Below are 227,149 nucleotides of genomic sequence, written 5' to 3'. Positions count from 1 at the left end.
GTCGGACTGGCTGCAGAAGAGCAGCAGGACCCCTTCCGAATCGCGGATCGCTTTCATGATCGCGGTATCGAACGCTTCGCCGGGGCCGATGTCGCGCGGTGCGATCCAGCAATCGACGCCATGACGGGCCAGCGCCTTCTCGACGTGCAGCGCCACATCATATTTGCTCGAATGATGGCTGACGAACAGCCTCGGACGCTTCGCTTCTTCCATCGCTATCCTCTCAGTCCCCCTGCGCCTCGATGTACGGCATCGACCGTGATGGGAAGTCGAATTCTCTGTCGTGGCGCGGGGGCGTCGGTCGGCAACGGAATGTCGGGCCGTTCACCCCTCGCGGTGTTCGCCCTTGACCCAGCGCACCGTGCCCGACGAGGCGCGCATCACGACGGTTTCGGTGGTCATCACCCCGTCGCGGCGGTGCTTGACCCCGCGCAGCAGCGATCCGTCGGTCACGCCGGTCGCGGCGAAGATGACATCGCCCTTGGCGAGGTCTTCGAGGTCATAGACGCGATCGAGGTCCTCGACGCCCCATTTGGCGGCACGGCGGCGCTCGTCGTCGTTGCGGAACAGCAGGCGGCCCTTGAACTGGCCGCCGACGCAGCGCAGCGCCGCCGCGGCGAGCACGCCCTCGGGGGCGCCGCCGCTGCCCATATAGATGTCGATATTGGTTTCGGGATTGGTCGTCGCGATCACGCCGGCGACGTCGCCGTCGGGGATCAGCGCGACGCCGCAGCCCAGCGCGCGCAGTTCGGCGATCATCGCCTCGTGGCGCGGGCGGTCGAGCACGCACACCATGATGCCCTCGGCGCCGCAGCCCTTTTCGCGCGCCACCGCCTCGACATTCTCGCGGATGCTGTTGTCGAAATTGACGATGTTCGGCGAATAGCCGGCGCCGACCGCCAGCTTGTCCATATAGACGTCGGGGGCGTTGAGCAGGCAGCCTTCCTCGGCGATCGCCAGCACCGCGAGCGCGTTGGGCCCGGCCTTGGCGGTGATCGTCGTGCCTTCCAGCGGGTCGACCGCGATGTCGATCTTCGGGCCCTTGCCCGGCGCATTGCCGACCTTTTCGCCGATGAAGAGCATCGGTGCCTCGTCGCGTTCGCCTTCGCCGATGACGATCGTGCCGTCCATATAGAGGGTGTTGAATGCGGTGCGCATCGCCTCGACGGCGGCGGCATCGGCGGCCTTTTCGTCGCCGCGGCCGATCAGCTTCGCGGCGGCGATCGCCGCGGCTTCGGTGACGCGCACCATTTCGAGCACGAGCACCCGGTCGAGATTGCTGCCGGTCTTCGTCATCTTCGCCACTCTCCGTCTTTACTTGTTCCGCCGCATGGGCATGGTGCGCGCCATATGGTCGCCCGCGCCGCTTGTCGAGAATACATCCGTCGATTCGGCGTCGCTCTCGCCGCCGCCTGTGTCATGGCTGTGACGCCCGTCGCCGCGCAGGTGCAGGGTCCGCCCGCGCCCCGGCCCGCGCGCGATGCCGAAAGCGCCGCCGCCAACGCCAAGGACCTGGTCGATCCGATCAAGCGCTGCAAACCCGCGGAGGATGGATCGATCAACGTCTGCGGCAGCGACACCGACCGCCACCGGCTGTCGCCCGAACTGCGCGCGATCGCCGGGGTGGGAAAATCGACGAAGGACAGCCGACCGCCGGCGCCGGGCATCAACCCGACGCCATTGGACAAATTGCCCCACAACTGGATGTCGATGGGCGGCCGCTACAAACCCGGCCCCGAATATAATCATCTCTATGAAATGGCGAAGCGTGCGACCGACCCCGACACCGGGGTGCCGCCGCCGCCCGAGGACCCCGAACCCTAGGCGAAGATTTCGCGGGCCGCGACGCCGATTTCGGCGGTGCGGTACAACCCGGCGGGGATCAGCACCTGGCCGAGGAAATAGAGAGCGAATAGCAGGATCCAGCCGAAGCTCATCAGCGTTTCAAGCAAACCGCCGGGTTCGTTGGCGAAGATGATCGCGCCGTGGAGCATCGCGAGGCCGACCATCGGGATGGCGAAGATCAGGCCGTACAGCAAATAGAAGCCGTAAAGCCGCCATTGCGCCGGCCGCGTAAGCCGCCACGATTCGACGAAGGCCGACAGCGGCTCAAGCTTGCCGCGCCCGCCCATGATCGCGCCCGCGAGGCACAGCCGCACGCCGATCCATGCTCCGACCAGCGAGAGAAGGACGCGAAAGATTTCGAGCCCAATGCCGACGGCGGTGCCGCCCGAAGCCAGCGTTTCGGGATCAACGACGGCCAAGCGCAGCCCTGTGACTAGGCCGATGGTGATCGCGAGCATGATATTGGTGACCAGATAGGCAGTCCCCGCGACCATCCCGTACATCAGTTCGGAAATATAGCCCTCGCGCATCTCCGCGAGGATGGCGTTCCAAGCGGCCAGCATCGCGCCCGCAGTAATCACCGCGACGATGCCGAGCAGATAGAGCGGCCCGGTGATCGATCCGCCGACGCGGTTGGTCGAGGGGTCGGAAACGATCGCCATGATGTTGCGCAGGCTGAAGATCGGATCGCTCGACAGCAGGAGGAAGGGGAAGACCACCCCCAGCGCCGCATAGACGAGCAGCGCCTGCCAATGCGCGTCCGCCAGCGCCCGGGCTTCGGCCAGCCCGCGTCCGATCTCTATCGTCATGATATCGCCCCTGTTCCCCATGGGCATGGGTAGCAGGGGCGAAGGCTATTTCAAGCGGGCTAGAGCGCCAGGATCGGCATGTGCATCGGCGCGCCGACGACATGGTCCGACGCCGCGAGCGTGGCGAGCGCCGCCGCGATCGCGCGCGCGGGGCCTTCGTGGGTGACGATCGCGATGACGACGCCGTCGTCCTTCTCGGTGCCGCGCTGGATGAAGCTTTCGATCGACACCCCGGCGTCGCGCATCGCGGTGGCGATTTCGGCGAGCACGCCGATGCGGTCCTCGACGACCAGCCGGACATAATGTTTGCCGACCCGCGCCCCGGCGTCGGCGGCGGGCGCCTCGTCGAGCGCATCGACCGGCATCGCGAAGGCGGGGCCATATTCGTCGCGTGCGATGTCGATGATGTCGGCGACGATCGCCGACGCCGTCGGTCCCGCGCCCGCGCCCGCGCCCTCGAAGAACAGTCGCCCGACAAAATTGCCCTCGGCGACCACCGCGTTGAGCGCGCCGGGGACATAGGCGAGCGGATGGTCGGCGGGCACCAGGCACGGCTGGACATGCTGATATAATCCGCTGCCATCGCGTTCGGCCATGCCGATCAGGCGGACGCGGTGTCCCAAGGCTTCGGCCTCGCGGATGTCCGCCGCGATCAGGTCGCGGATGCCGCCCGTCGCGACCGCGCCGATGTCGAGCTTCGTCCCGAAACACAGCGCCGCGAGGATCGACAATTTGTGCGCGGCGTCGATGCCGTCGACGTCGAAGGTCGGGTCGGCCTCGGCATAGCCTTCGGCCTGCGCCGCGGCGAGCGCGTCGGCAAAGCTCGCGCCGTTGCGCTCCATCTGCGTGAGGATATAATTGCAGGTGCCGTTGAGGATGCCATAGACGCGCGCGATCGCGTTCGCCGACGCGCCCTCGCGGATCGCCTTGATCACCGGGATGCCGCCCGCGACCGCGGCTTCATATTTCAGCGGCGTGTCGGTCGCCTCGGCGAGCCGCGCGAGGTCGAGTCCGTGATGCGCGATCATCGCCTTGTTCGCGGTGACCAGCGCCTTGCCCGCGCCCAGCGTATGCCGCGCCAGCGTCAGCGCCATGCCGTCGGCGCCGCCGATCATCTCGACCACCACATCGACGTCCTCGGCCGCGACCAGGGCGTCGAGATCATCCTCCCAGCGATAGGCCGACAGGTCGACGCCGCGGTCCTTGTGCCGGTCGCGCGCCGACAGCGCGACGATCTCGATCGCGCGCCCGGCGCGGCGTGCGATCAGGTCGCGGTTGACCTGCAGCAGGCGAACGACGCCGCCGCCGACGACGCCAAGCCCGGCGAGTGCGACGCGCAGCGGCGGGCGCGGGGCAGCGGGGGCGGGGGAAGGCGACATGCAGGCACTCCTTATATATAGAGCCTGCGCCCCTATCGGCTTTTACCGAGGAAACAAGAGTGGAGGAGGCTTAGCCCGCCGGCGGCTTTCTCGTCCGCGTGCAGTCGCCGAGCGCGCCGAGCACGATGCCATAGTCCGACGCCGCCTTGCGCCGGTCTTCGGGGGGCGTGCCCGCCAGCTTGGCGAGCGGCAACGGGCGCGGCAGCCCGCAGGCGAGCCGGTACCAGGCGAGCGTATCGCGCGCCGGCACCGCCGCCGATCCGTCGACGATCTCGCCGAACGCCGCCGCCCAGCGCCGCGATCCGTCGGCGCTGGTCAGGATGGTCAGCGACATCGGCTCGCCGGTCGCGGTGTCGAAGAACAATTGGGTCTCGCCTTCGCCCGGCAGCGTGCCCGGCACATGGAAGCCGTTGGCGAAGCCGCTGATCGCGGGCGCCGCGCCCGGCTTGACCAGCTCGGTCAGGATCGCGCGCAGCCGCGCCTCGGTCGCGGGATCCCATGGCAGCTGGGCGTCGGGCGCGACCAGCCGGATGCTGTTCGTGCTCGTCGATCCCGCCGCGCCCGCCGCGACCGGGCGCGCGAAGAGCAGGACGGGCTGCTTCTTTTTCAGCTTCACCGGCTTGCCATTGGCACCCAGCGGCAGGTCCACCAGGTAAGATATGCGCGCCGCCAGCGGCCCCTTGCCGCGAATCAGCCCGATGACGTCGGCCTCGACATAGAATCGGCTCGAACCCGCGGCGACGCCGGGCGCCCGCTCGGGTTTGAGCGCGGTGGCCGACGCGATGCGCGCATGGATCGCCATCGGCGCCGCGGTGGCGAGATCGGCGACGTCGGCATAGCTGTACGGGCTCGGCGGCGGCGCGGCGGCGGGCGCCTGCATCGCGGAAACCGCCGGGATTCCGCCGCTTAAGCCGGCCAGGGCGATCGCGATGGCGGGAAGGAGCTTGCGCATGGTGGGTCCACTTTCTGTTTGTCATTGACACCGGTTGCGGTGGCGGCGTGCCATCTTGGCGCGCGCCACATTAACCGCTGATAAAGGGTTTGCGAACTTGCCGCCACCGCGATAGGACGTCCGACGAAGCGTCCGGCACAGAACATAATAGCCGGAAGCCGCCCGCCGGGTCTGCGGAACGCATCGGAATTATCCGGGCATTTGGCAACTCCCCCCGACGGTTTGGATTGGTGTCAGGATGATCTAGCAAGGAGCGTCGTTCCTGAATGGCTTATGGTGATAGTGTCGACCCTAAAAACAGGGTAGTGGCGATCGTCTTGGTGGGACTGCTGACGGCGGGACTGGGCTACGGCCTGGTCAACGGCCTGAATATCAGCATCGTCAAGAAGCTCGCCGAAAAATTGGATGTGGTGGACGTCGAAGAACCGCCGCCGCCCGAGGAGCCGCCGCCGCCGCCGCCGCCGGACAATGTCCTGCCGCCGCCGCCGCCGGTCGTGACTCCGCCGTCGCCGTTCCCGCCGCCCGTGGCTGCGCCGCAGATTCAGTCGGTGCGCGAGCCGCCTCCGGCGCCGCCTCCGCCGGTCTATATCCCGCCCGCGCCGCCGGCTCCGCCGCCGACGGCGGACCTGAGCGCCGCCGGTACGCCGCGCGGCAACCCCGGGCGCTGGGCGACCAACGACGATTATCCGGCCCGTGCCATGCGCGAAGAGCGCGAGGGTACGACCGGTTTCCGCGTCACGTACAGCGCCGACGGCCGGATCACCTCCTGTGATGTGACCTCGTCGAGCGGTCATGCGGATCTCGATGCCGAGACCTGCAAGCTCATCACGCGTCGCGGCCGGTTCAACCCGGGCAAGGACCGTGCGGGCAACCCGACGGGCGGTAGCTACAGCAACCGCATCCGCTGGCAGATTCCGCGTTGATCGGGACCGGGCCCAGCGATCTGGGCCCAACGATCTGGATTTTTAGTTTTTGACGAAATTTTGAGAGGGAATACCACGATGATCAATCTGATTGCGACCGCCGCCGCCGCGGGTCACCGGAGCTACGGCATGATGCCGTCTACGTTCTGCGAAGCAAAGCTCGCCGACCCCACCAACAAATATGGCGTCTTCCCGGCGCTGTGCGAAGGCGGCTGGATCACGCAGCTGACCGGCCTGGTGCTGGTCATCATGTTCATGGGCACGCTCTACATCCTGTTCACCAAGCTGTTCGAACAGAATAAGGTGATGAACCAGGGCAAGGCCGTCGACGTCAATTTCTGGCGCGCGCCGACCCTCGCCGAGGGTGCTGCGAAGCTCGAAAAGAACAGCGCCTATCGCCAGGTCGTCGAAGACGGCCTGCGCGCCAACGAAGAGCACACCAAGCTGACCGATCCTGTCGAAGCGCATGACTGGATGCACGGCACGCTTGAGCGTTCGCAGAACCACATCAACTCGCAGCTCAACTCGGGTCTCGCCTTCCTCGCGACCGTCGGTTCGACCGCACCGTTCGTCGGTCTGTTCGGTACCGTTATCGGCATTCTGAACGCGCTCGTGAAGATCGGTGCGTCGGGTCAGGCGTCGATCGACGCGGTTGCCGGTCCGGTCGGTGAAGCGCTTATCATGACCGCCGTCGGCCTGATCGTCGCGGTTCCCGCGGTGCTCGCGTTCAACTGGCTGCAGAGCCGCAACAAGGCGATCAGCCGCCGTCTGTCGACCTTCTCGAACGACGTTCTCGGCTCGATCATGTCGGGCGGCCAGGTGAAGCCGGCCGTCGTTGCTCCGGCAAAGGCTGCCCCGGCCGCCGCGCCGAAGAAGGCCTGATTATCTGGCGACCCGGTGTCCGTCGCCGCCCTTCGGGGCTGGCGCCGGACACCGGGTCGTCCCGTGTAACTATTTGTGACAGGATGCTGATCCTATGTCGATGAGTGTAGGCGATAAGGGCGGCGAAGACGCCCCCATGTCCGACATCAACACGACGCCGCTCGTGGACATCATGCTTGTGTTGCTCATCATCTTCCTCATCACGGTTCCCGTGGTGCTGGAGACGGTGAACCTCAAGCTGCCCGACGTGGTATTCGAGGCGACGACGACCAAGCCTGAAAACGTGCTGTTGTCGGTGCGTTCGGGCGATACCGACGGCGACGGCCAACCCAACCCCGAAAGCACCGCGTGCGAAGTCTATTGGGGCCAGACCCCGGTCGATTCGAAAGAGCTGCTGAAAAAGGGCCAGGACAAGCTCGAGAAGCTGATCAAGGATATCGGCGGCGTCGAAAACATTACCGAGGAAAATTTCCCCGAAGTGCATATCCGCGGCGACATCAACACGCCGTACCAGTGCATCGGCGGGGTGATCTACACCATGCAATATGCTGGTTTCCAGAAGATCGGCTTCATTTCCGAACCGGCTCCTGGCTCGGGGACGCTGGCGCGCATGTAAGCGCGTTCCGCCACAAGCTATGAAGGAATAAACGCATGTCCATGGCAGTTGGAGATCGGGACGAAAACGAACCGATGATGGAGATGAACACGACGCCGCTGATCGACGTCATGCTCGTGCTCCTCATCATGTTCATCATCACGATCCCGCCCCAGACCCACGCGGTGAAGATCGACCTTCCGGTTCCGACCGACGCAAAGAACAACGTCGATCCGGTAAAGAACAAGGTCATGATCGATCCGCGCGGGACGATCACCTGGAACGGCGCGCCGGTCGATCTGGCGACGCTCGAAAGCTATCTGCTCGAAACCAAGCAGCTGGCGGTCGAACCCGAACTCCAGGTGCAGCCTGATCCCTACGCACGCTATATCGTCGTCGATCGCGTGATGGCGGTGATCAAGCGCAGCGGCGTCGGCAAGCTCGGCTTCGTCGGCAACGAACAATATGCGCGTGTCTTCTGATCGCTGATCGAAGCGACGTGAACAGGCAGGGGGCCGCGAAGCAATTCGCGGCCCTTTCCCTTTGGGCGCTTTGGCTTTAAGGACGCGCCGCATCCCCTCTCCCCGTGCGCCCCACCCGCGCCGACACCAGCAGCAAAAGGGCTTCGCAGATGAAAATCGCCATGATCGGAACGGGCTATGTCGGCCTGGTTTCGGGTGCCTGCTTCTCCGATTTCGGCCATGACGTGGTGTGCGTCGACAAGGACGCGTCCAAGATCGACGCGCTGCACGCGGGCCGCATGCCGATCTACGAACCCGGTCTCGATGCGCTCGTCGCGGCGAATGTCGCCGCCGGCCGCCTGTCGTTCACCACCGAACTCGCCCCCGCGGTCGCCGGCGCCGACGCGGTGTTCATCGCCGTCGGCACCCCGTCGCGGCGCGGCGACGGCCATGCCGATCTGTCCTATGTCTTCGGCGCCGCCGAGGAACTCGCCGCCACCCTCGACCATGACTGCGTCATCGTCACCAAGTCGACCGTTCCGGTCGGCACCGGCGACGAGGTCGAACGCATCCTGCGCGAAGGCTCGGCGGGGCGCAGCCACAGCGTCGCCTCGAACCCCGAATTCCTGCGTGAAGGCGCCGCGATCGGCGATTTCAAACGCCCCGACCGCATCGTCATCGGCGCCGAGGATGCGCGGGGCGAGGCGGTGCTCCGCGAAGTCTATCGCCCGCTCTTCCTCAACGAAGCGCCGATCCTCGTCACCCGCCGCCGCACCGCGGAAATGATCAAATATGCCGCGAACGCCTTTCTCGCGACCAAGATCACCTTCATCAACGAGATCGCCGACCTGTGCGAGGCCGTCGGTGCCGAGGTCCAGGACGTCGCGCGCGGCATCGGCCTCGACAACCGGATCGGCGGCAAATTCCTCCACGCCGGTCCCGGCTACGGCGGCAGCTGTTTCCCCAAGGACACGCTGGCGCTGCTCAAGACCGCGCAGGACCATGACGTGCCGCTGCGTCTCGTCGAGGCGACGGTGCTCGCCAACGACCTGCGCAAACGCGCGATGGGGCGCAAGATCGTTACCGCGCTCGGCGGCAATGCGCGCGGCAAGACCGTCGCCCTGCTCGGGCTGACGTTCAAGCCGAACACCGACGACATGCGCGATTCGCCCAGCCTCGCGATCGTCCAGACGCTGGTCGATGCCGGCGCGCGGGTCACCGCCTACGATCCCGAAGGCATGGACATCGCGGCGCCAATGATGCCCGATGTCGAGATGAAGGCGAGCGCCTATGCCGCCGCCGACGGCGCCGATGCGGTGGCGATCGTCACCGAATGGGACGCCTTCCGCGCGCTCGACCTCGCCCGCCTCGGCGCGGGCATGGCCGACAAATTGCTCGTCGACCTGCGCAACATCTATCGCCGCGAAGAAGTGGCGCGCCACGGCTTCCGTCACATCGCTATTGGAACCCGCGGCGAATAAAGGCATCATCGCCGACGGGAACGAAAGCCGCCGTGGCGGCTTTGCGATTCCGATGGTTTTTCCGGGGAGCAGAAGCATGACGATCCGTTCGACCTTTGGCCGCAACATGACCATCGGCGCCGTCGCCCTGTCGGCGCTCGCGCTGTCGGGCTGCGACCTGATCGGCCAGAAGAAGGATCCGGCGTCGAATTTGCCCGTTCCCGACGCGAGCGCGCCGCTGTTCGACGCACGCGGCGCCGACCGCGGCCGCGTCGACATCTTCCGCGATAGCGACGGCCTGCGCCTCGAACTCGTCGCGCGCGGTTTCGCCGCCGGGACCTATGGCATGCACGTCCATTCTGTCGGGCTGTGCGATGCGCCGAAATTCACCACCGCCGGTCCGCACTGGAATCCGACGAGCGCCCAGCACGGCCGCGACAATCCGCTCGGCGCGCATCATGGCGACATGCCCAACCTCGTCATCGAACCCGACACGATCGGCCGCGCGACGCTGCGGATCGTCGGTACGCGCCTGACGGGCGACGGTGGCCTTCTCGATGCCGACGGTGCGGCCTTCGTGATCCATGCCAAGCCCGACGATTACAAGACCGATCCCAGCGGCAACAGCGGCGACCGCATCGTCTGCGGCGTGATCGCCGCCAAGGCGCCTTAGTCCGTTTTTCGCGCGGTATGGCCCCATTGATCCTCCCTGTGGCCGCAGGCCATGGGGAGGGGGGCCGCCGCGAAGCGGTGGTGGAGGGGCCGAAAGGTTGCACGACGCCTGACGGCGTCGGCCCCTCCGTCAGCGGCTGTGCCGCTGCCACCTCCCCATCGCTTCGCGACAGGGAGGGGTGTTATGTCCGCTTCTCACATCCCAAAATCGGCCCCGTCGGGTGATTCTAAACCCGCGCGCGCTCGGCGATCGTCGCCTCGGCCCGCGGCACCGCGCGATAAGCATAGATCAACAGCCCGAGTGCGATCGGCGCGACGGCGATCAGCGACAATATGCCCATGCGCAGGTCGCCGGCGATAACCGAAATCTGCCCGACCATATACGGGCCGAACGACAGGCCGACCAGCGTCGTGCCGAGGAAGAAGGCGGCGGTCGCGGTACCGCGCATCCGCGGCAGCACCAGGTCCTGGGTCGTTGCCGCCGCCGCGCCGAGCGCGGTCGCGCCGAACGCCCCGGCGAGGAAATTCATCACATAGAACAGCGTCGGGTCGGGGGTCGTATAGCCGATCCAGATCGGGGCCACCGGCGCGACGACGCCGAACATGATCATCACGATGCGGCCTGCGGGGTTGCGCGCGCGCAGATAGTCGGCGATCCGTCCGCCGATGATCACCCCGACGAAACCGCTGATCGCCCCGTTCGCGCCCAGCCAGAACGCCAGTTCCTTCTTGGGAATACCCAGCACCGTCTCGGCATAGGGCGCCGACCAGAAGGCGAGCGCATAGGCGGCGAGGCTGACGAGGCCATAGCCGAGCGTGGTGCAGATGAAGGCAGGCGTCCCCCAGATCAGGCGGAAGGTCGCGGGATCGTGCGCGCGCAGCGTGCTGGCCCAGGAAAAAACGGCATAATAGCCGAGCGCGACCGCCATCCATTGCGCTTCGTTCGCCGTGAGTTCGATCATCCACCAGGCAAAGGCGGACACGGCGATCGCGACCCCGATGTTGATCGCCAGCGCCGCCGGACCGCGCTTCCACGCCCCCCACAGCGTCAGCGGCGGAACGATCATCGACAAATCCTTGCCGAACTCGCGGAAAGGGCTGGGCGAACTCGGGCTCGCCACCCCGTCCATCGCGCCGCGCACCGGCTCGCGGAGCGTCGCGACCCACAGCGCGACGATCAGGCCGGGGATGCCGACCGCGAGGAACGCGGCCTGCCAGCCGACCAGCCCCAGCGGTCCGCCCGCGGGATAGGCCCGGCCCCATGTCTCGACGATCAGCGCGCCGATAAACAGCGACACGCCGCCGCCGATGTACAGCCCCGACGAATAGATCGCGAGCGCGGTCGCCTTCTGCCGCTTCGGGAAATAGTCGGAGATCAGCGAGTAAGCGGTGGGGCTGGCGGTCGCTTCGCCGATGCCGACGCCCATGCGGGCGAGCGTCAGCGTCAGCTTGTTGTAGGCGAAGCCCGACAGCGCGGTCATCGCCGACCACAGGGTCAGGCCGATCGACAGCAATTTCACCCGGCTCCAATTGTCGGCGAGCCGGCCGAGCGGGATGCCGAACAGCGCGTAAAAGACCGCGAAGGCGGCGCCGCCGAGGAAGCCGAGGTCGCCATCGTCGAGGCCCAGGTCGGCCTTGACGTCGACCGCGAGGATGCTCAGGATCTGCCGGTCGATGAAGTTCAGGATATAGACGACGACCAGCACCGCCAGCACATACCAGCTATAGCCGGTGGCGCGCGGCTCGGCGGGAACCGGCGCGCCGGTCGTGTCGTTCTCGGCCATCTGGCAACCCTCTCCCTGACCCATTATCTGTTATGGCCCATGGCTAGCAGAGCCGAACGACGGCGCAAGTTGAAAGTCGGTTCAACTTTACAGGAAGGATCGGCGATATGCGCGATGATCGAGAAGTTACGGCCCCCGCGATCCTCTTCCTATGCCTCGGCAACATTTGCCGCTCGCCGCTCGCCGAAGGCGCGGCGCGCGCCGCCTTCGCCGATGCGGGCATCGCCGCGACGCTCGATTCGGCGGGCACCGGCGACTGGCATGTCGGCCGCCCGCCCGACCCGCGCGCCTTGGCCGAAGCGCGGCGCCGCGGCGTCGACATCTCGGATCTGCGCGCCCGCCAGCTCGCGCTCGGCGACTTCACCCGCTTCGACCTGATCCTCGCCGCCGATGCCGAAAACTTGCGCGACGCCCGCGCCCTCGCGCCCGCCGATGCGACCGCACGGCTGATGCTGATGCTCGACCTGGTGCCGGGCCGAACCGGCGACAGCGTCACCGATCCCTATTATGGTGCGGACGATGGTTTTGCCGAAACCTGGGGCGATGTCAGTGCGGTCGCGGCGGCGCTCGTCGCCGATGCCACCGGATCGAGCGGATAGCGCGCGACGGGGTGATAGCGCGATCCGCCATGCCCCATCTCGCTTTCGTACAAGGCGACGTGGTCAAAGGTGAAGGGCGCGCTCGCGAGGTCGCTGTGCAGCGCGAGGAAGGGGGCTACCGGCCCCGAACCGCGATTGAGCCGCGCCAGCGTGATATGCGGTACGAAGGCGCGTGTCTCGGGCGCGACGCCGACGCGTGTCAGCAGCTGGTCGACCTTGCGGTGCAGCGCCGCGATCGCATCATGCGGTTCGACCCCGGCCCAGATCATGTGCGGGCGGCCGTGATGCTCGAACAGGTCGACCCCGGCGATCCGGGCCAGGATGGCAGGGGCGTGCAGCGCGCCGAGTGCGGCGGCGATATCTTCGGCGCGGTGATGATCGACTTCGCCGATGAAGCGCAAAGTCAGGTGCAACTGCTCGTCGTTCTGCCAGCGTGCGCCCGCAATGCCGTGCATCGCAGCGATCAGCGCGGTGCGGACGGCGTGCGGCGGGCGCAGCGCGACGAACAGGCGGTGGGTCGACATGGCGGACCCAGCATAAGCGCTTGCGGTGGCACGCGGAAAGCCTCTTGTCCGGTTTCGCTTGAAAGCGCGGGAAAAAATAACGATATTGCGGCCATGGCCGGTATGGGCTGGCCAATGATGGAGTGAAAACAATGGCTAATTGGAACGACCCCAATATGGCGGCGTCCGGTTTTGGCGCCGCAGCGACTGCAACGGACCAGGCCGTCGATGCCGGCCTGCGGTCGTACATGCTGTCGGTTTACAACTATATGGCATCGGGCGTGCTGCTCACCGGCATCGTCGCCCTGCTCGCTTTCCAGTCGGGCTTCACCGCTTCGATGGTGACCAGCCCGCTGTGGTTCGTCGTCGCGCTGGCGCCGCTCGCCTTCGTGCTGGTGCTTAGCTTCGGCATCAACAAGCTGTCGACCGCCGCGATGCAAGGCCTTTTCTGGGTCTTTGCCGTGGTCATGGGCCTGTCGATGTCGACGATCTTCCTGCGCTTCGGCATGGGTTCGATTGCCCAGACCTTCTTCGCGACGGCCGCTGCCTTCGCGGGTCTCAGCCTCTATGGCTATACCACCAAGAAAGATCTGTCGGGCTTCGGCACCTTCCTGATCATGGGCGTCATCGGCATCATCGTTGCCATGCTGCTCAACGCCTTCATCTTCCAGTCGCCTGCGCTGATGCTGGCGATCAGCATCGTCGGCGTGCTCGTGTTCGCGGGTCTCACCGCCTATGACACGCAGAAGATCAAGAGCATGTATTTCTACGTCCGCGGGACGGACATGATGGGCAAGACCGTGATCATGGGGGCGCTGAACCTCTATCTCGACTTCGTCAACATGTTCACCTTCCTGCTCAACCTGCTGGGCAGCCGCGACTAAGCGGACGGATGAACAACTGATGCAAGGAGCCCGGCGGAGCGATTCGCCGGGCTCTTTCATTTGGGGAGGAGCGGGCGGAATGAAGGCGATATGGGCCGTCATCGGCTTGACCACGATGGCGGCAGCGACGCCGGCGATGGCAAGTGAAACCGACAAGTGCGCCATCCGACGCCCCGCGGACAGCGACCTCAAGACCTATGCCGCCCACTATTTCCCAAAGGCCGATGCGGCGACGATCGACGCGCTGCTTGCCTGCCTTGGCGATCCTGACCCGGCGGTGCGTGACGGCTTTGCCTTCACCCTCTGGTCCGAAGGATTGCGCGGCAAACAGGTCGAGCCGGCGCTGATGCGCCACGCCAATGCGCGCCTGCAGGCGATGATGGCCGGACCCGACGACGCGTCAGGCTTTCGCCCTCCCTTCGCTGCGCTGGCGCTGGCAGAGGTCGCCCGCGCCGACCGGATGGAGCCTTTTCTGACAGACGCCGAACTCCACGCGCTCGCGGAGGCGGGCGCCATCTATCTGCGCGGCGTCACCGACTATCGCGGCTTCACGGCGGGCGAGGGCTGGCGCCACGGCGTCGCGCACGGCGCCGACCTGATGCTTCAGCTGGCGCTCAACCCGCGCCTGTCGCGCGCCGATGCCGACCGGCTGCTCGCAGCGATCGCGGCGCAGGTCGCGCCCGCCGCGTCGCCCTATTATGTCCATGGCGAACCGGGGCGTCTCGCCGGCCCGATCCTTTATCTCGCGCGGCGTTCCGATATCGATGATGCCGCCTGGGCGGTATGGTTCCAATCATTGCACCCCGACGCCAGCCCGCGCTGGCGGGACGCCTATGCCGGCGCCGCCGGTCTCGCGGCGATCCACAACAGCACCGCCTTTGCTTCGGCAATCTATGTCAGCGCCTCCGAATCGAAAGACCCGCAGATTCGCCGCCTCGCCCCGCTGGCGGTCGAGCTGATCAGGGCGCTGCCCTAAGCCGGATTCGCCGCCTGCATTTCGGCGATCAGGCCATTGTCGATCGCCTTGGCGCGCTTATACCCGTCGCGCTCGCGCAGGCCGGCGGCATAGGCTTCGAACGCCGGGCGGCTCGGGATCGTGCCGAACTGCAGCCCCCAGTCGATCTGGCTGCCGACATAGACGTCGGCGGCGGTGAATTTGTCACCCGCGACATAGGTCTTGCCCGCGACCGCGCTTTCAAGCGCGTCGAGTGCATGCTCAAGCGTTCCGAAGCCCGCCGAGCGCTGCTGATCGGCGTCGGGTTCGATCCCGAAATGCTTCGCGGTGATCGCCTGCTCGACCGGCCCGGCGGCAAAGAACATCCAGCGATAATAATCGGCGCGGGCATCGGCGGCGGGCGCGAGACCGGCGTCCGGAAAGGCGTCGGCCAGATAGGCGCAGATCGCGGCGCATTCGGTAACGACCTTTCCGTCGTGGACGATCGCCGGAACCTTGCCCATCGGGTTGATCGCCAGATAAGCCTCGTCCTTCATCGACGTTCCATAACCGAGGATATGGGTCTCATAGGACGCGCCGACTTCTTCGAGCATCCAGCGGACGATCTGCCCGCGCGACATCGGGTTGGTATAGAAAATCAGCTCATCGGCCATCGTGCATCTCCCTTGGTTTGGCGAGTCGGGATAGAACATAACAGGAACATTGCTGCTGTGCCACCGGACTTGTTTTGTCATGCCAGCGGGCTAAGGCAAAGCGATGAGCGACGAACGCATCTGGACCGCCGCCGTACTGGTGATCGGCGACGAAATCCTCTCGGGCCGCACGCAGGACAAGAATGTCGCGCAGATCGCGACCTGGCTCGACGTGCAGGGGATTCGCCTGCGCGAAGTGCGCATCGTTCCCGATGTCGAGGAAGAGATCGTCGAGGCGCTGAACGCGATCCGCGCGCGCTACGACTATGTCTTCACCACCGGCGGCATCGGCCCGACTCACGACGACATCACCGTCGATGCGGTCGCCAAGGCACTCGGCGTCGGCGTGATCGTCCATCCCGATGCGCGCGCGATCCTCGAACGTTATTATACCGCGCGCGGCGGCGAACTGACCGAGGCGCGGCTGCGCATGGCGCGCACCCCTGACGGCGCCGAACTCATCCCGAACCGCATGTCGGGCGCGCCGGGCATCCGCATCGGCAATCTGTTCGTGATGGCCGGCGTGCCGCACATCACCGCCGGCATGCTCGACGCGCTGACCGGCGAGCTTGAAGGCGGCGCGCCGCTCGTCGCGCATACGATCGGGTCATGGGCGCCCGAAAGCGAGGTCGCCGACCTGCTGCGCCAGGGCGAAAAGGACCACGCGGGCGTCGCGATCGGCAGCTACCCCTTTTTTCGCGACGGCAAGGTCGGCGCCAATTTCGTCGTCCGCTCGACCTCGGCCGAGGCGGTCGCGGCGTGCGTCGCTGCGGTGACAGCGGGGCTTGAGGCCGCCGGCTATGCGGTGACCGACGGCGGCATCTGATCGGGCACAGCTTCGTCGCTCGTCCGCGTCACGCGCGGCAGGCGGCGCAGCATCAGCACCGCGAGCAGCCCGAATATTGTCGCGACGAGGAACGCCGCGCCGGGAAAATGCACGGGCGCCTTGTCGCCGGTGAACCAAGCCATCGTCCCGATTAACAGCGTCGGCGCGACGATCTGGCCGAGTCCCATCGCCATCGCCGAAATTCCCTGCACCTCGCCCTGCATCGCGGCGCTCGCGCGCCGCGACATCAGCGCGTTGAGCGAAGGCTGCACCGGCGCCTGGAACATGATCGGCACGATGAGCAGGAACGCCCCCCATGTCGTGTCGACAAAGGCATAGCCGATATAGACGGTCACCGCGACGAGGATGCCGATCGTCGCCGCGTCGCGTTCCCCGAAGCGGCGGACGATGGGGCCTACCACGAAGGTCTGGCCGAGCGCGATGGCGACCCCGACCGCGGCGAGGCTCGCGCCGATCATCTTCGGCGACCAGCCGAGCTGCGCGATGCAATAGAAGCTCCACGTCATCGGATAGACGAGGCTGGAAATCTGCCACAGGGTCAGCACCGTCGCGATGCCGCTCATCCCCGGCAGCCCGCGCATCGTCTTCCACGCGCCGAACGGATTGGCGCGGCGCCAGTCGAAGGTGCGCCGACGCTCGGCCGGCAGCGTTTCGGGGAAGATGAAAAAGCCATAGAGCATGTTCGCCGCGGCGAGCAGCGCGGCGGCGACAAAGGGCGCGCGCGGTCCGACTTCGCCCAGAAACCCGCCGATCACCGGCCCGACCACGAAGCCGACGCCAAAGGCCGCGCCGACGAAACCGAAGTTTCGCGCGCGGTTTTCGGGTTGGGTGACATCGGCAATCGCCGCTTGCGCAGCGGCAACGCTGCCTCCGAAAATGCCCGACAGGGCGCGAGCGACGAACAGCCAGGGGAGCGTATGGACGATGGTCAGCAGCACATAGTCGGCGGCGAGGCCGGCCAGCGACAGCAGCAGCACGCGCCGCCGCCCAAAGTGATCCGACAGGTTGCCGAGGACGGGGGAGGCGAGGAAGGTCGCGACCGCCATCACCAGTCCGATCGCCGTCGCGATTCCCATCGCGCTGGCAAGGTCGACCCTGCCGATCTCCATCACCAGTTGCGGCAACACCGGCATGATGATGCCGAACCCGATCGCGTCGATGAAGATCGTCGCGACGATGAAGGGGATGGTACGCGAAGCGGTCACAAAGGATCCTATGGTTGGCGGCGGGGGCAGCGCGGCTTGCCCTTTGGTGCGACTGCGCCTAGCGGCACCGATCTTTCCCCCATGCGTTGGCGATAGATGAAACTCGAAATTTCCGCTTCCCTAAATTACCGGCTGCCCGAACCGGTCGACCTGATGTTGCAGATCGAGGCTGCCGACGGCCATGGCCAGCGCGTACTCGACGCATCGCTCGACCTCGGCAACCCCGACCATCTGGCGCGCGTGCCGACGCCGAATGGCATTTGCGAGCCGATCTGGCTGCGCGAGCACGGACAATTGCGTGTCGACTATCGCGCGCGGGTCGCGATCGACCGTCCCGCCCCTGATCTCGCCCTCCTCGCCGCGGTCCCACTGCACCGCTTGCCGGCCGGGGCGGTCCCCTATCTCAACGAATCGCGCTATTGCCCCTCGAACAAGTTTCACGCCTTCGTCGAGCGGCGCTTCGGCGAACTGGAAGGCGGGGCGAAGATTGCGCGGATGCGCGATTGGATCGAAAGCCGCTTCACCTATGTCGCGGGGACAAGCACATCCGAAACCGGCGCGCTCGACAGCTTCGTCGAACGGCGCGGGGTCTGCCGTGACTATGCCCATGTGATGATCGCGCTTGCCCGCGCCGCGCATATTCCCGCGCGCATGGCGAGCGCCTATGCGCTGGGCGTTGAGCCGCAGGATTTCCACGCCGTCGCCGAAGTCTATCTCGCGGGTGACTGGTACCCGGTCGATGCCACCGGCATGGCGCGCGGCGATGCGATGGCCCGAATCTGTGTCGGCCGCGACGCGGCGGACATCGCCTTTCTGACCGCATATCGCGAGATCGAGCTGGTAAGCCAGTCGGTGAGGGTCACCGAAGCCCGATGACGGCCCGCGGCGCAAGCCGCGGGAAAGACTGGAGCGGGCGAAGGGATTCGAACCCTCGACCCCAACCTTGGCAAGGTTGTGCTCTACCCCTGAGCTACGCCCGCTCTGGCGGCTGAAACCGGTCGGTTCCAGCGGGTGAGGCGGGCGCTTAGCATCGGCTTTTGGAGTCGGCAACCCCCCTTCATGCTTTTCCTGCACGATTGGCCCCGAAGGGTTGGCATATCGGGCACAAATCCCACATAAGAACGACAGGCATTCAACAGGAGCAATAACCCCGTGGCCACTTTGGGTCTGAACCCGCAAGAAAAGGACGCCGTCGAAGCGTTCCGCCGCGACGTCGTCGAGCCGTCGATGTCGAACCTCGTCATCCTCGATTTCTGGGCCGAATGGTGCGGGCCGTGCAAGCAGCTGACCCCGATTCTCGAAAAGGTCGCTGCCGATTATGCCGACAAGGGCGTTTTGCTCGCCAAGATCGACGTCGATGCGAATCGCTTCATCGCCGGCCAATTCCAGGTCCAGTCGATCCCGACCGTCTATGCGATCTTCCAGGGCCAGCCGGTCGCCAACCTGACCAACGCCCGCACCGAAAGCCAGATCAAGGCGATGCTCGACCAGTTGCTCGCGCAATTGCCGGTCGAAAGCGCCGCAAGCGCCCGCGCCGTCGAGATCGCCCCGCTGATTGAAATGGGCGAGGGCGTGCTCGCCGAGGGTGACGGCGAACGCGCCGCCTCGATCTTCGGCCAGATCCTCGAGATGGCACCCGACAATGCGGCGGCGCATGGCGGACTGATTCGCGCGCTGGTCCTCGCCGGCGACCTGACCAGCGCGCAGGGCCTGCTCGACATGATCCCCGCCGAGATCGCCGACGATCCCGCGATCGCGCAGGCGAAGAGCGCCTATGCGCTCGCCGCCGATGCCCCTGACGCGGGCGAACTGGCGGCGCTCGAAGCCGCGGTCGCGGCCGATCCGGGCGACCATCAGGCGCGATTCGACCTTGCCGCCGCGCAGATCGGCGCCGGCCGGCGCGCCGCCGCCGCCGACAATCTGCTCCACATCGTCGCGGCGGATCGCGAATGGCAGGAAGATGCCGCGCGCGCGAAATTGCTGTCGCTGTTCGAAGCCGTCGGGCTCGAAGATCCGTGGGTCGCGGCGCAGCGCCGCCGGCTGTCGCTGATCCTGTTCGGCTGATGGGCGATACCGCGCCCCTGACCATCCAGCGGATCGCGATCTTTCCGCTGCCCGGCGCGGTGCTGTTTCCCGGGCTGCACCTGCCGCTGCACATCTTCGAGCCGCGCTATCGCGCGATGGTGCAGGAGGTGCTGGTGCGCGACCGGCGGATCGGGATGATCCAGCCGCGCGTATTGCCCGGCGAGGAGGACCGCGAGCCCCCGGCGCTCTACGACGTCGGCTGCGTCGGCAAGATCATCGATGTCGAGGCGCTCGACGACGGGCGCTTCAATCTCGTGCTCGAGGGCGTGGCGCGGTTCCGCGTCCGCCGCGAACTCGACGTCACCACTCCGTTTCGGCAGGTCGAGGCCGAAATCGAGAGTGAGGTCGAGGAGGATGCGGTGCTCGCGAGCATCGAGCGTGCCAGCCTCGAACGCGAGGCGAAGCGGTTCGCCGAACGGCAGGGCTATGTCGTCGACTGGAACGCGGTCGGCCAGCTCGACGATGCGACGCTCGTCAACGGTATCGCGCAGGTCGCGCCGTTCGACGCCGCCGCGAAGCAGGCGCTGCTCGAAACGACCTCGATCGACGAACGCGCGGAACTGGTCGTCCAGCTGATGCAGTTCTTCGGCCGCTTCGACGGCGAAGACGGGCGTTCGACGCTGCAGTAAAATCAGGCGCGACCCGCCGGCAAGAGATGCTGCGCCATATCGGCGAAGGCGGCGCGGACGATATGACGATGGCTTTCGGACAGGCGGCCCGCGGGTTGGACTGCGGTCAGATGCCGGCGCACGAGGGTGTGATGCGCCGCGAGCTTTGCCTTTCCTCTTTGCCATTCGGCGTCGCGGCGCCGCGCCCAGTCGTCGGCGAGGCAATCGGCAAGGCGGCCTGCGAGATAGTCGGCGGCTCGTCCTTCCGCGGCGGCTTCGGCACCGGGATCGACGAGCAGGTCGCAGATGCCCGGATCGTCCAGCGACAGCGTTGCGGCGGCAACCCGGTGCGGCGCGCGGCGCTGGTCGCCGTGGAGGCGGTGTCGCAGCGCCTGTAGTTCGGCGCGGATCTGCCAGTTCATATGGGTGGCAAAGGCCGCGCGGCGCGGGTCGTAGCTTTGCGCGGCGCGGTGGATCGCGATCGCGCACGCCTGTTCGGCATCGTCGGTGACCGATGACAGCCCGTAGCGGCGGATGAAATAGCGGACGCGTGGGGAGGCCGCGGCGGCGAGGCGCGCGAAGGCGCGGTCGGCGTGGACACGGCGGCGCGGCGAGGGCTCGGCATCGAGGGCAGCGCGCGCGGCGATCCAATCGGTCGCCGCCGCTTCGAGGGCGTGGCTGCTCACCGACATGGTCCGGCTCCTGCTGCGCGGCGGGTCGTTACCGCATGGAACAGGCTATGGGGTCATGGTTAGCGGGGGCGTGCCCGGGACGTAGGTGGAAATACGTAGGGATGGGCAAGATACCCGTTTGCATCGCGCGACGTCGAGATGCCCATCGGTCGCACGCGCCATCGAGGCGTCTCGACGTCGCGCGACCCGAACGGAAAAATGGGGTGGGCTTAAACCTCTGCCCCCGCGAGCAGGCGGGGCAGGTCACCGGCTTCGCCGCGCGCCTCGTCCATGAAGAAGCGTTTGAGCATCGGCAATCGCTGCACCGCACCGAGGCCGGCGCGGCGGACCGCCGCGGCGGTGCGGCCGGGAATGCCGAAGAGACGCGTGAGGCCATCGGTCGCGAGGCTGACCATCAGGCTGTCGAGTCCGCGCCAGCGCTGGTAGCGCGCGAGCAAAGCCGCGTCGCCGAGGTCGAGGCCGAGCCGCGCCCCCTCGACGAGCACTTCGGTGAGCGCCGCAACGTCGCGCAGGCCGAGGTTGAGTCCCTGCCCGGCGATCGGATGGATGCCATGCGCGGCATCGCCGACGAGCACGACCCGGTCGGCGACGATCGTCGCGCTATGGTGGAAGCCGAGCGGATAGGTCATGCGCGGCGCGACCAGTTCCATTTTGCCGAGCAGGTCGCCCGCGCGCTTTTCGAGTTCCGCGACAAAGCCCCTCTCGCCCAATTTGGCGAAGCCCGGCCCGTCCTTTTCGGCGACGGTCCACACGAAGGCCGAACGGTGGCGGCCCTGCGCGTCGTCGACAAGCGGCAGCAGCGCGAAAGGTCCCGAGGGAAAGAAGATTTCGTGCGCGACGCGATCGTGCGGTTTGCTGTGCACGACCGCGCCGATCATCGCATGATGGTGGTACGACCAGTTGGCGATGCTGAACCCTGCGGCGTCGCGGGTCGGCGAGCGGCGGCCCTCGGCGACGATCAGCAGCGGCGCCTGCAGTCTCGCGCCGTCGGCAAGGGTCAGGGTGACGCCGTGCGGGCCGATATCGCGGTCGACAACCTGCGCGGGCATGATGAGGCGTGCGAGCGGGGCTTCGGCGAGCGCGTCGCGGAGCGCAAGACGAAGCTGGCGGTTTTCGACCATCGTGCCGAGCGCGGGATCGTCGGCGCCGGTTTCGAAATCCAGTTCGCCCGAACGCCCCTTTTCGTTGGGCACGCCGTCGCTGACCTTGATCGCGCGGATCGGGCAGCCATGACCGGCGAGCCGATCGGCGAGGCTGAGCACTTCGAACATCTGCCAGGTCGCGCTGGCGATCGCCGAGGCGCGGCCGTCGAAACCGGGTGCGATTGTCGCCAGTGGATCGGCGGGATCGACGACCTGGCTGGAAAGGCCGTGGTGCGCGAGCGCAAGGGCCAGGGCCTGGCCGACAAGGCCGCCGCCGGAGATGATTACGTCGCTGCGCTGTACGTCACTCATGACCCCGCCCTAGACGGCAATGCGGCGCTTGAAAAGCGGTGTGGCGCGGGCCGACGGGCCGGAATTATTTGTTTCGCGCAAAGACACAAAGACTCGAAGATGTCGCGCCATCCGCGAAGCGGCGCGCCATCCGACACCGCGACCACCGCACCGTCCATGGGATGAGGGGCCTGTCGGCCCGAACCTTCTTCTTCGTGCCTTTGCGTCTTTACGCGAAACCCCTTCATAACCCACAGCTCGGTTGGGGGCCGCGCTTGACGACGAGTCCGGCGCATGTGCATATCGCCGTGGTTAATTCCAGTGGGGACCGATTTCAGCATGGCCAGCCGCAAGCCCGTCGCCGCAAAGGCCGATTGGCGCACCGTTTTCCGGGCGAGTATTGCGCGATCGTTGGTGATCGGCGCTGCGTTGGCGCTTGGCGCTTTCACGTTGTTCCTGTCGCTGGCGCTGATCACCCATGACGGCACCGATGCCGCGATCCACACCGCGGCGGGGGGCAATCCGTCGAACTGGATGGGCGGGGCGGGGGCGTGGTTCGCCGACTTGCTGCTGTTCGTCGGCGGGGTCGCGATCACCCTGCTGCTACCCCTGCTCGGCGTGATCGCCTGGCGGCTGTGGACTGGCGAGGCGCAGCCCTATTGGAAACGCCAGCTCGCCTTCGTCTTCATCGCGATCTTGCTCGTCGGCCTCGGCGCACAACTGTGGACCCCCGACAGCAATGCCCCGCTTCCCGCGGGCTGGGGCGGGATCATCGCGTTGATCGTCGGCGGCGCGGTCGACCCGTGGTTCGACCGCATCGGCGAACCCGGCGCGGCGCTGGTCCGCTTTGCCGCGATCCTGCTGTTGATCGGCGTCGGCCTGTGGCTCGCGTGGCGCGCGCTGCGGCTCGAACCCGGCTGGTGGACGCGGCTTCGGCTGCCCGCCGTCGAGGGTGGCCGCGTCGTCGCGCCGGCCCCCGCGCTTGCCGCCGATGCGAAGGCGCCGTCGCTGATGGGCCGTGTCATCCGCCCGCGCGCCCGCGCCGAGCCGAGCGAGCGGGCACCGCCCGAGATTGCCGACCCGGCGCAGCGCACCCAGCCGTCGAAACCGCGCGCCAAGCCGCAGACCGAGTTGTTCACCAATTACCAGATGCCGTCGCTCGACCTGCTCGCCGAGCCGCCGCCGGCGCCGACCGGGCAGATCGACAAGGCGGGGCTCGAACGCAACGCGCGGCTGCTCGAATCGGTGCTCGAGGATTTCCAGGTCAAGGGCGTGATCACTGCGGTGCGCCCCGGCCCCGTCGTCACCATGTACGAACTCGAGCCCGCGCCGGGGACGAAAGCGAGCCGGGTGTCGAACCTTGCCGACGACATCGCGCGCAACATGTCGGCGCTGTCGGCGCGCATCGCGCCGATCCCAGGGCGCACCGTGATCGGCATCGAGCTGCCCAACGCCGTCCGCGAATCGGTGGTGCTGTCCGAAATGATCGGCAGCGCGCTGTTCCAGGAACAGACTGGAGCGCTCCCGATCATCCTCGGCAAGAATATCAGCGGTGACCCGGTGATCGCCGACCTCGCGCCGATGCCGCACCTGCTGATCGCGGGCACCACCGGGTCGGGCAAGTCGGTCGGTTTGAACGCGATGATCCTGTCGCTGCTCTACCGGCTCGGCCCCGATCAGGTGAAGCTGATCATGATCGACCCCAAGATGCTCGAACTCAGCGTCTATGACGGCATCCCGCACCTGCTCGCTCCGGTGGTGACCGAGCCCAAGAAGGCGATCCGCGCCCTCAAATGGGCGGTCGAGCAGATGGAGGACCGTTACCGGATGATGTCGTCGCTGTCGGTGCGCAACCTCGCGAGCTACAACGACAAGGTCCGCACCGCGCTGTCGAAGGGCAAGTCGCTCGGACGGCGGGTCCAGGTCGGTTACGACCCCGAAACCGGTCAGCCGCTCTATGAGGAAGAGACACTCGATTACGCGCCGCTGCCGCAAATCGTGGTGGTGGTCGACGAGCTGGCCGATTTGATGATGACCGCGGGCAAGGAGGTCGAATTCCTGATCCAGCGGCTCGCGCAGAAAGCGCGCGCCGCAGGCATCCACCTGATCCTCGCGACCCAGCGCCCGTCGGTCGATGTCATCACCGGTGTCATCAAGGCGAATTTGCCGACACGTATCAGCTTCAACGTCACGTCGAAAATCGACAGCCGCACGATTTTGGGCGAGGCGGGCGCCGAGCAGCTGCTCGGCAAAGGCGACATGCTCTATGTCCCCGGTGGCAAGCAGATCACCCGCATCCACGGCCCGTTCGTGTCGGACGACGAGGTGCGGGCGGTCGCCGACCATTGGCGCGGCCAGGGCCAGCCCGACTATGTCGAGAGCGTCACCGAGGATCCCGAGGACGGCGGCTTCGCGATGGAGGGCGCTCCTGCGGGCGGCGACAGCGCCGAGGATCGTATGTATGCCAAGGCGTGCCAGATCGTCGTCGAGAGCCAGAAGGCCTCGACGAGCTGGCTGCAACGCCAGCTGCGCATCGGGTATAACAGTGCGGCGCGGATGATCGAACGGATGGAGGAGGAGGGCCTCGTCAGTCCCCCCAACCATGTCGGCCGGCGCGACGTGCTGACCGATCAATATGGACAGCAACGCTAGGCGGCAGGGGAACCAAAGCCGATGCTCGCGACTTGAACAGCCTCCAACGCCGGGTTCACGGCGGGTTCAACGCCGGATCGGCATATCCCGGCCGTCCTTATGGCAGAATGAGAACATCATGACCCTGAATTTTCCCCGCCTGACCCTGACACGCGCCGCCGCGCTGGCGCTCGTTCCCGCCGCCGCCACGGCGCTGGCGTTCGGCGCGCCGGCGATCGCGCAGTCGGCAAATACGCTGACCTCGGTCCAGTCGCACCTGCGCGCGACGAGTTCGATGACCGCCGATTTCGTCCAGACCGACCGCAACGGCCAGCGGCTGAATGGACAATTGACCTTGAAACGCCCCGGCAAGATCCGGTTCCAGTATCAGAAGGGCGTGCCCCTGTTGATCGTCGGCGACGGCAGTTCGCTGACGATGATCGATTATGAGGTGAAGCAGGTCCAGCGCTGGCCGGTGAAGAATTCGCCGCTCGGCGCGCTGCTCGATCCCGACCGCGACCTCACCAAATATGCCAAGGTCCTGCCGACAAGCAGCGACGATGTCGTGAGTGTCGAGGTCAAGGATCCCAAGCGCCCCGAATATGGCACGATCACCATGGTGTTCGTGCGCGACGGCGCCGCGCCCGCCGGATTGCGCCTGCGCGGCTGGGTCGCGCTCGATTCGCAAAACAACCGCACGCGCATCGACCTGACGAACCAGAAGTTCAACGTTGCGGTCGCCGATTCGGCGTTCAAATGGACCGACCCCCGCCCGCGCTCGCGCGGTCGCGGAAGCTGACGCGAACTTATCCACAGCCGAATATGAACGGCGCCGAATCCCACGAAGCGGATTCGGCGCCGTTTTTTCGGACCAACCGCCGCCCACCATCGACGAACTGCAAAACCGCCCATATCCGCCAGATTTTCGTTCAGCTTGGCGACAGGGAAGGGGCGGTATTCCCACTCTCGAAGGCGCCAACACGGCCCCCGGTTCTGGGTTTCCCCCTGTTGCCCCAACCGAGTGCCAGGCACCTTCATTCAAGAGCGTGACGAACGCTGACCTTGAACCCCCGTTCCACCGCCCCTGGAACGGGGGTTTAATTTTGGGCTTGGCGCCGGTCGCCGCCCCTGCCCGCAATCGCATTGCACCGCGCGCGCCGCGCCGATAGAGCCACGCCATGACAACCAGCATCGCTTCGTGGAACATCAACAGCGTCCGCGCCCGCATCGGCATCGTCGAGAAATTCCTGCGCGAGGAAGCGCCCGACGTCCTGTGCCTGCAGGAAACCAAGGTCGAATGCGTGTCCTTCCCGCCCGACATGTTTCGCAGCCTCGGCTACACCCATATCGTCACCCACGGTCAGCGCATGCACCATGGCGTCGCGATCGTCAGCAAAGTCCCGCTGGCCGACGTCCGCAAATATGACTGGCAGGCCAATGGCGAGGCGCGCCACGTCGGGGTCACGCTGCCCGGCGGCGTGCGGCTCGACAATGTCTATATCCCAGCCGGGGGCGACGTCGCCGACCGCGAGATCAATCCGAAATTCGGGCAGAAGCTGGATTTCTACGCGCGGATGACCAAATGGTCGGGGGCGCTCGACCAGCCCACGGTCCTGACCGGCGATTTCAACGTCGCGCCACTCGAAAGCGACGTATGGAATCATAAGGCGTTGCTGGACGTCGTGAGCCACACGCCGATCGAGGTCGAAACGCTGGCGAAGCTGCAGGCGGCGTCGCAGTGGGTCGACCTTGGCCGTCATTTCATCGCGGCGCCGACACCGCTCTTCACCTGGTGGAGCTACCGCGCCAAGGATTGGGAATTGTCCAATCGCGGCCGCCGGCTCGACCATATGTGGGTGACTCCCGACTTGCTGGCAAAGGCGGTGTCGCACCGCATCGTCCGGCCGGCGCGCAGCTGGGAACGGCCGTCGGACCATATCCCGTTGATTACCGAGTTCGATTTTTGAGTGACGCCGCGCGCATGGATGGCGGCGCCCGCCGGGCGGCGCGCGCGGTCGATGCGCTGCGCCGCGGCTGGCCGGTGCGCGTGACCGGCGACGACGGCGTTCTGGATTTGCTGGCGATCGAGAGCGCGAGCGATGCCGCGCTGGCGGATTTTGACGATGGTGTCGCCGACGTGCTGCTGGCGGGCGAGCGCGCGGTGACGCTGAAGCTCACCAACCAGCGTGCCGCCGCCGCGCCGGGACCGGTGCGGCTGACCGGTGCCGCGACGAGCGTCGCGGCGGGACTGGCGATCGCCGACCCGGCACTCGACCTTGCCAATCCGCTCAAAGGCCCGTTCCGTACCCAGGCGACCGGCGGCGAGGCCGCCGCGATGGCCGCGATGCTGATGGCACGCCACGCCGGCCTGCTGCCCGCCTTTTTCGTACGCGACGCGACGGGGGAGGCCGAAACCGCCTGCGACGCGGTCGATGTCGATGCCTTGCTCGACCCGGCGCGGCTGCACATCGCCGCCCGCGCGCGCCTCCCGGTCGAGGCCAGCGAAGGCGCCGAGATCGTCGCCTTTCGGACTCCCGAAGAGGCGTCGGACCATGTCGCGCTCGTTATCGGCAAGCGCGACGCGAGCCCGCCGGTGGTGCGGCTGCACAGCGAATGCCTGACCGGCGACGTGCTCGGCAGCCTGAAATGCGACTGCGGACCGCAGCTTCACGCGGCGCTGCACGCGATGGCCGATGCGCCTTGGGGGGTGCTGCTTTACCTGCGGCAGGAAGGGCGCGGGATCGGGCTGGTCAACAAGCTGCGCGCCTATGCGCTGCAGGATCAGGGCTATGACACGGTGGACGCGAACCTGCGGCTGGGCTTCCCGGTCGAGGCGCGCGATTTTGCGATCGCGGGGCGGATGCTCGAATTGCTCAACATTCCGCGCATCCGGTTGATGACGAACAATCCGGAGAAGGTCGCGCGGCTGGAACGCGAGGGCGTCGAGGTCGTCGAGCGCATTCCGCTCGCGCTGCCGACGAACAAATATAATGAGCAATATCTGGCGACGAAGCGCGACCGGACCGGGCACCAACTTTAACGAACCGTCATTGTGAGGAGCCGAAGGCGACGCGGCAATCCAGAGCGGCGTAAACCGCCCTGGATTGCTTCGCTACGCTCGCAATGACGGAGTTATTGAGTCGCGGGCCTCAGTGTACGAACCGCGCCACCACGTCGCGATAGCTGCGGCTGACCTTCACTTGCGCGCCTGAGCCAAGCACGAGGAAGCATTCGCCGTTGGTGTGCGGCTTGACCTGCTTGACTTGGCTCAAGTTGACGATGGTCGAGCGGTGGACGCGCTGGAAATTGCGCGGGTCGAGCCGTTTTTCGAGATCCTTCATCGTTTCGCGCAGGATCAGGCTGTTGTCGGCGGTGTAGATGCACATATAGTCGCCCGCAGCATCGATGCGTTCGATGCTGTCGACATCGACGCGGAAGATCTGGCCGCGATCCTTGATGTTGATCATCTTTTCATAGCGGTCGGCGGCATGCGCATCGGGGGCGATTTCGGCGTCATAATCGTCGGCCGCCTCGGGGGCGACCTCGGCGAGCACGGTCTTAAGGCGTTCGACCTCGGCGGCGCCGCGCTTTTCGGTCAGACGCTGGCGCACGCGGTCAAGCGCGTCGGCGAGGCGTTCGGGTTCGACCGGCTTGACCAGATAATCGACCGCCTGCGCCTCGAAGGCGCGGATCGCATGGTCCGAATAAGCGGTGACGAACACCACCAGCGGCGGTTCGACTTCCATCAGCCCCTGGATCACCGAAAAGCCGTCGAAGCCCGGCATCTGGATGTCGAGGAAGACGAGGTCGGGCTTGTGGGTCTTGATCTTGCGGATGGCCTCGCGGCCATTTTGGGCGGTGTCGACGATTTCGACGTCGCTGTGCGGTTCGAGCCGCAATTGCAGGCCCTGGGTGGCCAGTTTTTCGTCATCCACCAGGATGGTTCTGATCGTCATGTTCTCTCGGTTCCAATCGTCATTTGCCCGTCGGGCTGAAACGGAAACTCGACAACCACCGTGAATCCGCCGTCAGCGCCCGATTGGGCATCGAACCGGTGCTGATCGCCGAAAGCCTGCGCCAGCCGGTCTCTGATATTGGCTAAACCCACACCGGTTGATTCCGTTGCAATGACGCCAGTGGTGGGGTCCGCGCCATCGGCTGACAATCCCGACCCGGTGTCCGACACGGTAATCCGAACATTTTGACCGGCAAGCTGAGCCGAAATCGTGATGTCGGCGCCATCCTCCTGCGGGGTGACCGCATATTTTATCGCATTTTCGATCAGCGGCTGGAGCAGCAGCGAGGGCAGACGCGCGCGCGAAACGGCGGGATCGATCGCGAAATGCGGGCGCAGCCGTTCCTCGAAGCGCATTTTTTCGATGTCGAGATACAGCTTCAGCGTCTCGATCTCCTGCGCCAGCGTCACCTGCGCGGTCGGTTCGTTGGCGAGGGTGTAGCGCAGGAACGCCGACAGTCGCGACAGCATCGCATTGGCGGGTTCGGATTGCTTGAGAAGCACCAGCGTCGAGATGCTGTTGAGCGTGTTGAACAGGAAATGCGGGTTGAGCTGGTAGCGCAGCATAGCGAGCTGCGCCGAGGCCGCCTGCGCCTCGAGGCGCAGCACGCGGTCATTCTGTTCCTCGAGCTGGAGGAAATAGTTGATCGCGAAATAGAGCGCCGACCAGGCGGCGAGCGAGGTCGCGTCGATATAGACCGCGCCGAGCAGCAGGCTGGTGAAGCCGGCGTCGCTGTTCGGGTTCTGGATCTGTGCGACCCAGGCGTCGATGAACGCCCAGAGCGCGGTGGCGATACCCGCCAAGCCGAAGCTGACCCCCCACATCAATAGCGGGCGGCGGCTGATCAGGGTGCGATAGCAGACCGACAGGATCAGCGAGAGCGAGAAGCCGGTGATCGCCGACACCGTCTGTGGAATCAGGAAGGCGAGCGCCTGCCCATTGGCGAGGCCCGACACGCCGCGCAGCCCGAGCCAGGCGAACCAGCCGAGGATCTGGAGATTCCAGAAGGCGCGCACCTTATTGCCGAAAAAGGGTCCCGGCGAGGATAGTCCGAACAGCGGCATCGGATGTTGGGTTGCGGTCAGCGGTAGGCGGGGCGGCTGGACGGTCCCGCGTCCGTCACTCGGCGGCAACCGGCGCCATCCGCTCATCTGCGCGCGTCCGGGCCTGGCCCAGCGGCTGCAGTTCCGACCGATGTTTCCACACCAGTTCCTTATAGCCGAGCGACCGTCCGTCGTGCGCGGTCATGGTGACGGGGCCGATCGGCTGCTCGTCGCGAACATCGACCAGCACCGGGGTCGAGGGCACGCCGGCCCCCCATTTTTCGCCCCATTGGCGCAGCGCGATCATTGCGGGCAGCAGCTCGAGGCCCTTTTCGGTGAGTTCGTAGCGTACCTTGCGGCGATCCTCGGCCATCACTTCGCGCGCCATGATGCCATGGTCGACGAGTCGCGACAGCCGGTTCGACAGGATGTTGCGCGCGATACTGAGTTCCTGCTGGAACTCCTCGAAATGATGGACGCCGTTGAAGGCCGCGCGCAGGATCATGAACGACCAGCGCTCGCCCATCGCCTCAAGCGCGAGCGGCAATGCACAATTGTCACCGTAGAGGATGTTCAGCGGTTCGCGTAATTTTCCCATAGGCCCAGCCCTAACGTAAAATCGGCCCCCGCACAAAAAAATATGTAGACTTGGTTGCATTTTGCAACCCACGCACTAAATTTCCTTTTGCAACCTAAATAGGTGCTCAAAAAGGAAGGGCCTCCCCATGTTCAAATTCTCTTTCGCGGCGCCTGTCGTGCCGATGTTCGCCGTCGCGTTGGCCGGCGGTGCTGCCGCCCTGCCCGTGACCGCCCAGGCCGCGGGCGGCGCCTATTACCGCGCCGAACTGGCGAGCCCGGCCCCGAAGGGCAAGTTCGTCGCGCGCGGTATCGTCTGGTCGTGCGAAGGTACCAATTGCGTCGGCGCGCGCGGCACCAGCCGTCCGCAGATGATGTGCGCCGGGCTTGCCAAGGAAGCCGGCGAAGTGAAGGGCTTCATTGCCGACGGCAAGGCGCTCGAAGCCGAGGATCTGGCGCGCTGCAACGGCGCCGTCTGACCGGCCGGACGGACGGCGCTCCCCTCCCGCTCCGCCGTTCGACCCTGGCCGCATAGAGAGCCGCCGCGACCTCCCATAGCCCCGGCGAGGCACGGCGGCTTTTTCTATGCCCGGATGATCAGGCCGTAAGGCGATTGCGCGCGACGACGAGCGTCCAGCGCGCGAGCGCGGGCAGCCGCGCGAGGACCGTCGGGGGATGCGCGCGCAAGGCGCGGCTCACGAGGTCGAAGCGCCACCGGCGCTGGCTCTTGAGCGCGAGGCCGAGCAGGATTTCGCTACGGCTGCGCGCCGGCAACTTATCAGGCATCGCGCGTTCGACGATGACAGCGGTCAACGCATAGATCTGATCGGCACGCTGACTGGTCAGGCTGCCGCCATGCTTGCGGTAGATATAGAGATCTTCGTGCAGTTCGACGAAGGCGAAACGCCGCGCCGCGCGCAGCCAGAAATCATAATCCTCGACCCCGAACAATCCGACGTCATAGCCGCCGAGCGCGTCGGTCACGCCGCGGCGATACAGGAAGGCGGCGCCGATGTTGTTGCCGTGGAGCAAGCGTTCGACCGGTCCGACCCGCGAACGGCCGAGATCGTTTCCGGCATCGTCGATCAGCGAGAAATCGGCATAGGCGACCCCCGCATCGGGATGCGCGTCGAGTGTCGCGACAAGGCGGTCGAGCATCTGCGGGCGGAGGAGGTTGTCGTCCGACGTCCAGCTGTGCAATTCGCCCCGCGCCTGCGCAAAGCCGTGGTTGAGCGCCGCAGGCAGGCCGACATTGGTGTCGAGGCGAAAATGACGGACGCGCGGGTCGCGCACCGCCGCGGCGGCCATGATCGCGGGGCTTTCGTCACGCGAAGCATCGTCGACGAGGATCAGTTCGAAGTCGAGGAAGCCTTGCGCGAGGACCGAATCGATCGCCTCGTCGAGCCAGCGCGCACCATTGTGCACGGGCATCACCACCGACACGCGCGGGCTTGCCGTGGTCGAATCGAAAGCTTCGGTCCCTGTCATTGCCTCCCGCCATAGCCCGCACGCACGATGCTTCCAAAGCCGTTTACCAAAATTGCGAGTTCCCGGCGGCGGTGCGCAGCAAAGTTTCGCATTGCATTTGGGCGCGCATGAACGACATTGGAACAGGATGCTGCGTCAATATGAACTTGTCGAGCGCGTGCGCGCTTATGATCCCGACGTCGACGAGGCGTTGCTCAACCGCGCCTATGTCTTCACCGTCCAGAAACACGGCAGCCAGAAACGCGCGTCGGGCGACCCCTATTTCAGCCATCCGGTCGAGGTCGCGGGCATTTTGACCGAGTTGCACCTCGACAGCGAAACGATCGTCACCGCGCTGCTCCACGACACGCTCGAGGACACGCTGACCACCCCTGAAGAAATCGAGCGGTTGTTCGGGGCCGATGTCGGGCGGCTGGTCGACGGGGTGACCAAGCTTTCGAAGATCGAGGCGCAGACCGAGAATGAGCGCGCAGCGGAAAACCTCCGCAAATTCCTGCTCGCCATGTCCGACGACATCCGGGTGCTGCTGGTCAAGCTCGCCGACCGGCTGCACAACATGCGCACGCTGCATTTCATCCAGAATCCCGACAAGCGGCGGCGCATCGCCAAGGAGACGATGGACATCTATGCCCCGCTCGCCGAGCGGATCGGCATGTATGAATATATGCGCGAGATGCAGCTGCTCGCGTTCCGCGAACTCGAGCCCGAGGCCTATGCGACGATCACCGGGCGGCTGGCGAAGCTGGCCGCCGGCGGCAAGGACAAGGTCGCGAAGATCACGTCGGATTTCAAGGAGCTGCTGGCGAAGAACGGCATCGAGGCCGATGTGTCGGGGCGCGAGAAGCATCCCTATTCGATCTGGCGCAAGATGCAGGAGCGGCATGTCAGTTTCGAACAGGTGACCGACATCATCGCCTTCCGCATCATCACCCCGACCGATGCCGATTGTTACGCCGCGCTCGGGCTGCTCCATCGCAAGTGGAAAATGGTGCCGGGTCGCTTCAAGGACTATATCTCGACGCCGAAGCGCAACGGCTACAAGTCGCTGCACACGACGATCATGCATCAGCAGAATATGCGAATCGAGATCCAGCTTCGCAGCGTCGGCATGCACCAGCAGTCGGAATTCGGCTTCGCCGCGCATTGGGCGTACAAGCAGGGCGGGACCGCGCCCGACGGGCAGGCGGGGTGGATCCGCGACCTGCTCGAAATCCTCGAACAGACGCACGATCCCGAAGAGTTCCTCGAAAACACGCGCATCGCGATGTACCAGGACCGCATCTTCGCCTTCACCCCCAAGGGCAGTCTGCACCAGTTGCCCAAGGGCGCGACCCCGGTCGATTTCGCCTATGCCGTCCACACCGGGCTCGGCGACCGGACGGTCGGTGCGAAGGTCAACGGCCGGCTGGTGCCGCTGCGCACCCAGCTCGCCAATGGCGATACGGTCGAGATATTGTCGTCGGATAAACAGACGCCGCAGCCCGCCTGGCTCGGCTTCGCGGTCACCGGCAAGGCGCGCGCCGCGATCCGCCGCCATGTTCGTTCGAAGGAAAAGGTCGAACTCGCGTCGCTGGGCCGCAAGCTGTACGACGAGATCGTCGCGCGGCTGCCTGGCAGGGTCGGCGACAAGGCGCGCGCCGCGGCGCTGACCCGGCTCAAGCTCGAAGACGACACCGCGCTCTATGTCGCGATCGGCAAGCGGCGCCTGTCCGACAATGCGGTGCTCGAGGCACTCGTCCCCGGCATCACCGCCGAGATGAAATCGAAACCCGGTAAGCTGACGCAGGGCGCGGCGGTGTCGATCGAGGGACTCACCCCCGGCGTCGCCTATCAGCTCGCCGACTGCTGCCACCCGGTACCTGGCGACCGCATTGTCGGGCTGGCGCGTCCGGGTGAAGGCATCGAGGTGCATGTCATCGACTGCCCGAGCCTCGCCGACGGGGTCGATGCCGACTGGATCGACTTGCGCTGGCAGGAGGACAGCGAGGGCGGCAATGCGCGGCTGTGCATCGTCATCCTCAACGAGCCCGGCACGCTCGCTGAAATGTCGGGCATCCTTGCCGCCAATATGGCGAACATCACCAATTTGCGGCTGTCGAACCGCGAGGGCGGGTTCCACACTTATGACGTCGTCGTCGAGGTACGCGACGTCCATCATCTGATGCGGATATTGTCGGCGCTGCGCGCGTCCGACACGGTGGTGCAGGCCGAACGGCTCTAGCCGCCGGGTTTTACCGATCCGTCCGCAAAGTCAGCGAGGCCGCATTCACCGATCGGCGTCGCCGGATTGCCGCCGACAATGATATTGCGATCGACATCCTTGACCACCACCGCGCGCGCCGCCGCCACGGCGCCGTCGGCGAGGGTCACGCCCGGGCCGACAAAGGCGTCGGCGGCGACCCACGCATTGCGGCCGATCGCGATCGGCGCCGCGGTGAGCGCGAAGCTGGGGGCGTGGATGTCGTGGCTGGCGGTGCAGAGATAAGCGCGCTGACTGACCACCGACCAGGGGCCGAGCGTGACGCGTGCCACCGAATAAATCTCGCTGCGCGGGCCGAGCGTGCTGCCCTCCCCCATTTCGAAATTCCACGGCGCCCAGATTCGCGCGCTGGGATAGGGCCGCGTTTGCGATCCGATTTTTGCACCGAACGCGCGGAGCAGGAGGCGGCGCCAACCGTGGAGTGGGATCGGGCTGGTGCGATAGAGGATGAGCCAGACGGCGTTCCACAGCGCACGGCGCACTTTGTCGCCAAAACTGGGATGGGGGATCACGACCGGGCGCATCGGCTAACGTCTCATAACAGGAAGGCGGCGGGACGGTCCGCCGGTGCGAGGCTGTCGCACAGGCGGACGCGATTGACTAGCCGCCGAACTTGTCGGGGCCACGCCACGCCGCCGCCTGCTTGGCGTCCTTCGGATCGGAATCGCGGACCTTGTAGACATTGCCCCGGCTGTTCAGGAACAATTTCTCCATCTCGGGCCGGGTGAAGGGGCGCGAGCCGAGGCGGCCGAATACCGCCATCTGGCCGCCGGTCTCGTCAACTGCGCGGTCGCGGTCGAGCCCCTTCGACAGCGCGAGCGCCGGCGCCGGAGTTCTGGCCCAGGCGATCAGTTCGGGGGTGGGTTTGGGCGAGAAGCCGTAGAGGCCGGCGTTGTCGGGGCTGGTCAGCTGGATCACCTTGATGCCCGCGCGCCCGTCAGCGACATAGGCGAAGAGCGAAGCGTTGGTCGACGCGACGATCACATCCTCGGCATCGGTGAGCGCGCCGCCGAAGGTCTGCCCCGGCCAGACGAGCGGCGCCGCGGGCTTGGTGACGTCGACGATGACGAGGCCGTCCGCCTTGGCCGCGACATACATATAGGTGCGCGCGACATAGATTTTACGCGCATTGGTCAGGCGCACCGTGCCCGAGGGCACCGGCACCGGCTGGGCCAGATTGGTGACGTCGAACAGCTTCACCCCCTCGGCATCGGTGATCCAGAGGTAGCGGAACTGAACCGCGCTGGCGCGCGCATCGGTCAGCGGCAACTGCGCCGTCACCTTGGGTGCGAGTGGGTTGGCCAGGTCGAGCACGACGAGGCCCGCGTCGGTGGTAACATAGGCGATACTCCCCGCGAGCGTGACGTGCCGCGCTCCGGCGAGGACATTGCCCTCGTTCCAAGTCAGCGCCCGGGTCAGCTTGTTGTTGCGGAACTCGCCGTCGGCCATCGTGTCGATGTCGACCAGGATCAGCCCTTCGACGCTGTCGGTGATCACCGCATAGCGATAGATGGGGTGCATCGCCTGTTCGTGGTTCTGCGGGAAATCCTTCACGATATGGTCGTTGCGCGACACGCTGACCGGCTGGGTCGTCGCGATCGCCATGCAGGTGGCGTTCTTCGTCTTCACATGGGTGTCGTGACCCAGCGACGAGAAGGGTGCGCGAATGATGCGTTCGGAGAAGCCCTTGTTGCCGATCGACGCGACGTCATAGACGCGGAAACCGCCCTTGCCCTCTGCGACGAACATATATTCGCCACGCTGTTGCAGGCAGTTCACGCGGCCGCTGGTGTCCTGGACGATATTGGCGAATTCCTCGAGCGCATATTTTTCGCCCGACACCTTCTTGTCGAAGGTCTTGCCGCGCACCCAGTTCTTGAGCTCGCGCCCGTTCTGCTCGACGTGCAGCTTCCAATAATCGGGATAGGCATATTTCTGGAGGTAGCTGCCGATCACCGCCTGCGGCTCGTCCCATTCGGTGACGCGCGTCGCCTGGAAGCCGTCTTCCAGGCCCGACCAGACGTTGAGGCCGACGAAGTTGACGAAGTTGGTCCCCAGCAGGTTGAGCTGCGCCATGATCGCGTTGTTGTCGTCATTTTCGGACAGGTGGCAGTCCGAGCATTGCTTGGTTTCCTGGCGGCGCACCGTGTGCGGGAAATGCGGTGCGAAGGCCTGGCTCGAATAGCCCGCCGACGAGATCGGCGGCTGTTGCACATAGATGCGCTCGCGGTTGATGTTGGTCGACGACAGCACGAGCGCCGAGGTCGATCGGACCGGCGTGATGATCCCCCGGACCTCGCCGTTCGGGCCGGGTTCGCCGGGCTTGGTGAGCTGGTGCCGGCCGAGCTGGAACATCTCGTCGCGCGCGACCTGCGGGTTGTAGGTAGCGAAGTTGCGCGTCTCCTCGCCCTCGAAATGATGCATGCTCGTCTTCCAGTTCGCCTCGATCGGCAAATGGCAGCCGCCGCAACTCGTCGTCCACGACAGGTGGCAGGTGAAGCAGGTCATCTTGTCTTCGCCGTGCGCGCGGTCTTCCTTCGCGACTTCGGGACCCCAGGCGAAAGTGCCGTCGTCGTCGCCGCTGCGCGCCATCAGCTTGGCACGCGCCGCCTTGGCGTTGAAATGCGGCCCGGGGGTCACCGCCTGCTTGACCAGGCTGACCTGCCATTCGAGTTTCGGATCGACGATCGAGCGCTGGATCAGCCCGGTGACGTCGCCATTGTCATTATACTGGAATTCGAAGCGGCGGCGCCCGTCGGGGTTGCGCAGCAGCGCGAGGTTGGTGCCCTGCGGCCGGGCCGCGACGTTCGAGGTCAAAAGGTTGGGCAGCGCGTCGGCGGTGCCGTGGCAATCCTTGCACCCGATCTCGACCGCGTTGGCGACTTCACCCTGGATATAGCCGTTGCCATGGCTGTCCTGCGCGAAGTGGCAGTCGGCGCATTGCATGCCCTTTTCGGCGTGGATGTCCATCATATGGACCGCCTTGCCGGGGTTGATGCCGGGCGGCACAAACTTGCCCTCGACACCCGGGCGGCCGGGATCGGCGCTCGACAGGCAGAGGTCGCGTTCTTTGACGTCGGTGTAATGGCTGCAGCTCTTGCGCCATTTCTCCGGGTCCTTGGGGTCGATGATGTTCGGGTCGGTGCCGTAGGTCGCCATGTTCCCGTCGGCTGTCAGCAGATTGCCGTTGCGGTCGCGCTTGAAGATGCCGCGGAAGTTCCAGCCATGGCCGTGATAGTCGGCGAACTGGGTGTCCTTGTTGGTGTCGTTGACGTCATAGACGTCGCGCAGGAATTCGACGTCGGCCCACAGTCCGCGCGTCGCTGCGGCCTCGGGGTTGCGTTCGAGGGTCTTATGCACCTCGGCCGCGGTCGGATAATGCTGCTGCTTGTATTTCTTCTGATAGTCCGCGTCGCTCATCCCCGGCGGGCGCGGTGCGGTGTTGTTCGGACCCGGCCACATTTGCGGCGCGTCGGATTCATAATCCCACATCGTGTAGCCGAGATAGGAGTTCAGAAAGATGTTCGGCTGGTGCATGTGGCAGGACATGCACTGCGACGTCGGGATCGAGCGGGTGAAGGTGTGCTTAATCGGGTGCCCCGCTTCGAGACGCTCCTTTTTCGCGAACACCTGCGGCCCCGCCGCGGCATCGGCGGGGTTGATCAGCCCGCCGTGCTGGTCGGGATCGGGCGCGTGCTTGGCGGGATCGCCATGCTCGGTGCCCCCGCCGCCGTGACTGTCGCCATGGCCGTCGTCGGCCTTGTATTTGCGGTCGCGGATCGTCGGGTCGATCGTCGCAGTCTCCCCGTCGCGGCCGAACTGCGAATAGGTCAGGCTGTGGCGTGGTTCGCGGTCGTTGGCATAGATGACGTGACAGCCCGAACAGCCTGAGTGGCGATAATCGCCCGGCTGGTCGTTGGTACCCATGAACCACATCAAAGGATCGTTGAGGCGGGTCTTGTGGATGTTGAGCACGGGGATCGACACGCGCAGCCCGGTGCCGGGGCCGCGGTTCGATTGTTTGAGGTCGGGGCGCCCCGGCTCCTCGAGCCGCTGGATGCTGCCGGTCGGGTTGGGCAGGCCGATTTCGGGGAATTGCGTGTTGATGTTGCGCCCGCCGCGTTCGAACACGCGGAAGACGTCGCCCGGCGGGAGCACGCTCCAGCGCGGCAGCGGATACATTTTGGCGAGCGCGCCGCGCGCGCGCTCCTTGTCGGTCAGGATCTTGTCGAACGCGACCTTGGGGTCGCAGGCGTTCTTATATTCCTCGGGCGTCATCGAGGTGGTCGGCGACAATATGCAGGCGGCCTCGCCCTTGCGGGTATAGGCCTCGCCGAAGACGTAGTTCTTATAGGGTACGATGCCGTTGTTATAGGCCGCACCGCCCCACAGCATCGCCCCCGTCGACATCATCGAGCGTTCGGTCGCCTCGATCACCTCAAGGTGGCACGCCCCGCAAGCCTCGCGTGCGACGCGATAGTCGCTGGGATTGATGAAGCGGATGAACTCGGGCGCTTCCTTGTTGAGCAAGGTGTAGCTGCGTTTCGGATTCGCGGAGCTGTGACCCCAGCTGTTCGGCAGCGTCGGCTGCGGATGCGCGACCTTCATTGCCTCGAGATTGTACGGATTGTCGTAACCGAGCTTCGCGTTGCCGAAAGCCGCGGGCGATTCGGCGTCGCCGCCATGGCAATCGACGCAGCCGAGTTGCACCGCGGGGGTCGCGTGCATCGATGGGGCGTCGGTCTGGGTGTGGCAGCTGTAGCAGCCCTTCGATTTTGCGAGCACCGCAGCCTCGCGCTCGGCGAAGGTCGCCCCGGGCTGCTCCTTGGGCGCCGGAGGGCTGAAGCGATATTCGACCTTCACCGGCTTTTCGCCCTCGGCCGCGCGCACCATCGAGACGGCTAGGCTCGCGCCCATCAGGACGAAGGCAAGGAGGGCGAGGAGCTTGCGGGCCATGATCTAGAAACTCACAATCACATTGGCGAGGATCGAGAGATAGGCGTCGTCACCCTCTTTGTTGTCGAACAGGTCTTTGAACCCCTTGCCTGGCAACAGCACCGCGGCGCTGAGGCGTCCGACGATATTCTGCGTCGCCTTGGGTCGCCAGATCCCGGCGACCGAGAGGTCGAAGCCGATATCCTTGGGGATCGTTCCCTCGCTGCGCAGCACTTGCAGGCTGGAGGTGTCGGCGAACCACAGATGGTTGAAATTGGTGCTGACGCGCACTTCGGGCGACAGGTCGAAATCGCCGCCGACACCGACGAAGACGGTGCCGGGGTTGTTGAAGTTCGACTGCCCCTCTTCCTTCGACGAGCGCAGCGAATTCAGGATGCCGTTGCGGCCCGAGATCGCGATGACGCGACCGCCGCCGGCGAAGGGGATCGTCTGGCGGATCCAGTAACTGGTGTCGGCGCCGCCGAAGATCGGATTTTCGAAGATCGCGTCGAAGCCGCCTTCGGTGTTGTTATACGGGTCGCGGTCGCCGGTGGCGTAGAGGCCCGACAGGCGGAAGCGCATCCAGTCGTGATCGTAGCTGAGTTCGACCGCGCCGAAGCCCGCGCGGATCTTGGCGGGCTTGCTGGTGAAGAAGCTGTTCCGGTCCTCACCCAGCGCGGCGTAGAAGCTCGCGGTCAGGTTTATCCGCCCGATGCGGCCGTCGGCGCTGTACCCCAGATAGACGACATCATATTCACGCCCGCGCAGGTCGCCGAGCAGCGCCGGGCGCACCGGGAAACCATTATGGTCGATCTGAACGTCGTTCTTTTCGCGGTTCATATTATAGGTCACGCTGACCTGGCTGGTCAGCCCGACGAACGGGAAATCCTGGCGATAGAGATTGCCGGTGAAGACGAAATCGTCGCGCGGGGTCTGGGTGATGTCGTTGAGGCCGCTGTTGGTGTCCTTCTCCAGCCGCCAGAAGGCCGCGAGATTATATTGGAAGCGGTTGTTGTCGCGGTTGCCGAAAAAGCGGACGCCGAGCTGCGAATCCTGGAACAGGAAGCCGCGAAAATCGCTCTGGAACGGCTGGATACCGACACGGATCGAGTGGAAGTCAAAGCGGTCGCTGTCGTTGCCGAGATGCTTGTCGACGAACAATTCCTGCACGCCGATGAAATGGTCGAAACGGTGACTTTTCTTCGATGGGCGCACGTCGAGCACGCGCCGTTCGGGCACGTCGACATAGTTCGCCTGATAGGCCAGCGTGACGCGATATTCGATGTCGGGCGGCTTGAACGCGGTCGACCCCTTGATCAACGCCGCGCCGACAATGAAGGTCTGCGCCGCGACGAAGCTGCGGTTCTTGCCGAACACGTCGAGGCTGCCGGGGCGCGACGTGGTCTGGACGCCGACCGGGATCGGAAAGGTGCGCGGTTCGAACACCGTGTCCGAAATGGCGTTGACGACGAAAAACCAGTCGTCGCCCTTCAGTCCAAGGAATTTTGGCGTCTTGCAGCGCACTTCGCCGGCCCGCGCGCGCAGTTCCTGCTCCTCTTCGGTCGGGATGCAGATCGGCCGGTCGCCCTTGTAGGTGTTCTGGTGATAGGGATCGAACCAGCGTTCCTTGACGACGCCAAGGCTCTCGATCAGTCGCCAGCGATCGGGGACCGGCAGCTGGTTTTCCATGCCCGGAAAGGCCTCGGGCGGTGGCGGGCGCAGCGCCCCGATATTGTCTTGGGTAAGCTGGTCGGGCAAGTCGGGGCGGTATCCCGGACGGCGACGACCGTCGATGATCTGGGTCATCAGATCGTCGCTCATCATCTGCTGCCAGTCGACCGGCGGTGGCGGCGGGGTGAGGTCGTCGAGCGACGGTTCTGCGGTCGGGCTTTCGGTCGTTACGACCGGGGGATCGGCGGGCACCGGTTCGGCCACGTCGCCCGGGGCGCTTTGCGCCGCCAGACTGGCGATGATCGGCCAAAGGCTGCTTCCCACGAGGCTCATATCCTATAGCCCATCGCAGACATTTTGCTGCGCCGTGTCGAGGAAGGGCGCGAACGGACAGCCGATATAGCGCAGCCGCACCGAGGCGCCGCCGGCGAGATTGACGATGATGCGGTCCGAGCGGATCGCGGGCGGCGCATTGCCGATGCCGCCGACACGCGCGCCGCCATTATGCGCGCCAAGGAAGCTGATCATGTCATCCTGATCGATGCCGTCGCCCGACACGCCGATGCCGCCGACGAGCTGGTTGCCGCGATAGATGGGAACCGAGCCGGGGAAGATCTGGATGCCGTTCTGCAGCCGGTTGGTGCCCGACGGCGTGTCGGGCAGCGTCGTGCAGCGCTGCGGCGTGTCGGTCGCGCTGGCGCCCGTGACGAATCCCAGATGCTGCCCGATATTGCCGATGATCAGCGCCGATTGCAGCCCGGTCGAGAAGGGATTGAACTGCGCGATCGGGCGCGACAGCGGGCCGTTCGGGCGCCCGACCTCGCCATCGGGGAAATAGGGGCGCGACAGATTGCCGTTCGCGCGATCGGAGAAGGCATGGGTGCCGGTCAGCGCCGCCGGATCGTTCAGAAAGCTGCGCGTTGCGGTGACGAACTGGCGCACGTCGGCGCTGGCATTGGCGCTCAAGTCGGCGCCGGCGATCGCGTTCGAGAAAAAGGTCGCGGTGCGCGCCTTCTGCAACGAAACGTCGGTGCCGAAAATCGGCGCGTCGGGCGAGCGAACGATGCCGAGCACCGCGCCATGCGTATCGACGACGCTGACCGACACCTGCGCGCGGCTGTCGAGCGGGCGGCGGATCTGGCCGCGCGCGCGGCTAATGATCGTGAAAGCCTCTTCCATTACCGCGCGCACTTCGGCCTGGGTCAGTGGCGCGCTGTTGCTGGCGGCGTCGGTGGCGGCGCGGACCGGATAGCGGTTGGTGCCGCTGCCGTCGGTGAGCACATAGGCGTCACGGTTGCTGAACTCGGCGGCGGTCGAGGGGCGCATGCCCGATGCCTCGGTGCCATAGACGGTACCCGCGATGATCGCGGCATTGGCATAGCCGATCACCGCGACCAGATTGCCCGCAACGCCGTTGAAGCTCGCGAAACTCGCGCCGGTCGATGATTTCAGGCCGCCATAGGTGGCGTCGGAAAAGCGCAGGGTGGTGCCGTCGACGGTGATCTTGTCGGCGGTGATGCTCGTCGGCGCCTCGAAGCCGCGCGTTCCGGCGAGTGCGATGAACTCCTCGGCATCATTGTCGATGTCGAGCGTGTTGGCGTCGCTGCCGTAAACGCCGTCGCCCATCACCCCGATGCCGCCGACCAGCTTGCCATTCTTGTAGAGCGGCAGGCCGCCGGGGTCGGCCGACAGGCCGAGCGGCGAGCGTTTGGGTCCGATCAGCGCCGCGCCGCCGGGCGCGCCGAAGCGCGCGCTGAGGTCGCTGCACGGCAGCTGGCTGAACTGCACGCCGAACAAAGGCCCGCTTTCGAGACCGACGGTGGTCGGCGCGGGCGGGAAATGTTGCTGGACGATCTGGCTCGCGGTGCGTGACGAAAAGGCGTTGCCCGCGCTCGACAGATAGGCGCCGGTCACCGCCTTCGCGATCGCGCCGGCTTCGGCCGGGACGGTGACATTCTGCGCATCCATGTTGACGCCATTGGGCGCCGCACCGGTCGTCGCGTTGGCGCGCGCGCCGTTCATGCGGAAAATGCCGAGGACGTTGCCGACGCGGTCGGTCACCGCGATCACCGACGGCAGGCCCTGCGCCTGCGCCTCGGCGATGGCGCCAGCCATCACCGCCTGAACGTCGGCGACGCTCAGCGATTCGCTGCCCGGCTGGGTGAAGACGCTGCCGGTCGGGGTCGGGGTTGGCGCGGGGGTCGGTGTCGGGGTGGGCGTGGGGTGCCACCACCACCGCCCCCCGCACGAGGACAGGAGCAGGGTGGCCATCGCGGCCAAGGCGGTCGAGCGGAAAAGGCGACTATGGTTCGGCATGACGATCAGCGCAGCGCCCGGATGGCGCGCACCGCGCTACCGAGCGAGGCCTGGAATTCGGCGGGTTTATAGGCATTGGGGTCCTTCACCGCGGCATAGGCGCGATCGATGTCTCCGCGGATTCCCGCTGCGGCACCGACGGTGATCCGCCCCGACGAGACCATCGAATTGAGCAGCGTATCGACCCCCATTACCGCCTGTTGCGATCCCGAATAATCGGTGAGGCGATCATTGATCGCCTTGGCCGAAATCGCGTCGACGAGCGCGAAGGCGTCGGCGCCCGAGAAATTGCGCGAGGCGAAGGCCGATTTGAGCGCCGCGACGGTCTGGCCGAGTTGCGCCGCCGCCGCCTTGGCGCTGTCGCGGTCGATCGTCATCGCGCGGTGGAAGGCGGCGGTGCGCGCCGCGAGCTGGTCGGCGAGGGCGGGGGCGGCGATACGCGCGGCGGCGGCGAGCATGATCAGATTCTCGTCATTATAGGGCGGCATGCCCTCGGGGATGTTGCGGCCGGCATTGCCCATGCTGGTCTTCACCGGCTTGGCCTGGTCATAGATGCGGCGGTGGCAGCTGTGGCAGTCGAGGAAGTAGAATTCGGGGAACATGCCTTCGGTCCCGCGCTTCGACTGGAAGAGCTGAAGGCTGCGTTCGAGAGCCGTCGCCTGTCCGATCGCCCACATCTGGACATGGTCGGTGCGCGCGTTCGCGGCGCCGAACTTGCGCCAGCCATAATCGGCGTCTTCCTGGTGATGCGCCTGGAGCGAGGAGAAGAGGTCGAGTTCGAAGCTGATTCGCGGGTGACCGGCCGCCATGATCCGGTGGGTAACGAACTGCCCCTCGCCCGCCGAACCGAAATGGCAGTCGACGCACACGCCCGCGCGCACCACCGGATCCTCGAGCTTTTTCAGGCCCGCCGACAGGTTGGCGAGATGTTTGTCGCGGCTCTCGCGGTCGGGGTCGGCGTTGGTACCGATCCCGGCATAGTGGCTGGCGATCCAGCCGCCGGCGGGGCCGTGGCACGATTCGCAGCCGACGCCGTCCTCGAGCGGCACGGTACCGCGCTGCGCGCCGCCGGCCGCGTCGATCGCGCCCTTGCTGCTGTGACAGCCGAGGCACATCGGCGCGGTCGCGGCATCCTTCAGTCCCAGATTGCGTGCGATGAACTGGCTGCGGCTGTTGCTCAGCACTGCCCAAGCGCGGCTGTGCGCGCCGCCGGGGGTCGAGGGTTCCTGCCATTTCATCAGCTCGTCCTGACGGACGACGGCGCCGTCACCCTCCATCCGTCCGTGACAGGTCGACCCGGCGCACGAGGCGACCCCGGTATAGCGCCCGCCGGCCTCGCCCTGCGAGCGGGCGGGCGGGGCGGCGATGACGGCCGCGACGGCGAGCGCCGTCAGCAACAGCACAAGCGCGGCGAAGGCCGCGAGTCCGGGCCGGACGACGGCGAACGCCGCCGAAGGCCGATCGCGGCGCTCCTGTCCAGCGTGCGTCGTCATCGCAGAACCCCTTGTTATCCGAACCGGACGTTTGCGTCCTGGCTCGAAACTCAAACCACTCCGAACGCCAGCATCGCATCGGCGACTTTCTTGAAGCCGGCGATATTGGCACCCTTCACATAATCGATATAGCCGTCGCCCTGGTCGCCATGGGTCAGGCAGCTTTTGTGGATGCCGTCCATGATGTCCTTGAGCATCTGCTGCAGTTCACCCTCGCTCCAGCTGCGACGACCGCTGTTCTGGCTCATTTCGAGACCCGACACCGCGACGCCGCCGGCGTTGGCGGCCTTGCCCGGCGCGAACATGATTTTGGCATGTTTGAACGCATGCACGCCTTCGAGGTTGGTCGGCATGTTGGCGCCTTCGCTGACCGCGATGCAGCCATTCTTCACCAGCTCCTTGGCATCGTCGCCGAGCAGCTCGTTCTGCGTCGCGCAGGGCAGCGCGACATCGCACTTGACACCCCACGGCGTCTTGCCCGCGGTGAAGCTCGCGCCCTTGAACTCGGTGCAATAATCCTCGATCCGGCCGCGACGGTGCGTCTTGTGCGCTTTCACCCAGTCGATCTTTTCCTGCGTGATGCCGTCGGGATCGTGGATGAAGCCGCCCGAATCGGACAGCGTCAGTACCTTGCCGCCCAGCTGGACGATCTTTTCGGCGGCGTGGGTCGCGACATTGCCCGATCCCGAGATCACCGCCGTCTTGCCGACAAGGTCTTGCCCCTTGGCCGCGAGCATGTTGGCGAGGAAATAGACCGCGCCATAACCCGTCGCTTCGGTGCGGATCAGCGAGCCGCCCCATTCGAGGCCCTTGCCGGTGAGCACCCCGGTGAATTCGTTGGTGATGCGCTTATACTGGCCGAACATGAAGCCGATCTCGCGCCCGCCAACGCCGATGTCGCCCGCAGGCACGTCGATGTCGGCGCCGATGTGACGGTACAGCTCGGTCATGAAGCTCTGGCAGAAGCGCATGATCTCACGCACGCTCTTGCCCTTGGGGTTGAAGTTCGACCCGCCCTTGCCACCGCCCATCGGCAGCCCGGTCAGTGCGTTCTTGAACGTCTGTTCGAAGGCGAGGAATTTGAGCACCGATTCGGTGACCGAGGGGTGGAAACGGATGCCGCCCTTGTACGGACCGATGGCGTTGTTGTTCTGGACCCGCCAGCCACGCTGGACGCGGATATTGCCGTTATCGTCTTCCCAGCAGACGCGGAAGGACACGACCCGGTCGGGTTCGGCAATGCGCCGCAATATCTGCTGCGCGTGATATTCTTCCTTGTCCTTGATGAAGTCGAAGATGTCCTCGGCGACTTCCTGAACCGCCTGGACGAACTCCAGCTGGCCCGGGTTGCGCTTCGACACACCCTCCATGAACGTCTTGAAATCGACGTGATCTGTAACTGCCATGCACCCCTCCCCTGTTGGCTGGGAAAATCGGTGCGACCCCTTTACGATTTTGTCGTTGACCGACCTCGCCCTTCAAAGGCTACACCATCGTCCGGCAAAGGCAAGTCGCGAGCGCGCATCGCGCCGATTTTTTCGCACGCGCACAAGAGGGGCAAAAATGAGCGAGAGCAAGAAGATGGCGGGTGGTATGACGCGGGCTAACGGCGCAATCCTGATCGCGGCCGTCCTGCTGCTGGCGGGGGCGATCGGCTACGCGATCTGGCGCGATTCGGCGCCCGGAAGCGACGGTGCGGCGGCACAGCCGACCGCGGCGCCGTCGGACCAGCTCGCCGCACTCGAGGCGCGAACGCGCAGCGAACCGAACAGCGCCGACGCGTGGATGCAACTCGGCGCGGCGCGATTCGACCTCGGCAATTTCGGCGGCGCGGCAACAGCATATGAAAAGGCGGTGGGGCTTTCGCCCGAATCGGCGGGGCTGTGGTCGGCGCTCGGCGAGGCGCGAGTGATGGCAAGCCAGAGCGACCCGATGCCGCCGGCGGCTTTGCAGGCGTTCGACAAGGCGATCGCGCTCGACCCCAGGGACCCGCGCGCGCGCTATTTCCGCGCGGTGAAAAAGGACGTCGGCGGCGATCACAAGGGCGCGATCGCCGACTGGTTCGCGCTGCTCGAGGACACGCCGCAGGGCGCGCCGTGGGAGGCCGACCTCCGCCGGACGATCGAACAGGTCGGCGCGATCCACAAGATCGAGGTCGCGGGTCGGCTCGCGAAAACGCAAGCGCGGCCGTTGACCCCCAATGAAATTCCGGTTGCGGCGCGCGCCATTCCGGGGCCAAGTCGGTCCGACATGGAGGCGGCGTCACAGCTGCCCAAGGGCCAGCAGGACGCGATGATCCAGGGCATGGTCGATGGGCTGGAGACGAAGTTGAAGGCCAATCCCGCCGACGTCGACCGCTGGATCATGCTGATGCGCAGCCGTATGACGCTGGGCGAGACGGCGAAGGCGGCGCAGGCCTTGAAGGACGGGATCGCAGCCAATCCGGGCGCGGCGGGACGATTGAAGGCGCAGGCGCAGATGCTCGGCGTGCCGGGGGCTTGAGGGGGATTGGACCGATGATGAAATGGGCTTTGGTGGCGGGCGCGATGATGGTGCCGGGTGCCGCAGAGGCGGCCGACGTGACCTTCACGGTCCATGACGTCACGCTGACCGCCACGATTCCGGCGGGCTATTGCGTGCCGGTGAACAAGGACAAGTTGATCGCCGATACACTGGCGACGGGCGACAAGGATAATATCACGCTCGCGACGCTGATCCGCTGCGACAAGGCCGGGCGTGCCGAGGGACCAGGCAATGACTATATGCTGATCAAGACGCCCCAAAACGCGCTGGCGACGCGCATCCCGCGCGCCGAACTGCTCACCGCGCTCGGCGCCGAATTCGGCAAGGCCGAATGGCAATCGGGCGCGACGGGCAAGGCGGCGACCGCCGACGCCGCCAAGGGTCTTTCGGACGCGTTCAGCACGCCGGTCGATATCCAGGGCGATATCGCACCGCGCGGCACCGACGGCGATTGCGCCTATCTGGGCGGCACGTTGAACGTCAACGGCGGCGGGGTCAGCTATCCGATCATCCTTGGCGGCTGCATCACCAGCGCCGCGAATAAGGTCGTCGCGGTCTATACCTATGACGATCCCGGCAAGGGCGGCGGCGTCGCGGGCAAGATGCGCGCCGCGCGCAACGTCGCGATGTCGATCAAGGCGGCGCCCTAGCCTGCCATCAGCGCCGCATTGCCGCCCGCGGCGGTGATGTCGGTCGAGATCGATTTTTCCTCGGCGAAGCGGAACAGATAGTGGGGGCCGCCGGCCTTGGGCCCGGTGCCCGACAGGCCGCGGCCGCCGAACGGTTGCGAGCCGACGATCGCGCCTATCTGGTTGCGGTTCACATAGACATTGCCCACCGCCGCGCGCGCCGCGACGTGCGCCGCGACGCCGTCGATGCGGGTATGGATGCCCAAGGTCAAACCATAGCCCGAGGCGTTGATCGCATCGATCAGCGCGTCGAGCTCGCCGCCCTTCCATGTCGCGACATGCAGCACGGGGCCGAAGATTTCGCGCTTCAGGTCGGTGACATGGTCGAGGCGGATCAACGCGGGGCGGACGAAATGGCCGCCGGGGGGCAGGTCACCGCCCGCCTCGGCGATCACGCGGCCCTCAGTTCGCGCCTCGGCCACATAAGTCGCGATATTGGCCTGCGCTTCCTCGTCGATGATCGGGCCGGTGTCGGTCGCGAGCAGCGCGGGATCGCCGACGTCGAGTTCGGCCATCGCGCCTGCGACCATCTCGATCATCGTATCGGCGACATCCTCCTGCACGCAGAGCAGGCGCAGCGCCGAACAGCGCTGGCCCGCCGACTGGAAGGCCGACGCGACGGCGTCGCGCGTGACCTGTTCGGGGAGCGCGGTCGAATCGACGATCATCGCGTTGGCGCCGCCGGTCTCGGCGATCAGCGTCGCGATCGGGCCGTCGCGCATCGCAAGGCTGCGGTTGATCAGGCGCGCGACCTCGGTCGAGCCGGTGAAGGCGACCCCAATGACGTCGTCATGTCCCGTCACCGCCGCGCCGACGGTCTCGCCGCGGCCGGGGAGAAAATGGAGAATTTCGGCGGGAATGCCCGCTTCGTGGAGCAGTTCGACCGCGGCGTGCGCGATCAGCGGGGTCTGTTCGGCGGGCTTCGCGAGCACGGCATTGCCCGCGGCGAGCGCCGCCGACACCTGGCCGAGGAAGATCGCGAGCGGGAAATTCCACGGGCTGATGCACGCGAAAATGCCCTTGCCCTCGAGCATCAGCTCGTTGCGTTCGCCGGTCGGGCCGGGGAGCGGCAGCGGGTGGGTGAAATGCGCGCGCGTCTGGCCCGCATAATAGCGCAGGAAATCGACCGCCTCGCGGACCTCGGCGACCGCGTCGACGAGCGTCTTGCCGGCTTCGTCGATCGCGAGGCCGAGGAACAGCGCGTCGCGCTCCTCGAGCAGGTCGGCGGCGCGTTCGAGCCGCTCGGCGCGGAAGGCGCCGCCGGCGAGACTCCAATGCTCCTGCACCTGACGCGATGCGGCGACGGCGGTATCGACCGCCGCGGCGTCGGCCTCGATCACCGAGCCGATGACGACGCCGGTCGCGGGGTTGTGGACGGGCTCGGACTTGCCGTCGAGGCTGCGGCCCGCGACGATCGGGGCGGCAACCGGGTTCGCGCGGCGCGCCTGGGCGATCGCCGCCATCAGCGCTTCGGCCACGCCGGGCTCGCCGAGGTCGTAGCCGCGCGAATTGCGGCGCTCGGGGTCGAGCAGGGTGCGGCCGGTCGCGATCGTCGAGGGCTTGCTCGCGATGCTGCGCGGATCGACCGCAAGCTGTTCGGCGGTCACGTCGGGGTCCGAGAATTGGTGGACGAAGCTGGAGTTCGCGCCATTTTCGAGCAGGCGGCGGACGAGATAGGCGAGCAGGTCGCGGTGGGTGCCGACGGGGGCATAGACGCGCACCGGGCGCGGCGGCGGGAAGAGGCCGACGATGGCGTCATGCGCGCCCTCGCCCATGCCGTGGAGCCGCTGCAGTTCGTAATCGGCGCCTGTGAACAGCTCGGCAACGAAGGCGAGCGTCATTGCATTATGGCTGGCAAAGGCGGGGAAGATCGCGTCCTGCGCCTCGCGCAATATCTGCGCGCAATGCATGTAATTGAGGTCGGTGTGATTTTTCGCGGTGAAGACGGGGAAGTCGGCGAGGCCCATCGTCTGTGCGCGCTTGATCTCGGTATCCCAATAGGCGCCTTTCACCAGCCGCATCGACAGTTTAACCCCGCGCGTACGCGCCTTTGCCGCGACCCAGCGGATCACCTCGGGCGCGCGCTTCTGATAGGCCTGGATCACGATGCCGAGTCCGGTCCAGTCATCGGCCAATCCCGCGTCGATCAGCGCGCCAAACACATCCATATGCGGTTCGAGCCGGTCGCTTTCCTCGGCATCGATCATCAGCGGAATATTCACCGCGCGCGCGGCGCGGACGAGGGTGATGACGCGCGGGATGAGTTCCTCGCGAACGCGCGCGCCTTGCAGATATTCATAGCGCGGGTGGAGCGCCGACAGCTTGATCGAAATACCATGATTGGTGTGCGGATCGCCCGGTTTGGCGCTCTTGCCAATTCGCGTGATCGCATTCGCATAGCTGTCAAAATAGCGCTGCGCGTCTTCCGCCGTGCGTGCCGCTTCGCCGAGCATATCGAAGCTCGCGAGTTCGCCCTTCTCCTTGTCGGCACGCTTGACCGCGGCGTCGATTGTCTCGCCCATCACGAACTGCTGGCCGAGCATCTTCATCGCGGCGAGCGACGCCTGGCGGATCACCGGCTCGCCCGAACGGCGGATCATCGATTTGAGCAGCGCGAGCGGGTTCGCCTTGCTGCCCATCGCCCCCAGCATCAGCGTCGCCGAGCCGAGCGACAGGCCGCGCGCCGACAGCGCGACGATCAGTGGGCTGTCTTCGTTGTCCCCCTCGTTCCAGTGCCGGCCGGCGATCTTGTCGCGGATCAACGCATTGGCGGTCGCGCTGTCGGGCACGCGCAGCAACGCCTCGGCGAGACACATCAGCACCACGCCTTCCTCGGTCGACAGGCGATAGCGGTTCATCAGCTGGGCGACGAGCGTCTCGCGCTCGCCCTCGGCCTTCGCCTTGCGGATCAGCGCCAGCCCGCGCGCGGTGGTCGCCTCGACGGTGGCGGGCGATCGGGCGAGGTCGGCGCGCAGGTCGGCGACGATATCGGTTTCGGGGCGGCGGGCGAGGGCGCGGATGGCGGCGCGGTCGGTGGGCTGGGTCATGGCGACTTCATAGCAGATTGGATGAAGTCGATTCGACTTGATTTTCCTCACAGCATATATATTTTGACCAAATATTGGCATCAGTTTAGTCTGATTACATGAAAAACACCGCATCCTTGGTCGATCTGGACGAGTTCGACCGCAAGATTCTGGCCATTCTCGGCCGCGACGGGCGGATCACCTACACTGACCTCGCGGCGCAGGTCGGGCTGTCGAAGACGCCGTGCCAGTTACGCGTCAAACGGCTGGTCGACAGCGGACTGATCACCGGCTTTCGCGCGATCGTCGATCCCGCCAAGGTCGGCCTCGACCATGTCGCCTTCACCGAGGTCAAATTGTCCGACACGCGCGAGGATGCGCTGCGCCGGTTCAATCAGGCGGTGCGGCGGATCCCCGAGGTCGAGGAATGCCACATGATCGCGAGCAGCTTCGACTATCTGCTTAAGGTTCGCACCCCCGACATCCGCCGCTATCGCATCGTGCTGGGCGAGAAGATTTCGAGCCTGCCGCATGTCGCGAGCACCTCGACCTTCGTCGCGATGGAGACGATCCTCGAATCGGCGCGCTAGGTGAAAGCCTCGCGCACATAGTCGACCGACCGGCCGGCATCGCCCAGCCGCGCGGCACCGAGCAGGCGGTTCCAATAGGTCTCCGACCCGTCGGCGAGGCGCCATTCGTGGAGGCGGCGGGTGAAGAGCTGGAGGTCGTACTCCTCGCTGATCCCGATCGCGCCATGCACCGCATGCGCAGTGGCAGCGACGCACGCGGCGGCGCGGCTCGCGACCGACTTGGCCGTGGCGGCGGCCACGAGCGACGGCGGGAAGGCGCCTGCGCAGCCGAGCTGCGACGCGACGCGCGCGGCGACCATTTCCTCGGCCATCACCGCCATCTGCTGCTGCAACGCCTGCTGGCGGCCGATCGGCTTGCCGAACTGGACGCGCTCATTGGCATAGGTGGCGGTCATCGCGGTGAGCCGCTCGGCGGCGCCCGCGATCAGCGCCGCGCGCAGGATCGCAGCGAGGCCACGAAGGCTGCCTTCGGGCGCGGGCACGACCGGCGCGGGCAGCGCGGCGAGATCGAACCGCGCGGCGAGGCTCGCGGGTACGCCGGTTGCTTCGCCCTTCGCTTCGATCAGATGGAGACCATCACCCGATTCGACCAGAAGATGCGCCGCGACCAGTCCGCATGGCACGACGACGGCCGCACCTTCGGCGACCGCCAGCGCGACCGGAGCTTCGGGCGCATCGGCGAGCAGCGCCCGCGCGATCATCGTTTCGCCGACCGGCAATGGTACCGCATGGCGGCCGAGCGCCATCCACAGCGGCTGCACCTCGGAAAGTGGCAGGCCTGCGCCGCCGCGCTCCTCGGGCACCAGCGCATCGAGGAAGCCCGACTCGGCGAAGGCTCTCCACATCGTGTCGATGCTGCTGCCCTGTTCGATCGCGCGCACCGCGGCGGGGGGCGCGATATCCTCGAGCATCCGCTCGAAGGGTTCGAGAAATTCGCTCATCAGCGTAGCCCCATTCCGCGCGCGATGATCCCGCGCAACACCTCGCGCGTGCCGCCGCGCAGCGAGAAGCTGGGCGCCACGTGCGTGACAAACATCAAAGTACGATAGAGTTCGGCATCGACCGCTTCCTCGGGATGCGCGGCGAGATCGTCGCCGATCGCCACCGGCAGTTCCTGTTCGAACGCGGTGCCGAGGTCCTTGACCAAAGACGCCTCGGTCACCGGGCTTTCGCCCAGCGCCAGCCGCGCGGTGCAGGCGATCGACATCGCGCGCAAGGTTGCGAGGCGCGCGGTGAAGTCGCCGACGAGCGTCAGCGTCGCCGCATCGTCGCGCTTCATGCCGCGCAGATGCGCGATCCATGCGTCGAGCAGCACGACGCTCGAATAGATGCGCTCGGGCCCGCTGCGTTCGAACGCAAGTTCGGCGGTGACCTGCTTCCATCCCTCACCCTCATGGCCGATCAAAGCATCGGCGGGCAGGTCGACATTGTCGAAGAAAACCTCGGCGAAATGGGCGTCGCCGGCAAGGTCGGTGATCGGACGCACGGTCACGCCGGGCGCCTTGAGGTCTATGATCAGCTGCGACAGCCCGGCATGGCGGTCCTCGCTGGTGCCCGAGGTGCGGAGCAGCGCGATCATATAATCGCCGTGCATCGCGTTGGTGGTCCAGATCTTCTGCCCGTTGACGCGCCAGCCGGTTTCGGTGCGCTCGGCCCGCGTGCGCACGCTCGCGAGGTCCGAACCCGACCCCGGCTCGCTCATCCCGATGCAGAAGACCAGTTCGCCGCGGCAGATGCGCGGGATGTAATAGTCGCGTTGCGCCTCGCTGCCGTAATTGAGGATCAGCGGCGCGCTCTGGCGGTCGGCGATCCAATGCGCCGCGACCGGGGCGCCCGCCGAGAGCAGTTCCTCGACGACGACGAAGCGGGCGAAGGGGCCGCGCTCCTGCCCGCCATAGGCCTTGGGCAAAGTAAGACCGAGGAAACCCGCCGCGCCGAGGCGGCGGCTGAACGCGGGATCGAAGCCCGACCATGAGCGCGCACGGACATCGGCGGAGGCCTGCGCCGCCGCCGCATCGGCGAGCGCGCGGATCGCCGGGCGCAGCGCCTCGTCCGCGGTGGGCAGGCTGGCGAGGGTGAGCGTATCGAACACCGGCATCCTTCCATCTTCTTGTCGGTGGAATGCCGCCTATTGCCCGCGCGGCGATGCCACAACCCGTTTTTCCGTCAGCACCGTCCTCGCATCCGATATTGACCGGCGGCGCGGATGGCGGCAAAGGCCGGACGTCGGCACGCGTCGATGGCGCGCGGGTGTAGCTCAATGGTAGAGCTTTTGCTTCCCAAGCAAGTGACGAGGGTTCGATTCCCTTCACCCGCTCCATTCCTTGAAATACAAAAGGTTGCGCGGGCGGCCCTGAGGTCGGTCGGAACAGGCCTGCCGGGAGCAATAGGGTGATCGGTCGCGCCGCCGGGCCTAAAAGCCCGCGACGGCAAAACTCGCCTCGGCGCGAAGCCCCATGACGAGCGCATCGGCAATCGTGCGATCGGCGGACGGTCGGCGGATGTAGTGGAGGCTGGGCTGGAGCGTGAGCCAGGGCGCGATCGGCGCGCGATAGGTCGCCTCGATCGCCATCTCCGACGCGGTCGCACCGGTTGCCGCGCGATGGCTGTCCGAGGTGAAGACGGCCGCGAAAGCGACGCCGAACTCGTCCTTGTCGCGTCCCGGCACCCAGCCGCTGAATTTCAATCCACCACTGGCAAAAGCATCGAACATGTTGAAGCGGTCGGCCGCCTTGCCGAGCCGGAAAAAGGCATCGAGCTTTCGGTCGGCCTTTTCGATCAGCGGAAATTCACCGCGGAAATAGGTTCCGCGATTGCCGTGGCCGGTTCCCGTCCCGTCGTTCAGGTCGAAGCGCGCCGTATAGTGCCAGTGGCCGAGGAGCAGCTTCCCGCCCCCGAGCGGCGCCTGGACCTCGCCGACGAGCAGCGCGCCGTCGCCATGTCCCAGCCGGATCGCGGTGCGGCCCGGATGATCGGGATTGCCGGGCACGCCGTCGAGGACCGCGGCGCGGATCGCCCAGCCGTCGGCGGGGTCCCACTGCAGTCGCGCCGCCAGCGAAGTCGAGGGAAAGATCGAGGGACCATTGCGGCCGCTCTGCGCGAAGTCGGTACCGATGCCGTGCGGACTGCTGACGAAGAGTCCCGCCGTGTCGAGCGCGTCGAACTCCGAATTGAGGTCGTAGAGACCGGCCTTGAGCGACAGCGTTTCGCCTAATTTCTGGTCGATCCAGGCTTCATAGAGCCGCAGCGCGCGCGTGCCGGCCTCGATATTGCTTACCGCCTGCGTATCGCCGACCAGGTCGCTGATCGACCGGCCATTGTTATAAAGGCCATAGATGTGAACCTGCGCGCCGGTCCAGCCGGCGAGCTTTTCCATATCGGCCTCGAACACGATGTCGAGATTGTCGAGATAGCGGGTGCCGCGCCGCAGCCCGCCCGAAGCATTGCCCATGACCTCCCCGGTATAGGTGACCTGCAGCAAGATCGGGCCATGGCCCTCGTCGATCTCGGCCGGGGCATGGGTGTGGCTGTGCGGCAGGTGGTCATGGTGGGTCGGGTGCGGTGCGGTCTCGACCGCAGACCCCGCCGAGGCGGCCAGCGCGATCGCGGACGCCAGCATCAGAAGCTGACCATGAAGGCGAGGCGGATGCGGTCGAGCCAGTCGGTCGGCGGCAGGCTGCCCGCATAGGCCGGATCGAGCGGGCGATAATGATACCAGAGCAGGTCGAGCTGCAGGTGCGGTGCCGGCACATGGCTGATTCCCAAACCGTGCAGCTTATAGTTGGTCGACAGGTCGATATTGTCGTGGCTGAACGCTGCGAGCACCGAATCGACCTCAACTTCCGAATAATTATAGGCGATGCGCCAGTCGCCGGGCTGCGCGGTGCGGCCGGCGGCAAGTTCGAGGTTGAAGGCGGTGTCGCCCGACACGGCCGCGCCCAGATTGTGGACATAGTCGGCGGTGAAGCTCAGCGGCCAGCGCGGCGACAGCCCGGCCCAGCCTAGCGTGCCGATGCCTTCGAGCAGGTGAAAGTCGGACAGATAGCGCCCGCCCGAGACCAGATTGCCGCGGAAATCGCCGGCATCGGCCCCCGTGACCGAACCGAGGCGATAATGATAATAGCTGCCGGTCAGCCCCGCCTTGAAATCGCTGGCGAGGGGCGCCGAAAGCGCCAGCTGGCCGCCGAGCATGTCGCTATCGCGGGCGACCGAGGCCTCGTCGATGACGAACCACAGCCCGCGCGCATCGACGCGTGCCTTGCCGATATTCGCGCCATAGGCGGCAGCGACGCCCTGCGGCGAAACGTCGCCGTCCCACAGCATGTCGGTCCGCTGGAACTGCTGCGGGAACTTGCCGGCATAGGTGGTGAAGCCGCCGTTCGCATAGCGAATCCACGCCTGATCGAGCGACATCTGGAAATCATCGACGAAATTGCCGAGCGTCACGTCGGTCGAATTGGGGTCGTCGGGATCGCCGGTTGCGATCTGCGTCCCCACCGAAAAATGGTCCGACACGGCATAGGATGCGCGCACCCGCGCACGCACCGCGGTTCGCGACCGGTCGCGGCCGTCGACGAAATTCCATTCCTGACGGACGCGCATGTCGCCCGCGACGTCGAGGCCGGGAATGCGGAACAGGCCGTCGGGCGCCGCGTTTGCGGTGGCAGGTGCCGCAAGGACCGGAGCAGGTGCGGGGGGCGAGGCGACCGGAGCCGGTGCGCTTGTCCGCTGCAGCAGATCCGCTTGCCGGGTGACCAGCGCCTCAAGGTCCGCGATCCGCCGGTCCTGTTCGGCGATACGGCGTTCGAGCGCATCGAGACGGCTGTCCTGCGCCTGCGCGGGCATGGCAAGGCTGAGCGCCGTTGCGGCAAGAAAAATGGGGCGCAGTTGCATATTGGGTTCTCCCGGAATTGACGGAGCCGCGTCGCGGCGGCGTGCGTTCGCGATGTTGGCGTCTGTCACTGACGCGAGGCTGACGCCCGATCCCGCGGCTTTCGGCGTTTCAGCCACAGCAACAGCCCGGCGACGATCATCGTCACCAGCCATAGGCCGACGGCGATCGACAGGACGCGGCCGATGATCCCGCCGGCTTCGCCCGTATGGATCGGGAACAGCGCGCTCATGAAGGCGCGCGCCGGTTCGGCCTCGGCGATCGGGAAGACCCCGCGCACCGCACCGGTGTTAGCGTCGACCAGCACCCGCGTGTCGCCATAGGCGCGGCGGATTTCGCCCGGGGCGTTGACGCGCACATAAAAGGTCGCGTCGTCGCCCTTGGGCCAAGCGACCTGCGTCAAGCTGCTGCCGGGCACCGCGTCGAGCGCCGCGTTCGCCGCTTGCGCAAATCCGATCGAGGGTCCCGCGGCGGGCACCGCCGGCAACGCGACGCTCTTCGCGCCGATCAGATCGCCGACGCCATCCTCGAATTTCATCAGCGTGCCCGTCGCCGCGATGACGAGCGCGGGAAGCGCGACCCACAGCCCGAGCGCGCGGTGCCAGCTGTACAGGCGCGCGGCGGGCGGCCCCTTTCGCGCGGGCGCCAGCGCGCGCCGCCAGGTCCCGCGCTTCGGCCAGGCGGCAATCAGGCCGAGGAGGAGGTTCGAGCAAAGGAGTGTGCCGCTGATCGCGACGATCCAGCTTCCCCAGCTGCCGAGCAGATCGTGATGAAAATCGACCAGAAAGCCCATCAGCCGACTTTCCTCCGCGCGCGGGCGGTCGATGACCGTCCCGTCGCCGAGGATACGGACCGATGTGCTTTCGCCATCCTTGCGCTGCAGATAGATGTTGAACCGGTCGGTGCCGCTGCCGGTCGTCCACACCGTCGTGGCGCTGGAGCCGGCGTCCTCGGCGACCAGCGTGTCGATGCGGCGTTCGATGGCGGTCAGGTCGGTGGTCCGGTGCGCGCTCGAAAGCTGCGCATCGGTGATTTCCCAATGGAAGGCGATCGCGATGCCGGTCAGCGCCTGAAGCAGCCAGAAGATCGCGGCGCCGATGCTCAGCCAGCGATGGATGGTCAGGATCGACCGGCGGAAGGGCTTGCGCCCGCTGGAAACAGCCTCGCTCATCCTGCCCTTCTGGCCTCGGCATTGGGTCCCCTAAACATCCACTTTCGGATAATGGATGGGGCCAAGGGGCGATTTCGGATGGAACATCGCACCCAAAAAAGGCCCGGCTGTTGCCAGCCGGGCCGTGAGAGCGTCTGGATTTGGATCGCCGATCAGAATTCGACGGTCACCGAGGTCTTGAACGTCCGCGGCTGGCCCTGGACCAGATAGCCGCCGAGCGACGAGGACCAATAGGCATTGTTTGCCACGTTATCGACGTTGAAGCGGAACGTGATCGGGGTCTCGCCCGCCGCGACGACATAGCGTGCGCCAAGGTCGAAGCGGGTCCACTCGCCCAGTTCCATCGTGTTGGTCAGGTTGAACGCCTGCTTGCCCGTCTGGATGACGCGGCCGGTCAGTGTGACACCGGGCAGGAAGCCAAGGTCCCATTCGACGTTCGCGTTCGCGGTGTATTTGGGCACGCCGATCGCGTCGCGGCCGTCGGTCGCGCCGCCGGTCGTCTTCTTCTGCGTCGCGTCGGTGATCGACACGCCGGCGATGATGCGCAGGCCCTTGGTCGGCTCGCCGTCGAAGCTCAGCTCGAAGCCCTGGTTGCGCTGCAAGCCGTCGACCGTGAAGACCGGCAGCAGCGGACCCGCGCCGTCGGGGTCGGGACTTACGAACGACTGCGGCCGGTCGGTCGTAAACAGCGCCGCCGACGCGTTCCAGTTGCCGAACGACACCTTGCCACCGATTTCATATTGCACGCTCTTGAAGGGCGGGAAAATCTCGCCGACGTTCGAGGTGCCGGCAGGCGCCGCCGGACCCTGCGCCAGACCCTCGATGCGGTTGCCATAGATCGAGAAATTCTCGCTCGGTTTGACGACGATCCCGACGACCGGGGTGGTCGCGCTTTCTTTATAGCCGCCGGTCTTTGCGCCATTGGCATAGGAATAGCTGCTGGTCTCGATCTTCTGGCGGCGCAGGCCGACGGTCACGAGCAGCTTGTCGTCGAAGGCGCCGATCGTGTCCGACGCGAAGAAGCTGGTCAGGCGTGTGCGGCTGATCGGGAAGGGATCGGCGATATTGCCGCCTAAGAAGAAATTGAACGCCGGCTGCGCCACATCGACGGGGTCATAAAGGTTGGTGCCGTTGGTGGGCCCGCGCGAAAAGATCCCGAACTGATAGGCGTTGCGATTGACGTAGCGGCTGTGCGAACCGCCGACGTTGATCTGGTGCGTGATCGGCCCGGTCGCGAAATGGCCACGCAGCCCGACCTGTCCGGCCTCGTTATTGTCGTTGCGTGGAATGTTCGAACCGGTGGCGTAACCGTCGCCGGGGTTGACCAGATTGTCGATCGTCAGGCTCTGGTAGCGGCCCCGCTCGGCGGCGTCACGTGCGCCGACGGCAGCGTAGAAGGTGAAGTTGTCGGCGATATCATATTCGAGCTTTGCGATGCCGAAGATGTCGCGGAGCGTCGTATAATTCCACTCTTGGCCATAGTTGCCGCTCGCGCTCGGCACGTCGGGAATGGTCGTGACGCCGAAGGCGAGCTGAACCATCGGGCGCATATGTTGGACCTTGGCGCGCTGATAGGCGAGGTCGAGCGACACGCGCAGCGGCCCCGAACGATAATCGAATGCCGCGCCGAGCACAGTCGAGCTGCGATATTCGTCGTCGATGGCGATATCGCCCCAGCGGCCCGCGCCGTTGATCCGGACGCCGAATTCGCCTTCACCGCCAAAGCGGCGACCAAAGTCGAAAGCGCCGCCAAAATGCGCATCGGACAGGTAATTGGCGGTGACGCGGTTGGTGTCCTTGTCCTTCGCGCGCTTGGGCGAGAGGTTGACGGTGCCGCCGAGCGCGGTGCCGCCCGGCGCGGCGCCGAAAAGGAAGGAACTGGCGCCGTTCAGGATCTGGACTTGGTCATACAGTTCGGGCGAAACGAGCTGGCGCGGCGTGACGCCGTACAGGCCGTCGATCGCGATATCCTCGCCGAACAGCGGAAAACCGCGGATCACGAACTGTTCGGACGCGTTGGCGAAACCGAGCGAGGTCCGGACCGAAGGATCATTTTCTAGCACCGCGCCGAGCGACAGAGACTGCTGGTTGAGGATCAGCGTTTCGTTGTAGGACTTGACCGCAAAGGGGGCGTCCATGGCGTCGATGTTGCCCAGCGCGCCGAGCGATCCCTCGCGGGAAACCTGAGTCTGGTTGTTGCGCTGCGCGGTGACGACGATGCTCTCGCTGTCTTCGGCACTGTCCTGCGCCAGGGCCGGCGCGGTGGAAAGAAGTGCCACGCCCAGAACGGCAAGCGCGCTTCCCCGATAGATGTTGCGATAGGCAACCATGTTCATTCCCCCTGTTGGTGTCCAAAACCCCTTCCGAGCCGGCAGGCCACGGGGGCCAAGCCTCTTATCGGTATGGCGACCTTAGATCGTCGATTGGGCCATTAAACATCCAGTTCGTTGCGCCGACTGGGGACCAACTTTGCATTTATGTTACAAACGGCTGAAGTTTTCAGCCGTAACGCTGCCGTCCTCCGACGATCGTCCGGAGCACTTTCGCCTCTACAAGCAAATGCGAGTCGATAGCAAATAGATTGCTGTCCCACACCACGAAGTCGGCGAGCAAACCCGGCACGATCGCGCCCATCTTCTTCTCGTTGAAGCCGGCATAGGCGCCTTCCTGCGTATAGCTGTGCATCGCCTGCGCCAGCGTGACGCGCTGTTCGGGAAACCAGCCGTTCGGGTTCAGCCCGTCGAGCGTTTCGCGGTCGACCGCGGCTTCGAGTCCGGTCAGCGGGTCGATCGGCGCGACCGGCCAGTCGGACCCCATGCAGACATGCGCGCCCGAGCGGACGAGCGAGCCGAAGGCGAAGCTGGTCTTGAGCCGCTCCTCGCCGATCCGGCGCACCGCCCAGCGGCCGTCGTCGATCGCATGATAGGGCTGGACCGAGGCGATGACGCCCTGTTTCTTGAATCGCGCGATCGCGTGCGGCTTCATATGCTGGACATGCTCGACGCGGAAACGCCGGTCGCGCGGACCATTGGCCTTGGCGACCGCGGCGAGGGTGTCGAGCACGATGTCGTTCGCCTCGTCGCCGATCGCGTGGGTGGTCACCTGCAGCCCGGCCTTGTCGGCGCCGGTGATCCAGGCCTTGAGGTCGGCCGGGTCGGTGACGACGATGCCGCGCGTCGCCGGATCGTCGGCATAGGGTTCGTAAAAGCGCGCGGTGCGTGACCCGAGCGAGCCGTCGAACACGACCTTGCACGCCCCCCACTGCACCCAGTCGTCGCCGCGCCCCTCGCGCTTGATCAGTTCGACCTGCGCTTCCCAATCCTTGAGCGGCAGATAGTGGCGGAAACGCAGCCCGGTTTCGCCCTTCGCGCGCAGGCGGCGGGTGGAATCGAAGCTGCTCGTTTCGAGTTCGGTCGGGTGGACCTGCGTCACGCCCTTGCTCAGCGCGATCGCGATGCCGCGCTCGACCGTCGCGTCGATCTGCGCCGGCGTTGGCGTGCCGATCGCGCGGTTCACCAATTCTTTCGCCGCATCCTTGATGATGCCGGTCGGTTCGCCTTTCGCATCGCGTTCGATCACCCCGCCGGGCACGTCGGGGGTGTTGCGGTCGATGCCTGCCAGCTTGAGCGCCAGCGAGTTGAGGAACAACATGTGGAGGTCGTAACGGATGACCGCGACCGGCGTGTCGGGGGTGACCGCGTCGATCCAGTCCTTGTGCGGCATCTCGCCGCCCCAGCGGTCCTGGTCCCAATTGCCGCCCTGCAGCCATTCGCCCCTGGGCAGCGCTTTCGCCGCCGCGGCGATGCGGTCGACGAATGCTTTGGGGTTTTCGGCGTCGCGCAGCGACGGCTGCGACAGCATCGTCGATGCGATTACGAAATGGACGTGCGGGTCGATGAAGCCCGGGGTGACGAAGGCGCCCTTCAGGTCGATGACCTGCGTGGCCTTGCCGGTGCGCGAGCGAACCGCGTCGGCGCCGATCGCGGCGATGCGGTCGCCCTTGACGCCGATCGCGTCGCTGAAGGTCGCCGGGCCGGCGCCGGTCCAGATGCGGCCGTTGATATAGGCGGTGTCGAGCGTGTCGCCGCCCTTGGCAAAGGCGGCGCGGGAGACGGCCGCCGCAGCGGTTCCGCCGGCGACGGCGAGGAGCGTGCGGCGGCCGATCATCACTTGGTCGCCACCGATTTCCGCGGCGGGTTCTCGGCACGCCATGTGTCGAGGCGTCCGAGCCACGTCGCCGCGGAGAGCGGGCCATAGGTCTTGGAATCGGTATGTTCGGCGACCAGTTCGCGGATGTTGACGAAATAGGCGGGGCCGCTCGGCAGACCGAGCTCCTTGCGCTTCTTGTCCATCGCCGCTTCCTGCGCGGGGGTCGGCTCGATACCGGTCACCGGCTTGAACAGGATGACGTCGAAATCGGCGCCATTTTCATGGAAGAACAGCTGGGTCGGCGGAAAACCGCCGGCGGCGGCGACCTCGTCGGCCTGCGCGATGCGGCGGATGAACTCTTCCTGCTTGCCGGGGGCGAGCTTGAAGATTTCGAACCAGGCCTCGGGCCAGGCCGCTTTTTCGGCGGCCGGAGCGGGCGCGGGGGCCTGCTGGGCCGCTGCGGGCGTGAACGGCAGCAAGGCTGCGGCGAAAACCAACGCGACATTATGTTTCATGAATTTCCCTCCTGGATCGTTGCAGATTTCCCCATCGCCGTGGATCGTAAAACCTCCAACAATGGTGCCATCGATGGGACCAAGGCGTCAGCCTGCGGCCGCCTTGCGCAGCGCGGCGAGCGCGGTGCGCGCTTCATAGCTGTTCAGGCTGGCAAAACCGATCCGCAGCCCGCGCGGCGCATCGGGATGCGTCATGAACGAGCGCGACGAGGCGAAGCGCAGGCCCATCGCCGACGCCCGCGCCTCCATTTGGTCAAGGTCGATATCGCCGAACCGCAGCCAGAAGGCGAGCCCGCCGTCGGGCATCTTGTACCGGACGATATCGCCGAGCGTCTTGTCGAGTTCGGCCGCGAAATTCTCGCGCCGTTCGGAATAGACCTGCCACACCTTGCGCGCATGGCGGCGCAACTCGCCATTCTCGATCAGCTCCGCCGCGGCATCCTCGGTTAGCGCATTGCCCATGCCGTCGGTCAGCGAGACGCGGTGCGCGATCGCATCGACGATGGCGGGGGGCGCCGCGACATAGCCGATGCGCAGCGCCGGCAGCAGCAGCTTCGACATCGATCCGACATAGATGACCTGACCTGGACCATAGCTCGCGAGCGGCAGCAGCGGCTGCGAATGGAAATGAAACTCGTGATCATAGTCATCCTCGATGATCGCGAAGCCGAACTGGCGCGCGAGTTCGAGCAGGCGGAGCCGCCGTTCGGGGCGCAGCGAGACCGTCGTCGGAAACTGGTGGTGCGGGGTAACGAAAACCGCGCGGACCGCGTTGCGGCGGCACGCATGCTCCACCGCGTCGATGTCGATCCCGTCCTCGTCGAGCCCGACCGGCACGATATTGGCGCCGAAAGCGCGAAACGCCGCGACCGCCGGCTCATAGGTCAGCGCTTCGACGACCACCGAATCGCCGGGGCGAAGGAGCACCTGCGAGGCGAGGAATATCCCGTTCTGGCTGCCGCGCGTGATGCAGATATTTTCGGCGGTCACCGAAAGCCCGCGCTGGCCGCGCAGCATCGACGCGATGCCCTCGCGCAGTGCGGGGGACCCGCGCGGGTCGCCATATTGGAAGCCGTTGATCTCGGCCGCCCGGTTCGTCGCGCCGCGATAGGCGCGCGCCAACAATTCGGTGGGAAAAAGCCGCCCGTCGGGGGCGCCTTCGTCGATCTTCAGCCCCGATCCGCCGGGCAGCGCGATCGGCCGCGCCGGCGGCTCGGAATAGCGATAGTCGACCCGCACGCTGCTCATCGTCAGTTCGACATCGCCCTGCTGACGCTTGACCGGGTCGGGCAGCGCTGCCGCGACCATCGTGCCGCGCGTGCCGGCGGAATCGAGCCAGCCCTGCGCGATGAGATCCTCATAGGCGAAAACGACGGTCTTGCGGTTGACCCCCAATATCTTCGCCATTTCGCGGCTGCTGGGCAGATAGGTCCCCGATGTCAGCTTGCCGCGCTCGATGTCGCGAATCAGCGCCTGGATGATCTGCATATAGATGGGGGTCTCGCGCGACGGATCGATCCGTTCGCTGAGGCTCACCTGCCAGGGTCGGAGCATTGGACCAGTCCTTTCCGAAGAAATCCTTCGAGTCGGGAGCCAAGGGTAACGAGGGCAGGGCGGCGCGGCAAGTGCCCGCTGGTCCCCCCAGCTTTCTTTTTTTGGTGCTTGTCGGAGAGCCAAGGCTGCTCGACAAGAACGGTACGACGGGGTGCGTGCCGGGCCGGCGATGAGTCGCGGGGCGGAGCACGAAAGGCTTTTCTCAGGGGGCGGCGTGACGCTTTTCGAACGATTTGACGGGGCCGATGTACGCAAGCTGGTGGAGGATTATCCGCTCGCCTGGGTTTGCGGCGGCGGCGCGGCCGACATCGAGGCGAGCCTGTTGCCGCTGATCGGCCGCTTCGACGCGCAAGGGGATCTGGTCGAACTGATCGGCCACCTCATGCGGACCAACCCGCTTCATGCCGCACTCCTGTCCGATCCGCGCGCGACGATCCTCTTTCAGGGTCCGGACAGCTATGTCAGTCCCGAACATGCGGGGCTTCGCGACTGGGCGCCGACCTGGAACTATGCGCAGGTCAAGGTCCGCGCCGCGGTGCACTTCGACGACGCCTTGACCGGGCCTTCGCTCGATCTGCTGATCGATGCGATGGAAAAGGGACGGCTGCAGCCCTGGACGAAGGAAGAGCTTGGCGAGCGCTATCATGGTATGCTCGGCCGCATCATCGGATTTCGTGCGACCGTCGCCGGACTGACGGGCAAGTTCAAGCTCGGGCAGGATGAGGGCAAGGACACGCTGGCCTCGATCCTCGGGACGCTTCCCGACGCGGCGATGACGGACTGGATGCGGCGGTTCAACAGGGGGCGATCATGAGCATGAAGCGGATCGGACTGCTCGCCGCGATCGGCGCGATCCTGTGCACGGCCGGCCCCGCGGGGGCGCAGCGCCAGGCTTCATGGCCCTGGCAGCAGGACCCTTTCCCGAGCCGCTATCACGCGCCGCCGGCGGACGACTTGCTGCTCCGCGGTGCGACCATCCTCGACGGTGTCGGTGGGCGGATCGACGGCGGCGACATCCTCCTTCGCGGCGGCAAGATCGTCGCGATGGGGAAAAATCTCGCGAACCCCGGCGTCCGCGAAGTCGATGCGCGCGGGCGCTGGATCACCCCCGGGGTGGTCGACGTCCACACGCACAACGGGACCTTCGTGCTGCCGCTCACCGCGATCGACCGCGAAGCCTCCGACGTGTCGGAGGTCAGCACCCCCAATGCGGCCGACACCTGGATCGAAACCGCGGTCAACGCGCAGGACATGGCGTTCGACCGGGCGCTGGCGAACGGCGTGACCACGACCCAGATATTGCCCGGCTCGACCCCGATCTTCGCCGGCCGCTCGGTGGTGGTGAAACCGGTTCGCGGCGCGACTGTGTGGGACATGAAGGTGACCGGCGGGGTGCAGGGCTTCAAAATGGCGTGCGGCGAAAATCCCAAGAGCTGGGGCGCCGACGACGACAATGAAGGCCCGACGAGCCGGCAGGGCGTGATCAGCTATATGCGGCAGGAATTCCTCGACGCGCAACGCTACAAGCGCGCGGTCGAACAGGCGCGCGCCGGGGTCGGTACCATGCCGTCGCGCGACCTGAAGCTGGAAGCGGTCGCCGGCATCCTCGCGGGTGATGTCCGCGTCAATCTCCACTGCTACCGCGCGGGCGATATCGCGGCGGTGCTGTCGGTCGCGAAGGAGTTCGGTTTCCGCATCGGGGCGATCCATCACGCGACCGAGGCGTACAAGATCCCCGGCCTGCTGCGCGAGGCGGGGACCTGCGCCGCGGTGTGGGCCGACTGGTGGGGCTTCAAGGTCGAGGCGCAGGACGCGATCCGCGCCGAGGCGCCGTTGCTCGAACGCGCCGGGGTCTGCGTGATGATGCATTCGGATTCGGCGAACGACGGCCAGCGGCTCAATATCGCGGCGGCGAAGGCGGCGGCGGCGGGACGGCGCATCGGCATCGACACGCCGCCCGAGACGATGATCAAATGGACGACGAGCAACCCGGCGAAGCTGCTGGGACTCGAAAAACGCATCGGCACGCTCGCCCCGGGGTTCGAGGCCGACATCGTCCTCTGGTCGGGCGATCCGTTCAGCATCTACAGCCGCGCCGACCTTGTCCTCATCGGCGGCGCGATCGCCTGGGACCGGTCGAAGCCGCGCGCGGAACCGGTATCCGACTTCGAACTCGGGCGCGGGGGGATCGGCCAGTGAGGACGCTCGTCAGCCTGCTCGCCCTGGCGCTCGCCACGCCCGCCGCCGCACAGACGATCGCGGTGATCCACGCCGACGCCTGGACGCTGGAGGCCGATACGCCGATCCGTGACGCGACGATCGTCATCGACAACGGGCGCATCACCTCGGTCGCGGCGGGCGGCGGCGTGCCGGAGGGCGCAACGATCATCGACGCGCGGGGTAAGCCGGTGACGCCGGGCCTCGTCAACGGCGCGACCCAGATCGGCCTCGTCGAGATAGCGGGATCGCCCGACACCAGCGACACCGGCTCGGCCGACGAACGCAATCCGGGCAATGACGTCAGCCGGGCGCTCAACGGCAACTCGACGCTCGTCAGCCTCGCGCGCGCCGACGGGATCACGCGCGCGCTCATCTTTCCGTCGCCCTCGCGCCAGGCTCCTTTCAGCGGCGAGCCGGCGCTGGCGCGGTTGCGCGACGGGGTCGACATCCTCGATAAGCCCAATGTCGGCGTCTACGCCGTCATCGGCGGCGGCGCGTGGGACCGGCTCGGCTCGCGCGGCGTGCAATGGGCGGCGCTGCGCAAGGCGCTCGACGAGGGCAAGCGCGGCCTCGTGCCACCGCCTCCGGTCGACAAAAAGAAGGACCGCAAGGGCGACGCCCCGGCGGGCGGCCCGCCCGGTGGGCGGCCGGGCGAAGAATTGATCCGCGGCGTGCTGCAAGGCAATGTGCCGCTGGCGATCCAGACCAACCGCGAATCCGATATCCGGCAGGCGGCGGTGCTGGCATCGGATTTCGGGATCAGGGTGATCGTCGTCGGCGGGGCTGAAGCGTGGCGCGCAGCCGACCTTCTTGCCGCGGCGAAGGTCGACGTGATCCTCGATCCGGTCGCGAACCTGCCGTTCAGTTTCGACCAGCTCGGCGCGCGGCAGGACAATGCCGCGATCCTGACCAAAGCCGGCGTGCGCGTCGCGGTCGGACAGGCGGGCGGCGCAATCCATGCGACCTATAATGCGGGCATGGGGCTGCGCGAAGGCGCTGGGCTCGCGGTCGCCAACGGCCTGCCCTATATCGATGCGCTGCGCGCGGTTACGGTCAATCCGCTGGCGATCTGGGGCCGCGGCGGCGGGACGCTGGCGCCCGGCGCCGATGCCGATCTCGTGGTCTGGGACGGCGATCCGCTCGAGCCCTCTTCCATCGCGCTCCACGTTATCGTCGAAGGCCGCGAGACGGAGAGCCGCTCGCGGCAGGACAGGCTCGCCGAACGCTACAGGGACGCGCGCTGATGCCCGTGCTCCTCGTCGGTTGCGGACGCATGGGCGGCGCGATGGCGCGCGGCTGGGCGGGCGGCGAACATATATTCGTCCATGATCCGCTCGCCGAAGCGCTGCCCGATGGCGCGACGCGTGTCGACCGGCTCGACGCGCTCGCATCCGACGATCTGGTGGTGGTGCTCGCGGTCAAGCCGCAGGTCTTCGCATCGCTGGCGCCGTCGCTCGGGCCGCTTGCGGACGGCGGCGCGCTCTGCGTGTCGATCATGGCCGGGATCACGCTGGCAGGACTGAGCGGGGCGCTAAGCGGTTCGCGGCGGATCGTTCGCGCGATGCCCAACACGCCCGCCGCGATCGGTCGCGGTATCACCGCCGCCGCCGCTGGCGAAGCGATCGACGCCACCGACCGCGCACGCGTCGAAGCCTTGCTCGCCCCGACCGGGGCGCTGCTCTGGCTCGACGACGAGGCGCAGATGGACGCAGTGACCGCGGTGTCGGGGAGCGGCCCGGCTTATTTTTTCCGCTTTACCGAGGCGCTGGCGTTGGCGGGCGAAAAGGCGGGTCTGCCGCCACCGCTCGCGATGCAACTCGCGCGCACGACCTTCACCGGCGCCGCCGCGCTGGCGGAACAGGACTCCGCTGAACTGGCAGAGCTTCGGCGCCAGGTGACGAGTCCCGGCGGCACCACGGCGGCGGGGCTTGGCGAGATGGACCGCGACGATGCGATCGACCGGCTCGCTGCGGCGGTGGTCAGGGCCGCCGCAGCGCGTTCGCGCGCGCTTGCCGATTGACCCGAACGGACCGGCGCCGATGTCGGCAGGGAGACGATGATGTCCGATAGGTCCGGCCTGGCCGGCGTACCGGCCGATCCCGACGCCGCGCCCGCCCCGCGCCCGGCGCCGCCGGACGCGCTCGATCGTCGGACGCGCGCGCGCGCGGCGGTGGCCGGGTCGGCGGGCAATCTGATCGAATGGTATGATTTCTATGCCTATGCCTACACCGCGCTCTATTTCGCCTCGTCCTTCTTTCCCGAAGGCGACCGCACCGCGCAGTTGATCAATGTCGCCGCCATCTATGCCGCGGGGTTCCTGATCCGTCCGCTCGGGGGCTGGTATTTCGGGCGCTATGCCGACCGCCACGGGCGCCGCGCCGCGATGATCGCCTCGGTACTGCTGATGGGCGCGGGCTCGCTGCTCGTCGCGATCCTGCCGACCTATGCGACGATCGGCGCCGCGGCGCCCGCGCTGCTGCTGGTGGCGCGATTGATGCAGGGCTTTTCGACCGGCGGCCAATATGGCGCGGCGGCGACCTATCTCAGCGAGATCGCCGAGCCGGGCAAGCGCGGCTTTTACGCCTCGTTCCAGTTCGTGACGCTGATCGGCGGACAATTGTTCGCGCTGCTTACGGTCTTCCTGCTCCAGACGGCGATGAGCGACGTGGCGATCCGCGAATGGGGCTGGCGCATTCCCTTCTTCCTCGGCGCGGTGCTGGCCGGCGTGTTCATCCTGTTCCGCGATGCGATGCACGAGACGGCGGAACCAGCGGGCAAGGGCGACGAGGCGGGATCGCTCCGGACGCTGATGCAGCATCCGCGCGCGATGCTGACGGTGATGGCGCTCAGCGCGGCGGGGGCGGTGACGCTCTACACCTTCACCACCTATATGCAGAAATATCTGGTCAACACTGCGGGCATGGACGTGACGATCGCGAGCCGGACGATGCTGATCGTCACCTTCGCCTTCCTGCTGCTCCAGCCGCTGCTCGGTCTGTTGTCGGACCGGATCGGGCGGCGAACCAACCTCCTGATCTTCAGCGGCGGGATGGCCCTGTTCGCGGTGCCGCTGCTCGGTGCGATCGGCAAGGCGCAGACGATGGGCAGCGCGCTGCTGCTGATATTCGCGGCGCTCGCGATCATGAGTTTCTACACCTCGGTCTCGGGGCTGTTCAAAGCCGAGCTGTTCCCCGCCAATGTTCGCGCCCTCGGCGTCGGGCTCGGCCATGCGATCGCGTCGGCGATTTTCGGCGGTACCGCCGAATATGCGGCGCTGACGCTCAAGCAGATGGGGCACGAACAGGTCTTCGCCTGGTATGTCTCGGCGGTCTGCGCGGTCGCGTTCGTCGTCGCGCTGCGCATGCGCGAACCGCGCGCGCACGGCCATCTTCATTGATCCATTCCTCGAAACCGGAGTTCTCCCGATGAAACCGATCTCGCTTCTCTGGGCCGCCGCGCTGCTGTGCGGCGCCCCGGCCCTCGCGCAGGACGCGGCGCCCGATCTGCCTTATGCGATGACGAACAGCGTGACGCTGCCGAGCGGCGATACGGGCTGGGATTATGTGAAGTTCGAACCCGGCACCTCGCGGTTGTTCATGGCGCGGCTGAAGGATGGGCTGACCGTCTATGACGTCGATCGCGGGCAAGCCGTCGCGACGATCGAAAATTCGGTCGGCGCCAACGGCCCGATCCTGCTTCCGAAATATAATCGCGGCTATGTTGCGATGGCCGACGGCTCGCTGCTGAGCTTCGATCTCAAGACGCTGAAACTCATCGCGCGGACGCCGCTCGCCGGCGACGGCGGGCTCAACAGCGGCTCGCTCGATCCCGCGACGGGGCAGCTTCATATCATCACCGGCACCCGGCCCAGCGAGGCGACCTGGTTCAGCCTCGACGCCGCGACGGGCAAGCTGCTGCGGACGACGCGCTTTCCCTTTCGCAAGATGGACGATCCCGCCGCTGACGGCAAAGGCCATCTCTATGCGCCCGCCCGGCTCGACGGCCTCGTCCTCCGGCTCGATTCGGCGACGCTCAAGGAACAGGCGCGCTGGGACGTCGGCTGCAATGTGTCGAAGATGAAATATCTCGCCGCGACCGACCGCCTGCTCGGTGCGTGCGGCGGCGACAAACCCGCGGTGTTCCTGATGGATCCGGCAAGCGGCGCCATCCTGTCGCGCGTGCCGATCGGCAAGGGGCTCGACGCGCTCGCCTATGACGAAGAGCGCGAGCGGATCGTCAGCAGCAATTACGAAGGGTCGATGACGGTCATCCAGCGCGACGGGCCCGACAGCCTGCGTGTCGTCGCCACGATCCGCACCGCGTTCGGCGCCCGCATGATGGACATCGATCATCGCACCGGCCGTCTCTATCTGGTCAATGCGGACTCGACCGATTTTCCCGGCAAGGATGGCGGCGAAGAAGTGACGCGCTACCATCCCGACAGCTTCCGGGTCGAGACATGGCAACCATATTGAAGGGGGCAGCGATATGAAACGCGCGATATGGGGACTGGTATCGGCATGGGCGCTGGCGATGCCGGTGGCGACCTTCGCCGCCGACGAAACCGCGCTGCCGATGAAGCCCGCAAGAACGCTCGACTATCAGGTGTCGAGCGGCACCTTCATGTCGCTGGCGATCTCGCCCGACGGCAAGACGATCCTCTTCGACATGCTCGGCGAAATCTATGCGTTGCCCGCTGCCGGCGGCAAGGCGGTGCCGATCGCGACGGGCATGGCGTTCGAGGTGCAGCCGACCTTTTCGCCCGACGGGCAATGGATCGCCTATGTCAGCGATCGCTCGGGCGGCGACAATGTCTGGATCGCGCACACCGATGGCAGCGGCGCGCGGCGGATCAGCGACGAAGACGAGGGCGCGGTGCGCACCTCGCCCGAATGGAGTGCCGACGGAAAGTCGATCTATGTCAGCCGCTACCGTATCCGCATCGATCGCTATGAATTGTGGCGCCATCCGGTCGATGGCGGGCCGGGCGAACTGGTTGCGCCGGCCAAGCCGTCCGCCGATGCACCGCGCGATGCCTGGCAAAGCACGCTTGGCGCCGCGGCGTCGCGCGACGGCAAATATCTCTATTTCGCTCGCCGCGTCGGTGACAATGATTTTGCCGAACCGGTGGCATGGACGATCGTCCGCCGCGATCTGGCCACCGGCGCCGAACAGACCGTCGTCGGCAATTCGGGCGGGCGCGAGGCGGGGAAGGAGACTTTCTTCCGACCTGCGATTTCGCCCGACGGCAGCAAACTCGCCTATGCGACGCGGCGGCTAGCGGAGACGCGGCTGCGGTTGCGCGACCTCGCGACCGGCGACGACCGCGATCTGGGCCCCGCGCCCGCCGACCTGATGAACGGCGCGGCCTCGCTCGACCTGATCCCGCGCTATGCCTTCACGCCTGATGGGCAGGCGATCCTGATCGCCTGGCAGGGGCGGATCGAGCGGCGGCCGATCGACGGGGCGGCGGCGACGCCGGTGCCCTTCACCGCGCGGCTGAAGCTGGCGGTCGGCCCGAGCACCCGGATCGGTTTTCGCGAAGACACCGGCCCGGTCCGCGCCAAATTGTTGCAGGGGACGTCGCCGTCGCCTGACGGCCAGCGCGTCGCCTATGCCGCGCTCGGCAGCGTCTATGTCCAGCCGGTCGATGGCGGCAAGGCGCTGCGCCTGCCGATCAGCGGCGACCCCGCCTCGCTGCCGGGCTGGAGCCCGGACGGGTCGCGCATCGCCTATGTCACCTGGAGCGAGCGCGCGGGCGGCGCGGTGTGGAGCATCGCCGCCGACGGCTCCGGCACGCCGGTGAAGGTCAGCGATGTTTCGGCCTTCTACACCCATCCCGCCTTCACGCCTGATGGCGCGAATATCCTCGCGGTCCGCTCGCCGGCGGCGGCGCGGCAACAGACCAGCTTCGAATTCGGCACGGTGCGCCCCGCCGACCTCGTGGCATTGCCTGCGGCGGGTGGGCCGGCGCGAGTCGTTACCAGCGGCGCGCTCGGCCAGCGGCCGCATTTCGTGCGCGGCGAACCGGGTACGACCTATCTGCTCGGCAGCGACGGGCTGGTCGCCATCGATCTGGCGCGCGGGACGCAGCGTGTCGTCGCGTCGGTGAAGGCGCAGGACTATTATTTTACCGAGCGGCTCGCCGACGCCGACGATTTGCGGATCAGTCCCGACGGCCAATGGATCGCGGCGCAGACGAGCGAACAGCTGTATGTGCTGCCCGTGCCCGCCGATCCCAAGGTGGCGGTCGACCTGACCGCCGCCGACACGACGGGGCGGAAGGTCACGCGCATGGGCGCCGACTTCTTCGACTGGCGCGCCGACGGCAGCCTGATCTGGACGGTTGGCAACTATTTGCAGGTCCTGCCTGACGCCACGGCGACCCCGCCCGCGAAACATGTCGAACTCGTCGCCGAAATGCCGCGTGCCCGGCCGGCGGGCAGCCTCTTGCTGCGCGGTGCGCGGGCGCTGACGATGGCGGGCGGCGACAAGATCGTCGACGATGCCGACATTTTGATCGGCGGCGACCGGATCGTGGCCGTCGGGCCGCGTGGCAGCCTTGCGGTGCCGAGCGGCACGCCCGAGCGTGAACTCGGCGGCAAGACCGTCGTCCCGGGCTTCATCGACGATCATGACCATATCGGCGGGGTGCGCCGCAACGTCATCGGTTACGACGAATGGGACCTGCCGGCACGGCTTGCGTTCGGCGTCACCACGTCCTTCGATCCCTCGACCTTGGGCATCGACCAGATCGCCTATCAGGATCTGATCGATGCGGGGCTGGTGATCGGGCCGCGGCTCCGCTCGACCGGCCCGGCGCTCTTTTCCAAGGAGCGTTTCACCTCGCTCGACCAGGTGCGCGACGTGCTGCGCCGCTATCGCGACGCCTGGGGGCTGCGCAACATCAAGCAATATCGCGGAGAGAGCCGAACCGTGCGGCAATGGATCGCGATGGCGGCGCGCGAACAGGGCATCGTCCCGACGACCGAGGGCAGCCATAATCCCAAGCTGATGCTGACCCAGATCATCGACGGCTATGCCGGCAACGAACATGCGTTGCCGATCACGCCGTTCGGCGAGGATGTCGTCGGCCTCTATCAGCGCATGCGCACCAGCTATGTTGCGACGCTGCTCATCAACACCAGCGGTCCGTCGGGGCGGCATTATTATGTGTCGATGCACGATCCCGCGCTCGATCCCAAGGTGCGGCATTTCTGGTCGCCGTCGGCGATCGCGCACAAGCTCGGTTTCCGGCCCTGGGGTTCGCTCGCGGCGTCGCGCATGCCCGCGCTGGCCGCCGATGCGGCCAAGCTCGCCGAAAGCGGCGCGCTCGTCGGCATGGGATCGCACGGCGACGAGCCGGGGATCGGCTTTCACTACGAAATGGAGGGCCATGCGCTCGGCGGGATGAAGCCGATGGCGGTGCTGCATGCGGCGACTGCCGGGGCGGCAGAGACGATCGGACGGCTCGCCGACATGGGCACCATCGAACCGGGCAAATATGCCGACCTCGTGGTGTTCGACGAAGACCCGCTGACCGACATCCGCAAGACGATGTCGATCAAACTGGTGATGCGCGGCGGGCAATTGTTCGACGCCGCGACGCTTGACGAACTGTGGCCGACCGCGCGCAAGATGCCCGCGTCGCCCTACATCGACGCTGAGAGGGACGCGCAGTGGCTGCCGGTAAAATGACGATTGACCCCGAAATCGTTGAATTTCTGGCGATCATGAAGCAGCGCTGGGCGGCCCATCCGCCGTTCGACACGCTCGACTTTCCCGAACAGCGCGCGGTGTCGGAGGCGGTGCGCGCGCACTGGACGGCGGGCGGCCCTGTCATGGCGGAGACGTTCGAACGCCGCTTCGACGCCGGCGCGGGGGAGTTGCGCATCCGCGTCTACCGGCCCGAAGGCGTGGCGGCGCCCGCGCCGGCGCTCGTCTATCTCCACGGCGGCGGCTTCACCCTGTTCTCGATCGACACGCACGACCGGCTGATGCGCGAATATGCCGCGGCGGGCGGCTTCGTGGTGGTCGGCGTCGATTATCCGCTGTCGCCCGAACATAAATATCCTGTCGCGCTCGACCGCATCGAGGCGCTGATGCTGTGGCTCGGGGCGCATGGCGCGACGCTGGGGATCGATCCGGCGCGGATCGCGATGGGCGGTGATTCGGCGGGCGCCAATCTCTGCTTCGCGACCGCGCTGCGGCTGCGCGCGCAGGGCGAGGGCGGGCTGATCCGCGCGATCCTCTCCAACTATGGCTATTTCACGCCCGCGGTCTCCGACCGTGCCGAAGCCCTTTTCGGCGGGCCGGGGTCGATCATGGATCGCGCCGAGGCCCAGGGCTATTATGCCAATTATCTCGTCGACATCGCGGCGGGCGCGCAGGATCCCTTTGCCTGTCCGATCCACGCCGAACTCGCCGGCCTGCCGCCCGTGTTGCTGGTGATCCCCGAATGCGACCTGCTGACTGAGCAGTCGATCGCGATGGAAGCGCGGCTCGAAGCCGCGGGGGTCGATACCGAGGCGCGCATCTATGCCGGGGCGACGCACAGCTTTCTGGAGGCGATGTCGATCGCCGAGGTCGCGCGCCGCGCGATCCGCGACGGTGCCGCCTTCATCCGCCGCCGGTTCGGCTGATCAGGCCGCGTCGACGACGCCGCTGTCGATGAGCGTGTCGATCTCGCCTTCGTCGAGCCCCGCCTCGCGCAGGATCGCACGGCTGTCGGCGCCCAGCGCGCGCGGCGCGACATCGGGAACCGATGCGACGCCGTCGAACAGCACCGGCTGCGGCAGCGTGCGCCGGATGCCGTCGGGATAGTCCGCCGGCACGTCGAAAAAGCCGATCTCGGCCAGATGCGGGTCGTCGAGCAGGCCGGGCAGGTCGGGGACGCGCGAGCAGGGAATGTCGCGCCCCGAAAGCGCGTCGAGCCATGCGGCGGTCGTCCGCGCCGGCAGGCTCCCGGCGACGATCGCATAGAGGGTGTCGATATGCGCGGGGCGTTGGCGCGGGTCGGCGAACCACGGCTGCGCGATGACGTCGTCGCGGCCGACCTCGGTCAGGAAGGACCGCCACTGCCGGTCGGTATAGGGCAGCACCGCGATCCAGCCGTCCGCCGTGCGAAACGGGCGGCGATTGGGCGACAGGATGCGCGGGTAGCCGGGTTCGCCGTCGACCGCGAAGGTCGCGCCCGCGAGATGTTCGTTGAGCAGGAAGGCGGCGAGCGCCTCGAACATCGGAACCTCGACCTTGATCGCGCCGCTCCGCCCGTTCGCGCGCGCGACCAGCGCCGCCATGATGCCATAGACGGCATGCAGCGCCGCGACCTTGTCGGCCAGCACCGTCGGCACGAAGCGCGGATCGGCGCCGGTCGCAGCTTCGAGTCCCGCCAGCCCGCTCGCTGCCTGGATGATGTCGTCGAATGCCGGCCGGTCGCGATAGGGTCCGCGCTGCCCGAAACCGATCGCGGCGCAATGGATGATGTCGGGGTTGATCGCCGCGACCGCATCGAAACCGAGTCCCAGCCGCTCGGCGGCATCGACGCGCATATTGTGGAAAAGGACGTCGGCGGTGCGGATCAGCCGGTCGAGAGCGGCTTTGCCTTCGGGTTTCTTGAGGTCGATCGCGAGCATCCGTTTGTTGCGGTTGTTGTTGAGGAACAGAGCGCCGCCGCCTGGACCGGCGGGATGGGCGTGGCGCGCGATGTCGCCCTCGAGCGCTTCGACCTTGATCACCTCAGCGCCAAGGTCGGCGAGGATCTGGCCGGCATAGGGGCCGAGCACGACCGCGCCGACCTCGATGATCCGGACCCCTTGCAACAGCGGCAGCATGTCTCTCTCCCTTGGCGATTTTGTTCCCATATAGAGACGAAAATTATCACAAATAGAGATAAAATCTTGCCTTCTGGCAATATGTGCTACCCGGTTCCGGGGGCGTTCGGGTCGCGATGACCGCCGAATTATCCGCAGTTAGCCGCGGGTAAGCGGGTATCGGGAAGCAAAATCCACCCATCAAAGTCGGCTTTTACCCGAATCCGGACAACCACAGAATTTCAGGCGATCTACACTGGCGTGACAAATTCAAGACGACCGGGGAATTTTTGGCTTAGACCGACAGAAAGAAAAGGGGGCGTAAGATGCGCGTTTGTCTAGATCGTATGGCTGTGATGCGGGGATCGTTCGGGGTGTCATTGCTGGCGCTGGCCTGCGCGCAGCCGGCCTATGCCCAGTCCGAACCGACCGATGAATCCGATATCGTGGTGACCGCGACCGCGTCCACGGCGACCAAGACCGACACCCCCATATTGCGCATTCCGCAGGCGATCGAGGTCGTGACGGTCGAAGAGATGCAGGACCGCGGTGCGCAGAATATTCGCGAAGCGCTGAAGTACACGGCGGGCGTCTACAACGGCGGCGACGATTCGCGCGGCGATTTCAACATCGTCCGCGGCTTTGAATCGGTGCTCTATGTCGACGGGCTGAAGCGCAACTATGGCTTCGTCTATATGCCGCGCCCCGAAATCGCGACGCTCGAACGCGTCGAGGTCCTCGTCGGCCCGGCCTCGGTGCTTTATGGCGCGGGCAGCTCGGGCGGCCTCACCAACATGCAGAGCAAGCGTCCGCAGTTCGACTTCGGCGGCAGCGCCAGCGTCAGCTATGGCACCTTCGATCGCAAGGAAGCGACCGTCGACGTCACCGGGCCGCTGAGCGATACGCTCGCCGCGCGCTTCGTCGGCGTGGTGCGCGATTCGGACTCGCGCATGGACTTCACGCGCAACGACCGCATCGTCGCGCAGGGCGCGCTGACCTGGCGGCCGGGCGACCGCACCGACATCACCGCGATCGGCATCTATCAGGAAGATCACAACCCGCCGAACTATAATGTCATGCCGATCGTCGGATCGCTTTTCGCGCTTCCGGGACAGCGCATCCGGAACTCGAGTTTCTTCGGCGAGCCGGGAATCAACCGCGGTGACAAGGAATATACCGCGGTCTCGCTGCTCGCGACCCACGAATTTTCGGATGCGTTCAGCTTCCGCAGCTCGAGCCGCTATACCTGGGCCAACACCAAGCAGGCCGAATATTATCTGGCCACCTATCTCAGCCCGGGTGGCCCATTGGACCCCTTCCTTCCCGGCACCACGATGGTTCCGCGCAACCTGTTCGCGATCAACATCAAATATCGGACGTTCAACACCGACAATGGCGTGGCGTTCAAGTTCGACACCGGTCCGGTCTCTCACCAGCTGCTCGCCGGCGTCGACTATTCATACTTCAAGCAGGTATCGGGACAGGCGTTCATCGAGAACGCCGGCGCGATCGACGTCTATAATCCGGTTTATGGCAACGCCCCCACGCCGGTCTTCAACTTCTTCAACACCCAGATTCTGAAGCAGACCGGCTTCTATCTGCAGGACCAGGTGGATTTCGGTGAAGTGGCGTCGCTCGTCCTCGGCATCCGGCGCGACCGTTACTCGAAGGTGGATGTTGGTCAGCCGGTGGAAATCACCAAAAAGACGACCAAGCGTGCCGGCTTGACCATCAATGCCACGTCGACGCTGGCGCCCTATATCAGCTATTCGGAATCCTTCCTGCCGATCTCGGGCCTCAACCAGTTCGGTAGCACCTACCAGCCGCTGTCGGGTAAGCAGAAGGAAATCGGGATCAAGTGGCAGCCGCTCCGCACAACGATGCTGCGCGTGTCGCTATACGATCTGAAGGAAAACAATGCGCTCCGCACCGATCCGGCCAATCCGCTGAATCAGATCCAGACCGGCTCGGTCAAGTCGAAGGGCGTTGAGTTTCAGGCCAACCACAATGTCGCCGACGACTTTTCGCTCACCGCGGCCTTCTCCTATGGCAAGGTCCGGCTTTCGGGTGAGGGGCGTCAACGCGACGATACCCCGAAATATCTCGCCAGCATCTTCGGCACCAAGACGGTCGAACTCACCGGCGACATCGACATGCGCCTTGGTGGCGGTGTGCGCTATCAGGGCAAGCAGACGTCGGACCCCTTCGGTGGCGCCTTCGTCGTCGAAACGCCCAGCTACACGCTGGTCGATGCGCTGGTCGCCTTCGACTACAAGGCTTGGACGCTGCAGTTCAACGCGATCAACCTGTTCGACGACGTCTATTATCCGAGCTGCTCGGCCTTCGGGTCGTGCGCCAATGGCGAACCGCGCACGGTGCAGGGGACGCTGAGCTTCCGGTTCTGAACCGAGCATAGCCAAGGTCTTCATGGGGCGGCGGCCGGGGCATCCCCGGCCGCCGTTTTTCTTGGGGCGGACGTGACGCCGAGGAGAGGCAAGACGATGAGCGGACAAAGGTCGGACGAATTGCTGGGCATGGGCAGCCGCATCACGCGGCGCGATTTCTTCAACGGCGCGATGGTGGCGAGCGGCGCGGCGCTGGTTGCGGGTTGCGGTGGCGGACAGGGCGCCGCCGCCGACGGCCCATGGGCGCCCTCGGGTTCGTCCTGGACCGGCTATGGCGGGGTCGGCGACTATGCCTGGTCGAACGGCAATACGCAGGCAGTGGTCGATGCCGCGCACGGCATCCGCGATCGCCTTTACCCCGATCCCGCGACGAAGCCGATCGACGAGGATTTCGATCTGGTGATCGTCGGCGGCGGCTTCTCCGGCATGACCGCAGCCTATGAATTTTCAAAGCGCGCCGGCGAGGGCGCGACCTGCCTGCTCCTCGACAATCATCCGGTGGTCGGCGGCGAGGCGAAGCAGAATGAATTCGACGTCGATGGCCACCGCCTGGTCGCGCCGCAGGGATCGAACGGCGCGATCGTTCCGCACGACAATTATGTGCGCGGCAGCTTTGGCGAAGGCACTTATGACATCTTCACCGACTATTATCGCGAGTTCGGCCTGCCGACGAAATATGACCTCGAACCGCTCGGCGGCGGCGCCGAGAAATATGAACTGACCGACTATCATTTCGGTCCGATGGCCCCGGCGTGGGAAAAGGCTTACGCCACCGGCTATCATTTCCCGGGCACCGGCTGGGTCGCCAATCCGACGACCGATGGCTTTGCAAAGACGCCCTGGCCGGGATCGGCGCAGAAGCAGCTCGACGATTTCGTCGCCGACCGCCGCGATGTCCTGTCAGGGGTGGCGAATCCGGAAGCCTGGCTCGATACGCTCACCTATTACCAGCTGCTCGACAAGCTCGGCTATGGCACCGAGGTCCGCAATTATATCGATCCCGGCATCGCGGTCAGCAATTACGGCGTCTGCGGCAGCGGCATTTCGGCCTTCGCGGCGCACCGGTTGCGGCTCCCCGGCACGACGATCAAGGACAAGGTGATTTCCTCGTCCGACATCGGCCTCGTCTCCTTTCCGGGCGGCAACACCGCCTTCATGCGGATCATGCTGCAACGGATGATTCCCGGTGCGATCCGGACGCAGGAACAAGGGCCGCTGGCCCCGGTCGGCGGCACGATCGACCCCGCGAAGCTCGACCGCGCGGGCAACAAGATCCGCATCCGCTCGGGCTCGACCGCGATCGACGTGCGCCATCCGGGCGATCCGGCCAAGGCCGATCATGCGATCGTCAGCTATGTGCGCGATGGCAAGGTTCGCCGCGTTCGTGCCAGGGCGGTCGTCATGGCGTCGGGCGGCTGGGTGAACCGCAATATCGTTTCCGACATGCCGGACGATCACCGCAAGGCCTATGGCGAATTCCAATATGGGCCGGTGATGGTCGCCAATGTCGCGCTCCGCAACTGGCGCTTTTTCGACAAGCTCGGCTTCACCAACACGCGCTGGTTCGATGCGCTCGGTTGGCAGACATCGATCCGGCGCAATGTCGATATGAGCGGGGCGCAAACCTTCACCCCCGACAGCCCGACGGTGCTGACCTTCTACATCCCCTTCCTGCATCCCGATCTGCCCGGTCCGCAACAGGGGCCGGCGGCGCGCGCGCGGCTGTTCGCGACCAGCTATGCCGATTTCGAACGCCAGCTGCGCGAGCAATTGACCGCCGGCTTCGCCGCCGCGGGTTTCGATGCGAAGCGCGATATCGCGGGGATCATTCTCAACCGCTGGGGCCACGCCTATGTCGCGCCGCAGCCGGGTTTCTACTTCGGCCGCGACGGCGCGCCGCCGCCTTCGGACGTGATTCGCAAGCCGCACGGCCGGATCGTCTTCGCGCACTCCGAACTGCTCGGCGAAATGGCGATGGCGCACGCGATGCACGAGGCGCATCGCGCGGCGGGGCAGATCATGGACATGCTCTAGGACTCAGGTTTCGGCCCACATCCGCCACAGGTCGCTGGTGTTGCGCGTCAGCGTATCGAACGCCGCGCTCTTGCCGCTCTCGGCGAACATCGTCGCGCGCAGATTTTCCAGCTCGAACAATATGCGGCGCTTGTCGGCCTCGCGCACCAGGCTCTGGATCCAGCCGACCGCGACGTCGCGCTGGCCTGAGACGACCTTGGCGACCTGGTGTACCGAATTGGCGGGATAGAGGATCGCGGCCCCGGCGGGCAGCTTGAACGATCGCGTACCGGCGGGCTCGTCGATCTCCAGCTCGCCACCCTCGTAACTGTTGGGATCGGAGAGGAAGAGCGTATAGGCGAGATCGATGCGCGTCTGCGGCGCTTCGCCCATCAGGGCGTTGTCGACGTGCGGGCCGTAACCCATGCCCTCGGTATAGCGGCTGAACAGCACCGGCCGCATCGTGCGCGGCATCGCCGCCATCGCGAAAAAACGATTGGCCGCCAGCGCTTCGGTGACCGCCGCCTGCATTGCGGCATAGTCCTTCGAATCGCCCGCGACCTGCTTGTTTTCCTTCACCCCCGCCGCAGCCCAGCCGGCGGTTTCGCGTCCGTCGATGAAGCGCTGCCTGTCCATCATGGCGACCAGCTTGTTCAGCTGGTCGCCAGTCAGGATATCGGGGATGCAAATCAGCAAGATGCCGTTCCTACATGTCGGGCGCGGCGCCTTTCTTCAGCGCATGCGCCTTGCCCGAAACGGTGCCGTCGGGCTTCACCATCGCGACGCTATCCATCACGAAGAACATTGTATAGCAGCCCGTGATCTGGGTCTTGCCGGCCCATGCGATGTCGACGCACAGCTTGTCGTCGGTGGCCTTCCACGTTCCGGTGACCGGCTCGTTGACCTGCGCGCTGCACACGCCTTCGTAGAGGAGCAGGCCGTCGCCCGGAACTTCCTTCTTGGGGCATTTCTTCACATCGACCGCATCGTAGCGGATGTTGTAACCGCCCACCTTGCCGTCGGCGCCATATTGGTGCGCATAATGATAGGCGATGGCGAGGGTGTTGCCGGTGAGCGCCTTGCCGATCTGCTCGGTCGTCAGCGCCGGGAACGACAGGGTCGGCCAGACGCGGTGTGAGCCGATGCCGTTCTCGCCGCCTTCGCCTGCGAGCATCAGCGACAGCGCCTTGTCGAAACCGGTCGGATAGACGAGCTCGCTCGGCTGCGGTGCCTGCGGCGCGTTCGGATCGGCCGCCGTGGCCGGCACCGCCATCGTTGTCGCAGCCGCGACGCCCGCCGCCACCGTCCACAGCTTCATCGTGAATGTCTGCATGTCAAAAGACCTCCCTGTTGGAAACGACCCAGATGGCGCCCGATGCGCCGAATCCGCCCTTTGCGAATTCAGCACATTCGGAAGGGGTGGTCAGCAGGGTCTTTGGGTAAGCGGGGGGTTCGAAGGGTAATGGGTCAGCCGCGCGCGCGTCGGCGCCACCAGAGCAGCACGCCGAGGACGATGGTGACGGCCAGCCACAGCCCGGTCGCCAGCGACAGGATACGGCCGGTGAGACCAAGGCCCTCTCCGGTGTGCAGCGGATAGAAGGAGGCGACGACGATCTGGCTCGCGCTCGCTTCGGTGATCGGCCAGGCGCCGCGGATGCTGCCGTCATTGGCATCGACGATGACCAGGCTGCCGCCATAGCCGCCGCGATACAGCTCGCCCGGCGCCCGCACCCAGGCATGATAGCTGGCGTCCTCGGCCGAGGGCATGGTGGTGCCGACGAAGCGGCTGCCCGGGATCGCCGCGACCGCCGCGCGCGACGCGGCGGCGAAACCGACCGCCTGGCCGGTGGCGCGATTGGGGGGCAGGCTGACCTCCTCGGCACCGACGAGGTCGCGCACCTGTTCCTCGAACATCACCAGCGTGCCGGACGCTATGATGATCAGCGCGGGAATACCGGCCCACAGGCCCAGCGCCTTGTGCCAGCTATAATAGCTGGCGGTCGAACCCCGCCGCCCGCGCGGGCGCAGCGCCTGGCGCCATTGGCCGCGTTTCGGCCAGGCGATGATCAGGCCGAAGATCAGGTTGGTCAGCAGCAGCACCCCGCTGACCGCGAGAATCCAGTGACCGGCGGTCCCGGCGACAAGCGTCAGATGGACCTCGCGCATCAGCCCGAGGAAGCTGTACTCATCGGCGGGGGCGTTGCGCAGCATCGTTCCGGCGCCGTCGATATAGGCCTTGCGGCTGACGCCCGCCGAATCGGCGTGCAGGATGATATAGCGATCGGACAGCCCGGCGGTCGTCCAGATCCAGTCGACCCTCGCCTTGCCGCCCGCCTCCGCCAGCGTCTCGATCCGCCGCTCGATCGCCGCCGGATCGGTGGGCACGTGCCGCATCGACAGCATCGCGTCCTCGGCCTCAAAGTGAAAGGTCAGCAGGATTCCCGTCACCGCCTGGACAAGCCAGATCGCAGCGGCGGCAAGCCCCAGCCAGCGGTGCAATTTCACTAGGGTCCGGCGTGTCGTTCCGCTGGCCGCCAAAATATCGGTCATCCCTGGTCTTTCTTTTGAGGCTCTAAAGAAGCGCCGGGCGCAGCGGACGCAAGCCGGAAAGCTGCCCGGCCTCGTCGAGGCTTGCGAAAGCGATAGCCGATCCCGCAGGCGCCCGAATCGGGCGGGGGCGTCGCCGCCGACATCCGGGGCAGCCCCGCTGCAACCGCCGTGCCGCTGGTGCCGAGGCTCGCAAGCCAACCCTGCGCAATCAGATATGCATAGGCCGACACCACCGTTTTCCGGTTGAGGCCCAGGGTCTCCGCCAAATAGCGGCTGCTCGGCAGCCAGGCGCCCGGCATCAGCCGTCCGGCCTCGATGTCGTGGATGATCGCGCTCGCGATCTGGCAATGGAGCGCCTCGCGACGCCTGCGGTCGATGCGGTCGCGCAGGCCGACGTGCCAGTTTTGCAGCATTGCTTCCTCCGCCCGCTGTGCCGAGCGGCCACTATCCGGTGCGCGGCGGGACCGCGAAAGCGACGCGACGGGTAAGGCCGGTCAATATTGGGGAAGGGGCGCCGCGGGGCGGCAAAGGCTTACCCGTCTTCGCCCGCGACTACCCCGGATTTGGATTCGATCCGCAGACGGCTTGCTGGTCATATCGTCGAAGCGCCGCGCCGCTTCGCACGCGCAAATTGATGTCCATCGAAAGCCGGACCTGCAACAAGGTCCATCCAGCGTCCTCGGGAGTGAACATGTCGAAACCTGCCGTCTCCGCCGCTCTCGCCCTCGCGCTGGCCCTGTCCGCCGGCACCGCCGCCGCCCGCGACAAGGCGCCGGCCGACCTGATCCTGACCAATGCACGGGTCTACACGGTCGAGGACAAGCAGCCCTGGGCGGAGGCCGTGGCGATCCGGGACGGCAAGATCGTTGCGGTCGGCAGCATCGCCGCGGTCGGCAAGCTGCGCGGCGCGGCGACGCGCACCGTCGACCTTGGCGGCAAGCTGGTCCTGCCCGCCTTCGGCGACGCGCATGTCCATCCGCTGTTCGGCGCGCTCAGCCGCTCGCGCTGTCCGCTCCAGGACGGCAAGACGATCGCCGATTATCAGGCGCTGATCGCCAAATGCGTCGCGGCGGTGCCGGGCGACGGGGCGATCTATGGCATCGGCTGGAGCGACGCGCTGTTTCCACCGAGCGGCATTCCGAACAAGGCCCTGCTCGACGCGGTGTCGACGACACGCCCGCTGATCTTCGAATCGACGGGCGGCCATACCTATTGGCTCAATTCGAAAGCGCTCGCGGTCGCCGGGATCACCCGCGATACGAAGGATCCGGCAAACGGGACGATCGACCGCGACCCCGCCACCGGCGAACCCGTCGGCAGCCTGCAGGAAGCGGCGATGGATCTGGTCAAACATATGATCCCGCCGCCGTCGGCGGCCGAAATCCAGAATTCGATCCTGTATGTCGCCGACCATTTCAACAGCCTCGGCATCGTCAGCTGGAACGACGCCGGGGTCGAATATGATGCCGATGGCGGCAGCGCGATGGTCGACGCCTATAAGGCGGTGCTCGACGCGGGGAAACTGACCAGCCATGTCGCGGTGTCGCTCAAGTGGAAGAATGAACAGGGCATGGAACAATTGCCCGGCCTGCTGCGCGCCGCCGAGCGCGCGAACCGCCTCGGCATTTCAACGCATACGGTCAAATTCTACGTCGACGGCGTGATCCCGCAAAAGACCGCCTTCATGCTCGCGCCCTATGAGAATAGCGGCGACGAACGCGGCACGCCGCAGATCGCGCCCGACCTCCTGAAACAGGCGGTCACCGCCGTCGATGGCAAGGGCATGCACGCCTTCCTCCACGCGATCGGCGACGGCGGGGTGCATATCTCGCTCGACGCGATCGAGGCGGCGCGCAAGGCGAACGGCGCCAGGCCGACGCACCATATGATCACCCATATGAATGTCGTCGATCCCGCCGACCAGCCGCGCTTCGGCAAGCTGTCGACCTTCGCGCAGTTCCAGCCGACCTGGGCGTCCTGGTACGACTATATGGAGCTGACGGTCGCCGCGATCGGGCCGAAGCGCGCGACCTATATCTACCCCGCCGGCAGCATCGTCCGCGCCGGCGGCAAGCTCGCTTATGGGGCCGACTGGCCGGTCGGCGGCGCCAACCCGCTCGAAGGCATCGAGGTCGCGATGACCCGCCGCACCGCGGGCGACCCGAACGCCAAACCGCTTCTGCCCGACGAAGGCGTCAGCCTGAAGGAAGCCATCGCCAGCCACACGATCAACGTCGCTTATGTCAATGGCTTCGACGCCGTCACCGGGTCGATCAAGACCGGTAAGAGCGCCGACCTTGTCGTGCTTGACAAGGACATTTTCAACCTGCCGGCCTATGAAATCTCGAAGACGAAGGTGCTGGTTACCCTTTTCGAAGGCAAGCCGGTATTCGGCGACTGGACCGACGCGGCAAGTCCCGCCGCCCGCTAGGGCGCGGGACCGCGCGGTCAGGGCCAGCGCATCGCCGCGCGCATCACCGCGGTGATCGACCGGTGTGGCACGCTGATGTGCGTTTCGTCCTCGAGCATCAGCAGTTCGCTGCGCAGCCCTTCGCCCGACAGCGGGGCGAGGCGCGCGGCGAGTGCGGATGTGTCCTGCGCGATCAAGGCGTCGCTCTCGAGCACGCCGGCGATGAGCAGCAGGTGCGTGCGCCGCGCCAGCGCGCCGTCCTTGCCCGCCCGCTCCCGCCAGGCGGCTTCCTCGGCGAGGATCGCCTGATCGTCCCACCAGATCGACGGGCTCGCGGCGACGATGGTGTTGAAGGCGCCGGGGTGGGTGTAAAAGAGGTGGAGCGCGAACAGTCCGCCCAGCGAATGGCCGAACAGCGTCTGGCGCCCGGGATGCACGGCAAAGCGCCGTTCGATCGCGGGTTTGAGCTCGCCAAGCAGGAAGGCGCGAAAGGCGTCGCGACCGCCCGACGGATAGGCCGCGTACAGCTGCTTCAGCGCCGGGGTTGCGATCGGCGCGGTGAAGTCCTGCATCCGGCGCGGATCATAAATCTGGTCGCCGGGATGGCCGACCCCGACGACGATCATCTTGTCGAGCCCGCGGCCGCCGAAGCCCTGGACGCGCCGCGTCTCGGCGAAGCCCGCGAACATCGCATTGCCGTCGAGGACATAGAGGACCGGATAGCCGCCCTCGGGCGCCGGACCCGCAGGGCGCGAGACGAAGATGCGGTAGGTCCGGCCGGTGGCCGAGACCATGTCCCATGTCTCGGTTTCGGGCATGGCATAGGGTGCGGCGGGCGGCTGCGCGGTGGCGAGCGACGCGGGGGTAAGCGCGAGCGCGAGACCGGCGGCGATGGCTTTCATGTCGATCCCCTTCGAGCCCTGCGGGGCGTTCAGCGGCGCAGGCGCAGCACCGCGAGATAGACCCCCGCGGCGAGGATTGTGGCGTCGAGCGCCGGCACTGTCGTCAGCGACCAGCCGAAATGCATCGCGGGAAGGGTGATCGCGAGGCTGCCGAGCCACACGCCGATCGCTTCCCAACGAACCGCCACCGTCACCGCCGCGCCCTCGTCGCGGTCGCGAAAGGTCAGGAAGGCATCGATGACATAGATCGCCGCGATCGGCGGGATGATCAGGCCGAGTGCAATCAGGAAGGGAATGAAGCTGTTGATGATGCCGAGGAGCGCGAAAAGACATCCGATCGCGCCGCCGATGACGATGATCGTTCCTTGCCTGAGGCGGGGAAAGGTCGCCGCCATCGACAGCCCCGCCGAATAGAGGTTGAGCGCGTTGATCGTCCACACCGACAGCACGAGCATCGCCAGCGCCGGGATGCCGAAGCCCATGGCGACGACGAGTTGCATGATGTCGGTCTGCCCGGTCGCCAGCGCGATCAGCGCCGAGACGAGCATGATCACCGGCGCGCAGAAGGGAAAGGAGAGCAGCATACCCATCACCGCGCCGCGCTCGGTGCGGATGAACCGCGACAGGTCGGGCATCGCCGCGACGGTCAGCAGGTTGCCGCCGACGAGCGAGGACAGCGCGATGCCGAAACTCATCGGAACCGGCGGCTGTGCGACCGGGCCGAGATCGGGAGCTGGATTGCTGCCGAGCGCCGAGACGCAGACCGCGATCAGGATCACCCCGACAAAGGGCACCGCGATCATCGCCAGCCGGTCGAGGGTGCGAAAGCCCCAGATCGTCGACAGCGTGATGATGATGCTCCCGGCGACGACGAAGAGGTTGAAATTTCCGGGAATCCCATATCCCTGCCGCGCGGCGGCGACCATCGCGTCGCCGAAGAACGACACATTGACCCCGAACCAGCAGAAATGGACGATCGCGATGACGATATTGACGAGCGCGGCGCCCCAGATGCCGAACGAGCGCTGGACGAGCACATAGGTGGTGAGGCGGGTGCGCACGCTGACCACCGAGGTCAGGCATGCGCCGGCGCACAGGATCAGCCCGGCGAGCAGGGAAGCCAGCACCGCCTGGTGCAGCCCGAGCGCCATGCCGGCCTGGGCGTTGTTGAGGAATCCCGGCAACGAAAAGGTGAAGCTCGCAATGATCAGCGCGACGCGCCAGCCGGGGACCGTCAGCTCTTCGGGCAGGCGCCCGCTCGCATAGTTCCCGCCTGCCTCTGCGCTCATGCCGTCTCCGTCTCGTTCAACTGTTCCACCGGGGCAAAGTCATGGCCCATACCGAAGGCGCGCGGCCCTACAAAGGACAGCGCATGGTCGTCGCGCAAAATGTCTGGCGCGGCTGCGGCGATCACCTTGACCCGCTGTCCATATTTGAGCTTCTCGGTGGTGATCGTGTCGGCCGTGTCGCGGTCCATCACCGTAATGATGTCGGGGACCATCGCCAGAATTTTTCCGCCGCTGGTCGCGACGAGATTCTCGTTCTGGAACGCGATTTCCATCCGCCCGCTCGCCGCGAAACCGTCGATCGTCACCTTGCCGACCGAAAAGCCGCCGCGCGTCTCGCGCTCGACATCGACGATCTTCCCGTCGAACAGCGTCAGACAGTGCGGGTAGAGTCCGGTCGCCTCCAGCGCCTCTGCCAGCGCATCGAAGGGATCGGCGCCGGCCGCCCGCGCCTCGCGGATCGCGCGACCGACGGCGATCGCCGCGCTGATGCTGCCGGGTATCGCATGCGCCTTGGCCTCGGCGCCGCTGAGCGGATATTCGACCATATGCGCGATCCCGCCGAGCGATACCGCCAGCGCGCGCGCGATGCGTTCGTGGGTGACATTGTCCTCGGTCTCGATGACGCTCAGCGAACCGTCGGCGGCGGTGAGCACCGACGGGCAGGCCGACAGGCCGCGGATGTTGAAGATCGCCATCTGCGATTCGGGAAAGGCGCGCCCCATGCCGTCGCAATCGACCACCGGAATGCCGAGTTCGGCCGCCGCGATGAAGGGTGCGAGGCCGTTGCCGCCGCCGATCTCGATCGGCAGAACGGCATCGATGCGCCGCCCCATGATCTCTTCGAGCCGGCGCAGCCCGGCCACCGCTTCGCCGCCGTTGGGCAGCTTTTCGACCGACACGGTGGGCGCGCCGATCCATCCGCAGGGCGCGAGCAGCGCGTCGTCGGCAACCTCGGCGAGCGGCATGAGGTCGAAGCCGCCGCAACGGGTCAGCGCTGCCTCGGCAAGCAACAGGCTGTAATAGGGGTCGCCGCCGCCGCCCGAACCCAGAAAGGCGGCGCCGCCGGCCAGATCGACGAGTTGTGCCGCGCGTTCAATGCGCATGACGCGCCTCCGCGACCGGCAGGGCGACGGCGCCCGCTTCGTCGGCGAGGCTGCCGACCGCCTTCATCCGCAGCTGCGCCGAACGACCGGGCAGGTAAGACAGAAACACCTCGTCCATATCGACAATCTCTACGCTTTCGGGGGTGGCGCCGGCGGCGATAACGCGCGCGAGCAGGTCCGCGCGCATCGCCTCGATCGCGGCGGCGCGGGGTTCGGCGTCATAATCGACGATGCGCTCGGCCTGCGCGCCGACCTGTGCGATCGCGGCGCCGACGGCATTGGCTACCGCGGCATGGTCGGGGCGAACGACGCGCGCTGCGCCCTTGAGATTGTCGTCGATCAGGAAATGGCCGCCGCCGACCGCGATGATCGTCGCGTCGCCGGGCTGGGTCTTCATCCGGTCGATCCCGTCGGCCAGCATCGCCGCCATCTTGTCAAGGATCGCCCTGTGGAGCGCGGGGGTGAGTGTGGGAATCCGGCTCGCGTCGCCGAAACTCGCTTTGCCCGCCGCGACGGCGATGTCGCTGGCGGTCAGCGTCGATCCGCCGAACAGCCAGGCATCCTCGGTCAGACGGAAGCCGACCGAGTCCGGGCCGATAGCGAAATCGTCCGTCGCTGCGCCCTCTGGGGGCAGATGAATCCGCGTGCCGCCGCCCAGCCCGATCGCGAGGATGTCGGGCATGCGGAAATTGGTGCGGACCCCGCCGATATCGACCGCGATCGAGGATTCGCGGGGATAGCCGCCCGCAAGCACCCCGATGTCGCAGGTCGTGCCGCCGACATCCATCACGATACCATTGTCGACGCCGGTCAGGAAAGCCGCGCCGCGCATGCTGTTCGTCGGTCCCGACCCGATGGTCAGCACCGGGTAGCGCGCGGCATCGGCGGCCGAAATCAGCGTTCCGTCGTTCTGCGAAATATAGAGCGGTGCGGCGATGCCGAGGTCCGCGAGTGCGCGCTCGAGCGAGGCCACGACATGCCGGGCGAGGCTGGCAAGCGCGGCGTTCAGGATCGTCCCGTTTTCGCGCTCGATCAGGCCCAGCCGGCCGATATTGTGCGACAGGCTGATATTCGCGTCGGGACAGGTGTCGGCGACGATCGCCCCCGCGCGGTCTTCCATCGCGGCATTGATCGGCGCGAAGGCGCAGCTGATCGCGATGCTGTCGATGCCCCGGTCGCGGCAGTCGCGTGCGGCGGCGCGGACGGCGGCTTCGTCGAGCGGCGCGATTTCGCGTCCGTCGACCTCGTAACCGCCGGGAAGCAGGAAGATGCTCCCGCCGAGCTGGCCCGCAAGCGCCTCGGGCCAGCCGGTGAGCGGCGGCAGCGCTTCGCCCGACGGGCTGGCGAGCCGGATGATGCCGACGCGGTCGAGGCGCTCGCGTTCGACCAGCGCGTTGGTGAAATGGGTGGTACCGACCATCACCGCGCTCACATCGGCGGCGGGAACGCCCGCGTCGGCGAGGATGGCGCGGATCGCGGCGGTCACGCCCGAACTGACATCGGCGCTGGTCGGCTGCTTGGTCGATGCGACCACGCGGCGGCCCGCGATCAGGACCGCGTCGGTGTTGGTTCCCCCGACATCGACACCAATTCGCACTGACGCATCCTCCCGCAACCTCTTGCGGGGCCGATTACACTGGAGGGCATGGGGGCGCGCAACGCGTAAAACGGGTGCTTCGGGGCCGCGAACGGGTAAGCGCTTCGGCGAAGACGGGTAAGGCTTTACGGGCGGTTGTCAGGCCTGTCATCGATCCGTAACCTGCCGGTCCGGAAACCGACGACGATGCGTGCGAGGTTATACCGAATGCAGGACTTGATAGCCGCCAAGTTCGACCCGCCGATGTGGATGGGCGACCAGATCCGCCGGGACGCGCTCCTCGGCAGGCTGCAGGGCGTCCTGCGTCACCGCCTGACCCTCGTTCATGCCCCCGCCGGTTATGGCAAGACCAGCCTGCTGTCGCAGTGGCGCGACAGCATCGACGCGGGGACGGCGCATGTCGCCTGGCTCACGCTCGATCGCGACGACCGCGACCTCAAGCGTTTCGTCAAATATCTGCTTCTCGCGCTTCGGCAGGATCGCGGCGACGGCGAGGCCAGGGGCGCGCCGAGCGACATCCCGCCGCGCGCGGCGCTGTCGGCGATCGTCAATGAACTCGGCGATGCGGCGGTCCCGGTGGTGTTGATCCTCGACGACCTGCACCATGCTTTCAGCGAACCCGTCGGCCAGTTCCTCGAATCGCTGGTCCGCCTCGCGCCGCCCGATTGCCATTTCCTCTTCTCCTCGCGCGACTATCCCTGGGTCGGCCAATCGATCCTTGCTGCCGAGGAACAGTTGCTCGAAATCGGTCCGGCCGACCTGCGTTTTTCGGCGCAGGAAACCGAATGCCTGCTGACGCGGACCGACCGGCCGCTCGAAACGCTCGACATCGACACGCTGCTCGACCGGACCGAGGGGTGGCCGATCGCGGTCCAGCTCGCCTCGCTGTCGATCAAGCGCGGGATGGGCGCCGAGCGCGTCATCGACGAATATTGCGGCACCAGCAGCGACCTTGCGCGCTACCTGTCCGAACAGGTGCTGATGACGCTGCCGCAGGAAACGCGCGATATTGTGGCGCGCACCGCGCTGGTCGACCGGCTGACCGGCGAAATGGTTGACCTGCTGTGCGACCGGCAGGATGGTTGGATGGTGCTCGAACGGCTGGAGCAGCAGGGCGTGTTCCTGTCGCCGGTGAGCTGGGAACGGCGCGAATATCGCTATCACCAGCTGTTCGCCGAATATCTGCGCGATCGCTTCGAGCGTTCGGACCGCGCGCAATTCGCCGCGCTCCAGCGGCGGATCGCGAGCTGGCTCGCCGAGCGCGGACAGGTCGCCGAGGCGATCGACCATGCCATATTGTCGGGCGACGACCTGCTCATGGCCGCGATCCTCGAGGACGCCGGCGGCTGGCGCCTGATCCCGCAGGGGTTGCAGGGCGTCGTCGTGCGCGGCCTCGCCAAGCTGCCGGTCGCGCTGATCCGGGCGCGGCCGCGGCTCGCGCTCGCGCAGGTCTATCTGCAGATCAAGCTCGGCGAACTCGGCTCCGCCCGCGCCGAATTCGACCGCTTTCTGACGCAGGTCGAGGGCGCCGATCTGTCGGTCGACCTCCGGACCGAGGTTCGCGTCGTCGGCGACACGCTTACCGATTACGAAAACCAGCCGGTGACCTTCGACGACCTGCTCGCGCGCGAAGCGCTGCTGCGCAAGCTTCCCGCGAACGACCATCTGGTGCTCGCCAATATCAGCGAGACGCTGGGCGCCAAATATTTCGAGGGCGGCTGGCTCGAGCGCGCGCTGCAGCCGACGCTCGCGGCGCGCGACCATTATCTCGCGATCGGGTCGCTCTACAGCGATCTCTTCACCCGCTTCCTCGAAGCGCGCATCAAACGCGCGCAGGGGCGCTCGCGCGAGGCCGAGGCGATCCTGCAATCGGCCTGCGCCGACATCAACGCCAATTATGGCGACCGGTCCGACCTCGCCGCCAATTGCGCGGCCTTCAAGGCCGAACTGCTGTTCGAACAGGATCTGGTCGCCGAGGCGCGCGAGCTGCTGGTCTGGGCGCTGCCGCACATGGAACAGTCGGACGGCTGGGTCGATGTCTATGCCGCCGCCTATCTGACCGAGGCGCGGGCGCTCGCCGGCGAAGGCGCGTTCGAGGAAGCGTGCGACATCATCGCCCGCGCGCGGCGCGTCGCGGCGCGGCGGCGGCTGCGCCAGCTCGAAATGCTCGCCGACATTTGCAGCATCGAACTGCAGATCTCGCAGGGCGCGCCGACGCATGCCGTGCTCGCCGCGGCGGCGGTCGTCGGGCTCGATCCGATGGCCGACATGATGCACGAACAATCGCCGCCCTATCGGCCGGTCGCGATAGCCGCCAGCCTGTGCCGGACCCGGCTGCGGCTGTTGATCGGCGAGGTCGAGCCGGCACTCGAGGAACTGCGCAAACTTCGCGAATGGGCCGAGCAACATGGCGCGGGGCGCCTGCTGGTCGACGTCAACATCCTCGCCGCCGCCGGCCTCCGCATGCGGGGCGATACCGCTTCGTCGCGCGCCTGTTTCGACGAGGCGGTCGGGATCGCGATGTTCCAGAACATCGTCCGTCCCTTTGTCGAGGCGCGGCAGTTCGTCCAGGCCTGCCTCGACGACGCGCTCGAAACCGACGGACAGGTCGACAGGTTCCGGGCGCAGTTCATGAAGTCGCTGGCGAAGTCGCTGGCCGTCTATCGCAACAATGTCACGGTGCTCGGCGTGTTCAGCGAAGCCGAGGCCGAGGTGCTGCTTTATCTGAGCCAGGGCCATTCGAACAAGGAAATCGCCCGGCTGATCGGCATGTCGCCCGACACGGTGAAATACCGGCTGAAGTCGGTGTTCCGCAAGATCGGCGTCAGCAAGCGCCGTGATGCGGTGCGCATTTCCGCCGAGCGAGGCCTCATCCCCGCCGGGATGTAACAGCGAGCCGCCCTTTTGTTCCCGGTCAAGCCGCGGCGCGTCGCCGCGGCGCCTTACCCGTTTCGCCTTGTTGACATATATCTCTATATAGGGACAAATATGTCCAGTATAAGAAATATGATGGAAGAGGGTGATGGGCGAATTCCGATTTGATCGTTTGTTCATCGGCGGCGCGTGGGTCGCGCCGATTGATGGCGGGGTGCGTCCCAGCATCGATCCTTCGACGGGCGAACCATGGGGCGACGTCGCCTATGGCGGACGCGCCGACATCGACCGTGCGGTGGCGGCGGCGAAGGCGGCGTTCGAAGGGCCGTGGCGCAAGATGCCGCCGTGGGAACGCGCCGCGCTGCTGCGCAAATTCGCGGATCTTTACGCGACGCAGGTCGATGCGCTCGCCGAAATCGAGACGCGCGACAATGGCCGCGCGGTGCGCGAATCGCGCGGCGACATCGGGCTGCACGCGCAATATTATCACTGGTTCGCCTCGCTAGCCGACAAGCTCGGCGGGCGGACGATCCCGATGGACGACAGCGTGCACGCCTTTACCACGCGTCATCCGGTCGGGGTCGTCGGCGCGATCACGCCGTGGAACGTGCCGATGATGGCGGCGGCGTGGAAGCTGGGCGCGGCGCTCGCCGCGGGCTGCACCGTGGTGCTGAAACCCGCCGAGCAGACCCCGGCCTCGTCGCTGGCGCTCGCGAAGCTGTTCGAGGAAGCGGGCTTTCCGCCCGGGGTAGTCAATGTTGTGCCGGGTGATGGTCCGGTTGCCGGTGCGGCGCTGGTCGAGCATCCCGACGTGGCAAAGATCAGCTTCACCGGCGAAGGCGAGACCGCGAAGACGATCCTGAAGGCGGGCGCCGACACGCTCACCCGCTGCACCTTCGAACTGGGCGGCAAGGCGCCGCACATCATCTTCGCCGATGCCGATCTGGACAATGCGCTGAACGCCGCGACGGGTTCGGCCTGGGCGCTGTGCGGGCAGAGCTGCGCGCTCGGCAGCCGCGTCCTCGTCGAACGGCCGGTCTATGACCGCGTCGTCGAGGCGTTTGGCGCGTGCGCGGGCCGGGTGCGGGTCGGCATGCCGCTCGACCCCGCAACCCACATGGGACCGCAGGCGCACCGCGAACAGCTCGACAAGACTCTATCCTATGTCGCGATCGGACAGTCCGAAGGCGCCGAACTGATCACCGGTGGTCACCGCATCGAGCGCGACGACCTCGCGAACGGCTATTTCGTCGAGCCGACCGTCTTCGCCGGGGTCGGTGCCGGCATGCGGATTGCACAGGAGGAGATTTTCGGACCCGTCGCGGCGCTGATCCCCTTTGACGGCGAGGAAGAAGCGATCGCGATCGCCAATTCGACGCCCTACGGTCTCGCCGCAGGGCTGTGGTCGGGCGATACCGGCCGCGCTCACCGCGTCGCGGCGCGGATCGAGGCGGGCATGGTGTGGGTCAACACCTATCGCTACATCCGCTGGTCGACCCCCTACGGCGGGGTCAAGGCCAGCGGCTGGGGCCGCGAGAACGGCATCGAGGGGCTCGATCCCTTCCTCGAAACCAAGACCACGATCATTTCGACCACCGGCAAATTCGCCGATCCCTTCGCTGCGTAAGGAAGACATCATGCGCCTCAACGGCAAACTCGCCATCGTCACCGCTGCCGCATCGGGCATGGGCCGCGCGGGGGTCGAACGCTTCGTGCGCGAAGGCGCGCGCGTCGCCGCGATCGACATCAGCGCGGATGCGCTCGATGCGCTCGTCGCCGATTTCGGCGCCGACAGGGTCACCGGCATCGTCGCCGACCTGTCGACCCCCGCCGGCGCGACGGGCAGCATCGACGAAGCGGTCGCGGCGCTCGGCGGCGCGGACATACTGTGGGCGCACGCCGGCATGCCCGGACCGGCATCGGTCGAAAATCTCGACATGGCTGCCTATGACAAGGCGATCGCGCTCAACGTCACCGCGGCGGCGCTCGGCGCCGGACAGGTCGCGCCGCATATGCGCCAGCGCGGCGGCGGCGCGATCGTCTTCACCGCATCGGTGTCGGGGCTTGTCGGCTCGATGATGAGCCCGATCTATTCGGCCGCCAAATGGGGTGTGGTCGGGCTGACCAAGAGCCTCGCGCTCGCGCTCGCCGGCGACAAGATCCGCGTCAACGTCGTCTGCCCCGGCCTCGCCGACACGCCGATGAAGATCGGCTTCACCGGGCGCAGCGGCGACCCGGCGGAGGCGGCGGCGAACGAAGCGAAGCTGATGGCCAATGTGCCGATGGGGCGGCTCGTCCAGGCGGGCGAGGTCGCCGATGCGGTGCTGTGGATGGTGTCGGACGAGGCGAGTTTCGTCACCGGCGTCGCGCTGCCCGTCGACGGCGGCTTTACGGCGCGCTGACGATGGGTGGGCACCCGGAAATGCTCACGGCTTTTCGGGGCGCCGGACTTCGGCCATATGGGATGTCACGACCCTTTTCAGGCGAATATCATCATGATCGTGCGGCAGGCCGCGAATGTGCTCGAAATCCTCGAATATTTCGCGAAACGGCTGCGGCCCGCGACCGCCGCCGAAATGGCGGAGGACCTTGGCTGGCCGCGGTCGAGCACCTTCAAGCTCGTCGCGACGCTGGCGTCGAAGGGCTACCTCTACGAACCGCGCGGGCGCGGCGGCTATTACCCCAGCCCGCGCTGGCTGGTGCTGGCCGATGCGGTGACGCGGGCCGAACCGCTGCCCGATCGGGTCCAGCGGCTGGCGCGCGACCTGATGCAGGCGACGGGCGAGACGGTCGCCATCGCCGCGCCGGCCGGAACCTTCGCGACCTTCGTCGACGTCGCCGAATCGCCGCAGCCGGTGCGCTATTTCGCGCAGGTCGGCGACCGGGTACCGATCCACGCGACATCGGCGGGGCGTGCGCTGCTGGCGCAGATGCCCCGCGACGAGCGCGCGCGATTGTATCGCAAGATCGATTTTGTCCGCTATTCGCCGACCACGCCCGTGACCGCCGCGGCGGTCGAGGCGCGGCTCGACGAGGCGTCGGCGATCGGCTGGCATCAGAGCAACACCGAATATACCCCCGATCTCGCCGGCATCGCGCTGCCGCTGCCCGGCGGCGATCGGCTGTTGTCGGTGGTCGTGGTGGGACCGGTGTCGCGCTGTCTCGAACGGCGGCCCGAGATGGCGGCGATCGCCGCCAAACATCTCGCCCGGCTGAAATAACGCACAATCCGGAACAACGAAGGACCGGCGCGGCCGCTCGGCACGCGACCGGCGGGAGAGTCACGCCATGAATCAGGACCCCAGGGCGACGATCGCCGCGGCGCCGATGCGCACGCTCCAGATCGTCGTCGTCGCACTGTGTATCGCGCTCAACGCGCTCGACGGCTTCGATGTGCTCGCGATCAGCTTCGCCGCACCGGGGATCGCGGACGAATGGGGGGTCGACAAAGCCACCCTCGGCATCGTGTTGTCGATGGAATTGCTTGGCATGGCGGCGGGATCGGTGCTGATCGGCAATGTCGCCGACCGCGTCGGGCGGCGTCCGACGATCCTCTGCTGCCTCGTCGTCATGGCGCTCGGCATGTATGCCGCGATGCATGCGCAGGGGGTGACGAGCCTGTCGGCCGTGCGCTTCCTAACCGGCATCGGCATCGGCGGCATGCTGTCGTCGACCAGTGCGATGGTCGCGGAATTCTCGAACGATACGCGGCGTGGACTCAATGTCGCGCTCAACATCGCGGGCTATTCGACCGGGGCGATCCTCGGCGGGCTGCTGGCGTCGCGCCTGCTAGCGGAAACGGGCGACTGGCGATCGGTCTTCATGCTCGGCGCGATCGCGTCGGCGGCGATGATCCCGCTCGCCTATTTCTTCCTGCCCGAATCGATCGAATCGCTGATCGCAAGGCGTCCGGCGGGGGCGATCGACGGCGTGAACCGTACGCTGGTCCGTATCGGCCATGCCCCGGTAGAGGCACTGCCGCCGCCGCCCGCGCAGGCGCTCAAACCCTCGATCGCGACGCTGTTCGGATCGGGATTCGCGCGGATCACCATCCTGCTGACGGTCGCCTATTTCGCCCAGATTCTCTTCTTCTATTATATCCAGAAATGGGTGCCCAAGATCGTCGTCGACATGGGCTTCGATGCCGCTCAGGCGGGCGGCGTGCTGGTCGCTGCGAATGTCGGCAATCTGGCCGGGGCCGTCCTGATCGGACTCGCCAGCCAGCGTTTCGCGCTCCGTCCGCTGGTGGCGGGGGCGATGCTCGCAGGGTTCGTGGCGATCGGCCTGTTCGGCGTGGCGGGCGCCGACCTGACGCGGCTGTCGATCACCGTCGCGATCGCCGCCTTCTTCATCAACGCGGGTGTCGTCGGCATGTACCCGCTGCTCGCACAGGCCTATCCCGCCGCCTTGCGCGCGAGCGGGACGGGTTTCGTGATCGGCATTGGTCGCGGCGGGTCGGCGCTGGGACCGGTCGTCGCGGGCGCGCTCTTCGCCAACGGAGGCAGCCTGCTCCTCGTTTCGCTGGTGATGGGGCTGGGTGGTCTGGTCGCCGCGACGATGATCCTGTTGCTGCCGCGCGAAACTTCGGCAAACATCGGTTAGCGGGTGACTTTGGGGGGGCAGAATGGCGGAGCTAGGCAAGAGCGGCACATGGCGCGGCATCATCGTCGGGCTGATCCTGCTCGCGCTGTGGACGCTGCGCCCCTTTGGCGTCGATGCGCCCTCCTCGGTGTCGACGCCCTTCGACGCCGACCGCGCGGTCGCGCGCCTGACCACGATCCTCGGCGACGAGCGCGCGCATCCGACCGACAGCGACGCCAATGACGCGGTCGAGGCGCGGCTGCTCGCCGAAATCCGCAAGGAAGGATTCTCCCCGCAGATCGACGAGCGCTTCCACTGCAACGACATTCGCGAGGGCGCGGCGATCTGCGCCCGCCCGCGCAACATCGCCTTCTGGGTGACGCCGCCCGGCGACGACGCGGTGATGATCGCCGCCCATTATGACTCGGTCCCCGCCGGGCCGGGCGCCGCCGACGACGGTATCGGCGTCGCGGTCGCGCTGGAGATTGCCCACCAACTCAAGAGGCGGACGCTGACACGGCCCGTGCTCGTCGTGCTGACCGATGCCGAGGAAGCGGGCCTCGTCGGCGCCGCCGCCTTTGCCGCGCATGATCCGCTAGCGAAGCGGGTCGGCGCGGTGGTCAATATGGAGGCGCGCGGGACGACCGGCGGCGTCAACATGTTCCAGACGAGCAGCCCGAACGGGCGCGATACCGCCGCGATCGGCCGCCCGTTGCCGTCGGCCAATTCGCTCGCGACCGATTTCTACGAACTGCTTCCGAATGATACTGACCTCACGATGCTGCTGCCGCTCGGCGTCGATGCCGGCAATTATTCGATCATCGGCGGCGGCAAGCGCTATCACACCCCGCTCGACAATCTCGCGCATCTCGACCGCAATTCGGTACGCCATATGGGCGCGACGACGCTGTCGGCGGTCGAGCGTTTCGCGTCCGCGAGCGGCGAGGGCGCCGAGGGCCAACGCGTATACACCGATGTCGCGCGGAAATTTCTGCTCGAACTGCCGCAGATCGTCGCGGTGGTCGTCGTGGGGCTGGGGCTGATCGCGGCGATTGTCCTTTACCGGCGCGGCGGGACCGCGCGCCGCGTCCGCAGCGCCTTCATCCCGGTGCTGGCGCTTGTCGCCGGCACCGGCCTGGCGATCGGTGTCGCGATGCTCGTCGGGGCGTTGCGCCCCGAGGCAGCGTTCGGCACTGCTCATCCTGTCGCCTTCCGCCTGCTTTATGCTGCCGCGGCGCTGACCGGCGCGTCCGCCGTGCTGGCCTTGTCGCGCGAGGAAAATCCGGTGCGCGGGGCGGCGGCCGCCTGGTGCTGGCTCGCCATCCTCATCCTCGCCGCCTTCGCCTTTGTCCCCGGCCTGACGATCCTCGCCGCCGGGTCGATGCCGTTGGTGATCGCGGCTGCGGCTGCGGCATTCATCCCGGCGGCGCGGCGGGCGGTGCCTTGGCTGCTCGTCGGCGCGGCGATCGTCTATCTGCTCATCGCGCTGCCGCTCGGCGGGGGGCTGGAGGAAGGGCTGTTCGTCGAGCATGCCGCTCCCGCGACGCTGCTGCTCGTCTTCCTGTTCCTCTTCTGCCTCCCCGGCGCGGGCCGGGCGACGCGCCCGGCACCGGCGATCTTTGCGGCCATCATGCTGGGCGCGTTCGTCGCCGCATTCATGGTCCCGGCCTATACGCGCGAGGCGCCGCGCCACCTGACCATCGTCCACGAGGATGATGCTGGAAAGGCGACCTTCCTGATCGACGACAATGGACCGGTCCCGGCGGCCATCGCCGCGCAGGCGAAGTTCGCGGCGAAACCCGACGACAAGGGCTATTGGCGCGCCCCCGCGCCCGCGATCGCCGACGATGGCAGCATCGAAATCCTTTCCGATACCGTCGCCGGCAACCGCCGCACCATCCGCCTCGCCCTGGTCGCACCCTCGGCCGACCGGCAGGAACTGCTGATCGAGGATGGCGATGCGATGCGGAACATCCGCGTCAACGGCGCACGCCCGGCGATCCGGGGCAAGCCCGTCTATATCGGCTGCACCGGCCGCACCTGCCGCCGGCTCGAGGTCGAGTTCGAACTGGCGGCGAAGGCGAAGCTGCCCGAGATCAGCTGGCGGCGAACGCGCTATGGGCTGGACGCGGCCGGTCGGACGCTGGCGGCGAAGCGCCCGGCGACCGCGCAGCCGGTGCATGTCGGCGACCGCCAGGTCTGGATCCGCCCGCTGCGGCTGCCCAAGGCTCCGGCCGGCTAGGTCGACCGGTCGATATAGGTCAGGAAGACCTTGAGATTGTCCTTCGCGTCGCTGTTGGCGATGCCGCGCCAGCTGTCGAGCGGCGCAAAGACATGGTCGCCCGCCGTGACCGGAAATCCTTCGCCGTCGACGGTCATCGTCCCCCGCCCCGCGACGATATAGTAATATTCCTCATAGGGCCCGAGCGCCGGATCGCTGAGATTGTGCAAATGCACCCCCTCGCTGGCGCCGGGGGGAATGTCATAGATCATGAAGTGCGCGGGCGCCGATGCCCCGCCGAAATCGAACAGGCGGACGCCGAGTTCGCCCAGCCCTTCGTGCACCGCCTTAAATTTGTTGAAGCCCTCCGATGCGCGTTCGAGCCTGAATCGGGATGAGCCGGCGGCGGCAGCGGCCGGTGCGACCACCGCGCCCATGGCGGCAACGGCGAGAAGCGCGCGGCGGCTGATATCGTCCATCGTCTTCGCCTTTCTGCCAAGGTTCGCAACCGGGGTTCCCGCGACAATCTAAAGGGGCCGGATTGGACGCGGAACGGCGGCAAACGGGTAATCGGGTCCGATAAGGGTAAGATCGAAGATCGGCCTTACCCGTTTGTCGAATGCGCCACCCGCCTCCGGCCTTGCCGCCGCGCCGGGCGCAGCGCAGGCTGGCGCATCACAGATGGAGGGACCCGATGCTGCGTAGTCTGACTTTTGCCTTATTCGCGCTCAGCCTCGCCGCGCCGGTCGCGGCGAAGGAAAAGGCCGCCGATCCCGCAGCGGTCGAGATGACCGCGCCGGTGTTCGAGATGTTCCGACTGGTGCCCGGCAAGACCGAGGAGTTCATCCGCGACATGGCGAAATGGGACCAGGTCAGCATCGCCGGCGGCCAGCTGCCGACCCAGCTGTTCCTCCACGCCGGCGGCGAAGGCTGGGACGTCCTCCTCTACAAACCCGCGCGCCCCAAACCGACGACCGAACAAGAGGCCGCGATGGCGGCGAAGGCGAAGCAAATGGGCCTGCCGACCGGCGCGCTCTATTATGTCGATGTGCGCGAAAAGATGGCCGACCATGTCCATTTCGAAGGCACCGGGCCGCTGACCGCCGAGCAGTGGGTGGCGCAGATCGACCGCGAACGCGCTGACCGGAAACGCGGCAAATAGCTGGTCCCCCCGGGGTGCACGATCTGGCCGTTGCGGCGGGGTCGCCCGCACAGCACGATGCGCCGATGGCGGAGGACCGATGACTTTTCACCCGACACGCCGCGCCGTGCTCGCCGGCCTGGGGCTCGCCCCGCTCGCGGCCGCCTCGGCGGCTGATGCGCCGCCCGCGACGATCCTGATCCGCAACGTCCAGCTGTTCGACGGCACCCGCAGCGGTCGCCAGCCGCGCAACATACGTATCACCGGCAATCGCATCGACGCGGTCGCGGCGGGCGATATTCCCGTCCCGCCCGGCGCGACGCTGATCGACGGCGCCGGGCAGACGCTGATGCCGGGGCTGACCGACGCGCATTGGCACATGGCGGCGGTCCGCGGCGTCCCCTGGATGGGGTCGGACGACGCCACCCACATCGCGATGATCTTCAAGGATGCCGAGTTCCAGCTGATGCGCGGCTTCACGACCGTGCGCGACACCGCGGGCGCGATCTTCGGGATCAAGAATGCGATCGACCGCGGCATCATGCCCGGGCCGCGCTGCTATCCCAGCGGCGCGGCGATCTCGCAGACCTCGGGGCATGGCGATCCCGAACCGGTCGGCGAACTTCCGACCGCGCTCGGCGGCCAGCCCTCGCCGCGCCAGCAAAAGGGCATGACCGCGGTCGCCAACGGCGTCCCCGAGGTGCTGGCGGCGACGCGCGAACAGCTCAAGCGCGGCGCCTCGCAGATCAAGATCATGGCGGGCGGCGGCGTCACGTCGGACCATGATCCGATCGACACGGTGCAATATACGCTCGAGGAGATGCGGGCGATCGTTCAGGCGGCGACCGACTGGGACACCTATGCCTGCGCCCATGCCTATACCCCGGCGGGGGTACGCCGCTGCCTCGACGCCGGTGTGATCTCGATCGAGCACGGCCATGCCATCGACGACCCGACCGCGGCGCTGATCGCCGCGAAAGGCGCATGGCTCTCGATCCAGCCGTTCGAGAATGGCGACAATCTCCTCACCGACGAACAACAGGCGAAGGCGGCCGAATCGCTCGGCGGCGCGGGCTGGCAGGCGGGGGTCCGGCTGGCGAAGAAACATGGGGTGAAGGTCGCGTTCGGCACCGACCTCTTTTCGCGCACCCGCACCTCGCGCACCGAAAACGCCATGCTCCCGCGCTTCGGGGCGATCTATTCGAATGCCGAGGTGCTGCGCATCGTCACGTCGGGAAATTGCGAGCTCTTCGCGCGCAGCGGGCGCCGCAACCCCTATCGGCAGGCGCCGCTCGGGGTGATCCGCGAGGGCGCCTGGGCCGACATGCTGCTGGTGCGCGGCAATCCGCTCGACGACCTGCGCCTGCTCGAGGATTATGCACGCAACCTGCTGCTGATCGTCAAGGACGGCGTCATCCACAAGAATCTGATGCCGGCCTGACCGGCCCCCGGTTCAACGCATCGCAAAGGCGAACCGCAGCACGTCGGTCACCGCGCGGGCGGGCACCGTCATATGCCCTTCCTCCTCATAGCGCTTGAACCGCACGCGCAGGCCATGGCCCGACAGGCGATCGAACCGGTCGGCCAGTGCGCGCGCCGGTTCGGGATCGTCGTCGATGTCGCGTCCGCCGACGATGACCATCACCCGGCTCGTCTTGCCGACCTTGCCCGCCTCCAGTCGGTCGACGAAATCGCGCTCGTCGCGCAGCACCCCCGCGTCGAGTTCGAGCGAAGGGCTGGCGACGACGATCGAATGAAACGCCTGCGGCTTGCTATAGAGCGTATGGAGCGCGAACAGGCCGCCGAACGAATGGCCGAACAGCGCCTGGCGATCGGGATCGATCTTGAACCGGCTGCCGATCTCGGTGCGCAGCTTGCCGGTCAGGAAATCGAGAAACTCGTCGCGGCCGCTTTTGCCCTTGCTGCGGCCCAGCCGCTTTCCGGGCGGCGGGTCGTCCATGACGATGAAATCCTCGTTGCGCTCCTCGGCATAGGGCATGTCGGTCTGATAGCCGACGCCGACGACGATCACCTTGCCGATCGCGTCATATTCCTGGATCCGCCGCGCCTCGGCAAAGCTGGCGAAGCTCGCATTGCCGTCGAGGACATAGAGCACCGGATAGCCGCCTGCTGGCGGTTCGCCCTGACCGGGGTAGGAGACGAAGATACGGTATTTGCGGCCGACGTCCGACGTCATGTCCCACATCTGCGTCGACGGCATCGCGTAAGGCGTCGCGATAGGCTCGGCGGCGGGCTGTGCCGAAACACCCCCCGATCCCGCGACGAGCAACAGCGCCGCGACGCTCGATGCAAAGGCCTTGCCGGTTCTGCTCATCCCTGTCCCCCTCGCTTCAACCATGGACCTTGTGCGCTGCCAGCGCGAAATCGGGTTCCGCCCTGCCGGTGCCGAGCACCAGATCGGCGACATGGCGGCCCACCATCGGTCCGTGCTTGAACCCATGCCCGCTGCCCCCGCCGACGATCCAGCAATTCGCCCATTGCGGATGCCGGTCGATCAGCAAATGGCCGTTGTCGCTATTCTCATACTGGCAAACCCGCTCTTCGGCGAGCGGCCGCTGCGCGAGGGCGGGAAAGCGCCGCGCCAGATAGGCGCGGACATCGGCGAGTGCCGCGTCCGATATCCGGCGGTCGCCGGTGTCGGGATCATATTTTGGGCCATGGCCATCGAGCGCGATCTTGAACCCGCGCGATTCGATGTCGGGAAAGCCATAGTGCAGGTCCTTGCTGCTGACATCGACCCAGGCGGGGAAATGCGGCGCCTCGAAACGGGTGTCGCCCGCGCCGGGTGCGAAGAAAAAGACATCCTGCCGCGTCGGGACGATGCGGCCGCCGACGACCTCGGGGAACAGCTTGGGAAGCCAGGGGCCGCAGGCGAAGACGAAGCGGTCGGCGCTCAATGTCTCCCCGCCGCCGCCAATCGACGCCAGCGTCGATGCGTCCGATCGCGGCGGATCGACCGCGAGTTTGCGATAGGTCCCTCCCGCCGCGATAAATTCCGCGACCAGGTTCTGGACGCTCCGGCGCGCCATCAGCGCCCCCATCGTTGGCTGCATGACGCCCACCGCGATGCCGTCGAAATCGATCTGCGGCCACCGCTGGTCCAACTGGACGCGCGTCAGCTTGTCGATCGGGATGCCGAGGCCGCGTTGCAGCGCGATGCTTTCGTCGATCTTCGCGCCGTCCTCGGGATAGATGTAGAGCGCGCCGGTCGGGTGGAATATCGGCGTTTCATGCCGGCGCGACAGCGCCTGCCATTCGGCGAGCGACGCCCAGGCCCAGCGCGTGTAAAGTTCGTTGCCGGCATATTCGGTCCGGATCAGCCGCGTCTCGCCGCCCGACGAGGCCCGGTTGTGCGCGGCGCCCCACGCATCGAGCAACAGCACTCGGTTGCCGCGGCGTTGCAGGTTCCACGCGGTCCAGGCGCCGAACACCCCGGCACCAACTACGATGAAATCCGCGCGGGCGCCTTGCGCGGCGATCGCGGGCGCGGCGCTGGCGAGGCCGCTTGCCACGCCCGCCACCGCCAGCGAACCCAGGACGCTGCGCCGGCGCAGCAACATGGGGGAGGCTGTCGACCGGCCCGCTTCTTTCTCATCCGCCACGCGCCGCCTCCCTGTCGTCCTCGCTCTGTCGGTGACCAGAACATCCCGGTGGTGGTATCGCCAGACCGGCGGCAGGTAAGCGGCGGTGCATTTCGGGTAACGCCGATGGTCCGGGGGCTCAGCCCTCGCAGGCGCCGCCGCCATATCGCTCCTGATATGCGGCGACGATCTCGGCGACGAGCGACAGCGCCAGCGTCGCCGGGTCGCGAGTCGCGGGAATCAGACCGGCGGGCTCCTCGAACCGGCCTATGATGGCGTCGTCGAAACCCGCGCGGCGCAGCATGTCGCGGCGGTTGGCCCGGCTTTGCCATCCGCCGATCGCGCCGACGAACAGATACGGGCCACGAAGCGCCCATGGCAGCAGCGCATCTTCCCACTCATGATCGTGGAACAGAAAGGCGAACGCCGTCCATGGATCGGTGGCCAGCGCCGGGGGACTGGTCCGGGTTTCGAGCAGCGCCACCGTGATCCCGTCCCCCGATGCCGCCGTGACATCGTCCGCCAGCGGAGAAAAGGCGAAGGTTTCGGCGCCAAAAAAACGGGCCAGCCGCGCGGTCGCGACCAGCGCCTCGCCATGGCCGATCGCGGCGATGCGCAGGCGCGGAACATAGCGCACGCAAAAGGCGTCGTCCGACCACCCCGCCGGCACCGTTCCGGGTTCCGCGATGGCGATGCCGTCGCCCTTTATCCACAAGCCCGCCGGTTCGCGGGCGTCGAGGCGCGCCAGAATATCGTCGAGTATGTGCGGGTCGGGGCGCGGCGTGAACAACAGGTCGATGCCGCCGCCGCACGGCAGGCGAATGTCGATATAGGGCGACCCCGCGCCGAAGCGGACGCGGCGGCTTTCGCCCGCCGCGAGCGCCGACAATGCTTCGCTGACGATCGCCGCCTCGATGCAGCCGCCTGAGAATGAACCGCGATAGCTGCCGTCCGACGCGACCGCCATCTGCGCGCCGATCGCGCGCGGGGACGATCCGGCGATGCCGGTGAGGGTCACCAGCACGACGCCCTGCGCGGCGCAGTCTTGCGCGAAGCGTAGGATGTCGGCGGGGGTGATTGCCAGCGGGGCCATTATGCGGGACAGGGTGGGGCAGGCGCGGCGGGAGGCGAGACGATGATCGATCGGGATGCGGTGGTCGCGATCTTCCTCGCCGCAGGGCGCTCGACCCGCTTCGGCGCCGATGACAAATTGCTGGCGCCGCTGGGCGGCGTGCCGCTGCTGCTCCACGCCGCGCAGGCGATCGTCGACCTCGCGCCCGCGCGCCGGATCGCGGTCTGCCCTGACCGGAACGGCCCGGTCGCGGCGCTGCTCGCGGACCGGGGGTTCGACATCGTCGCCAATCCCTGTCCCGAGCGCGGGCTGTCGCAATCGCTGCGGCTGGGCATCGGCGCGGTATCGCCGGGGGTGGAGCGCGCCGCGCTGCTGTGCCTTGCCGACATGCCCTTCGTGCGCGCCGGCCATCTCGCGGCGCTGCTCGCCCGCTTCGACCCCGACGCCGCGCCGGTCGTCGCGTCGGGCCGCGACGGCGTGCCGATGCCGCCCGCGCTGTTCGCGCGGTCGCGGTTCGCGGCGCTTGAGGAGGCAAGCGGCGACCAGGGGGGGCGCTCCATGCTGGCCTCGGCTGCGCTCGTCGCCGCACCCGCCGGACAGCTGAACGATATCGACCGACCGGCCGACCTGCCGCGCGCCTGAACCCCGCCTTCCGGCGTCATGCGATCTCCGGCAACCGGCCGATGAGCTTGTCGAGCGTGACCGGATAGTCGCGCACGCGGATGCCCGTCGCATGATAGACGGCGTTGGCGACCGCCGCCGCGACGCCGCAGATGCCGAGTTCGCCAACGCCCTTCGCCTTCATCGGCGACGTCGTCGGGTCGACCTCGTCGAGGAAGATCACCTCCTGATGCGGGATGTCGGCGTGGACCGGCACTTCATAGCCGGCGAGGTCGTGGTTCACGAAAAATCCGAACCTCTTGTCGACCGCCAGTTCCTCCATCAGCGCCGCGCCGGCGCCCATCGTCATCGCGCCGATGACCTGACTGCGTGCCGCCTTGGGGTTGAGGATGCGGCCCGCTGCGCACACCGCGAGCATGCGCCGGATGCGGATTTCGCCGGTGTAGCTGTCGACCGCCGCCTCGACGAAATGCGCGCCAAAGGTCGATTGCTGCATTTTCTCGGCGAGGTCGCCGAATTCGATCATGTCCTCGGCGACGAGATCGCCGTCGGCCGACGCCTTGGTCAGCGCGACGCTCTTGCCGCCCGACCGGACCTTGCCATTCTCGAACAGGGCGTCGGCGGGATCGAGACCCAGCGTCTGCACGACAATTCCGCGCAGCTTGTCGCAGGCGGCATAGACCCCCGCGGTCGAGCTGTTCGCGCCCCATTGCCCGCCCGACCCCGCCGAGACGGGAAACAGCGAGTCGCCGAGCCGTACCTCGACCTGCTCGATCGGCACGCCCATCATTTCGGCCGCGGTCTGCGCGATGATCGTATAGCTGCCGGTGCCGATGTCGGTCATGTCGGTCTCGACGACGATCTTGCCCGACCGCTCGAGCCGCACCCGCGCCGCCGAATTGCCGTTGAGATTGTTGCGGAACGCCGCGGCGACCCCGGTGCCGACCAGCCAGCGCTCGTCGCGGGTCTGCCCCGGCTTGGGATTGCGGTCCTTCCACCCGAATTTATCGGCGCCCAGCGTCAGGCATTCGTTGAGCCGGCGCTGCGAAAAACGCCGTTCGGGCTTTTCGGGGTCGACCTGCGTGTCGTTGAGGATGCGCAGCGCCACCGGGTCGATGCCCAGTTTCTCGGCCATCTCGTCGATCGCGATTTCCAGTGCCATCAGCCCGGGGGCCTCACCCGGCGCGCGCATCGCATTGCCTTCGGGCAGGTCGAGCACCGACAGCCGCATCGCGGTCATCCGGTGCGGCGCCGCATAGAGCAGGCGCGTCTGTCCGACCGCGGTTTCGGGGCCGCCGCCCTTGAGGTCGCCCGACCAGCTTTCGTGCCCGATCGCGGTCAGCTTGCCGTCGGTCGTCGCGCCCAGCCGGATGCGCTGGATCGTCGCGGGGCGGTGGGTGGTGTTGTTGATGATCAGCGGCCGCTGCAGCGCGACCTTGACCGGCCGCCCCGCCGCCTTGGCGCCGAGCGCGGCGAGGATCGCATCGGCGCGGACGAACAATTTGCCGCCGAACCCGCCGCCGATATAGGGCGAGACGAGCCGGACCTTCTCCTTCGCGATGCCCAAGGTCTTCGCGACGTCGCCGACCGACCAGTCGATCATCTGGTTCGACGTCCACAGGGTTAGCCTGTCGCCGTCCCAGTTCGCGATCGACGCGTGCGGCTCCATCATCGCATGGCTGTGGTCGGGCGTGGTGTAGCGCGCGTCGAGCTTGACCGGCGCGCTCGCAAAGGCCGCATCGAAATCGCCGAAGCGGCTGTCGGCTTCGGTGCCGAACGAGGCGGGCGGCTTGACCGCGCCGTCCAGCGATTTGGCGAGGTCGAATTGGCCCTTGCTGCGCACATAATCGACGCGGACGAGCGCCGCGGCGGCGCGCGCCTGTTCGAAACTCTCCGCGACGACGAGCGCGATCGCCTGGTGATAATGCTCGATCTCGGGCCCGCCGAGCAGCTTCGCGGTGTTGAAATCGCCCTTAGCGAGCATCCCGGCGCTCGCGGCGGTGACGACCGTCAGCACCCCCGGCGCCGCCTTCGCGGCCGCGATGTCCATCGACGATATCCGCCCCTTGGCGATCGCGGCGCCGACGATATAGCCATAGGCCTGGTTCGCCGCCGCGTCGTGGCGTTCATAGGCATAGGCCGCGGTGCCGCTGGTCTTCAGCGGTCCCTCGATCCGGTCGGTCGGCTTGCCGACGACCTTCAGCCGGTCGATCGGATTGTCGGTGGCGGGCGTGTCGAACTTCATGGCTCAACCCTTCGCTTGCGCCAGCACCGCGGCGAGCGTGCGCTCGACCAGCGGCAGCTTGTACGCGTTTTCGTGGCTCGTCTTCGCGCCCGTCAGCAGCGCCGCGGCCACCGCCTTGGCGCCGCGCGGCATCTCGGCATCGGCGGCCTTCACCCGCCAGGGCTTGTACCCCACCCCGCCGAGCGCGACCCGGCCGCTGCCGTCCTTCTGCACCACGACCCCGACCGAGATCAGCGCAAAGGCATAGGACGCCCGGTCGCGGACCTTGTGATAGATATGCGTGCCGCCGACGGGCCTGGGCAGGGTTACCGCGGTGATCAATTCGCCCGGCGCCAGCATTGTTTCGAGATGCGGCGTGTCGAGCGGTGCGCGATAGAAATCGGCGAGCGGAACCGCGCGGGCCTTGCCCGCCGCGTCGACCGTCTCGACGACGGCATCCAATGCCTGCATCGCGACCGCCATGTCGCTCGGATGGGTGGCGATGCACGCGTCGCTCGCCCCGACCACCGCGTGCAGCCGGCTGAAACCGCCGATCGCGGCGCAACCGCTGCCGGGCCTCCGCTTGTTGCACGGCTGGTTGATGTCGTAAAAATAGGGACAGCGCGTGCGCTGGAGCAGATTGCCCGCGGTCGTCGCCTTGTTGCGCAATTGCCCCGACGCGCCCGCGACCAGCGCGCGCGATACCAGCCCATAGTCGCGCCGCACCCGCGCGTCGGCGGCCAGGTCGGTGTTGCACACCATCGCCCCGATCCGCAGCCCGCCTTCCGCCGTCGGCGCGATCGTGTCGAGCGACAGCCGGCTGACGTCGATCAGATGCGCCGGGGTCTCGATCTCCAGCTTCATCAGGTCGAGCAAATTGGTGCCCCCCGCGATGAAGCGCGCGCCCTTGGTCTTCGCAAAGGCGGCGGTGGCGGCGGCGGGGCTTGCGGCCCGCTCATAGGTGAAGCTCTTCATGCCTTCACCCCCGCGACATCGGCGATCGCGTCGACGATGTTCGAATAAGCGCCGCAGCGGCAGATGTTGCCGCTCATCCGCTCGCGCAGTTCGCGCGCGGTCACTTGAGGCGCGCCCGTCAGGTCGGCGGTGACATGGCTCGGAACGCCCGCCGCGATCTCGCCCAGCACCGCGACCGCCGAACAGATCTGGCCGGGGGTGCAATAACCGCATTGATACCCGTCATGGGCGATGAAGGCCTGCTGCATCGGATGCAGCGTGCCGGGCAGGCCCAGTCCTTCGATCGTCGTGATCTTGTCGCCGTCGTGCTGGACGGCGAGCGAAAGGCAGCTGTTGATCCGCCGCCCGTCGACGATGACGGTGCAGGCCCCGCATTGCCCGTGGTCGCAGCCCTTCTTGGTCCCGGTCAGGCGCAGATGCTCGCGCAGCGCGTCGAGCAGGGTGGTGCGCGTGTCGAGTTCCAGGTCGTGCGGCGTGCCGTTGACCTCGAACGCGACGCGCGCCGTCGGCGGCGGGGCGGCCGCCTTGCCGGCTGTCGCATCGGCTGCAAGAGGCGGCGCCACGGTGACCGCGGCGACCGAGGCGGCACCGCCGGCGATCAGCCCGCGCCGCGAAATGGGAAACTCTTGCGGTGTAACCATGCCATGTCCCCGATGATTTCTATCGCTCGCGGACATGCAGTCCCCGCGGAGCCTCGACGATGTTATGCCGGACGGGGCGATGCGTTGCCGCCCTTCACGATTTTGGGTTGTGGCGACACGCTATCATGACGCGGTGGACCGGGGCAAGCGCGCTCGGCTTTGCCCGGCACGGTGCGCGGCCTTCTTCGTCCGAACGGCCCAGAGGGTCAGAACAGCCCGGGCATCTCGCGCTGCGCGGCGCTCGGCGTTTCGCTTTCCAGCATTTCGAGCGCGGGCACGGCGCTTGGCGTCAGGCTCTTCGATGCGACCCGGCTGTCGGCGCTCGTGATCCGCGCCCCGCAACTCCGCCCGGCCAGGAAATCGATCGCCGACCGCAGCGACGCCTCGTTGGGATCGCCGAGCTGGACCGACAGATTGTCCGCCGCCGCGCAGCTGTTGGCGATCTTGGGCGCGAGGCCGGTAAAATAGTCGCTCGCCCCCGACGCGTTGCCGGTGGCGAAGGCGATGACGCGCATCCGATCGTCGCATTCGGCCTTGTCGAGCGCGATCTGGCCGACCGGCTTGCCAAAGGTGTTGCTGCCGACGAGCGTCATGCTGGAACCCAGATAGGGCAGCATGCCGTTGATCACCAGTTCGCTCGCCGATGCCGTCGATCCGGTGCCGATGAAGGCGATTCGCGTCGGCGCGATCGATTCCGGCTGGCTGGTGAAGAAATGCCGGTCATTCTCGGCCGCTTTCGATGGGCGGAAATCGGTGCGCGAAAACAGCTCGCTGGCATTGCGGTTGCGCCCCAGCAGGTCGCCCATCAACTCGGCCGTGCTCACCAGCCCGCCGCCATTGTAACGGAAGTCGATGACGATGTCGGTCACCCCCTGGTTGCGGAAGTTGAGAAAGGCCGCGCGCAACTGCGGGTTCGCCGAACTGATGAAGGTGCGCAGGTTGATATAGCCGTAATTCTTCCCGCCCTCGGTGATGATCTTGGCGCCATAGCGGTCCGAAATCGGGTCGATCTCGAAATCGGCCTTGGTCACGGTGACGTCGCGCTGGTTGCTGCCATTGGCGTCGAGGATCCGCAGCACCCGCGTGGTGCCCACCGTGCTGGGACCCAGGGCGTCGGTAATGCCCCCCGTGCCGCTCGCGGCGACGATGTCGCCGATGCTGCGCAGATTCGCCGCGCTGGTCCCGATCGCGGTGATCTGGGTGCCGCGGTCGATCCCCGCGGCGAACGCCGGCGCGCTTTCATAGGCTTCGGCGATGACGACGCGCTGGGTCGACGGATTATAGGTCAGCCGGACGCCGAAACCCGCGCTGGCGCCGCTCGAGAAAAAGGCATTCTCCTCGGCGATCGAGGTGATGTAGGTGAAAAAACGGTCCTTGTTCGCCGCGCGCGCCGGCGCGACGAGCGCGTCGATATAGGATTGGACGCTGCTGTGGCTCGCCTTGTTGACCCCGGTCGCGACGTCGCCGGGGAACAGATACCATTCGTCGATCACCGCCTTGGCGAAATCCTGCCGCGCCGACAGGCCGCAACTCGCGGTGGGCGTCGGGGTAGGGGTCGGCGTCGGGGTGACCGTCACCGGCGGCGCCCCGCTTCCACCGCCGCCCCCGCCACCGCAACTCGCGAGGACAAAGGCCGATATCGTCAGCAAGGCGATGGATTTTCCAGCGATTCGGCGCATTGTCATTCCCCGGTTGATCGTGGCGCAGACGCGGCGAGCGATAGCATGGCTGCGACCATGGCTGTGTATCGGTGTTGGAATCGCTCGGCAATGATGTGGATCATAGGGTGCGATGAAATGAATGACGGCTTTTGGGTGGAAAGCCGCCCACTCCATTTCGTCATCCCGGACTTGATCCGGGATCCCACTTTTGAAGCATCCGCAGACTTCGACCTAAAGCGGGACCCCGGATCAAGTCCGGGGTGACAATGAAGAATAGGGCGACAATCGGTCGCTAGCCGTCGCTGGCCTGATCTTGCACGTTCGCCTTGCGCCCCTTGAACCCCTGCGCCACCACGAACATCTCGGGCGACCCCTTGCGGCTCGACGGCGGCTTGGCGTGCTTCACCGTGGCGAAATTCTGCTTGAGCAGCGTCAGCAGGCTATGATCGGCACCGCCCGCGAACACCTTGGTGACAAAGCTGCCGCCGGGCTGCAGCGTGCGGACCGCGAAATCGGCGGCGGTTTCGGCGAGCCCGATCGTGCGCAGATGGTCGGTCTGCGGATGGCCGACGGTGTTCGCCGCCATGTCCGACAGGATCAGGTCGGGGGCGGAACCCAGCGCCTCGATCAGCGCGTCGGGTGCGGCATCGTCCATGAAATCCATCTGCAGGATCTCGACCCCTTCGATCGGTTCGCATTCGAGCAGGTCGATGCCGGCGATCTTCGCGCGCCGGTTGGTCTTGCGCACCACCTGTGACCAGCCGCCCGGCGCGATCCCCAGGTCGACGACGGCGCGCGCTTTTTTGACGAAGCTGAATTTCTCGTCGAGTTCGATCAGCTTGTACGCGGCGCGCGAGCGATAGCCTTCGGCCTGTGCGCGGCGCACATAGGGATCGTTCAATTGCCGCGACAGCCAGCGCGTCGACGATGTGCTGCGCTTCTTCGCGGTCTTGACGCGGACATGGAGTCCGCCCCGTCCACCCTTAGCGCCGCCGCCCTTGCTGCCGCCCTTGTCCTGACTCATTTGCGATACTCGCGGCGGGTGACCGGCACGTCGCGGCCCTGCATTGCCAGCGTGCGCAATATGCCTTCGCGGATGCCGCGGTCGGCGACCCCGACGCGCGCGGCGGGCCACAGGTCGATGATGCTCTCCAGGATCGCGCAGCCCGCGACGACCAGATCGGCGCGTTCGCGCCCGATGCAGCCGATTTCGGCGCGGTCGGCGATGCTCGCCTCCGCCAGGCGGCGGCTGATGTCGCGCATCGCATCACACGGCACGACCAGCCCGTCGACGGCACGCCGGTCGTAACGCGGCAGGTCGAGGAAGACGCTGGCGAGCGTCGTCACCGTGCCGCTGGTGCCGAGCAGGCGCAGCGGCTGGCCCGAATAGCGTTCGGCGCGCGCGGCGAAGGCGGCAAAGGCGTCACGGGTGACTTGGCGCATCTGCGCATAGCCGGCCTGACGGTCGGCCATCGTCGCACCCTCGGCGGACGCATGTTCGGTCAGCGACACGACGCCCCACGGCACGCTGACCCAGTCGCGAATCGCGACGTCATGGCCGTCGCCCTCGACGTGCATCAACTCGGTCGATCCGCCGCCGATGTCGAAGATCAGCGCCGGGCCGTCGCCGGGTTCCATCAGATTGTGGCAACCGAGCACCGCCAGCCGCGCCTCCTCGGCGGGGGCGATGATGTCGAGCACGATGCCGGTTTCGCGCTTCACCCGGTCTGCCAGTTCCTGTCCGTTGCTCGCGCGGCGGCACGCCTCGGTCGCGACCGCGCGCGACAGGCTGACGTGGCGGCGGCGCAATTTGTCAGCACAGACGGCGAGCGCGGCGACCGCGCGGTCCATCGCGGCATCGCTGATCCGCCCGCTGCCGTGCAATCCTTCGCCGAGCCGGACGATGCGCGAAAAGGCGTCGATGACGACAAGCTCGCCGTCCTGCGGACGCGCGATCAGCAGCCGGCAATTGTTGGTGCCAAGGTCGATCGCGGCATAGCTTTTGGGCCGCGTGAAGGGCGCCGGGCGGGGATTGCCGTTCGGCGCCTGCCGATTCGGGCTTTCCCTGTTCTGCGCCGCCGCCGCCCCGGGCCGCGGCGACCGCCCCTGGGGCGCTGCCATTTGCCGCATGGCTATTCTTACCTGTTTCTCACGCGCCCGAAGACCGGACGTGCACTTGGGGGCAAGATTAGGCGCGGGCGCGCGCGATGGCAACCCCGGCGGCTTGAGGGGTGGGGTGTGGAACGTTGGACGTCAAAATCCTCCCTGTCGCGCAGCGATGGGGAGGGGGACCATCCGCGTAGCGGATGGTGGAGGGGCCGCAACGTCGCGCCAATGCCCCTCCGTCAGCGCTTCGCGCTGTCACCTCCCCATGGCTGCGCGACAGGGAGGATCTTATGTTCGCACCCGATCGCTCCGCCCCCAACCCAAAAGAAAACCCCGCCCGGTACGAAACCGGACGGGGAACAAGGTAGGAAGAGATTATTGGAGGTCGGGTCAGCCCTTAACGGCAGCCGTCATTCCCCTTGTCGATGGCGCGGCCGGCGATGGCGCCGACGGCACCGCCGAGGATGACGCCGAGCGTGCGGTCACCGCGGCCGGCGATTTCATGGCCGGCCAGGCCACCGGCGATCGCGCCGATCACCGTGCCGCCGGTGCCGTTATCGCACTGGCGATAGTTGCGGTTGTTGTAGCGGCGCTGGTCGTAACGGCGGTCGTTGCGGTAATCGCGGCGGTCGTAATTGCGATTGTCGCGGCGGTCATAGCGGCGGTCGTCGCGGCCATAGCGGGCGTCATAGCTCGAATAGCCGTCGCGGTTGTAATAACCGTTCTGCGCCGCGGCGGGAGTGGCTGCCAGGCCCAGCGTCGCGGTGGACATCAGGGCGGCGATCGAGAGGGTCACCATCTTTTTCATTTTCTGTCTCCTTCTTTCGTCTTCGGCCCTTTGGGGCGGTGGTCGATGAAAGAGGTTCTAGGTGATTCGCATTGAGCTTAGCCTGAACATCATTGTTGGCTGGCGTTCAGGCTGCGTTGCCCGCGGTTCATCTTCGGCGACGCTTTGCCGCGCTTTCCTTTGTCCGCCGATCGCTCTAGGCCCCGGGCGATGCGCCGCCTCCTTCCCGCTGCCCTGATCTTCCTGACGCTCGGGCCGGTGCCATGGACCGGTTTTCGCTACCCGGTGGTCGACCGGAGCCAGGCGGCGAGTGCGCGACCGCTCCTCTATCCCGCCGCGACCGGCGGCACCTTGCGTTTTGTCGAGGGCTGGCGGCTGACCAGTTCGAACAGCATGTTCGGTGGCTTTTCGGCGCTGGCGCTGCGCGGCGACAGGCGCTTCCTGCTGATCGGCGATAATGGGGAGGCGACGCGGCTGACGCTCGGCGCCGACGGATCGGTGTCGGACGTGGCGATCGCCGCGCTGCCGACCCCGCCGCGCAGCCCGCAGCGCAAGGCGTTCACCGATGCCGAGGCGATGGTGCGCGATCCCGTCACCGGCAAGCTGTGGATCGCGCTCGAGGGGATCAACCAGGTCTGGCGCATCGATGCCGGGCTGACCCGCGTCGAATCGCGCCGCCGCTCGCCCGCGCTCTACCGCTGGCCGGCGAATCGCGGACCCGAGGCGATGGTGCGGCTCAAGGACGGCCGCACCATCCTCTTTTCGGAAGGCGAGGACCGCAACGATTACGGGACCGAAGCGCTCGTCTACACCGACGACCCCGCGGTGCCGGGCAGGCCGCCGCTGCTTTTCTATTATGACGCCGAGGGCAAGGGTCAGGTCAGCGACGCCGCGCCGCTGCCCGACGGGCGCATCCTGCTCGTCCACCGCCGGCTCGGGCTGGGTCCGCTGTTCACGACGACGCTGGCGATCGTCGACCCCGCCGATATTCGGAAAGGCGCTATCGTCCGCTCGGTGGCGATCGGGCAGGTGCCCGAACCGCTGCGCGAAAATTACGAGGGCGCCGCGGTGGCGGTCGAGGACGGCCGCACCTTCGTCTGGCTCGTCGCCGACGACAATTTCAACAGCTGGCAGCGCAGCCTGCTGCTGAAGTTCGAGCTCGTCGACCTGCCGGACAGCAAAAAGGCCGCGCGGTAAACCGGCGGCCTCCATGCGATTCGAAAGCTTGGGAAGCTTAAGCGGCCTTTTCGGCCAGCTTCTTCACCACGTCCTTCTTCAGCTTGCGCGCCGAAGCCGACAGCTGGTCGTCGCCGGCCTTGATCAGCCAGTTGTCGAGGCCGCCATTATGCTCGACGGTGCGCAGGCCGTGCGTCGACACGCGCAGCTTGAAACCCTTGCCGAGGGCGTCCGACAGCAAGGTCACATTCTGCAGGTTGGGCAGGAAGGTGCGCTTGGTCTTGTTGTTGGCGTGGCTGACATTGTTGCCGACCATACGACCCTTGCCGGTCAGTTCGCAGATGCGCGACATGATATCTGTCCTCGTACAAAAAATTTCGGTTCGGCGTCCGGGCGCTTCCCGATAAATCGGGGGCTGCAGGACCGGAGTGAGCCGGGAAAGGCGCGCGCTTATCGGCTTGCCGCAGATTCGTCAAGGGACTAGCGGGAAAAGCGATGCCGCAATTTCCCCTGCCCGAACCGATGCGCGCCGCGCTGAACCTCGCCAAAGCCGCCGCGGACGCGGGCGAAGTGCCGGTCGGCGCGGTGATCGTCAAGGACGGGGTGATCATCGCCGAAGGCCACAACCGCCCTCGCGAATCGCACGACCCGACCGCCCACGCCGAAATCGTCGCGATTCGCGCCGCCGCCGCCAGACTCGGCAACGACCGCCTCGACGGCTGCGACCTCTATGTCACGCTCGAACCCTGCGCGATGTGCGCCGGCGCGATCGCCCACGCCCGCATCGCGCGCCTCTATTATGGCGCCGATGATCCCAAGGGCGGTGCCGTCGTCCACGGCCCGCGCGTGTTCAGCCAGCCGACGATCCACCACCGCCCCGAAATCTACGATGGCATCGGGGCGGGCGAAGCGGCGGCCCTGCTCCGGGATTTCTTCGCGGCGCGGCGCTAGGCGCCCAGCATTTCCTCCACCCAAGCCGGCACCAGCACACTCGCCGGTCCGTGCCGCGCTTCGCCGAACCAGTGCGACCCCTGACTCGGCTCCATGTTGAGCTCAAGCGTCCGCGCCCCGCTCGCCCGCGCCTCGCGCACGAAGCCCGCCGCCGGATAGACCGCGCCCGACGTCCCGATCGACACGAACAGGTCGGCGCGGTTCAGCGCATGATAGATCGCGTCCATATAATAGGGCATCTCGCCGAACCACACGACGTCGGGACGCAGCAGCCCCGCGACACCGCACGCGGGACAGGCAGGCCGCTCGATCAGCGGGCCGGTCCAGCGGCTGCGCGTGTCGCATCCGGTGCACCAGGCGTTCAGATGCTCGCCATGCATATGGATCAGCCGCTTCGCTCCCGCGCGCTCGTGCAAATCGTCGACATTCTGCGTCACGATCAGCAATTCGCCCGGCCAGGCCGCATCGAGCCGCGCCAGCGCGTCATGCGCCGCGTTCGGCACCTTCGACTGGATCGCTTCGCGCCGCGCGTCATAGAAACGGTGGACGAGGTCGGGGTCGCGGACAAAGGCCTCGGGCGTCGCGACATCCTCGACGCGGTGCTGTTCCCACAATCCGCCGCCGTCGCGAAACGTGTCGATGCCGCTCTCGGCCGACACGCCCGCGCCGGTCAGGATCACGATGTTTTGAATCTCTTTCATGCGTCCCTCTTATCCGTTCGTGTCGAGCCCTTCGCCTGCCTTTAGCAGGCGCTCAGGATAAACTTCCACCAACGGTAGAAGTCGAGACACGCAAGGCGCGGCGCCAACGTGTCTCGACTTCGCTCGACACCAGCGGTTAAAGGGAGGCGGTATTTCGGGGGACGCATTATGACCAGCATCGGCATCGTCGGCAGCCAGGGCCGCATGGGCCTCGTGCTCGCGGCCGCCGCGGCGGAGGCCGGGGCGCGGCACTGCGGCATCGACAAGGGCGGCGATATCGCGAAGCTTGCCGGGGACGCCGACGTGCTCGTCGATTTCTCCTCGCCCGCCGCGCTCGAAGCCACGCTCGACGCTTGCGTTGCTGCAAAGACCCCGATCGTCATCGGCACCACCGGGCTCGAGGAGCGGCATCATTATCTGATCGACGACGCGGCACAGGACATTGCGGTGCTCCAGACCGGCAACACCTCGCTCGGCGTCACCCTGCTCGCGCATCTGGTGCAGGAGGCCGCGGCGCGCCTCGGCCCCGACTGGGACATCGAGGTCGTCGAAATGCACCACAGGATGAAGGTCGACGCCCCCAGCGGCACCGCGCTGCTGCTCGGCCAGGCCGCCGCTGACGGGCGCAACATCGACCTCGCCACCTGCTCCGAACGCGGCCGCGACGGCCTCACCGGCGCGCGCGGCCATGGCAAGATCGGTTTCGCCAGCGTCCGCGGCGGCACCGTCGCGGGCGATCATGACGTCATCTTCGCGGGGAACGAGGAAATGATCACCCTGTCGCACCGCGCCGAAAACCGCATGATCTTTGCGCGCGGCGCCGTGCGCGCCGCGCTCTGGCTGATCCACCAAAAGGCCGGACGCTATACGATGCCGCAGGTGCTGGGGCTTTCGTGACCGCCGAACTGTTCGGCCTTCTCTGCGCCGCGATCGTCGTCGCCCTGGTCCTTGTCGGCCCGGCCCGCCGCTGGCTGGCCGAGCGCGCGAACCTGAAGACCTGGCGCAAGGACCTCGGGGCATGGAAGGCCGAAGACGAGCGGCGCAATCCGCCGGGACCGCCGATCACCGATGCGGAGATCGCCGCGATCAGGGCGTGGTTCCCCGCGCACGCGCTGCCGGCCGCCGAACTCAAGCCCGATCCCGACCAGCCCATCCGCCCCGACGGTTGCCGCCTTGGCGGCCCCGCATGGGTCGCCGACGGAGCCGACTGGCCGCTCGACGCCGAAGCCCGGCCGATGGATTTCGTCGCACAGATCGACTTCGTCGACCTACCGCCGCTCGACGGTTTTCCGAGCCGCGGCGTGCTGCAATTCTTCCTCCCCTGTGAGGACATCATGGGCGCCGATTTCGACGAGCCCGCCAATTCGGCGATCCGGCTGGTCTGGCATCCAGCGGGCCTGCCCGCGGGCCGGCTCGTCGATGCACCGCCCCCGCCCGAGCCGATGGGTCCTCTCCATGATCGGACCCGAGCGCGCGGTGTCATGCTCGTCGCATCGGCGGCGCGGCACGAACCGCCGATCGGGGACTACAGCGCGCGCGGCCTGCTCGACGGACTGTGGAACCGTCCCAATATCAAGACGGTCGAGGACTGGTATTTCGGCCCCGATCGCCGCGAACCGATCGTCCACCACGTCGGCGGCTACCCTTCCTTCACTCAGTCCGATTTTCGCGAGGCCGGCCATTATGACGATTATGACCGCACGCTGCTCCGCCTCACTTCGGACGCGCATATCGGCTGGGGCGACGTCGGCGAGGCGGTGTTCCTGATCCGCCACGCCGATCTTGCCGCGCGTGATTTCTCGCGCGTCGCTTTCTCCTGGGACTGCCATTAGGATGACCGACATGGACAAGGTAACCGCATCGGCCTGCACATGGCGCGAGGAAGGCGGCGGCGAGGCGGCGGCGGCGCGCATCCTGCCCTTCCTCGAAGAGGTGGGGATCGAGGTCGACTGGATCGGCGACCAGAAGGAACAATTGCTCGAAGGCCTCGCGATCGTCGAGGGCCGTTTGCTGATCGACCCCGACACCCCCGTCTGGCCGGGCGACCTGCTCCACGAGGCGGGGCATATCGCCGCCGTTGCGCCCGAAGACCGCGCGACGCTCGGCCCGCTCGTCGCCGATCCGACCGACGAGATGGTCGCGATCGCCTGGTCCTATGCCGCGTCCCTGCCGTGCGAGCTGCCGCTGCGCCAGCTGTTCCACGACGGCGGCTATCGCGGCGACAGCGCGGCGCTGATCACCAGCTACGCCACCGGCCGCTATATCGGCGCGCCGATGCTCGGCCTGTACGGCATGACCGCCGACCTGCGCACCGCGCTCGCCGAAGGACTGCCCGCCTTTCCCGTGCTCAGCCGCTGGCTGCGCTGACCTTTCGATCCTGGAGTGACGCCATGAGCTTCGATCCCGCTATCGCTACCGCCGCCTATATCGACGGCCTCGGCCCCGCCGCGCTCGCCAAGGCCGCGGCCTATACCGTCGGCAGCGAATGGCTGCTCCTGTGGAACCTCGTCGTCGCCGCTGTCGTCACCTTCCTCTTCGTGCGGTTCCGCATCCTCGACCGCGTTTCGGCGAAACTCGAACGGCGCGGCTGGGCCGTCCGCACTTTCCTGATATGCGCCGCCTTCCTGCTGCTCTCGGCGCTGCTCACCCTGCCGTGGGACCTTTACACCAATTTTTTCCGCGAAAGCGCCTATGGCCGCACCAGCCAGCCGCTCGGCGACTATCTTGCGCAGTCGGCGATCTCGCTCGTCATCGGTACGCTGTTCGGCGCGCTCTTCTTCCTCGGCATCTATGCGCTGATCCGCCGCGCCGGAAAGCGCTGGTGGATCTGGTCGGGCGGCCTCGCCGCGACCGCGATCCTCGCCATCCTGCTCGTCTCGCCGATCGTCGTCGAACCCCTGTTCAACGATTACAAGCCGCTTACTGCCGGCGCAGTCCGCGACGCGCTCGAAGTGCAGGCAAAGGAAGCGGGCATTGAACCCGACCGCATCTTCGTTTTCGACGGCTCGCGCCAGTCGAACAATTTCACCGCCAATGTCTCGGGCCTCGGCCATTCGGCGCGCATCGCGATTTCGGACGTCGCGCTGAAAGGCGCCTCGCTCGACGAGGTTCGGGCGGTGACGGGGCACGAAATCGGCCATTATGTTCTCGGCCAGATCTGGTGGATGATCGCCGTCTTTTCGCTGCTCGCGATCCTGCTCTTTTTCCTCGCCGACCGCCTCTTCCCTCGCTTCGCGCGCCTCTTCGGCAGCGATGCGACCATCGGCGACGCGCGCGGTTTCCCGGTGCTCATGTTCATCGTCTCGCTCTTCGGCCTGCTCGCGCAGCCGGTGCAGAATTGGGTGGTTCGCAAGGGCGAGACTGAGGCCGACCTTTATTCGGTGCAGACGGTCAACCTGCCCGACGCGATGGCCAGCGCGTTGGTCAAGACCGCCGAATATCGCAACCCGCGCCCGAACGCGGTCGAGGAGTTCCTCTTCTATTCGCACCCCTCGGTCGAACGCCGCGTCCGCGCCGCGATGGAGTGGAAGGCGGCTCATCCGCCGAAGGCCGAATGAAAAAGGCCGATATCTTCGAATTCTACCGCCGCCTCGCCGAACTGAACCCCAGTCCCGAGACCGAGCTTCAGTTCGGCAACACCTATCAGTTGCTCGTCGCGGTGGTGCTGTCGGCGCAGGCGACCGACGTCGGGGTGAACAAGGCGACGCGCCTGCTGTTTCAGGAGGTGAAGACCCCGCGGCAGATGGTCGATCTCGGCGAAGAGGGGCTCAAGCAGCACATCAAGACGATCGGGCTGTTCAACGCCAAGGCGAAGAATGTCATCGCACTCAGCGAAATCCTCGTCCGCGACTTCGGCGGCGAGGTGCCCGCCGACCGCGACACGCTCGTCGAACTCCCGGGCGTCGGGCGCAAGACCGCCAATGTCGTGATGAACTGCGCCTTCGGGGCTGAGACCTTCGCGGTCGACACCCACATCTTCCGTGTCGGCAACCGCACCGGCCTCGCGCCGGGCAAGACCGTGCTTGGCGTCGAAAAGAAGCTCGACAAGGACACGCCCGGACCCTTCCGCGTCGGCGCCCACCATTGGCTGATCCTCCACGGCCGCTACATCTGCAAGGCGCGCACCCCCGAATGCTGGCGCTGCCCGGTCGACGATTTGTGCCGGTTCAAGCCGAAGACCCCGGCGCCGAAAGCGAAGAAGATCGCGGCTTGATTTCCTATCGTCACCCCGGGCTTGGCCCGGGGCCTGCCTTGTCTTGAAGGCAAAAAAGGCGGGGCCCGGGTCAAGCCCGGGATGACGGATTGCTTTCCGTCACCATATCGCTTGCGAACCCGCTCGACCGCGCCATAACCCGTTGCCATGCGCAACTACACCGCCCCGCTCGCCCTCGCCGCCGCCCTGATCGCCGCCGCGCCCGCCCACGCCAAACCCGCCGACACCGACACGGCGAAGAAAATCCTGATCGACAGCATCGCGATCCCGACCGTCGAGGGCCGCGGCAAGGTGCCCGAACTCGCCGCCTATTACGCCGGCGTCCTCAAGGCCGCGGGTTATACCGACGCCGATATCGAAATCACGCCGATCGGCGAAACCACGACCTTCGCCGCGACGCTCCAGGGCACGGGCAAGGGCAAGCCGATCGTGCTGCTCGGCCATATGGACGTGGTCGAGGCCGACGCGAAGGACTGGACCCGCGATCCCTTCGTGCCCGTCGAGGAGCAGGGCTATATCTTCGGCCGCGGGTCGGAGGACAATAAGTTCGACGTCTCGATGATGGTCGCGACGATGGCGCAGCTCAAGAAGGACGGCTTCAAGCCCAAGCGCTCGATCATCCTGCTGCTCTCGGGCGACGAGGAAACCTCGATGCTCACCACCCGCGCGCTCGCCGCCAAGTACAAGGGCGCCGAATTCGCGCTCAACGGCGACGGCGGCGGCGGGCTGATCGGTGAGGACGGCAAGCCCAAATATTACGGGCTGCAGGCGGGCGAAAAAACCTATGCCGATTTCGTGCTGGAGGTCACCAACCCCGGCGGTCACAGCTCGCGCCCCTCGGCCACCAACGCCATCGTCCAGCTCTCGAACGCGCTGGCGAAGGTCGGTGCCTACCGTTTCACGCCGCAGCAGAATGAGCTGACCAAGGTCGGAATGCCGATCGTCGCCGATCAGGTCGGCGGCGACATTGGCGCGGCGCTGAAGGCCTTTGCGGCCAATCCCGCCGACGCGAATGCCATCGCCGCGATCCGCGCCGACCCCGAATATGTCGGCCAGATCGGCACCACCTGCGTACCGACGTTGGTCAAGGGCGGCCATGCGGAAAATGCGCTGCCGCAGCGCGCCACCGCGAACATCAACTGCCGCATCTTCCCCGGCGTGCCGGTCGAGACGGTGCGCGCCGAGCTGGAAAAGGTGATCGCCGACCCCGGGGTCAAGGTGAACACCGATCCCGACGCCAGCGCCAGCGACGCCTCGCCGCTGCGCCCCGACGTCGTGGCGGCGGTGACCAAAGCGGTGCATGCGCGCGCGCCGGGCCTGCCGATCATCCCCTCGATGAGCGCGGGGGCGACCGACTCCTATCATTTCCGCATTCAGGGCGTGCCGAGCTACGGCGTCGCGGGCCTCTTCTCGAAAGCCAGCGACAGCTACGCCCACGGCCTCAACGAACGCGTCCCCGTCGACGCGATCGCCCCCGCGCTCGCGCATTGGGACAGCCTGCTGCGCGACCTGTCGAAATAAGAGTCAGACGAGCGCCGCGACCGCGCGCTCGACCATCGCCACTGCCGCCTCGGCGCCGAAGCTTTCGGCGTCGAGCGACAGTTCGAGCCATAGCCCGTCGACCATCGCGGTCAGCAAAACCGCCAGTTTTGCGGCCTCGGCCGGCGTCACGCCGCACGCGATGAGCAAGTCGCCCAGCCGTGCGCGATAGCCGGCGTAACTTTCCGCGTGGATCTGCACCATCCGTGCGTCGCTTCGGGCCAGCGCCCAGAACGCCGTCCACGCGCCGAGCAGTTCGGGATCGGTCACCGGCGGGCGGAAGCTCGCGGTCAGATAGGCGTTCAATCGTGCGCGCGGATCGAGTCCCGCGCCCTCGGTCGCAGCGGCGAAAATCGCGTCCATCCGGTCGCTCGTCGCGCGGTAGGTGGCGGCGATCAGATCGTCGATTCCCGCGAAATAATGGCGCAAAAGCCCGGGCGACACCCCCGCCTTCGCGCAGATCGCGCGGACGTTCGTTCCCGCCAGCCCCTGCTCGGCCAGCACCGCCGCCGTCGCCTCGACCAGGCCCGTCCGGCGGGCATCGGCGCTTTCGCGCGTAAAGGCTTGGCGAGCGGCGGTCATCTTGTTATACGATCGTACAACAAGGATCGACTCATGGCAACGCTGCGCGACACTTTCACCAACATCGATCCCCTCGACGGCTGGTCGCTCCCCGCCTGGACCTACAGCGATCCCGACTTCCACGCGGCCGAAATGGAGCGCATCTTCCGCCCCAGCTGGCAAGTCGTCTGCCACGACAGCGACATTCCCCATGTGGGCGACTGGCACAGCATCGACTATTGCGGCGAAAGCGTCATCCTCGTGCGCGGCGCCGACCGGGTCGTGCGCGCCTTCACCAACGTCTGCCGCCACCGCGGCTCGCGTCTCGTCGATGGCGCCACCGGCTGCGCGAAGAAACTCGTCTGCCCCTATCACGCCTGGACCTACGACCTCGACGGCCGGCTGACCGGTGTCCCCGATTCGGCAAGCTATCCGACGCTCGACAAGAGCAAGGCGGGCCTCGTCCCCATCGGCCTCGAACAATGGCGCGGCTTCTGGTTCGTGCGGCTCGAGGACGACGGCGGCCCGTCGGTCGCGAGCATGATGGCGCCCTATGAGGCGATGGTAGACCCCTATCGCTTCGAGGACCTCGGCGCGCTCGGCCGCGTCACGCTCCGCCCGCGCGAGGTGAACTGGAAGAATGTCGGCGACAATTATTCGGATGGCCTCCACATCCCCGTAGCGCACCCCGGCCTCACCCGCCTGTTCGGCAAAAGCTATGGCGTCGAGGCCGAGGACAAGGTCGACCGCATGTGGGGCGACCTGATCGACCGGCCGTCGGTGAACTGGTCCGAGCGCATGTACCAGCGCCTGCTGCCCCCGGTCCCGCACCTGCCGGAGGCGAATCAGCGCCATTGGCTCTATTTCAAGCTCTGGCCCAATGTCGCGTTCGACATCTATCCCGACCAGGTCGATTTCATGCAATGGCTGCCGACCGGCCCGACGACCTGCCTGATCCGCGAAATCAGCTACGTTCTGCCTGACGACCGCCGCGAAATGAAGGCCGCGCGTTACCTCAACTGGCGCATCAATCGCCAGGTCAATGCCGAGGATACCGAGCTGATCACGCGGGTGCAGATGGGCATGCAGTCGAGGAGCTTCACCATGGGTCCGCTCAGCGACAAGGAAGTCTGCCTCAAGCATTTCTGCGCGCGGATGCGCGATATCATCCCCGAGGCGCGACTCGAACAGCCGCCCGCTGCAGGCTGGAGCCGCCGTTGAGCGTCGACGCGCCCGTGGTGATCGTCGGCGGCGGCCCCGCCGGCATGGTCGCGGGGCTGCTCCTCGCGCGCGCCGGGGTGCCCGTCACGATCCTTGAAAAGCACGCCGATTTCCTCCGCGATTTCCGCGGGGACACCGTGCATCCCTCGACGCTCGAACTGTTCCACGAGATCGGGCTGCTTGAGGAACTGCTGAAAGAACCCCACGCCGCGATCGACACGATGACGCTCAACCTGCTTGGGCAGCGCTATACGATCGCGACGATGAAGCATTTGCCCGTCGCGGCGCGCTTCGTCGCGATGATGCCACAATGGGACCTGCTCGATTTCATCGCGAGACACGGGCGCAAATATCTGACCTTCGACCTGCGCATGTCGACCGAGGCGAGCGGACTCTCTTACGATGCCGCGAACCGCGTCAGCGGCGTGACGCTCGCGAGCGGCGAGACGCTGCCCGCGCGGCTCGTCATCGCCGCCGACGGACGCCGTTCGGTACTGCGCGATGCGGCCGAACTGCCGCTGGAGGATCTCGGCGCGCCGATAGACGTGCTGTGGTTCCGCGTGCCCGTGCCCGCGGGCATGGATATGTCCGAGGTCGCGCTCGGCTCGATCGACACGCGCGGCATGGTCGTCGCGATCCCGCGCGGCGATTATTGGCAATGCGCGCGGGTCATCGAAAAGGGCGGCTTCACGCCGTTCGAGGCGCGCGGCATCGCGGCCTTCCGTAACGAAATCGTTGCCATCGCCCCCGGCCTCGCCGCCGGGATCGACGCGATCCAGAGCTTCGACGATGTGAAATTGCTCTCGGTCGCGCTCGACCGGCTGACCCGCTGGTCGCGCCCGGGGCTGCTCGCGATCGGCGACGCGGCGCATGCGATGTCGCCCGTCGGCGGGGTCGGCATCAACCTTGCGGTGCAGGACGCCGTCGCAGCGGCCAATATTCTCGCCGCCCCGCTCGCCGCCGGCGCCGATCCCGATCCGCTGCTTGCGCGCGTGCAGGACCGCCGCTGGACACCTACCACGCGCATGCAGGCGGTCCAGCGTTTCGCACACCAGCGCGTCATCGAACCGATGCTGCGCGGCGAAATTACCAGCGTGCCCTTCGTGGTGCGCCTGCTTAACCGCATTCCGCTGCTGCGCCGGATTCCGGGCCGCATCCTCGGCCTCGGCTTCGGCCGCCAGCATGTCCAATCCCCGCTTGCGAAAGACTTCCCATGACCAAAGCCTATGACGCCCTGATTATCGGCGCCGGCCACAACGGCCTCGTCTGCGCCTTCTATCTCGCCAAGGCGGGGCTCAAGGTGCGTATCGTCGAGGCGCGCGACGTCGTCGGCGGCGCCGCAGTGACCGAGGAGTTCGCGCCGGGCTTCCGCAATTCGGTCGCGAGCTACACGGTCAGCCTGCTCCAGCCCAAGGTGATCGCCGACATGAAGCTCGCCGATCATGGCTATCGCGTCATCGAGCGCCCGATCAGCAATTTCCTGCCGCAGGAGGATGGCGGCTATCTGAAGCTCGGTGGCGGGCTCGAACGCACCCAGGCCGAATTCCGCAAATTCTCGAACCACGACGCCGAGGTTCTGCCCCAATATTATGATGCGCTCGAAAATGTCGCCGAACTGCTCCGCGACCTCGCGCTTCGCGTCCCTCCTAACGTGGGCGAAGGCTTCCGCACGCTGATCGACGGCGCGCGGCAGGGGCGGCGTTTCGCGGGGCTCAGCCTCGAACAGCAGCGCGACGTGCTCGACCTCTTCACCAAGTCGGCGCGCACGATGCTCGACAGCTGGTTCGAGAGCGAGGCGGTCTTGGCCGCCTTTGGCTTCGACGCGGTGGTCGGCAATTATGCCAGCCCCGACACGCCGGGCAGCGCCTATGTCCTCCTCCACCATGTCTTCGGAGAAGTGAATGGCAAGAAGGGCGCCTGGGGTCACAGCGTCGGCGGCATGGGCAAGATCACCGAGATCATGGCCAAGGTCTGCCGCGACCTCGGCGTCGAGATCAGCCTCGAAAGCCCGGTCGAGAAAGTGCTTGTCGACGGCGACAAAGCCGCGGGCGTGCGCCTCGTCGGCGGCGAGGAGATCGCTGCGGCGCGCGTCATCGCCAATGTCGGGCCGAAACTGCTCTACGAACGGCTGATGGACGCGTCCGACCTGCCGGGCGATTTTCAGCGCCGTATCCGCGGTTTCAAGGCGGGCAGCGGCACCTTCCGCATGAATGTCGCGCTGTCGGAACTCCCCAAGTTCACCTGCCTGCCCGAACCCGGCGAACATCACCAGTCGGGGATCATCCTCGCGCCGACACTCGACTATATGGACCGCGCCTTCCTCGACGCGAAACAGTTCGGCTGGTCGAAGAAGCCGATCGTCGAAATGCTGATTCCCTCGACCGTCGACGACAGTCTCGCGCCTCCCGGTCAGCATGTCGCCAGCCTCTTTTGTCAGCAGTTCGCGCCCGAGCTGCCCGATGGTCGCGACTGGGACGATGAGGAAGGCGCTGCCGCCGACGCGATCATCGATACCGTCGAGGCACATGCGCCGGGCTTCCGCGCCAGCATCGTCGGCCAGACGCGCCTGTCGCCGAAAGGCCTCGAACGCAAGTTCGGCCTCATCGGCGGCGATATCATGCACGGCAATATGACGCTCGACCAGCTGTGGGCCGCGCGCCCGGTGCTCGGCAACGGCGGCTATCGCGGCCCGGTCAGGAATCTCTACATGTGCGGCGCGGGCGCCCACCCCGGCGGCGGCGTCACCGGCGCGCCGGGGCATAATGCCGCCGAAGTGGTGCTACGCGACCGGGGTTTCTTCGCGCCGAAGTGGCGCGTCTGATCCGAACCCCATCGGCTGCGGCATCGCGGGGCGCGCGGTGCGCTCGCGCCGCAGCCTCTCGACCAGCGCTGCATCGTCATAAATACCTGCCTGCGGCCTGCGGCCTGCGGCCTGCGGCCGCACGGCGCCCGACGGCTGAGTTGATGTTGGCGGGTTGAAATTGCGGCAGCGCCCGGGCGCACCGCGTCAGGAAAAACGCGCTACGACAGCGGGCGGACGCCGCAGGGTTTCAAACCCTGGTTTGTTCGGCGGTCCGACACGTCACGTCTCCAAAAAAGCCCGAATCTGGGCCAACGGGATTTCGCCGATAAGCGATTTCCCGCTTGCAGGCAAGTTTCAGGCGGCAGCGGGCCGGGCGCGACGCATCGCGAGATATATCGGCAGCCCGGCGGCGGTCAGCCCGAGGCTCCACAGGCTGGCTTCCCAGCCGGCGCCATAAAAGGCCCAGCAGCTGTAGAGAAAACCGAGCAGCGTCAGGGCGACGAACCCCGGCGAGGCCTTGATTGCGCCGCTGCGCTCGAGCTTCAGCGCAGCGAGCGCCCCGACGATGTAGAAGATGATCGCGGTCGAGGTCGTCACCAGCACCATGAATTTGAACAATTCGGCCAGCCCGCGGGCATAGTTTGCATAGACGACGAAACTGGCGAGCGCGCTCGACACGATCTGGGTGAACCAGGGCACGGCAAAGCGGTTATCGCGCGCAAAGATCGGCGGCAGCAGGCGGCGATGCGCCAGGTCGCGCGGGATTTCGCCCTGCAAGAGGACGAAGCCGTTGAGCGCGCCGAGCGCCGCGATCGCGGCGAACAGCGCGACGGCCTGCCCTGCCGAAGGGCTGACGAGCGTGCCGAAAAAGGTCGCATAGGCGGCGTTCGACGCCTCGAGCGTTTCGAGCGGCAGCAGCAGGGTGACCGCCGTGCAGGACAGGAGATAGAGCAGCCCGGTCGTCGCGGCTGCGATAATCGTCGCGCGCGGGATCGTGCGTTCGGGCTCGCGTACCCGGTCGCCGACGACGCAGGCGCTTTCGAAGCCGAGCAGCGCGAACAGGGTCAGCGTCGCGGCGGTACCGATATTGTCGAGGCTCACCGGCTGGGTGCCGACCATCGTCGGGGTCGGGGCGGTGCCATTGCCCCATAGCCACAGCGCCACCAGCACCGCGCCGACGACAGGGATCAACTTGAGGCCGAGAGTGAGCAATTGCGCCCCGCCGGCACGGCGCACGCCCATCAAATTAACGAGGGTGAAGAACCAGATGAAGCCGATCGCGATCAGCGCGGTACTCGCGCCGCCATCCGCGAGCGCCGGCACAAGGATCGACAAATTGCTGATCGCCGCCACCGCGAGCGTCGCGACGACGGTCCAGCAACTGATCCAGTAACTCCAGGCCACGATGAAGCCGGTCCCGGGGCCGAAGGCCGCGGCGGCATAGGTGTAGGTCGCGCAGCCCGTCGGGAGCCGCTTCGCCAGCCGCGCGAAAGCGACCGCAAGGCACAGGGTCCCGGCGATCGACACGCCCCAGCCGATGACCGCGTTCCAGCCGAGCGGGGCGAGGTCGCGCGGCAGCAGGAAGACGCCCGACCCGATCATGTTTCCCATGCCGAGCGCGACGCACATCAAAAGGCCGAGCTTTTGGCCCGGCCTTTCGTCGTTGGTTTGCGTGACCGTCACCCGATCAGAACTTGGCGCCCAGCCGCGCCCCGATCGTCCGGGGCTGGTTCACCAGAATCTGCACACGGCCGTCGCACTGGCCGCAGTTCGAATAACGCGCCAGCTGCGCGCGCTCGTCGAACGCATTCTGCAGGAACAGTTCGAAACTGTACGAACTCCATTCGAAGCCGGCGGCGAAATCGACCGTCGTCGACCCCTTGACCCGGCCCAGCGCGGTCGCGGTGTCGACGCGGATGTCGGGGGTCGCGGATCCGCGATGCGCGATCACCGACTGGAAATGCATCTCGCCGGGTCCGACCGGGAACTGGTACCGCACCGTCGCATTGCCGTTGAACTTCGGCGTCACGGGCAGGCGCGTGCCTTTCTTCGCGGCGATGAACTTGTCCGGATCGGTCGGATCGTCGGTGGCACAGACATAGGTCGGGTCGTCGAATGTGCACAGATTGTTGCGCGTCTTGGCGTCGGTATAGGATGCCGCCGCCGTGATGGTGAGGCCCTGAGTCGGCCGGATGTTGATATCGGCCTCGATCCCCTTGATCCGCGCGTTCGGACCATTGTGAATCTCGGTAAAGCTGTTCTCTCCCAGGAATGAGAACTGGAAACGCTTCCAGTCCTGCATATACACCGCCGCGTTGAGCCGGACCATGCCGTCCGCCAATGTCGTCTTGATCCCCAGCTCATAATTGGTGAGGAAGTCGGCGGCATAGGGTGGAATCGTGCCGCGCCGGTTGATGCCGCCGGGACGGAAACCGCGCGACCAGGTCGCATAGGTCATCACATCCTCGCTGGGCTTCCAGGTCAGGTTCACGCGGTGCGTGAACCCCGTGTCCTTGGTACGTTTCGGTACCAATTCGCCGCCGACGAAATCGGCGAGGTTGGTGCAGGGACCACCCGGTACCGCGGCGGGCAATAAGGTGCCGCCCGGATTGTCGCGCAGGATCGCGCCCGTCGTCGTGTAACAGCCCGCGACACCGGTGCGTGAACTGCCCGCGCCGTTGAACGGAGGGCCGTTCGGGTTGCGGCCAAATCCGAAGAAGCCGATCAGGCTGTTATCATATTTATAATAGCGGCCGCCGCCGGTCAGTGTCAGCGTTGGGGTGATATCGAAGCTCGCTTCGCCGAACGCCGCATAATCCTTGTCGACGCGCTTCTGCTCGGTCAGCCATAGCGTGCCGGGCAGGCCGTTGACCGACAAGGCGTCGGCAAGGCCGGGAACCTTATAGTCTTGGTGGATCTGGTTGCTCTGGCGCTGGTAGAACAGCCCGGCGACAACGCGGAAGCGTTCGTCCTGCGGCGACGAGACGCGCAGTTCCTGGCTCATCTTGCGGAAATGGTCGGTCCCGATGATGAACTGGCGCGGGTCGATGGTGTTGCCGGCATTGTCCGAAAAATAGAAATAATTGGCAAGACCGCCGACCGGTTCGTAGAGTGCGTCATAGGCCTCGGCATAGTCGGTGTAGTCGTTAATCTGATACGCTTTGCGGTCGAGATAGGCCCCGGCATAGGTGATGTCGAAATTGCCCAGCTTGCCCTCGATTGTCAGCGCCGCCTGGATGAATTTGTCGCTACGTTCGTCGGGGTAAAAGCGCTGGACCTGCAGGTCGCCGACACGCGGGTCCTGTGCAAAGGTGCCGCTGCTCGTCTGCTTCTGGTACAGCAGGGTCGGTGTCACCGTCCAGTTGTCGTCGAGGTCGACCTTCAGCGCGGCGCGACCGCCATAGATTTCGGCATCGTTGAAATTCTTCTTCACGAACCCGGCGTTGTTGACCGAGATGCCATCGCGGATACAGCCATCGATATCGCCGTTCCCGTCGCGGGTGGGCGTGCCGCAGAAGGTCCGCGTGCCGGGCACATTGTCGATATAGCCCGCGTCGCGCTGATACCAGCCGACCAGGCGCACCGCCGCCATCTCGCTGATCGGGGCGTTGATCATGCCCTCGATCTTGCCGCCCATGCCGCCGCTCTTGACGCTGTTGAGCTCGCCGTCGACGCGGCCTTCGAAGCCGCTGGTGTCGGGTTTGTTGGTGATGATGCGGATCGTCCCGGCCTGCGACGAGGCGCCGTACAATGTGCCCTGCGGACCCGCGAGCGATTCGATGCGCGCGATGTCATAGACATGGACGTCGAGCGTGCCGCCGATCGTCGTCACCGGCTGTTCGTCGAGATAGACGCCGACGCTGGGCAGTGAACCCGAATGGTTGCCGTCGCCGCCGCTGGCGACGCCGCGCATATAGACGGTCGTCACGCCGGGCTGGCTCGACTGGAAGGACACGCTTGGCAGCAGTTTCGAGAAATCCTCGAAATTGCCAACGTTCAGCTGGTCGAGCTTGCGGGTGCCCAGTGCCTGGATGCTGATCGGGACATTCTGGAGATTTTCTTCGCGCTTCTGCGCGGTGACAATGATTTCGTCGTCATAGCCCTTGGTGTCGGCTTCCTGCGCCAGCGCAGGCGTCGAGGAAAGCACCGCGCCCGACAGCGAAGCCAGAAGCAGCGCGCGGCGCGAAAATTGGACCCGCATAAAAGACCCCCCTAATATGTGCGATCGCCGTTGCTGCGGCGGAAAGGGAAGCTTGAACAGTTTCACGGCGTCGTCAATCACGCCGCCGCCAAACGGGGAGTGCCGACCACCGTTTCGTCGGCACTATGACAAAATTGCAACAATCGTGTCAGGCGGTGGCGGGATATTGCGTCAGCGCCGGGCCCAGCGCCTCGACGAGCGGTTCCAGCCATTCTTCCATGGCGCGCCACTGGCCGACGCCGTCGCGATTGATCGGCCGTCGCACCTGTTCCGAACTCGCGGTCCGCACCGCGCGCTCGTTGGTGTGGAAGTCGAGGCACGCCGGTTCGAACGGCACGCCGAGATAGTCCAGCAACGCGCGCACTTCGCCCTCGAGGTCGTCGATCAGTCGTTCGTGGAACACGCGGTGGACCCGCCCCGGCATGACCCGGTCGAAATGGTCCATCAACTCGACATAGTCGGCATAATAGCGCCCCATGTCGGCGAGGTCGTAACTGAATGCCTGCCCGCGGGCAAAATGCTGTTTATAATTGGAGAAACAGCAATCCATCGGGTGGCGCCGTGCGTCGATGATTTTCGCGTTGGGCAGGATCAGCCGGATGAAGCCGGTATGCAGCCAGTTGTTCGGCAGCTTGTCGACATAGAAGGGCTTGTCGCTCTTTCGCTGGACCAGCGTGTCGTGCAGATATTGCTCGCCCAGTTCGCGTGCGTCGGCCGCCGACAGCTTGGCGATGCCGCCCATACCGCGCGCCTTGGCGTAAAGCTTGGGGAGGTCGGGCAATTCCATCGTGCCCTCGACCATCGAATGGCTCGACAATATCTGCTCGATCAGCGTCGATCCCGCGCGCGGCATGCCGACGATGAAGATCGGGTCTGGCGCGGCGGCGCCATGGCCGTGCTGCGTTTCGAAAAATTCGGGGGTATATAGCGACACGGCATGATCGACCGCGGCGCGCGTCTGGTCGGCGTCATAGGGCAGCAGCCTTTTGCGCAGGGCGTTGCCAGTCGCGTAATGATCGAAGGCATCGGCCGCCTGTCCCCGGTCCTCTTGCGCCTTGCCCAGCGCGAAATGGAGATGGAAGCGGTCCTCGGCGGCGATGGCGTCGGTGTCGAGCGCGTCGCGCATCGCCGCGATGTCGTTCTCGTCGAACTTCAGCGTCTTGAGATTGGCGAGGCTCCACCACACCTCGCCGAGCGTCGGCGACAGGGCGAGCGCCTTGCGATAGGCGGTAATCGCATCGGCCTGCCGCCCCACCGTCTTGAGCATATGCCCATAGGACATCCAGATCTTCGGCTGCTTCCCGAAGCCCTTGAGCACCTGTTCGTACAGCTCAAGCGCCTCGTCGAACTCGCCGACGCGGCCCAGCGCCGCCGCCTTCAGGTTGGCGTTGGTCAGATTGTCGGGATCGACCCGTTGCAGCTTGTCCAGCTCTTCGACCGCCTCGCCCGAACGGCCCTGGCGATGGAGGACGGTGGCGAGGTTCGAGCGCGCGGCGAGAAATTCGGGCGCGAGGTCGAGCGCGCGGCGCAGCAGCGCCTCGGCATCGCGATAGCGTTCGATCCGCGCCGCCAGCTCGGCGAGCATGCGGATCGCCGCGACGTCGAACGGATCGCGCTTCAGATGCGCCTTGAGCACCGGTTCGGCATCGTGCAGCCGCCCCTCGAACAGCGCGAGCGCGGCCTCCATCAATTCGGGGTCGCGGATCGCCTGGCTGATCGAGCTATGCGCGGCGCCCGATGTCATCGCCTCAACCCTTGGTCCGCGCTTTGGTGACCGCCGCGCGCAGGCCGTCGTAACCGATCTGCCCCTGCAGCAACTGGTTGCCGACGACCCAGGTCGGGGTTGCGTTCAGCTGCAACTGGCTTGCGATGGCGAGGTTGGAGTCGAGTTCGCGCTGGAACAAAGCTTCATTTGCGGTCGCATCGGCGGTGCCGTCGGTGACGACGCCGGCCTTTTCGGCGGCCGCGAGGATCGCCCCTCGATCGAGCGACGATGCCTGGAACATCGCATGGTGGAACGCGTCATATTTGCCCTGCCGCGCGGCGGCGAGTGCCATCAGCGCAGCATCACGGCTCTGCGGCGCGATGATCGGCAGTTCGCGGAACACCACTTTCAGCCGACGATCGCTGCGAATCAACCGGTCGAGGTCGGGCAGGCTGGCGCGGCAATAGCCGCAGGCATAATCGGTGAAGACCGTGAGCGTCACGTCGCCGTCGGCATTGCCCGCCCACGCGCCGGCATAGGGTTTTTCGAGCGCCGGGCGGATCGCGTCGATCGCCTTCGCCATCTCGCGGTCGCGCTGCGCGGTCAGCGCCTCGGGAATGAGCTGCGGATTGGCCTTGATATAGTCGGCGACGACGGTCTCGACCTCGCTCTTGGACAAGCCACCGCCGAAACGGCCGCCGAGCCAAAAGGTCGCGCCGAGCAACAGCAGTCCGCCGAGCGCGATTACCCAGCCGGGCGCGGGCAGGGCGACGCCGTCCGATCCGCCGCGCGATGGCCGCGGGCGTTGCGGCGTCCGATCGTCGGGCGCCGGCGCGGAGACCGAAGGAGGGGGCGTCGCCGATGCCGCTTTGGCGGACTTGGCCGGCGTCGTTTTGCGTGCCGCGAGTTCGATGCCCGGTTCGCTCGCGAACAGCGGCAGGTCGGGCGCGGCCGGGTTGGTCGCGGTGGTTGCGGCCGCCGCTTCCTGCGCCTCGCGTGCGAGCAATTGTTCAAGCCCCGATGGCGGTGGTCCGGCTTCGATCCGCGGCGCGGGGCGCAGTTTTGTCGCCGCCTCGCCCAGACTTTCCTTGCTCGCCTTGGCGGCCTGGCCCAGCGCTTCGCCGGCCTTGCCCGCGACATCGCCCAGTCCGCGTTGTGCGTCGCTCGACAATTTGCCGACCTTTTCGCCGAGCGCTATCTTGTCCCACGCCTTGGCGCTCGCGGCGGCGGCGGCGGCGCTGCCGCGCGCGGTTCCACGGCCGAGAGCCTTGGCAGTCCGCGCGGTGGCATCGGCTGTACGTCCGGCGAGTTTACGCGAGCGGCGCGGAATTTCCATCGCCTCGACCCGAGCGGGAATATCGGCCCTTTCGCCGACGCGGATCGTCCAGTCGGCAAAGGCGCTGCTGCCGTCGCGGATCGCCCGCCACAGCCCGTGTGCGCCGGCCTTCAGCCGCTCGCCATCGACTGCGGGTTTGCGTGGGGTGTGCGTCTCGGCCGGATAGCGCGACACGTCGAGTCCGATCGGCGGCACCTCGCGTGGCTTGGCCAGGCCACCATCGTCGCGTGCCTCGGTCGATGCGGCGCGTGCGCCATCGTCGGCGGGCGCCGGGTCACGCAGCCACGGCTGGTAATAATCGTCTTTTCTATCAGTCACTTGTTGCCCTTGCGCATCGATATGGACGATGCGTCCCCGCTTCGTGCGTTCGAATCTAGCGCCGTTTGCGTTCGCGTTCCACCTCGGCGCGCGCGACCAGCGAAATATCCTGTGCACGAATCCAGTCGGGCGACCCCTCGGGCAGGCCCTGCATCGCGAGGTCGGCGTTACGCAGCGCGAGCATCGCCTGTCTACCCTCGAGCTGGTAGCGTTCCGCCGAGGCGAGCGCGGCGCGCGGCTGGTCGCCCTTGTTCGCATAGACGATGCCGAGCTGGTACCAGGCAAAGGGGTTCTGGTTGTCGAGCGCGATCGCGGTCTTCAGCACCTCTTCGGCCTCGGGGAAATTGGCCGGCTCCTCGGTCGCGATCAGGGCGTGGCCGAGCAAGGCGGCGATCAGCGGCTGTGAGCGCGAATTGGCCACCGCCTTGCGCAGCGGTGGGATCGCTTCCTTTGGGCGCCCCGATTCGAGCAGCACCTGGCCTTCGAGCTCGAGGAAATAGGGGTCCTCGGGCGCGGTGGCGAGCAGGCCTTCGACTTCGGCAAGCGCCTTTTGGGGATAGGCGCTCTTGTGCCAGGCATAGGCGCGCGCATAGCGGGCCGGCACGCTGGTGTTACTTTCGGGATATTTGCGCAGCGTGCGTTCGGGTTCGGAAATGAAGCCCTGCAGCTTCGCCTTGATCCGCTGGAACCGTTGTTCGATCGCCGGGTCGGCGGGCTTTGCCCACGCCGCATCGACGACATAGACTTCGCGCAGCGACTGGATGCGGTCGCCCGACATCGGGTGGGTGCGGCCATAGGCCTGGTCGTCGTCCTGCTTGACGCCATAGCGGAATTCGAGATTCTGGAGCTTCTTGAAAAAGGCCAGGCTGCCGCGTCCGCTGATCCCAGCCTTCGACAGATATTGCGCGCCTGCGGCATCGGCGGTCGATTCCTGGATACGGCTGAACGCGAGGAACTTGCCGAGCGCGGCCTGCTGCCCCGCCATCATGATCCCCATGCCGGCTTCGCCGCCGCCCGCCGCGATCGCTGCTGCACCGAGCAACAGGCTGAGCAGCGAAATGCTGGTCGCCGCCTTGGCGCCGTCGTTGATGCGGATCGCGTGGCCGCCCATGACATGGCCCAGCTCGTGCGCAAGCACACCCTGCACCTCTTCGGCGCTGTCGGCAGCGTCGATCAGTCCCGCAAAAACATAGATGTCCTGGCTGCCCGCGACAAAGGCGTTGATGCTGCGCTCGCCGAGCAAATGGACACGCACCTGCCCCGGCTGCAGCCCCGCCGCGACGAGCAGCGGGTCCATCATGTCCTGGAGCAGGGCTTCGGTTTCGGCGTCGCGCAGGATCGACTGCGCCGCCACCGGGCGCACCGCGACCGCGAGCAGGACGACGACCGTCATCAGCAACCGGACCAGCGAACGCCAGGCGTCGGCCCGTATCAGGCGCTGCGGCGGGGAAAAACTCATCACATATGTCCTTGCGCCGAGCGCCTGAACCTCAACTGAAGCCATGAAGGCCTTGTGGGGTTCAGGACGATCGGTGGCAAGGCTGCGATCGCAAGGATGCGATCAATTGCCGCCAATCGGGGTCCGCCGATCAGTTGCCAAAGGTGCGCTGCCACCAGCCGCGACGGGGTTCGCCGTCGGTGGCTTCGTCGCTGCCGACGGGGACGGCTTCGCCGTCCTGCGCCGCGACCTCGGTCGATGCGGTCGCGGCCTCTTCGACTGCGGCGGCCGCTGCGGCCTTGGTCTTGCGCGGCGCACGCTTCTTGGGCGCGGGCTTGGCGGGTTCGACCTCGGCTTCGGCTGCGGCGACGGTTTCGGTCGTTTCCTCAGCGACGGCTTCGACGGGTGCGGGCGCTTCGGCCGCTGCTGCGGCTTCGGCCTCTTCGGCGGCGATCTGCGCCTTGGTCCGGCGCGGCTTGCGCTTCGGCTTTTCAGCGACGGGCGCTTCTTCGATCACCGGCTCGGCAGCGACTTCGGCCTCGATCGGGGCTTCGGCTTCTGCGGCCTCGGCCTCTTCGGCTTCCTCATCACGCGGCTTGCGGCCACGACCGCCACGGCGGCGGCGCGGCTTGGCTGCGGTTTCGCCTTCGGCGTCGACGGGGACTTCGGCGACCGCTTCGCCGGCGTCGTCATCCTCGGGCGCGTCGCCTTCGCGGTCTCCGCCTTCGGCGCCTTCACCGATCTCATTGCCCTCATCGTCACGGCGGCCGCGGCGGCCACGACGGCGACGACGACGGCGCTTGCGGCCTTCGCCATCGGTGTCGGCGTCGCCTTCTTCGCGTTCGCGGCGGGCGGGGCGCTCGGTCTTTTCCGCCTCGGCTTCCGCCTCGGCCTCTTCTTCCTCGTCGAAATATTCCTCGTCGTCGTCATCGTCCTCGATCGGGGCGATCGGGGCGAAGCTACGGCGCGCGACCGGCGGCGGGCCGCCTACCTCGATTGCCATGCGCGCGCCCTCGGTCTCGCCGTCGGGCAGGATTTCGACGCTGACGCCGTACAGATCCTCGATCTCGCGCAGTTCGCGGCGCTTTTCGTTGAGCAGGTAGAAGGTCGCTTCCTGGCTCGCGCGCAGGATGATCTTGCTGCCCTTGCCGCGTGCGGCTTCCTCTTCGATCATGCGCAGCGCGCTGAGGCCCGCCGACGACGCGGTGCGGACGAGGCCGGTACCTTCGCAATGCGGGCAGGGGCGGGTCGAGGCCTCGAGCACGCCGGTGCGCAGGCGCTGGCGGCTCATCTCCATCAGCCCAAAGCCCGAGATGCGGCCGATCTGGATGCGCGCGCGGTCGTTCTTCAGCGCGTCCTTCATGGCGCGCTCGACCTTGCGGACGTTCGAACCATGATCCATGTCGATGAAGTCGATCACGATCAGCCCGGCCATGTCGCGCAGACGCAGTTGGCGCGCGATCTCGTGCGCGGCTTCCAAATTGGTGCTGACCGCGGTCTGCTCGATATTATGCTCGCGCGTCGACCGGCCCGAGTTGATGTCGATCGACACCAACGCCTCGGTCGGGTTGATCACGAGATAACCGCCCGATTTCAACTGGACGACGGGATTGAGCATCCCGGCGAGCTGGTCCTCGACGCCATAGCGCTGATAGAGCGATACCGGGTCGGCATATTGCTGCACGCGGCGCGCGTGGCTCGGCATCAGCAATTTCATGAACTGCTTGGCGGCACGATACCCGTCCTCGCCCTCGACGAGTACTTCCTCGATATCCTTGTGATAGATGTCGCGGATCGCGCGCTTGACCAGGTCGCTGTCCGAATGGATCAGCGCCGGCGCGCTCGACCCTAGGGTCTTTTCGCGAATCTCGTCCCAGACGCGCGCCAGATAGTCGAAGTCGCGCTTGATCTCGACTTTGGTGCGGCTCATGCCGGCGGTGCGCACGATGCAGCCCATCGTCGGCGGCAGGTTAAGCTCGTCGACCATGGCCTTCAGCTTGCGGCGATCGGCGCCGTTCGAAATCTTGCGGCTGATCCCGCCGCCGTGCATCGTGTTCGGCATCAGCACACAATAGCGGCCGGCGAGTGACAGATAGGTGGTGAGGGCAGCGCCCTTGTTGCCGCGTTCTTCCTTGACGACCTGGACCAGCATCACCTGGCGGCGACGGATAACGTCCTGGATCTTATAGCGGCGACGCAGCGACATGCGGCTTTCGCCGTCCTCGTCCTCGTCGCGGCGGCGTCCGCGGCCCCGGCCGCCCTTGCGACCGTCGCGCCCGCGCCCACGGCCCTTGCGGTCGCCGCGACCGTCCTTGTTTTCTTCGGTGCCCTCTTCGGCATCGTCCCCGGCGTCGCCATTTTCGTCGTCGCCTTCGTCGCCGTCATGGTCTTCGCCGACGGTTTCGGGGGCCGGGGCATCGCCATTTTCGTCGTCATGATATTCGACGTCGGCGACATCGCCTTCCAGCTCGTCGAGGTCTTCCTCGGCGCGCATCGCGGCCTCGGCGGCATGCTCAGCCTCTTCGCGGAGCAGCGCTTCGCGATCTTCCTTCGGAATCTGGTAATAGTCGGGATGGATTTCGCTGAACGCGAGGAAGCCGTGGCGATTGCCGCCATATTCGACGAATGCCGCCTGCAGCGACGGTTCGACACGGGTTACCTTGGCCAGATAGATATTGCCCTTGAGCTGCTTGTGCTCGGCGGACTCGAAATCAAACTCCTCGATGCGGTTTCCCTTGGTGACGGCGACACGGGTTTCTTCCCGGTGCCGCGCGTCGATCAACATGCGCGTGGTCATTATTATCACTCCAGGCGCGCCGCGGCGCGCCAACAAAAAAGGCCGCGGCCATCCATACGGGATGACTGCGGTCGAAAGGGTTCAATGGAAAAAAGACGTTATTGCCTTGTGCGGCCCGCGTCCGGTCGTGGACGCGCATGCGGTCTTCCGCCCGAGCGACGGCAAGCGCGAAAGCGCCTGCGTCGCGGGTGAAAGAGGGCATGGCAAGCCTCATGCGGCATCAACCTGTTTAGCGGATGACCGGCCAGCGCGAATCGACCAGCGGCTGATCTTCCTTCGCTGCCCGGGCATCCGGGTGGGCCGACGGCAGGTTGCCAGGCCTGGATTGTCGGGCACCGGGGGAGAGCCGCCGTCCGGTCCGTGATCCGGTACCGATTGGGCGCGTTCCCCGCATAAGGCCCGACGGGTCAGGCAATGACACCGTCAGCGTTCGGGGTGCTAGCATCGGCGTCATCGAACGGCAACAGCCAAGCACCGGAAAAATATGGGCATGACAAAGCCCGCGGCAAGGCGTGCCTTCCGCCCGATCATGCTAAACCGCTGGTTAACCCTGCCCTTTCACCCTGACTTGACGCGGCATCCCTAATGACCGGTTCATCGTGATGACCCGCAGGTGGCCTTGGATGCTTTCAGATAAATACTGGACCAATCGTCCTGCCCGGCGGCATAATCGTCCCATGCTTCTCGCGTCGCTCTTCCTCTCGTCGCTGATGGCCACGCCCGCGGTGCTGGCGGGCAATATCGGCGCGATCGAGATCACGGGCGGCGAGGTGACGGTACGTTTCGACGATTTTGTCGCCAGCGCGTCGACTTTGCTGCTCGCGGGTCCCGACCGCATCGCGCTCGACATCGCGGGTGCGCAGGCGGGGCGTTCGCCGCAGGGGGCGGGGTTCGTGCGCACCGTCCGCCAGGGCCAGCAAGGCCCCGACACCGCGCGCGTCGTGCTCGACCTCGACCGGCCGGCCCTCGTCTCGAACGCGCGCTTCGCCGCCGACGGGCGCAGCCTCTCGTTCCAGCTGAGTCCTGTCTCGGCGGACGAGTTCCAGCGCGCTTCGCGCGCGCCCCGCGTTCAGCTTCAGCCGCCGGCGCAGTTCCGCGCCAAACCGCCCGAAAAACGCTATTCGGTGACCGTGCCGATCGGCAAGGCGAAGCCCGCGGTTGCGCTGCCGAAGATTGAGGGACCGAACAATCCGCGCCTGCCGCTCGTCGTCATCGACGCCGGGCATGGCGGGCACGATCCGGGCGCGATCAGCCCGCACAGCGGCAAGCGCGAAAAGGATATCACTCTCGGCATCGCGCGCGCGATCCGCGACGACCTGATCGCCTCGGGCCGCGTTCGCGTCGCGCTCACCCGTTCGGACGACCGCTATCTGGTGCTCGAGGAACGTTATGGCATCGCGCGTCGACTGAAGGCCGACCTGTTTATTTCGGTCCATGCCGACGCCGCCGAAAACCAGCAGGCGAGCGGCGCGTCGATCTACACCCTCTCGGAAGTCGCCTCCGACCGCGAAGCGGCGCGGCTCGCGGCGCGCGAGAACAAGGCGAACATCATCAACGGCGTCGATCTTGGCGCGCACAGCAGCGACGTGTCGTCGATCCTGCTGGACCTGACGCAGCGTGAGACGATGAACGTCGCGTCGGACTTCGCCCGCCTGCTCCAGCGCGAGGCGTCGGACGACGTCAAGTTTCGCACCACCGCGCATCGCTTCGCGTCGTTCGTAGTGCTGAAGGCGCCCGACACGCCGTCGGTCCTGTTCGAAACCGGCTTCATCTCGAACGAGGGCGACGCCGAATTCCTCGGCTCGGCGGCGGGCCAGAAAAAGGTCGCGCGCGGCGTCCGCGACGCGGTGCAGATCCACTTCGCGCGCCAGATCGCGTCACTGCTCCCGTAAATTTCATTTGACCATCATCCCCCGCCCCGACAGCTTCGCCGCAAGCTGAGGGGAGAGAAATATGGGCTGGAGCAACTGATCGGGCAGCGTCGCCGCGCCCGTCGCCGCCACCCGCCCGCAAAGCGAAGACGAACTCGCGCAGCGCGTCCGCACCGCCACCAAGGTCCGTTCCACCGGCGCCGACCACAGCTTCATGCCGCTCTGCGCAAGCGACGAACTGATCCTCAATCTCGATGCGCTTCCGGGCCGGATCGCCATCGCCCCCGACCGCCAGACCGCGCGCATCCCGGCGGGCTGGAGTATCAAGCGGCTGACCGCCGCGCTGTGGGACGAAGGACTCGCGCTCGCCAACCAGGGCGACGTCAATCCGCAGTCGCTCGCGGGCGCGATGGCGACCGGCACCCACGGCACCGGGGTCGATCTCGGCAATCTGTCGACGATGGCACGCGGTTTCCGCCTGATTGGCGCCGACGGCGAAGCGCGATGGTGTGATGCCGGCACCGACGCCGACCTGTTTCAAGCGCAGCGTCTGTCGCGCGGCATGTTCGGCATCGCGACCGAGATCGAGCGGCTGTTGTCCCAGCCTTTCATCGCATGGTGTCGGCCTGCGCCCTCACGCCAAGACCCACAAGAGCGTCGATATCGTCAGGCGCCAACTCGCGGCGGGCGCTTCCGGGGTCTGCTGCGCCAAGATCGGCGAAGCCGAGGTGCTGGCCGACGGCGGCATCACCGGCATCCTGATCACCTCGCCGGTTGCTGCGCCGCGCGCGATCGAACGGCTGGCGGCGTTCGCGAGGACGGCCGAGGGCCTGATGACGGTCATCGACCATCCCGCCGTTGCCGGACGAATCAATGTGGCGCTCGAAACCAGCCTCGATGTCGTCATCGACATCGACCCTGGCATCGCACGCGCCGGCGTCGCCTCTCCCGAAGCGGCGGTGGCGCTCGCCCGGGCGGTCGCGATCCTCCCGAATCTGCACTACCGCTGCGTGCAATATTACTGCGGGTCGCGGCAGCATATCGAAGGCTTTGCCGACCGCCGCGTCGCGATCGGGGAGCGCGCTGCCTATCTGAAAGCTGTCATCGCCGCGCTGACCGACGCTGGCTTCGCGCCCGAAATCGTCACCGGATCGGGCACCGGGACCCATCGCATCGACATCGATCTTGCGGTCTTCACCGAATTGCAGGTGGGCAGCTATGTCTTCATGGACAAGCAATATCTCGATTGCGACCTCACCGGCGACGGCACCGTCCCCTTTGAAACTGCGCTGGGTGTCGACGCCCGCGTCGTCAGCGCCAAGCATTCGGGACTCGTCACCATCGACGCCGGTTATAAAGCCTTGTCCACTGACGGCGGCGTCGCGGTCGTCCGGCGCGGCGCGCCGGAAACGGCTTTTTTCGCCTTCATGGGCGACGAACATGCCGCGTTGATCGCGCCCGGCATCTGCGAAACGCTTGCGCCCGGCGCTCCGGTCACGCTCACCGTGCCGCACTGCGATCCGACGGTGAATCTCTACGACCATTATCATGTCGTCGAGAACGAGACTCTGGTCGCGATCTGGCCGGTGGGAGCAAGGGGCAGGGCGCGGTGACATGACCGGCCCTACCGCGGGTCGGCGGGGTAACATGCACCCCACCGCAACCATACTTCCCTTTCGCCCGGACACGCTTTAGAGGCTGCTCACGATGGTCGCCGACAGTCCGCCCAATTTCCGCCTGCGCCTGCGCCTGCGCCGCGACAGCAATGCCGTTTTCGGCTGGTTTCGCACCATGTGGGCGCGCCGCTGGTTCCGCTGGCTCGGCTATCTGGCGTGTGTCGGCCTGCTCGGGCTCTTCCTCATCTGGCTGATTTTCGCGCGCGACCTGCCCTCGGTCGACCAGCTGCGCGATTACGAACCGCCGCTGCCGACGATGGTCCGCGATGCCGAAGGCGCGCCGGTGCACAGCTACGCCCGCGAACGCCGTGTCCAGCTCGACTATAGCGAATATCCGCAGCTTCTCGTGCGCGCCTTTCTCGCCGCCGAGGACCGGACCTTCTTCAGCCATGGCGGCATCGACTATCCGGGCATCGCTACCGCGATCGTCACCAACATGACGAACAGCGGTCGGCCGGTCGGCGCTTCGACGATCACCCAGCAGGTCGCCAAGAACCTGCTCTTGAGCAACGAGCTCAGCTATCGCCGCAAGATTCGCGAACTGATCCTCGCGCGCCGTATCGAGGGTGCGCTGAGCAAGGAACAGATTCTCGAACTCTACCTCAATGAGATCCCGCTCGGCCGTCGCAGCTTTGGTGTCCAGGCCGCAGCGCGCGCCTATTTCGACAAGGATGTCGATCAGCTCGCGCTCCACGAAATGGCCTTCCTTGCCATTCTGCCCAAGGCGCCCGAAAAATACGGCCGGTCGCGCTTCGCCGCCGAGGGGCTGGCGCGGCGCAATTTCGTGCTCGGCGAAATGTTCCGCAACGAATGGATTACCGTCGCGCAGCGCGATGCCGCGCGCGCGATGCCGCTGGGTCTCAGCGAAACGGGCAACCGCGCGATCGCGCAGGTCGGCGGCTATTATATGGAAGAAACCCGGCGCCAGTTGATGGCCCAATTCGGCGAGACCGCCGAGGATGGGCCGCACAGCGTCTATGCCGGCGGCCTCTGGGTGCGCACCGCCTATAACGGCAAGATGCAGGCGGCGGCGACCAGCGCGCTGCGCAAGGGCCTGATTCGCTACGACGCGGGCAAAGGCTGGTCGGGACCGATCGCGACGATCGAGGCCGACGACCAGTGGCAAAGCCGCCTCGCCTCAAGCTTCATTGGCATCGATTACGACGGCTGGCGCATCGCCGCGGTGCTGTCGAAAAGCGCTGCCGCAGCACGCATCGGTTTCGCCGACGGCACGACGGGCACCCTGCCGGCGGGCGCCGCGAGCCTCGGTTATCGCAAGACCGGCGGCAGCGCCTTCTCGGCGATGCGCCCGGGCGACATGATCGCGGTCAAGGCGACGGGCAATGGCGTCTATGGCTTGCGCAACATTCCCGAAGTATCGGGCGGAATGATTGTCGAAAGCCCGCATTCGGGCCGCATCTATGCGATGCAGGGCGGCTTCGACGTCCGCCTTTCGCCGTTCAACCGCGCGACACAGGCCGAACGTCAGCCGGGATCGACGATCAAGCCCTTCGTCTATGCTGCCGCGCTCGACAATGGCATGACCCCCGCGACGATGATCGTCGACGGGTCTTTCTGTGTCTATCAGGGCGCGCGCTTCGGCAACAAATGCTTCCGCAACTTCGGCGGCGCAGGTGGTTCGGGCGAGCATACGATGCGCTGGGGCCTCGAACAGTCGCGTAACCTGATGACGGTGCGCACCGCGAGCCAGGTCGGTATGGAACCGATCGTCGACACGATCCGCACCATGGGTATCGGCGAGCACGAACCTTATCTCTCGACCGCGCTCGGCGCCGGCTCGACGACGGTCGAAAAGATCACCAACGCTTATGCAATGCTCGCCAACCACGGTCGCGAACTCAAGCCGCGCGTGATCGACTATGTCCAGGACCGCCGTGGCAAGGTGATCTTTCCCGCCAATTGGAAGGCGTGCGAGGGCTGCAACAAAAAGGACTGGGACGGCCGTCCGATGCCCCGCTTTGCCAAGACGGGCAAGCAGCTGATGGATCCGCTTACCGCCTATCAGGTCGTCCATATGCTCGAAGGCGTCGTCCAGCGCGGTACCGCGGTTCGCCTGCGCGACCTCGGGGTGCCCCTGTTCGGCAAGACCGGCACGACCTCGGGGCCCAAGGACGTCTGGTTCGTCGGCGGGTCGCCCGACGTCATCGCCGGCGTCTATATCGGCTACGACCAGCCGCGCGACATGGGCGGCTATGCCCAGGGCGGTAGCCTCGCCGCGCCGATCTTCAAGGATTTCGCGCTCGTCGCGCTCGACGATCGCCAACCGATCCCCTTCACCGCGCCCAAGGGCATCCGCATGGTGCGCATCGACCGCCAGTCGGGCCGCCGCGTCTATGGCAGCTGGCCGGGCACTGACCCCAAGGCGTCGATCATCTGGGAGGCTTTCAAGCCAGAAAGCGAACCGCGACGGACGATCCGCGAAGAGGAAATCAAGCCTGCCAAGGCCGCCAAGCGACAGGATGCGCCGGTCAGCGAGGGCAGGGGCGGGCGCAGCGACAGTGACTTCCTGGAGGATCGCGGCGGCATCATCTGACCCGCCGCGCCTTCTTCCCCTTCGGCTCCGCAGGCCGTAAGGGCGTGACCAACATATTTTCAGGAGCAAGGACATGCGCGCCGAAGCGCAGGACCATATCGACAAGATCGGCGCCGCCTTGGCGCTGCTGCGCCGCTTTCTCGACTGGGATCGCGCGGTGCGGCGGCTCGACGAGCTCAACGCCAAGGTCGAGGACCCGACCCTGTGGAACGATCCGCGTGCCGCGCAGGACGTGATGCGCGAACGCCGCCGCCTCGACGAGGCGATCACCGCGACGCGCGCGATCGAGACCGAATGCGCCGACACCGCCGAACTGATCGAACTTGCCGAAATGGAAGGCGACGAGGCAATGGTCGACGAGGCGGTCGCGAGCCTCGCGACACTCGCCGCGCGCGCCGAGGAAGACAAGATCCGGGCATTGCTCGCGGGTGAGGCCGACGCCAACGATGCCTATATCGAGGTCCACGCCGGCGCCGGCGGCACCGAGAGCCAAGACTGGGCCGAAATGCTCCAGCGCATGTACAGCCGCTGGGCCGAAAAGCGCGGGTTCAAGGTCGAACTCGTCGAATATCAGGCGGGCGAACAGGCGGGCATCAAATCGGCGACGATGCTGGTCAAGGGCGAGAATGCCTATGGCTATTCGAAGACCGAAAGCGGCGTCCACCGCCTCGTCCGCATCTCGCCCTACGACAGCTCGGCGCGGCGCCACACTAGCTTTTCGTCGGTGTGGGTCTATCCGGTGATCGACGACAATATCGACATCGAGATCAACGAGGGCGACCTCAAGATCGATACCTATCGCGCTTCGGGGGCGGGCGGCCAGCACGTCAACACCACCGATTCGGCGGTGCGCATCACCCACATCCCGACCGGCATCGTCGTCGCGTCGCAGAACGACCGTTCGCAGCACAAGAACCGCGCGACCGCGATGGGCATGCTCAAGGCGCGCATGTACGAGGCGGAACTGCAGAAGCGCGAAGCCGCGGCGTCGGGCGAATATCAAGCCAAGACCGAAATCGGCTGGGGCCACCAGATCCGCTCCTACGTCCTCCAGCCCTATCAGCTGGTGAAGGACCTCCGCACCGGCGTCACATCGACCGCCCCCGGCGACGTGCTCGACGGCGCGCTCGACCCGTTCATGGCCGCCGCCCTGTCGCAGAAGGTGACCGGCGAAAAGGTCGAGGTCGAGGATATCGATTGATGATCCGCGGCGCCGCCCTGCTCGCCGCGCTGGTGGTGCTGCCGCTGCTCGGCAGCTGCGACGCGCCGTGGGAGGGCGATAGCGACCGCACCGAGACCGCCCGCGACTTCCCGCCCGCCGACCGCCCGGTCGCGCCGACCGTTTCGACCAAATGGTCGACCGAAGAGGCACGCGACCGGCTTAACGAGGCTGAGGATGTGATGGATTCGGCCGACGTTCGTCCCGGCATGACCGTCGCCGACATCGGCGCCGGCGACGGCTATTACACCGTCCGCCTCGCCCAGCGCGTCGGTGCCGGCGGGCGCGTGCTGGCGCAGGACATCATGCCCGAGGTGATCGAGCGCCTCGCCGATCGTATCGCGCGCGAACGGCTCGAAAATGTCTCGATCAAGCTCGGCGCGGTCGACGATCCGCGCCTCCCCGCCGCCAGCTTCGACCGCGTCTTCATGGTCCATATGTATCACGAGATCGGCGAGCCCTACGCCTTCCTGTGGCGGCTCCGCCCGGCGCTGCGCGCGGGCGGACAGGTGCTCGTCGTCGATGGCGACCGCCCGATCGCCGACCACGGCACGCCGTTCCGCCTGCTCGTCTGCGAATTCGAGGCGGTGGGTTACAAGCTGCTGTCCTACGACGACAAGCAGCATGCAGGCGGCTATCTCGCCCGCTTCGTCCCCGACGGCAAGCGGCCGGCGCCCGAAGATATCAAGGTGTGCGAGAATCCGTGACGACGATCAATATACCACCAACCGGTCGCCCGCCCCTACTTCGCGCAGAAAGCTAACCAACCCCGCCGCCTTGGCCTGCGGCACCATCTCCTCCGCTGTCAGGCCGACCAGCGCCATCCCCGACTGGCAAACGAACAACTCGATCTCCATTGCCGCTGCTTCCTCGATCATCGGCGCGAGACCTGGCATCCCGGCCGCCTCCCGCGGGGCGTCGCCAGTGGCCGACACGCGTTCGCGGAGCAAGGCGACCGCTTCGCCCTGCAGGAAAATCCGGGTGGGCGATCCCAGCGCCGTCGCGGCCATTGCGGTTTCGAGCGCACCATAAAACCGCTGATCGTCACCCCCCGCGACGATGATGCTCAGCCCCGGCACGTCGGGCATCCCGGATCCTTGGCGATGCCGACCTCGCGCCAGCGCCGGTCGAGCATGTCGAGTATCGCCAGCCGCCCTGCCAAGCTTTGCCCCCAGCCGGTCAGTGCGCGCACGGCCTCCAGCGCCGCCATTGTCCCGATCATTCCCGCGAGCGCGCCCATCACGCCCTGTTCGGCGCAGTTGATCCCCTCGCGGTCGGGATCGGCGCCGACGAGGCACTGGTAGCAGGGGCTCGTCTCGCGCCAGCCTTCGTACAGCGCGACCTGCCCTTCGAACGCCCCGATCGCTGCCGAGAGCAGCGGGATGCGCAGCGCCATCGCTGTGCGATTGACCGCGAGCCGCGTGTCGAAATTGTCGCACCCGTCGAGGATCAGGCTCGCACCAGCGAGCAATGCCGCCGCGTTGCTGTTCGTCAGGCGAATGACTTGCGCATCGAAATCAACATGTGGGTTGATCCGGTCGATCGCTTCGGCTGCGATTTCGGCTTTTGGCCTGCCGATGTCGCCATCGGTGAACAAGGGCTGCCGCTGCAAATTCGACAGCTCGACGATATCATGATCGATGATCGTCAGCCTGCCGATCCCCGCCGCCGCCAGATAGGTGATCGCCGGACAGCCGATCCCGCCCGCGCCGATCACTGCGACATGCGCTGCCTTCAACTTCGCCTGCCCCGCCCCGCCGAATTGCGGCAGGATGATCTGGCGAGCATAGCGGTCGAGTTCGGTGTCGGAGAGCAATTACTCCCCCGGCCGTCGCAGCTTGATTCCTGACAGCGATCCGACATTCTCGGGGATGCTGTCATCGATCGGTTCGTCTTCGGCGGCGCTGTCGCTCGTCACCCCGGTCGATCCAAAGCCGCCCGCGCCGCGCTCGGTGTCATCCAGCGTCTCGACCTCGGCAAAACTGGCGCGCTGTACCGGCGCCGGCACCAACTGCGCGATGCGGTCGCCGCGCTTGATCTCGAACGGTTCGTCGCCGAGGTTCGCCAGGATCACCTTTACCTCGCCGCGATAATCGCTGTCGATCGTTCCCGGCGTGTTGAGGCAGGTGATGCCATGCTTCAGCGCCAGGCCCGACCGCGGTCGCACCTGCACCTCGTAACCCGACGGGATCGCCATCGCGAACCCCGTCGCGACCGCGTGGCGCGTGCCGGGGCGGATCGTCAGCGATTCGGCCGCGACGACGTCCATCCCCGCCGCGCCGTCGGACGCATAGGCGGGCAGGGGCAAGCCGCCGCCGTTGGGCAGGCGCTGGACCCGGATTTCAATCGGGCTGGAGGGGGACACGCGCATCGAGCTCATCGGCGATCTTTTCCATCAATTTGCGGGCGACAGCCGCCTTGGGCAACCGGTCCCAACTGTCTACGCCGTCTTTGCTAACGATATGTACCCGATTCGTCTCGCCCCCCATCGGGTCGGCGGAGACATCGTTGGCGACGATCCAGTCGCAGCCCTTCTTCCCCAGTTTCGCCTCGGCATGCGCGAGCACATCGTTGGTCTCGGCGGCAAAGCCGATCAGCAAAGGCGGGCGCTGCGGACTCTTCGCCACGCCCGCCAATATGTCCGGATTCTCGGCGAGCGCGAGCGGCGGCACCGCGCCGCTGCCGTCCTTCTTGATCTTCTGCGTGCGGGTGTCGGCTGCGCGCCAGTCGGCGACCGCGGCAACCATGATCGCGGCATCGACGGGCAGTCCGTCCCGCACCTCGGCCGCCATCTCGAGCGCGGTCTCGACATCGACGCGGATCACCCCGGGCGGAGTCGGCAGTTCGACCGGTCCGGCGATCAGCAACACTTCGGCGCCGGCCTCGGCGGCGGCGGCGGCGATCGCGAACCCCTGCTTTCCGCTCGACCGGTTGGCGATGTAGCGTACCGGGTCGATCGGCTCATGGGTCGGCCCGGCGGTGATGAGGATGCGACGACCGAAGAGCGGGCGATGGTTCGCCGGCGCGAAATCAGGCTGGGCGAAGAGCGGCGAAAGTGCGGGTGCGTCCGCCAGTGCTTTCCCGATCGCATCGAAAATCGCCGGCGGCTCGGGCAGCCGTCCGGGCCCATATTCGCCGCACGCCATCGCGCCCTCGTCGGGTTCCATCACCGTCACCCCGTCGCCGCGCAGCGTTGCGACATTGCGTCGCGTCGCGGCATGCAGCCACATCCGCACATTCATCGCGGGCGCCGCGAGCACCGGCTTATCGGTCGCGAGCAGTAGCGTCGTGGCGAGGTCGTCGGCGATGCCCGCCGCCATCTTCGCCATCAGGTCGGCGGTCGCTGGCGCGACGACGACCAGGTCGGCCTCGCGGCTCAGCTGGATATGCCCCATCTCGACCTCGTCCTTCAGGTCGAACAGGCTGGAATAGACCTTGTTCTCGCTGAGCGCCGCGAGCGTCAGCGGCGTCACAAACTGCTCGCCCGCGCGCGTCAGCACGCAGCGTACGACATAGTCCGCCTTGCGCAGCAGCCGGACGAGCTCGATGCTCTTGTACGCGGCGATCCCGCCGCCGATGATGAGGAGGATGCGTTTCGCGGCCATCGTCAAACTCCCGTCACCAACATATCGACCGCATTCAAAATCTCGTAGCGCCGATCGGCGAGCGACGCGACCCTGTCGCCAAGGTCCTTGCTGTCGACCGCCGATGCCAATTGCGTCGCCATGATATGGTGTTCGCCGTCAATCTCGAACACCGGATGCAGCCGCGACAATGTCTGCGCCGTTTGCGCTGGAAGGAGGGGCACCACAAAGCGCGTGTCGAAATGGTCGAGCAGATCGCTCTGGCAATCGAGCAGCAGCGCCGATCCGTCGCGGCTCCGGTGAACATCGAACTGCGGCATCAAAATTGCCGATATTTGGCGAGCGGCAGGCCATGTTGGCGCGTATAATCGTTCCAGCTTTCGATCGCGGCGCGATTTTCTTCCTGCCATGCCGCCTCGCGCGCCTTCTTCACCTCGACGGCGAGGCCGGTCTGGCACGCTTCGCTGACGTTGATACCAAGCTGCTTCGCCTCTTCGACCAGTTCGGCGTTCAGCGACACATTGGTCGCCTTCTTGGGGCCTTCGAATCGCGTGGGACGGTTCATCGCCATTCTCCTTGCGCATAAGATATGCGCATTACCCGCCCCGATCAACCGACCGCGACTGGCGCGCCGAAGCGTCCGGCGCGGCCGAGTTTTCGGCGCAGGCGCCGGCCCGCGAAGCCACCCGACGCGCCGGCCCATGCCAGCGCCGCCACGGGTGCGAGCGGTCCCTCGACGATGTCGAACCGCGGCAAGCCTTCGACGAAGAACAACCAACCATAGCCGATCCCGACGGCCGCACCGGTTGCGATCCAGAGCGAAGTGGCCGCGAAACGGCGGTCTTGCGCCGCCCCAAGCAGCAGTAAGCCGCCCGAGATCGCTGCGGTCGGCCACAGGACAATCAAAGAGACCATCAGGGCAAAGGGCAGCGTTACCGCGAACATCCCCCACAGGAAAAGGAAATTTTCGACAATCGCCTCTGCGGCTCCGGGATAACGCGCTACCTCGCCCGCCGATACGATCATCATCAGCAAGGCCAGCCCGAAAATCCCCGCTTCTATCGCGGTCAGCAGCGCACCGCCGGCCAGCTGCACGACGGCTGACCGGTGCGCGAACGTCAGGAGGCGAACCACGCCATCCCCATAACCCCCGCCGCCGCGCCGACGATCGCCGTTAGCGCATAGCGCCACCAGCGCCGTTTCTCGCCGCGCTCCCACATTAGGGGGATGTCGGGCAGCGGCGGCGCGGGCGGTGCGGCACCCTTGCGCGGCAATTGCGCATCGAGCCGCCGGATGATGTCGGGGATCAGCGCCAGCGTCTTGCCCTGTTCGCGGATGCCGTCGGCGAGCGCGGCTTCGGGGCCGAGCTCGTCGCGAATCCATTCCTGCACGAACGGCCCCGACACGTCCCACATGTTGATCCTGGGGTTGAGCATCGTCGCGACGCCCTCGACCATCACCATCGTCTTTTGTAGCAGCAGAAGGTGCGGTTGGGTTTGCATGTCGAAGTCGCGGGTAATCGCGAACAGTCCATCAAGCATCTGGCCGACCGACAGCTCGCTCACGGGCTTGCCACGCATCGGTTCGCCGACCGCGCGCAGCGCCGTCGCGAATTCCTCGACATTATGGTAGTCGGGGACGTATTGCGCCTCGAAATGGATTTCGGCGACGCGGCGGTAATTGCCCGTGGTCAGCCCATAGAGGATTTCGGCGAGCCAATAGCGCGCCTGCCGGTTGATCCGCCCCATGATGCCGAAATCGACCGCGGCGATCGTGCCGTCGGCCTTCACGAACAAATTGCCCTGATGCATGTCGGCGTGGAAGAAGCCCTCGGCGATCGCCTGGCGCAGGAAGGCGTTGACGAGGTTCGCCGACAGCGCCTCCATGTCATGCCCGGCGGCGATCAGCGCATCGCGGTGCGAGATCTTGATGCCGTCGATCCAGTCGAGCGTCATCACGCGGCTCGTCGTGCGGTCCCAGTCGATCGCCGGAACTTCATAGGTCGGCACCCCGACCATCGCATCAGCCAGCTCCGAAGCCGACGCGGCCTCGCGCCTGAGGTCGAGCTCACGCAGGGTCCAGCGGCGGAAGTTGGCGATCACCTCGCGCGGGCGGAGCCGCGTCGCTTCGCCGCCGAGCGCCTCGAGATGCGCGGCTGCCCATTCATAGGTATCGATGTCGCGTGCGAACTGCTTGTCGATGCCCGGCCGGCGGACCTTGACCGCGACCTGGCGGCCTTCGGTGGTGAAGGCACGGTGGACCTGCGCGATCGATGCCGACCCGACGGGGACGGGGTCGAACTCGGCGTAGAGCGTTTCGAGCGGCGCTTCGAACGCGCGCTCGATCTCTTCGCAGATCTTTTCGAATGCCACGGGCGCCAGCGCATCCTGCAGCGTCAGCAAATTGCGCGCCGCCTCTTCGCCGACGATGTCGGGGCGCGTCGCGAGCGTCTGGCCGAGCTTGACCGCGGCGGGGCCGATCGCCTGAAAGGCCGCGGCATAATCGGGAATTTTCGGCTGCACCGTCCCGAAACGCGCGATCCGGCACAGGCGCTTCACACCCGGCGGGGTCGTCGGCGCGCTTTCGATCCCGCGCAGCGCCCCATGGCGCGCGAGGATGCGGCCCCATTTTAACAGGCGCAGGATATGCGTGGCGGGACGGGTCAAGCTTTCCACCCGCTGTGGATGGCGACCAGCCCGCCCATGATCGGCTCGACCTTGACCGATGTGAAGCCCGCCTCGCGGATCAATTGCGCGAACGCGGGCATTGGCGGGAAACGGCGGATCGATTCGATCAGGTAGCGATAGCTGTCCTCGTCCTGCGCGATCAGCTTGCCGAGCTTGGGGACGACGCGGTGCGAATAGGCGTCATAGGCCTGCGCGAAACCCGGCCATTCGTTGGTCGAAAATTCGAGGCAGAAAAACCGTCCGCCATAGCGCAGCACACGGTGCGCTTCCTTCAGCGCCGCGGGGATGTCGGTGACGTTGCGGATGCCGAAGGCGATCGTATAGGCGTCGAAAAACTGGTCGGGAAACGACAGTTTCTCGGCATTTTGCTCGCTCCATACCAGGCTGTCGATGCCGCGTTCGGCGGCGCGCTCGACCCCGACGCCCAGCATGTCGGGGTTGATGTCGGCGACGGTGATGCTCGCGCCCGAAGGCTCCATGCGAAAGGCGATGTCGCCGGTGCCGCCCGCCATGTCGAGAATCGCCTCGCCGTCGCGCGGTTTCACGCGGCGCACGAAACGATCCTTCCACAGCCGGTGCATGCCCCCCGACATCGCGTCGTTCATGATGTCATATTTGCGGGCGACACGGCTGAACACCTCGCCGACCATCGCGGTCTTGTCGCCCGCAGGAACCTGTTCATAGCCGAAGCTGACGGTGTCGGGGGTGGTCATGGGGTCGCGCCTTTGCGGGGGAGAAACGAAGTCGAACCGGCCTTTAGCGGGGCCTTGCCGCCCGCGCAAATGGCGCGTAGCGCGATCGGCGATATGCCCGAACTTCCCGAAGTCGAAACCACCGTCCGCGGCCTCGCGCCCTTCCTCGAAGGCCAGCGACTGGCGTCGGTGATCACTTTCCGCCCCGACCTGCGCCGTCCCTTTCCCGTCGACCTGGCGCAGCGGCTGACCGGCGCCACGGTCACCACCCTGTCGCGCCGCGCCAAATATGGCATCGTTTCGACCGACCGCGACGATCATCTGATCTTTCACCTCGGCATGTCGGGGCGCTGGCGGACCGAAGGCGGCGAGGCGGGCAAGCACGACCATCTTTTGCTCGAAACCGGGGCGGGCCAACGGCTGTTCCTCCACGACCCACGCCGCTTCGGTTCGGTCGATCTTGTCGCGGGTGATCCGCTCACCGCCTTTCCCGCTTTCGTCACCCTCGGCCCCGAACCGCTGTCGGACGCGTTCGACGCCGCTTGTCTGGCGAAGGCGCTCGCCGGGCGCCGCGCGCCGATCAAGGCGATGCTGCTCGACCAGACGATCGTCGCTGGGCTCGGCAACATCTATGTGTGCGAGGCGCTCAACATGGCGCGTATCCACCCCGCCAAGGCCGCCGCCGACGTGTCGAAGGCCAAGCTCGCGCTGCTCGTCCCCGCGATCAAGGACGTGCTCACCGCCGCCATCGCCGCGGGCGGCTCGACCTTGCGCGATTTTCTGAGTCCCGAGGGCGACCTCGGCTACTTCGCGAAGGAGTGGCGCGTCTATGGCCGCGAGGGCGAGGCCTGCGAATGCGGCGGCACGATCGTCCGCATCGTCCAGTCGGGCCGCTCGACCTTTTACTGCCCGAAATGCCAGCGCTGATGCGGGATTTTTCCCGCAAGACCATTGACCAAAGGCCCCTCGCTGGCTATGGGCGCACCCTTCGAGCAGGGTCCGGTCGTCCGGAACCGGCCGTATCCGGACATTGATTCGCACGTTTCGCGCGATTCGGCTGCTCCGGTGACGCTGTGCTCCGACCGTACTAGACCGTTTGAAAACTGAGGAATTTATGGCCAATACGCCCCAGGCAAAAAAGCGCATCCGTCGCAACACCGCGCGCACCATCGTGAACAAGAATCGTGTTTCGCGCATTCGCACCTTGGTGAAGAAGGTCGAGAACGCGGTCGCCGCCGGTGACAAGGATGGCGCCGCTGCGGCTCTCAAGGCTGCGCAGCCCGAAATGGCGCGCGGCGTCGCCAAGGGCGTGCTCCACAAGAACACCGTCGCGCGCAAATATTCGCGCCTGACCAAGAGCGTCAACGCCATCGCCTGAATGGGCGCGTGATTCGGCCCCGTGCCGGACCAGGTTGAAAAAGGACCCGCCGGCGTAAGCCCGCGGGTCCTTTTTTGTGTCCGTTTCGGGACGGTCCTTTGTCGCCACTTTGTGACAGGGCGATGGCATTAGTGTTGCAATGCGGTAAGTGGCGGATTTACCGCGATTCGTTCTCTGTTGACACAAATGTCACAATTAAGAAATTGAAAATAAACAATAAAATTGGTGTTTCGCGCGATTCTGCGACCTCGGGCGAGTCAAGATTTTTATTTCAGTATTTTTACATGCCGCGCTCTTGATAGACTCCGCCTCGCCTGCCTAGACAGGGACGTCATCGGCCTTCGCCGCTGGCCGCCACATCACATGATTCGCCTTCCTTCGCTGCTCGCGCGGATAGGAAGTCTGCGCCCTGCGTACGGGTGCTTGGGGATCGGTGCGCGCGGTCGCGGCGTGGCTGCCGGGGGGCACGGCGATGGCGCGATGCGATTGGGGGACAGGTGTGATTTCAGACGGGGAGAGCTATGGCCAAGGCGGCGGACAAACGGCGATGAGCGGCGATGCCGCGACGCTGTGGCCGCGCGTGGCCGAAGGGCTCCGCCGCGACCTCGGCGTGCGCACCTTCGACCATTGGCTGAAGCCGGTGCGTTTTGCCGACTATTGCGCCCTGTCGGGCGTCGTGACGCTTGAGGCGGCGAGCCGCTTCTCGGCCAACTGGATCAACGAACGTTTCGGCGACCGGCTCGAACTCGCGTGGCGCCAGCATCTGCCCGTCGTACGCAGCGTTACTGTGCGCGGCGCCAGCGCGGGCGCCGAGCGCGCCGCGATCCTTGCCCAGCCGCCGCTCCCGACCTTCGAGAATCCCGCCCCGGCCGCGAATCCGGCACTGCTCGGTTTCGACCCGCGCCTGTCGTTCGACCGCTTCGTCGTCGCGCGCTCGAACATCCTCGCCGCCAACGCCGCGCGCCGCATGGCGATGGTCGAGGCGCCGCAGTTCAACCCGCTCTACCTCTGCTCGGGCACCGGCCAAGGCAAGACCCACCTGATCCAGGCGATCGCGCAGGATTATGCCGCGGCGCACCCGACCGCGACCATCATCCTGATGTCGGCCGAGAAGTTCATGCTTGAATTCGTCGGCGCGATGCGCGGCGGCGACATGATGGCGTTCAAGGCGCGGCTGCGCGCTGCCGACTTGCTGCTGCTTGACGATCTGCAGTTCGTGATCGGCAAGAATTCGACGCAGGAGGAACTGCTCCACACGATCGACGATCTGATGACTGCGGGCAAACGCCTGGTGGTCACCGCCGATCGCCCGCCGGCTATGCTCGACGGGGTCGAAGCGCGGCTGTTGTCGCGGCTGTCGGGCGGGCTCGTCGCCGATATCGAGGCGCCCGAGGACGACCTGCGCGACCGCATCATTCGTCAGCGGCTCGCCGCGATGCCGATGGTCGAGGTGCCCGACGACGTCGTCGCCTATCTGGTCAAGCATTTCACGCGCAACATCCGCGAACTCGAAGGCGCGCTCAACAAATTGCTCGCTTATGCCGCGCTCACCGGCGCACGGCTCGACCTCGCGCTCGCCGAGGACCGGCTGGCGGAAAATGTCCGCAGCGCGCGCCCGCGCATCACGATCGACGAGATCCAGCGCGCGGTCTGCGCCCACTACCGGCTCGACAAATCCGAAATGTCATCGAAGCGCCGTGTTCGCGCGATCGCCCGCCCGCGGCAGGTTGCCATGTATCTGGCCAAGGAACTGACGCCGCGCTCCTATCCCGAGATCGGGCGCCGCTTCGGCGGGCGCGACCATAGCACGGTGATTCACGCGGTCCGCACGGTCGAGGCGCTGCGCGTCAGCGACAGCGAACTCGACGCCGAAATCGCCGCGATCCGGCGAAGCCTCAACCGCTGATCCACAGACATATCCCGGACTTGTCCCCGGGATTGCCCACAAACAAAAGGCCCGCCGTCCGGATGGAAGGCGGGCCTTTTTTGACCGTTGACCGGCGAGCTCAGCTCTTTTCGGGCGGTGCCACCGTGATCCGCACCTTCTCGCCCGAATTGCCGGGAAAGCCGGTGAACATCGCCTCGACCAGGTTCGGGACGATCGCCTGCAGATTATTATCGCGCGACTGCGCTTCGGCGCGGCCCTCGAACAGGCGATAGCCGTCTGACGCGCGGCTGATCTGCAGGTCGAGCCCGCTGGTATAGACGGTGAAGCTCTCGACGTCGTTATAGCCGAAGCCCGGCCCGAAGCCGCCCCACAGGAACGGGTCGCGATAGCCATAGACGAAACGGCGCCCGCCGCGGCCGGTAACCACCACCGGACGATAGAAGCCGCGGCCATAGCCGCCGTACCAGGGGTCGCCAAAACCCGGCGTGCTGCGCACCCGTTCGCGGCCCTTGTCGATGTCGTAACCCATGCGCACGACCATATCGGGGCGTTCACCCGGCGCGGCGGGGCGATAGCCGAAGCGCGTCAGCTCGCCCGCGACAAGGTTGGCGTACTGGCCGAACTCGATCCCGCCAGCGAGCGCGGGGTTGCCCGCCTCAACGATGAAGCTCTGACCCTGCGGCGCGGGAAGCTGGGTCTGGAAGCGCGCGACGTCGGCCTTGAAGGGCGTCGCGCAGCCGGCGATCGCCAGCGTCGCCGCGGTCAGCGCTGCGAGGCTCAATCGGCGGAAATTCATCTTGTTCATCATCGTCTTGGCTCCGTGAGTCGGTGCACGCAAAGGCCGCTCTTTATACCATGACTATGCCGAGGCGGCTTAACCTTGATTGAACTCGCTCCATCGCACGACGGTTCAATTCGCGATATGGGGCCAGTTCTATCGAAAACAAGGATTTTGCTGCCCGAACAGGCCGCTCGCGCAAAGATTCAGTGGGACAGTTCCGGCGCGGCATGGGCGGCGCTCGGTCCCGCGACCCATGCCCTCAACCCGTCTTTTCGGCGTCGAGCATCGCCTGGTGCGCGGCGCGGGCGGCGGCTTCGGCTTCGCGCGCGCTTTCGGCATCCGCCTTGGCCCTCTCCGCCTCGGAAACGGCCTGGGCCAGTTCCTCGCGGCGCAGCGCGGCGGCTTCGGCCGCCTTCGTCGCCTTATCCCTGGCTTTGGAGCTGCTATCCTTCGCTGCCGCGGTTTCGGCGCTTTTCGCCTTTGCATCGGCCTTGACCGCCCGCTTTTCCAATCCGGCCCGGATCGCCTCGGTCGACGACAGGCGATAAGGCATCACGTCGCCCAGCTTATGGCAATATTGTGCCAGCGGTTCGACGAACGTCTCGCGCGGGACCAGCGTCAGTTCGGACAGGCGCCATTCGCCCAATTTGCGGCCGAAGGTCGCGACATAGGTTCCGACCAGCCGACCGCCGATGTCGCGGAGCCGCCATTGGCCACGCGCCGAACTGCCGTCGCCAGCGCGAACGAACGATATGTCTTCGAGGCGGCGGTCTGGCCCCGCGAACGGGTCGCGAAGAGCGGACAGCTCGGCCATTCCGCGCGGGGCTTGGCCGGCGGCGGTCCAGCGGCTCTTCTTGTCGAGATGAAACTGCACGCCGACATTGGCGGGCTCACCCGCAGCCACGCTGGCCCAATAGGCTTGCATCACCCGGGTTGCCGGTTGCCGCGCCTCGGCGATTTCGGTTTCGGGCATCGGCGTGCCCGACATGCACGCCCGTTCCTGTAACGCCGCTTGCTGGCGCGACATCATGTCGCCGACCATCAATCCGATCCAGGCTTGCGCTGCGGCCGGTCCCGGTACGGCGGTGAGCAGCAAAACGCCCGCTGCCATCGATCGCCTTGCCCCACAATATGATTGCAAGCCCCGTCTCCCCGTCGCCCCGACCTCCCTATTGGCAGGCACATCGCGGACGTCAAGCGGGACCAGGCATCAAAGCTCAGCGGCACAGCCCCAGCGCGGCATAGGCTGCGTCGAGCGTCGGCTGTGCCAACGTTTTCGCCCTTGCCGCGCCATCCTCCAGCGCCGCGTCGATCGCCGCCGTGTCGGCCTTCAGCGCGTTCAGCCGCGTCGCGATCGGGGTCAGCGTTTCGACCAGCAGTTCGCCGAGCGCTGGCTTGAACGCGCCGAAACCCTGCCCGCCAAAACGCGCCAGCACCGAATCGACGCTCTCGTCGGCCATCGCGGCATAGATCGACACGAGGTTTTTCGCCTCGGGTCGTCCGTCCAGCCCCGCCGCTTCTGACGGCAGCGGCTCGGCATCGGTCTTCGCCTTGCGGATCTTCGCCATGATCGTCTCGGCATCGTCGACCAGGTTGATCCGGCTCGCGTCGCTCGGATCCGACTTCGACATCTTCGCCGACCCGTCGCGCAGGCTCATGATCCGCGCTGCCGCCGGCGGGATCGTCGCATCGGGTAGGGTGAAGGTTTCGGTCCCGGTGTCGAGGTTGAACTTGGTCGCGACGTCGCGCGCGAGTTCCAGATGCTGTTTCTGGTCGTCGCCGACGGGGACGTGCGTCGTCTGGTACAGCAGCACGTCGGCGGCCTGCAGCACCGGATAGGCGTAAAGGCCGACGCTCGCGCCCTCGCGGTTCTTGCCCGACTTTTCTTTGAACTGGGTCATCCGGTTCAGCCAGCCGATCCGCGCGGTGCAGAACAAGAGCCAGCCGAGTTCGGCATGCGCGGGCACGCGCGCCTGGTTGAACAGGATGGCCTTGGCGGGGTCGATCCCCGCCGCGATCAGCGCCGCCGCCATCTCGCGCGTATTCGCGGTCAGCGCGGCGGGATCATTATGGACGGTGATCGCGTGCAGGTCGGCAAGGAAATAGAGCTTCTCGCCCGCCATCTCGTCCTGCATGCGCACCCAGTTGCGGATCGCACCCAGATAATTGCCCAGGTGCAAATTTCCGGTGGGCTGGATGCCCGACAAGGTCCGCATGATCTATTCCTCTGTAAGCACCGGTTTGGCGCGCCGCCGCGTCAGCATGGCGATCAGATCCTTGTCAAGCGCGCCGACCAGGAAAGCGGCGGCAAAGAAGGTCACGCCACCGACCGCGCACAGCGCGCCGAGCGATCCGATCCGCTCGATTACCGACCCGGCATAATAGGCCTGAAGCTGCGGCATCAGCCACCACAGCGCCGCCGCCATCACCGCGACCGCGACCAGCTGGCGCAGGATGCGCCCGCCGAGCCGTGCGGTGAAGTGGAACCAGCCGCGTCGGTGCAGGATGATATAGAGCAACAGGCAATTGATGGAGGCCGACACCGCGGTCGCCCCGGCGAGGCCGACGATGCCATAGCGTTCGACGACATAGAGGTTGATCGCGATATTGACGATCAGCGACGCCAGCGCGGTCCATACCGGCGTGCGCGTATCCTCGCGCGCGAAGAAGCCGGGATTCAGGATCTTGACGATGACATAGGCGGGCAGGCCCGCGACCAGCGCGACGACGATATTCGCCATCAGCGCGCCATCGGCGGCGGTGAACTTGCCCCCGACGAAAAAGGCGGCGGTAAAGGCCGGGGCACAGATTGCCAATGCAGCGGCGGCGGGCAGCGTCAGCAGCGTCGCGATCTCGAACGCATTGGCCTGCAGCCTTTGGGCCTCGGCGCCGTCGTCGCTGTGGATATGGCGCGCGAGCATCGGCAGGATCGCCGTGCCCAGCGCGATGCCGACGATACCGAGCGGCAACTGGTTCAGCCGGTCGGCGAGCTTGAGCAGGGTCAGCGACCCCTGCGGCAGACTGGTCGCGAAGAAGGTGTCGACGAACTGGCTGATCTGGTAGATTCCGGCACCAAAGGTCGCGGGCAGGATCAGCATGCCCAGCTTCTTCACCTCGGGGGTGACCTTGGGTAGGCGGATGTGGAGTTTCAGCCCCGCGCGCCGCACCGACCACCAGAGATAGGCGAGCTGGGCGACCCCCGCGAGTGCGACCGATATCGCGAGCGCGAGCGCGACGATACGGTCGTCGCCGCCCGGTCCGCGGAACTCGGCACCGATCAAGATGCCCGCGATCAGCACGATGTTGAGCAGCACCGGGGCCGCCGCGCCGGGCGCGAAACGCGAGCGCGCGTTGAGCAGCCCCGACAGCATCGCGACGAGGCTGATCAGCCCGAGATAGGGAAAGGTGATGCGGCTCAGGAAGACGGCGAGTTCGAACTTGCCGGGCACCGTCTGATATTCGCGCGCGAGCAGCCAGACGATCCCCGGCATCACGATCATCGCGACGGCGGAGAAGATCAGCAGCACCCACAGGAACAGCGCGAGCACATCGTCGGCAAATTTCGCCGCCGCTTCCTCGCCGCCCTCTCCGTGCAGCGCGCGGCTGTACATCGGCACGAAGGCGACCGAAAAGGCGCCCTCGGCGAACAGCCGGCGAAAGGTATTGGGCAGGGTGAAGGCGAGCTGGAAGGCGTCGGCCGCGAGTCCCGCCCCGAGCACCCGCGCGAGCAGCATGTCGCGCGCGAAGCCGAACAACCGGCTGACCATCGTCAGCCCGCCGATCGTCCCGACGCTCTTGACCAGGCTGCTCATGCGGCGCGCCCGGCGAGCGTGGATCTGCGATCCATAGACTGCGTCATTGCGAGCGAAGCGAAGCAATCCAGAGCGGTTTTGGGCCGCACTGGATTGCCGTGGGCCGTCGGCCCTCGCAATGACGATGGTTGTTCAGCGCGATCAGGCCTGCCCGACCGGCGCTTCGCCGGCTTGTTCGGCCGCGATCTGCTGCGCTTGCTGCTGAAACAGGCCGTGGAAATCGATGGGTTCGAGAAGCAGCGGGGGGAAGCCGCCGTCGCGCACGACGTCCGCGACGACCCGGCGTGCGAAGGGGAACAGGATGCGCGGCGCTTCGGCAAGGAAGAAAGGCTGGAGCTGGTCGTCGGGCACGTTGCGCACGCCGAACAGCCCCGCATATTTCAGCTCGACGACGAAGCCGACCAGCTCGGCATTCTTCGAGGTGATATCGATCTTCAGCGACACTTCGAACAGATTGTCGCCGACATTGTCGGCACCGATGTTGAACTGGACGTCGACCTGAGGCGCGTCCTGCACCTGATAGATCGCGGGCGCATTCGGATTCTCGAACGACAGATCCTTCACATATTGCGAGATCAGGCCGATCGCCGGCAAATTGTCTTCGCCGTTCGAAAGGGTTTCGGGGGTGAATTCGGGCGTGGTGTCGTCGGCCATGTCGGTCTTGCTTTCCCTGTCGTCTTCATCTGGCTCCCGCGGCGCCATAATCGGTCGATCCGGCGGCACGGGCGATTGCGGCGCCGCTTAGCAGTGGCGGACCGCCAGCACAATGGGCGCCCATAGGGAGCCCCGGGGGGCGTGCCCCGCAACCGCTTCGGCGTGGCAGGCGTTGTGCGGGCGTTGACCTCCCGCATGGCTGCGGCCATGGACATTTGAAACATGGCCGCCGATAGCCTATGTAACGGTTCGACTTTTTTGATATTCATATTGGACTTCAGCCCGTGACAGCCATTTCGATCGTCCTGCTCGCCATGATTGCCGCCTTTCTCGGCATGCGGCTCTATTCGGTGCTCGGCAAGCGTACGGGCCACGAACAGGAACCCGTGCTGCCGCGCCGCGACGACCGTGCCGCTCCCGCACCGGTGCGCCTCGACGATCCCGATGCGCCCCCGGCGCCGCAGGGCGCCGCCGACACCGCTGGCCTCGTCTACGAACCCGCCGCCGAAGCCGGGCTGCGTGCCTTGCTCGCGACCGACCGCAGCTTCGACGCCGGCCGTTTCATGGAGGGAGCCGAGGCGGCCTATCGCATGATCCTCGAGGCTTTCTGGACCGGCGATCGCGACACGCTGCGTGACCTGTGCGATCAGGACAGCTACGAAGGCTTCGTCGAAGCGATCGCGGGGCGCGAGGCGCGTGGCGAACGGCTCGACAACCGCCTTGTCGGTATAGATTCGGCAAAGATCACGGCGGTCGAACTGTCGGGCGGCGAGGCGCGCGTCACCGTCCACTATCGCGCCGACATCAGCGCGATCACCCGCGATGCTGAGGGCAATATGATCGCCGGCTCGATGATCGACGCGCGCGAGACCAACGACCATTGGACCTTCCGCCGCGCGATCGGCAGCAACGATCCCAACTGGCTGCTAGACGAAGCCGAAACCGCCTGATCGCGATGCCCGGTCCCGTGACCACCCGGGCGCTGGGATTCGCCCTCCTCGCCATCGCGCCCGCCGTGTCGGCCTGTTCGTCGGTGATTCCCGATGCGGGCGGCGGCCGTGTCGAAACCACGCCGCGCCCCGTGCCTGCGCCAACTTCGTCGCCGACGCCCACGCCGACGGGCTCCACGCGCCCCTACACCCCGCGCCCGTCGGAGAGCGGCACGGTCGCGGCGAAACCGATCCCCGCCACACCACGGGCTACGCTGGCCGCGCCGTCCGTTCCCGCGAGCGCGATCACGGCCGCCGAAGCCGGGGTGGTCGTCGGTCCCGAATATGCCGACCTTGGCATCTCGGCGGCGCAGGCGAGTGCGGCGCTTGCGGCCTTCCGCCTCAGTTGCCCCTCGGTCATGCGCCGCGCCGACGTCAGCGGCCTGACTCAGAACGCCGACTGGAATGACAGCTGTAACGCCGCGAAAGACTGGCGCGACAGCGACGCTGCGGCCTTTTTCACCCGCTATTTCGGCACCGTACAGGTCGGCGCCGGCACCGCCTTCGTCACCGGCTATTACGAGCCCGAAATCGCCGGATCGCGCACCAAGCGCACGGGCTACGACATCCCCATCTATCGCCGCCCCGCCGACCTGATCGATGTCGATCTCGGCCAATTCTCGGACGACCTCAAGGGCAAGAAGATTCGCGGCCGGGTCGAGGGCAGCAATCTCGTGCGCTATTACGACCGCGGGGCGATCGAGCGCGGCGCCCTCGAAGGCCGCGGACTCGAAATCGCCTGGGCTGCGGACGCCGCCGAATTCTTCTTCCTGCAGATCCAGGGCTCGGGCCGCCTGCGCCTTCCTGACGGCGAGGTCATGCGCATCGGCTACGACACGCAGAACGGCCGCGACTATGTTGGCATCGGCAAGCTGCTCGCCGATCGCGGTGAACTCAAGTCGGGCCAGACCTCGATGCAGGGCATCCTCGACTATCTGCGCGCCGACCCGGTGCGCGGCGCCGCGGTAATGAACGAGAATCCCAGCTGGGTCTTTTTCCGCGAGATCGTCGGTCCCGGGCCCCTCGGTGCGCTCGGCGTGCCGGTAACGGGACGCAGTAGTGTCGCTGCCGATCCCAAATATACGCCGCTCGGCGCCCCTGTCTTCCTGTCGCTCGACCGCGCCGAACCGAACGGCCTGTGGATCGCACAGGACACCGGCGGCGCGATCAGGGGCGCGAACCGTTTCGACAGCTTCTGGGGCGCCGGCAACGACGCGCGTGCGATCGCCGGCGGCATGGCGGGACGCGGCTCGGCGCTGCTCCTCCTGCCGCGCACCAGCATCGCGCGCCTCATCCGGCGCTGACGATGGCTCGCCGGCTCGCCCCCGACGAGTCGGCGCTCTGGAAAAGGGTGGCAGCGACGGTCACGCCGATTGCCAGACAGTCCGTCCCGCTTGCCGCCGCCGCCCCGCCGACGGTCAAGCCGCCCAAGACGCCGCCACGCACCGTCGCACCCCTTGCCGCGGGTCCACCCGCGCCGCTCCCACCGCCGCGCCGCATACACAGCGCTGCGACGCTCGACGGCCATTGGGACCGCCGCTTGCGCAAGGGGCTCGTCCGCCCCGACATGAGCATCGATCTTCACGGCCACACGCTGGCCTCGGCGCAGACTTTGCTCGACGAGAGCATCCACCGCGGGCTGATCCGCGGCGCGCGTGTGCTGCTCGTCGTCGCGGGGCGCCTGCGCCCCGGCGCCGACCGCCTGCCGCAGATGCACGGCGACCCGCGCCCGCGCGGTGCGATCCGCGCTTCGCTCCCCGACTGGCTCGCCTACTCGTCTCATGCCGACCAGATCGTAGCGCTGCGTCCCGCGCATATCAGCCACGGCGGGGCGGGCGCGGTCTATGTCATCCTGCGCCGCAGCCGCGACGACTAGGCAAAGGCGCGCATCAATATCCCGCGATAGATGGCGGTGAGTGCATGCAGGTCCGCCACCGCGACCGCCTCGTCGAGCTTATGCATCGTCGCATTGGTCAGCCCGAATTCGACCACCGGGCACAGCGCGTGCAGGAAGCGCGCGTCGGACGTGCCCCCCGTCGTCGACATTTCGGGCACGATGTCGGTCTCGGCATGGATCGCTTCGGCGACCAGCCCCGACAAATCGCCCGGCGGGGTCAGGAACGCCTCGCCCGACACCTTCCCCAGCACCTTCGCCTTCGGTTCGACGCCCTGTGCGATCCGCTCGATCATCGCGATCAGTTCGGCGCCCTTGTGCGCGTCGTTGAAGCGGATCGACAGCCGCGCCCGCGCCGACGCCGGGATGACATTGGTGGCGCCATTGCCGACCTCGACGTCGGTGAACTCGATGTTCGACGGCTGGAACCAGTCATTGCCCTCGTCGAGCACCACGGCGTCGATCGCCGCCATGATCCGGACCAGCTTGGGGATCGGGTTGTCGGCGAGGTGCGGGTAAGCGACATGCCCCTGCGTCCCCGGCACGTCGATCCAGATATTGACCGACCCGCGCCGCCCGATCTTCACCATGTCGCCCAGCTTGTTGACCGAGGTCGGCTCGCCGACGACGATCATGTCGGGCGTCACCCCGCGCCCCGCCATATGCTCCATCAGCGCGCGGGTGCCGAAGATCGCAGGGCCCTCCTCGTCGCCGGTGATGATCAGGCTGATCGTCCCGGCGCTCGCCGGTGTCGCGGCGGCTGCGGCGACAAAGGCCGCGATCGACCCCTTCATGTCAACCGCGCCGCGGCCGTAAAGCAGCTCGCCGCGCACGTCGGGGACAAAGGCGTCGCCCGCCCAGCCGACGCCCGGCGGCACGACATCGAGATGCCCGGCAAAGCCGAAATGCCGCGGCCCGGCGCCTTCGCGGACCGCGAGCAGGTTCTCGACCGGCCCGTCGGGTTCGATTCCGTCGACGAAGCGCTCGACCATGAAACCGAGCGGGGTGAGCGCCGCCTCGAGCACGTCAAACACCTCGCCCGTGGCCGGGGTGACGGAAGGGACGGCGATCAGCGCCTGGGCGAGGTCCACGGGGTCGATGCTATGGGTCATGGCGCTCCCTTACCCGTTCGTGTCGAGCGAAGTCGAGACACGTTGGCGCGGGCGCATCTCGACTTCGCTCGATGCCAACGGCAGAAGGGAAGCGGAGGACCCATGCCTAAGCTTGATCTCGACGCCATCCCGCAAACCAACGCGACCGGCTATCCCGCGCCCTATGATGCGGCGGTGCAGGGCCGCTGGTACCGCCGCCTCGCGCCCGTCACCGGGATCGACGATTTCGCCGCCAGCCATGTCGTGCTCAAGCCCGGCGCGATGTCGTCGCAGCGCCACTGGCACGACGGCGAGGACGAGATGGTCATCATGATCGCGGGCGAGGCGGTGCTGGTCGAGGACGACGGCCGCTGGCCGATGCGCCCCGGCGATATCGCGGTCTGGCCCAAGGGCAGCACCAACGGTCACCATCTGGTCAACGAAAGCGAGACCGACTGCATCCTCGTTGCGCTCGGCGGCGGCGCGAAATATGACACCGGCGGCGGCTATTCGGACATCGACATGCTGTTCACGCCCGAGGGTTATTTCCACAAGGACGGCACGCCCTATCCGGCCAAGCGGATTCCCTAGTCGACCCGGAACCCCGTCATCACGAAGGTCGACGGCGCGGTCGCATAGACGCCGTGTCCGCGCGCATTCGACGACCCGAACACCAGCCCGATGCGCTCGATGTCGGCGAGCGCGTCCTGCATCGCGCCCGGATTGTTCGCCGACGGCTGCCCCAGCACCGAAATCCATTGCGGATCGTCGAGCGCTACGCTGATTTCACCCACCCCCGGCGCCAGCTCGCGCACCGTCGCCGATGGCGCGTACCAGCGATAATATTGATAACGCCCCTTGGCGTTCCAACTGTCGCCCCGCCGCTGGAGATAGAGCGACACCGTCCCCACGCGGTCGGGGTTCGCCTGCGGTACGAAGCGCGTGCCGGGCTTCGCGTCGATGCGGTAACGCACGACGATCCGCGATTTGCCCACCAGCGATCCGGGGCGGAAGGTCACATAATGGACATGCCCGGCCGCCTTGCTCCCGACGGGGAAGTCGAACGACCAGCCGTCGCGCTCGGGTTTCGGCGCCAGGGGCATGCCAACCGAATAGTTTTTCCCGCGAATGATCGGGCCGATTTCCCACTCCGATGCAGTGGGGGCGGCGGCGGTCACGACGGCTGCGCTGAGCGCGAGGACGGAAGCGATAAGCGTGCGTTTCATGGACAGCGTCTACCGCGTATCCGGCACCCTGCGCTGAACGCCGCGTTCATCGCGTTGAAACCTCAGCCCTCCGCCGGCCCTTCGAACTTCTCGATCACCCAATCCTCGGCCTGCGCGCCGCCGATCCATTCCTGCATGTGCGGATGGCTGATCACCGCCTGGCAATAGGGCAGGGCAAAGCGCGGCAGCGGGATCGAATAAGTGATGAAGCGCGTCACCACCGGCGCGAACATCATGTCCGCCGCCGACCAATCGCCGAACAGAAAGTCCCCTTCGCCACCGAAACGCGCGCGCGCTTCAGCCCAGATCTGGATGATGCGGACCACATCGGCCTGCACCTCGGGCAGCAGGTCACCCGCCGGATAGATACGGCGGATATTCATGCTGTGGTTGCGGCGCAGCGCGGCGAAGCTCGAATGCATCTCGGCCGCCATCGACCGCGCCATCGCGCGCGCCGCGATATCGGTCGGCCAATAGCCGCGCTCGCCGCCGGTCTTTTCGTCGAGATAATCGACGATCGCCAGGCTGTCCCAGACGACGATATCCTCGCCGTCCCACAGGATCGGCACCTTGCCTCCCGACGGCGCGAACTCGTCGCCCTCGCGCCGGTTCGACCAATCCTCGTCGTACAGCGGGACGGTGACTTCTTCGAACGGCAGCCCGCTATGCTTGGCCGCCAGCCAGCCGCGCAGGCTCCAGCTCGAATAGGCCTTATTGCCGATGAACAGTTTCATGGGGTCTCCCTCTTTTCCTCTCCCTCAAGGGGAGTGGAGCGAAAGTCAAACCTCCACCGCCTCCAGCACCGCGGTGCGCAGCTCGGCGATGCCCATGCCCTTTTCGCTGCTCGTCACGATCACTTGCGGGTGCGCCGCCGGATGCTTGCGCGCCTCAACCTCGGTCGCCGCCAACACCGCGGCGAGTTCGGTCGCCTTCACCTTGTCGGCCTTGGTGAGCACGATCCGGTAGCTCACCGCCGCGGTGTCGAGCATCTCGAGCACGTCGCGGTCGACCTCCTTGATCCCGTGGCGGCTGTCGATCAGCACCAGCGTGCGTTTCAGCACCGCGCGCCCGCGAAGATAGTCGTTGATCAGGAAACGCCATTTCTTGACGACATCCTTCGGCGCCTTGGCAAAGCCATAGCCGGGCATATCGACCAGCCGGAAAATCAGCGGCTCGCCGACGTCGAAATAGTTGAGTTCCTGTGTCCGCCCCGGCGTTACCGAGGTGCGCGCCAGATTGTTGCGGTTGGTCAGCGCGTTGAGCAGCGACGATTTGCCGACGTTCGAGCGGCCGGCAAAGGCGATCTCGGGCATCGACGGCGCGGGCAGATGTTCGAGCGCCGGCGCCGATTTCAAAAAGGCGATCGGCCCCGAGAACAGCTTGCGCGCACGCTCGGGGCGCTCGGGATCGACCCCGGGTGCGGGCTGCTCGTCGCTCACTTCGCGACCGCCGTCCTCAGCGCCGGGAACTTGCTGTACATATATTGCTGCTGCGCGATCGACAGGATGTTGTTGGTGATCCAGTAGACCAACAGGCCCGCCGCGAACGGCGCCATGATGAACATGAACATCCACGGCATGATCTTGAACACCTGCGCCTGTACCGGGTCGGCCGGGGCGGGGTTCAGGCGGAACTGCAGCCACATGGTGATACCCAGGATCACCGCCAGCACACCGATGCTCAGCAGCGACGGCGGGGTGAAGGGCAACAGGCCGAACAGATTCAGGATATGCGCCGGGTCGGGGGCCGACAGATCCTTGATCCACAGCACAAAGGGCTGGTGACGCATTTCGATCGTCAGCATCAGCACCTTGTACAGTGCGTAGAAAATCGGGATCTGGATGACGATCGGCAGGCAGCCCGCGAGCGGATTGATCTTTTCGTCCTTATAGAGCTTCATCAGCTCCTGCTGCTGCTTCTGCTTGTCGTCCTTATGTTTTTCCTGCAGCGCCTTCATTTTCGGCTGTACCAGGCGCATCTGCGCCATCGAATGGAATTGCCGCTGTGCGATCGGGAACATCAGCAGGCGGATGATCAGCGTCAGCGCCATGATCGCGACGCCGAAATTGCCAACCTGCTTGAACAGCCAGTCGAGCAGTTTGAAGATCGGGATTTCGAAGAAATCGAACCAGCCCCAGTCGATCGCATGCGACAGGCGGGTAATCCCCTCCTTGTCGGTATAATTCTCGAGCACGCTCACTTCCTTCGCACCGGCGAAGATCCGGCTGGTCGTGCTGCTCTGCTTGCCGGGAGCGATCTGCGTATAGGGGCGCGCAAAAAGGGCCCGGTAATTGTCTGCGGCGGTCGCGGCGAGCGACGCGGTGACACGTTCGCCCTTGGCTGGAATGACTGCGGCGAGCCAATATTTGTCGGTAAAGCCCAGCCACGCGGCCGACCCATATTTAAACGCTTCGCCCTTATCGATATCCTTGTAGTCGACGTCGAATTCCGACTTGTCGTCGACGAAACCAGTCGGGCCGATGTGATTGGTCCAGCTCGTCTGCTCATGCGGGTCGGTCGGCTTGCCGAGGCGATCGATCAGCGCAAAGCTGCTGGCCGTCACCGGCGCCGCGCCGGTGTTGGCGATGGTCTGTTTGGCGGTGATCAGATAATCTTTGTCGACGCTGTATTCGATACGGAAATTCTGCCCGGCGCCGTTGTTCCAGCTCAGTGTGACGGGCGTCGTCGGGGTCAATCTGGTGCCGCTCGCGGTCCAGACGGTGGTCGGACCCGGAACCGCGACGCCTTGCGCCGACCAGCCGATGCTGGCGAAATAGGCGGCCTTGGTGCCGCCGGGCGCGAACAGGCGCACCGGCGGCGAATCCTTCTTGATCGTCTGGCGATATTTGGTCAGCGTGATGTCGTCGATGCGCGCGCCGACCAGATTGATCGACCCCGCCAGCTTCGGCGTTTCGATCGGAATGCGTTGACCTTCGGCCAGCACCGTTTCGATCGGGCGCAGCACCTGCATCGCGGGCGCGGCCGGGACGCCCGGAGCGGCAGCAGGCTGGCCCGGCAGGGCGGGGTCCGCCGTCGCGGGGCCGACTGCGGCCGTCGTCCCGGCGACCGTCTTGGTCACATCGGGCTTGTCGGGGGTCGGAAAGAATTTCTCGGAGACGAAGTTCCACCCCAGCAGGATGGCTGCCGACAGCAACAATGCCGTGATCCAGTTACGCTTGTCGTCCACGCCGGTTGGTCTCTCTTCGTGTCTAATCAGGGATTATGGTACGGGGTCATAGCCGTGGCCGCCCCAAGGATGGCAGCGCAATAGCCGCTTTGTCGCGATCCAGCCACCCTTGATCGCGCCATATTTCTGCAGCGCATCGATCGCATAGGCGCTGCACGACGGGGCATAGCGGCAGGTTGGGGGCAGGATTCGCGACGGGCCGAGTTGCCAGCCGCGCGCGATCAGGATGAGTAGTTTGGCGATCATGCGGAAAGCCCTGAAAACTGCGCAACTTCATTCGCGAATCGCGCTTTTTCCTCTTCGTGACCCCGGACTTGATCCGGGGTTCCGCTCAGCAACGTCGAAAAGCGGGACCCTGGATCAAGTCCGGGGTGAGGACGGGGAAGAACGGAAGCCGAAGGCTTCATTTCGCCAGCTTCTTCGCGGCGCGGCCCAGTGCGGTCGTCAGTTGCTCGTCCAGATCGGCAAAGACGATGTCGTTGCCGCCGGGCCGGCCGATCAGCACATGATTGGCCCCCGCGATTCCCGATTCGGGCAGTGCGGCGCGGCACAGCGCCCGCAGCCGGCGCTTCATCCGGTTGCGGGTGACGGCGTTGCCGACCTTCTTGCTGACGGTATAGCCGATGCCGATGCCGGCATCTTCGTCGCCGCGCGGAAACACGAGCAGGACGAATCCGGGCATAGGAAAGCGAAGGCCGCGGTTGGCGGCCAGGAATTCGCTGCGTTTACTTAAGGTTCGCACCAGCGTGGCTGGCGCAGCGTCGGCGATTAGGCCGACAGCTTCTTGCGGCCCTGGGCGCGGCGGTTGGCGAGAATCTTGCGGCCGCCAACCGTCGCCTTGCGCGCGCGGAAACCGTGGCGACGGGCGCGCACGAGGTTGCTCGGTTGAAAGGTACGCTTCATCGCGGTTGTCCCTAATTCTCGTCAAAGGCTTTAACAGAAAAGGGCCGCCAAACGTGGGCGGCCACTGATGGGGGCGCGAATAAGCAGGATTCGGGCGAAAGTCAATTGTCCCCGAACGCATTTGCCGATCAATCGCCATTGGGACGGCGATCGGCGGCATTGGTGTCGATGCTTCCCGAAAGCATCCCGCGCTCGCGCCGCCGCGCCGCGCTCGCCCGCCGCATGATGCGATCGGTCCAGCCGGCATAGCGCGGGTGCCGCCGCTTGAACCGCACATAGATGCGTTTCGCCCAGGCGCTGTTCTGCAGCGCGAGCGCGAGGCCGAGCGGGAAGAGGATGATGAAGCCGGGCCCGGGCAGCGGGCCGAGCAAAGGCGCGAGCAGCATCAGCAGGCAGCCGAGCAGGAACAAGGCGAGGCGTACCTGCGCGGTCGACCGCAATCGCTGGTAAAGGCTGCGCTTTGCCATGCCCCGCGATGTGGGGTAGCCGCCAGCGTGTTACAAGGCTAGATCAGTTGAGGGTGACGTAGCGCGCCATGTCGTCGCGCGTCAGGTAGGTCACATCGTCGAACGGCGTCGCGTTGGTCATCGCGTAAAAGGCGTGCGCCTTGGCGTCGTCGAGTCCCATTTCGCGATAATAACTCAGATATTCGGCGTGCACCGGGTCGCTGGCGGGATAGTCGCGCGCCTCGCGGCCATATTCGTCGGCCCAGCTGTGCACCCCGAATTCGGCATCGGGGGCGGCGCTGCGCCGGACCCCCGCCATCCACAATTCGACCGCGCCCGATCGCACCGACCCGCCTGCGGGCACCACCGTCTCCATGCCCTGACGGCGGATCGCGCGGGCGAGGATCAGGTTCGCGGCTTCGTCGAGGCTGCCGGGGCAATCGACCATCTCGATCCGCTTGAGCGTCGGATAGGCCGCGAGCATCGCCGCGAACTGGCGCGGCGTCGCGCCATCGACATCGCCCGCCATGCGGACGGTCGTCGCGTCGATCACCGAGAAGGGGCCATAGACCGCCTTCGCCCGGCCGAGCGCCGCGAGTTGGCTCGATGGGGCATAGCGCCGCGTCGCCCCCAGATCCGCATCGCTCGCGACGGCCTCGTCGTCGAGCAGTGCGGCATCCTCGTCGAGGACATCCCCGTCATCGTCGCTCGTCGTATAGGTCCAGGTGACCGTCGTGGTGATCACGACCTGCTGCGCCTGCGCCGGCGCGAACGCCAGCACCGCCGCGAGGCAGGCGACGATCAGCGTGCGGACAAGGGCGGATGGCAGAACCATGCCACCGCTTTCGCGCGCGGGCGCTTGCCAAATGGCAAAGCGGCAATGTCAGCGCCCCGTTAACCCTATGGGCCTTGCCGTACCGTTTCGGGACAGTGCGCCGCGAGAGGTTAATCGCGGTCGGGGGCGCCGAGCGGGAAATAATGGCGATAGGGCCGTCCGCCATCGACCGCGCGCGAGACCGAGGGGTGCGCGAGCAGGCGGGCGCGATAGGCGCGCAGATTCTCATAGGCCGCGGGGATCGGATGCACCCAGTCGGCGTAGAAGAGCGACGGCGCCGCGGCGCAATCGGCGAGGGTGAAGCCATCGGGTGTCGCCCAGCCGCCGCCCGCCAATTCCTTGTCGAGCCAGGCATAGATGGTGTCGAGTTTCGCCTTCGCGGCATCGACGATCGATGGCACATGGCCGTCGGGGCCACGGATCGCGTCGTTCACCACCTCCTGCATCTGGCCCATAACATGGTTGTCGAAGATGCGGTCGAGCAGCCGGACCTTCAGCGCGGCTTCGAAATCCGCAGGGATCAGCTGTGGTTCGGGCACCAGATGGTCGAGATATTCGATGATGATCGACGCCTCGAATATGGGCCGGCCGTCGTGGACGATCAGCGGGAATTTGCCGATCGGCCAATAGGCCCGCAGTTCCGGGCCATGCTCGGGAAATTCGGGATCGACCGAGCGATAGGCAAAATCGATGCCCTTCTCATACAGCGCGATCTGCGCCTTCCAGCTGTAGGAGGAGAAAGGGTGGCCATAGAAAATGAGCATCAGCGAGCATCCTTGCGGGTCAGCCAGGCGAGCGGCCAGCCAACGAAGAAAATATGCGGGAAGAGCGCGATCGCGCCCTTGACGAGGTCGTTCGGCGGGAAGGGCGATCCGAAGCGCAGCGGCAGCACGATTCCGTTCATGATGACGTAGAGGATCAGGCCATAGATCGTGCCGGTGAGCCACCACGGCCATGTCGTCAGCGCCGTCCAGCGCCGCGCGACGAAGAACCACGTCGCGACCATTGCCCCCATGATTGCGTAATGGGTCGCAAGTCCCGCGATATCGCCGCCGATCCCCCATGCGCGCGCGTCGTCACCGAACGGCCCGCTGGCGACGGCGTGCAGCATCGACGAGACGGTGCCGCCCTGCACCACGCTCGACACCGCCGCATAGACGATGTCGAGCGTCCCGCAGAGCAGCCAGGCGAAGAGCGCGGGGCTACGCCGCGCCAACCGCTTCGCCTTTTATCGCGGCTTCGATGGTGGCGACGTCGATCTTCTTCATCGTCATCATCGCCTCGAACGCGCGCTTGGCGGCCGCGGTGTCGCCGCTCGTCATCACATCGGTCAAAACGCGCGGGGTGATCTGCCAGTTGAGACCCCATTTGTCCTTGCACCAGCCGCACATGCTTTCGGCGCCGCCATTGCCGACGATCGCATTCCACAGCCGGTCGGTTTCCTCCTGCGTGTCGGTATGGATCTGGAAGGAAAAGGCTTCGCTATGTTTGAACGCCGGCCCGCCATTCAGGCCGATGCAGGGAAAACCGAGGACGGTGAAATCGACGGTCAACACATCGCCTGCCTTGCTGCTCGGGTTGTCGGTAGGCGCACGGTGGACGCCGCCGACCTTGCTGTCGGGGAAGGTCGCGGCATAGAAAGTCGCCGCCTCCTCGGCATCCTTGTCGTACCACAGGCACAGGGTTGCTTTATTGGACATCATTTCTCTCCTTTGATGGGTGCCCCAATCGACCACAGGTGTCCGAACGGATCCTTCACCTGGGCATAACGGTCCCCCCAGAAAGCATCATGCGGTTCGAGTTGCGACGTCGCGCCCGCCGCGATCGCGCGATGGTACCAGGCGTCGGTGTCGTCGACGTGCAGGTGCATCGTCACCCCCGTGGGCGGGGCCATCGGCCCGCCGCTATATTCGGGGAAATCATCGTGCATCATCAGCGAAGCGCCGTTGACCAGCAGGTGCGCGTGCATCAATCGCACGCCATCCTGTGCCGGCATGCGCATCCGCTCGGTCGCGCCGAACGCCTTCGCATAGAAATCGATCGCTTCGCTCGCACGCTTGTCGGCGATCGCGATATGCGGGGTCAGCCCGCTGGTGGGGCTCTGGTCGGGATTCGTCATCACCTCTCTCCTCTTCCTCTTGCTTGCTCCCCTTCAGGGGAGGCCGTTTATGATTTGCGCGGTCCGACCAGCCCAAAGGCGGCACCCTGCGGGTCGATTGCGTTCATCGCATATTCGCCGCCCGGGATTTCCATCGGTTCGTTGGTCACCGTGCCGCCATGGGCTTTTACCGCGGCCAGCGCCCGGTCGATATCGTCGACCCCGATGTAATAGGTCCACATCGGTGCCGGCATGCCGGGCATCAGCGGCATCACGGCGCCCAGCCCCACCTCGCCGCGCTGGATGAAGCGATAGGCCCCCATCTCGCCCATATCCATTTCGCCCTCCTGTCCCCAGCCGAAGTGGCGGGTGTAAAAGGCGATGGCGCCGTCGGGATCGTTCGTCGCCAGTTCGTTCCACCGCACATGCTGCGCCTCGGTGACCGAAAAGACGTCGCTCTCCATGCCCTCCATCCCCGGCGGCGGGGTCGGCGCCATGATATAGAAGGGGGCGCCCTGCGGATCGGCGAGCATGGCGATCCGGCCCGCCATCTCGACATCGCGCGCGGGCATCAGCAGCGTACCGCCCGACGCCTCGATCGCTTCGATTTCGGCATCGACGTCGGCGGCGTGAAGATAGCCCAGCCAACAGGGATGCGCACCGTGCGCCGCCATGTCGGACGACAGCCGCAGCACCCCGCCATTCATTCCGCCGTCGCTGCGGGTGATGAAGCCGTAATCGCTGTTGTCGCCGTGCCCGGTCGACAGCGTCCAGCCGACGACCTGGTCGTAAAAGGCTTTCGCGGCTTCAGGATCGGGGGTCATCAGTTCGTACCAGATGAAGTTGGAGGCATCGGTCATCTTTTTGCTCCTTCGACGGTCGGAAAATAATCCCCGCGACCTTCGGGGGTCATGTCGAGCAGGCCCCACAGCGAATCGACGAGGTCGCCGGCGCGATGGTGCTGGCCGGGGTCGGACGGCGCGAACGCCATCTCGCTGCCCCAGTGGTGGCGGACGGTGTCGCCGTCCCTGCGAAAGACGTTGAAGATCGTCTCGTCCCATTCCTCGCCGGGCTTCAATTTTCGCTCGTCGCGCATCGCGGCCGGGAATTTGCGCGTGTCGCCGAAATAATCGGCCGAATAGCGGGTGGTGACGTCGGACAGGAAGGTGAGGTGCGACCAACCGCGCACGCGCGCCCATTCGACGAGCCGCGCGATCGGCGACTTGGCGACGATATAGAGCGGGGCGCGGTCGTCGATATAGCGCGCGCCGCCATCGACCGAATCGAGCATATGGGTGCAGCCGGGGCAGGGCTTGTCGCGCTCGGCATTCCACATGAAGCTGTAGAGGATGATTGTCGGTTTATCGCCGAACAGCTCGGACAGCCTCACCGTCTCGGGCCGCTGATAGGCGCCGATCCGCTCGAACACATAGTCCTCGGCGATTGCGCCGCCGGGCGGCAGCGCACGCCGCTGGGCCGCGACCGCCTCGATCTGGCGCCGCAGCGCGATCTCGGCATCTAGCAGCGCGTTGCGCGCGGTCCGGTAATCGGCGCTCTCGTTGGGATAGCTGATGTGGTGCATGTCGCTCTCCTCCATCCCCTGCTACCGGACCCAGCCCCGCGTCTTTTCGACCGGCGGCGCGCGAAATCCCATCGCCGCCCAGGCCGACAGCAGTTTCCACATGAACTTGCCCGAATGGGTCGCGTAACTTGGCACGTCGTCGCTGAACTCGATGCCGGCGGGACGGTCCTGAGTCATCGTCCGCATCGCGACCGGTGGCTGCTCATCTTCCGCGATGCGTCCGGCATAGATGCTCAGCCAATGGCCCTTGGTGAATTCCAACGCGATCGGCGCGTTGCAGCATCGCGCGACGAAGCGCCGGGTCGGCGAATCGGCTTTCAGTCGGTGCGCGTCGAGTTGACCGGTTCCCGATATCCACGCGATGCGGTCCTTGCGCACCAGCAGATAGGGGGTGCCGCCATCGGCATCGACCACGCCGGGTGCGCCGGGCAGGGCGCCGAACGCCTGCCCGGCTTGCTGGCAGCTATGGCAATAGCAGGTCGCCGCGACGATCGGCTCGCCCGCCAGCTCCAGTGTCACCGCGCCGCAGGGGCATGACGCGATGCGCGTTTCTTTCTCTTGCGTGCCGGCCATCGGGTGTCTCCTCTTCATCCACCCTGTCGCGAAGCGATGGGGCGGGGGACCGCCGCGAAGCGGTGGTGGTGGGGCAGCAACGGTGCGTCATAGCCCCTCCGTCAGCCCTTCGGGCTGCCACCTCCCCATGGCTTCGCCACAGGGAGGAAATCGATCACGCCTCGACGATCGGCGCGAAGCCGCCGTAGATCATGCGCTTGCCGTCGAAGGTCTGGTCGTTCGGATCATGCTGCATCCGCTCATCCTTCATCACCTTGTCCCAGCCCGCCATGCGCGTTGCCTTGTCGGGCCATTCGACCCAGCTGAATACGACGCTCTCGCCGTCCTGCCTGTGCGCGGCGCGGTTGAAGTCGGTGACCTTGCCGTCGGACACATCGTCGCCCCACGCCTCGACGACGCGCGTCGCGCCATGGTCGCGGAACACGGACGATGCCTTGATTGCCATATTGCGATAGGCTTCCTTGTTCGCGTCGGGGACCGGGACGATATAGCCGTCGGCGTAACCGAAGCGGCCTTCGGCTTTGTCGTCGAGCAGCGAGTCGAAGCCGGCGACGATCATGCGTTTGCCGTCGAACGGCATGTCGCCGCCCATCGCCGCCATGCGGGGGTCGTTCATCATCTTTTCGGTCGCAGCGTCGCGCGTCGCCTTGTCGGGATATTCGAACCAGCTGAACACGACGGTCTCGTCGGGCTTGGCCTGGACGGCGCCCTTGAAGTCGTTGACCTTGCCGTCGGGCACATCGTCGCCCCAGCATTCGACCATGCGCGCGACGCCGAACTCCTTGAACAAGGGCGCGGCGTCGGCGGCATGCTTGCGATAGGCTTCCTTGTTGGCGGTCGGCACCGCGAGCACAAATCCTTCTACATAGGTCATCTTGTCTCTCCTTGGGGGGTGGGAGGGGATTTCAGGCGGCGGGTGGACCCGCTTCTTCGCTGAAGGCGGCCAGCTGCGCGTCCATCGCGCGCTGGAAGGCGGGGCGGGCGAGGCAGCGGTCGAGATAGGCCTGCAACCGCGGCTGCTCGGCGATCAGTCCGGCTTCGACAGCCTCGCGCAGCACCGTCGCCATCGCGATGTCGGCGACGGTGAATTCGCCGGTCAGATAGTCTTTGTCGCCGATCGCATCGTTCAGCCGCCCGAGCCGGCCCTGGATGAATTCGATCAGGCTGGGACGGCGCAGCTTCGCCCATTCCTCGCCGGTCGAGAAAATATCGATATTGCCGAGTTCGAACAACATCGGCTCGACGCTGTTATAGGCGGCGAACAGCCAGGCGAGCGTGTTGGCGCGGGCTTGCGGATCGCGGGGCATCAGTCGCGCATCCTTTTCGGCGAGGTGGAGCAGGATCGCGCCGCTTTCGAACAGGCGGATGCCGCCGTCGTTGAGCACCGGCACCTGCCCCCACGGCTGGAACAGGAAATGGTCGGCGGGGCGGTTCACCGCGCTGATCAGATGCTCGGCATAATCGAGTCCGATTTCCTCGCACGCCCAGCGTGGGCGCAGGTCGCGGACGTAACCGCGGGCGAAATCGGGCACCCAGTCGAAGGCGGTGACTTCGATCTTGCTGTCGGGGTTCACAGGCATGGCGATCTCTCCTCGGTTGTGGGGTTCAGGCAGGCAGCGGTTCGCCGATAGCGCAGTCGGCCAGATGCGCCGCCATGGCGCTCTGAAAGGCCGGGCGGGCTTTGCCGCGTGCGACATAGGCGCTCAGATTGGGATACGGCGCCAGCAATTCCGGATTTGCGTTGCGGAGCACATCGACCATCACGATGTCGCCGATCGAAAAACGATCTTCCAGCCAGTCGCGGTCGCCGAGCGCCTGCGACAATCGGGACAGCCGCTGCTCGGCAAAGGGTTTCGCCGCTTCGATGGCACCGGCGAGCCAGTCGGTACCCTGTCCTTTGACAGTCAGCACGACCAGCGTCTGGATCATCGGTTCGACGCTGTTGAGCGCGGCGATCATCCAGCTGATCGCGCGCCCGCGCCCTTTCGCATCGCGCGGCAACAGACGCGCGTCGGCTTCCCCGATGTGGATCAGGATCGACCCCGTTTCGAACAGGGTCAGATCGCCGTCCTTGTAGACCGGAACCTGCCCGAACGGTTGATCGGCAAGATAGGCCGGTGCCTTGTCCTCGAAAATGCCGCCGATCAGCCGCGTGCGATAGGGCTGGCCGATTTCGTCGAGCGCCCAGCGGGCGCGGATGTCTTTGATCCGGCCGCGGGCGAAGTCCGGTACCGATCGATAGGCGGTGATCTCGGGCAGGGCGGCGGTCGCGGCGGACATGATCAGTCCCTCTTCCCTTTGATATAGGCAACGATCGACATCGCGTGGCCGTGGCCCAGCTCGAAATCGCCCTTCAGCCAGTCGACGACGGCGGTGGCTTTGACGCCGGGGGCAAGGCCCTTGCCATCGGCGAGTCCCTTGTCGATCGCGAGGCTGCGCAACTGCTCGGCCGATTTCCCGGTCTTGGCTTCGACGTTGTCGAGATAGGCCTGGAAACTCATGCGGTCGCTCCCTTCGCCAAAGGAATCAGCGCCCGGACGCGCGGGTCGCGCAGCCACAGGCCGCCCCACAGCATCAGGCCGAGGTAGACGCCGAACAGGCAGTGGCTGAACAGCGGGCTGCCGATCCGGACATGGGTGGCGATCGCGCCGCCGAGATATCCGGTGATCAGGATCGCGCCGAGGATCGCGGTGCGCGGCCAGATATAGAGCAGGGTCGGGATCAGCAGCAGCGTGCCGAGCATGGTCATCGTCGGGACGTCGAGCGGCCAGCCGAGGTCGGGCGGGCTATATTTGATCGCGGTCTCCGGTGAGACCAGCTTTAAGCCGGCATCGAAGAGGAGGAAGAGGATCACCAAGCCGCTCAAAACGCGGCCGGCGATCGACTGACCCTTGGTGGGGACTGCATCGGTCATCGCTTCCTCCTCCCGAAACTCAGGTCAGGCCGATGCTTCGGCGGGTTCGCCGGCGGGGATTGCGGTGGGGTCCATCCACATCACTTCCCAGATATGGCCGTCGGGATCCTCGAAGCTGCGGCCGTACATGAAGCCGAAATCCTGCGTCGGAGTCGGATCGGCCTTGCCGCCCGCGCCGACCGCCTTGTCGACCTGTCCATCGACCGCCGCGCGGCTGTCGGCCGAGACGCAGAGCAGGACCTGCGCGGTCGTATGCGCGTCGGGGATCGTCTTCCCGGTGAAGGTCGCCCATTTTGCGTGGGTGAGCAGCATCACGTGGATTGACCCTTCCTCGATCACCATGCACGCGGCGGTGTCGTCGGTGAATGCGGGGTTGTTCGCCGCGCCGACCGCTTCGTAAAAGGCCTTCGACTTGTCGAGGTCGGTGACTGGCAGGTTCACAAAAATCATCTGTGGCATTTTCTCTCTCCTTGGGGATGTGGGACTATTTTCAGAGGCTGGTTTCGGGGACAGGCGCCTCGCCATTGGCGACGGCGGGGTCCATCCAGAACGGACCCCAGACATGGCCGTCGGGGTCGAGGATGTCGCGGCCGTACATGAAGCCATGATCCTGCACCGGGTTGATGTCGGCGGTACCACCCGCGGCGGCGGCCGCTTCGACCATCGCATCGACCGCCTCGCGGCTGCCGAGCGCCAGCGCCAGCGACACCTCGCTCGACGTCGCCGGGGCGATCGGCCGGTCGGTGAAGCCCTTCCACTTTTCGTGGGAGAGGATCATCACGAAAATCGTTTCCGACCACACCATCGCGGCGCCGGTATCGTCGGAGAAGCGCGGTTCGTTGGTGAAGCCCAGCGCCTCGTAAAAGGCTTTCGACTTTGCGAGGTCGGCGACAGGCAGGTTCACGAAAATCATCTTCGGGGAATCGGACATCGGGGGTTCCTCTCGCTTCAGTCCGGAGCGAACAGCATCCGGACATAACGCTTCAAATGGGTGACGGTGCCGCGGGCAATCGCCGGGTCGTTCGTGGTTTTCGCCAGGACGAAGGCGCCTTGCAGCACCGACTGGACATGCTGGGCGAGTCCGATCGCGGTGACGTCGTCGGGGGCGCCGTACAGGTCGATCGCGGCCTGGATGTCGGGGGCGAGGGCCTGGCAATAGGCGTTGATGCTCGCCTCGCACGCGGCGCGGATGCGGTCGCTGGTCGCATAGGCTTCCTGCACCATCGTGCCGACGAAGCAGGTATAATCCTCGGTCGGGCCGTCGAGCATCGCCAGCCGGAAATCGATATGGCCGAGCAGGCGGTCGAGCGGGTCGTCCAGCCGGTTGTGCGGCGCCATCTCGAACATCGGCCGCGCGCGCTCGGTCCAGCCCTCGGCGGCGGCGACCCCCAGCGCTTCCTTCGACGCGAAATGGTGGAAGAAGGCACCCTTGGTGACCCCTGCCGCCGCACAGATTTCGTCGACGCTGGTCGCGGCATAGCCCTGCTTGCGTACCGTGCTGTGCGCTGCCGCGATCAGCGCCGCACGGGCGCTGCCGCGCGGTGCACGCGGCGATGGGGCGGGGCCGGAAGGGGGTTGGTTGCTCGTCATGCGAATCAACATACCGACCAGTTGGTATGGCGTCAAGCGCCGCCAAAAGACCCTTCGATCTTGTCGCCGGGTCATGGTGGGATTTGCCGTGCGGGCTCTGGGTGCGATATCCCCGCCAGCCCTGTGCAAAAAACAAGGTCGCCCGGCGGAGTTTTCGCGGCGTTCGTGTCGCGGCGCGCCTGTTCGAAAAGACTCGACCGCGCCGCACTTTCCTGCCACGAATATGAGAACAAAGCAAGCACATATTGTTCGAGGGGGGCGTCCATGGTCGCGATCGTATCCACCGTCGCCTATCTCGGGCTCGAAGCGCGCGGGGTCGAGGTGCAGTGCCAGATCACCCCCGGCGTCCCGCGCTTCGTCGTCGTCGGCCTGCCCGACAAGGCGGTCGGCGAAAGCCGCGAGCGCGTCCGCGCCGCGATCGCCGCGATCGGCCTCTCGCTGCCGCCCAAGGTCATCACCGTCAACCTGTCGCCCGCCGACCTGCCGAAGGAAGGCTCGCATTATGATCTGCCGATCGCACTCGCGCTGCTCGGCGCGATGGGCGTCATCGATGCCGAGACGCTGAGTGCCTATGTCGTCGTCGGCGAACTCGGCCTCGACGGCCGCGTCGCCGCTTCGCCGGGGGTGCTGCTCGCGGCGCTCCATGCGGGCAGCCAGGAGCGTGGTCTCGTCTGCCCCGTGGCGCAGGGTCCCGAGGCGGCATGGGCGGGCAATGTCGAGGTGCTCGCGGCGCCCGACCTGCTCGCGCTGCTCAATCATTTCCGGGGCAGCGCGCTGCTCGCCCCGCCGCGCCCCGGCGAAGTCGAGGAGCCGCGCCGCATGGCCGACCTCGCGCAGGTGAAGGGGCAGGAGGTCGCCAAGCGCGCGCTCGAAATCGCGGCGGCGGGGGGCCATAATTTGCTGATGGTCGGGCCGCCGGGGGCGGGCAAGTCGCTGATGGCGGCGTGCCTGCCCGGCATCCTTCCCGATCTCGATCCGGGCGAAGCGCTCGAAGTCTCGATGATCGCGTCGGTCGCCGGGCAGCTCGAAGGCGGGCGCCTCGTTCGCGCGCGTCCGTTCCGCAGCCCGCACCATAGCGCGTCGATGCCGGCGCTCGTCGGCGGGGGCTTGCGCGTCCGTCCGGGCGAGGTCAGCCTCGCGCATCTCGGCGTGCTGTTCCTCGACGAACTGCCCGAATTCCAGCGCACCGTGCTCGACAGCCTGCGCCAGCCGCTCGAAACCGGCGAGGTCAGCGTCGCGCGCGCCAACGCCCATGTCACCTTTCCGGCGCGGGTGCAGATGGTCGCGGCGATGAACCCGTGCCGCTGCGGCCACCTTGGCGACCCGGCGCTGGCGTGCAGCCGCGCGCCGCGCTGCGCCGCCGACTATCAGGCGAAGGTGTCGGGACCGCTGCTCGACCGCATCGACCTGCATGTCGAGGTGCAGGCGGTGAGCGCCGCCGACCTCGTGCTGCCGCCGCCGGCCGAAGGCAGCGCCGAGGTCGCGGCGCGGGTCGCCGCGGCGCGGGCGGTGCAGACGGCGCGCTATGCCGATCACAAGACGCGGACCAATGCCGAGATCGACGGCACCTTGCTCGAAGCGGTCGCGACTCCCGACGAGCCGGGGCGCAAGTTGCTCGCGCAGGCGGCCGAGGCGATGCGGCTGTCGGCGCGCGGCTATACGCGGATCTTGCGGGTGGCGCGGACGATCGCCGATCTGGCGGGAGCCGAAAGCATCGGCCGCATCCACCTTGCCGAAGCGCTGAGCTATCGGCGGCAGGCGCCGCGCAGCTGATGCCGGATATGCGGTTCGACGCCGAGATCATCGAGTGGCGCGGACCGCCGCCCTATCTGTTCGCGGTCATTCCCGAGACCCTTGTCGGCGACATACGTTATGCGGCGCTGTCGGAAAGCTATGGCTGGGGAGTCGTGCCGGTGATCGCAAAGATCGGCGCCACCGAATTCGCGACGTCGCTGTTTCCGCGCGCCGGTACCTATCTGCTGCCGGTCAAGGTTGCGGTCCAAAGAGCCGAGGCGATCGGGCTTGGGGACCGGGTGCGTGTGGCAATGCGCGTCGGGCGGCCCGGCCAGGGCTGAGGTCATGGTAAAGATTTTCGAACATATTGGTGCGATACGGCGGTCATGACGGCGGCGGGCAACCCCTTGATGAAGCTGTATGGCAGGCTCGCGCTGGCTCTGACCCTGCTCGCTTTCACCTTTTCGCCGGCGCCGGCAAACGCCGAGGCGCTGACGGTCGAGCATGGGCTTTGTCACGCGGCGAGCGGGTTGGACACGTCCGACGCCGCCCTTGCGGCGCGGCGCTTTTCGTGCGGCGGACTGCCGGCGGGCTATCATCGCGCCAGTCTCTGGCTGCAGACCGATCCCGCGCAGGTTCATCTCGCGCGCAGCGACCTCGCGCTCATGGTCCACCAAAGCCGGTTCGACCGGCTCGCGGTCGCCTTCACCTACGCCGACGGTGTCACACGCTGGCAACAGGTGCGCCAGGGCGATTACGGGTCGCACTGGCGGGCGGGCGGGCAAATCTTGTTCGAGGCGCCCGAGCGCGGGGTGCCGCTGGCATCGGTGACGATGCGTTTCGACCGGCTGGCGAGCGCCGGCCTGATCCGCGCGCGGCTGTTGCCGAAAGCCGATGCGGTGGTGCAGTCGACCGGCATGGCGGTGGCGATCGGCGCCGCGCTCACGCTGCTGCTGGTCAGCGGCATCTACAGCCTGTCGCTCGCCTTCGCAGTGCGCCGCCAATATCTGGCCTGGCAGGCGGGCTGGTCGGCGACCATGCTGCTCTGGGGCTTTATCTGGTCGCAGGCTCATCTCGGGTTCTTCCCCGGTCTGGCCGGTACCGTGTCGGCGCAGATCGCGACCTTCCTCGCCTGCCTGGCGATTGCGATCGCGACGTTCAGCGCGGTGCTGGCGGTCGATCGCGGCGCCGTGTCGGCGCGGCTTCGCGGCACCGCGCTGGCGCTCGGTACCATCGTCGGGGTCGTCGGGGTTCCGCTGGCGCTGATCCGCAGCGAAAGCCTGACGCAATGGGCCGACCTGCTGGGGCTCGTCATCGTTGCCGACCTGCTGGCGGTCGCCGCCTATCTCGGCTGGGCGTGGTGCCGGGGATCGGTCGAGGCGCGCGACTTCCTTGCCGCCTGGTGCCTGCCGATGGCGGTGCTCGCCTTCATTCATATCGTCGATGTCGACGACCGTGTGTGGGGCGGCGGCTCGCAATTGCTCGTGCTGGCGGCGGCGACCTGGCAGGCTTTGTGGCTGTCGGCGTCGGCGACGCGCCGGCTCGCCCGGCTGCGTATCGAGCGCGACAGCGCGCGGGCGTCGGAGGCGCTGGCCCAGCAACTGGCGCGGCGCGATCCGCTGACCGGGCTGCCCAACCGGCGCGGTTTCGTCGGCAGCGTGACGCCGCTGCTCGAACGCGCCCGCGCCGACGACCTGCCGGCGGCATTGCTGCTCGTCGACATCGACCGGTTCAAGTCGATCAACGACGTTCACGGTCATGATGCCGGCGACGCGGTCCTGTGCGAAGTCGCCCGGCGGATCGCGCGCTGGGAAGGGCCGATGTGTACCGTCGCGCGGCTTGGCGGCGAGGAGTTCGGCCTGCTGACGGTGGGCATGGATGGCATCGTTCTCAGCCGCTTCGCCGAAAGCGTCCGGCTGGGGATCGCGGCGTGCGACCACCGCGCGGCGATCGGCGCGCGAACGGTCACCGCCAGCGTCGGGGTCGCCGAAGTCCGCCCCGCGAGCGATTTCCAGCAACTCTACCGGCTCGCCGACGAGGCGCTTTATGATGCGAAGCGCGGCGGACGCGACCGGGTGGTCGTCCAGCGCCGCAGCGACGGCGCCGGTCCCTCCGACGATCGATCGAGCCGCGAAGCGATGCTGTCGCGCTGACCGCAGGCTGTCGCTTTTCCGGTCAGATGCCGAGCGACGCCGACTTGTTCTCGACCACCTCGAGCGGCGGCTTGGCTGCAGCCGCCCCGTGGCGGCGGTGGCTGAGCTTGCCGTCGACCTTGCCGCCATTCTCGATCGTGATCGTCTCGTAGACGACGTCGCCGGTGATCCGCGCGGTCGCGTGGACGATCAGCGTCTTGGCCTCGATCGAGCCATCGACCAGCCCCGCGATCTTCGCGGTTTCGGCGACGACCGCGCCCTTGATCTCGCTCGCCTCGCCCTGGACGAGGTTGGCGCATTTGAGGTCGCCGTCGATCTTGCCGTCGACGTGCAGGTCGACGCTGGCCGCGACATTGCCGGTGACGACGACGTCCGATCCGAGGATCGAGAAGGTCGTATGACGGGCGCCGGTCGCCATCTTAGCGGGCACCGCGGGCGACGGAACCGACGCGCTGTCGGGCGTCGGCTTTGACTTCGAGAACATCGGCTTTGGCCTCCAGGAAGCGGCGCGGGTTGACCGCCACGTCGTTCAAACGAACTTCAAAATGCAGGTGGCTGCCGGTCGAACGGCCGGTCGAACCCATTCTGGCGATCTGCTCCCCCGCCGTGACCTGTTGGCCCACCGTCGCGGTGAAGCCCGACAAGTGGGCATAGCGGGTTAAGATACCCTGACCATGATCGACCTCGACGACATTGCCGTAACCCGACTTCTGACCGACGAAGCTGACGCGGCCGGGGGCGGCGGCGAGGATCGGGGTGCCGATGGGGCCGCGGAAATCGAGGCCCGCGTGCATCGCGCCGCCGCCGGTGAAGGGGTCGCTGCGATAGCCGAAGCCCGACGACATCATCAGCACATTGGCGGGGTTGCCCGACGGCACCGCGACGAGGGTGCGTTCGAGCACTTCCATGCGGAACAGCGCGCCTTCCAAGGCGGCGAACGACGCGCCGAGCGCCTTGGCTTTGCCCATCTTGCCGCGATAGGGGATGAAGGGACCACCACGGCCGGCCGCGGCGTTGCGAACGAGGCCCCTGGGGTCGAGCCCGAGCGCGGCGACGGCGGTTTCGGCCTTGGCGGCGCGGTCGTTGACCGCGGCGAGCAGGCGGCTGGCAAAGGCCTCCTGCCGCGCTTCGAGCCGGGCCAGCGCCTGCGCCTCGGGGGGCAGGTTCGGGTCGATCGCGCTGGTCTTGAGCGGCGCGGCGGCGGCCGGCGCGGTTTCGGTACCGGCTTCGTCGGTGACCGCGGCGGGTTCGGCGCCGAAGCTTTCCTTCGACCATTCCTCGAGCTGCACCTGGCGCTCTTCGAGGTCGGCGGCGGTTTCGGCGACGCGGTCGCGGTAGCGGGCGATGCGTTGCTCGGCGGCGCTGGCGGCGGCCTGTTGCTGGGCGACCGCGGCACGCTCGTCGGCGCCGAGCAGCTGGTTGACGAGGATGGCGAGCGTGACGCCAGCCCAGGCGAGCAGCACGGCGGCGGCAATCAGCGCGACTCGCTTTTGCCAGGTTGCGCTGATCCGAAGAAAACGCACATGGCCGTGCGTTCGAACGAAGATTTCATGGTCCTGAAACAGCGCGTTGAAGCGCTGGCGCCAATGGCGCAGGCCCGTCGATTTCGATGACAAGTGGCGACCCCATCTTGTTATTATGTGGAGCCCTCCGCCCCGAGTGACCGGCGCCTTAACAGCAGTTACCGCGACTCGCGAATCCCGCGGGGGTGACTCGCGCCGAGTCGAAAGCGGGACGCGGTGAACGGTGTCAAAGCGCGGCAACGCCGCCATTCTGGCAGGAAATAGCGCCGAATCGTCGGCCATCATTGACGGCTTGCTTACCATTTTCGGCTAGGCCCGAGCGCGTGACCCATTTGCCCGACATGACCCTGCCCGCAGGCGCCGACACGGCGCCGGAAACCGCCGCGAAGCCTGCTGCAAGGCCGCGTTCGGCGGTCAGCGCGGGGGTCGGAATCGTCGGCCTGATCGGCCTGATGTCCTATTTGCTGATCGCGCGCTACACGCCCGAGATCGCCGCCTTCCTCGGCATCGACTGGGGCAATCGCGGGCCGATGAGCGGACCGAACTCGGCGATCGCCAGCGTCCTCGCCTGCGCCATCCCGATGGTGCTGTGGTCGGTGTTCGTCGACAAGGTCCACCGCAATCCGTCGACCGGGATCGACTGGGCGCAGCGCCGGCCCTGGCGCGAGACGGTCGACATCAGCCTGACCAAGCTCGCCGGGCTGTGGGCGACCTGGGGCCTGATCGCGCTGACCTATGCGACGATGCGCTATTATTGGGAAGGCCAGTATGAATTCTCGATGGAGCTGCTCGAGCGCGTCGCGCCCTGGCTGCTGCTGATTTCGGTACCGTACATGCTGTGGCTCGACCGCCGGCTGGTCGAACCGCGCGACGGCTGTTACCAGTTCGGGCGCTGGCTCGTTGCACCCGGACAACCGGTCGATGGCCGCGCGATCGGGCATCATTTCCGCGCCTGGGGGGTGAAGGGGTTCTTCACCGCCTTCATGCTGTCGATCGTGCCGGGCAATTTTTCGAGCCTCGTCACCGTCGACATGGGCGAGGTTCTGCGCAACCCGTATATGACCGGGCTGTGGGCGATCAACCTGCTCTATCTGGTCGACGTCCATATCGCGACGGTCGGCTATATCCTGACCGCGCGGCCGCTCGATTCGCATATCCGCACCGCGAACCCCTATGGCATGGCGTGGGTCGCGGCGCTGATCTGCTACCCGCCCTTCATCCTGATGAACGGCGGCCCGCTCGATTATCAGGTGAACGGGTCCGACTGGGGCTATTGGCTCGAGGGTCATGACAATGTGATGATCGTCTGGGGGATCGTGCTCGTCGGGCTGACCGCGATCTACAGCTGGGCGACGATGGCGTTCGGCATCCGCTTTTCGAACCTGACGCATCGCGGCGTGATGACCCACGGGCCGTATAAATATACGCGCCACCCGGCCTATCTGTCGAAGAATTTGAGCTGGTGGGTCGGTGCGCTGCCCTTCCTCGTCACCGATGGCGGCTGGACCGAGGGGCTGCGCAACACGGTCCTGCTGGGTCTCGTGAGCAGCGTCTATTACTGGCGCGCCAAGACCGAGGAAAAGCATTTGCTCGCCGATCCGGCGTATCAGGCGTATTGGACCTGGGCGCAGGAGAATGCGGTCGTGCCGCGGCTGTTCGCGCGGCTGTCGGGGCGCAAGCGTCCGTTGATCCGGCTGGAGCCCGATGAGCGGATCGGGCCGGTGGCATAAGCCTGGCATCGAATTCCCGTTCCGGATCGTCGATTCGGGAGCAGTGAACCATATAGGTACAAATTAGGAAAGCGGTTTTTCGGGCGAGGCGATGGTTTCGCCCGTGGCGACGTCGGATTTCGACCGGTTTTGGACGGAAAACACACCGCAAATCCCGTTCGTGTAGAGCGAAGTCGAGACACCCCGAAGTCGTGCGCTGCCGATGGGTGTCTCGACTTCGCTCGACACGAACGGAAATAGAGGGCGGTCGGGAAATCACCCCGAACCGGTCTCCTCCCCGCGGCGTCGCCGCAGGGAGGATCGAGCCGGTCCTAGAACTTCACGCCCGCCTCGACGCCCCAGATGCGGGGTTCGTTGACGTAGCTGGTGAGGTTGTTGAAATCGATGCCGCCGGTCGCCGACTTGTCGCCGGTGATGTTGCGCACGAAGCCCGCGACATCGAAGCGGTCGGTGCGATAGCCGACGCGCAGGCCGCCCTCGAGCATCCTGTCGTCCGAGAATTCGACCGACTGATAGAGGAAGAACTGCACCTTCGAGCGGTAATACCAGTCGGTGAAGGCATAGATGGCGCCGTCGCCGACCGGGAATTCATACCCAGCGGTCCAGTTCGCGGTCCACTTCGGCGACTGCGGCAGCTGGTTGCCGTCGATCGAGAAGATGCCCGGGCTGCCCGGGCGGACCGGGTCGAGGACGGTGCACGGGGTCGCCGAACCGCAGCCGGCGACGAAGGCGTTGGCGTCGTCGATCTCGGCGACGTTCCAGGCGCCGCCGACCGAGAAGGTCAGGCCCTTCGCCGGCGCCGCCTGCAGCTCGGCCTCGATGCCATGGCCCTTGGCATCGACGTTGAGCAGGCTCGCGACATTGGCGGTGCCGCCGACGGCGGTGAGCTGGAGGTCCTTGGTGTCGAAATAATAGCCGGTCAGGTTGAAGCGGACGCGGTTGTCGAGGAACGACGTCTTGATCCCCGCTTCATAGGACATCGTCTCTTCCTGGTCGGCGGTCGAGATGGTGCGCGAGAAGGTCAGGCGGCCCTGCACCGACGGGGCGCGATAGCCGCGCGCGACGCGGGCATAGACGGTGATATCGTCCGACGCCTCATAGGTCGCGCTGGCGTCCCAGGTCAGCAGCTTGCCCTTGACGCTCGCCGCCTGCGGCGGAACCGGGGTGTTCGGGTTGACGACGAAGATCGGGCGCGTTTCGACCGGGCGCGACGCGACGAAATCGCGCGTGTCATGGTTGTAGCGCGCGCCGGCCTGCAGCTTCAGGCCATTGTCGAAGGCGTAGTTGACCGAGCCGAAGATGCCATAAGCCTCGCTGTCCTGACGCTGCACCGCGATCGCCGAGGGCATCGCATCGGTCGGGCCGCCGAACTCGAAGCTGGAGATGTCGAGCTTTTCGTCGAAGTAGAAGGCGCCGAACTGATAGCCGAGGCCGGTCGAATTGTTCGACGCGAGCCGCACTTCCTGGGTGAACTGGTCGAGGCTGGGGACATTGTCCTGGCTCTGCGCCTGGAAGGGGATCAGGCCCGGACCCGACACCGGCAGGAACACCGCGCCGAAACCGCCGTCGATGTCGCCGCGGCTGCGGAAATTGGCGTTCCAATAGGAGGTGATCGAGTAGAGCGTCACCGGCCCGAAATCATATTCGAGGTTGAGCCCGGCGTTATAGGTGTTGAGCTTTTGGAAGTTCAGCCCGTCCTGATAGACCTTGTCGCGCTCGAATTCGGTGCCCGCGCCGCCGAGGCCGACGAGCTTGTTGCTGCCCGGAAGCTGGGTGTTGGCGCGGAAGATGATCGCCGAGCCGTCATAGATGCGGACCTGGCCGATCGCGCGCGCGGTGAACGGGCCGCTTTCATATTGCAGCTGGAGCCGCGCGGCGATGTCGTCGTAGCCGCCGAGATCCTTCTTCTTGGGTGTCGCGACATTGTCGACCCAGTCGTCGCGGTGCTGGAGCAGCGTCGACAGGCGGACCGAGAAGCCGTTGTCGTCGGCGGCGCCCGCCGCGACCTCGACCTGGCTGGTGCCATAGCGGCCATAGCTGACCCGCGCATAGCCGCCGGTCTTGCCGGGCTTGACGGTGTCGAACTTGACGATGCCGGCCGGGGTGTTGCGGCCGAACAAGGTGCCCTGCGGTCCGCGCAGCACTTCGACGCGGTCGAGGTCGAAGATCGGGAAGCCCTTGAGGATCGGGTTTTCGAGGACGACGTCGTCATAGACGACGCTGACCGGCTGCGAGGCGTTGAGGTCGAAGTCGGTGTTGCCGAGGCCGCGGATGTAGAAGCGCGGGAAGGTGCGGCCGAACGAGCTTTCGATGTTGAGGCTGGGGACGCGGCCGGCGAGCGCGCGGACGTCCGAACCGGTCGAGGTGATCGCGCCGAGCGTGTCGCCCGACAGCACCGAGACGGCAACCGGCACGTCCTGCAGGCTTTCCTCGCGGCGCTGCGCGGTGACGACGATGTCGGTGAGGCCCCCTTCGTCGGCGACGGGGGCGGTGTCCTGCGCAGCGGCGGGGGCGGCGAAGCCGGCGGCGGCAACGAGTACGAGAGCTATAGCGGTGGCGGAAGGAAAGTGGCGCATGGCAAGCTTCCTGAAACAGAGTGACGATGGGAGAGGCGGAAAACCATCGCTCTTTGGCTTTCGATGCGCCCGCGATCAATCGCCGAAGCGCGTGCCGCTGACGTTCGTGTCAGCAGTGTTGCGCAATTGCTGCAGTTTGTGACAGTCGGCGGGTGCGCGATGGGCGGGTTCCGATCCTCCCTGTGGCGAAGCCATGGGGAGGGGGACCGCCGCGAAGCGGTGGTGGAGGGGTCGCGATGCTGCGTCCCAATCCGACGTCGCGGCCCCTCCGTCAGCCCTGCGGGCTGCCACCTCCCCATCGCTTCGCGACAGGGAGGATAGGCTAGCCGCTGGCGTGGCGGAGTTTTGCATCGCTGGCGGGGTCGTTCGCCGGATTTGGCAGGCCGAACCAGGCGCGCCGCGCGGCTTCGGCGGCGCGGCGTAGCGGGGCGAGGGTAGCGTTGTGGGCGGCCTCTGCGGCCGCTTCCTCGTCGGGTTCGAGCGTGCGTTCATACTCCTCGTCGCCGAACACCCCTTCCTCGATGCCGAGGAAGTCTTCGGGCGGCGGGAAATTGGTGCGCCACTCGCCGTCGTCGTGCCACACCGAGAGCGTGGCGGCCTCTTCCTCGGGGGTCAGGTCGGGTTCGGGCTCGAGGTCGGAATCGGCGGAAAACTGCGCAACTTCATTCGCGATCACCGTGTCTTTCCACAGCATCGCGAGCGGGTTGGTGCGGTTGTCGCGGCCCGCGAGCCAGCAGGCGAGCGCGGCGCCGCGACGGCTTTCGTCGCCATCGGGCAGCGCGAGGTCGAAGAGCGCGAGGAAGCCCGCCCAGTCGCCCGCGATGATCTGCGCCAGCATCGCCTCGCCGGCCCGGGCGCGGGTTTCGACCGCGCGGTCGAGTCGCGCGAGCATCGCGAGGCCGAGGCTGGGGACGTGGCGGCGGCGCTTGGTCAGGCTCTTGAGCTTTTCCTCCTCGGTGAAGCGCTCGGTGACTTCCTCGATGCCATAGATGGCGCGGTCGAGCAGTTCGTCGGCGAGGCGGTCGCGCGCGATGAGCAGCGCCGCGCTCCAGCCGAGCCGGAACGCCGCGCCCTCGGGGCGCTGCTTGAGCTGGTAGGCGGCGCCGGGCGACATCGCGACGCGGCCCGCGGCGATGCGCACCGACCCGGTGGCCGCGAGATGATCGAGGAAGGCGCGCTGGAGCGCCGGGGTCCAATGGTAGCTGGCGGGGGCGGGGGTATCGTTTTCGTTGTCTTCGGTCATGTGATTCGTCCTTTTGGTCAGTGAAACTGATTGAACGAACCATATCGGTACAATTTAGGAAAGCGGTTTTTTGCGGGGGGCGATCCTATTTTGTCGGCGAGGCCAGGGACCGCAAATCCTCCCTGTGGCGTAGCCATGGGGAGGTGGCAGCGCGAAGCGCTGACGGAGGGGCTTTGGCGCGACGTTGCTGGCCCCTCCACCATCCCCGCTTTCGCGGGGACGGTCCCCCTCCCCATGGCTTCGCCACAGGGAGGATCTTCGCGTCTGCGCTTGTGAGAGAGGAATTACTCGGCGGTGCCGGCCGCCGCGGCTTCGGCGGCGCGTTTGGCCTGGAGTTTGGCGTGGGCGTCGTCGATGATGCGCCAGGCCCTGGCGCAGCGCTTGCGGTCGAAGGCGGTGTCGCTGGCGCAGACGCGGTTCAGCTGTTTGAGAACCTGATCGGGATCGTAGTTGCGGCTGGCGGGAAAGGCGCTGACGTGCGCGGCCATGGCGTTGGAGCCGATGGTAGCGGCCGAGTTGATGTCGGTCGCCGACGCGGCGGTGGTGCCGGTGGCGAGGATCGCCGCCGCGAGGATAAGCTTGCCAAGAACCATCGTCACTCTCCTTCGATCAGGATCTGAGGGCGATGCTATCATGAAAGGTGGCGGACGCCAAATGGCTGTCCGCGCGGCATTAAAAGCTGAGTTCGTCGTAGATCTTCGACAGGTCGTGGCCCCAGGAGCCTTCGTAGCGGTCGAGCAGATCGTGTGCGGGCGACTTGCCGCTCTTGGCGATGCGGCGCAGCGGTTCGAGGAAGCCGACCTCGTTGTCGCCCATCGAATTGACCTCACCGCGTGCCGCCAGCCCCGCCGCGGCGATGTCGAGGACGCGGTGCGCCAATTCGCCGACGGTGCCGCCACCGGGCGCGGGGGCGTCGAGACCTTCGCTGGGGACGGCGTCGCGCAGCGCCTGTTGCTCCGCGATGCTCCAGTTTTTGACGAGATCCCACGCGGCGTCGAGTGCGCCCTGGTCGTAGAGCAGCCCGACCCACAGAGCGGGGAGCGCGCAGATGCGGTTCCACGGACCGCCGTCGGCGCCGCGCATTTCGAGGAAGCTCTTGAGCCGCACCTCGGGGAAGGCGGTCGAGAGATGGTCGTTCCAGTCGCTGAGGCGCGGCAGTTCGCCGGGGAGGACTGCGAGCTCGCCCTTCATGAAGTCGCGGAAACTGAGCCCCGCGGCGTCGATATATTTGCCGTCGCGGAAGACGAAATACATCGGCACGTCGAGCATATAGTCGACATAGCGCTCATAGCCGAAGCCCTGCTCGAACACGAAGGGCAGCATGCCGGTGCGCGCGGGGTCGGTGTCGGTCCAGATATGGCTGCGGTACGACATATAGCCGTTGGGCTTGCCCTCGGTGAAGGGCGAGGAAGCGAAGAGCGCGGTGGCGAGCGGTTGCAGCGCGAGCGAAACCCGGAATTTCTGCACCATGTCGGCCTCGGACGAATAGTCGAGGTTGGTCTGGATGGTGCAGGTGCGCAGCATCATGTCGAGCCCCATGGTGCCGACGCGGGGCATATGGTCGAGCATGATCTTGTAGCGGCCCTTGGGCATGATCGGCAGCTCGGCGCGGGTCTTGTCGGGCCACATGCCGACCCCGAGGAAGCCGAGTCCGAGTTCGGCGCCGACCTCTTTCACTTGCTTGAGGTGGCGGCCGGTTTCGGCGCAGGTCTGGTGGAGATTTTCGAGCGGCGCGCCTGACAGTTCCAATTGGCCTGCGGGTTCGAGGCTGACGGTGCCGTCGCTGCCCGCGAGCGCGATCACCTTGCCGCCCTCGATCACCGGTTCCCAGCCGAAGCGGGTGAGCGCCATGAGCAGGTCGTGGATGCCGCCGGGTTCGTCATAGCTCGGCGCGCGATGATCGGCGGTGCGATAGACGAACTTCTCGTGCTCGGTGCCGATGCGCCAGCGATCCTTGGGCTTCTCGCCCTTGATCATGGGGACCGCGAGCTGGTCGCGGTTTTCGACGATGGGATCGTTGCTGTCCGAGGCGGTGCGCGTGCTCATGTCGCGCCATCTAGACTATTCGGTATAGAATGCAATCGGGGCTGAATGCCCCCGGCGACCCGCTATTCGACCATCGCGCGGAGGTTGATCGTGAAGCTCGATCCGGGCGCCATGCCGCCCTTGGGATTGACGCGGATGTGCGTGACATTGGTGTCGACGCCATTGGCATCGGCGACCGGCGTGTAGGTGAAACTGGCGCCATTGTTGTTCGAGAAGCTGAGATCGTCCGACGTGCTGGCGAGGCTGGTGAAGCTGTAGGTCAGGCCGCTCGACCCAGCCGCGAAGGCGATCGGGCCGGGGCCGGGGGCATAGGTGCCGACGAACAAGGCGAGGTTGGTCGGCAGCGCGTCGGTGACGATGACGCTGCCCGCCGTCGCCTGCGTCCCCGCGGGCGCGGTGACGGTGAGGCTGTAGGTCGCGAAGCCGCCGGGGATGAGCTTGGCATTGGTCGTGCCGTTCTGCGGATCGCTGTAGGCGACCGACGTCTTGGCGAGCGTCAGCGGCAGGACATAGGCGTTGGTGTAGGTGCAGGTGGTCGCGGTCGTGCTGCCCTGGATCGTCAGCGCGCGACCGGTGGCGCCGCTGGCGAGCGGGCTGCCGCCGGTGCATTCGACGCTGGCGTTGTAGAGCGCGGCGACCGCGCCGCCGCCGTAGCTTTCGGCGGGCAGCGTGACGACATCGCCGGCGCGGACGTTGACATAGCCGCCATTGGTCGCGGTCGGCGCGGTCGAGGAGAAGCTGGCATTGGCGGTGCCGCCGCTGGTCGTGGCGCTCGCGGTATGTCCGGTCGTCGCGCCGCTCCACGCCTTGGCGAGACGGAGCTGCTGCGCGATGCGGCTGTTGGTGAAGGTGCAGATAATCGCGGTGTCGGCGGGGTTGACGGTGAGAAGGCTGCCGGCGAGCGCGGTGGCATTGCCGGTGCAGGCGAGCGCCTGCGCATAATTGGCACCGTCGCCCGAGGTCCATGTCTCGGCCAGCGTCGCGCTTTCGGCGGCATAGACGGTAACCGCGGCATTGGTGTCGGTCTCGTTCGCGCTGTTGGCGACCGAAGCGATGCTGGCATTGTTGGTGAGGCCGCTGGTCGCGACGGTGACCGCGTTGGTGGTCAGCGCGTTGACCCAGGTCTTGCGCACCACCAGCGTCGCCGATTTGCGCGCGTTGGTCCAGGTGCAGGTGAGCGAGGTGCCGCTGGGCATCGTCACGGTGCGGCTGAGCCCGGTGCCCGCGGTCGCGACGACGGCGTTGTCGCTGTTGCGGCGGCATTCGAGGCTGCTGGTGTAATTCGCCGCCGCGCCGGTGGTGAAGGCTTCGGTGAGGGTCAGCGTCGACCCCGCGACCGCGACCGTGGTGGCGTTGGTGGTCGTCCCGCCGACGGTCGAGCTGCCCGCGGTGGGGACCAGGCCGCCGGTGATCGCGAGGCTGACCGCGTCGGCCGCGATGCCGTTGGTCCACGCCTTGGTCAGCACGACGGGCGAATCATTGTCGGTGATGGTGTAAGTGGCGGCAGTGATCGGGGTGCCGCCGCAGCTCGCGGTGCTCGACACGGTGTAGCCGGTGCCGGCGGCGAGCGCGATCTGGATCGTCTCGCTGCCCTCGGTCGCGGTGTCGTCGATGACATTGATGCCGAGCGGGACGGTGGTGTTCTGATAGGTGCCGGCGGGGATGGTGACGGTGAAGCTCGCCCCGCCGCCGGGCGTCGTATAGTCGGTACCGCGCGTCGCGGTGCCGCCGGTGATGCTGACGTTGACGGTGCGTGCGCTGAACAAAGTGCCGCTGATCCGCAGCGCCGGGATGTTCGCCGACGGGATCGATTCGACCCCCGCGCCGGTGGCCGCCGACAGCTCGACGAAGGGGTTGAGGCTGATCCGGATATCGTCGAGGAGATTGCCGTAGCTGCCCGCGTCGGTGGTGATGAACTGGACGCGCTGGACCCCCGAGGCGCCGCTGTAGGTCGCGGTGCCGGTGTTGACGTTCCACACATTGTTGACGGTCGACGCCTGCGTCGCGAGCAGCTGGATCAGCGTGCCCGAGCTGTTCGCGATCTGGAAGCGCGCGGTCTGGGTCGCCGGGCCGCCCGAGCGCGCGCGGTGCGCGAAGGTCCAGCCGATCGTCTCGCCATTGACCATGCAGATATTCTGATAGAGCGCGCCGGGAACATTGGCGTTCATTTCGGCGAAGACCGACCCGTCATAGGCGGGGACGCCGAGGAAATTCGTGTCCCACAGTTCGATCTCGCCCGACACCGAATCCCAGCCCGCGACCGAGCCGTTCGCGTAGACTTCGTAATTGGCCGCGCCGGGCCCTTGGGGATCGTTCGCTTCGAACGAGGGATTGACGATGACGCGCTGCGCGTGCGCGGTGCCGGTCAGCGCCAGCGTCGCGGCGAGCAGGGCGGGAAGGAAACGCATCGGCCGCATCGTCAATTCACCGTCGCCGTGAAGGCGATCGCCATCGCCGCCGCCGGGGCGAGCGTCGCGGTCGTGGCGGTCACGCTGGTGCCGGCGAAGGCCGCGCCATGGGGATCGCTTTCGTCGGCGCCCGTCGCATTGTCGTCCTCGACCGTCGTCGCCCCGGCGCAGCTGGTGCCGCTGCGCAGCGAGGCGGGGGTGTAAGTCAGCGTCGCGGGGATCGCGTCGGCGATCGCGATGCCGGTCGCGGTGGCGCCGCCGGTGTTGGTGACGAGCAGGCAATAGCGCATGACCGCGCCGGGGATCGCCTTGGGATTGGTGGTACCGTTCGTCGGATCGCTGACCACGCTGCTCGTCTTGGCGAAGGCGAGGCTGGTGGTCGGGCGGCAGAAGCTGATGTCATGGATCGCCATCCCCTGTTGGCCGGGATCGGTCGGCGCGAGGCTGTGGCTGCCATAGACGATGGTGATCGTGTCGACCGGTGCGGCAAAGGTCACCACGACGGTGCCGTTGGCGCTGGCGTCGGCCGAGGCGGTGTCGCCATAGACGCTGTTGCCGACGACATAGTTGCTGACGCCGTTGGTCAGCGTCGGCAGGACGGTCACACCGTTGTTACTGCCCGTCACCGTCACGCGGTCGGCGAACTGGCCGGCGGCATAGTCGATGTCGAACAGGCGGAACTGCGCGCCGGGAACCGCCGTGGGCAGCGCGATGGTCGATGTCGCGATGCCCGACTGGCTGGACATGTCGACGATCTCGAAGATCGAATATTGGGCGGGCGAGAGCCCGCCGGTGACGACATTCTGCCGCGTTGGCGACTGGCCGCCATAGGTCGCGTTGTTGAGGAACGATCCGCCGCTGATCGCGATGCTGAAATTCATCGTGCCGATATTGGCGAGCGCATAGCTGCCGCTGGTCTGGCCCGCCGACCAGGCGATGCTGTCCCAGTCGTGGACCGTGATGCCCGCCGGGCAGACGAGCGCCGGCGCGATGCCGGCGACACGCGAACCCGATACGGTGAAGCTGACGGCGGCATAATCGTCTTCGCCGGTGACGCCGTTGTTCGGGGTCGAATCGCTGTCGGCGACCGAGGAGGCGCTGATTTCGGCGCTGTTGACGATCGTGGCGCCCGATGTCGCGGCGACGGTGCCGCTGATCGTCAGGGTGCGGGTGGTCCCGGCGGGAATGCTGCCGACGGTCCACACGCCCGTGCCGCTGCTGTAGCTGCCAAAGCCCGAGGCGCCGGTGAAGGCGAAGCCGACCGGCAAATCATCCTGCACCGTCACCCCGGTCGCGGTCTGCGGCGAGCCGCTCGCGTTGGTGACGCTGAGCGTATAGCTGATGCTCGCACCGCCGGCGGGGGTGGCGTTGCTGACGGTCTTGGTCAGCGACAGGTCGGCATAGTTGGCGGGCAGGCTGGTAATATAGAGGTCGGCGCGGGTGAAGCTGCCATTGTCGGCCGAGGGATATTGGTCGCAGATCTCGAGCCGCCAGCTGCCCTGCGCATTCTGGCCGTTGAACGCCGACAGCGCGGCATTGGGGGCGAACTGGTTCTGGTACGGCGGCGCGCTGGTCGCATGATTGGCGGTGTTGCCGTCGGTGTTGACCGTCGTCGCGGCGCCGTCGTCGAGCCGAACGTTGAAATTGTCGCCCGAGATATTGGCGGTGTCGCCGTCGACGAGCTGGACGCGGGTGCCCGCGGGCGACTGGAGCGTGACCCGGATGTCGCCGCGCCAACTGTGGGTCGCAAGAATGCCGATATCGACATCGCCGACGATATAGCTGGTCGCGACGGTGAAGTTGCGGACCAGCGGGCTGGTGCAGGTGGTGGCGTTGTTGATGTTGCCGGTGGTGGTGTTGCTGTAGGTCGTCGTCGTCTGCGCGCGCGCCGGACTCGCGACGAGCGCGAGCGCCAGCCAGACGAGCGCCATCAACGCCCGCATATGCTGCACGTGCCGGGCCCCACCCTGGCAAAATCGGCTCTGGTCCTGCCGTTGCATCGGCCCGCTATGGCGCGCTTGTGGCTAACAGTGGGTTAAGGATCGTGAATTTCGACCGTATTTGTGTCGGATGGGGACAGGATCGGGGGTGGTTCGGTGATCCTCCCTGTCGCGAAGCGATGGGGAGGTGGCAGCGCGAAGCGCTGACGGAGGGGCGTTGGCGCTGCGTCGCTGGCCCCTCCACCATTCGCTTCGCGAACGGTCCCCCTCCCCATCGCTTCGCGACAGGGAGGACTAATCGCGACCCCAATCGCCATGCTGCGCCATCCATAGCGCGGTCGCGGCGATCGCGGCGGTTTCGGCGCGCAGGATGCGCGGGCCGAGCGCCATGCGTTTCACTGCCGGTGCGGCGAGCAACAGGTCGCGCTCGCGCGCCGTGAAGCCGCCCTCCGGGCCGGTCAGGATCGCCGCGGGCGCGGGTGCGGCGAGCGTCGCCATCGGCAGGCCGCCGTCCTCGTCGGCGAACAGCAGCGCGCGGTCCGCCGGCCAGTCGGCGATCAGGCGCGGCAGCTTGACCGCGTCGGCGAGCGTCGGCAGCGCGGTGCGCCCGCATTGCTCGCACGCCTCGACGATCTGCGCCTCGACCCGGTCGCGGTTGATGCGGTCGACGATCGTGCGTTCGGTGATCACCGGCTGCAGCCGCGCGACGCCGAGTTCGGTCGCTTTCTCGACGATCCAGTCGAGCCGCGCCTTCTTGACCGGCGCGAAGCAGAGCCAGAGGTCGGGTACCGCCTCGAGCGGGCGCGTCCGGCGCTCGATCGCGACGGTGAGCGACCGTTTGGCGGTGTCGGCGACGACGCCGAGCCATTCGCCGCTGCGATTGTCGCAGAGCAGCAGCGGGTCGCCGGCCTTCGCGCGCATCACGTTGAGCAGATAATGCGCCGCCGGGCCATCGATGACCGGATTCGCCCCGGCGCTGAGCGGGGTGTCGACGAACAGGCGCGGGGTGCTGGCGGGCGGCCAGGCGGGGACAGCAGGCATGACCGACGCGATAGCAGACGACGGAAATTTGCACATCCCGCGGTGTCAGTCGCCGGATCTGTCTCGATTCGGGTCAGAATCGGGGAGCGGCCGCGGCGGGCGCAAGCCGCGATTAGCGTTTTGGTAAGCAGTCCCGTCCTAGGTGCGAGGGTACCAGCCACGCATCTGTTGGGGCGGCGTGCCTGGCGAAGAGGGGTTGTGACCATGCGAGGGACCTTGATCCGCGATATCTGGCGCGGCGTCCGGAAACTGCTGCGCGACCAGCGCGGCAACACCATGTTCCTGACCGCCGCCGCCGTCGTGCCGATCATCGGCATCGTCGGTTCGGGCGTCGATATCGGGCGCGCCTATATGGCCGAACTGCGCCTGCAGCAGGCCTGCGACGCCGGCGTGCTCGCGGGCCGCCGCGCGATGGCGGGGACGACCTATACCACCGCCGCGCAGGCCGAGGCGAACAAGATGTTCACCTTCAACTACCCCAGTACCAAATATGGCAGCAGCGGCGTCACCTTCAACTCGGTGGCGCAGGGCACCTCGACCGTCAACGGCACCGCCACGGCAAACCTGCCGACGGCGTTGATGCAGATTTTCGGGTTCGGCGATTTCAACCTGTCGGTGAATTGCAGTGCGAAGCTGGAGATTTCGAACGCCGATATCATGCTCGTGCTCGACGTCACCGGATCGATGTCGACGGTCAATTCGGGCGACTCGGTGAACCGCATCACCGCGCTGAAAAATGCCACCATGTCGTTCTTCGACACGCTGACGACTGCCGAGACCGGCGACGGAAGGCTTCGGTTCGGCGTCGTGCCGTACAGCTCGACCGCGAATGTCGGCTCGATCCTTTATGCCAAGAACCCGGCCTGGCTGGCGAACACGACGACGCTGCCATCGCGAGAGGCGCAGCCGCCGACGTGGATCAACGCATCGACGGTGAACAATGGTTCCGCGACCAACGGCACGGCCTATATGGTCGTCGATTGGGCGAATACCGGCACGACGATCACGAAAGTCGGCAACAAAACCGCGACGAGCAGCAATTGTTCGACCGCGACGAAGGCGAATTCGGCGACGACAACAAGCGGATCGTCGACGACGACCCAGACCGGCCAGACGACGGGCGACGATTATCGCACGACGACAAAGGACGTCAAACAGGCCTATCGCTATTACGAATATAAATATGTCTGGGCGTCGAACCAATGCAACGAGCAGCGGCGTCAGATGGAATATATCCAGACGCAGAAGCAGACGACGACCGAGGAACGCCAGCAGAACTATATCTATAACGATTATAGCTTCGACGTGACCGCGGCCAAGACCGGGACGGCGCTGTCGACCACCACCGGCGATTTCGGCGCCGCCTATTCGGCGACCTGGGGCGGCTGCGTGATGGAACGCGGCCCTGCTTCGCCCTTCGCGGCCAATGCCACGGCGCCGTCGACGGCGCTCGACATGGACGTCGATACCGCGCCGACCAGCGCCGACAATACCAAATGGAAGCTGCTCATCCCCGAGATTGCCTTTCCGCGCGCCAGCGGTCCGAGCGGTACGCCGTCATCGACCGGGACGTCGGGTGTGACGGTCGATTACAAGAACGTCACCAAGGACAGCAGTTCGGGCAACTGGCAGCGCTATTCGAAATATTGGGGCAGCGGCTGGGGCGTTTGCCCGGCGGCGGCGATGAAGCTGACCACGCAGACGGCGGCCAATCGCGCCACGTTCAACACCTATATCAACTCGCTGCAGCCGGTCGGCGGTACCTATCACGACTCGGGCATGGTGTGGGGCATTCGCCTCCTGTCGGCGGACGGGATGTTCGCCGACGAGAATGCGACCGCACCCAACAATCGTCCGATCGCGCGCCACATCATCTTCATGACGGATGGCGACATGTCGGCGAACATGGGGAACCTGGGCTTTCAGGGCTATGAGTGGACGATGAAGCGCGTCGGCGGCACCGACGACGCGACGCTGACGGCGCGGCACAACAATCGCTTCCTGCAATTGTGCGAAAAGGCGAAAGCGAAGAACATCACCGTCTGGGTGGTGAGCTTTGGCCTGGCGCTCAACACGCAAATGACGACCTGCGCGACGGCGGACAAGGCCTATTCGGCGGCGAACGCGACGCAGCTCAACCAGAATTTCCAGTCGATCGCACGGCAGATTTCCAAGTTGAGGTTGTCGCAATGACCCGTCTTCCGACCCATCGCCGTGGTTTGCGGCGCGATAATCGCGGCACCGCGATCACCGAATTCGCGCTGACGGCGCCGCTGTTCCTGCTCATCCTCATGGGGATTTTCGATTTTTCGTGGCAGATGTACGCGAAGCAGGTGCTGTCGGGTTCGGTGGCGCAGGCGGCGCGCGCCTCGACGCTGGAGGGTAATGCGAGCAGCCAGACCGCGCTCGACGCCGCGGTGCGCAAGCAGGTCAAAAAGGTGTTCAAGAACGCCAATGTGACCTTCACGCGCAAGGCCTATGACAGCTACGACGAGATCGGCGATCCCGAAAACTACACCGACAGCAACAAGAACGGCCGCTACGACACCGGCGAATGTTTCCAGGACGTCAACGGCAACGGCAATTGGGATGCCGACCGCGGCCAGACCGGCAATGGCGGCGCCGAGGATGTCGTCGTCTATTCGGCGAAGATGGACGTGACCCGGATCCTGCCGGTCTGGGCGATGCTCGGCCAGTCGCAGAAAACGACGATCAAGGCGAGCACCGTGCTGCGCAACCAGCCCTATGCCGCCGCAACCTCGACGAACAAGGTCATCTGCACATGATCGCTCCCGCTTTCCGCAAGATGCGCCGCGCGCTGGTCCGGCTCGCGCGCGACAGCCGTGCGACGATCATCGTCGAAATGGCGTTCACCATCCCCTTCCTGATCCTGATCGGCTTTGCCGGGCTCGAGATCGCCAATCTGACGCTCGCCAACACGCGAGTCAGCCAGATCGCGCTGAGCGCCGCCGACAATGCGTCGCGCATCGCCTATGGCAATAATCTGTCGCTGCCGCGCGTGCGCGAACTCGACATCAACTCGGTGTTCACCGGGGTCGAGGAGCAGGCGGGCGGGATGAATTTCCGGGCCAACGGGCGCATCATCCTGTCGAGCCTCGAACGCAACACCGACGGCGGGCAATGGATCCACTGGCAGCGCTGCTATGGCAACCTCAACGCGCCGTCGAGCTTTGGCGTGCAGGGCGCCGGCAAGACCGGTACCGCGCTGGCGGGCATGGGGCCGGCGGGCCGGCAGGTGGCGGCATCCGAAGGCACCGCGGTCATGTTCGTCGAGATCACCTATCGCTATACGCCCATGCTCTATGGCAAGTGGCTCGGCGCCAAGACGATCCGCTCGACCGCGGCGTTCAACATTCGCGAGGCGCGCGACCTGCGCGGGCCGAGCGCGAACAGCGACGGCGTTTACAACGACGCGCCGGTGGCGACCAAGTCGGCCTGCACCTGACCGGCGCGCGGCGGCTGTCGCAATAATCATTTGTTGCGGACGCGGCGGCTGCTATCGCGCGGACGCCGATGACCGCCGCCCCGCCTCCCGACAGCCAGCTTCGCGGTTTTGTCGCGTTGCTTCCCGCCGCCGCGCGGCCCTATGCGCTGCTCGCGCGGTTCGACCGGCCGATCGGCTGGTGGCTGCTCTATTGGCCGTGCACCTTCGGGCTGGCACTCGCGGGCGGCGCGGCGAGCCATTGGCCGTTGCTCCTGTGGATGCTGCTCGGCGCGATCGTCATGCGCGGCGCGGGCTGCGTCTATAACGACATCGTCGACCGCGACCTCGACGCGCAGGTCGCACGCACCGCGTCGCGGCCGGTGGCGAGCGGGGCGGTGTCGGTGCGGGGCGCCTGGTTGTGGACGGTGCTGCTGTCGCTCGTCGGGCTGCTGGTGCTGGTGCAATTGCCGCTGCGCGCGCAGCTGATCGCGCTGCTCAGCCTCGCGCTGGTCGCGGCTTACCCGTTCATGAAGCGCATCACCTGGTGGCCGCAGGCGTGGCTGGGGCTGGTGTTCAGCTGGGGCGCGCTCGTCGGCTGGGCGGCGGTGGGGGGGCAGCCGACCGGCCTGGCGCTGCCCTTGCTCTATGCCGGCTGCATCGCGTGGGTGATCGGCTATGACACCATCTATGCGCTGCAGGATATCGAGGACGATGCGCTGGTCGGGGTGAAGTCGAGCGCGCGCGCGATGGGGCGGCATGTGAAGGCCGGGGTCGCGCTCTGCTATGGTTTCGCGCTCGCGGGCTGGGCGGGGGCGCTGTGGAGCGTGCGGCCCGACCCGCTGGTGTTCGTCGCGCTGGTGCCCGCGGCGCTGCACCTCGCCGGGCAGGTGGTGACGCTCGACCCCGACAATGGCGCCGACGCGCTGGCGAAATTCCGCAGCAACCGCTTTGCCGGGCTGCTGGTGTTCGCGGCGATGCTGGTGGTGGGGAATGCGCCCTGAGCTGATCCTCCCTGTGCCGCAGGCATGGGGAGGTGGCAGCGGCTTTAGCCGCTGACGGAGGGGCGATGACGCACCGTCGCGGCCCCTCCACCCCGCTTCGCGGCGGTCCCCTCCCCATCGCTTCGCGACAGGGAGGATTATTCGGCCGCCAACAATTCTTCCGCGCCGCCGAGATCGACCGAGACGAGGCGGCTGACGCCCTTTTCGACCATCGTCACGCCATAGAGGCGGTGCATGCGCGCCATCGTCACCGCATTGTGCGAGACGATCAGGTAGCGGGTGTTGGTCTCGCGCGTCATGCGGTCGAGCAGGTCGCAGAAGCGTTCGATATTGGCGTCGTCGAGCGGCGCGTCGACCTCGTCGAGGACGCAGATCGGCGCGGGGTTGGTGAGGAAGAGGCCGAAGATCAGCGCCACGGCGGTCAGCGCCTGTTCGCCGCCCGACAGCAGGGTCAGCGTGCCGAGGCGCTTGCCCGGCGGCTGCGCCATGATTTCGAGCCCGGCTTCGAGCGGATCGTCCGAATCGACGAGTTCGAGATGCGCCTGGCCGCCGTTGAACAGCGTGGTGAAGAGGCGCTGGAAATGGCCGTTCACCGTCTCGAACGCCGCGAGCAGTCGGACACGGCCCTCGCGGTTGAGGTTGCCGATCGAGCCGCGCAGGCGGTTGACCGCCTGTTGCAGCTCCTCGATCTCGGCGGCGCTTTTTTCGCGTTCGGTGTCGAGTTCGAGCAATTCGTCGGCGGCGACGAGGTTGACCGGGCCGAGGCGTTCGCGGTCGGCGATCAGCCGGTCGTGCTGCGCCGATTCGGCGCTCGCCTCGCCGACGCCGGCGCTTTCGAAGCCGGCCTTTTGCGGCAGCAGCGGCGGCGGGCATTCGAAGCGTTCGCCCGACAGACGGCCCATTTCGATGCGGCGCAGTTCGGCATTTTCGGAGCGCGCGACGGCGCCGGCGCGGGTTTCGCGCGCGCTGGCGAGGGTTTCGCGGATCAGGCCGAGCGCGGCCTCGGCCTCGCGCAGCGCGGCCTCGGCGGCGCGCTCCTGCGCCTCGGCGGCGGTCACCTGTTCGCGCAGGCTCGCCTGTTTCGCTTCGACCTCGGCGCGCTGTCCGGCGAGCTTGTCGGGAAGGTCGACCAGCTTGGCGGCCTCGGCGGCGAGCGCCTCGGCGCGTTTGTCCATCTCGGTGACGCGGCGCGCGGCCTCGCCGGCGCGCGCCTTCCAGCTCTTGATCTCGGCACTGACGACCGCCTGGCGTTCGCTCAAGGCGGCGAAGGCGCGGTCGTGCGCGGCCTGCGCGTCGCGCGCGGCGGCGGCGTCGGTCCGCGCGCGTTCGGCGGCGGCTTCCTGCGCGTCGAGCGCGGCGCGGGCGATGCGGTCGTCGGGCAAGGCGGCGAGCGCCGCTTCGCGGTCGGCGAGCTCCTTTGCCGCCTCGGCCGTGGCGGCGGCGAGCTCGGCGCGGCGGCGGTCGAACAGGCTGGCGGCGTCGCGGTGGCGGTCGAGCGCGGCCTGCGCCTGGTCGGCGGCGCGGAGCGCGGTGCGGCGGCGTTCGTCGGCTTCGGCGAGGGCGCGGCGCGCCGCCGACACGGCGGCGGTCGCCTCGGCGAGCGACGCGGCGGCGGCGTCGCGACGGTCGCCGAGTTGCATGACGCCGAGTTCGACCTGCGGGCGCTGCGCCGCGAGGTCTTCGAGACGGTTCTGGCGGACGAGGCGCTCGGTCGCGGTGGCGCCGTCGCCGCGCGCGACGAAGCCGTCCCAGCGGCGCATGACGCCGTCACGCGTGACGAGGCGCTGGCCGACGGCGAGCGGCTGGCCGGTGTCGCTGTCGGCGACCGCGACCTGGGCGAGGCGGCGGAGCAAGGCGGCGGGGGCCTGGACGACGTCGGCGAGCGGGGTGGTGCCGGCGGGGAGGGCGGGGTCGTTCGCTTGCCTGTCGGCACCGCGCCAGCTGCGCTCGGCCTCGGCGTCGGTGCCGGCGTCGAGATCGTCGCCGAGCGCGGCGGCGAGCGCGGCTTCGTAGCCGGGGGTGACGCGGAGTTGGTCGAGCACCGGATTGGCGTCGGATTTCGCGGCGGCGAGCGCGCGGGCGAGGGTGGTCGCCTCGCCTTCGAGCGCGGCGAAGGCGGCGCGCGCTTCGGCGAGGCCCGATTCGATTTCGCCGAGGCTCGCGGCGGCGGCTTCGCGGTCGGCTTCGGCACCCTGCAGCGCCTGCTCCGCGGTGGCGATCGCGCCTTCGGCCTCGACGGCCGTATCGGCGGCCTCGACCTGGCGTCGCGCGAGGTCGGCGCTGTCGCCGAGCGCTGCTACCTCGGCCTCGACGCGCCGGGTATCGGCGGCGATGCGCTGGACCGAAGTTTGCGCGGCGTCGCGTGCCGAGACCGCGATGCGGCGGTCGGCGGCTTCGCTCGCGGCCTGCGCGCGGGCCTGGGCGAGCGCGACCTCGGCGTCGCGGAGCAGCGCCTGCGCCTGCTGGCTGGCCTCGACGAGCGCGGCCTTGCCGGCTTCGTGGACGCTGAGCTGCTGCGCCAGCGCCTTGGTCTCGGCATCGAGATCGGTGAGCGCGCCATGGGCTTCGCGCGCCAGGCTGCTTTCGTGGTTGCGGTCGTCGGCGATCCGCCGCTGCTGCGCGGCGAGGTCGTCGAGCCGCTGGCGCGCGGCGCGTTCTTCGCCGGCGAGCCGCACCTGCGTCGCGGTCGCGTCGGCCAGCGCGTCGCGCTGCGCCTGCGCGGCGCTGCGCGCCTCGGCGACGCGGGTCGCGACCTCGGTCTGCGCGCGCGCGACGGTGTCGAGCTTTTGTTGCGCGTCGCGCACGGCGGCTTCGGCGGCATCGCAGTCGCGCTTCGCCTGATCGGCGGCTTCGGCGGCATCGCGCCAGCGCGCGTAGATCAGCCGCCCCTCGGCGACGCGGATCTGCTCGGTGAGCGCCTTGTAGCGCTCGGCGGCGCGCGCCTGACGGCGCAGCGCATTGGCGCGCACCTCCATGTCGGCGACGATTTCGGACAGGCGGGTGAGGTTGGTTTCGGTGGCGCGGAGCTTTTGTTCGGCGTCCTTGCGGCGCACGTGCAGCCCGGCGATGCCCGCCGCCTCTTCGAGCATGGCGCGGCGGTCGGTCGGCTTGGCCGAAATGACATTGGCGATCTTGCCCTGGCTGACCAGCGCCGGGCTGTGTGCGCCGGTGGCGGCATCGGCGAAGATCAGCGCGACGTCCTTGGCGCGCACGTCGCGGCCGTTGGCGCGGTAGGCGCTGCCCGCCCCGCGCTCGATGCGGCGGATGATCTCGAGCTCATGGCCTTCGCTGGCGTCGGACAGGCCGGCGACGATGTCGCCCTCGGTGTCGCAATGGATCGCGACCTCGGCGAAATCGCGCGGCGGGCGCTGCGACGTGCCGGCGAAGATGACATCCTCCATGCCGCCGCCGCGCATCGATTTGGGGCTGGATTCGCCCATCACCCAGCGGATCGCCTCGAGCAGGTTCGACTTGCCGCAGCCATTGGGGCCGACGACCCCGGTCAGCCCGGGTTCGATGCGCAATTCGGTGGGTTCGACGAAGCTTTTGAAACCGGTCAGGCGCAGGCGTTTTATCTGCACGGATGGATTCCGTGCAGTCGGCCGAATCGCAGATGATGCAACCCAAGTGTCACATATCCCCCTTGGTGTCCGTCATGCCGCGCGGGCGGGGGAGTCGCAAGGGGGTTGGGAAGGTATGAGCCCCTCCCCTTCAGGGGAGGGACTTATATACGTGCTTGACCCAACTCCAAAATGGGGGTAGGGACAATGCATGACACACAAACCCGCCATCCAATCCTTCGACACGCTGTTCCAGATGATGGCTGCGTTCCCCGACGAGCAGAGCGCGATTGACCATTTTACGGCGATCCGCTGGGCCGATGGCGCGTTCTGTCCGCTGTGCGGCTCGACGAAGGTCTATCACTTTTCGGACAAGCGCACCCACAAGTGCGGCGATTGCAAAAAGCGGTTCTCCATCAAAGTCGGCACGATCTTCGAGGACACGAAGATCGAACTGCGCAAGTGGATGATGGCAATCTGGCTGATTACCTCGCACAAGAAGGGCATCGCCAGCACCCAGTTGGCCAAGGACATTGGCGTCACGCAAAAGACCGCATGGTTCATGCTGCACCGCCTTCGCCATGCTGCCCGCACCCAGTCGTTCAACCGCCCGCTGGACGGCGAAGTCGAGATCGACGAGACCTATGTCGGTGGCAAGGCTGTGAACCGTCACAAGGGCGACCCCAAGAACGGCCCCGGCACGAGCGGCAAGGTTGCTGTCATCGGCGCGCTACAGCGCGGCGGCAAGGCCGTGGCAACGGTTATCGACCGCACTGACACGCGGACGCTGGACACCTTCGCCCACGCGGTCGTGTCGCCCACCGCGACGCTGGTTTCGACTGACGAGCATTCGGGCTACCGTCACCTTGGCCGCACCTATTCGCACGGCGTCGTTCGCCACAGCGCTGGCGAATACGTCGTCGGCAACTGCCACACGAACGGCATTGAAGGCTTCTGGGCCTTGCTCAAGCGCCAGATTGTCGGCATCCACCATTTCGTCAGCCCCAAGCATTTGAACGCCTACGTCTCGGAATCGACGTGGCGCTTCAATCTGCGCGAAATGGGTGAAGGCGCCCGCGTGAACGCGCTGTTGGCCGAAACCAATGGTCGCCTTCGTTACAAGGAACTGATCGCATGAAAGGGCCGAGGGAAAAGCCGCTCGGGCTGGATATGCCTTTTGACGAAGCGCTCGCCCGCTTCATGCAAACCAATCCCGACGAGGTCGAGGAACTGGCAAAAAAAAGGAGGCGGAAAAATCCGCCCCCAGGAATTGCAGAAACGCCGAAACCGGCGGACGATTAGTCGTCTAGGCTATCGGCGGCGGTAGTGCGGCCGCACCCGCTCAACGCGGCGGAAGCGGATACGCAGATACCCGGTGACGTACACCATGGCTCTTTGTCCTTGAATTTGGACGCCAACCGTGCGATTCCGACGTTGTGAGCGGTGGAGATCGCGGCGGTTGACGCCCTGATTGAAACTACGGAGAGGTCGACCGAAAGGTCGGCCTTTTTCGTTATGAGCGGCCTATCGTTGGTCGCGGTCCCCGTTTCTTCCTCACATCGGCTTCACTCCTGACGCGCCCCAGTTCAAGGAGTCGGCGTGCGCAGAGATCGTTAACGCCCTTCCCTGCGCGGCGCAAGTCGTTTTCCTTGCAAAAATGTGGCTTAGAGTTTAGTAAGCCACATCAAGCCGAGCGGAGAACGACGATGACACGGATGCGCAGCCCCAACTACCCGGCAATCCCTTTGGGGCAAGCTGTTGATTATGTTGATAAAATATTCAAATCTGATCGAACCAATATCATCGACAAGGCGGTAGCGGCTGAACACATGGGCTTTTCGGGCTTAAACGGGCGAACATTAAAATTGCTCGGCGCTCTCAGTCAGTATGGCCTTTTGGACAAGGTAGGGAAGGGCAAGGTGCGCGTGTCGAAAACGGCGGTGTCGGTCTTGCACGGAATCGACGATGCCGAAAAGGGTGCGGCGATCAGTGCGGCAGCGGCTTCGCCGGGGTTGTTCCGTCGCATTAGAGAGTCGTTCGACGCCCCATCGGATAAAACCATCACTTCCTTTCTGATGAAGGAGGGGTTCACTGACGCGGCGGTGGGACCGGTCTTGAAGAGTTACAGCGAGACAAACGCTTATTTAGCAGCGAATGGCGTTTCCGAAAGCTATGGAGAAGCGCCCGCTGATGCGTCAGATTCTAATCACGAGGACGATGAAGTCCTTGAAGATGAGGATGATGACGTGATCGAAGTCGAAGACCCACCCACTGGTGAGGGTAAGGCGAAGCAGAAGCCAGCCCCGCGAAACGAGATCGCTCTCAATTCCACGAAGCCGATCTTCGATTTCGAAACCGTGCGGATTGAAACGGTGATTGATAATCCAGATGACTTGGCGGAGTTGATCCAGCGCCTAGAGCAGATCAAGAGCATGTTACCCGCTAAAAAGTACGACCTCTAAAACGGCAGCCCGGCCCAACCCGCCGGGCTTCTCAGGAAAGCGAGTGTCTCATGGAAACTGCCACGCTCATTCTGCAAATTTTGACGCTGCTGGTTGCGGCGGTCGGGCCGTTCTTGGCGTACAAGTATGCAAGGAAGTTAGCCGTAAGCAGCAATAGGCAGGCGTGGATTGACGCGCTGCGCGACGATGTAGCTCATTTCATCGCGCTAAAAGAGAGCCGCATGATGATAATGAGGGACCAAGCTAGGATCGATCCGGGCGGCATGGTGACTCAGAGATCAACCGACGAACTCTTGCGCGATAAGAACATCGAGCTTCAAGCGGCTCGCCATAGGGTACGGCTGCGCTTGCGTACCGGCAACGCGATGCACGACAGGCTAGCCATGGCAGTCGAGGAATTTGCGAAAGCGGGCTACGAGGCCGATAGGGGGCCGCTGCGCGCCGAAATTGTAGACGCGGCAGAAGCTGTAATCACACACACGTGGAACAAGGTTGAGCGCGGCGAATAGCCGCTAGGTCACACACGTATATAGGTCCCTTCAGGGAGGGGGTTGGGGTGGGGGCTCGCGGCGTAGCGCAAGGCCGAAAAACCCCACCCGCTGCGACTAGGCAGCAAGCTGCCAAGTCTCGCTGCCCTCCCCTGAAGGGGAGGGCGAAACATGCGATCAGCGCGCGCCGAGCGTCTTCAGGCGGTCGCGCAGCACCGGCCAGGTGCCGATGCCTTCGGCAACCGCGCCGTTGATGAGGAAGGTCGGCGTGCCCGCGATATTATATTTCTCGTTGGCGGCGTTGACGCCCTTTTCGAGCGCTTCGATGTTGGCGATGTTGCCGAGACAGCTGTTGATCTGGTCGGCGGTCATGCCGCGCGCCTGGAAGAACTGGTCGAGCTTGATCGCCTTGGCGAGCGCCGGGAAGCGCTGGTTCGGCGCCAGCTGCATCGCCGCCTGGAAGCCGGCTTCATTGGCCTGCGCATTGGCGAAGATTTCGGCCTGCGCGGCGAAGGTGTTTTCCAACAGCGGGAAATAGCGTTCGGCCGGGGCGCAGTGGATGACGGCGGCGGCGGTCGCGTCGATGCCGTCGCGGACATAGTTGCGCATTTCGAAGCTGACGCGGCCGGTGTCGACGAAGTCGCGCGACAGTTCCTCATGGCTTTCGTTCGAGAAATCGGCGCAGTGCGAACAGGTCAAAGAGCCATATTCGACGAGCTTGATCGGGGCGTCGGGGTTGCCCATCAGATAGCCGCCCTCGGGGGTCTTGACGACGGTCTGCGACCAGCTCTTGCCCGCGGGCGCGGCGACCTTGGCGATCGCCGCCTGTTCCTTGGCGGGATCGGTCTTGGTGTCGCCGCACGCGGCCAGGGCAAGCGCGGCCATCGAGGTCAGGAGCAAGGTACGCATCATGGTCTGTGTCTCTCCAAATCGGGGAATGCGGCGCTTTTAGGAAGGTTTGAGCGCAAGGTCGAGTTGCGATTTGATCGCCGGCCAGGTGGTGACTTCGGCATCGCGGCCGTTGATGTAGAAGGTGGGTGTGCCCGTGACGCGGTCGGCATTGCGGCCGATATTGGTCATGCCGGTGAGTTCGGCCTGCGCGACCCCGTCGTCGAGGCAGGCATTCTGCTGCGCCGCCGTATAGCCGCGCGCGGTCATGATCGCGGCGAGCCCGGTGTCGGCGGCGATCTTGCGCGCGCGCTCGCCGGTGGTGCCTTCGAACCAGCTCGTCTTCTGCTTGTCGGTCGCCTTGACGACCTTGCCGAGCCATGCCGGCTGTGCGGCGAAGATCGCCTGGTGATTGCCTGCGAACGCCTTGCTCCCGCCGCAGCGCGCGAGCAGCGCGGCGGTCATGTCGACGGGGTCGCGCACGAGGTTGCGATATTCGAAGAGGACTAGCCCCTTGTCGACATAGAGCGTCTTGAGCGGAACCGCCGACAGCGTGGCGAAATCGGCGCAATGGCTGCAGGTGTAGCTGAAATATTCGACCAGCTTCACCTTCGCATCGGGGTTGCCGACGAGATAGGCGCCGATCGAACTCGTCGTCACCGTCGCTGACCAGCGCGGACCGACGGGGGCAGCCTTGGCGGCGGGCTTCGCGGCGGGCTTGGCCGTTGAAATAGCCGGCTGGAGGGCGAAGGCGGCGATACCGAGCGCGGCCAGTGCGACGGGCATTTTCAGACGGGCGGCGAACATGGCGACCTGGTTCTTCCTCAACTGATGCGGGGGATTTTGGGCGCGGCGCCGAGCCCGGCGGCCATCCGTTCGAGGACGGTCCGAAGCTCGGGGTCGCCGATGTCGCGCAAACTGTCCCCCAGTTCGGCGGGTACCGGCTTGAGCATTGCCGGTTGCTGAACGGCGGGCGCCGGGGTGACATGGCCGTGCGCCATGCGGACATGGGCGATCGCGGCATAGCCGAAGAAGCGGTTGACCGCGGCGATGAGGTCGGGGGCGACATGCTGGAGCATCGGGGCGTGGGCGCCGCTGATCGTCAGGTGGAGCGTGCCGCCGGCCTTTTGCCCGACGGGAAAGCGGATCATCGCGGGCTGTGTCACGTCGGCGAGCTTTTCGCCGACGATCTCGCGCCAGCGGCTGACCACCGAGCTTTGGATGAAGCCGAATTTGCGAAAGGCGGTGCGGCCGATTTCGGGGACGAGGTCGGCAATCGAGCGCGCCTCGCCGCCGCGCGGGCGTTCATAAGGGCGCGGCTTCGGCTTGGTGGGTTTTGCCGCCTTCTTCGCCTTGGGCTTTGCGGCCGGGCCGTCGTCGCTCGCGTCTTTCGCCATCGGGAGCGCCATGCCATAGGCGGGGGGTGAGCGTCCAGACTTCAGACTTCGCGGCGCGCCTGCTCGGCTGGTACGACCGCGCGGCGCGGGTGCTGCCCTGGCGGGTGCCGCCGGGCAGCGATGCGGTGCCCGACCCCTATCGCGTGTGGATGGCCGAGATCATGCTGCAGCAGACGACCGTCGCGGCGGTGGCGGCCTATTTCGAGCGCTTCACGGCGCGCTGGCCGACCGTTGCCGACCTCGCCGCGGCGGACGACGCCGACGTCATGGCGGCGTGGGCGGGGCTCGGCTATTATGCCCGCGCGCGCAACCTGCTCGCCTGCGCACGGGCGGTGGTGGGCGAGCATGGCGGCGTCTTTCCGGACAGCGAGGCCGGGCTGCGCGCCTTGCCCGGGGTCGGCGACTATACCGCGGCGGCGGTCGCGGCGATCGCCTTCGGCCGGCCGGCGGTGGTGGTCGACGCCAATATCGAACGGGTGATCGCGCGCCACCGGCTGATCGAGACCCCGCTTCCCGCCGCCAAGCGCGACATCAAACGCGAGTTGGCGCCGCTGGTGCCAGGCGATCGTCCGGGCGATTTCGCGCAGGCGCTGATGGACCTTGGCGCGACCATCTGCACCCCGCGCAGCCCGGCGTGCGGCATCTGTCCGGTGACGGCCGATTGCCGCGCGCGCGGCCGCGCCGACATCGACCGGTTGCCGGTCAAGCCGCCGAAGAAGGCCAAGCCGTGGCGGCATGGCGTCGCCTGGTGGATCGAGCGCGACGGGCAGGTCTGGCTGGTCAAGCGCCCCGACAAGGGCATGCTCGGCGGGATGCGCGCGCTGCCCGGCGGGGAGTGGAGCGATGCGCCACCGGGCGAGTCGGGACTGGTGTCGGTCGACCATGGCTTCACCCATTTCGACCTGACGCTGGTGCTGGTGCGCCGCCAAGTTCCGCCCGAATCGCGCGATGCCGCAGCGGAAGGCCTGTGGTGGCCGATCGCGGAGCTTGACGCGGCGGGGCTGCCGACGCTCTATCGCAAACTGACCGACAAGATGCTGGAGAGAGATGCATGAACATGATGGTTTCGCGCCGCGCGATGCTCGGCGGCCTCGCGCTTGGCGGCGGCGGCCTGCTGCTCCCCCATGCGGCGTGGGCGTGGAAGGAAGGCGGGGCGCAACTCTATCCCGCGACGCACGAATTCATCAAGGGCTTCGTCGACCGCCGCGAACTCGCCGGCACCCTCGCCGCGATCGGCAAGGGGCAAGAGGACGCCGCCTTCTTCGGCGCCGGGGTGCAGTCGCTGAGCGATGGGGTGCCGGTCGGTCCCGACACCTTGTGGCGGCTCTATTCGATGACCAAGCCGGTCACCGGCATCGCCGCGATGCTGCTGATCGAGGACGGCAAGATGACGCTCGACCAGCCGATCGCCGACTTCCTGCCCGCTTTTGCGAAGATGCAGGTGCAGGATGTCCCCGACGGGTCGATCACCGCCGTGCATCCCGCCAGGACGATGATCACGGTGCGGCACCTGCTGACCCACACCGCGGGGCTCGGCTATAACATCATCCAGAAGGGGCCGATCAAAAAGGCCTATGACGACAATGGCATCGTCGGCGGGCAGGCGAGCAAGGTGGCGCTGCCGGGCTTCCCGCCGGTCACCCCGGCGCCCAGTCTTGCCGCGATGGCCGACCGGCTCGCGGCGCTGCCGCTCGTCTATGAGCCGGGGACGAAATGGAGCTATTCGATCGGGCTCGACCTGATGGGGCGGGTGATCGAGGTGGTGTCGGGGCAGAGCTTCGACGCCTTTTTGAAGGCGCGGCTGTTCGATCCGCTCGGCATGACGAGCACGGGGTTCATGGTCGCGGCGAAGGACGTCGGGCGCTTCACGAGCAATTATGCGGCGTTCGCCGGGGCGCTGATCCCCTTCGACCCGGCGACGAGTTCGATCTATCTCGACAAGCCGCCCTATCCGTTCGGCGGCGGGGGTCTTGTGTCGAGCGCGCGCGATTACGACCGTTTTCTCGCGATGTTGCTGGGGGAAGGCGAAACCGGTGGCAGAAGGGTGATGAAGGTCGAGACCGCGCGGCTGGCGATGTCGAACATGCTGAGCGACGCGGTCGACCGCAAAGGGACCTTCGTCGACGGGCAGGGGTTCGGCGCCGGCGGCCGCGTGTCGCTGCCGACCTCGCCGGGCGGCGAGGGGCTGTTCGGCTGGGCGGGCGCGGCGGGGACGATCGGCTTCGTCCACCGCAAGCTCGGCTATCGCGTCGGCGGCTATACGCAGATCATGCCGCCCGAAACCGTCTCGTTCCAGGCGAAGTTCGGCGAGACCGTGATCAAGGACGTCCTCGGCTGATGCCGCTGCCGCTGGGGTTCACCGGGGCGCGGCTCGACCGCGCCGACCAGGTTCGCACCGACGCCGCCGCCTTCGCGGCGGTCGCGGCCGATCCGCGCGCGCGATGCCTCGTGCTCGACGGGATCGACTTCGTGCCCGGCGAGGGCGGGGGGCTGCTCTGGGAGGCCTTCGATCCCGCCGACGATCGCGCGCCGATGCTGCTGGGGATCGACGAGGCGGGGGTGCCGCATTTCGTGCGCGAACCCGCGCCGAGCCAGCGGATCGACGCGCGCTCGCGCACCGTGATGCGGCTGTTGCCGTTGCTGTCGGGCGAGGAAGCGGCGCTTTATGGCGGCGCGCGCAGCCTGGTCGACTGGCATGCGCGGCACCGCTTCTGCGCGGTGTGCGGGAACCCGAGCGCGTTGTTCCGCGGCGGCTGGGGCCGCCAGTGCGCGACGTGCAACGCCGAACATTTTCCGCGCGTCGACCCGGTGGTGATCATGCTCGCCGAATGCGAGGACCGGGTGCTCGTCGGGCGGCAGGGCGGCTTCCCGCCGGGTTTCTTTTCGGCGCTCGCGGGGTTCGTCGAGCCGGGCGAATCGCTCGAGGAAGCGGTGGCGCGCGAATTGTTCGAGGAGGCGGGGATCCGCGTGTCGGACGTGTGCTATGTGGCGAGCCAGCCCTGGCCCTTCCCCTCGTCGCTGATGATCGGCGCGCGCGCGGTGACGGACGATCCGGCGCTGACCCTCGACACGACCGAGATCGAGGCGGCGATGTGGGTCGACCGCACCGAGGTGCGCGCGGCGCTGGCGGGCGACATGGGCGCGCCGTTCATGGCGCCGCCGCCGCTGGCGATCGCAAGATATCTGCTGGAGGATTGGGCGGGTTGACGAAGAGGAGGAAGCATATCCTCTTCGAGAAGGCTGGCATCTCTTATATGCCAGCCACTTTGGCGGGCTGCGTCCTGACTTTCCTCTATACCGGAATAGGCGTCCTGTTGATCGTCGTGCCGCAGGTCATCTTTCCCGACAGCCGGATCGTGTCCGCTTATCAGGCCGTGATGTTTCTCTTATTTTGGTGGGTCGGCCTTCGCTTCGCCAAGCGGCACAGCGCCTGACGAGGCGATTCGGACCTCAGAATTTCTTGCCGGTAATCCGGCTGATTTCCTTCGCCACCATCGCTTCGACGAGCGGCGGCAGGTTGGTGTCGAGCCAATCCTTGAGCATCGGGCGCAGCGCGTCGAGGACGACATCTTCCATCGTGCGGGCGGTCGCGGCGGGGGCGGACACCGCGGCGGCGACCGCCGGGGTCACCGCGGCGGTCAGCGCTTCGAGCGACTGCCGCGCGGCGTCGGCGCTGGCGGCGGAGACAAGCTCTTCTTCGCCGGCGACGGGGGCTGCACCCTCGGCCTCATCCTCTTCGTCGTGAAGTTCGAGCACATCCTCGGACGCCGGGGCGCGGACTTCGCGTACCGCGCCGGGGGCTTCGTCGCGCGCGATGACGCGCCGAATCGACGATAGTATGTCCTCCATCGACGGTTCACGCGACATGTCGCCCATTATGGCCCCCTGCGGCATCGTCCGAAAAGCGGTCGATTAACCATGTTCATACCGGTGCCGGGCGATGCTTGCCAAGCCTTATTGTGGCGTCAGCGGATCGCCGGCGGGCACATTGGCGTTGGCGGCGGGCACGGCGCGGGTGTCGGTCGCGACCTGCTGCGGCTTGGGATCGTCGTCCCAGTCGAAGACCTTGCCCTTCACCCGTTCGTAATTGACCGCGGGGTCGTAGAGCGCGCCGCCCTCGATCCCGAGGTCGCGGGCCTCCGCCTTGCCCATCGCGGCTAGGACCGAGAAGGCGGCGACATAGGAGTTGCGGCGCGCCGAGACGAGCTGGACCTGGGTGTTCAGATATTCCTGTTCGGCGTTCAATATGTCGAGGATCGAGCGGGTGCCGACGCTGTTTTCGGCGCGCACGCCCTCGAGCGACAGGCCGTTGGCGCTCACCGCCTGCTGGGTCGCGGCGATGATCCGCTCGTTCGCCTGCCAGGCGGCATAGGCGCCGCGCGTCTGGGCGATGACGCCGCGTTCGGTCGCGACATAATTTTCGATCGCCTGGCTGCTGCGCGACTGCGCCTGGCGGACCTGCGCCGCCGGGCGCCCGCCCTGGAAGATCGGGATCGTCAGCGACAGCGCGGCCTGTACGCTGGTCGTGACGTTTTCGGACGTCGCGCTCGTCACCGAATTGAGGTTGTTGTTGTAACCGCCGTTCGTCGTCGCCGACAATTTGGGTAGCCGGGTCGCGCGCGCGACGCCGATGTCGGCGCGGCTGGCGTTGACGAGCTGATTCGCGGCCTCGATGTCGGGATTGCTGTTCAACGCGATCGCGACGGCTTCCTCGGCGGTCACCGGCAAATTGGGCAGAAGCGGCGGCTGTTCCAGATCCACCGGCGCTTCGCCGACGAGGCGGATGTACGATTCGCGGCTGTTGATCAGGTTCGATTCGGCGGTGCGCAGATCGCCCTCGGCGAGCGCGAGCCGCGCCTCCGACTGGGCGACGTCGGTGCGCGTCAGGTCGCCGATTTCGAAGCGGTCGCTGGTCGCCTGCAAATTGGTGCGCAGGACCGAGACATTCTTCTGGTTCAGCTGGACGATCGCCTGGTCGCGGATGACGTCCATATAGGCGCCGACGGTCTGCGCGAAGATGCTCGCCTCGGTCGCGCGCAAATCGGCCTGGCCGGCCTCGACGCGGAATTTGGCGGCCTTGACCGCGTTGCGCACCGCCCCGCCCTGATAGATGGGCACGGTCAGCTGGCCGCCGACCGACAGCGTGCGCTTTGGCGAGAAGAAGGCGTTGCCGGGGAGGACGAGGTTTTCCTGATAATCGACGCCGGCGCCGGCGCTGGGCAGGCCATCGGCCCTGCGAATCGGGACATTCTCGTCATTCGCGCGCTGGGCGGCGCGCGCGGCGGTCAGTGTCGGGTTGTTCTCATAGGCCTTGGCGAGCGCGCCCTGCAGCGTTTCGGCGTGCGCGGCGCTCGCGAGGGTGAGCGCGCCGACCGCGAGACCGGCGAGCCAGCGGCCGCGGCGTGCGAAGGAAATCGTCTTGCGGTCGTGCGTCATCATATCAGCCTGGAACGGAGGGGAGATGGAGGCGATCAGAACCGGAACCCGGCGGGACGGGCGAAGCCCGGCAGCGGCGCGACGTCCATGTCGGCGAAGGGGCGCAGCGCGAGCGTGCCGCCGGTCTTCACCCCCTGGACGAGGCGGGTGACCGCGCCGTCGCGAAGCGCCGCGACGAGCCGGCCGCCCTCGACGAGTTGGTCGGCGAGCGCCGGCGGCAGCGTCTCGATCGCGCCTTCGACGATGATGCGGTCGAACGGTCCCTTGTCGGCGGCGCCGGCATGGAGCGGTCCGGCGACCCAGGTCGTCGCGTCGTTCGCGGGGGCCATGGCGGCGAGCCCGGCCTCTTCCTCGAGCGCGAAGACCTCGGCGCCGAGCTGCGCGAGACAGGCGGCGGCATAGCCGGTCGCGGCGCCGACGAGCAGCACCCGCATGCCGGGGCGCAGCGCCGCGGCGACGAGCATCCGGCCGGTGACCAGCGGCGCGTTGAGCGCGCGGCCGGCGCCGAGCGGGATCGCGCGGTCCATATAGGCGACGCTCGCCAGCGCCGGCGGCACATGATCCTCGCGCGCGACGGCGCCCATCGCGGCGACGATCGCCGGATCGATGACGTCGTTGGTGCGCAGCTGGCTGTCGATCATCGCCGCGCGCATCGCCGCGGCGGTGATTCCGTTCAAGTGCGCGTCTTCAAATTTGGTCGCCATCAGCGCTGTCCGATTCCTGGAAATGACCCGTGCTGCGGCCCGCTCTAGCCCAAGCCATGCTGTATTGCAATGCTAATACAGCATGAGCGTCCGCAGCGCCGCGCATAGCTGTCCCGGCCGCCGCCGCCAAGTCCCATCGGCGAATCCTTGACAAGCCGGCCAAAGCCCATCACTAGCGCGGTCCGTCTAACACCCGGCCCATTCGTCAGCGAGTGCGGCAATTTGGCATGAGGCCCGATGGCGGAGTGGTGACGCAGCGGACTGCAAATCCGCGCACGCCGGTTCGATTCCGGCTCGGGCCTCCAACCATATTCATCGAACCGGGCGATAGACCGCCTGATCCCGGTCTTCGGCCCAATCGAGCTCGGCAAGCAATCCACCCAGACCGGCGCGGCCCAGGCGCAAACGGCCCTCGGTCGCTTCGACGAGGTCGCGCACGATTGCGAGGCCCAGGCCATGACCAGCGCCCGCCTCGTCGATGCGGACCCCGCGTTGCATGGCGCGGAAGGCGGCATCTTCCGACAGGCCTTCGCCATCGTCGGCGACCGACAGGGTGACGGCGCCGGATTCGCGTTGCCCCGAAATGCGAACCTGCCGGCGCGCGTGCTGCGCCGCATTTTCGATCAGCGCGCCCAGCATCTCGGCAAGATCAACCTGGTCGACCGGCAGGCGAAGCGCGGGATCGATATCAACGGTGAAGGCGACGCGCTCGCCATATTCGCCGCGTTCGACAACGGCGACAAGCCTTTCGACCACGTCATGCGGCGCACATTCGCCGCCGGTCACCCGCGCGGCGGCGGCGCGCGAGCGGGCGAGCTCCGCTTCGAGCGCCGCGCTGGCCGCCGCGACGGCTCGGTCGATTCCGTCGGCCGCGGCTTCGGCGCCGCCCTCGCGTGCGCGGCGGCTCTGCGCCGACACGACCGCGAGCGGCGTCTTCAGGCTATGGGCCAGATCTGCGGCCCGGCGGCGCGCGCGACCGAGGTCGGCCTCGCGGGCCTCCGCCATCGCGTTGATCGCCTCGGTCAGGGGCAGGATTTCGGCAGGATGCGCCTTGGACAACCGCGCGGCGGGGCTTTTACGGAGCCGATCGAGGTCGCGACGGAGCCGGTCCAGCGGGCGCAGGCCCAGAGTGACCTGCACAAAGGCCGCCACCGACAGGACGAGCCAGAGCAGACCGAGCGACAGCGCGAGCTGTTTGTCGAACGCGCCGAGCGCGTCGCGCATCTCGCCGTCATTTGCGGCGACCCGGACCATGATGCCGATGTCGCCCTTACCGGGGCGGACTGTGCGACTGACCATCGTCAACTGCGCGCCGAACGGGCCGGGCACGGTTGCGCTGGTCCAGCGGTCGGCCGCGGCGTCGGAGGCTGGAAGGCTCTGGTCCCATAGCGACGGCGACTGGTCGGTACCGCCGGGACCGCGCGCCTGCCAATAAAGGCCGCTCGCGATAGACTGGAAGGCCGGTTCGACCGGGGCCGGGGCGATGATCGGCTTGCCCGCGGCATTGACCGTCAGGCCACCGATCACCTGTTCGGCCAGCGCCGTCAGTTCGGCCTCTTCGCGCCGCTCGACATGCTGGCGGAACATCCAGGATATGCCGCCCCATGCGAGTGCGAGCGCCGCGAAGATGGCGACCGTCGCGCCGAGCAACAGCCGCAGGCGGAGAGACGTCCGCTTCACCCGGCCTCGCCGGTCAGCAGATAGCCGAGTCCGCGCCGCGTTTCGACGATGCGGCTGCCGAGCTTGCGCCGCAGCCGGGTCACGATCGCCTCGACCGCATTGGTATCGCTGCCGTCGCTGGCGCCGTAGAGGTGCTCGGCGATTTCGCCCGCCGACACGATCCGGCTCTGTTGATGCGCGAGAAAATTGAGCAGCCGATATTCGAGCTGCGATAGCTGGGTCTGCCGTCCGCCGAGGGTCGCGGTCATCCGCGCCGTGTCGATCGACAGGTCGCCGATCGCCAGCACGGTGCTGGCATGCCCCGCCGCGCGGCGGACGAGCGCCCGGGCGCGGGCGACAAGTTCGCCGATCGCGAAGGGCTTGGCCATATAATCATCGGCGCCGGCCTCGATGCCTTCGACCTTTTCGGTCCATTCGCCGCGCGCGGTCAGGATCAGCACGGGCATCGTCCGCCCGCCGTCGCGCCAGCGCTTGAGCACGCTCAACCCGTCGAGGCGCGGCAGGCCGAGGTCGAGGACGGCGAGCGCGTAATTTTCGACATCGCCCTGGAACCAGGCGTCTTCGCCGTTTGTGCTGCGATCGACGACGAAGCCCGCGGCGCCGAGCGCACGCGCGACATCGTCGGCGAGGTCCGGATCATCCTCGACCAGCAGTGCCCGCATTATTTATCCTCGATCCGCAGGATGGCTCCCGTGCGGGCGTTGATCTCGACCTCGCGCACCCGGCCCGCCGGGGTCAGGATCTTGACCTCATATTCGATCCCCGTGCTTTCATAATCGAGCTCGACCTTGATGATGTCGCCCGGAACCTTGGCTTGCGCAATGGCGAGGATGCGGGGCAGCGGCAGAACTTCGCCGCGTTGCACCGCGGCGCGGATCGCCTCCTGCTCGGCGCGCTTGCGTTCGGCTTTGGCGGCGTCGCCCTTCTTCGACTTTTGAAACGCATGGGCGACCGTGGGAGCGATGCCGGCCGCAAGCGGGACGGCGGTCAATATGGCGAGCGCGAGGATGGCGGGAAATCGCATGTTGTGATCCTTATTCCAGATTGCGATCTTTTCTAGCGCCGATTGGCTGATGCGAAGCTGACGGCCATGCGGCATAGGGCTGACAGTCAGACGACAGTTGCGCGCGCTAATTTTCGCTGTTTGGAACGAATGATCGCACGTCCGTCGGGACGAAGACCGGTCGGCGTCGGTGGGAGGATGGATCTTGGTGGCAATGACGGCAGCGCCGGGTGCGGCGGACGGCAAACGACCGAAGCTTTATGGCCAGCTCTATGTGCAGGTTCTCGTCGCTATCGCGGCCGGCATCCTGGTCGGCGTGCTGTGGCCCGACGTCGGGGCGTCGCTGAAGCCGCTGGGCGATGCGTTCATCAAGCTGGTCAAGATGGTGATCGCGCCGCTCATCTTCCTGACCATCGTCACCGGCATCGCCGGCATGGGCGAATTGAAATCGGTCGGGCGCGTCGCGGGCAAAGCCTTTATCTATTTCCTCTGCTTCTCGACGCTGGCGCTGGTGATCGGGTTGATCGTGGCCAATGTGGTGCAGCCGGGGGCGGGGATGAATATCGACCCGGCCAGCCTCGATACCGCCGCGGTCAGCGAATATACGAAGCGGGCGCACGACACGACGCTCACGGGCTTCCTGCTCAACATCATCCCCGAAACCTTCGTCGGCGCGTTCACCGACCATAATATCCTCCAGGTCCTGTTCCTCGCGATCCTGTTCGGCATTTCGCTGGCGCTGGTCGGCGATCGGGCCCAGCCGGCGCTGACCATCCTCGATTCGGTGGCGGCGGGGTTCTTTCGCCTCGTCGCGATCCTGATGCGCGCGGCGCCGATCGGCGCGTTCGGCGCGATGGCCTTCACCATCGGCAAGCATGGCGTCGGCAGCCTCGCCAATCTCGCGGCGCTGCTCGCCACCTTTTACATCACCTCGGCGCTGTTCGTCTTCGTCGTGCTGGGCGCGGTCGCGCGCTACAATGGTTTTTCGCTCTGGCGCCTGCTGCGCTATCTGCGCGCCGAACTGCTGCTCGTCCTCGGGACATCTTCGTCGGAATCGGCACTGCCCAGCCTGATGGAAAAGATGGAGGCCGCGGGCTGCCCCAAGGCGGTGGTCGGCATGGTGGTGCCGACGGGATACAGCTTCAACCTCGACGGAACGAACATCTATATGACGCTGGCGGCGCTGTTCATCGCGCAGGCCACCGGGGTCGAACTGTCGCTCGGCCAGCAATTGCTGTTGCTGGGGGTCGCGATGTTGAGTTCGAAGGGCGCCGCAGGGGTGACCGGGGCGGGCTTCGTCACGCTGGCGGCGACGCTGTCGGTCGTGCCCACCGTGCCGGTGGCGGGCATGGCGCTGATCCTGGGCGTCGACCGGTTCATGAGCGAATGCCGGTCGATCACCAATTTCATCGGCAATGCGGTGGCGACGATCGTCGTCGCGCGCTGGGAGGGCGGGCTCGACCGCGACGCGCTGAACGCGGCGCTGCATCCCGCCGATCCGCTGGTCGACGCACCCGTCGAAATGCCGCCGCCGGTCGCCGCCGCGACAGCCGAGTGACAGCCAAGGCGATTATTCCGGGATCAAGGGTGCCGACCAGAACAGGCGGATCCGCAATCCGGTGAGAGGAGAATTCCATGACCAAGCTTATGTTCAAGGTGGCGGCTGCCGCCATGTTTATGACGATGCCGATGACCGTCCAGGCCGGTGATGAAATTCCGCGCGCCGCCTCGACGCCGCAGACGGCGAAGAACTGGGTCGCCCCCGCGGGCAAGAACCTGGCCCAGTCGATCGTCGACGGCATCGTCGCGGGGCATCCCGAACTGGTCAGCATCACGATCCACGCGATCCCCGCCGGCATGAACGATTATACGATGATCGCGGGCACCTTTCCCGACCGCGTCGGCAATGTCTCGTCGCCGGGCGACGTGATCACCGCCAAGAAGGGCGTGACCCAGGTCGAATCGAAATGGGGCACCCCCGATTTCAACAAGAAGGTCTCGATCCTCGTTCCGCTGAAGGACCAGTCGGGCAAATATCTGCCGGTCACCATGGTCCTCGCGTTCAAGCAGTCGCCCGACAGCGGGCTGATCGACATCGACTTCATGCAGCCCGGCGTTCGCATCCGCGATGCGGTGGCATCGAAGATCCCGAGCACCGAGGCGCTCTTCTCGATCGTCAAATAACGCACGCCAATCGCATGACGGAAAAGGGCGGCCCTTGATCGGGTCGCCCTTTTTCATGCCTGTGACGGGCGCCGGGGGGACAAAAAGAGAGCCGCGCGACCCGTGGACCGCGCGGCTCCGATGCGGGAGCTCGGGAGAAAAGCTCCGTTTCGCTAAAAATTGACCGAGAAGTTGAGCCGCACCCGGTTCAGCCAGTCGCGCGGCTGGTTGGTCCCGGCATAGAGCGGGTCGAGCGGCCGATAGTGGTAGAGCGTCAGGTTGAGCAAAGTATTGGCGCGGGGCACATAATCGACGCTCAGCGAGTGCAGCAGATAGTTGGTCGCGATGTCGATATTGTCGTGGCTGAACGCCGCGAGCACCGCATCGACCTCGGTCCGGCTATAGCCATAGCCGAAGCGCAGGTCGTGCGGCTTCGAGGCGCGGCCGACAAACAGGTCGGCGCCATAGCCGGTGTCGGCGTCGACCGCCGCGCCGTAATTGTGGACATAATTGCCGATCAGCTGGACCGGCCAGCGCTCGCCCAGCCCCGCGAAGGTCGCCGATCCGACGATGTCGAGCATATCGAAGTCCGAGAGGTAGCGGCCCGCCGGGGTCAGCAGGTTCGACCGGAAGTCGCCGGCATCGGCACCGGTGATCGAGTTCACGCGATAGTCGTAATAGCCCGCCGCGAGTTCGGCGTGGAAGACGCCGGGCGCGGTCGCGAATTCGATCTGGCCGCCGACCATGCTGCTGTCCTTGGCGCGGCTCGCTTCGTCGATCTGGAAATAGAGGCCGGTGGCCTTGATCGACGCCCCGCCGGGCAGCGGTTGCTTATAGGCCGCCGATAGCCCCTGCGGGCTGACGTCGCCGTCCCACACCAGGTCGGTGCGGCGGAACGGCTGGGGAATCTTGCCGGCGTGGACGACCAGATTGCCCCAGGTCCCGCGCAGGTAGATCTGGTCGAGGCTGACGCGCAGGTCGTCGTCCCAGTTCGACAGCGTCACATCGGCGGTGTTCGGATCGTCGTCGTCGCCGGTCGAAAGCTGGGCGCCCGCCATGATATGGTCCGAAACCGCATAATTGGCGCGTAGCCGCGCCCGGACGACGCCGCGGTCGCGGTTGCGCGCGTCGGCATCGCCGAAATTGCTTTCATAGCGGACGCGCACGTCGCCCGAGAGCTGGAGCTTCGATGCCGGCCTGGCGGCGAGGGCGACCGGTGCGGGTGCCGCGGCGGCCCCTGAGATCGGCGCCCCCGAGACCGGCGTCGCGGGCGGCGGTGCGACGGGCACGCCGGTGATCCGGCCGAGCGTGTTTTCGACCTGTGCGATGCGCGCCGCGGTTTGCGCCTGTTCGGCCTTCAGCGCGTCGAGCTGGCGTTGCAGATCGGCGATCTGTTCGGCCGATGCCGACTGCGCCATCGCCCCCGATGAGGTGGTCGCGAACAGCAGCGAAAGGGCGATTGCGGCGGCCCGCAGGGGCGTGCGCGATCGGGCCGCGAAGCGGCCTCCGAAAGTCCGGTTTTCTGCCATTTTTTTCCTCTCCATTTGCTCTTTTCGGCGTCGGGAGGGCTTGCCTCGCGCTCGTTTACATGCCTAGTTAGGTCCCTAATCTGTCGCGAAGCTGTCGATGAACGGCGACGACGGACCGGCCCGAGGAGTGGCCGAGGGAGAGGGTTGCGATGCGAATTCTGGTCGTCGAGGACGATCCCGATCTGGGCGACGCCTTGCTCAAGCGGCTCAGCCGCGAGGGGCATGCGGTCGATCTGCAGTCCGACGGCGAGGCCGCCGACGATGTGCTGTGCTACCAGGATTATGAGGTCGTGGTGCTCGACATCGGCCTGCCCGGGATGGATGGCTTCGAAGTCCTGCGCGCGATGCGGCGGCGGGGGTCGCTGACCCCGGTGCTGATGCTCACCGCGCGGTCGAATATCGAGGACCGGGTCGATGCGCTCGACGTCGGCGCCGACGATTATCTGTCGAAGCCGTTCGACTTTCGCGAGTTCGACGCGCGGTGCCGCGCGCTGCTGCGCCGCTCGCAGGGGATGGCGTCGAACGTCACCGCGATCGGCGACCTGGTCTTCGATCGCAACGCCAAGCTGGTGCGGGTCGGCGACACGCAACTGACCTTGCCGAACCGCGAATTCCGCCTGCTCGAAATCCTGATCGGCAACATGGGGCGCGTGCTGAGCAAGGACCAGATCGCCTCGCAGCTCTTCGATTTCGACGACGATGCCGGTCCCAATGCGATCGAGCTCTATATCGGGCGCCTGCGCCGCAAGCTGGAGGGGGCGCTGGTCGTCCGCACCGTGCGCGGCGTCGGCTACGTCGCGGAAGCCCCCGCGGCATCGTGACCGCACGGACCACCTCGCTGCGGCTTCGCCTCGCGGGGACGCTGGGGGTGGTCTTCCTGATCGGGATGGTCGCGCTCTACGCCGCGGCGATGTCCTATGCAAAGCTGGCCGCCGACAAATCCTATGACCGGCTGCTCGGCGGGTCGGCGCTCTCGATCGCCGAAACGCTGTCGATCCTCGACGGCAAGGTGCAGGTCGATATTCCCTATTCGTCGCTCGACATGCTGTCGGCGGCGCCCGACGACCGGGTCTTCTACCGTGTCGTCGGACCCGACCGGCGGACGGTGACCGGCTATCCGGACCTGCCCGACGTGCCGCAGCGCCGCAGCGTGCGCAGCGAAAGCGACACATCGGGACAATTCTACGACGCGCGCTATCGGGGCGAGGATGTCCGCTTCGTGTCGCTGGCGCGCGAGATCGCGCAGCCGGGGACGACGGGCTGGGTCTATGTACAAGTCGGTCAGACCCGCCGCGCGCGCGACGCG

The 227,149-nt window shown here is 66.6% G+C and carries 204 protein-coding genes, 3 tRNA genes and 3 pseudogenes (2 of these 210 only partly in view); 89 read left to right on the top strand and 121 right to left on the bottom strand.

The window, feature by feature from the left end:
* Both EEB18_RS09855 and glpX read right to left on the bottom strand, forming a co-directional pair.
* Positions 1-213 carry the 5' end (the start) of a TIR domain-containing protein gene (locus EEB18_RS09855; protein ID WP_187142414.1) on the bottom strand. 804 nt of this gene lie to the left of the window's left edge, so the window shows 213 of its 1,017 coding nt (coding positions 1-213); the start codon lies at positions 211-213; the stop codon falls past the left edge of the window.
* Between the two features lie 111 nt (positions 214-324).
* Complete coding sequence (gene glpX, locus EEB18_RS09850) at positions 325-1,296, bottom strand: class II fructose-bisphosphatase (RefSeq protein WP_056342798.1); 972 nt, start codon at positions 1,294-1,296, stop codon at positions 325-327.
* Positions 1,297-1,419: 123 nt separating this feature from the next.
* On the opposite strand from glpX, the gene EEB18_RS09845 reads away from it, so the two are divergent.
* Positions 1,420-1,824: a hypothetical protein gene (locus tag EEB18_RS09845; protein ID WP_262408188.1), complete on the top strand. Its 405-nt coding sequence runs from the start codon at positions 1,420-1,422 to the stop codon at positions 1,822-1,824.
* On the opposite strand, the gene EEB18_RS09840 is transcribed toward EEB18_RS09845, so the two are convergent.
* From EEB18_RS09840 to EEB18_RS09830, 3 genes are all read right to left on the bottom strand, one after another.
* A complete protein-coding gene (locus EEB18_RS09840) occupies positions 1,821-2,654 on the bottom strand; it encodes a hypothetical protein (protein WP_187142412.1) in 834 nt (277 codons plus the stop codon). The two genes, EEB18_RS09845 and EEB18_RS09840, sit on opposite strands and share 4 nt — an antisense overlap.
* A gap of 59 nt (positions 2,655-2,713) precedes the next feature.
* Positions 2,714-4,033 (bottom strand): homoserine dehydrogenase, encoded by a 1,320-nt coding sequence (locus EEB18_RS09835; RefSeq protein WP_187669107.1) that lies wholly within the window; start codon positions 4,031-4,033, stop codon positions 2,714-2,716.
* Positions 4,034-4,103: 70 nt separating this feature from the next.
* A complete protein-coding gene (locus EEB18_RS09830; RefSeq protein ID WP_187142299.1) occupies positions 4,104-4,985 on the bottom strand; it encodes a hypothetical protein in 882 nt (293 codons plus the stop codon).
* Positions 4,986-5,251: 266 nt separating this feature from the next.
* Here EEB18_RS09830 and EEB18_RS09825 point away from each other — a divergent pair, with 266 nt between their 5' ends.
* The 6 genes from EEB18_RS09825 to EEB18_RS09800 all read left to right on the top strand — a co-directional run bounded on the left by EEB18_RS09825 (position 5,252) and on the right by EEB18_RS09800 (position 9,979).
* Positions 5,252-5,908 carry an energy transducer TonB gene (locus EEB18_RS09825; protein WP_187142298.1) on the top strand — a complete coding sequence of 219 codons (657 nt, stop codon included), beginning with the start codon at positions 5,252-5,254 and terminating at the stop codon, positions 5,906-5,908.
* Between the two features lie 132 nt (positions 5,909-6,040).
* Entirely contained in the window at positions 6,041-6,790 is a 750-nt protein-coding gene (locus tag EEB18_RS09820) for a MotA/TolQ/ExbB proton channel family protein (RefSeq protein ID WP_056342795.1), read from the top strand.
* Between the two features lie 94 nt (positions 6,791-6,884).
* Positions 6,885-7,406: an ExbD/TolR family protein gene (locus tag EEB18_RS09815; protein ID WP_056341475.1), complete on the top strand. Its 522-nt coding sequence runs from the start codon at positions 6,885-6,887 to the stop codon at positions 7,404-7,406.
* A gap of 35 nt (positions 7,407-7,441) precedes the next feature.
* A complete protein-coding gene (locus EEB18_RS09810) occupies positions 7,442-7,867 on the top strand; it encodes an ExbD/TolR family protein (RefSeq protein WP_056341472.1) in 426 nt (141 codons plus the stop codon).
* Positions 7,868-8,016: 149 nt separating this feature from the next.
* The gene (locus EEB18_RS09805) at positions 8,017-9,327 is read left to right on the top strand and encodes a UDP-glucose dehydrogenase family protein (RefSeq protein WP_056341467.1); all 1,311 of its coding nucleotides are present in this window, start codon (positions 8,017-8,019) and stop codon (positions 9,325-9,327) included.
* Positions 9,328-9,403: 76 nt separating this feature from the next.
* Positions 9,404-9,979: a superoxide dismutase family protein gene (locus EEB18_RS09800; RefSeq protein WP_262408187.1), complete on the top strand. Its 576-nt coding sequence runs from the start codon at positions 9,404-9,406 to the stop codon at positions 9,977-9,979.
* Between the two features lie 226 nt (positions 9,980-10,205).
* Here EEB18_RS09800 and EEB18_RS09795 read toward each other — a convergent pair whose 3' ends face one another.
* A complete protein-coding gene (locus EEB18_RS09795; RefSeq protein ID WP_187142297.1) occupies positions 10,206-11,762 on the bottom strand; it encodes an MFS transporter in 1,557 nt (518 codons plus the stop codon).
* 107 nt (positions 11,763-11,869) lie between these two features.
* On the opposite strand from EEB18_RS09795, the gene EEB18_RS09790 reads away from it, so the two are divergent.
* A complete protein-coding gene (locus tag EEB18_RS09790; protein ID WP_187142296.1) occupies positions 11,870-12,361 on the top strand; it encodes a low molecular weight protein-tyrosine-phosphatase in 492 nt (163 codons plus the stop codon).
* Here EEB18_RS09790 and thpR read toward each other — a convergent pair.
* A complete protein-coding gene (gene thpR / locus EEB18_RS09785) occupies positions 12,268-12,885 on the bottom strand; it encodes an RNA 2',3'-cyclic phosphodiesterase (RefSeq protein WP_187142295.1) in 618 nt (205 codons plus the stop codon). The genes EEB18_RS09790 and thpR overlap by 94 nt on opposite strands.
* A 131-nt stretch (positions 12,886-13,016) precedes the next feature.
* On the opposite strand from thpR, the gene EEB18_RS09780 reads away from it, so the two are divergent.
* Positions 13,017-13,748: a Bax inhibitor-1/YccA family protein gene (locus EEB18_RS09780; RefSeq protein WP_187142294.1), complete on the top strand. Its 732-nt coding sequence runs from the start codon at positions 13,017-13,019 to the stop codon at positions 13,746-13,748.
* 79 nt (positions 13,749-13,827) lie between these two features.
* Positions 13,828-14,724 (top strand): DUF2785 domain-containing protein, encoded by an 897-nt coding sequence (locus EEB18_RS09775; protein WP_187142293.1) that lies wholly within the window; start codon positions 13,828-13,830, stop codon positions 14,722-14,724.
* Here the strand turns inward: EEB18_RS09775 and EEB18_RS09770 are convergent.
* Positions 14,721-15,356 carry a glutathione S-transferase family protein gene (locus EEB18_RS09770; protein WP_187142292.1) on the bottom strand — a complete coding sequence of 212 codons (636 nt, stop codon included), beginning with the start codon at positions 15,354-15,356 and terminating at the stop codon, positions 14,721-14,723. The genes EEB18_RS09775 and EEB18_RS09770 overlap by 4 nt on opposite strands.
* A 103-nt stretch (positions 15,357-15,459) precedes the next feature.
* Between EEB18_RS09770 and EEB18_RS09765 the strand changes: the two genes are divergently transcribed.
* Positions 15,460-16,221, top strand: a complete 762-nt coding sequence (locus tag EEB18_RS09765) for a competence/damage-inducible protein A (RefSeq protein WP_056345133.1) — start codon at positions 15,460-15,462, stop codon at positions 16,219-16,221.
* Here the strand turns inward: EEB18_RS09765 and EEB18_RS09760 are convergent.
* Positions 16,194-17,447: an MFS transporter gene (locus tag EEB18_RS09760; RefSeq protein ID WP_187142291.1), complete on the bottom strand. Its 1,254-nt coding sequence runs from the start codon at positions 17,445-17,447 to the stop codon at positions 16,194-16,196. The genes EEB18_RS09765 and EEB18_RS09760 overlap by 28 nt on opposite strands.
* 96 nt (positions 17,448-17,543) lie before the next feature.
* Here EEB18_RS09760 and EEB18_RS09755 point away from each other — a divergent pair, with 96 nt between their 5' ends.
* Complete coding sequence (locus tag EEB18_RS09755) at positions 17,544-18,323, top strand: transglutaminase-like domain-containing protein (RefSeq protein ID WP_056345126.1); 780 nt, start codon at positions 17,544-17,546, stop codon at positions 18,321-18,323.
* A 29-nt stretch (positions 18,324-18,352) separates the two neighbouring features.
* Here the strand turns inward: EEB18_RS09755 and EEB18_RS09750 are convergent.
* Positions 18,353-18,427, bottom strand: a tRNA-Gly gene (locus EEB18_RS09750).
* 172 nt (positions 18,428-18,599) lie between these two features.
* Here EEB18_RS09750 and EEB18_RS09745 point away from each other — a divergent pair.
* Together EEB18_RS09745 and EEB18_RS09740 are read left to right on the top strand one after the other, a co-directional pair.
* Positions 18,600-19,511 (top strand): tetratricopeptide repeat protein, encoded by a 912-nt coding sequence (locus tag EEB18_RS09745; protein ID WP_187142290.1) that lies wholly within the window; start codon positions 18,600-18,602, stop codon positions 19,509-19,511.
* Positions 19,511-20,161: an LON peptidase substrate-binding domain-containing protein gene (locus tag EEB18_RS09740; RefSeq protein WP_056345121.1), complete on the top strand. Its 651-nt coding sequence runs from the start codon at positions 19,511-19,513 to the stop codon at positions 20,159-20,161. Before EEB18_RS09745 ends, EEB18_RS09740 begins: the two co-directional genes overlap by 1 nt.
* 2 nt (positions 20,162-20,163) lie before the next feature.
* Here EEB18_RS09740 and EEB18_RS09735 read toward each other — a convergent pair whose 3' ends face one another.
* Positions 20,164-20,832, bottom strand: coding sequence for an RNA polymerase subunit sigma-70 (locus EEB18_RS09735; protein WP_187142289.1), 669 nt, complete (start codon positions 20,830-20,832; stop codon positions 20,164-20,166).
* Between the two features lie 209 nt (positions 20,833-21,041).
* On the bottom strand, positions 21,042-22,286 hold the full coding sequence (locus EEB18_RS09730; protein WP_187142288.1) for an FAD-dependent monooxygenase: 1,245 nt from the start codon (positions 22,284-22,286) through the stop codon (positions 21,042-21,044).
* Positions 22,287-22,604: 318 nt separating this feature from the next.
* Between EEB18_RS09730 and EEB18_RS09725 the strand changes: the two genes are divergently transcribed.
* The 4 genes from EEB18_RS09725 to ribA all read left to right on the top strand — a co-directional run bounded on the left by EEB18_RS09725 (position 22,605) and on the right by ribA (position 27,936).
* Positions 22,605-24,917 (top strand): DNA translocase FtsK, encoded by a 2,313-nt coding sequence (locus EEB18_RS09725; RefSeq protein WP_187669106.1) that lies wholly within the window; start codon positions 22,605-22,607, stop codon positions 24,915-24,917.
* 118 nt (positions 24,918-25,035) lie between these two features.
* Entirely contained in the window at positions 25,036-25,695 is a 660-nt protein-coding gene (locus tag EEB18_RS09720) for a LolA family protein (RefSeq protein WP_056345105.1), read from the top strand.
* Positions 25,696-26,074: 379 nt separating this feature from the next.
* Positions 26,075-26,863 carry an exodeoxyribonuclease III gene (locus EEB18_RS09715; protein ID WP_187142278.1) on the top strand — a complete coding sequence of 263 codons (789 nt, stop codon included), beginning with the start codon at positions 26,075-26,077 and terminating at the stop codon, positions 26,861-26,863.
* 14 nt (positions 26,864-26,877) lie between these two features.
* Positions 26,878-27,936 carry a GTP cyclohydrolase II gene (gene ribA / locus EEB18_RS09710; protein ID WP_187142285.1) on the top strand — a complete coding sequence of 353 codons (1,059 nt, stop codon included), beginning with the start codon at positions 26,878-26,880 and terminating at the stop codon, positions 27,934-27,936.
* Between the two features lie 109 nt (positions 27,937-28,045).
* Here ribA and EEB18_RS09705 read toward each other — a convergent pair whose 3' ends face one another.
* The 3 genes from EEB18_RS09705 to EEB18_RS09695 are packed head-to-tail and all read right to left on the bottom strand — an operon-like array spanning position 28,046 to position 30,553.
* Positions 28,046-28,852, bottom strand: a complete 807-nt coding sequence (locus tag EEB18_RS09705; protein ID WP_056345097.1) for a LytR/AlgR family response regulator transcription factor — start codon at positions 28,850-28,852, stop codon at positions 28,046-28,048.
* On the bottom strand, positions 28,849-29,976 hold the full coding sequence (locus tag EEB18_RS09700) for a sensor histidine kinase (RefSeq protein WP_056347115.1): 1,128 nt from the start codon (positions 29,974-29,976) through the stop codon (positions 28,849-28,851). The genes EEB18_RS09705 and EEB18_RS09700 overlap by 4 nt, the downstream gene beginning before the upstream one ends.
* A 55-nt stretch (positions 29,977-30,031) precedes the next feature.
* On the bottom strand, positions 30,032-30,553 hold the full coding sequence (locus EEB18_RS09695) for a winged helix-turn-helix transcriptional regulator (RefSeq protein WP_056345093.1): 522 nt from the start codon (positions 30,551-30,553) through the stop codon (positions 30,032-30,034).
* Between the two features lie 127 nt (positions 30,554-30,680).
* Here EEB18_RS09695 and EEB18_RS09690 point away from each other — a divergent pair, with 127 nt between their 5' ends.
* Positions 30,681-31,010 (top strand): CC_3452 family protein, encoded by a 330-nt coding sequence (locus tag EEB18_RS09690; RefSeq protein WP_187142279.1) that lies wholly within the window; start codon positions 30,681-30,683, stop codon positions 31,008-31,010.
* Between the two features lie 118 nt (positions 31,011-31,128).
* Here the strand turns inward: EEB18_RS09690 and EEB18_RS09685 are convergent, their stop codons facing one another.
* Positions 31,129-32,019, bottom strand: a complete 891-nt coding sequence (locus EEB18_RS09685; protein ID WP_187142280.1) for a glycosyltransferase family 2 protein — start codon at positions 32,017-32,019, stop codon at positions 31,129-31,131.
* Positions 32,020-32,146: 127 nt separating this feature from the next.
* Between EEB18_RS09685 and EEB18_RS09680 the strand changes: the two genes are divergently transcribed.
* Complete coding sequence (locus EEB18_RS09680; RefSeq protein WP_187142281.1) at positions 32,147-34,240, top strand: RelA/SpoT family protein; 2,094 nt, start codon at positions 32,147-32,149, stop codon at positions 34,238-34,240.
* On the opposite strand, the gene EEB18_RS09675 is transcribed toward EEB18_RS09680, so the two are convergent.
* The 6 genes from EEB18_RS09675 to gdhA form a co-directional block, all read right to left on the bottom strand.
* Positions 34,237-34,761 (bottom strand): putative colanic acid biosynthesis acetyltransferase, encoded by a 525-nt coding sequence (locus tag EEB18_RS09675; protein ID WP_262408186.1) that lies wholly within the window; start codon positions 34,759-34,761, stop codon positions 34,237-34,239. The genes EEB18_RS09680 and EEB18_RS09675 overlap by 4 nt on opposite strands.
* A gap of 118 nt (positions 34,762-34,879) precedes the next feature.
* On the bottom strand, positions 34,880-39,235 hold the full coding sequence (locus tag EEB18_RS09670; protein ID WP_187142283.1) for a hypothetical protein: 4,356 nt from the start codon (positions 39,233-39,235) through the stop codon (positions 34,880-34,882).
* Between the two features lie 3 nt (positions 39,236-39,238).
* Entirely contained in the window at positions 39,239-41,038 is a 1,800-nt protein-coding gene (locus EEB18_RS09665; protein ID WP_235535653.1) for a hypothetical protein, read from the bottom strand.
* A gap of 183 nt (positions 41,039-41,221) precedes the next feature.
* Positions 41,222-43,156: a heme-binding protein gene (locus EEB18_RS09660; RefSeq protein ID WP_262408185.1), complete on the bottom strand. Its 1,935-nt coding sequence runs from the start codon at positions 43,154-43,156 to the stop codon at positions 41,222-41,224.
* A 50-nt stretch (positions 43,157-43,206) separates the two neighbouring features.
* Complete coding sequence (locus EEB18_RS09655) at positions 43,207-44,694, bottom strand: multiheme c-type cytochrome (RefSeq protein WP_187139985.1); 1,488 nt, start codon at positions 44,692-44,694, stop codon at positions 43,207-43,209.
* 50 nt (positions 44,695-44,744) lie between these two features.
* Positions 44,745-46,100 (bottom strand): NADP-specific glutamate dehydrogenase, encoded by a 1,356-nt coding sequence (gene gdhA / locus EEB18_RS09650; RefSeq protein ID WP_056345060.1) that lies wholly within the window; start codon positions 46,098-46,100, stop codon positions 44,745-44,747.
* Between the two features lie 157 nt (positions 46,101-46,257).
* Here gdhA and EEB18_RS09645 point away from each other — a divergent pair, with 157 nt between their 5' ends.
* The gene (locus tag EEB18_RS09645) at positions 46,258-47,196 is read left to right on the top strand and encodes a tetratricopeptide repeat protein (RefSeq protein WP_187139986.1); all 939 of its coding nucleotides are present in this window, start codon (positions 46,258-46,260) and stop codon (positions 47,194-47,196) included.
* Positions 47,197-47,210: 14 nt separating this feature from the next.
* Positions 47,211-47,867: a hypothetical protein gene (locus EEB18_RS09640; protein ID WP_187139987.1), complete on the top strand. Its 657-nt coding sequence runs from the start codon at positions 47,211-47,213 to the stop codon at positions 47,865-47,867.
* Here the strand turns inward: EEB18_RS09640 and putA are convergent.
* Positions 47,864-50,953, bottom strand: coding sequence for a bifunctional proline dehydrogenase/L-glutamate gamma-semialdehyde dehydrogenase PutA (putA, locus tag EEB18_RS09635; protein ID WP_187139988.1), 3,090 nt, complete (start codon positions 50,951-50,953; stop codon positions 47,864-47,866). The genes EEB18_RS09640 and putA overlap by 4 nt on opposite strands.
* Before the next feature lie 98 nt (positions 50,954-51,051).
* Here putA and EEB18_RS09630 point away from each other — a divergent pair, with 98 nt between their 5' ends.
* Positions 51,052-51,522 (top strand): Lrp/AsnC family transcriptional regulator, encoded by a 471-nt coding sequence (locus tag EEB18_RS09630; protein ID WP_187139989.1) that lies wholly within the window; start codon positions 51,052-51,054, stop codon positions 51,520-51,522.
* Here EEB18_RS09630 and EEB18_RS09625 read toward each other — a convergent pair.
* Complete coding sequence (locus EEB18_RS09625) at positions 51,519-52,463, bottom strand: acyl-CoA dehydrogenase family protein (protein ID WP_187139990.1); 945 nt, start codon at positions 52,461-52,463, stop codon at positions 51,519-51,521. The genes EEB18_RS09630 and EEB18_RS09625 overlap by 4 nt on opposite strands.
* A complete protein-coding gene (locus EEB18_RS09620; RefSeq protein ID WP_187139991.1) occupies positions 52,463-53,620 on the bottom strand; it encodes an acyl-CoA dehydrogenase family protein in 1,158 nt (385 codons plus the stop codon). Before EEB18_RS09620 ends, EEB18_RS09625 begins: the two co-directional genes overlap by 1 nt.
* Before the next feature lie 148 nt (positions 53,621-53,768).
* Here EEB18_RS09620 and EEB18_RS09615 point away from each other — a divergent pair.
* Positions 53,769-53,842: transfer RNA gene (locus tag EEB18_RS09615), tRNA-Gly, on the top strand.
* Between the two features lie 93 nt (positions 53,843-53,935).
* Here EEB18_RS09615 and EEB18_RS09610 read toward each other — a convergent pair.
* From EEB18_RS09610 to EEB18_RS09580, 7 genes are all read right to left on the bottom strand, one after another.
* Complete coding sequence (locus tag EEB18_RS09610) at positions 53,936-55,141, bottom strand: carbohydrate porin (RefSeq protein WP_187139992.1); 1,206 nt, start codon at positions 55,139-55,141, stop codon at positions 53,936-53,938.
* Complete coding sequence (locus EEB18_RS09605; RefSeq protein ID WP_187139993.1) at positions 55,141-56,415, bottom strand: putative porin; 1,275 nt, start codon at positions 56,413-56,415, stop codon at positions 55,141-55,143. Before EEB18_RS09605 ends, EEB18_RS09610 begins: the two co-directional genes overlap by 1 nt.
* Positions 56,416-56,480: 65 nt before the next feature.
* A complete protein-coding gene (locus EEB18_RS09600; protein WP_187139994.1) occupies positions 56,481-57,584 on the bottom strand; it encodes a PepSY-associated TM helix domain-containing protein in 1,104 nt (367 codons plus the stop codon).
* 152 nt (positions 57,585-57,736) lie between these two features.
* Positions 57,737-59,914, bottom strand: a complete 2,178-nt coding sequence (locus EEB18_RS09595) for a TonB-dependent receptor (RefSeq protein WP_187139995.1) — start codon at positions 59,912-59,914, stop codon at positions 57,737-57,739.
* A 169-nt stretch (positions 59,915-60,083) separates the two neighbouring features.
* Positions 60,084-61,751, bottom strand: coding sequence for an amidohydrolase (locus tag EEB18_RS09590; RefSeq protein WP_187139996.1), 1,668 nt, complete (start codon positions 61,749-61,751; stop codon positions 60,084-60,086).
* On the bottom strand, positions 61,751-62,248 hold the full coding sequence (locus tag EEB18_RS09585) for a hypothetical protein (protein ID WP_187139997.1): 498 nt from the start codon (positions 62,246-62,248) through the stop codon (positions 61,751-61,753). The genes EEB18_RS09590 and EEB18_RS09585 overlap by 1 nt, the downstream gene beginning before the upstream one ends.
* Before the next feature lie 87 nt (positions 62,249-62,335).
* Positions 62,336-63,802, bottom strand: a complete 1,467-nt coding sequence (locus tag EEB18_RS09580) for a PLP-dependent aminotransferase family protein (RefSeq protein ID WP_187139998.1) — start codon at positions 63,800-63,802, stop codon at positions 62,336-62,338.
* 214 nt (positions 63,803-64,016) lie between these two features.
* On the opposite strand from EEB18_RS09580, the gene EEB18_RS09575 reads away from it, so the two are divergent.
* Genes EEB18_RS09575 through EEB18_RS09540 form a run of 8 tightly spaced genes read left to right on the top strand, consistent with a single transcriptional unit; the run spans position 64,017 to position 74,664 of the window.
* Positions 64,017-64,616 carry an FMN-binding negative transcriptional regulator gene (locus EEB18_RS09575; RefSeq protein ID WP_262408184.1) on the top strand — a complete coding sequence of 200 codons (600 nt, stop codon included), beginning with the start codon at positions 64,017-64,019 and terminating at the stop codon, positions 64,614-64,616.
* Positions 64,613-66,001, top strand: coding sequence for an amidohydrolase family protein (locus tag EEB18_RS09570; protein ID WP_262408183.1), 1,389 nt, complete (start codon positions 64,613-64,615; stop codon positions 65,999-66,001). The genes EEB18_RS09575 and EEB18_RS09570 overlap by 4 nt, the downstream gene beginning before the upstream one ends.
* On the top strand, positions 65,998-67,266 hold the full coding sequence (locus tag EEB18_RS09565; protein WP_187140000.1) for an amidohydrolase family protein: 1,269 nt from the start codon (positions 65,998-66,000) through the stop codon (positions 67,264-67,266). Before EEB18_RS09570 ends, EEB18_RS09565 begins: the two co-directional genes overlap by 4 nt.
* Positions 67,266-68,042, top strand: coding sequence for a pyrroline-5-carboxylate reductase (gene proC, locus EEB18_RS09560; protein WP_187140001.1), 777 nt, complete (start codon positions 67,266-67,268; stop codon positions 68,040-68,042). The genes EEB18_RS09565 and proC overlap by 1 nt, the downstream gene beginning before the upstream one ends.
* A gap of 39 nt (positions 68,043-68,081) precedes the next feature.
* Positions 68,082-69,419: an MFS transporter gene (locus EEB18_RS09555; protein WP_187140002.1), complete on the top strand. Its 1,338-nt coding sequence runs from the start codon at positions 68,082-68,084 to the stop codon at positions 69,417-69,419.
* Positions 69,420-69,447: 28 nt separating this feature from the next.
* Positions 69,448-70,497: a YncE family protein gene (locus EEB18_RS09550; protein WP_056345004.1), complete on the top strand. Its 1,050-nt coding sequence runs from the start codon at positions 69,448-69,450 to the stop codon at positions 70,495-70,497.
* Between the two features lie 13 nt (positions 70,498-70,510).
* Entirely contained in the window at positions 70,511-73,720 is a 3,210-nt protein-coding gene (locus EEB18_RS09545; RefSeq protein WP_187140003.1) for an amidohydrolase family protein, read from the top strand.
* Positions 73,717-74,664, top strand: a complete 948-nt coding sequence (locus EEB18_RS09540; protein WP_187140004.1) for an alpha/beta hydrolase fold domain-containing protein — start codon at positions 73,717-73,719, stop codon at positions 74,662-74,664. Before EEB18_RS09545 ends, EEB18_RS09540 begins: the two co-directional genes overlap by 4 nt.
* On the opposite strand, the gene EEB18_RS09535 is transcribed toward EEB18_RS09540, so the two are convergent.
* Complete coding sequence (locus EEB18_RS09535) at positions 74,665-75,855, bottom strand: CaiB/BaiF CoA transferase family protein (RefSeq protein WP_187140005.1); 1,191 nt, start codon at positions 75,853-75,855, stop codon at positions 74,665-74,667. It lies immediately after the preceding gene.
* 326 nt (positions 75,856-76,181) lie between these two features.
* Between EEB18_RS09535 and EEB18_RS09530 the strand changes: the two genes are divergently transcribed.
* Positions 76,182-78,239 carry a TonB-dependent siderophore receptor gene (locus tag EEB18_RS09530; RefSeq protein ID WP_056344995.1) on the top strand — a complete coding sequence of 686 codons (2,058 nt, stop codon included), beginning with the start codon at positions 76,182-76,184 and terminating at the stop codon, positions 78,237-78,239.
* A gap of 96 nt (positions 78,240-78,335) precedes the next feature.
* Entirely contained in the window at positions 78,336-80,273 is a 1,938-nt protein-coding gene (locus EEB18_RS09525) for an NAD(P)-binding protein (RefSeq protein ID WP_187140006.1), read from the top strand.
* 3 nt (positions 80,274-80,276) lie between these two features.
* Here EEB18_RS09525 and EEB18_RS09520 read toward each other — a convergent pair whose 3' ends face one another.
* From EEB18_RS09520 to EEB18_RS09505, 4 genes are all read right to left on the bottom strand, one after another.
* Positions 80,277-80,948, bottom strand: a complete 672-nt coding sequence (locus EEB18_RS09520) for a Fe2+-dependent dioxygenase (RefSeq protein ID WP_187140007.1) — start codon at positions 80,946-80,948, stop codon at positions 80,277-80,279.
* Between the two features lie 10 nt (positions 80,949-80,958).
* The gene (locus EEB18_RS09515) at positions 80,959-81,585 is read right to left on the bottom strand and encodes a hypothetical protein (protein WP_187140008.1); all 627 of its coding nucleotides are present in this window, start codon (positions 81,583-81,585) and stop codon (positions 80,959-80,961) included.
* A gap of 134 nt (positions 81,586-81,719) precedes the next feature.
* The gene (locus EEB18_RS09510) at positions 81,720-82,802 is read right to left on the bottom strand and encodes a PepSY-associated TM helix domain-containing protein (RefSeq protein WP_187140009.1); all 1,083 of its coding nucleotides are present in this window, start codon (positions 82,800-82,802) and stop codon (positions 81,720-81,722) included.
* Positions 82,799-83,215, bottom strand: a complete 417-nt coding sequence (locus EEB18_RS09505; RefSeq protein ID WP_187140010.1) for a GntR family transcriptional regulator — start codon at positions 83,213-83,215, stop codon at positions 82,799-82,801. The genes EEB18_RS09510 and EEB18_RS09505 overlap by 4 nt, the downstream gene beginning before the upstream one ends.
* A gap of 278 nt (positions 83,216-83,493) precedes the next feature.
* Between EEB18_RS09505 and EEB18_RS09500 the strand changes: the two genes are divergently transcribed.
* On the top strand, positions 83,494-85,233 hold the full coding sequence (locus EEB18_RS09500; RefSeq protein ID WP_187140011.1) for an amidohydrolase: 1,740 nt from the start codon (positions 83,494-83,496) through the stop codon (positions 85,231-85,233).
* Between the two features lie 17 nt (positions 85,234-85,250).
* On the opposite strand, the gene EEB18_RS09495 is transcribed toward EEB18_RS09500, so the two are convergent.
* From EEB18_RS09495 to EEB18_RS09480, 4 genes are read right to left on the bottom strand one after another with little or no spacing between them, the layout of a single operon-like run.
* Positions 85,251-86,114 (bottom strand): alpha/beta hydrolase, encoded by an 864-nt coding sequence (locus EEB18_RS09495; protein WP_187140012.1) that lies wholly within the window; start codon positions 86,112-86,114, stop codon positions 85,251-85,253.
* A gap of 29 nt (positions 86,115-86,143) precedes the next feature.
* The gene (locus tag EEB18_RS09490) at positions 86,144-87,403 is read right to left on the bottom strand and encodes a purine-cytosine permease family protein (protein ID WP_187140013.1); all 1,260 of its coding nucleotides are present in this window, start codon (positions 87,401-87,403) and stop codon (positions 86,144-86,146) included.
* Positions 87,400-88,506: a DUF917 domain-containing protein gene (locus EEB18_RS09485; RefSeq protein ID WP_187140014.1), complete on the bottom strand. Its 1,107-nt coding sequence runs from the start codon at positions 88,504-88,506 to the stop codon at positions 87,400-87,402. Before EEB18_RS09485 ends, EEB18_RS09490 begins: the two co-directional genes overlap by 4 nt.
* Complete coding sequence (locus tag EEB18_RS09480; RefSeq protein WP_187140015.1) at positions 88,496-90,103, bottom strand: hydantoinase/oxoprolinase N-terminal domain-containing protein; 1,608 nt, start codon at positions 90,101-90,103, stop codon at positions 88,496-88,498. Before EEB18_RS09480 ends, EEB18_RS09485 begins: the two co-directional genes overlap by 11 nt.
* Before the next feature lie 207 nt (positions 90,104-90,310).
* Here EEB18_RS09480 and EEB18_RS09475 point away from each other — a divergent pair, with 207 nt between their 5' ends.
* The 6 genes from EEB18_RS09475 (at position 90,311) to EEB18_RS09450 (ending at position 99,800) form a co-directional block, all read left to right on the top strand.
* Complete coding sequence (locus tag EEB18_RS09475; RefSeq protein WP_187140016.1) at positions 90,311-92,992, top strand: helix-turn-helix transcriptional regulator; 2,682 nt, start codon at positions 90,311-90,313, stop codon at positions 92,990-92,992.
* A gap of 133 nt (positions 92,993-93,125) precedes the next feature.
* Complete coding sequence (locus EEB18_RS09470; protein ID WP_187140017.1) at positions 93,126-94,604, top strand: aldehyde dehydrogenase; 1,479 nt, start codon at positions 93,126-93,128, stop codon at positions 94,602-94,604.
* 10 nt (positions 94,605-94,614) lie between these two features.
* Positions 94,615-95,379: an SDR family NAD(P)-dependent oxidoreductase gene (locus EEB18_RS09465; RefSeq protein ID WP_187140018.1), complete on the top strand. Its 765-nt coding sequence runs from the start codon at positions 94,615-94,617 to the stop codon at positions 95,377-95,379.
* 93 nt (positions 95,380-95,472) lie between these two features.
* Entirely contained in the window at positions 95,473-96,198 is a 726-nt protein-coding gene (locus tag EEB18_RS09460; protein ID WP_187140019.1) for an IclR family transcriptional regulator, read from the top strand.
* Positions 96,199-96,265: 67 nt separating this feature from the next.
* Positions 96,266-97,579 (top strand): MFS transporter, encoded by a 1,314-nt coding sequence (locus EEB18_RS09455; RefSeq protein WP_187140020.1) that lies wholly within the window; start codon positions 96,266-96,268, stop codon positions 97,577-97,579.
* A gap of 22 nt (positions 97,580-97,601) precedes the next feature.
* Positions 97,602-99,800 (top strand): M20/M25/M40 family metallo-hydrolase, encoded by a 2,199-nt coding sequence (locus tag EEB18_RS09450; protein WP_187140021.1) that lies wholly within the window; start codon positions 97,602-97,604, stop codon positions 99,798-99,800.
* On the opposite strand, the gene EEB18_RS09445 is transcribed toward EEB18_RS09450, so the two are convergent.
* Positions 99,797-100,258 carry a cupin domain-containing protein gene (locus EEB18_RS09445; protein WP_187140022.1) on the bottom strand — a complete coding sequence of 154 codons (462 nt, stop codon included), beginning with the start codon at positions 100,256-100,258 and terminating at the stop codon, positions 99,797-99,799. The genes EEB18_RS09450 and EEB18_RS09445 overlap by 4 nt on opposite strands.
* A 215-nt stretch (positions 100,259-100,473) precedes the next feature.
* Here EEB18_RS09445 and EEB18_RS09440 point away from each other — a divergent pair, with 215 nt between their 5' ends.
* Both EEB18_RS09440 and EEB18_RS09435 read left to right on the top strand, forming a co-directional pair.
* Positions 100,474-100,941, top strand: coding sequence for a hypothetical protein (locus tag EEB18_RS09440; RefSeq protein ID WP_187140023.1), 468 nt, complete (start codon positions 100,474-100,476; stop codon positions 100,939-100,941).
* Between the two features lie 79 nt (positions 100,942-101,020).
* The gene (locus EEB18_RS09435; protein ID WP_187140024.1) at positions 101,021-102,361 is read left to right on the top strand and encodes a metal-dependent hydrolase family protein; all 1,341 of its coding nucleotides are present in this window, start codon (positions 101,021-101,023) and stop codon (positions 102,359-102,361) included.
* 12 nt (positions 102,362-102,373) lie between these two features.
* On the opposite strand, the gene EEB18_RS09430 is transcribed toward EEB18_RS09435, so the two are convergent.
* From EEB18_RS09430 to EEB18_RS09420, 3 genes are all read right to left on the bottom strand, one after another.
* Positions 102,374-103,255: an alpha/beta hydrolase gene (locus EEB18_RS09430; RefSeq protein ID WP_187140025.1), complete on the bottom strand. Its 882-nt coding sequence runs from the start codon at positions 103,253-103,255 to the stop codon at positions 102,374-102,376.
* A gap of 16 nt (positions 103,256-103,271) precedes the next feature.
* Complete coding sequence (locus EEB18_RS09425; protein WP_187140026.1) at positions 103,272-104,543, bottom strand: FAD-dependent oxidoreductase; 1,272 nt, start codon at positions 104,541-104,543, stop codon at positions 103,272-103,274.
* Positions 104,544-104,661: 118 nt separating this feature from the next.
* Complete coding sequence (locus tag EEB18_RS09420) at positions 104,662-105,615, bottom strand: XdhC family protein (RefSeq protein ID WP_187140027.1); 954 nt, start codon at positions 105,613-105,615, stop codon at positions 104,662-104,664.
* 42 nt (positions 105,616-105,657) lie between these two features.
* On the opposite strand from EEB18_RS09420, the gene EEB18_RS09415 reads away from it, so the two are divergent.
* Positions 105,658-106,236 carry an NTP transferase domain-containing protein gene (locus tag EEB18_RS09415; RefSeq protein ID WP_187140028.1) on the top strand — a complete coding sequence of 193 codons (579 nt, stop codon included), beginning with the start codon at positions 105,658-105,660 and terminating at the stop codon, positions 106,234-106,236.
* Between the two features lie 16 nt (positions 106,237-106,252).
* Here the strand turns inward: EEB18_RS09415 and paoC are convergent, their stop codons facing one another.
* The 7 genes from paoC to EEB18_RS09380 form a co-directional block, all read right to left on the bottom strand.
* Positions 106,253-108,460: an aldehyde oxidoreductase molybdenum-binding subunit PaoC gene (paoC, locus tag EEB18_RS09410; RefSeq protein WP_187140029.1), complete on the bottom strand. Its 2,208-nt coding sequence runs from the start codon at positions 108,458-108,460 to the stop codon at positions 106,253-106,255.
* Positions 108,461-108,463: 3 nt separating this feature from the next.
* The gene (locus EEB18_RS09405; RefSeq protein WP_187140030.1) at positions 108,464-109,414 is read right to left on the bottom strand and encodes an FAD binding domain-containing protein; all 951 of its coding nucleotides are present in this window, start codon (positions 109,412-109,414) and stop codon (positions 108,464-108,466) included.
* The gene (gene paoA / locus EEB18_RS09400; RefSeq protein ID WP_187140031.1) at positions 109,411-110,055 is read right to left on the bottom strand and encodes an aldehyde dehydrogenase iron-sulfur subunit PaoA; all 645 of its coding nucleotides are present in this window, start codon (positions 110,053-110,055) and stop codon (positions 109,411-109,413) included. The genes EEB18_RS09405 and paoA overlap by 4 nt, the downstream gene beginning before the upstream one ends.
* 206 nt (positions 110,056-110,261) lie before the next feature.
* Entirely contained in the window at positions 110,262-111,734 is a 1,473-nt protein-coding gene (locus tag EEB18_RS09395; RefSeq protein WP_187140032.1) for a S41 family peptidase, read from the bottom strand.
* Positions 111,735-112,008: 274 nt separating this feature from the next.
* A complete protein-coding gene (locus EEB18_RS09390; protein ID WP_187140033.1) occupies positions 112,009-112,740 on the bottom strand; it encodes an RlmE family RNA methyltransferase in 732 nt (243 codons plus the stop codon).
* Positions 112,737-113,846 carry a Ppx/GppA phosphatase family protein gene (locus EEB18_RS09385; protein WP_187140034.1) on the bottom strand — a complete coding sequence of 370 codons (1,110 nt, stop codon included), beginning with the start codon at positions 113,844-113,846 and terminating at the stop codon, positions 112,737-112,739. The genes EEB18_RS09390 and EEB18_RS09385 overlap by 4 nt, the downstream gene beginning before the upstream one ends.
* A 373-nt stretch (positions 113,847-114,219) precedes the next feature.
* Positions 114,220-114,630 (bottom strand): glycine zipper 2TM domain-containing protein, encoded by a 411-nt coding sequence (locus EEB18_RS09380; protein ID WP_056344913.1) that lies wholly within the window; start codon positions 114,628-114,630, stop codon positions 114,220-114,222.
* A gap of 189 nt (positions 114,631-114,819) precedes the next feature.
* Here EEB18_RS09380 and EEB18_RS09375 point away from each other — a divergent pair, with 189 nt between their 5' ends.
* Entirely contained in the window at positions 114,820-115,806 is a 987-nt protein-coding gene (locus tag EEB18_RS09375; protein ID WP_187140035.1) for an esterase-like activity of phytase family protein, read from the top strand.
* Between the two features lie 37 nt (positions 115,807-115,843).
* Here the strand turns inward: EEB18_RS09375 and rpmB are convergent, their stop codons facing one another.
* Positions 115,844-116,137: a 50S ribosomal protein L28 gene (gene rpmB / locus EEB18_RS09370; RefSeq protein ID WP_056344908.1), complete on the bottom strand. Its 294-nt coding sequence runs from the start codon at positions 116,135-116,137 to the stop codon at positions 115,844-115,846.
* 143 nt (positions 116,138-116,280) lie between these two features.
* Here rpmB and tadA point away from each other — a divergent pair, with 143 nt between their 5' ends.
* On the top strand, positions 116,281-116,736 hold the full coding sequence (gene tadA / locus EEB18_RS09365; protein WP_056344905.1) for a tRNA adenosine(34) deaminase TadA: 456 nt from the start codon (positions 116,281-116,283) through the stop codon (positions 116,734-116,736).
* Here the strand turns inward: tadA and EEB18_RS09360 are convergent.
* On the bottom strand, positions 116,733-117,437 hold the full coding sequence (locus EEB18_RS09360) for an NAD-dependent deacylase (RefSeq protein ID WP_187140036.1): 705 nt from the start codon (positions 117,435-117,437) through the stop codon (positions 116,733-116,735). The genes tadA and EEB18_RS09360 overlap by 4 nt on opposite strands.
* Positions 117,438-117,605: 168 nt before the next feature.
* Here EEB18_RS09360 and dapB point away from each other — a divergent pair, with 168 nt between their 5' ends.
* From dapB to EEB18_RS09330, 6 genes are all read left to right on the top strand, one after another.
* Complete coding sequence (dapB, locus tag EEB18_RS09355; protein ID WP_056344900.1) at positions 117,606-118,334, top strand: 4-hydroxy-tetrahydrodipicolinate reductase; 729 nt, start codon at positions 117,606-117,608, stop codon at positions 118,332-118,334.
* Complete coding sequence (locus tag EEB18_RS09350) at positions 118,331-119,269, top strand: YwqG family protein (RefSeq protein WP_187140037.1); 939 nt, start codon at positions 118,331-118,333, stop codon at positions 119,267-119,269. The genes dapB and EEB18_RS09350 overlap by 4 nt, the downstream gene beginning before the upstream one ends.
* Positions 119,270-119,279: 10 nt before the next feature.
* Positions 119,280-119,804 carry a hypothetical protein gene (locus EEB18_RS09345; protein ID WP_156377596.1) on the top strand — a complete coding sequence of 175 codons (525 nt, stop codon included), beginning with the start codon at positions 119,280-119,282 and terminating at the stop codon, positions 119,802-119,804.
* Between the two features lie 23 nt (positions 119,805-119,827).
* Complete coding sequence (locus tag EEB18_RS09340) at positions 119,828-120,994, top strand: M48 family metalloprotease (RefSeq protein ID WP_187140038.1); 1,167 nt, start codon at positions 119,828-119,830, stop codon at positions 120,992-120,994.
* Positions 120,991-121,650, top strand: a complete 660-nt coding sequence (gene nth / locus EEB18_RS09335) for an endonuclease III (RefSeq protein WP_187140039.1) — start codon at positions 120,991-120,993, stop codon at positions 121,648-121,650. Before EEB18_RS09340 ends, nth begins: the two co-directional genes overlap by 4 nt.
* Before the next feature lie 147 nt (positions 121,651-121,797).
* Complete coding sequence (locus tag EEB18_RS09330) at positions 121,798-123,171, top strand: M20/M25/M40 family metallo-hydrolase (protein ID WP_187140040.1); 1,374 nt, start codon at positions 121,798-121,800, stop codon at positions 123,169-123,171.
* 3 nt (positions 123,172-123,174) lie between these two features.
* Here the strand turns inward: EEB18_RS09330 and EEB18_RS09325 are convergent, their stop codons facing one another.
* Positions 123,175-123,771, bottom strand: a complete 597-nt coding sequence (locus EEB18_RS09325; protein WP_187140041.1) for a TetR family transcriptional regulator C-terminal domain-containing protein — start codon at positions 123,769-123,771, stop codon at positions 123,175-123,177.
* A 33-nt stretch (positions 123,772-123,804) separates the two neighbouring features.
* Here EEB18_RS09325 and EEB18_RS09320 point away from each other — a divergent pair, with 33 nt between their 5' ends.
* Genes EEB18_RS09320 through EEB18_RS09310 form a run of 3 tightly spaced genes read left to right on the top strand, consistent with a single transcriptional unit; the run spans position 123,805 to position 127,792 of the window.
* Entirely contained in the window at positions 123,805-124,971 is a 1,167-nt protein-coding gene (locus tag EEB18_RS09320; RefSeq protein ID WP_187140042.1) for an aromatic ring-hydroxylating oxygenase subunit alpha, read from the top strand.
* Positions 124,968-126,188, top strand: coding sequence for an FAD-dependent oxidoreductase (locus EEB18_RS09315; RefSeq protein WP_262408181.1), 1,221 nt, complete (start codon positions 124,968-124,970; stop codon positions 126,186-126,188). Before EEB18_RS09320 ends, EEB18_RS09315 begins: the two co-directional genes overlap by 4 nt.
* Complete coding sequence (locus EEB18_RS09310) at positions 126,185-127,792, top strand: phytoene desaturase family protein (RefSeq protein ID WP_187140043.1); 1,608 nt, start codon at positions 126,185-126,187, stop codon at positions 127,790-127,792. Before EEB18_RS09315 ends, EEB18_RS09310 begins: the two co-directional genes overlap by 4 nt.
* A 336-nt stretch (positions 127,793-128,128) precedes the next feature.
* Here the strand turns inward: EEB18_RS09310 and EEB18_RS09305 are convergent, their stop codons facing one another.
* From EEB18_RS09305 to EEB18_RS09280, 6 genes are all read right to left on the bottom strand, one after another.
* Positions 128,129-129,403, bottom strand: a complete 1,275-nt coding sequence (locus EEB18_RS09305; RefSeq protein ID WP_262408234.1) for an APC family permease — start codon at positions 129,401-129,403, stop codon at positions 128,129-128,131.
* A 58-nt stretch (positions 129,404-129,461) separates the two neighbouring features.
* On the bottom strand, positions 129,462-131,975 hold the full coding sequence (locus EEB18_RS09300) for a TonB-dependent receptor (RefSeq protein WP_187140045.1): 2,514 nt from the start codon (positions 131,973-131,975) through the stop codon (positions 129,462-129,464).
* Positions 131,976-132,123: 148 nt separating this feature from the next.
* Positions 132,124-133,719 carry a tetratricopeptide repeat-containing sulfotransferase family protein gene (locus EEB18_RS09295; RefSeq protein ID WP_262408179.1) on the bottom strand — a complete coding sequence of 532 codons (1,596 nt, stop codon included), beginning with the start codon at positions 133,717-133,719 and terminating at the stop codon, positions 132,124-132,126.
* Positions 133,720-133,723: 4 nt separating this feature from the next.
* Positions 133,724-135,334: a DsbA family protein gene (locus tag EEB18_RS09290; protein ID WP_187140046.1), complete on the bottom strand. Its 1,611-nt coding sequence runs from the start codon at positions 135,332-135,334 to the stop codon at positions 133,724-133,726.
* A gap of 55 nt (positions 135,335-135,389) precedes the next feature.
* Positions 135,390-136,793, bottom strand: a complete 1,404-nt coding sequence (locus EEB18_RS09285) for a M48 family metalloprotease (RefSeq protein ID WP_187140047.1) — start codon at positions 136,791-136,793, stop codon at positions 135,390-135,392.
* A gap of 130 nt (positions 136,794-136,923) precedes the next feature.
* On the bottom strand, positions 136,924-139,569 hold the full coding sequence (locus EEB18_RS09280; RefSeq protein ID WP_187140048.1) for a ribonuclease E/G: 2,646 nt from the start codon (positions 139,567-139,569) through the stop codon (positions 136,924-136,926).
* Between the two features lie 677 nt (positions 139,570-140,246).
* Here EEB18_RS09280 and EEB18_RS09275 point away from each other — a divergent pair.
* The 6 genes and pseudogenes from EEB18_RS09275 (at position 140,247) to EEB18_RS09250 (ending at position 147,596) form a co-directional block, all read left to right on the top strand.
* On the top strand, positions 140,247-141,461 hold the full coding sequence (locus tag EEB18_RS09275) for an N-acetylmuramoyl-L-alanine amidase (RefSeq protein WP_262408178.1): 1,215 nt from the start codon (positions 140,247-140,249) through the stop codon (positions 141,459-141,461).
* Between the two features lie 163 nt (positions 141,462-141,624).
* A pseudogene (locus EEB18_RS22705) lies at positions 141,625-141,891 on the top strand (FAD-binding protein); the annotation flags it as partial.
* Between the two features lie 61 nt (positions 141,892-141,952).
* The gene (locus EEB18_RS09265; protein WP_262408176.1) at positions 141,953-143,053 is read left to right on the top strand and encodes a DSD1 family PLP-dependent enzyme; all 1,101 of its coding nucleotides are present in this window, start codon (positions 141,953-141,955) and stop codon (positions 143,051-143,053) included.
* 94 nt (positions 143,054-143,147) lie between these two features.
* The gene (locus EEB18_RS09260; RefSeq protein WP_187140050.1) at positions 143,148-145,670 is read left to right on the top strand and encodes a penicillin-binding protein 1A; all 2,523 of its coding nucleotides are present in this window, start codon (positions 143,148-143,150) and stop codon (positions 145,668-145,670) included.
* A 73-nt stretch (positions 145,671-145,743) separates the two neighbouring features.
* A complete protein-coding gene (prfB, locus tag EEB18_RS09255; protein ID WP_056344856.1) occupies positions 145,744-146,871 on the top strand; it encodes a peptide chain release factor 2 in 1,128 nt (375 codons plus the stop codon).
* Positions 146,871-147,596, top strand: a complete 726-nt coding sequence (locus EEB18_RS09250; RefSeq protein ID WP_187140051.1) for a class I SAM-dependent methyltransferase — start codon at positions 146,871-146,873, stop codon at positions 147,594-147,596. The genes prfB and EEB18_RS09250 overlap by 1 nt, the downstream gene beginning before the upstream one ends.
* 6 nt (positions 147,597-147,602) lie before the next feature.
* On the opposite strand, the gene EEB18_RS09245 is transcribed toward EEB18_RS09250, so the two are convergent.
* The 9 genes and pseudogenes from EEB18_RS09245 to EEB18_RS09205 all read right to left on the bottom strand — a co-directional run bounded on the left by EEB18_RS09245 (position 147,603) and on the right by EEB18_RS09205 (position 153,873).
* Positions 147,603-147,977, bottom strand: coding sequence for a DsrE family protein (locus tag EEB18_RS09245; RefSeq protein WP_262408175.1), 375 nt, complete (start codon positions 147,975-147,977; stop codon positions 147,603-147,605).
* The gene (locus EEB18_RS09240) at positions 147,956-148,705 is read right to left on the bottom strand and encodes a HesA/MoeB/ThiF family protein (RefSeq protein ID WP_187140052.1); all 750 of its coding nucleotides are present in this window, start codon (positions 148,703-148,705) and stop codon (positions 147,956-147,958) included. The genes EEB18_RS09245 and EEB18_RS09240 overlap by 22 nt, the downstream gene beginning before the upstream one ends.
* A 102-nt stretch (positions 148,706-148,807) precedes the next feature.
* Positions 148,808-149,260 (bottom strand): annotated as a pseudogene (dut, locus tag EEB18_RS09235) (dUTP diphosphatase); the annotation flags it as partial.
* Positions 149,232-150,494: a bifunctional phosphopantothenoylcysteine decarboxylase/phosphopantothenate--cysteine ligase CoaBC gene (coaBC, locus tag EEB18_RS09230; RefSeq protein WP_222943159.1), complete on the bottom strand. Its 1,263-nt coding sequence runs from the start codon at positions 150,492-150,494 to the stop codon at positions 149,232-149,234. The pseudogene dut and the gene coaBC, both read right to left, overlap by 29 nt.
* Before the next feature lie 2 nt (positions 150,495-150,496).
* Positions 150,497-150,793, bottom strand: coding sequence for a CcdB family protein (locus EEB18_RS09225; RefSeq protein ID WP_187140054.1), 297 nt, complete (start codon positions 150,791-150,793; stop codon positions 150,497-150,499).
* A complete protein-coding gene (locus EEB18_RS09220; RefSeq protein ID WP_187140055.1) occupies positions 150,793-151,038 on the bottom strand; it encodes a type II toxin-antitoxin system CcdA family antitoxin in 246 nt (81 codons plus the stop codon). Before EEB18_RS09220 ends, EEB18_RS09225 begins: the two co-directional genes overlap by 1 nt.
* A 44-nt stretch (positions 151,039-151,082) precedes the next feature.
* Complete coding sequence (locus EEB18_RS09215) at positions 151,083-151,607, bottom strand: hypothetical protein (RefSeq protein ID WP_187669104.1); 525 nt, start codon at positions 151,605-151,607, stop codon at positions 151,083-151,085.
* Positions 151,592-153,139: a 2-polyprenylphenol 6-hydroxylase gene (gene ubiB, locus EEB18_RS09210; protein WP_187140057.1), complete on the bottom strand. Its 1,548-nt coding sequence runs from the start codon at positions 153,137-153,139 to the stop codon at positions 151,592-151,594. Before ubiB ends, EEB18_RS09215 begins: the two co-directional genes overlap by 16 nt.
* Positions 153,136-153,873, bottom strand: coding sequence for a class I SAM-dependent methyltransferase (locus EEB18_RS09205; RefSeq protein WP_187140058.1), 738 nt, complete (start codon positions 153,871-153,873; stop codon positions 153,136-153,138). The genes ubiB and EEB18_RS09205 overlap by 4 nt, the downstream gene beginning before the upstream one ends.
* Positions 153,874-153,966: 93 nt before the next feature.
* Here EEB18_RS09205 and mutM point away from each other — a divergent pair, with 93 nt between their 5' ends.
* From mutM to dnaA, 3 genes are all read left to right on the top strand, one after another.
* Positions 153,967-154,779 (top strand): bifunctional DNA-formamidopyrimidine glycosylase/DNA-(apurinic or apyrimidinic site) lyase, encoded by an 813-nt coding sequence (mutM, locus tag EEB18_RS09200; RefSeq protein ID WP_187140059.1) that lies wholly within the window; start codon positions 153,967-153,969, stop codon positions 154,777-154,779.
* A 187-nt stretch (positions 154,780-154,966) separates the two neighbouring features.
* Positions 154,967-155,230 (top strand): 30S ribosomal protein S20, encoded by a 264-nt coding sequence (gene rpsT, locus EEB18_RS09195; RefSeq protein WP_056344834.1) that lies wholly within the window; start codon positions 154,967-154,969, stop codon positions 155,228-155,230.
* A gap of 547 nt (positions 155,231-155,777) precedes the next feature.
* On the top strand, positions 155,778-157,136 hold the full coding sequence (gene dnaA / locus EEB18_RS09190) for a chromosomal replication initiator protein DnaA (RefSeq protein WP_187140060.1): 1,359 nt from the start codon (positions 155,778-155,780) through the stop codon (positions 157,134-157,136).
* Between the two features lie 100 nt (positions 157,137-157,236).
* On the opposite strand, the gene EEB18_RS09185 is transcribed toward dnaA, so the two are convergent.
* From EEB18_RS09185 to secB, 5 genes are all read right to left on the bottom strand, one after another.
* A complete protein-coding gene (locus tag EEB18_RS09185) occupies positions 157,237-157,923 on the bottom strand; it encodes a DUF4136 domain-containing protein (protein ID WP_187140108.1) in 687 nt (228 codons plus the stop codon).
* Positions 157,924-158,158: 235 nt separating this feature from the next.
* Positions 158,159-159,010 (bottom strand): hypothetical protein, encoded by an 852-nt coding sequence (locus EEB18_RS09180; RefSeq protein WP_187140061.1) that lies wholly within the window; start codon positions 159,008-159,010, stop codon positions 158,159-158,161.
* A gap of 106 nt (positions 159,011-159,116) precedes the next feature.
* Positions 159,117-160,115 (bottom strand): tryptophan--tRNA ligase, encoded by a 999-nt coding sequence (trpS, locus tag EEB18_RS09175; RefSeq protein WP_187140062.1) that lies wholly within the window; start codon positions 160,113-160,115, stop codon positions 159,117-159,119.
* A 3-nt stretch (positions 160,116-160,118) separates the two neighbouring features.
* Complete coding sequence (murJ, locus tag EEB18_RS09170; RefSeq protein WP_187140063.1) at positions 160,119-161,711, bottom strand: murein biosynthesis integral membrane protein MurJ; 1,593 nt, start codon at positions 161,709-161,711, stop codon at positions 160,119-160,121.
* Between the two features lie 141 nt (positions 161,712-161,852).
* On the bottom strand, positions 161,853-162,365 hold the full coding sequence (gene secB / locus EEB18_RS09165) for a protein-export chaperone SecB (RefSeq protein ID WP_056347085.1): 513 nt from the start codon (positions 162,363-162,365) through the stop codon (positions 161,853-161,855).
* A 284-nt stretch (positions 162,366-162,649) separates the two neighbouring features.
* Here secB and EEB18_RS09160 point away from each other — a divergent pair, with 284 nt between their 5' ends.
* From EEB18_RS09160 to EEB18_RS09150, 3 genes are read left to right on the top strand one after another with little or no spacing between them, the layout of a single operon-like run.
* Entirely contained in the window at positions 162,650-163,315 is a 666-nt protein-coding gene (locus EEB18_RS09160; protein ID WP_187140064.1) for a Tim44/TimA family putative adaptor protein, read from the top strand.
* Positions 163,316-163,332: 17 nt separating this feature from the next.
* The gene (locus EEB18_RS09155; RefSeq protein ID WP_262408174.1) at positions 163,333-164,658 is read left to right on the top strand and encodes a murein transglycosylase A; all 1,326 of its coding nucleotides are present in this window, start codon (positions 163,333-163,335) and stop codon (positions 164,656-164,658) included.
* A gap of 2 nt (positions 164,659-164,660) precedes the next feature.
* Complete coding sequence (locus tag EEB18_RS09150; RefSeq protein ID WP_187140066.1) at positions 164,661-165,230, top strand: Smr/MutS family protein; 570 nt, start codon at positions 164,661-164,663, stop codon at positions 165,228-165,230.
* Here the strand turns inward: EEB18_RS09150 and dapE are convergent.
* A complete protein-coding gene (gene dapE / locus EEB18_RS09145; RefSeq protein ID WP_187140067.1) occupies positions 165,227-166,360 on the bottom strand; it encodes a succinyl-diaminopimelate desuccinylase in 1,134 nt (377 codons plus the stop codon). The two genes, EEB18_RS09150 and dapE, sit on opposite strands and share 4 nt — an antisense overlap.
* A 102-nt stretch (positions 166,361-166,462) precedes the next feature.
* Here dapE and EEB18_RS09140 point away from each other — a divergent pair, with 102 nt between their 5' ends.
* Positions 166,463-166,930, top strand: coding sequence for a cupin domain-containing protein (locus EEB18_RS09140; RefSeq protein WP_187140068.1), 468 nt, complete (start codon positions 166,463-166,465; stop codon positions 166,928-166,930).
* On the opposite strand, the gene EEB18_RS09135 is transcribed toward EEB18_RS09140, so the two are convergent.
* The 25 genes and pseudogenes from EEB18_RS09135 to EEB18_RS09020 all read right to left on the bottom strand — a co-directional run bounded on the left by EEB18_RS09135 (position 166,927) and on the right by EEB18_RS09020 (position 181,693).
* Positions 166,927-167,565, bottom strand: coding sequence for a hypothetical protein (locus EEB18_RS09135; protein WP_187140069.1), 639 nt, complete (start codon positions 167,563-167,565; stop codon positions 166,927-166,929). The genes EEB18_RS09140 and EEB18_RS09135 overlap by 4 nt on opposite strands.
* A gap of 62 nt (positions 167,566-167,627) precedes the next feature.
* Complete coding sequence (locus EEB18_RS09130; RefSeq protein WP_187140070.1) at positions 167,628-168,299, bottom strand: glutathione S-transferase family protein; 672 nt, start codon at positions 168,297-168,299, stop codon at positions 167,628-167,630.
* A 45-nt stretch (positions 168,300-168,344) separates the two neighbouring features.
* A complete protein-coding gene (gene yihA / locus EEB18_RS09125; RefSeq protein ID WP_187140071.1) occupies positions 168,345-169,004 on the bottom strand; it encodes a ribosome biogenesis GTP-binding protein YihA/YsxC in 660 nt (219 codons plus the stop codon).
* A complete protein-coding gene (yidC, locus tag EEB18_RS09120; protein WP_187140072.1) occupies positions 169,001-170,752 on the bottom strand; it encodes a membrane protein insertase YidC in 1,752 nt (583 codons plus the stop codon). Before yidC ends, yihA begins: the two co-directional genes overlap by 4 nt.
* A 33-nt stretch (positions 170,753-170,785) precedes the next feature.
* Complete coding sequence (gene yidD, locus EEB18_RS09115; protein ID WP_056344795.1) at positions 170,786-170,998, bottom strand: membrane protein insertion efficiency factor YidD; 213 nt, start codon at positions 170,996-170,998, stop codon at positions 170,786-170,788.
* Positions 170,999-171,155: 157 nt separating this feature from the next.
* A complete protein-coding gene (gene rnpA / locus EEB18_RS09110) occupies positions 171,156-171,494 on the bottom strand; it encodes a ribonuclease P protein component (RefSeq protein ID WP_187140073.1) in 339 nt (112 codons plus the stop codon).
* Positions 171,495-171,520: 26 nt separating this feature from the next.
* Positions 171,521-171,655: a 50S ribosomal protein L34 gene (rpmH, locus tag EEB18_RS09105; protein WP_039570342.1), complete on the bottom strand. Its 135-nt coding sequence runs from the start codon at positions 171,653-171,655 to the stop codon at positions 171,521-171,523.
* A gap of 128 nt (positions 171,656-171,783) precedes the next feature.
* Positions 171,784-172,122: a hypothetical protein gene (locus EEB18_RS09100; protein ID WP_187140074.1), complete on the bottom strand. Its 339-nt coding sequence runs from the start codon at positions 172,120-172,122 to the stop codon at positions 171,784-171,786.
* 43 nt (positions 172,123-172,165) lie between these two features.
* Positions 172,166-172,936, bottom strand: a complete 771-nt coding sequence (locus EEB18_RS09095) for an alpha/beta hydrolase (RefSeq protein WP_187140075.1) — start codon at positions 172,934-172,936, stop codon at positions 172,166-172,168.
* Between the two features lie 110 nt (positions 172,937-173,046).
* Complete coding sequence (locus tag EEB18_RS09090; RefSeq protein WP_187140076.1) at positions 173,047-173,700, bottom strand: glutathione S-transferase family protein; 654 nt, start codon at positions 173,698-173,700, stop codon at positions 173,047-173,049.
* Positions 173,700-174,152, bottom strand: a complete 453-nt coding sequence (locus EEB18_RS09085; RefSeq protein ID WP_187140077.1) for a hypothetical protein — start codon at positions 174,150-174,152, stop codon at positions 173,700-173,702. Before EEB18_RS09085 ends, EEB18_RS09090 begins: the two co-directional genes overlap by 1 nt.
* Complete coding sequence (locus EEB18_RS09080) at positions 174,139-174,636, bottom strand: VOC family protein (protein WP_187140078.1); 498 nt, start codon at positions 174,634-174,636, stop codon at positions 174,139-174,141. The genes EEB18_RS09085 and EEB18_RS09080 overlap by 14 nt, the downstream gene beginning before the upstream one ends.
* Positions 174,636-175,055, bottom strand: a complete 420-nt coding sequence (locus EEB18_RS09075) for a VOC family protein (RefSeq protein WP_187140079.1) — start codon at positions 175,053-175,055, stop codon at positions 174,636-174,638. The genes EEB18_RS09080 and EEB18_RS09075 overlap by 1 nt, the downstream gene beginning before the upstream one ends.
* Positions 175,056-175,102: 47 nt before the next feature.
* Positions 175,103-175,894, bottom strand: a complete 792-nt coding sequence (locus EEB18_RS09070) for a VOC family protein (protein WP_187140080.1) — start codon at positions 175,892-175,894, stop codon at positions 175,103-175,105.
* Positions 175,891-176,616 carry a DUF899 family protein gene (locus EEB18_RS09065; protein ID WP_187140081.1) on the bottom strand — a complete coding sequence of 242 codons (726 nt, stop codon included), beginning with the start codon at positions 176,614-176,616 and terminating at the stop codon, positions 175,891-175,893. Before EEB18_RS09065 ends, EEB18_RS09070 begins: the two co-directional genes overlap by 4 nt.
* A gap of 21 nt (positions 176,617-176,637) precedes the next feature.
* Positions 176,638-177,189, bottom strand: coding sequence for a GFA family protein (locus EEB18_RS09060; RefSeq protein WP_187140082.1), 552 nt, complete (start codon positions 177,187-177,189; stop codon positions 176,638-176,640).
* A gap of 154 nt (positions 177,190-177,343) precedes the next feature.
* Positions 177,344-177,748, bottom strand: coding sequence for a DUF1428 domain-containing protein (locus tag EEB18_RS22700; RefSeq protein ID WP_316248991.1), 405 nt, complete (start codon positions 177,746-177,748; stop codon positions 177,344-177,346).
* Positions 177,749-177,766: 18 nt separating this feature from the next.
* A pseudogene (locus EEB18_RS22695) lies at positions 177,767-178,063 on the bottom strand (DUF1428 domain-containing protein); the annotation flags it as partial.
* Positions 178,064-178,094: 31 nt separating this feature from the next.
* The gene (locus EEB18_RS09050; RefSeq protein WP_187140084.1) at positions 178,095-178,769 is read right to left on the bottom strand and encodes a glutathione S-transferase family protein; all 675 of its coding nucleotides are present in this window, start codon (positions 178,767-178,769) and stop codon (positions 178,095-178,097) included.
* Positions 178,770-178,794: 25 nt separating this feature from the next.
* Entirely contained in the window at positions 178,795-179,469 is a 675-nt protein-coding gene (locus EEB18_RS09045; protein WP_187140085.1) for a glutathione S-transferase family protein, read from the bottom strand.
* Between the two features lie 2 nt (positions 179,470-179,471).
* Positions 179,472-179,690, bottom strand: a complete 219-nt coding sequence (locus EEB18_RS09040; RefSeq protein ID WP_187140086.1) for a DUF4287 domain-containing protein — start codon at positions 179,688-179,690, stop codon at positions 179,472-179,474.
* The gene (locus EEB18_RS09035; protein ID WP_187140087.1) at positions 179,687-180,103 is read right to left on the bottom strand and encodes a DoxX family protein; all 417 of its coding nucleotides are present in this window, start codon (positions 180,101-180,103) and stop codon (positions 179,687-179,689) included. Before EEB18_RS09035 ends, EEB18_RS09040 begins: the two co-directional genes overlap by 4 nt.
* 24 nt (positions 180,104-180,127) lie before the next feature.
* Complete coding sequence (locus EEB18_RS09030; RefSeq protein ID WP_187140088.1) at positions 180,128-180,562, bottom strand: VOC family protein; 435 nt, start codon at positions 180,560-180,562, stop codon at positions 180,128-180,130.
* Between the two features lie 31 nt (positions 180,563-180,593).
* A complete protein-coding gene (locus EEB18_RS09025) occupies positions 180,594-181,034 on the bottom strand; it encodes a VOC family protein (protein ID WP_222943158.1) in 441 nt (146 codons plus the stop codon).
* Positions 181,035-181,051: 17 nt separating this feature from the next.
* Positions 181,052-181,693: a TetR/AcrR family transcriptional regulator gene (locus EEB18_RS09020; RefSeq protein WP_056347073.1), complete on the bottom strand. Its 642-nt coding sequence runs from the start codon at positions 181,691-181,693 to the stop codon at positions 181,052-181,054.
* Between the two features lie 264 nt (positions 181,694-181,957).
* Between EEB18_RS09020 and EEB18_RS09015 the strand changes: the two genes are divergently transcribed.
* The 3 genes from EEB18_RS09015 to EEB18_RS09005 are packed head-to-tail and all read left to right on the top strand — an operon-like array spanning position 181,958 to position 185,580.
* Complete coding sequence (locus tag EEB18_RS09015) at positions 181,958-183,466, top strand: YifB family Mg chelatase-like AAA ATPase (RefSeq protein ID WP_187140089.1); 1,509 nt, start codon at positions 181,958-181,960, stop codon at positions 183,464-183,466.
* On the top strand, positions 183,466-183,768 hold the full coding sequence (locus tag EEB18_RS09010; RefSeq protein WP_187140090.1) for a DUF1905 domain-containing protein: 303 nt from the start codon (positions 183,466-183,468) through the stop codon (positions 183,766-183,768). The genes EEB18_RS09015 and EEB18_RS09010 overlap by 1 nt, the downstream gene beginning before the upstream one ends.
* 45 nt (positions 183,769-183,813) lie before the next feature.
* The gene (locus EEB18_RS09005) at positions 183,814-185,580 is read left to right on the top strand and encodes a GGDEF domain-containing protein (protein WP_187140091.1); all 1,767 of its coding nucleotides are present in this window, start codon (positions 183,814-183,816) and stop codon (positions 185,578-185,580) included.
* Positions 185,581-185,602: 22 nt separating this feature from the next.
* Here EEB18_RS09005 and EEB18_RS09000 read toward each other — a convergent pair whose 3' ends face one another.
* Together EEB18_RS09000 and EEB18_RS08995 are read right to left on the bottom strand one after the other, a co-directional pair.
* Positions 185,603-185,998 (bottom strand): polymer-forming cytoskeletal protein, encoded by a 396-nt coding sequence (locus EEB18_RS09000; protein WP_156377591.1) that lies wholly within the window; start codon positions 185,996-185,998, stop codon positions 185,603-185,605.
* A gap of 1 nt (position 185,999) precedes the next feature.
* A complete protein-coding gene (locus tag EEB18_RS08995; RefSeq protein ID WP_187140092.1) occupies positions 186,000-187,196 on the bottom strand; it encodes a M23 family metallopeptidase in 1,197 nt (398 codons plus the stop codon).
* A 248-nt stretch (positions 187,197-187,444) separates the two neighbouring features.
* Here EEB18_RS08995 and EEB18_RS08990 point away from each other — a divergent pair, with 248 nt between their 5' ends.
* Positions 187,445-188,833: a methyltransferase family protein gene (locus tag EEB18_RS08990; protein ID WP_187140109.1), complete on the top strand. Its 1,389-nt coding sequence runs from the start codon at positions 187,445-187,447 to the stop codon at positions 188,831-188,833.
* A 311-nt stretch (positions 188,834-189,144) separates the two neighbouring features.
* Here the strand turns inward: EEB18_RS08990 and EEB18_RS08985 are convergent, their stop codons facing one another.
* From EEB18_RS08985 to EEB18_RS08955, 7 genes are all read right to left on the bottom strand, one after another.
* Complete coding sequence (locus EEB18_RS08985) at positions 189,145-191,409, bottom strand: TonB-dependent receptor (protein WP_187140093.1); 2,265 nt, start codon at positions 191,407-191,409, stop codon at positions 189,145-189,147.
* A gap of 322 nt (positions 191,410-191,731) precedes the next feature.
* Positions 191,732-192,652: a hypothetical protein gene (locus tag EEB18_RS08980; RefSeq protein WP_187140094.1), complete on the bottom strand. Its 921-nt coding sequence runs from the start codon at positions 192,650-192,652 to the stop codon at positions 191,732-191,734.
* 284 nt (positions 192,653-192,936) lie between these two features.
* Complete coding sequence (locus tag EEB18_RS08975) at positions 192,937-193,245, bottom strand: hypothetical protein (protein ID WP_187140095.1); 309 nt, start codon at positions 193,243-193,245, stop codon at positions 192,937-192,939.
* A gap of 79 nt (positions 193,246-193,324) precedes the next feature.
* The gene (locus EEB18_RS08970) at positions 193,325-194,698 is read right to left on the bottom strand and encodes a glutamate--cysteine ligase (RefSeq protein WP_187140096.1); all 1,374 of its coding nucleotides are present in this window, start codon (positions 194,696-194,698) and stop codon (positions 193,325-193,327) included.
* A 62-nt stretch (positions 194,699-194,760) separates the two neighbouring features.
* Positions 194,761-197,106: a beta strand repeat-containing protein gene (locus tag EEB18_RS08965; protein ID WP_187140097.1), complete on the bottom strand. Its 2,346-nt coding sequence runs from the start codon at positions 197,104-197,106 to the stop codon at positions 194,761-194,763.
* An 11-nt stretch (positions 197,107-197,117) separates the two neighbouring features.
* The gene (locus EEB18_RS08960; protein ID WP_262408230.1) at positions 197,118-199,049 is read right to left on the bottom strand and encodes a proprotein convertase P-domain-containing protein; all 1,932 of its coding nucleotides are present in this window, start codon (positions 199,047-199,049) and stop codon (positions 197,118-197,120) included.
* 291 nt (positions 199,050-199,340) lie between these two features.
* Positions 199,341-200,087, bottom strand: a complete 747-nt coding sequence (locus tag EEB18_RS08955; RefSeq protein ID WP_187140098.1) for a 16S rRNA (uracil(1498)-N(3))-methyltransferase — start codon at positions 200,085-200,087, stop codon at positions 199,341-199,343.
* Between the two features lie 204 nt (positions 200,088-200,291).
* Between EEB18_RS08955 and EEB18_RS08950 the strand changes: the two genes are divergently transcribed.
* The 4 genes from EEB18_RS08950 (at position 200,292) to ubiA (ending at position 204,533) form a co-directional block, all read left to right on the top strand.
* On the top strand, positions 200,292-202,280 hold the full coding sequence (locus EEB18_RS08950) for a TadE/TadG family type IV pilus assembly protein (RefSeq protein ID WP_187140099.1): 1,989 nt from the start codon (positions 200,292-200,294) through the stop codon (positions 202,278-202,280).
* Positions 202,277-202,873, top strand: a complete 597-nt coding sequence (locus EEB18_RS08945) for a TadE/TadG family type IV pilus assembly protein (protein WP_187140100.1) — start codon at positions 202,277-202,279, stop codon at positions 202,871-202,873. The genes EEB18_RS08950 and EEB18_RS08945 overlap by 4 nt, the downstream gene beginning before the upstream one ends.
* Positions 202,870-203,553, top strand: coding sequence for a TadE/TadG family type IV pilus assembly protein (locus EEB18_RS08940; RefSeq protein ID WP_056344710.1), 684 nt, complete (start codon positions 202,870-202,872; stop codon positions 203,551-203,553). Before EEB18_RS08945 ends, EEB18_RS08940 begins: the two co-directional genes overlap by 4 nt.
* 68 nt (positions 203,554-203,621) lie before the next feature.
* Entirely contained in the window at positions 203,622-204,533 is a 912-nt protein-coding gene (gene ubiA / locus EEB18_RS08935) for a 4-hydroxybenzoate octaprenyltransferase (protein WP_187140101.1), read from the top strand.
* A gap of 137 nt (positions 204,534-204,670) precedes the next feature.
* Here ubiA and smc read toward each other — a convergent pair whose 3' ends face one another.
* Positions 204,671-208,114: a chromosome segregation protein SMC gene (gene smc / locus EEB18_RS08930; protein WP_187669103.1), complete on the bottom strand. Its 3,444-nt coding sequence runs from the start codon at positions 208,112-208,114 to the stop codon at positions 204,671-204,673.
* A 190-nt stretch (positions 208,115-208,304) separates the two neighbouring features.
* Here smc and EEB18_RS08925 point away from each other — a divergent pair, with 190 nt between their 5' ends.
* The 4 genes from EEB18_RS08925 to EEB18_RS08910 all read left to right on the top strand — a co-directional run bounded on the left by EEB18_RS08925 (position 208,305) and on the right by EEB18_RS08910 (position 211,064).
* The gene (locus EEB18_RS08925) at positions 208,305-209,231 is read left to right on the top strand and encodes an IS1595 family transposase (protein WP_187142465.1); all 927 of its coding nucleotides are present in this window, start codon (positions 208,305-208,307) and stop codon (positions 209,229-209,231) included.
* Entirely contained in the window at positions 209,228-209,395 is a 168-nt protein-coding gene (locus EEB18_RS08920; RefSeq protein ID WP_187142464.1) for a hypothetical protein, read from the top strand. The genes EEB18_RS08925 and EEB18_RS08920 overlap by 4 nt, the downstream gene beginning before the upstream one ends.
* Positions 209,396-209,799: 404 nt before the next feature.
* Complete coding sequence (locus EEB18_RS08915; RefSeq protein ID WP_187142463.1) at positions 209,800-210,555, top strand: hypothetical protein; 756 nt, start codon at positions 209,800-209,802, stop codon at positions 210,553-210,555.
* 50 nt (positions 210,556-210,605) lie between these two features.
* Positions 210,606-211,064 (top strand): hypothetical protein, encoded by a 459-nt coding sequence (locus EEB18_RS08910; protein ID WP_187142462.1) that lies wholly within the window; start codon positions 210,606-210,608, stop codon positions 211,062-211,064.
* Between the two features lie 156 nt (positions 211,065-211,220).
* Here the strand turns inward: EEB18_RS08910 and EEB18_RS08905 are convergent, their stop codons facing one another.
* Genes EEB18_RS08905 through EEB18_RS08895 form a run of 3 tightly spaced genes read right to left on the bottom strand, consistent with a single transcriptional unit; the run spans position 211,221 to position 213,328 of the window.
* Entirely contained in the window at positions 211,221-211,955 is a 735-nt protein-coding gene (locus EEB18_RS08905) for a DsbA family protein (RefSeq protein ID WP_262408173.1), read from the bottom strand.
* A gap of 36 nt (positions 211,956-211,991) precedes the next feature.
* Positions 211,992-212,738, bottom strand: a complete 747-nt coding sequence (locus EEB18_RS08900) for a DsbA family protein (protein WP_262408172.1) — start codon at positions 212,736-212,738, stop codon at positions 211,992-211,994.
* A 17-nt stretch (positions 212,739-212,755) separates the two neighbouring features.
* Positions 212,756-213,328 (bottom strand): DUF721 domain-containing protein, encoded by a 573-nt coding sequence (locus tag EEB18_RS08895; RefSeq protein WP_187141983.1) that lies wholly within the window; start codon positions 213,326-213,328, stop codon positions 212,756-212,758.
* A 26-nt stretch (positions 213,329-213,354) separates the two neighbouring features.
* Between EEB18_RS08895 and EEB18_RS08890 the strand changes: the two genes are divergently transcribed.
* Genes EEB18_RS08890 through EEB18_RS08875 form a run of 4 tightly spaced genes read left to right on the top strand, consistent with a single transcriptional unit; the run spans position 213,355 to position 216,762 of the window.
* On the top strand, positions 213,355-214,383 hold the full coding sequence (locus EEB18_RS08890; RefSeq protein WP_187141982.1) for an A/G-specific adenine glycosylase: 1,029 nt from the start codon (positions 213,355-213,357) through the stop codon (positions 214,381-214,383).
* Entirely contained in the window at positions 214,380-215,666 is a 1,287-nt protein-coding gene (locus tag EEB18_RS08885) for a serine hydrolase domain-containing protein (protein ID WP_187141981.1), read from the top strand. The genes EEB18_RS08890 and EEB18_RS08885 overlap by 4 nt, the downstream gene beginning before the upstream one ends.
* Entirely contained in the window at positions 215,666-216,535 is an 870-nt protein-coding gene (gene nudC / locus EEB18_RS08880) for an NAD(+) diphosphatase (protein WP_187141980.1), read from the top strand. Before EEB18_RS08885 ends, nudC begins: the two co-directional genes overlap by 1 nt.
* 47 nt (positions 216,536-216,582) lie before the next feature.
* Positions 216,583-216,762 carry a hypothetical protein gene (locus EEB18_RS08875; protein ID WP_187141979.1) on the top strand — a complete coding sequence of 60 codons (180 nt, stop codon included), beginning with the start codon at positions 216,583-216,585 and terminating at the stop codon, positions 216,760-216,762.
* Between the two features lie 16 nt (positions 216,763-216,778).
* Here the strand turns inward: EEB18_RS08875 and EEB18_RS08870 are convergent, their stop codons facing one another.
* The 3 genes from EEB18_RS08870 to EEB18_RS08860 all read right to left on the bottom strand — a co-directional run bounded on the left by EEB18_RS08870 (position 216,779) and on the right by EEB18_RS08860 (position 219,468).
* Positions 216,779-217,204 carry a DUF2497 domain-containing protein gene (locus tag EEB18_RS08870; protein WP_187141978.1) on the bottom strand — a complete coding sequence of 142 codons (426 nt, stop codon included), beginning with the start codon at positions 217,202-217,204 and terminating at the stop codon, positions 216,779-216,781.
* Between the two features lie 78 nt (positions 217,205-217,282).
* Positions 217,283-218,764 (bottom strand): TolC family outer membrane protein, encoded by a 1,482-nt coding sequence (locus EEB18_RS08865; RefSeq protein ID WP_187141977.1) that lies wholly within the window; start codon positions 218,762-218,764, stop codon positions 217,283-217,285.
* Between the two features lie 35 nt (positions 218,765-218,799).
* The gene (locus EEB18_RS08860; protein ID WP_187141976.1) at positions 218,800-219,468 is read right to left on the bottom strand and encodes a protein-L-isoaspartate O-methyltransferase family protein; all 669 of its coding nucleotides are present in this window, start codon (positions 219,466-219,468) and stop codon (positions 218,800-218,802) included.
* A gap of 231 nt (positions 219,469-219,699) precedes the next feature.
* On the opposite strand from EEB18_RS08860, the gene EEB18_RS08855 reads away from it, so the two are divergent.
* Positions 219,700-219,773 (top strand) — tRNA-Cys (locus tag EEB18_RS08855).
* Between the two features lie 7 nt (positions 219,774-219,780).
* On the opposite strand, the gene EEB18_RS08850 is transcribed toward EEB18_RS08855, so the two are convergent.
* The 3 genes from EEB18_RS08850 to EEB18_RS22540 are packed head-to-tail and all read right to left on the bottom strand — an operon-like array spanning position 219,781 to position 222,397.
* Positions 219,781-221,148, bottom strand: coding sequence for a sensor histidine kinase (locus tag EEB18_RS08850; RefSeq protein WP_187141975.1), 1,368 nt, complete (start codon positions 221,146-221,148; stop codon positions 219,781-219,783).
* Positions 221,145-221,810 (bottom strand): response regulator transcription factor, encoded by a 666-nt coding sequence (locus EEB18_RS08845; protein WP_056344680.1) that lies wholly within the window; start codon positions 221,808-221,810, stop codon positions 221,145-221,147. Before EEB18_RS08845 ends, EEB18_RS08850 begins: the two co-directional genes overlap by 4 nt.
* Positions 221,810-222,397 (bottom strand): PepSY domain-containing protein, encoded by a 588-nt coding sequence (locus EEB18_RS22540; protein ID WP_222943156.1) that lies wholly within the window; start codon positions 222,395-222,397, stop codon positions 221,810-221,812. Before EEB18_RS22540 ends, EEB18_RS08845 begins: the two co-directional genes overlap by 1 nt.
* On the opposite strand from EEB18_RS22540, the gene EEB18_RS08835 reads away from it, so the two are divergent.
* On the top strand, positions 222,366-223,709 hold the full coding sequence (locus EEB18_RS08835; RefSeq protein ID WP_187141974.1) for a dicarboxylate/amino acid:cation symporter: 1,344 nt from the start codon (positions 222,366-222,368) through the stop codon (positions 223,707-223,709). The two genes, EEB18_RS22540 and EEB18_RS08835, sit on opposite strands and share 32 nt — an antisense overlap.
* 77 nt (positions 223,710-223,786) lie before the next feature.
* Positions 223,787-224,335, top strand: coding sequence for a hypothetical protein (locus EEB18_RS08830; RefSeq protein WP_187141973.1), 549 nt, complete (start codon positions 223,787-223,789; stop codon positions 224,333-224,335).
* Positions 224,336-224,487: 152 nt separating this feature from the next.
* On the opposite strand, the gene EEB18_RS08825 is transcribed toward EEB18_RS08830, so the two are convergent.
* The gene (locus EEB18_RS08825) at positions 224,488-225,843 is read right to left on the bottom strand and encodes a putative porin (RefSeq protein ID WP_187141972.1); all 1,356 of its coding nucleotides are present in this window, start codon (positions 225,841-225,843) and stop codon (positions 224,488-224,490) included.
* Between the two features lie 149 nt (positions 225,844-225,992).
* On the opposite strand from EEB18_RS08825, the gene EEB18_RS08820 reads away from it, so the two are divergent.
* On the top strand, positions 225,993-226,664 hold the full coding sequence (locus EEB18_RS08820) for a response regulator transcription factor (RefSeq protein ID WP_056344667.1): 672 nt from the start codon (positions 225,993-225,995) through the stop codon (positions 226,662-226,664).
* Positions 226,661-227,149 carry the start of a sensor histidine kinase gene (locus EEB18_RS08815; RefSeq protein WP_222943155.1) on the top strand. The gene runs 906 nt beyond the window's last position, so 489 of the gene's 1,395 nt are visible here — the first part of the coding sequence; its start codon is at positions 226,661-226,663; its stop codon lies off the right edge, out of view. Before EEB18_RS08820 ends, EEB18_RS08815 begins: the two co-directional genes overlap by 4 nt.

Origin of the sequence: Sphingopyxis sp. OPL5 (assembly GCF_003797775.2) — a bacterium.
Taxonomy (GTDB): Bacteria; Pseudomonadota; Alphaproteobacteria; order Sphingomonadales; family Sphingomonadaceae; genus Sphingopyxis.
This window is presented reverse-complemented; position numbering and strand designations above follow the sequence as displayed.

Bases quoted from the DNA above. Each gene is read 5' to 3' on its own strand.
- glpX (WP_056342798.1), bottom strand. From the start codon at position 1,296: ATGACGAAGACCGGCAGCAATCTCGACCGGGTGCTCGTGCTCGAAATG.
- EEB18_RS09845 (WP_262408188.1), top strand. From the start codon at position 1,420: ATGGCTGTGACGCCCGTCGCCGCGCAGGTGCAGGGTCCGCCCGCGCCC.
- EEB18_RS09840 (WP_187142412.1), bottom strand. From the start codon at position 2,654: ATGACGATAGAGATCGGACGCGGGCTGGCCGAAGCCCGGGCGCTGGCG.
- EEB18_RS09835 (WP_187669107.1), bottom strand. From the start codon at position 4,033: ATGTCGCCTTCCCCCGCCCCCGCTGCCCCGCGCCCGCCGCTGCGCGTC.
- EEB18_RS09830 (WP_187142299.1), bottom strand. From the start codon at position 4,985: ATGCGCAAGCTCCTTCCCGCCATCGCGATCGCCCTGGCCGGCTTAAGC.
- EEB18_RS09825 (WP_187142298.1), top strand. From the start codon at position 5,252: ATGGCTTATGGTGATAGTGTCGACCCTAAAAACAGGGTAGTGGCGATC.
- EEB18_RS09820 (WP_056342795.1), top strand. From the start codon at position 6,041: ATGCCGTCTACGTTCTGCGAAGCAAAGCTCGCCGACCCCACCAACAAA.
- EEB18_RS09815 (WP_056341475.1), top strand. From the start codon at position 6,885: ATGTCGATGAGTGTAGGCGATAAGGGCGGCGAAGACGCCCCCATGTCC.
- EEB18_RS09810 (WP_056341472.1), top strand. From the start codon at position 7,442: ATGTCCATGGCAGTTGGAGATCGGGACGAAAACGAACCGATGATGGAG.
- EEB18_RS09805 (WP_056341467.1), top strand. From the start codon at position 8,017: ATGAAAATCGCCATGATCGGAACGGGCTATGTCGGCCTGGTTTCGGGT.
- EEB18_RS09800 (WP_262408187.1), top strand. From the start codon at position 9,404: ATGACGATCCGTTCGACCTTTGGCCGCAACATGACCATCGGCGCCGTC.
- EEB18_RS09795 (WP_187142297.1), bottom strand. From the start codon at position 11,762: ATGGCCGAGAACGACACGACCGGCGCGCCGGTTCCCGCCGAGCCGCGC.
- EEB18_RS09790 (WP_187142296.1), top strand. From the start codon at position 11,870: ATGCGCGATGATCGAGAAGTTACGGCCCCCGCGATCCTCTTCCTATGC.
- thpR (WP_187142295.1), bottom strand. From the start codon at position 12,885: ATGTCGACCCACCGCCTGTTCGTCGCGCTGCGCCCGCCGCACGCCGTC.
- EEB18_RS09780 (WP_187142294.1), top strand. From the start codon at position 13,017: ATGGCTAATTGGAACGACCCCAATATGGCGGCGTCCGGTTTTGGCGCC.
- EEB18_RS09775 (WP_187142293.1), top strand. From the start codon at position 13,828: ATGAAGGCGATATGGGCCGTCATCGGCTTGACCACGATGGCGGCAGCG.
- EEB18_RS09770 (WP_187142292.1), bottom strand. From the start codon at position 15,356: ATGGCCGATGAGCTGATTTTCTATACCAACCCGATGTCGCGCGGGCAG.
- EEB18_RS09765 (WP_056345133.1), top strand. From the start codon at position 15,460: ATGAGCGACGAACGCATCTGGACCGCCGCCGTACTGGTGATCGGCGAC.
- EEB18_RS09755 (WP_056345126.1), top strand. From the start codon at position 17,544: ATGAAACTCGAAATTTCCGCTTCCCTAAATTACCGGCTGCCCGAACCG.
- EEB18_RS09740 (WP_056345121.1), top strand. From the start codon at position 19,511: ATGGGCGATACCGCGCCCCTGACCATCCAGCGGATCGCGATCTTTCCG.
- EEB18_RS09735 (WP_187142289.1), bottom strand. From the start codon at position 20,832: ATGTCGGTGAGCAGCCACGCCCTCGAAGCGGCGGCGACCGATTGGATC.
- EEB18_RS09730 (WP_187142288.1), bottom strand. From the start codon at position 22,286: ATGAGTGACGTACAGCGCAGCGACGTAATCATCTCCGGCGGCGGCCTT.
- EEB18_RS09725 (WP_187669106.1), top strand. From the start codon at position 22,605: ATGGCCAGCCGCAAGCCCGTCGCCGCAAAGGCCGATTGGCGCACCGTT.
- EEB18_RS09720 (WP_056345105.1), top strand. From the start codon at position 25,036: ATGACCCTGAATTTTCCCCGCCTGACCCTGACACGCGCCGCCGCGCTG.
- EEB18_RS09715 (WP_187142278.1), top strand. From the start codon at position 26,075: ATGACAACCAGCATCGCTTCGTGGAACATCAACAGCGTCCGCGCCCGC.
- ribA (WP_187142285.1), top strand. From the start codon at position 26,878: ATGGATGGCGGCGCCCGCCGGGCGGCGCGCGCGGTCGATGCGCTGCGC.
- EEB18_RS09705 (WP_056345097.1), bottom strand. From the start codon at position 28,852: ATGACGATCAGAACCATCCTGGTGGATGACGAAAAACTGGCCACCCAG.
- EEB18_RS09700 (WP_056347115.1), bottom strand. From the start codon at position 29,976: ATGCCGCTGTTCGGACTATCCTCGCCGGGACCCTTTTTCGGCAATAAG.
- EEB18_RS09695 (WP_056345093.1), bottom strand. From the start codon at position 30,553: ATGGGAAAATTACGCGAACCGCTGAACATCCTCTACGGTGACAATTGT.
- EEB18_RS09690 (WP_187142279.1), top strand. From the start codon at position 30,681: ATGTTCAAATTCTCTTTCGCGGCGCCTGTCGTGCCGATGTTCGCCGTC.
- EEB18_RS09685 (WP_187142280.1), bottom strand. From the start codon at position 32,019: ATGACAGGGACCGAAGCTTTCGATTCGACCACGGCAAGCCCGCGCGTG.
- EEB18_RS09680 (WP_187142281.1), top strand. From the start codon at position 32,147: ATGCTGCGTCAATATGAACTTGTCGAGCGCGTGCGCGCTTATGATCCC.
- EEB18_RS09670 (WP_187142283.1), bottom strand. From the start codon at position 39,235: ATGGCCCGCAAGCTCCTCGCCCTCCTTGCCTTCGTCCTGATGGGCGCG.
- EEB18_RS09665 (WP_235535653.1), bottom strand. From the start codon at position 41,038: ATGATGAGCGACGATCTGATGACCCAGATCATCGACGGTCGTCGCCGT.
- EEB18_RS09660 (WP_262408185.1), bottom strand. From the start codon at position 43,156: ATGGCCACCCTGCTCCTGTCCTCGTGCGGGGGGCGGTGGTGGTGGCAC.
- EEB18_RS09655 (WP_187139985.1), bottom strand. From the start codon at position 44,694: ATGACGACGCACGCTGGACAGGAGCGCCGCGATCGGCCTTCGGCGGCG.
- gdhA (WP_056345060.1), bottom strand. From the start codon at position 46,100: ATGGCAGTTACAGATCACGTCGATTTCAAGACGTTCATGGAGGGTGTG.
- EEB18_RS09645 (WP_187139986.1), top strand. From the start codon at position 46,258: ATGAGCGAGAGCAAGAAGATGGCGGGTGGTATGACGCGGGCTAACGGC.
- EEB18_RS09640 (WP_187139987.1), top strand. From the start codon at position 47,211: ATGATGAAATGGGCTTTGGTGGCGGGCGCGATGATGGTGCCGGGTGCC.
- putA (WP_187139988.1), bottom strand. From the start codon at position 50,953: ATGACCCAGCCCACCGACCGCGCCGCCATCCGCGCCCTCGCCCGCCGC.
- EEB18_RS09630 (WP_187139989.1), top strand. From the start codon at position 51,052: ATGAAAAACACCGCATCCTTGGTCGATCTGGACGAGTTCGACCGCAAG.
- EEB18_RS09625 (WP_187139990.1), bottom strand. From the start codon at position 52,463: ATGAGCGAATTTCTCGAACCCTTCGAGCGGATGCTCGAGGATATCGCG.
- EEB18_RS09620 (WP_187139991.1), bottom strand. From the start codon at position 53,620: ATGCCGGTGTTCGATACGCTCACCCTCGCCAGCCTGCCCACCGCGGAC.
- EEB18_RS09610 (WP_187139992.1), bottom strand. From the start codon at position 55,141: ATGCTGGCGTCCGCGATCGCGCTGGCCGCCTCGGCGGGGTCTGCGGTC.
- EEB18_RS09605 (WP_187139993.1), bottom strand. From the start codon at position 56,415: ATGCAACTGCGCCCCATTTTTCTTGCCGCAACGGCGCTCAGCCTTGCC.
- EEB18_RS09600 (WP_187139994.1), bottom strand. From the start codon at position 57,584: ATGAGCGAGGCTGTTTCCAGCGGGCGCAAGCCCTTCCGCCGGTCGATC.
- EEB18_RS09595 (WP_187139995.1), bottom strand. From the start codon at position 59,914: ATGGTTGCCTATCGCAACATCTATCGGGGAAGCGCGCTTGCCGTTCTG.
- EEB18_RS09590 (WP_187139996.1), bottom strand. From the start codon at position 61,751: ATGATCGGCCGCCGCACGCTCCTCGCCGTCGCCGGCGGAACCGCTGCG.
- EEB18_RS09585 (WP_187139997.1), bottom strand. From the start codon at position 62,248: ATGAAACATAATGTCGCGTTGGTTTTCGCCGCAGCCTTGCTGCCGTTC.
- EEB18_RS09580 (WP_187139998.1), bottom strand. From the start codon at position 63,802: ATGCTCCGACCCTGGCAGGTGAGCCTCAGCGAACGGATCGATCCGTCG.
- EEB18_RS09570 (WP_262408183.1), top strand. From the start codon at position 64,613: ATGAGCATGAAGCGGATCGGACTGCTCGCCGCGATCGGCGCGATCCTG.
- proC (WP_187140001.1), top strand. From the start codon at position 67,266: ATGCCCGTGCTCCTCGTCGGTTGCGGACGCATGGGCGGCGCGATGGCG.
- EEB18_RS09555 (WP_187140002.1), top strand. From the start codon at position 68,082: ATGTCCGATAGGTCCGGCCTGGCCGGCGTACCGGCCGATCCCGACGCC.
- EEB18_RS09550 (WP_056345004.1), top strand. From the start codon at position 69,448: ATGAAACCGATCTCGCTTCTCTGGGCCGCCGCGCTGCTGTGCGGCGCC.
- EEB18_RS09545 (WP_187140003.1), top strand. From the start codon at position 70,511: ATGAAACGCGCGATATGGGGACTGGTATCGGCATGGGCGCTGGCGATG.
- EEB18_RS09540 (WP_187140004.1), top strand. From the start codon at position 73,717: ATGACGATTGACCCCGAAATCGTTGAATTTCTGGCGATCATGAAGCAG.
- EEB18_RS09535 (WP_187140005.1), bottom strand. From the start codon at position 75,855: ATGCTGCCGCTGTTGCAAGGGGTCCGGATCATCGAGGTCGGCGCGGTC.
- EEB18_RS09530 (WP_056344995.1), top strand. From the start codon at position 76,182: ATGGCTGTGATGCGGGGATCGTTCGGGGTGTCATTGCTGGCGCTGGCC.
- EEB18_RS09525 (WP_187140006.1), top strand. From the start codon at position 78,336: ATGAGCGGACAAAGGTCGGACGAATTGCTGGGCATGGGCAGCCGCATC.
- EEB18_RS09515 (WP_187140008.1), bottom strand. From the start codon at position 81,585: ATGCAGACATTCACGATGAAGCTGTGGACGGTGGCGGCGGGCGTCGCG.
- EEB18_RS09510 (WP_187140009.1), bottom strand. From the start codon at position 82,802: ATGACCGATATTTTGGCGGCCAGCGGAACGACACGCCGGACCCTAGTG.
- EEB18_RS09505 (WP_187140010.1), bottom strand. From the start codon at position 83,215: ATGCTGCAAAACTGGCACGTCGGCCTGCGCGACCGCATCGACCGCAGG.
- EEB18_RS09500 (WP_187140011.1), top strand. From the start codon at position 83,494: ATGTCGAAACCTGCCGTCTCCGCCGCTCTCGCCCTCGCGCTGGCCCTG.
- EEB18_RS09495 (WP_187140012.1), bottom strand. From the start codon at position 86,114: ATGAAAGCCATCGCCGCCGGTCTCGCGCTCGCGCTTACCCCCGCGTCG.
- EEB18_RS09490 (WP_187140013.1), bottom strand. From the start codon at position 87,403: ATGAGCGCAGAGGCAGGCGGGAACTATGCGAGCGGGCGCCTGCCCGAA.
- EEB18_RS09485 (WP_187140014.1), bottom strand. From the start codon at position 88,506: ATGCGCATTGAACGCGCGGCACAACTCGTCGATCTGGCCGGCGGCGCC.
- EEB18_RS09475 (WP_187140016.1), top strand. From the start codon at position 90,311: ATGCAGGACTTGATAGCCGCCAAGTTCGACCCGCCGATGTGGATGGGC.
- EEB18_RS09470 (WP_187140017.1), top strand. From the start codon at position 93,126: ATGGGCGAATTCCGATTTGATCGTTTGTTCATCGGCGGCGCGTGGGTC.
- EEB18_RS09465 (WP_187140018.1), top strand. From the start codon at position 94,615: ATGCGCCTCAACGGCAAACTCGCCATCGTCACCGCTGCCGCATCGGGC.
- EEB18_RS09460 (WP_187140019.1), top strand. From the start codon at position 95,473: ATGATCGTGCGGCAGGCCGCGAATGTGCTCGAAATCCTCGAATATTTC.
- EEB18_RS09455 (WP_187140020.1), top strand. From the start codon at position 96,266: ATGAATCAGGACCCCAGGGCGACGATCGCCGCGGCGCCGATGCGCACG.
- EEB18_RS09450 (WP_187140021.1), top strand. From the start codon at position 97,602: ATGGCGGAGCTAGGCAAGAGCGGCACATGGCGCGGCATCATCGTCGGG.
- EEB18_RS09445 (WP_187140022.1), bottom strand. From the start codon at position 100,258: ATGGACGATATCAGCCGCCGCGCGCTTCTCGCCGTTGCCGCCATGGGC.
- EEB18_RS09440 (WP_187140023.1), top strand. From the start codon at position 100,474: ATGCTGCGTAGTCTGACTTTTGCCTTATTCGCGCTCAGCCTCGCCGCG.
- EEB18_RS09435 (WP_187140024.1), top strand. From the start codon at position 101,021: ATGACTTTTCACCCGACACGCCGCGCCGTGCTCGCCGGCCTGGGGCTC.
- EEB18_RS09430 (WP_187140025.1), bottom strand. From the start codon at position 103,255: ATGAGCAGAACCGGCAAGGCCTTTGCATCGAGCGTCGCGGCGCTGTTG.
- EEB18_RS09420 (WP_187140027.1), bottom strand. From the start codon at position 105,615: ATGGCCCCGCTGGCAATCACCCCCGCCGACATCCTACGCTTCGCGCAA.
- EEB18_RS09415 (WP_187140028.1), top strand. From the start codon at position 105,658: ATGATCGATCGGGATGCGGTGGTCGCGATCTTCCTCGCCGCAGGGCGC.
- paoC (WP_187140029.1), bottom strand. From the start codon at position 108,460: ATGAAGTTCGACACGCCCGCCACCGACAATCCGATCGACCGGCTGAAG.
- EEB18_RS09405 (WP_187140030.1), bottom strand. From the start codon at position 109,414: ATGAAGAGCTTCACCTATGAGCGGGCCGCAAGCCCCGCCGCCGCCACC.
- paoA (WP_187140031.1), bottom strand. From the start codon at position 110,055: ATGGTTACACCGCAAGAGTTTCCCATTTCGCGGCGCGGGCTGATCGCC.
- EEB18_RS09395 (WP_187140032.1), bottom strand. From the start codon at position 111,734: ATGCGCCGAATCGCTGGAAAATCCATCGCCTTGCTGACGATATCGGCC.
- EEB18_RS09390 (WP_187140033.1), bottom strand. From the start codon at position 112,740: ATGAGTCAGGACAAGGGCGGCAGCAAGGGCGGCGGCGCTAAGGGTGGA.
- EEB18_RS09385 (WP_187140034.1), bottom strand. From the start codon at position 113,846: ATGCGGCAAATGGCAGCGCCCCAGGGGCGGTCGCCGCGGCCCGGGGCG.
- EEB18_RS09380 (WP_056344913.1), bottom strand. From the start codon at position 114,630: ATGAAAAAGATGGTGACCCTCTCGATCGCCGCCCTGATGTCCACCGCG.
- EEB18_RS09375 (WP_187140035.1), top strand. From the start codon at position 114,820: ATGCGCCGCCTCCTTCCCGCTGCCCTGATCTTCCTGACGCTCGGGCCG.
- rpmB (WP_056344908.1), bottom strand. From the start codon at position 116,137: ATGTCGCGCATCTGCGAACTGACCGGCAAGGGTCGTATGGTCGGCAAC.
- tadA (WP_056344905.1), top strand. From the start codon at position 116,281: ATGCCGCAATTTCCCCTGCCCGAACCGATGCGCGCCGCGCTGAACCTC.
- EEB18_RS09360 (WP_187140036.1), bottom strand. From the start codon at position 117,437: ATGAAAGAGATTCAAAACATCGTGATCCTGACCGGCGCGGGCGTGTCG.
- dapB (WP_056344900.1), top strand. From the start codon at position 117,606: ATGACCAGCATCGGCATCGTCGGCAGCCAGGGCCGCATGGGCCTCGTG.
- EEB18_RS09345 (WP_156377596.1), top strand. From the start codon at position 119,280: ATGGACAAGGTAACCGCATCGGCCTGCACATGGCGCGAGGAAGGCGGC.
- EEB18_RS09340 (WP_187140038.1), top strand. From the start codon at position 119,828: ATGAGCTTCGATCCCGCTATCGCTACCGCCGCCTATATCGACGGCCTC.
- nth (WP_187140039.1), top strand. From the start codon at position 120,991: ATGAAAAAGGCCGATATCTTCGAATTCTACCGCCGCCTCGCCGAACTG.
- EEB18_RS09330 (WP_187140040.1), top strand. From the start codon at position 121,798: ATGCGCAACTACACCGCCCCGCTCGCCCTCGCCGCCGCCCTGATCGCC.
- EEB18_RS09325 (WP_187140041.1), bottom strand. From the start codon at position 123,771: ATGACCGCCGCTCGCCAAGCCTTTACGCGCGAAAGCGCCGATGCCCGC.
- EEB18_RS09320 (WP_187140042.1), top strand. From the start codon at position 123,805: ATGGCAACGCTGCGCGACACTTTCACCAACATCGATCCCCTCGACGGC.
- EEB18_RS09310 (WP_187140043.1), top strand. From the start codon at position 126,185: ATGACCAAAGCCTATGACGCCCTGATTATCGGCGCCGGCCACAACGGC.
- EEB18_RS09305 (WP_262408234.1), bottom strand. From the start codon at position 129,403: ATGTGCGTCGCGCTCGGCATGGGAAACATGATCGGGTCGGGCGTCTTC.
- EEB18_RS09300 (WP_187140045.1), bottom strand. From the start codon at position 131,975: ATGCGGGTCCAATTTTCGCGCCGCGCGCTGCTTCTGGCTTCGCTGTCG.
- EEB18_RS09295 (WP_262408179.1), bottom strand. From the start codon at position 133,719: ATGACATCGGGCGCCGCGCATAGCTCGATCAGCCAGGCGATCCGCGAC.
- EEB18_RS09285 (WP_187140047.1), bottom strand. From the start codon at position 136,793: ATGAGTTTTTCCCCGCCGCAGCGCCTGATACGGGCCGACGCCTGGCGT.
- EEB18_RS09280 (WP_187140048.1), bottom strand. From the start codon at position 139,569: ATGACCACGCGCATGTTGATCGACGCGCGGCACCGGGAAGAAACCCGT.
- EEB18_RS09275 (WP_262408178.1), top strand. From the start codon at position 140,247: ATGCTTCTCGCGTCGCTCTTCCTCTCGTCGCTGATGGCCACGCCCGCG.
- EEB18_RS09265 (WP_262408176.1), top strand. From the start codon at position 141,953: ATGCCGGCACCGACGCCGACCTGTTTCAAGCGCAGCGTCTGTCGCGCG.
- EEB18_RS09260 (WP_187140050.1), top strand. From the start codon at position 143,148: ATGGTCGCCGACAGTCCGCCCAATTTCCGCCTGCGCCTGCGCCTGCGC.
- prfB (WP_056344856.1), top strand. From the start codon at position 145,744: ATGCGCGCCGAAGCGCAGGACCATATCGACAAGATCGGCGCCGCCTTG.
- EEB18_RS09250 (WP_187140051.1), top strand. From the start codon at position 146,871: ATGATCCGCGGCGCCGCCCTGCTCGCCGCGCTGGTGGTGCTGCCGCTG.
- EEB18_RS09245 (WP_262408175.1), bottom strand. From the start codon at position 147,977: ATGCCCGACGTGCCGGGGCTGAGCATCATCGTCGCGGGGGGTGACGAT.
- coaBC (WP_222943159.1), bottom strand. From the start codon at position 150,494: ATGGCCGCGAAACGCATCCTCCTCATCATCGGCGGCGGGATCGCCGCG.
- EEB18_RS09225 (WP_187140054.1), bottom strand. From the start codon at position 150,793: ATGCCGCAGTTCGATGTTCACCGGAGCCGCGACGGATCGGCGCTGCTG.
- EEB18_RS09220 (WP_187140055.1), bottom strand. From the start codon at position 151,038: ATGAACCGTCCCACGCGATTCGAAGGCCCCAAGAAGGCGACCAATGTG.
- EEB18_RS09205 (WP_187140058.1), bottom strand. From the start codon at position 153,873: ATGACCACCCCCGACACCGTCAGCTTCGGCTATGAACAGGTTCCTGCG.
- mutM (WP_187140059.1), top strand. From the start codon at position 153,967: ATGCCCGAACTTCCCGAAGTCGAAACCACCGTCCGCGGCCTCGCGCCC.
- rpsT (WP_056344834.1), top strand. From the start codon at position 154,967: ATGGCCAATACGCCCCAGGCAAAAAAGCGCATCCGTCGCAACACCGCG.
- dnaA (WP_187140060.1), top strand. From the start codon at position 155,778: ATGAGCGGCGATGCCGCGACGCTGTGGCCGCGCGTGGCCGAAGGGCTC.
- EEB18_RS09185 (WP_187140108.1), bottom strand. From the start codon at position 157,923: ATGAACAAGATGAATTTCCGCCGATTGAGCCTCGCAGCGCTGACCGCG.
- EEB18_RS09180 (WP_187140061.1), bottom strand. From the start codon at position 159,010: ATGGCAGCGGGCGTTTTGCTGCTCACCGCCGTACCGGGACCGGCCGCA.
- trpS (WP_187140062.1), bottom strand. From the start codon at position 160,115: ATGCGGACCTTGTCGGGCATCCAGCCCACCGGAAATTTGCACCTGGGC.
- murJ (WP_187140063.1), bottom strand. From the start codon at position 161,711: ATGAGCAGCCTGGTCAAGAGCGTCGGGACGATCGGCGGGCTGACGATG.
- secB (WP_056347085.1), bottom strand. From the start codon at position 162,365: ATGGCCGACGACACCACGCCCGAATTCACCCCCGAAACCCTTTCGAAC.
- EEB18_RS09150 (WP_187140066.1), top strand. From the start codon at position 164,661: ATGGCTCGCCGGCTCGCCCCCGACGAGTCGGCGCTCTGGAAAAGGGTG.
- dapE (WP_187140067.1), bottom strand. From the start codon at position 166,360: ATGACCCATAGCATCGACCCCGTGGACCTCGCCCAGGCGCTGATCGCC.
- EEB18_RS09140 (WP_187140068.1), top strand. From the start codon at position 166,463: ATGCCTAAGCTTGATCTCGACGCCATCCCGCAAACCAACGCGACCGGC.
- EEB18_RS09135 (WP_187140069.1), bottom strand. From the start codon at position 167,565: ATGAAACGCACGCTTATCGCTTCCGTCCTCGCGCTCAGCGCAGCCGTC.
- EEB18_RS09130 (WP_187140070.1), bottom strand. From the start codon at position 168,299: ATGAAACTGTTCATCGGCAATAAGGCCTATTCGAGCTGGAGCCTGCGC.
- yidD (WP_056344795.1), bottom strand. From the start codon at position 170,998: ATGATCGCCAAACTACTCATCCTGATCGCGCGCGGCTGGCAACTCGGC.
- rpmH (WP_039570342.1), bottom strand. From the start codon at position 171,655: ATGAAGCGTACCTTTCAACCGAGCAACCTCGTGCGCGCCCGTCGCCAC.
- EEB18_RS09100 (WP_187140074.1), bottom strand. From the start codon at position 172,122: ATGGCAAAGCGCAGCCTTTACCAGCGATTGCGGTCGACCGCGCAGGTA.
- EEB18_RS09095 (WP_187140075.1), bottom strand. From the start codon at position 172,936: ATGGTTCTGCCATCCGCCCTTGTCCGCACGCTGATCGTCGCCTGCCTC.
- EEB18_RS09090 (WP_187140076.1), bottom strand. From the start codon at position 173,700: ATGCTCATTTTCTATGGCCACCCTTTCTCCTCCTACAGCTGGAAGGCG.
- EEB18_RS09080 (WP_187140078.1), bottom strand. From the start codon at position 174,636: ATGTCCAATAAAGCAACCCTGTGCCTGTGGTACGACAAGGATGCCGAG.
- EEB18_RS09075 (WP_187140079.1), bottom strand. From the start codon at position 175,055: ATGACGAATCCCGACCAGAGCCCCACCAGCGGGCTGACCCCGCATATC.
- EEB18_RS09070 (WP_187140080.1), bottom strand. From the start codon at position 175,894: ATGACCGATGCCTCCAACTTCATCTGGTACGAACTGATGACCCCCGAT.
- EEB18_RS09065 (WP_187140081.1), bottom strand. From the start codon at position 176,616: ATGCACCACATCAGCTATCCCAACGAGAGCGCCGATTACCGGACCGCG.
- EEB18_RS09060 (WP_187140082.1), bottom strand. From the start codon at position 177,189: ATGGCCGGCACGCAAGAGAAAGAAACGCGCATCGCGTCATGCCCCTGC.
- EEB18_RS22700 (WP_316248991.1), bottom strand. From the start codon at position 177,748: ATGATCGTCGCCGGCTTCGACTCGCTGCTCGACGACAAAGCCGAAGGC.
- EEB18_RS09050 (WP_187140084.1), bottom strand. From the start codon at position 178,769: ATGCCTGTGAACCCCGACAGCAAGATCGAAGTCACCGCCTTCGACTGG.
- EEB18_RS09045 (WP_187140085.1), bottom strand. From the start codon at position 179,469: ATGTCCGCCGCGACCGCCGCCCTGCCCGAGATCACCGCCTATCGATCG.
- EEB18_RS09040 (WP_187140086.1), bottom strand. From the start codon at position 179,690: ATGAGTTTCCAGGCCTATCTCGACAACGTCGAAGCCAAGACCGGGAAA.
- EEB18_RS09035 (WP_187140087.1), bottom strand. From the start codon at position 180,103: ATGACCGATGCAGTCCCCACCAAGGGTCAGTCGATCGCCGGCCGCGTT.
- EEB18_RS09030 (WP_187140088.1), bottom strand. From the start codon at position 180,562: ATGCCACAGATGATTTTTGTGAACCTGCCAGTCACCGACCTCGACAAG.
- EEB18_RS09025 (WP_222943158.1), bottom strand. From the start codon at position 181,034: ATGTCCGATTCCCCGAAGATGATTTTCGTGAACCTGCCTGTCGCCGAC.
- EEB18_RS09020 (WP_056347073.1), bottom strand. From the start codon at position 181,693: ATGACGAGCAACCAACCCCCTTCCGGCCCCGCCCCATCGCCGCGTGCA.
- EEB18_RS09015 (WP_187140089.1), top strand. From the start codon at position 181,958: ATGGTCGCGATCGTATCCACCGTCGCCTATCTCGGGCTCGAAGCGCGC.
- EEB18_RS09010 (WP_187140090.1), top strand. From the start codon at position 183,466: ATGCCGGATATGCGGTTCGACGCCGAGATCATCGAGTGGCGCGGACCG.
- EEB18_RS09005 (WP_187140091.1), top strand. From the start codon at position 183,814: ATGACGGCGGCGGGCAACCCCTTGATGAAGCTGTATGGCAGGCTCGCG.
- EEB18_RS09000 (WP_156377591.1), bottom strand. From the start codon at position 185,998: ATGGCGACCGGCGCCCGTCATACGACCTTCTCGATCCTCGGATCGGAC.
- EEB18_RS08990 (WP_187140109.1), top strand. From the start codon at position 187,445: ATGACCCTGCCCGCAGGCGCCGACACGGCGCCGGAAACCGCCGCGAAG.
- EEB18_RS08985 (WP_187140093.1), bottom strand. From the start codon at position 191,409: ATGCGCCACTTTCCTTCCGCCACCGCTATAGCTCTCGTACTCGTTGCC.
- EEB18_RS08980 (WP_187140094.1), bottom strand. From the start codon at position 192,652: ATGACCGAAGACAACGAAAACGATACCCCCGCCCCCGCCAGCTACCAT.
- EEB18_RS08975 (WP_187140095.1), bottom strand. From the start codon at position 193,245: ATGGTTCTTGGCAAGCTTATCCTCGCGGCGGCGATCCTCGCCACCGGC.
- EEB18_RS08970 (WP_187140096.1), bottom strand. From the start codon at position 194,698: ATGAGCACGCGCACCGCCTCGGACAGCAACGATCCCATCGTCGAAAAC.
- EEB18_RS08965 (WP_187140097.1), bottom strand. From the start codon at position 197,106: ATGCGTTTCCTTCCCGCCCTGCTCGCCGCGACGCTGGCGCTGACCGGC.
- EEB18_RS08960 (WP_262408230.1), bottom strand. From the start codon at position 199,049: ATGCGGGCGTTGATGGCGCTCGTCTGGCTGGCGCTCGCGCTCGTCGCG.
- EEB18_RS08955 (WP_187140098.1), bottom strand. From the start codon at position 200,087: ATGCCTGCTGTCCCCGCCTGGCCGCCCGCCAGCACCCCGCGCCTGTTC.
- EEB18_RS08950 (WP_187140099.1), top strand. From the start codon at position 200,292: ATGCGAGGGACCTTGATCCGCGATATCTGGCGCGGCGTCCGGAAACTG.
- EEB18_RS08945 (WP_187140100.1), top strand. From the start codon at position 202,277: ATGACCCGTCTTCCGACCCATCGCCGTGGTTTGCGGCGCGATAATCGC.
- EEB18_RS08940 (WP_056344710.1), top strand. From the start codon at position 202,870: ATGATCGCTCCCGCTTTCCGCAAGATGCGCCGCGCGCTGGTCCGGCTC.
- ubiA (WP_187140101.1), top strand. From the start codon at position 203,622: ATGACCGCCGCCCCGCCTCCCGACAGCCAGCTTCGCGGTTTTGTCGCG.
- EEB18_RS08925 (WP_187142465.1), top strand. From the start codon at position 208,305: ATGACACACAAACCCGCCATCCAATCCTTCGACACGCTGTTCCAGATG.
- EEB18_RS08920 (WP_187142464.1), top strand. From the start codon at position 209,228: ATGAAAGGGCCGAGGGAAAAGCCGCTCGGGCTGGATATGCCTTTTGAC.
- EEB18_RS08915 (WP_187142463.1), top strand. From the start codon at position 209,800: ATGACACGGATGCGCAGCCCCAACTACCCGGCAATCCCTTTGGGGCAA.
- EEB18_RS08910 (WP_187142462.1), top strand. From the start codon at position 210,606: ATGGAAACTGCCACGCTCATTCTGCAAATTTTGACGCTGCTGGTTGCG.
- EEB18_RS08905 (WP_262408173.1), bottom strand. From the start codon at position 211,955: ATGATGCGTACCTTGCTCCTGACCTCGATGGCCGCGCTTGCCCTGGCC.
- EEB18_RS08900 (WP_262408172.1), bottom strand. From the start codon at position 212,738: ATGTTCGCCGCCCGTCTGAAAATGCCCGTCGCACTGGCCGCGCTCGGT.
- EEB18_RS08895 (WP_187141983.1), bottom strand. From the start codon at position 213,328: ATGGCGAAAGACGCGAGCGACGACGGCCCGGCCGCAAAGCCCAAGGCG.
- EEB18_RS08885 (WP_187141981.1), top strand. From the start codon at position 214,380: ATGAACATGATGGTTTCGCGCCGCGCGATGCTCGGCGGCCTCGCGCTT.
- nudC (WP_187141980.1), top strand. From the start codon at position 215,666: ATGCCGCTGCCGCTGGGGTTCACCGGGGCGCGGCTCGACCGCGCCGAC.
- EEB18_RS08875 (WP_187141979.1), top strand. From the start codon at position 216,583: ATGCCAGCCACTTTGGCGGGCTGCGTCCTGACTTTCCTCTATACCGGA.
- EEB18_RS08870 (WP_187141978.1), bottom strand. From the start codon at position 217,204: ATGGGCGACATGTCGCGTGAACCGTCGATGGAGGACATACTATCGTCG.
- EEB18_RS08865 (WP_187141977.1), bottom strand. From the start codon at position 218,764: ATGACGCACGACCGCAAGACGATTTCCTTCGCACGCCGCGGCCGCTGG.
- EEB18_RS08860 (WP_187141976.1), bottom strand. From the start codon at position 219,468: ATGGCGACCAAATTTGAAGACGCGCACTTGAACGGAATCACCGCCGCG.
- EEB18_RS08845 (WP_056344680.1), bottom strand. From the start codon at position 221,810: ATGCGGGCACTGCTGGTCGAGGATGATCCGGACCTCGCCGACGATGTC.
- EEB18_RS08835 (WP_187141974.1), top strand. From the start codon at position 222,366: ATGACGGCAGCGCCGGGTGCGGCGGACGGCAAACGACCGAAGCTTTAT.
- EEB18_RS08830 (WP_187141973.1), top strand. From the start codon at position 223,787: ATGACCAAGCTTATGTTCAAGGTGGCGGCTGCCGCCATGTTTATGACG.
- EEB18_RS08825 (WP_187141972.1), bottom strand. From the start codon at position 225,843: ATGGCAGAAAACCGGACTTTCGGAGGCCGCTTCGCGGCCCGATCGCGC.
- EEB18_RS08820 (WP_056344667.1), top strand. From the start codon at position 225,993: ATGCGAATTCTGGTCGTCGAGGACGATCCCGATCTGGGCGACGCCTTG.